193 protein-coding genes and 4 tRNA genes (2 of these 197 only partly in view) are annotated in these 230,686 nt (G+C 34.5%); 117 read left to right on the top strand and 80 right to left on the bottom strand.

The genetic code is table 11. The annotated features are described in order from the left end of the window. Positions 1-63: the beginning of an aconitate hydratase gene (locus VB796_RS05435; RefSeq protein ID WP_323345502.1), read on the bottom strand. Its footprint begins 2,205 nt before the window's first position; 63 of the gene's 2,268 nt are visible here — the first part of the coding sequence; its start codon is at positions 61-63; the stop codon falls past the left edge of the window. Positions 64-485: 422 nt separating this feature from the next. On the opposite strand from VB796_RS05435, the gene VB796_RS05440 reads away from it, so the two are divergent. The 14 genes from VB796_RS05440 (at position 486) to VB796_RS05505 (ending at position 20,783) form a co-directional block, all read left to right on the top strand. Next, the gene (locus tag VB796_RS05440; protein WP_323345503.1) at positions 486-3,257 is read left to right on the top strand and encodes a bifunctional aconitate hydratase 2/2-methylisocitrate dehydratase; all 2,772 of its coding nucleotides are present in this window, start codon (positions 486-488) and stop codon (positions 3,255-3,257) included. 288 nt (positions 3,258-3,545) lie between these two features. Further along, positions 3,546-4,364 carry a Cof-type HAD-IIB family hydrolase gene (locus VB796_RS05445; protein ID WP_323345504.1) on the top strand — a complete coding sequence of 273 codons (819 nt, stop codon included), beginning with the start codon at positions 3,546-3,548 and terminating at the stop codon, positions 4,362-4,364. 90 nt (positions 4,365-4,454) lie between these two features. Beyond that, a complete protein-coding gene (locus tag VB796_RS05450; RefSeq protein ID WP_323345505.1) occupies positions 4,455-4,889 on the top strand; it encodes a KTSC domain-containing protein in 435 nt (144 codons plus the stop codon). Between the two features lie 261 nt (positions 4,890-5,150). Beyond that, complete coding sequence (gene topA / locus VB796_RS05455; RefSeq protein ID WP_323345506.1) at positions 5,151-7,646, top strand: type I DNA topoisomerase; 2,496 nt, start codon at positions 5,151-5,153, stop codon at positions 7,644-7,646. A 173-nt stretch (positions 7,647-7,819) separates the two neighbouring features. After that, positions 7,820-8,440 carry a Uma2 family endonuclease gene (locus VB796_RS05460; RefSeq protein WP_323345507.1) on the top strand — a complete coding sequence of 207 codons (621 nt, stop codon included), beginning with the start codon at positions 7,820-7,822 and terminating at the stop codon, positions 8,438-8,440. Then, the gene (locus VB796_RS05465) at positions 8,437-9,123 is read left to right on the top strand and encodes an NAD-dependent deacylase (protein ID WP_323345508.1); all 687 of its coding nucleotides are present in this window, start codon (positions 8,437-8,439) and stop codon (positions 9,121-9,123) included. The genes VB796_RS05460 and VB796_RS05465 overlap by 4 nt, the downstream gene beginning before the upstream one ends. A gap of 65 nt (positions 9,124-9,188) precedes the next feature. After that, positions 9,189-9,596 (top strand): EVE domain-containing protein, encoded by a 408-nt coding sequence (locus VB796_RS05470; RefSeq protein ID WP_323345509.1) that lies wholly within the window; start codon positions 9,189-9,191, stop codon positions 9,594-9,596. A gap of 36 nt (positions 9,597-9,632) precedes the next feature. Next, positions 9,633-11,240: a hypothetical protein gene (locus VB796_RS05475; protein ID WP_323345510.1), complete on the top strand. Its 1,608-nt coding sequence runs from the start codon at positions 9,633-9,635 to the stop codon at positions 11,238-11,240. 124 nt (positions 11,241-11,364) lie between these two features. Next, positions 11,365-12,261, top strand: a complete 897-nt coding sequence (locus VB796_RS05480; protein WP_323345511.1) for a class I SAM-dependent methyltransferase — start codon at positions 11,365-11,367, stop codon at positions 12,259-12,261. 501 nt (positions 12,262-12,762) lie between these two features. Beyond that, on the top strand, positions 12,763-13,917 hold the full coding sequence (locus tag VB796_RS05485) for a tetratricopeptide repeat protein (RefSeq protein ID WP_323345512.1): 1,155 nt from the start codon (positions 12,763-12,765) through the stop codon (positions 13,915-13,917). Positions 13,918-14,005: 88 nt separating this feature from the next. Then, complete coding sequence (thrS, locus tag VB796_RS05490) at positions 14,006-15,946, top strand: threonine--tRNA ligase (protein ID WP_323345513.1); 1,941 nt, start codon at positions 14,006-14,008, stop codon at positions 15,944-15,946. Positions 15,947-16,166: 220 nt separating this feature from the next. After that, complete coding sequence (infC, locus tag VB796_RS05495) at positions 16,167-16,727, top strand: translation initiation factor IF-3 (RefSeq protein ID WP_109744671.1); 561 nt, start codon at positions 16,167-16,169, stop codon at positions 16,725-16,727. 81 nt (positions 16,728-16,808) lie between these two features. After that, positions 16,809-19,727, top strand: coding sequence for a hypothetical protein (locus VB796_RS05500; RefSeq protein ID WP_323345514.1), 2,919 nt, complete (start codon positions 16,809-16,811; stop codon positions 19,725-19,727). A gap of 27 nt (positions 19,728-19,754) precedes the next feature. Further along, a complete protein-coding gene (locus VB796_RS05505) occupies positions 19,755-20,783 on the top strand; it encodes a sensor histidine kinase (protein ID WP_323345515.1) in 1,029 nt (342 codons plus the stop codon). 3 nt (positions 20,784-20,786) lie between these two features. Here VB796_RS05505 and VB796_RS05510 read toward each other — a convergent pair whose 3' ends face one another. The 6 genes from VB796_RS05510 to VB796_RS05535 form a co-directional block, all read right to left on the bottom strand. Further along, on the bottom strand, positions 20,787-22,436 hold the full coding sequence (locus VB796_RS05510) for a sialate O-acetylesterase (protein WP_323345516.1): 1,650 nt from the start codon (positions 22,434-22,436) through the stop codon (positions 20,787-20,789). A 209-nt stretch (positions 22,437-22,645) separates the two neighbouring features. After that, the gene (locus VB796_RS05515; RefSeq protein WP_323345517.1) at positions 22,646-23,212 is read right to left on the bottom strand and encodes a 50S ribosomal protein L25/general stress protein Ctc; all 567 of its coding nucleotides are present in this window, start codon (positions 23,210-23,212) and stop codon (positions 22,646-22,648) included. Between the two features lie 62 nt (positions 23,213-23,274). Continuing rightward, entirely contained in the window at positions 23,275-24,216 is a 942-nt protein-coding gene (locus VB796_RS05520) for a ribose-phosphate pyrophosphokinase (protein WP_323345518.1), read from the bottom strand. 207 nt (positions 24,217-24,423) lie between these two features. Beyond that, positions 24,424-25,308, bottom strand: coding sequence for a bifunctional 5,10-methylenetetrahydrofolate dehydrogenase/5,10-methenyltetrahydrofolate cyclohydrolase (locus VB796_RS05525; protein ID WP_323345519.1), 885 nt, complete (start codon positions 25,306-25,308; stop codon positions 24,424-24,426). 294 nt (positions 25,309-25,602) lie between these two features. Beyond that, on the bottom strand, positions 25,603-26,412 hold the full coding sequence (gene menB / locus VB796_RS05530) for a 1,4-dihydroxy-2-naphthoyl-CoA synthase (protein ID WP_323345520.1): 810 nt from the start codon (positions 26,410-26,412) through the stop codon (positions 25,603-25,605). Between the two features lie 37 nt (positions 26,413-26,449). Further along, on the bottom strand, positions 26,450-26,917 hold the full coding sequence (locus tag VB796_RS05535; RefSeq protein ID WP_323345521.1) for a DUF2452 domain-containing protein: 468 nt from the start codon (positions 26,915-26,917) through the stop codon (positions 26,450-26,452). Positions 26,918-27,229: 312 nt separating this feature from the next. On the opposite strand from VB796_RS05535, the gene VB796_RS05540 reads away from it, so the two are divergent. Together VB796_RS05540 and VB796_RS05545 are read left to right on the top strand one after the other, a co-directional pair. After that, positions 27,230-27,733 carry a Rieske (2Fe-2S) protein gene (locus tag VB796_RS05540; RefSeq protein WP_323345522.1) on the top strand — a complete coding sequence of 168 codons (504 nt, stop codon included), beginning with the start codon at positions 27,230-27,232 and terminating at the stop codon, positions 27,731-27,733. Positions 27,734-27,875: 142 nt separating this feature from the next. Then, the gene (locus tag VB796_RS05545; RefSeq protein WP_323345523.1) at positions 27,876-28,925 is read left to right on the top strand and encodes an AMP-binding protein; all 1,050 of its coding nucleotides are present in this window, start codon (positions 27,876-27,878) and stop codon (positions 28,923-28,925) included. 107 nt (positions 28,926-29,032) lie between these two features. Here VB796_RS05545 and VB796_RS05550 read toward each other — a convergent pair whose 3' ends face one another. Together VB796_RS05550 and VB796_RS05555 are read right to left on the bottom strand one after the other, a co-directional pair. Further along, positions 29,033-31,645, bottom strand: coding sequence for a DUF5686 and carboxypeptidase regulatory-like domain-containing protein (locus VB796_RS05550; protein WP_323345524.1), 2,613 nt, complete (start codon positions 31,643-31,645; stop codon positions 29,033-29,035). A gap of 116 nt (positions 31,646-31,761) precedes the next feature. Continuing rightward, positions 31,762-32,634, bottom strand: a complete 873-nt coding sequence (locus VB796_RS05555; protein WP_323345525.1) for an alpha/beta hydrolase — start codon at positions 32,632-32,634, stop codon at positions 31,762-31,764. A 93-nt stretch (positions 32,635-32,727) separates the two neighbouring features. Between VB796_RS05555 and VB796_RS05560 the strand changes: the two genes are divergently transcribed. From VB796_RS05560 to VB796_RS05585, 6 genes are all read left to right on the top strand, one after another. Continuing rightward, a complete protein-coding gene (locus tag VB796_RS05560) occupies positions 32,728-33,432 on the top strand; it encodes an esterase family protein (protein ID WP_323345526.1) in 705 nt (234 codons plus the stop codon). A gap of 97 nt (positions 33,433-33,529) precedes the next feature. Continuing rightward, a complete protein-coding gene (locus VB796_RS05565; protein WP_323345527.1) occupies positions 33,530-34,507 on the top strand; it encodes a hypothetical protein in 978 nt (325 codons plus the stop codon). A 95-nt stretch (positions 34,508-34,602) separates the two neighbouring features. Then, the gene (locus VB796_RS05570) at positions 34,603-35,703 is read left to right on the top strand and encodes a carboxylate-amine ligase (RefSeq protein ID WP_323345528.1); all 1,101 of its coding nucleotides are present in this window, start codon (positions 34,603-34,605) and stop codon (positions 35,701-35,703) included. A gap of 147 nt (positions 35,704-35,850) precedes the next feature. Then, positions 35,851-36,711, top strand: coding sequence for a type 1 glutamine amidotransferase (locus tag VB796_RS05575; RefSeq protein WP_323345529.1), 861 nt, complete (start codon positions 35,851-35,853; stop codon positions 36,709-36,711). A 183-nt stretch (positions 36,712-36,894) separates the two neighbouring features. Beyond that, on the top strand, positions 36,895-38,091 hold the full coding sequence (locus VB796_RS05580; RefSeq protein ID WP_323345530.1) for a hypothetical protein: 1,197 nt from the start codon (positions 36,895-36,897) through the stop codon (positions 38,089-38,091). A 90-nt stretch (positions 38,092-38,181) separates the two neighbouring features. Beyond that, complete coding sequence (locus VB796_RS05585) at positions 38,182-39,378, top strand: aspartate aminotransferase family protein (protein WP_416233514.1); 1,197 nt, start codon at positions 38,182-38,184, stop codon at positions 39,376-39,378. Positions 39,379-39,437: 59 nt separating this feature from the next. Here VB796_RS05585 and trxA read toward each other — a convergent pair whose 3' ends face one another. The 4 genes from trxA to VB796_RS05605 all read right to left on the bottom strand — a co-directional run bounded on the left by trxA (position 39,438) and on the right by VB796_RS05605 (position 43,470). Continuing rightward, positions 39,438-39,761, bottom strand: coding sequence for a thioredoxin (gene trxA, locus VB796_RS05590; protein WP_323345531.1), 324 nt, complete (start codon positions 39,759-39,761; stop codon positions 39,438-39,440). 228 nt (positions 39,762-39,989) lie between these two features. Continuing rightward, positions 39,990-41,330, bottom strand: coding sequence for an ammonium transporter (locus VB796_RS05595; protein ID WP_323345532.1), 1,341 nt, complete (start codon positions 41,328-41,330; stop codon positions 39,990-39,992). Between the two features lie 110 nt (positions 41,331-41,440). Beyond that, positions 41,441-42,571: a porin gene (locus tag VB796_RS05600; protein ID WP_323345533.1), complete on the bottom strand. Its 1,131-nt coding sequence runs from the start codon at positions 42,569-42,571 to the stop codon at positions 41,441-41,443. A gap of 551 nt (positions 42,572-43,122) precedes the next feature. After that, the gene (locus tag VB796_RS05605) at positions 43,123-43,470 is read right to left on the bottom strand and encodes a 4Fe-4S dicluster domain-containing protein (RefSeq protein WP_323345534.1); all 348 of its coding nucleotides are present in this window, start codon (positions 43,468-43,470) and stop codon (positions 43,123-43,125) included. A 193-nt stretch (positions 43,471-43,663) separates the two neighbouring features. On the opposite strand from VB796_RS05605, the gene VB796_RS05610 reads away from it, so the two are divergent. Further along, on the top strand, positions 43,664-44,680 hold the full coding sequence (locus VB796_RS05610) for an acyl-CoA reductase (protein WP_323345535.1): 1,017 nt from the start codon (positions 43,664-43,666) through the stop codon (positions 44,678-44,680). 59 nt (positions 44,681-44,739) lie between these two features. Here the strand turns inward: VB796_RS05610 and VB796_RS05615 are convergent, their stop codons facing one another. From VB796_RS05615 to trpS, 3 genes are read right to left on the bottom strand one after another with little or no spacing between them, the layout of a single operon-like run. After that, positions 44,740-45,141 carry a DUF2147 domain-containing protein gene (locus tag VB796_RS05615; RefSeq protein ID WP_323345536.1) on the bottom strand — a complete coding sequence of 134 codons (402 nt, stop codon included), beginning with the start codon at positions 45,139-45,141 and terminating at the stop codon, positions 44,740-44,742. Positions 45,142-45,160: 19 nt separating this feature from the next. Beyond that, entirely contained in the window at positions 45,161-45,721 is a 561-nt protein-coding gene (locus VB796_RS05620; protein ID WP_323345537.1) for a phosphatase PAP2 family protein, read from the bottom strand. Further along, positions 45,718-46,689 carry a tryptophan--tRNA ligase gene (trpS, locus tag VB796_RS05625; RefSeq protein ID WP_323345538.1) on the bottom strand — a complete coding sequence of 324 codons (972 nt, stop codon included), beginning with the start codon at positions 46,687-46,689 and terminating at the stop codon, positions 45,718-45,720. Before trpS ends, VB796_RS05620 begins: the two co-directional genes overlap by 4 nt. Before the next feature lie 171 nt (positions 46,690-46,860). On the opposite strand from trpS, the gene VB796_RS05630 reads away from it, so the two are divergent. The 3 genes from VB796_RS05630 (at position 46,861) to dnaE (ending at position 52,186) form a co-directional block, all read left to right on the top strand. Then, a complete protein-coding gene (locus VB796_RS05630) occupies positions 46,861-47,544 on the top strand; it encodes a DUF2461 domain-containing protein (RefSeq protein ID WP_323345539.1) in 684 nt (227 codons plus the stop codon). Positions 47,545-47,581: 37 nt separating this feature from the next. Beyond that, the gene (locus tag VB796_RS05635) at positions 47,582-48,517 is read left to right on the top strand and encodes a hypothetical protein (RefSeq protein WP_323345540.1); all 936 of its coding nucleotides are present in this window, start codon (positions 47,582-47,584) and stop codon (positions 48,515-48,517) included. A gap of 81 nt (positions 48,518-48,598) precedes the next feature. Next, positions 48,599-52,186 (top strand): DNA polymerase III subunit alpha, encoded by a 3,588-nt coding sequence (gene dnaE, locus VB796_RS05640; protein WP_323345541.1) that lies wholly within the window; start codon positions 48,599-48,601, stop codon positions 52,184-52,186. Positions 52,187-52,420: 234 nt separating this feature from the next. On the opposite strand, the gene mtaB is transcribed toward dnaE, so the two are convergent. Both mtaB and VB796_RS05650 read right to left on the bottom strand, forming a co-directional pair. Next, on the bottom strand, positions 52,421-53,746 hold the full coding sequence (gene mtaB, locus VB796_RS05645) for a tRNA (N(6)-L-threonylcarbamoyladenosine(37)-C(2))-methylthiotransferase MtaB (protein WP_323345542.1): 1,326 nt from the start codon (positions 53,744-53,746) through the stop codon (positions 52,421-52,423). A 320-nt stretch (positions 53,747-54,066) separates the two neighbouring features. Further along, a complete protein-coding gene (locus tag VB796_RS05650) occupies positions 54,067-55,092 on the bottom strand; it encodes a glutamine synthetase beta-grasp domain-containing protein (RefSeq protein ID WP_323345543.1) in 1,026 nt (341 codons plus the stop codon). A 458-nt stretch (positions 55,093-55,550) separates the two neighbouring features. On the opposite strand from VB796_RS05650, the gene VB796_RS05655 reads away from it, so the two are divergent. The 3 genes from VB796_RS05655 (at position 55,551) to VB796_RS05665 (ending at position 59,335) form a co-directional block, all read left to right on the top strand. Next, entirely contained in the window at positions 55,551-57,755 is a 2,205-nt protein-coding gene (locus VB796_RS05655) for a glutamine synthetase III (protein ID WP_323345544.1), read from the top strand. A 77-nt stretch (positions 57,756-57,832) separates the two neighbouring features. Then, on the top strand, positions 57,833-58,396 hold the full coding sequence (locus tag VB796_RS05660; RefSeq protein ID WP_323345545.1) for a hypothetical protein: 564 nt from the start codon (positions 57,833-57,835) through the stop codon (positions 58,394-58,396). Between the two features lie 96 nt (positions 58,397-58,492). Beyond that, positions 58,493-59,335 carry a MoxR family ATPase gene (locus tag VB796_RS05665; protein WP_323345546.1) on the top strand — a complete coding sequence of 281 codons (843 nt, stop codon included), beginning with the start codon at positions 58,493-58,495 and terminating at the stop codon, positions 59,333-59,335. Positions 59,336-59,377: 42 nt separating this feature from the next. Here VB796_RS05665 and VB796_RS05670 read toward each other — a convergent pair whose 3' ends face one another. Continuing rightward, positions 59,378-60,271, bottom strand: coding sequence for an Rpn family recombination-promoting nuclease/putative transposase (locus tag VB796_RS05670; protein ID WP_323345547.1), 894 nt, complete (start codon positions 60,269-60,271; stop codon positions 59,378-59,380). Between the two features lie 94 nt (positions 60,272-60,365). Between VB796_RS05670 and VB796_RS05675 the strand changes: the two genes are divergently transcribed. The 5 genes from VB796_RS05675 (at position 60,366) to VB796_RS05695 (ending at position 64,466) form a co-directional block, all read left to right on the top strand. Beyond that, a complete protein-coding gene (locus VB796_RS05675) occupies positions 60,366-60,881 on the top strand; it encodes a hypothetical protein (protein ID WP_323345548.1) in 516 nt (171 codons plus the stop codon). Positions 60,882-60,895: 14 nt separating this feature from the next. Then, complete coding sequence (locus VB796_RS05680) at positions 60,896-62,095, top strand: vWA domain-containing protein (protein ID WP_323345549.1); 1,200 nt, start codon at positions 60,896-60,898, stop codon at positions 62,093-62,095. A 71-nt stretch (positions 62,096-62,166) separates the two neighbouring features. After that, positions 62,167-62,871, top strand: coding sequence for a 16S rRNA (uracil(1498)-N(3))-methyltransferase (locus VB796_RS05685; protein WP_323345550.1), 705 nt, complete (start codon positions 62,167-62,169; stop codon positions 62,869-62,871). Further along, positions 62,868-63,611, top strand: a complete 744-nt coding sequence (locus tag VB796_RS05690) for a DUF4159 domain-containing protein (RefSeq protein ID WP_323345551.1) — start codon at positions 62,868-62,870, stop codon at positions 63,609-63,611. Before VB796_RS05685 ends, VB796_RS05690 begins: the two co-directional genes overlap by 4 nt. A 90-nt stretch (positions 63,612-63,701) precedes the next feature. Beyond that, positions 63,702-64,466: an acyl-CoA desaturase gene (locus VB796_RS05695; RefSeq protein WP_323345552.1), complete on the top strand. Its 765-nt coding sequence runs from the start codon at positions 63,702-63,704 to the stop codon at positions 64,464-64,466. Between the two features lie 236 nt (positions 64,467-64,702). On the opposite strand, the gene VB796_RS05700 is transcribed toward VB796_RS05695, so the two are convergent. Together VB796_RS05700 and VB796_RS05705 are read right to left on the bottom strand one after the other, a co-directional pair. Beyond that, the gene (locus tag VB796_RS05700; RefSeq protein WP_323345553.1) at positions 64,703-65,989 is read right to left on the bottom strand and encodes a dihydrolipoamide acetyltransferase family protein; all 1,287 of its coding nucleotides are present in this window, start codon (positions 65,987-65,989) and stop codon (positions 64,703-64,705) included. Continuing rightward, a complete protein-coding gene (locus VB796_RS05705) occupies positions 65,980-67,218 on the bottom strand; it encodes a competence/damage-inducible protein A (protein ID WP_323345554.1) in 1,239 nt (412 codons plus the stop codon). The genes VB796_RS05700 and VB796_RS05705 overlap by 10 nt, the downstream gene beginning before the upstream one ends. A gap of 237 nt (positions 67,219-67,455) precedes the next feature. Between VB796_RS05705 and VB796_RS05710 the strand changes: the two genes are divergently transcribed. Continuing rightward, positions 67,456-68,181, top strand: coding sequence for a DUF4197 domain-containing protein (locus VB796_RS05710; protein ID WP_323345555.1), 726 nt, complete (start codon positions 67,456-67,458; stop codon positions 68,179-68,181). A 271-nt stretch (positions 68,182-68,452) separates the two neighbouring features. Here the strand turns inward: VB796_RS05710 and VB796_RS05715 are convergent, their stop codons facing one another. Then, positions 68,453-70,249, bottom strand: coding sequence for a M61 family metallopeptidase (locus VB796_RS05715; protein WP_323345556.1), 1,797 nt, complete (start codon positions 70,247-70,249; stop codon positions 68,453-68,455). 228 nt (positions 70,250-70,477) lie between these two features. Here VB796_RS05715 and VB796_RS05720 point away from each other — a divergent pair, with 228 nt between their 5' ends. The 4 genes from VB796_RS05720 to VB796_RS05735 are packed head-to-tail and all read left to right on the top strand — an operon-like array spanning position 70,478 to position 77,311. After that, positions 70,478-73,498, top strand: coding sequence for a tetratricopeptide repeat protein (locus VB796_RS05720; protein ID WP_323345557.1), 3,021 nt, complete (start codon positions 70,478-70,480; stop codon positions 73,496-73,498). 27 nt (positions 73,499-73,525) lie between these two features. Continuing rightward, the gene (locus tag VB796_RS05725) at positions 73,526-75,202 is read left to right on the top strand and encodes a hypothetical protein (protein ID WP_323345558.1); all 1,677 of its coding nucleotides are present in this window, start codon (positions 73,526-73,528) and stop codon (positions 75,200-75,202) included. Positions 75,203-75,243: 41 nt separating this feature from the next. Further along, on the top strand, positions 75,244-76,308 hold the full coding sequence (locus VB796_RS05730; RefSeq protein WP_323345559.1) for an SPOR domain-containing protein: 1,065 nt from the start codon (positions 75,244-75,246) through the stop codon (positions 76,306-76,308). Positions 76,309-76,345: 37 nt separating this feature from the next. Further along, positions 76,346-77,311 carry a hypothetical protein gene (locus VB796_RS05735; protein ID WP_323345560.1) on the top strand — a complete coding sequence of 322 codons (966 nt, stop codon included), beginning with the start codon at positions 76,346-76,348 and terminating at the stop codon, positions 77,309-77,311. Positions 77,312-77,398: 87 nt separating this feature from the next. Here the strand turns inward: VB796_RS05735 and dnaB are convergent, their stop codons facing one another. Continuing rightward, positions 77,399-79,015 (bottom strand): replicative DNA helicase, encoded by a 1,617-nt coding sequence (dnaB, locus tag VB796_RS05740; RefSeq protein ID WP_323345561.1) that lies wholly within the window; start codon positions 79,013-79,015, stop codon positions 77,399-77,401. Positions 79,016-79,303: 288 nt separating this feature from the next. Here dnaB and VB796_RS05745 point away from each other — a divergent pair, with 288 nt between their 5' ends. The 4 genes from VB796_RS05745 (at position 79,304) to VB796_RS05760 (ending at position 83,785) form a co-directional block, all read left to right on the top strand. Beyond that, positions 79,304-80,275, top strand: a complete 972-nt coding sequence (locus VB796_RS05745; protein ID WP_323345562.1) for a PhoH family protein — start codon at positions 79,304-79,306, stop codon at positions 80,273-80,275. A gap of 44 nt (positions 80,276-80,319) precedes the next feature. Further along, positions 80,320-81,603, top strand: coding sequence for a M43 family zinc metalloprotease (locus tag VB796_RS05750; RefSeq protein ID WP_323345563.1), 1,284 nt, complete (start codon positions 80,320-80,322; stop codon positions 81,601-81,603). A gap of 136 nt (positions 81,604-81,739) precedes the next feature. Continuing rightward, complete coding sequence (locus tag VB796_RS05755; protein ID WP_323345564.1) at positions 81,740-82,372, top strand: TetR family transcriptional regulator C-terminal domain-containing protein; 633 nt, start codon at positions 81,740-81,742, stop codon at positions 82,370-82,372. Positions 82,373-82,465: 93 nt separating this feature from the next. After that, positions 82,466-83,785: an AarF/ABC1/UbiB kinase family protein gene (locus VB796_RS05760; protein WP_323345565.1), complete on the top strand. Its 1,320-nt coding sequence runs from the start codon at positions 82,466-82,468 to the stop codon at positions 83,783-83,785. A 67-nt stretch (positions 83,786-83,852) separates the two neighbouring features. On the opposite strand, the gene VB796_RS05765 is transcribed toward VB796_RS05760, so the two are convergent. After that, entirely contained in the window at positions 83,853-84,254 is a 402-nt protein-coding gene (locus tag VB796_RS05765; RefSeq protein WP_323345566.1) for a DUF3127 domain-containing protein, read from the bottom strand. A gap of 128 nt (positions 84,255-84,382) precedes the next feature. On the opposite strand from VB796_RS05765, the gene VB796_RS05770 reads away from it, so the two are divergent. Further along, a tRNA-Leu gene (locus tag VB796_RS05770) sits at positions 84,383-84,466 on the top strand. A gap of 46 nt (positions 84,467-84,512) precedes the next feature. Here the strand turns inward: VB796_RS05770 and VB796_RS05775 are convergent. Next, positions 84,513-85,151, bottom strand: coding sequence for a deoxynucleoside kinase (locus tag VB796_RS05775; RefSeq protein WP_323345567.1), 639 nt, complete (start codon positions 85,149-85,151; stop codon positions 84,513-84,515). A 230-nt stretch (positions 85,152-85,381) separates the two neighbouring features. Between VB796_RS05775 and VB796_RS05780 the strand changes: the two genes are divergently transcribed. Both VB796_RS05780 and VB796_RS05785 read left to right on the top strand, forming a co-directional pair. Continuing rightward, positions 85,382-86,359, top strand: coding sequence for a rhodanese-related sulfurtransferase (locus tag VB796_RS05780; RefSeq protein ID WP_323345568.1), 978 nt, complete (start codon positions 85,382-85,384; stop codon positions 86,357-86,359). A gap of 289 nt (positions 86,360-86,648) precedes the next feature. Then, positions 86,649-87,506 (top strand): nucleoside phosphorylase, encoded by an 858-nt coding sequence (locus VB796_RS05785; RefSeq protein WP_323345569.1) that lies wholly within the window; start codon positions 86,649-86,651, stop codon positions 87,504-87,506. Between the two features lie 266 nt (positions 87,507-87,772). Here the strand turns inward: VB796_RS05785 and VB796_RS05790 are convergent, their stop codons facing one another. Continuing rightward, the gene (locus VB796_RS05790; RefSeq protein WP_323345570.1) at positions 87,773-88,348 is read right to left on the bottom strand and encodes a 1-acyl-sn-glycerol-3-phosphate acyltransferase; all 576 of its coding nucleotides are present in this window, start codon (positions 88,346-88,348) and stop codon (positions 87,773-87,775) included. An 87-nt stretch (positions 88,349-88,435) separates the two neighbouring features. On the opposite strand from VB796_RS05790, the gene surE reads away from it, so the two are divergent. Further along, the gene (gene surE / locus VB796_RS05795; RefSeq protein ID WP_323345571.1) at positions 88,436-89,212 is read left to right on the top strand and encodes a 5'/3'-nucleotidase SurE; all 777 of its coding nucleotides are present in this window, start codon (positions 88,436-88,438) and stop codon (positions 89,210-89,212) included. 111 nt (positions 89,213-89,323) lie between these two features. Next, positions 89,324-90,868 (top strand): GH3 family domain-containing protein, encoded by a 1,545-nt coding sequence (locus VB796_RS05800; protein ID WP_323345572.1) that lies wholly within the window; start codon positions 89,324-89,326, stop codon positions 90,866-90,868. On the opposite strand, the gene VB796_RS05805 is transcribed toward VB796_RS05800, so the two are convergent. Both VB796_RS05805 and VB796_RS05810 read right to left on the bottom strand, forming a co-directional pair. Beyond that, positions 90,865-91,476, bottom strand: coding sequence for a LysE family translocator (locus tag VB796_RS05805; RefSeq protein ID WP_323345573.1), 612 nt, complete (start codon positions 91,474-91,476; stop codon positions 90,865-90,867). The two genes, VB796_RS05800 and VB796_RS05805, sit on opposite strands and share 4 nt — an antisense overlap. Positions 91,477-91,570: 94 nt before the next feature. Then, complete coding sequence (locus VB796_RS05810; RefSeq protein WP_323345574.1) at positions 91,571-92,119, bottom strand: NUDIX hydrolase; 549 nt, start codon at positions 92,117-92,119, stop codon at positions 91,571-91,573. A 127-nt stretch (positions 92,120-92,246) separates the two neighbouring features. Here VB796_RS05810 and VB796_RS05815 point away from each other — a divergent pair, with 127 nt between their 5' ends. Together VB796_RS05815 and menD are read left to right on the top strand one after the other, a co-directional pair. Then, positions 92,247-93,266: a cation diffusion facilitator family transporter gene (locus VB796_RS05815; RefSeq protein ID WP_323345575.1), complete on the top strand. Its 1,020-nt coding sequence runs from the start codon at positions 92,247-92,249 to the stop codon at positions 93,264-93,266. 51 nt (positions 93,267-93,317) lie between these two features. Further along, positions 93,318-95,048 (top strand): 2-succinyl-5-enolpyruvyl-6-hydroxy-3-cyclohexene-1-carboxylic-acid synthase, encoded by a 1,731-nt coding sequence (menD, locus tag VB796_RS05820; RefSeq protein ID WP_323345576.1) that lies wholly within the window; start codon positions 93,318-93,320, stop codon positions 95,046-95,048. A gap of 115 nt (positions 95,049-95,163) precedes the next feature. On the opposite strand, the gene VB796_RS05825 is transcribed toward menD, so the two are convergent. Together VB796_RS05825 and VB796_RS05830 are read right to left on the bottom strand one after the other, a co-directional pair. Further along, complete coding sequence (locus VB796_RS05825) at positions 95,164-95,730, bottom strand: YceI family protein (RefSeq protein ID WP_323345577.1); 567 nt, start codon at positions 95,728-95,730, stop codon at positions 95,164-95,166. A gap of 168 nt (positions 95,731-95,898) precedes the next feature. Further along, positions 95,899-96,786 (bottom strand): tetratricopeptide repeat protein, encoded by an 888-nt coding sequence (locus VB796_RS05830; protein WP_323345578.1) that lies wholly within the window; start codon positions 96,784-96,786, stop codon positions 95,899-95,901. Between the two features lie 36 nt (positions 96,787-96,822). Between VB796_RS05830 and VB796_RS05835 the strand changes: the two genes are divergently transcribed. The 3 genes from VB796_RS05835 to VB796_RS05845 all read left to right on the top strand — a co-directional run bounded on the left by VB796_RS05835 (position 96,823) and on the right by VB796_RS05845 (position 97,973). Further along, entirely contained in the window at positions 96,823-97,140 is a 318-nt protein-coding gene (locus VB796_RS05835) for a DUF962 domain-containing protein (protein WP_323345579.1), read from the top strand. Between the two features lie 67 nt (positions 97,141-97,207). Next, positions 97,208-97,651 (top strand): peptidylprolyl isomerase, encoded by a 444-nt coding sequence (locus tag VB796_RS05840; protein WP_323345580.1) that lies wholly within the window; start codon positions 97,208-97,210, stop codon positions 97,649-97,651. An 88-nt stretch (positions 97,652-97,739) separates the two neighbouring features. Further along, positions 97,740-97,973, top strand: a complete 234-nt coding sequence (locus tag VB796_RS05845; protein WP_323345581.1) for a hypothetical protein — start codon at positions 97,740-97,742, stop codon at positions 97,971-97,973. A 420-nt stretch (positions 97,974-98,393) separates the two neighbouring features. On the opposite strand, the gene VB796_RS05850 is transcribed toward VB796_RS05845, so the two are convergent. Further along, positions 98,394-99,206: an SDR family oxidoreductase gene (locus tag VB796_RS05850; RefSeq protein ID WP_323345582.1), complete on the bottom strand. Its 813-nt coding sequence runs from the start codon at positions 99,204-99,206 to the stop codon at positions 98,394-98,396. Between the two features lie 176 nt (positions 99,207-99,382). On the opposite strand from VB796_RS05850, the gene rlmD reads away from it, so the two are divergent. Continuing rightward, complete coding sequence (gene rlmD, locus VB796_RS05855) at positions 99,383-100,795, top strand: 23S rRNA (uracil(1939)-C(5))-methyltransferase RlmD (protein WP_323345583.1); 1,413 nt, start codon at positions 99,383-99,385, stop codon at positions 100,793-100,795. Positions 100,796-101,125: 330 nt separating this feature from the next. Here the strand turns inward: rlmD and VB796_RS05860 are convergent. Then, positions 101,126-101,199, bottom strand: a tRNA-Met gene (locus tag VB796_RS05860). 342 nt (positions 101,200-101,541) lie between these two features. Between VB796_RS05860 and VB796_RS05865 the strand changes: the two genes are divergently transcribed. The 5 genes from VB796_RS05865 to VB796_RS05885 all read left to right on the top strand — a co-directional run bounded on the left by VB796_RS05865 (position 101,542) and on the right by VB796_RS05885 (position 107,268). Further along, positions 101,542-101,934 carry an START-like domain-containing protein gene (locus VB796_RS05865; RefSeq protein WP_323345584.1) on the top strand — a complete coding sequence of 131 codons (393 nt, stop codon included), beginning with the start codon at positions 101,542-101,544 and terminating at the stop codon, positions 101,932-101,934. Between the two features lie 107 nt (positions 101,935-102,041). Next, positions 102,042-103,553: an LptF/LptG family permease gene (locus tag VB796_RS05870; protein WP_323345585.1), complete on the top strand. Its 1,512-nt coding sequence runs from the start codon at positions 102,042-102,044 to the stop codon at positions 103,551-103,553. Positions 103,554-103,609: 56 nt separating this feature from the next. Next, positions 103,610-103,885 (top strand): 30S ribosomal protein S15, encoded by a 276-nt coding sequence (gene rpsO, locus VB796_RS05875; RefSeq protein WP_323345586.1) that lies wholly within the window; start codon positions 103,610-103,612, stop codon positions 103,883-103,885. Between the two features lie 210 nt (positions 103,886-104,095). Beyond that, positions 104,096-106,225 (top strand): polyribonucleotide nucleotidyltransferase, encoded by a 2,130-nt coding sequence (gene pnp, locus VB796_RS05880; RefSeq protein WP_323345587.1) that lies wholly within the window; start codon positions 104,096-104,098, stop codon positions 106,223-106,225. Positions 106,226-106,404: 179 nt separating this feature from the next. Beyond that, a complete protein-coding gene (locus VB796_RS05885; protein WP_109744482.1) occupies positions 106,405-107,268 on the top strand; it encodes a sigma-70 family RNA polymerase sigma factor in 864 nt (287 codons plus the stop codon). 119 nt (positions 107,269-107,387) lie between these two features. Here the strand turns inward: VB796_RS05885 and VB796_RS05890 are convergent, their stop codons facing one another. Continuing rightward, complete coding sequence (locus VB796_RS05890) at positions 107,388-110,099, bottom strand: Tat pathway signal sequence domain protein (RefSeq protein WP_323345588.1); 2,712 nt, start codon at positions 110,097-110,099, stop codon at positions 107,388-107,390. 129 nt (positions 110,100-110,228) lie between these two features. On the opposite strand from VB796_RS05890, the gene VB796_RS05895 reads away from it, so the two are divergent. Further along, entirely contained in the window at positions 110,229-110,921 is a 693-nt protein-coding gene (locus VB796_RS05895) for a DUF6250 domain-containing protein (RefSeq protein WP_323345589.1), read from the top strand. 99 nt (positions 110,922-111,020) lie between these two features. Here the strand turns inward: VB796_RS05895 and VB796_RS05900 are convergent, their stop codons facing one another. After that, positions 111,021-112,541, bottom strand: a complete 1,521-nt coding sequence (locus VB796_RS05900; protein WP_323345590.1) for an ATP-binding protein — start codon at positions 112,539-112,541, stop codon at positions 111,021-111,023. Between the two features lie 166 nt (positions 112,542-112,707). On the opposite strand from VB796_RS05900, the gene VB796_RS05905 reads away from it, so the two are divergent. Then, the gene (locus VB796_RS05905) at positions 112,708-114,597 is read left to right on the top strand and encodes a U32 family peptidase (protein ID WP_323345591.1); all 1,890 of its coding nucleotides are present in this window, start codon (positions 112,708-112,710) and stop codon (positions 114,595-114,597) included. A gap of 43 nt (positions 114,598-114,640) precedes the next feature. On the opposite strand, the gene VB796_RS05910 is transcribed toward VB796_RS05905, so the two are convergent. From VB796_RS05910 to VB796_RS05925, 4 genes are all read right to left on the bottom strand, one after another. After that, positions 114,641-114,826: a hypothetical protein gene (locus VB796_RS05910; protein ID WP_323345592.1), complete on the bottom strand. Its 186-nt coding sequence runs from the start codon at positions 114,824-114,826 to the stop codon at positions 114,641-114,643. 47 nt (positions 114,827-114,873) lie between these two features. Then, positions 114,874-115,167, bottom strand: coding sequence for a Bor family protein (locus tag VB796_RS05915; protein ID WP_323345593.1), 294 nt, complete (start codon positions 115,165-115,167; stop codon positions 114,874-114,876). Between the two features lie 81 nt (positions 115,168-115,248). Continuing rightward, the gene (locus tag VB796_RS05920; RefSeq protein WP_323345594.1) at positions 115,249-115,710 is read right to left on the bottom strand and encodes a dCMP deaminase family protein; all 462 of its coding nucleotides are present in this window, start codon (positions 115,708-115,710) and stop codon (positions 115,249-115,251) included. 77 nt (positions 115,711-115,787) lie between these two features. Next, entirely contained in the window at positions 115,788-116,300 is a 513-nt protein-coding gene (locus VB796_RS05925; RefSeq protein ID WP_323345595.1) for a peptidylprolyl isomerase, read from the bottom strand. A gap of 102 nt (positions 116,301-116,402) precedes the next feature. Here VB796_RS05925 and VB796_RS05930 point away from each other — a divergent pair, with 102 nt between their 5' ends. The 4 genes from VB796_RS05930 (at position 116,403) to VB796_RS05945 (ending at position 119,897) form a co-directional block, all read left to right on the top strand. Beyond that, positions 116,403-117,017: an ACP phosphodiesterase gene (locus tag VB796_RS05930; RefSeq protein ID WP_323345596.1), complete on the top strand. Its 615-nt coding sequence runs from the start codon at positions 116,403-116,405 to the stop codon at positions 117,015-117,017. Then, on the top strand, positions 117,010-118,029 hold the full coding sequence (holA, locus tag VB796_RS05935) for a DNA polymerase III subunit delta (RefSeq protein ID WP_323345597.1): 1,020 nt from the start codon (positions 117,010-117,012) through the stop codon (positions 118,027-118,029). The genes VB796_RS05930 and holA overlap by 8 nt, the downstream gene beginning before the upstream one ends. A gap of 104 nt (positions 118,030-118,133) precedes the next feature. After that, positions 118,134-118,835 carry an SDR family oxidoreductase gene (locus VB796_RS05940; RefSeq protein ID WP_323345598.1) on the top strand — a complete coding sequence of 234 codons (702 nt, stop codon included), beginning with the start codon at positions 118,134-118,136 and terminating at the stop codon, positions 118,833-118,835. 132 nt (positions 118,836-118,967) lie between these two features. Beyond that, positions 118,968-119,897 carry an SPFH domain-containing protein gene (locus VB796_RS05945; RefSeq protein WP_323345599.1) on the top strand — a complete coding sequence of 310 codons (930 nt, stop codon included), beginning with the start codon at positions 118,968-118,970 and terminating at the stop codon, positions 119,895-119,897. A 167-nt stretch (positions 119,898-120,064) separates the two neighbouring features. Here the strand turns inward: VB796_RS05945 and VB796_RS05950 are convergent, their stop codons facing one another. The 6 genes from VB796_RS05950 to VB796_RS05975 form a co-directional block, all read right to left on the bottom strand. Next, entirely contained in the window at positions 120,065-120,496 is a 432-nt protein-coding gene (locus tag VB796_RS05950; protein WP_323345600.1) for a GNAT family N-acetyltransferase, read from the bottom strand. 365 nt (positions 120,497-120,861) lie between these two features. After that, positions 120,862-121,665 (bottom strand): DUF4595 domain-containing protein, encoded by an 804-nt coding sequence (locus VB796_RS05955; protein WP_323345601.1) that lies wholly within the window; start codon positions 121,663-121,665, stop codon positions 120,862-120,864. Positions 121,666-122,007: 342 nt separating this feature from the next. After that, positions 122,008-123,324: an RNA-directed DNA polymerase gene (locus VB796_RS05960; protein WP_323345602.1), complete on the bottom strand. Its 1,317-nt coding sequence runs from the start codon at positions 123,322-123,324 to the stop codon at positions 122,008-122,010. Positions 123,325-123,819: 495 nt separating this feature from the next. Then, positions 123,820-124,308 carry a hypothetical protein gene (locus tag VB796_RS05965; protein ID WP_323345603.1) on the bottom strand — a complete coding sequence of 163 codons (489 nt, stop codon included), beginning with the start codon at positions 124,306-124,308 and terminating at the stop codon, positions 123,820-123,822. A 255-nt stretch (positions 124,309-124,563) separates the two neighbouring features. Further along, positions 124,564-124,636, bottom strand: a tRNA-Lys gene (locus tag VB796_RS05970). Between the two features lie 83 nt (positions 124,637-124,719). Beyond that, positions 124,720-124,792 (bottom strand) — tRNA-Lys (locus VB796_RS05975). A gap of 95 nt (positions 124,793-124,887) precedes the next feature. Between VB796_RS05975 and VB796_RS05980 the strand changes: the two genes are divergently transcribed. Both VB796_RS05980 and VB796_RS05985 read left to right on the top strand, forming a co-directional pair. Next, a complete protein-coding gene (locus VB796_RS05980) occupies positions 124,888-125,625 on the top strand; it encodes an SH3 domain-containing protein (protein WP_323345604.1) in 738 nt (245 codons plus the stop codon). A 41-nt stretch (positions 125,626-125,666) separates the two neighbouring features. Next, a complete protein-coding gene (locus VB796_RS05985; RefSeq protein ID WP_323345605.1) occupies positions 125,667-126,500 on the top strand; it encodes an alpha/beta hydrolase in 834 nt (277 codons plus the stop codon). Between the two features lie 24 nt (positions 126,501-126,524). Here the strand turns inward: VB796_RS05985 and VB796_RS05990 are convergent, their stop codons facing one another. Both VB796_RS05990 and VB796_RS05995 read right to left on the bottom strand, forming a co-directional pair. Then, entirely contained in the window at positions 126,525-127,262 is a 738-nt protein-coding gene (locus VB796_RS05990) for a LytTR family DNA-binding domain-containing protein (RefSeq protein ID WP_323345606.1), read from the bottom strand. Then, entirely contained in the window at positions 127,259-128,302 is a 1,044-nt protein-coding gene (locus VB796_RS05995; RefSeq protein ID WP_323345607.1) for a sensor histidine kinase, read from the bottom strand. The genes VB796_RS05990 and VB796_RS05995 overlap by 4 nt, the downstream gene beginning before the upstream one ends. A 268-nt stretch (positions 128,303-128,570) precedes the next feature. Between VB796_RS05995 and VB796_RS06000 the strand changes: the two genes are divergently transcribed. Beyond that, positions 128,571-131,108 (top strand): TonB-dependent receptor domain-containing protein, encoded by a 2,538-nt coding sequence (locus VB796_RS06000; RefSeq protein WP_323345608.1) that lies wholly within the window; start codon positions 128,571-128,573, stop codon positions 131,106-131,108. Positions 131,109-131,228: 120 nt separating this feature from the next. Here the strand turns inward: VB796_RS06000 and VB796_RS06005 are convergent, their stop codons facing one another. Continuing rightward, positions 131,229-131,858, bottom strand: a complete 630-nt coding sequence (locus tag VB796_RS06005) for a class I SAM-dependent methyltransferase (protein WP_323345609.1) — start codon at positions 131,856-131,858, stop codon at positions 131,229-131,231. Between the two features lie 36 nt (positions 131,859-131,894). Next, positions 131,895-132,656 (bottom strand): DUF1835 domain-containing protein, encoded by a 762-nt coding sequence (locus VB796_RS06010; protein WP_323345610.1) that lies wholly within the window; start codon positions 132,654-132,656, stop codon positions 131,895-131,897. A 191-nt stretch (positions 132,657-132,847) separates the two neighbouring features. On the opposite strand from VB796_RS06010, the gene fucP reads away from it, so the two are divergent. Further along, positions 132,848-134,095, top strand: coding sequence for an L-fucose:H+ symporter permease (fucP, locus tag VB796_RS06015; protein WP_323345611.1), 1,248 nt, complete (start codon positions 132,848-132,850; stop codon positions 134,093-134,095). Between the two features lie 81 nt (positions 134,096-134,176). On the opposite strand, the gene VB796_RS06020 is transcribed toward fucP, so the two are convergent. The 3 genes from VB796_RS06020 to VB796_RS06030 all read right to left on the bottom strand — a co-directional run bounded on the left by VB796_RS06020 (position 134,177) and on the right by VB796_RS06030 (position 135,963). Continuing rightward, positions 134,177-134,626, bottom strand: a complete 450-nt coding sequence (locus tag VB796_RS06020; protein ID WP_323345612.1) for a nuclear transport factor 2 family protein — start codon at positions 134,624-134,626, stop codon at positions 134,177-134,179. A gap of 259 nt (positions 134,627-134,885) precedes the next feature. Next, positions 134,886-135,587, bottom strand: coding sequence for a GTP cyclohydrolase I FolE (gene folE / locus VB796_RS06025; RefSeq protein ID WP_323345613.1), 702 nt, complete (start codon positions 135,585-135,587; stop codon positions 134,886-134,888). Then, positions 135,544-135,963, bottom strand: coding sequence for a 6-pyruvoyl trahydropterin synthase family protein (locus VB796_RS06030; protein WP_416233515.1), 420 nt, complete (start codon positions 135,961-135,963; stop codon positions 135,544-135,546). Before VB796_RS06030 ends, folE begins: the two co-directional genes overlap by 44 nt. Before the next feature lie 335 nt (positions 135,964-136,298). On the opposite strand from VB796_RS06030, the gene VB796_RS06035 reads away from it, so the two are divergent. The 7 genes from VB796_RS06035 to VB796_RS06065 all read left to right on the top strand — a co-directional run bounded on the left by VB796_RS06035 (position 136,299) and on the right by VB796_RS06065 (position 143,266). Then, positions 136,299-137,651, top strand: coding sequence for a Gfo/Idh/MocA family protein (locus VB796_RS06035; protein WP_323345615.1), 1,353 nt, complete (start codon positions 136,299-136,301; stop codon positions 137,649-137,651). A gap of 277 nt (positions 137,652-137,928) precedes the next feature. After that, on the top strand, positions 137,929-139,002 hold the full coding sequence (locus tag VB796_RS06040) for a mevalonate kinase (protein WP_323345616.1): 1,074 nt from the start codon (positions 137,929-137,931) through the stop codon (positions 139,000-139,002). Positions 139,003-139,027: 25 nt separating this feature from the next. Then, positions 139,028-139,888, top strand: a complete 861-nt coding sequence (locus VB796_RS06045) for a sugar phosphate nucleotidyltransferase (RefSeq protein ID WP_323345617.1) — start codon at positions 139,028-139,030, stop codon at positions 139,886-139,888. 156 nt (positions 139,889-140,044) lie between these two features. Continuing rightward, positions 140,045-142,060 carry a (E)-4-hydroxy-3-methylbut-2-enyl-diphosphate synthase gene (gene ispG, locus VB796_RS06050; RefSeq protein WP_323345618.1) on the top strand — a complete coding sequence of 672 codons (2,016 nt, stop codon included), beginning with the start codon at positions 140,045-140,047 and terminating at the stop codon, positions 142,058-142,060. A gap of 63 nt (positions 142,061-142,123) precedes the next feature. After that, on the top strand, positions 142,124-142,312 hold the full coding sequence (locus tag VB796_RS06055; protein WP_323345619.1) for a DUF6728 family protein: 189 nt from the start codon (positions 142,124-142,126) through the stop codon (positions 142,310-142,312). Between the two features lie 48 nt (positions 142,313-142,360). Beyond that, positions 142,361-142,714, top strand: a complete 354-nt coding sequence (locus VB796_RS06060) for an MmcQ/YjbR family DNA-binding protein (RefSeq protein ID WP_323345620.1) — start codon at positions 142,361-142,363, stop codon at positions 142,712-142,714. 3 nt (positions 142,715-142,717) lie between these two features. Beyond that, positions 142,718-143,266 carry a tetratricopeptide repeat protein gene (locus VB796_RS06065; RefSeq protein WP_323345621.1) on the top strand — a complete coding sequence of 183 codons (549 nt, stop codon included), beginning with the start codon at positions 142,718-142,720 and terminating at the stop codon, positions 143,264-143,266. Positions 143,267-143,350: 84 nt separating this feature from the next. Here VB796_RS06065 and VB796_RS06070 read toward each other — a convergent pair whose 3' ends face one another. Then, entirely contained in the window at positions 143,351-146,134 is a 2,784-nt protein-coding gene (locus VB796_RS06070) for a two-component regulator propeller domain-containing protein (RefSeq protein WP_323345622.1), read from the bottom strand. Between the two features lie 308 nt (positions 146,135-146,442). Between VB796_RS06070 and VB796_RS06075 the strand changes: the two genes are divergently transcribed. The 5 genes from VB796_RS06075 (at position 146,443) to VB796_RS06095 (ending at position 155,373) form a co-directional block, all read left to right on the top strand. Further along, entirely contained in the window at positions 146,443-148,026 is a 1,584-nt protein-coding gene (locus tag VB796_RS06075) for a glucoamylase family protein (RefSeq protein ID WP_323345623.1), read from the top strand. Positions 148,027-148,071: 45 nt separating this feature from the next. After that, positions 148,072-151,131 carry a TonB-dependent receptor gene (locus VB796_RS06080; protein WP_323345624.1) on the top strand — a complete coding sequence of 1,020 codons (3,060 nt, stop codon included), beginning with the start codon at positions 148,072-148,074 and terminating at the stop codon, positions 151,129-151,131. A 43-nt stretch (positions 151,132-151,174) separates the two neighbouring features. Continuing rightward, positions 151,175-152,704 (top strand): RagB/SusD family nutrient uptake outer membrane protein, encoded by a 1,530-nt coding sequence (locus VB796_RS06085; RefSeq protein WP_323345625.1) that lies wholly within the window; start codon positions 151,175-151,177, stop codon positions 152,702-152,704. Between the two features lie 87 nt (positions 152,705-152,791). Next, entirely contained in the window at positions 152,792-153,652 is an 861-nt protein-coding gene (locus VB796_RS06090) for a LamG domain-containing protein (RefSeq protein WP_323345626.1), read from the top strand. Between the two features lie 71 nt (positions 153,653-153,723). Further along, the gene (locus tag VB796_RS06095) at positions 153,724-155,373 is read left to right on the top strand and encodes a glucoamylase family protein (protein WP_323345627.1); all 1,650 of its coding nucleotides are present in this window, start codon (positions 153,724-153,726) and stop codon (positions 155,371-155,373) included. Positions 155,374-155,407: 34 nt separating this feature from the next. Here VB796_RS06095 and VB796_RS06100 read toward each other — a convergent pair whose 3' ends face one another. Beyond that, a complete protein-coding gene (locus VB796_RS06100) occupies positions 155,408-156,436 on the bottom strand; it encodes a thioredoxin family protein (RefSeq protein WP_323345628.1) in 1,029 nt (342 codons plus the stop codon). 76 nt (positions 156,437-156,512) lie between these two features. Continuing rightward, the gene (gene gldC, locus VB796_RS06105; RefSeq protein WP_323345629.1) at positions 156,513-156,860 is read right to left on the bottom strand and encodes a gliding motility protein GldC; all 348 of its coding nucleotides are present in this window, start codon (positions 156,858-156,860) and stop codon (positions 156,513-156,515) included. A 174-nt stretch (positions 156,861-157,034) separates the two neighbouring features. Here gldC and VB796_RS06110 point away from each other — a divergent pair, with 174 nt between their 5' ends. Beyond that, positions 157,035-158,327, top strand: coding sequence for a folylpolyglutamate synthase/dihydrofolate synthase family protein (locus VB796_RS06110; RefSeq protein WP_323345630.1), 1,293 nt, complete (start codon positions 157,035-157,037; stop codon positions 158,325-158,327). Between the two features lie 447 nt (positions 158,328-158,774). Continuing rightward, positions 158,775-159,452, top strand: a complete 678-nt coding sequence (gene trmB, locus VB796_RS06115; RefSeq protein WP_323345631.1) for a tRNA (guanosine(46)-N7)-methyltransferase TrmB — start codon at positions 158,775-158,777, stop codon at positions 159,450-159,452. Between the two features lie 35 nt (positions 159,453-159,487). Here trmB and gap read toward each other — a convergent pair whose 3' ends face one another. Then, positions 159,488-160,501: a type I glyceraldehyde-3-phosphate dehydrogenase gene (gene gap, locus VB796_RS06120; RefSeq protein ID WP_323345632.1), complete on the bottom strand. Its 1,014-nt coding sequence runs from the start codon at positions 160,499-160,501 to the stop codon at positions 159,488-159,490. A gap of 1,334 nt (positions 160,502-161,835) precedes the next feature. Here gap and VB796_RS06125 point away from each other — a divergent pair. The 6 genes from VB796_RS06125 (at position 161,836) to VB796_RS06150 (ending at position 169,449) form a co-directional block, all read left to right on the top strand. Beyond that, on the top strand, positions 161,836-162,654 hold the full coding sequence (locus VB796_RS06125; protein WP_109742654.1) for a 2,3,4,5-tetrahydropyridine-2,6-dicarboxylate N-succinyltransferase: 819 nt from the start codon (positions 161,836-161,838) through the stop codon (positions 162,652-162,654). A gap of 998 nt (positions 162,655-163,652) precedes the next feature. Then, the gene (locus tag VB796_RS06130) at positions 163,653-164,513 is read left to right on the top strand and encodes a S1 RNA-binding domain-containing protein (protein WP_323345633.1); all 861 of its coding nucleotides are present in this window, start codon (positions 163,653-163,655) and stop codon (positions 164,511-164,513) included. A gap of 166 nt (positions 164,514-164,679) precedes the next feature. Further along, positions 164,680-165,153 (top strand): helix-turn-helix transcriptional regulator, encoded by a 474-nt coding sequence (locus VB796_RS06135; protein ID WP_323345634.1) that lies wholly within the window; start codon positions 164,680-164,682, stop codon positions 165,151-165,153. A gap of 44 nt (positions 165,154-165,197) precedes the next feature. Next, the gene (gene fdhD, locus VB796_RS06140; protein ID WP_323345635.1) at positions 165,198-166,043 is read left to right on the top strand and encodes a formate dehydrogenase accessory sulfurtransferase FdhD; all 846 of its coding nucleotides are present in this window, start codon (positions 165,198-165,200) and stop codon (positions 166,041-166,043) included. A 2-nt stretch (positions 166,044-166,045) separates the two neighbouring features. Continuing rightward, the gene (locus tag VB796_RS06145; RefSeq protein WP_323345636.1) at positions 166,046-168,394 is read left to right on the top strand and encodes an FdhF/YdeP family oxidoreductase; all 2,349 of its coding nucleotides are present in this window, start codon (positions 166,046-166,048) and stop codon (positions 168,392-168,394) included. A gap of 584 nt (positions 168,395-168,978) precedes the next feature. Further along, the gene (locus VB796_RS06150; RefSeq protein ID WP_323345637.1) at positions 168,979-169,449 is read left to right on the top strand and encodes a nucleoside triphosphate pyrophosphohydrolase family protein; all 471 of its coding nucleotides are present in this window, start codon (positions 168,979-168,981) and stop codon (positions 169,447-169,449) included. Positions 169,450-170,098: 649 nt separating this feature from the next. On the opposite strand, the gene VB796_RS06155 is transcribed toward VB796_RS06150, so the two are convergent. Both VB796_RS06155 and gyrA read right to left on the bottom strand, forming a co-directional pair. Continuing rightward, positions 170,099-171,559: a hypothetical protein gene (locus tag VB796_RS06155; protein ID WP_323345638.1), complete on the bottom strand. Its 1,461-nt coding sequence runs from the start codon at positions 171,557-171,559 to the stop codon at positions 170,099-170,101. A gap of 144 nt (positions 171,560-171,703) precedes the next feature. Next, on the bottom strand, positions 171,704-174,292 hold the full coding sequence (gene gyrA / locus VB796_RS06160; RefSeq protein ID WP_323345639.1) for a DNA gyrase subunit A: 2,589 nt from the start codon (positions 174,290-174,292) through the stop codon (positions 171,704-171,706). 236 nt (positions 174,293-174,528) lie between these two features. Between gyrA and VB796_RS06165 the strand changes: the two genes are divergently transcribed. The 6 genes from VB796_RS06165 (at position 174,529) to VB796_RS06190 (ending at position 179,681) form a co-directional block, all read left to right on the top strand. After that, complete coding sequence (locus VB796_RS06165) at positions 174,529-175,062, top strand: ribonuclease domain-containing protein (protein ID WP_323345640.1); 534 nt, start codon at positions 174,529-174,531, stop codon at positions 175,060-175,062. Between the two features lie 57 nt (positions 175,063-175,119). Then, complete coding sequence (locus tag VB796_RS06170) at positions 175,120-175,962, top strand: hypothetical protein (RefSeq protein ID WP_323345641.1); 843 nt, start codon at positions 175,120-175,122, stop codon at positions 175,960-175,962. A 161-nt stretch (positions 175,963-176,123) separates the two neighbouring features. Beyond that, complete coding sequence (locus tag VB796_RS06175; protein ID WP_323345642.1) at positions 176,124-176,579, top strand: DinB family protein; 456 nt, start codon at positions 176,124-176,126, stop codon at positions 176,577-176,579. A gap of 105 nt (positions 176,580-176,684) precedes the next feature. Further along, entirely contained in the window at positions 176,685-177,341 is a 657-nt protein-coding gene (locus VB796_RS06180; protein ID WP_323345643.1) for a M949_RS01915 family surface polysaccharide biosynthesis protein, read from the top strand. 17 nt (positions 177,342-177,358) lie between these two features. After that, on the top strand, positions 177,359-177,772 hold the full coding sequence (locus tag VB796_RS06185) for a barstar family protein (RefSeq protein WP_323345644.1): 414 nt from the start codon (positions 177,359-177,361) through the stop codon (positions 177,770-177,772). A 49-nt stretch (positions 177,773-177,821) separates the two neighbouring features. Continuing rightward, positions 177,822-179,681 (top strand): metallophosphoesterase family protein, encoded by a 1,860-nt coding sequence (locus VB796_RS06190; RefSeq protein WP_323345645.1) that lies wholly within the window; start codon positions 177,822-177,824, stop codon positions 179,679-179,681. 106 nt (positions 179,682-179,787) lie between these two features. On the opposite strand, the gene VB796_RS06195 is transcribed toward VB796_RS06190, so the two are convergent. The 3 genes from VB796_RS06195 to VB796_RS06205 form a co-directional block, all read right to left on the bottom strand. After that, positions 179,788-180,630, bottom strand: a complete 843-nt coding sequence (locus VB796_RS06195) for a hypothetical protein (RefSeq protein ID WP_323345646.1) — start codon at positions 180,628-180,630, stop codon at positions 179,788-179,790. 63 nt (positions 180,631-180,693) lie between these two features. After that, positions 180,694-181,212 carry a hypothetical protein gene (locus VB796_RS06200; RefSeq protein WP_323345647.1) on the bottom strand — a complete coding sequence of 173 codons (519 nt, stop codon included), beginning with the start codon at positions 181,210-181,212 and terminating at the stop codon, positions 180,694-180,696. Positions 181,213-181,216: 4 nt separating this feature from the next. Further along, positions 181,217-182,698 (bottom strand): tail fiber domain-containing protein, encoded by a 1,482-nt coding sequence (locus tag VB796_RS06205; protein WP_323345648.1) that lies wholly within the window; start codon positions 182,696-182,698, stop codon positions 181,217-181,219. A gap of 174 nt (positions 182,699-182,872) precedes the next feature. On the opposite strand from VB796_RS06205, the gene VB796_RS06210 reads away from it, so the two are divergent. Together VB796_RS06210 and VB796_RS06215 are read left to right on the top strand one after the other, a co-directional pair. Next, positions 182,873-183,586 (top strand): LytTR family DNA-binding domain-containing protein, encoded by a 714-nt coding sequence (locus tag VB796_RS06210; RefSeq protein WP_323345649.1) that lies wholly within the window; start codon positions 182,873-182,875, stop codon positions 183,584-183,586. Continuing rightward, complete coding sequence (locus VB796_RS06215; RefSeq protein ID WP_323345650.1) at positions 183,583-185,769, top strand: tetratricopeptide repeat protein; 2,187 nt, start codon at positions 183,583-183,585, stop codon at positions 185,767-185,769. The genes VB796_RS06210 and VB796_RS06215 overlap by 4 nt, the downstream gene beginning before the upstream one ends. Positions 185,770-185,839: 70 nt before the next feature. Here VB796_RS06215 and VB796_RS06220 read toward each other — a convergent pair whose 3' ends face one another. The 5 genes from VB796_RS06220 to VB796_RS06240 form a co-directional block, all read right to left on the bottom strand. Next, entirely contained in the window at positions 185,840-188,689 is a 2,850-nt protein-coding gene (locus tag VB796_RS06220) for a prolyl oligopeptidase family serine peptidase (RefSeq protein WP_323345651.1), read from the bottom strand. 81 nt (positions 188,690-188,770) lie between these two features. Continuing rightward, complete coding sequence (locus VB796_RS06225) at positions 188,771-189,793, bottom strand: LacI family DNA-binding transcriptional regulator (protein WP_323345652.1); 1,023 nt, start codon at positions 189,791-189,793, stop codon at positions 188,771-188,773. Between the two features lie 3 nt (positions 189,794-189,796). Continuing rightward, entirely contained in the window at positions 189,797-190,147 is a 351-nt protein-coding gene (folB, locus tag VB796_RS06230) for a dihydroneopterin aldolase (protein ID WP_323345653.1), read from the bottom strand. 255 nt (positions 190,148-190,402) lie between these two features. Continuing rightward, entirely contained in the window at positions 190,403-191,536 is a 1,134-nt protein-coding gene (locus tag VB796_RS06235; protein WP_323345654.1) for a DivIVA domain-containing protein, read from the bottom strand. Positions 191,537-191,696: 160 nt separating this feature from the next. Then, complete coding sequence (locus tag VB796_RS06240) at positions 191,697-192,599, bottom strand: WD40 repeat domain-containing protein (RefSeq protein WP_323345655.1); 903 nt, start codon at positions 192,597-192,599, stop codon at positions 191,697-191,699. 220 nt (positions 192,600-192,819) lie between these two features. Here VB796_RS06240 and VB796_RS06245 point away from each other — a divergent pair, with 220 nt between their 5' ends. Continuing rightward, the gene (locus tag VB796_RS06245) at positions 192,820-193,455 is read left to right on the top strand and encodes a 4'-phosphopantetheinyl transferase family protein (RefSeq protein WP_323345656.1); all 636 of its coding nucleotides are present in this window, start codon (positions 192,820-192,822) and stop codon (positions 193,453-193,455) included. Positions 193,456-193,458: 3 nt separating this feature from the next. Here the strand turns inward: VB796_RS06245 and VB796_RS06250 are convergent, their stop codons facing one another. Further along, complete coding sequence (locus VB796_RS06250; RefSeq protein ID WP_323345657.1) at positions 193,459-194,298, bottom strand: transglutaminase-like domain-containing protein; 840 nt, start codon at positions 194,296-194,298, stop codon at positions 193,459-193,461. Between the two features lie 247 nt (positions 194,299-194,545). On the opposite strand from VB796_RS06250, the gene galE reads away from it, so the two are divergent. The 5 genes from galE to VB796_RS06275 all read left to right on the top strand — a co-directional run bounded on the left by galE (position 194,546) and on the right by VB796_RS06275 (position 199,260). Continuing rightward, positions 194,546-195,556 carry a UDP-glucose 4-epimerase GalE gene (galE, locus tag VB796_RS06255; protein WP_323345658.1) on the top strand — a complete coding sequence of 337 codons (1,011 nt, stop codon included), beginning with the start codon at positions 194,546-194,548 and terminating at the stop codon, positions 195,554-195,556. A 57-nt stretch (positions 195,557-195,613) separates the two neighbouring features. Continuing rightward, on the top strand, positions 195,614-196,672 hold the full coding sequence (gene rfbB / locus VB796_RS06260) for a dTDP-glucose 4,6-dehydratase (protein WP_323345659.1): 1,059 nt from the start codon (positions 195,614-195,616) through the stop codon (positions 196,670-196,672). 69 nt (positions 196,673-196,741) lie between these two features. Then, complete coding sequence (gene rfbD, locus VB796_RS06265) at positions 196,742-197,590, top strand: dTDP-4-dehydrorhamnose reductase (protein ID WP_323345660.1); 849 nt, start codon at positions 196,742-196,744, stop codon at positions 197,588-197,590. 101 nt (positions 197,591-197,691) lie between these two features. Continuing rightward, positions 197,692-198,552: a glucose-1-phosphate thymidylyltransferase RfbA gene (rfbA, locus tag VB796_RS06270; protein WP_323345661.1), complete on the top strand. Its 861-nt coding sequence runs from the start codon at positions 197,692-197,694 to the stop codon at positions 198,550-198,552. 105 nt (positions 198,553-198,657) lie between these two features. Further along, entirely contained in the window at positions 198,658-199,260 is a 603-nt protein-coding gene (locus VB796_RS06275) for a transposase (protein ID WP_323345662.1), read from the top strand. Between the two features lie 248 nt (positions 199,261-199,508). Here the strand turns inward: VB796_RS06275 and VB796_RS06280 are convergent, their stop codons facing one another. The 4 genes from VB796_RS06280 to VB796_RS06295 all read right to left on the bottom strand — a co-directional run bounded on the left by VB796_RS06280 (position 199,509) and on the right by VB796_RS06295 (position 203,583). After that, the gene (locus VB796_RS06280) at positions 199,509-200,054 is read right to left on the bottom strand and encodes an RES family NAD+ phosphorylase (RefSeq protein ID WP_323345663.1); all 546 of its coding nucleotides are present in this window, start codon (positions 200,052-200,054) and stop codon (positions 199,509-199,511) included. Further along, positions 200,051-200,452 carry an antitoxin Xre-like helix-turn-helix domain-containing protein gene (locus tag VB796_RS06285; RefSeq protein ID WP_323345664.1) on the bottom strand — a complete coding sequence of 134 codons (402 nt, stop codon included), beginning with the start codon at positions 200,450-200,452 and terminating at the stop codon, positions 200,051-200,053. Before VB796_RS06285 ends, VB796_RS06280 begins: the two co-directional genes overlap by 4 nt. 77 nt (positions 200,453-200,529) lie before the next feature. Next, positions 200,530-202,014: a phosphatase PAP2 family protein gene (locus VB796_RS06290; RefSeq protein WP_323345665.1), complete on the bottom strand. Its 1,485-nt coding sequence runs from the start codon at positions 202,012-202,014 to the stop codon at positions 200,530-200,532. Positions 202,015-202,137: 123 nt separating this feature from the next. Further along, a complete protein-coding gene (locus VB796_RS06295; RefSeq protein ID WP_323345666.1) occupies positions 202,138-203,583 on the bottom strand; it encodes a sodium:solute symporter in 1,446 nt (481 codons plus the stop codon). 217 nt (positions 203,584-203,800) lie between these two features. Here VB796_RS06295 and VB796_RS06300 point away from each other — a divergent pair, with 217 nt between their 5' ends. The 6 genes from VB796_RS06300 (at position 203,801) to chrA (ending at position 208,471) form a co-directional block, all read left to right on the top strand. Further along, positions 203,801-204,082: an ATP-dependent Clp protease adaptor ClpS gene (locus tag VB796_RS06300; RefSeq protein WP_323345667.1), complete on the top strand. Its 282-nt coding sequence runs from the start codon at positions 203,801-203,803 to the stop codon at positions 204,080-204,082. A 105-nt stretch (positions 204,083-204,187) separates the two neighbouring features. Then, positions 204,188-204,805 (top strand): recombination mediator RecR, encoded by a 618-nt coding sequence (recR, locus tag VB796_RS06305; protein ID WP_323345668.1) that lies wholly within the window; start codon positions 204,188-204,190, stop codon positions 204,803-204,805. Between the two features lie 234 nt (positions 204,806-205,039). Next, entirely contained in the window at positions 205,040-205,384 is a 345-nt protein-coding gene (locus VB796_RS06310) for a hypothetical protein (RefSeq protein WP_323345669.1), read from the top strand. A gap of 77 nt (positions 205,385-205,461) precedes the next feature. Then, positions 205,462-206,211 (top strand): superoxide dismutase, encoded by a 750-nt coding sequence (locus VB796_RS06315; protein ID WP_323345670.1) that lies wholly within the window; start codon positions 205,462-205,464, stop codon positions 206,209-206,211. A gap of 128 nt (positions 206,212-206,339) precedes the next feature. Then, the gene (locus VB796_RS06320; RefSeq protein ID WP_323345671.1) at positions 206,340-207,308 is read left to right on the top strand and encodes an isopenicillin N synthase family dioxygenase; all 969 of its coding nucleotides are present in this window, start codon (positions 206,340-206,342) and stop codon (positions 207,306-207,308) included. Next, positions 207,305-208,471, top strand: coding sequence for a chromate efflux transporter (gene chrA / locus VB796_RS06325; RefSeq protein ID WP_323345672.1), 1,167 nt, complete (start codon positions 207,305-207,307; stop codon positions 208,469-208,471). The genes VB796_RS06320 and chrA overlap by 4 nt, the downstream gene beginning before the upstream one ends. Positions 208,472-208,513: 42 nt before the next feature. Here chrA and VB796_RS06330 read toward each other — a convergent pair whose 3' ends face one another. Both VB796_RS06330 and VB796_RS06335 read right to left on the bottom strand, forming a co-directional pair. Further along, positions 208,514-209,794, bottom strand: a complete 1,281-nt coding sequence (locus VB796_RS06330) for a voltage-gated chloride channel family protein (protein ID WP_323345673.1) — start codon at positions 209,792-209,794, stop codon at positions 208,514-208,516. Between the two features lie 177 nt (positions 209,795-209,971). Next, complete coding sequence (locus VB796_RS06335) at positions 209,972-210,778, bottom strand: septal ring lytic transglycosylase RlpA family protein (RefSeq protein WP_323345674.1); 807 nt, start codon at positions 210,776-210,778, stop codon at positions 209,972-209,974. Between the two features lie 321 nt (positions 210,779-211,099). On the opposite strand from VB796_RS06335, the gene VB796_RS06340 reads away from it, so the two are divergent. The 5 genes from VB796_RS06340 (at position 211,100) to VB796_RS06360 (ending at position 217,334) form a co-directional block, all read left to right on the top strand. Beyond that, positions 211,100-213,067 carry an alpha-1,4-glucan--maltose-1-phosphate maltosyltransferase gene (locus VB796_RS06340; protein ID WP_323345675.1) on the top strand — a complete coding sequence of 656 codons (1,968 nt, stop codon included), beginning with the start codon at positions 211,100-211,102 and terminating at the stop codon, positions 213,065-213,067. A gap of 135 nt (positions 213,068-213,202) precedes the next feature. Next, positions 213,203-213,469, top strand: a complete 267-nt coding sequence (locus tag VB796_RS06345) for a hypothetical protein (RefSeq protein ID WP_323345676.1) — start codon at positions 213,203-213,205, stop codon at positions 213,467-213,469. Between the two features lie 53 nt (positions 213,470-213,522). Then, complete coding sequence (locus VB796_RS06350; RefSeq protein ID WP_323345677.1) at positions 213,523-214,269, top strand: DKNYY domain-containing protein; 747 nt, start codon at positions 213,523-213,525, stop codon at positions 214,267-214,269. 571 nt (positions 214,270-214,840) lie between these two features. Further along, complete coding sequence (locus tag VB796_RS06355) at positions 214,841-216,841, top strand: PAS domain S-box protein (RefSeq protein ID WP_323345678.1); 2,001 nt, start codon at positions 214,841-214,843, stop codon at positions 216,839-216,841. Positions 216,842-216,887: 46 nt separating this feature from the next. Continuing rightward, positions 216,888-217,334 carry a DinB family protein gene (locus VB796_RS06360; protein ID WP_323345679.1) on the top strand — a complete coding sequence of 149 codons (447 nt, stop codon included), beginning with the start codon at positions 216,888-216,890 and terminating at the stop codon, positions 217,332-217,334. A gap of 96 nt (positions 217,335-217,430) precedes the next feature. Here the strand turns inward: VB796_RS06360 and VB796_RS06365 are convergent, their stop codons facing one another. The 5 genes from VB796_RS06365 to VB796_RS06385 all read right to left on the bottom strand — a co-directional run bounded on the left by VB796_RS06365 (position 217,431) and on the right by VB796_RS06385 (position 221,839). After that, positions 217,431-218,009 carry a TetR/AcrR family transcriptional regulator gene (locus VB796_RS06365; protein ID WP_323345680.1) on the bottom strand — a complete coding sequence of 193 codons (579 nt, stop codon included), beginning with the start codon at positions 218,007-218,009 and terminating at the stop codon, positions 217,431-217,433. A 66-nt stretch (positions 218,010-218,075) separates the two neighbouring features. Beyond that, positions 218,076-219,197 carry an MBL fold metallo-hydrolase gene (locus VB796_RS06370; protein ID WP_323345681.1) on the bottom strand — a complete coding sequence of 374 codons (1,122 nt, stop codon included), beginning with the start codon at positions 219,195-219,197 and terminating at the stop codon, positions 218,076-218,078. Positions 219,198-219,391: 194 nt separating this feature from the next. After that, positions 219,392-220,318, bottom strand: coding sequence for an aspartate carbamoyltransferase catalytic subunit (locus tag VB796_RS06375; protein WP_323345682.1), 927 nt, complete (start codon positions 220,316-220,318; stop codon positions 219,392-219,394). Between the two features lie 93 nt (positions 220,319-220,411). Beyond that, positions 220,412-220,951: a bifunctional pyr operon transcriptional regulator/uracil phosphoribosyltransferase PyrR gene (gene pyrR, locus VB796_RS06380; RefSeq protein ID WP_323345683.1), complete on the bottom strand. Its 540-nt coding sequence runs from the start codon at positions 220,949-220,951 to the stop codon at positions 220,412-220,414. 129 nt (positions 220,952-221,080) lie between these two features. Continuing rightward, complete coding sequence (locus tag VB796_RS06385; RefSeq protein WP_323345684.1) at positions 221,081-221,839, bottom strand: tyrosine-protein phosphatase; 759 nt, start codon at positions 221,837-221,839, stop codon at positions 221,081-221,083. A 464-nt stretch (positions 221,840-222,303) separates the two neighbouring features. Between VB796_RS06385 and glgB the strand changes: the two genes are divergently transcribed. The 3 genes from glgB (at position 222,304) to VB796_RS06400 (ending at position 228,583) form a co-directional block, all read left to right on the top strand. Next, complete coding sequence (gene glgB, locus VB796_RS06390) at positions 222,304-224,316, top strand: 1,4-alpha-glucan branching protein GlgB (RefSeq protein ID WP_323345685.1); 2,013 nt, start codon at positions 222,304-222,306, stop codon at positions 224,314-224,316. A gap of 245 nt (positions 224,317-224,561) precedes the next feature. Next, entirely contained in the window at positions 224,562-227,369 is a 2,808-nt protein-coding gene (locus VB796_RS06395; RefSeq protein WP_323345686.1) for a TonB-dependent receptor, read from the top strand. Between the two features lie 1,022 nt (positions 227,370-228,391). Then, positions 228,392-228,583 carry a hypothetical protein gene (locus tag VB796_RS06400; RefSeq protein WP_323345687.1) on the top strand — a complete coding sequence of 64 codons (192 nt, stop codon included), beginning with the start codon at positions 228,392-228,394 and terminating at the stop codon, positions 228,581-228,583. A 490-nt stretch (positions 228,584-229,073) separates the two neighbouring features. Here VB796_RS06400 and VB796_RS06405 read toward each other — a convergent pair whose 3' ends face one another. The 3 genes in view from VB796_RS06405 to pyrF are tightly spaced (at most 24 nt apart) and all read right to left on the bottom strand, a layout consistent with a single transcriptional unit that may run on beyond the window. Continuing rightward, the gene (locus VB796_RS06405) at positions 229,074-229,853 is read right to left on the bottom strand and encodes an SDR family NAD(P)-dependent oxidoreductase (RefSeq protein ID WP_323345688.1); all 780 of its coding nucleotides are present in this window, start codon (positions 229,851-229,853) and stop codon (positions 229,074-229,076) included. 24 nt (positions 229,854-229,877) lie between these two features. Beyond that, complete coding sequence (locus tag VB796_RS06410) at positions 229,878-230,555, bottom strand: hypothetical protein (RefSeq protein WP_323345689.1); 678 nt, start codon at positions 230,553-230,555, stop codon at positions 229,878-229,880. A gap of 15 nt (positions 230,556-230,570) precedes the next feature. After that, a protein-coding gene (gene pyrF / locus VB796_RS06415) for an orotidine-5'-phosphate decarboxylase (protein WP_323345690.1) crosses the window boundary here: on the bottom strand, positions 230,571-230,686 show its final stretch. It continues 715 nt past the right edge of the window; only the last 116 of its 831 coding nucleotides appear in the window; the start codon falls outside the window, past its right edge; the stop codon is at positions 230,571-230,573.

Raw genomic sequence — 230,686 nt, forward strand, 5'->3', positions numbered from 1 at the left:
TGTTTCAATTCGTGCAGGCATTCTCTCGTAAACCGCCTTAATCATTTCTATGTCAAAAGCCATGATATGTTATTAGTTAATAGTTTGTGAAGTTTTATAATTTTAAAGAACAATAAATTGGTTTATCAATAATTGTTCATTGTCTTTATATTTACAACAAGTTGCTTTTCTTTTAGGTTCTTCGTTTTGCTTTGAACGTCTGTAAACTGAAAGAATTGTATATTTAAGTTGATACGGTTTGTAAAATGGGTTAAATCTTGTGATTGCCGTGAAAATTGTATAATAACACAATTAAAAATAAAACAAAACAAAGAAAATATATGCTAAAAACGTCTATTCTTTAAAAAATTTTTAAATCGAGCCTGCTTTGTATAAATTTGTAAGACAATTTTTTCACAGAAAAACTTAATTTTAAATTAAAATAAAGATTGTTGTGAATGAAATTATTCAAGGAAAATTACTAAAATAACTGTAAATAATTTAATATGAACTTTTATAACGATTACCTTAAAGAAATCGAAGAAAGAAAAACACAAGGACTTCATCCTAAGCCAATTGATAGTGCTGAATTGGTAAGCGAAATCATTGAGCAAATTAAAGATTTGAACAATGCAAATCGTGCAGATTCACTTCAATTTTTCATATACAACACTTTGCCAGGAACTACACCTGCGGCTGGTGCAAAGGCTAAGTTTTTAAAAGAAATCGCTCTTGGGCAGTCAGTTGTAAATGAAATCACGCCTGATTATGCTTTTGAATTGTTGTCGCACATGAAAGGTGGACCTTCAATCGAAGTATTATTAGATTTAGCTTTAGGTGCTGATGCTGATATTGCTAAAAAAGCAGGAGATGTATTAAAAACTCAAGTTTATTTATACGATGCTGATTTACAACGCCTTAAAGATGCTTTCAATAGCGGTAACGCAACAGCAAAAGAAATCATTGAAAGTTATGCAAAAGCTGAGTTTTTTACAAAACTTCCAGAAGTAGCTGAAGAAATTAAAGTAGTTACGTTTATTGCAGGCGAAGGCGATATTTCAACAGATTTACTTTCTCCAGGTAACCAAGCACACTCTCGTTCTGACCGTGAATTGCACGGAAAATGTATGATTTCTCCTGCTGCTCAGGCTGAAATCGAAGCATTGAAAGCTCAACACCCAGATAAATCAGTGATGTTAATTGCTGAAAAAGGAACAATGGGAGTAGGTTCTTCAAGAATGTCAGGGGTAAATAACGTGGCACTTTGGACAGGTAAGCAAGCAAGTCCTTATGTTCCGTTTGTAAATTATGCTCCAATTGTTGGTGGAACTAACGGTATTTCTCCAATCTTCCTTACAACGGTTGATGTAACAGGCGGTATTGGAATTGACCTTAAAAACTGGGTGAAAAAAGTTGATGCAGAAGGTAAAATTGTTCGTGATGAAAATAATGAACCAATCCTTGAGCATACTTACTCAGTAGAAACAGGTACTGTTCTTACGATTAATACAAAAACGAAAAAATTATATAATGGCGAGCAAGAGTTGATTGATATTTCTAAATCATTCACGCCGCAAAAAATGGAATTTATCAAAGCAGGAGGCTCTTATGCTATTGTATTTGGTAAAAAAATCCAGACGTTCGCTTCTCAATTGTTAGGTATTGATATTGCTCCAGTATTTGCTCCATCTAAAGAAGTATCTATTGAAGGTCAAGGACTTACGGCAGTTGAAAAAATCTTCAACAGAAATGCAGTAGGTGCAACACCGGGCAAAACATTGCACGCAGGTTCTGATGTTCGTGTTATCGTAAACATCGTAGGGTCACAAGATACTACGGGTTTGATGACTGCTCAGGAATTAGAATCAATGGCAGCAACAACTATCTCTACTTCTGTTGATGGTGCTTACCAATCAGGTTGTCACACAGCTTCAGTTTGGGATAAAAAAGCACAAGCTAACATTCCAAAGTTGATGAAATTCATGAACGAATTTGGTTTGATTACTGCTCGTGACCCTAAAGGTGTTTATCACTCAATGACTGACGTAATTCACAAAGTATTGAATGATATTACGATTGACGATTGGGCAATTATCATCGGTGGTGACTCGCATACACGTATGTCTAAAGGTGTTGCGTTTGGTGCTGACTCAGGTACAGTTGCTTTGGCTCTTGCTACGGGTGAGGCTTCAATGCCAATTCCAGATTCTGTAAAAGTTACCTTCAAAGGTGCTATGAAAGAATACATGGATTTCCGTGATGTTGTTCACGCTACGCAAGCACAAATGCTTCAACAATTTGGTGGCGAAAACGTATTCCAAGGTAGAATTATTGAGGTTCATATTGGTACACTTACTGCTGACCAAGCCTTTACATTTACAGACTGGTCTGCGGAAATGAAAGCAAAAGCGTCAATCTGTATTTCAGAAGATGCTACGTTAATCGAGTCATTGGAAATTGCAAAAAGCAGAATCCAGATTATGATTGACAAAGGCATGGATAATAAAAGCCAAGTGCTTCAAGGATTGATTGACAAGGCTAATAAGAGAATTGCTGAAATTCAATCAGGAGAAAAAACAGCTCTTAGACCAGATGCTAACGCTAAATATTACGCTGAAGTTGTTGTTGATTTAGATTTAATTGCTGAACCAATGATTGCTGACCCAGACGTAAACAACGCTGACGTTTCAAAAAGATATACGCACGATACTATCAGACCGTTGTCTTACTACGGTGGCGACAAAAAAGTTGACCTTGGCTTTATCGGTTCTTGTATGGTTCACAAAGGTGATATGAAAATTTTGGCTCAAATGTTGAAAAACATCGAAGCACAAAATGGCAAAGTTGAGTTTAAAGCACCACTTGTAGTTGCTCCTCCAACTTACAACATCGTTGATGAATTGAAAGCAGAAGGTGATTGGGAAGTATTACAGAAATACTCAGGTTTTGAGTTTGATGATAATGCACCTAAAGGAGCTGCACGTACAGAATACGAAAAAATGTTATACTTAGAACGTCCTGGTTGTAACCTTTGTATGGGTAACCAAGAAAAAGCTGCAAAAGGTGATACCGTAATGGCTACTTCTACTCGTTTGTTCCAAGGTAGAGTTGTGGAAGATACAGACGCTAAAAAAGGCGAATCTTTACTTTCATCTACGCCAGTAGTGGTACTTTCTACGGTTCTTGGTAGAACTCCAACTATCGAAGAATATGTGAAAGCAGTAGAAGGAATTAACTTGACTAAGTTTTCTCCATCACACATTAAGTTGGTGAAGTAATATAAGTCGATAGTTTACCATGAAAAAGCCTGAGTTTTTGCTCAGGCTTTTTTGCTATTTAAAGGTTTTCAACATAGGTTGATGTATGAGTGGTTGGGTTTTATTCCAGAAACTTGTTAGTTATCCAATATCCATCGGACAAGGTTTTATGGTTCAATGTGTTTTTTAAAACTGTACTTTTTGAGTTTTTTTTATGATTTTAAAATCAAATTTTCGAGTTTTTAAGCATATTCTTCTCAAATTCAACGACTTCAGATTTTCGCAAGTACCTTTGTGAAAAAAAAGATTATGAAGTATAAAATGTTGGTGTTGGATATGGATGACACCTTGTTGACTGACGACCACCAAATTTCCGATAAAAATAAAGCCATGATTCACAAAGCCCAAGAGTTGGGTGTTTACGTAGTTTTGGCTTCTGGGCGACCAACACCCGCTATGATTAATTACGCTAAGGATTTGAATCTGCACACCAATGAATCTTACATTTTAGCGTATAATGGTGGACAAATCATTGAAATGAAGTCGGAACAGGTTTTATTTGAGCAAAGTATTTCAAAAGAACACATTCATCAATTATACGATTTTAGTGTTGCCAACAATGTTCACATTATTACTTATTTTGATGGGGCAATTGTTACCGAAAATGATTCTGAATATATTGATTTAGAAGTTCATATCACTGGAATGCCATTGAGACGAGTTGATAATTTTAAAGAAGCTGTCAATCAATCTTCCGTAAAATGTATCATGTTGGCTGAACCGTCTTATCTAAAGGTTGTTAGTGAGCAATTACAAGCAGAAATGTCTTCTCATAAAAGTATCACGACGTCAAAGCCATTTTTCTTAGAAATCATGCAATCAGGCATTGATAAAGCAGCCAGTTTAGCAAGATTAGCCTCAACTTTAAATATTAATGCTTCCGAAATTATTGCGGTTGGAAATGCTTATAACGATTTAACCATGATTGAATACGCAGGTTTGGGCGTTTGGGTAGATAATGTTGAGCCTGAATTGCGTGAACGTGCCAATGTAATTGTCGCTTCCAATAATAATGATGGTGTTGCGGAGGTTATTGAGCGTTTCATTGTGAATGGGGAAGAAGTATAATAAAGTAGTGGCGAATAGCATTCGCCAGTTTTGAATAATTAAAAAGCATTAGCAAGTGTTGGTGCGGTTACGAATATATTAAACAAATTCATGAAAAAGATTACATCGTACAGAGCATTATTTGGGGCAACCAAAACAACCGAACTTGCCGAGTTGAAAAAGACTTATAGAAATTTAATTAAAGAATGGCATCCTGACAAAATTCAAGATGACGAAGCCAAAAAAGAAGAAGCGGCTATTAAAAGTAAAGTTATTATTGAAGCATACGATTTATTGGTAAGTATTGCACCAGAAACCCATGCGGCTAATTTGGAAGAATATACAAAAACAATATCTGCGTCAATCATCGAAGATTTTGAATATAAGGAAGGAAGATTAAAAATCGTTTTTCCTGATAATGTTGTTTATGAATACTTTGGTGTTCCTGAAAATACGTATGTGAAATTTGTAAATGCTCCGTCAGTAGCTCGTTTTGCGAAAAGACATATTTATAATTCATTTACTTTTAGAAATGTAAGTAAATAATGATTATCCTGAATTGCCAACTTGTAAAAGTTGGCAATTTTAGTTTCCGAGCAGGTAATTTTGAAAGTTTATTTTTATGAAAATATATCTTACAAAATTCCTATCACTTGCCTAACTATCAGACCGTTCCTTTCTAAAAAATGATTTAATTTTAAACTCTTGGCGTAAAATTTGAGTTAAAACTAAAGTAGAGATTCGGTTTTTATACAAATGATTTTCTATATTTGATGGTTGTAACACCAAGTTACCTTTGAACAAGATATGTCGAAAAACTTAGTAATAGTGGAATCCCCTGCAAAGGCAAAGACCATTGAGGGGTATTTAGGGAAGGATTTTACGGTAAAATCTTCGTATGGTCACGTGCGAGATTTACCGAAAGAAAATGATGCTATTGATATAAAAAATGGCTTTAAACCTACTTATATAATCTCACCTGAGAAAATAAAAGTTGTCAACGAATTAAAAGCTCTTGCAAAATCTTCTGATGAAGTCTGGCTCGCAACCGATGATGACCGTGAGGGAGAATCCATCTCTTGGCACTTGAAAGAGGCTTTGGGATTAGCGGACAATACCAAAAGAATTGTTTTTAGAGAGATTACGAAAAAAGCCATTCAAAATGCCATTCAGAATCCAAGAACGATTGATGTCGATTTAGTAAATGCTCAACAGGCTCGTCGTGTGCTTGACCGTCTGATTGGCTTTGAATTATCGCCAGTTCTTTGGTCGAAAGTAAAAAAAGGACTTTCAGCAGGACGTGTGCAATCGGTAGCGGTAAGAATTGTGGTAGAACGTGAACGTGAGATTGAGAATTTCGATTCAAAATCTTCTTTCAAAATTGTTGCACTTTTCAATTTGAAAGGTGGAAAAGTTTTACAAGCAGAATTACCAAAAAACTTTGAAACCGAGGCACAAGCAAAAACATTTTTAGAGAAATGTATCGGAGCGGAATTTAAGATTAAAAACTTAGAAACCAAACCTGCTAAGAAATCACCAGCACCACCATTTACAACCTCAACTTTACAGCAAGAAGCCTCTCGTAAATTGGGATATTCGGTGGCATCAACGATGTCTTACGCTCAGAAATTATATGAAGCAGGTAAGATTTCGTATATGAGAACTGACTCAACAAGTCTTTCGGAAGATGCTGTTCAAAATGCAACTGCGGCAATTACGGCTGCTTACGGAGCAGAATTTGTGCAGAATCGTGTTTATAAAACCAAAGACGAAAACGCACAGGAAGCTCACGAAGCCATTCGTCCAACTGATTTTAGTGCGAATACTGCGGGTTCTGATTTGAAAGAAAAACGTTTGTACGAATTAATCTGGAAACGTGCCATTGCTTCTCAAATGGCTGACGCTCAATTAGAAAGAACAACTGCAACGGTTAGTATTTCAACTACATCAGAAGATTTAGTTGCTCAAGGTGAAGTAATTAAGTTTGAAGGATTCTTGAAAGTTTATTTGGAAGGAAAAGACGATGAAGACGACGAAGAAAACTCTAAAATGTTACCGCCTTTAAATATTGGTCAAATCTTGGATTTGGACTTAATGAAAGGTACGGAGCGTTTTTCACGTCCGCCCGCAAGATATACAGAAGCAAGTTTAGTAAAAGCATTAGAAGAAAAAGGCGTTGGTCGTCCTTCAACTTATGCACCCACTATTTCAACGATTATTAAACGTGAATATGTGGTTAAGGAAGACAGAGACGGAAAAGAACGCTCTTTCAAAGAAATGGTGTTGAAAAATAATACCATTACCGAAAAAGTAAATAAGGAAACTTACGGTACTGAAAAATCTAAATTATTCCCAACTTCGGTAGGAATGGTTGTGAATGATTTTTTGGTTGATAATTTCAAAAATGTTGTCGATTTTAAATTTACGGCAGACGTTGAAGATGAATTTGACGAAATTGCCAAAGGAAAAATCGAATGGTCGGAAATGATTGGTAATTTCTATCAAGGATTTCACCAAACAATTGAAGACAGTAAAGGCGTTGACCGTAACACCGTCGGTTCTTCTCGTGACTTAGGTATTGACCCCAAAACAGGTAAGCCAATTTCAGTTCGTCTTGGTAAATTTGGACCTTATGTGCAGTTAGGAGAACAAAAGACGAAGGACGAAGAAAAACCACAATTTTTCAATTTGAAGAAAGACCAATTAGTAACTACTATTACTTTGGAAGAAGCATTGGCTTTGATGGAATTACCTAAACTACCTCGTGAAGTTGGTTTCTTTGAAGATAAACCAATGATTATTGGAGCTGGTAAAATGGGACCTTACATCAAACACGATGATAAATATACAAGTTTGCCACCCACAGAAGACCCATTTACAGTTACAGAGGCACGTGCCATCGAAATTGTGATTGAAAAACGTCAGGCTGATGTTGGTAGTGCCATCGGAATTTTTGAAGGAGAACCAATTACATCTGGAAAAGGTAGATTTGGACCTTATGTAAAACACGGAGGGAAATTCTATTCATTGGGAAGAGGTGAGAGTTTAGAAAGTATCTCATTTGACCGTGCTGTTGAAATTATCAATGTAAAACGTAATGCCGAAGCCAATAAGTTCTTAAAGGAATTTCCAGAAAATGATACCATTAAAGTCTTGAACGGAATGTATGGGCCTTATATTCAGATAGGAAAACGTAATGTTAAAATTCCAAAAGATATGGTTCCTGCTGATTTGACTTTAGAAGATTGTATTAGATTGGGCGAAGAAGCTCCTGCACCAGCAGCGAGAGGACGCAAGAAATAGATTTTCCGAACTTCGGTAATTGAAAAAAATTAGACTACAGATTAAACAGATTGTACAGATTTTCACGGATAATATTTATAATGTTCGATGTTAATTATTCTAATCTGTTTCATCTGTGGTCTTTTTTTGTTTTACAGTAAAATAAATTTGTAAATTTGGTGAAATCAAAAACTATGACTTATCCTATTTCAAAAATGACCCAAAATCTGAGTGAAGACCATCAAAGTCGAGTATTGAATTTTTCAAGATTCAGTATGGATGATGATGCCTTTTTTGATTTTTGTCAAGATAATGAACACCTTAAAATCGAGCGAAATGCCGATAAAACTATCATTTTTATGCCACCAACAGGAGGACTTACAGGAGAGCTTAATTCAGAACTCAATGCTGATTTAATGATTTGGAAAAGAAAACATGAAGGTCATGTTTTTGATTCATCAACGGGTTTCAAACTACCTAATTCAGCCGTTCGTTCGCCCGATGCTTCTTGGCTTTCGGAAGAAAAATATCAAAGATTAACCCGAGAAGAATTAAAAAAGCATATTCCCCTTTCTCCCGATTTCGTGGTTGAATTAATGTCTGAAACCGATTCTTTAAAAGAATGTCAGCTCAAAATGGAAGAATATATTGAGAATGGTGTTCAATTGGGTTGGTTGATAAATACCAAAGTTGAAGAAGTATTTATTTATCGAATTGACGGGACGATTTCTAAAGTAATTGGATTTGATAAAACGCTTTCGGGCGAAAATGTATTAGAGGGATTTGAATTTCAATTAAGCCTTTTGAAAAAATGAAAAAAACATTAGTAGTTTTAACTGGAGCAGGAATTTCTGCCGAAAGTGGTATCGCAACTTTCAGAGACTCAAATGGACTTTGGGAAAACCATTCTATTGAAGACGTTGCGACTCCACAAGGTTGGCAAAAAGACCCCGCTTTAGTTCAACGATTTTATAATGAACGTCGTGAACAATTAGCGACTGTCCTACCAAATGAAGGACATAAAATTTTAGCTCGGCTTGAACAGTATTTTAATGTCCGAATTATCACTCAAAATGTTGATGATTTGCATGAACGAGGAGGTTCAACAAACGTACTTCATCTTCATGGACAACTTACGCAAGCTCGTGGTTGTAATGATGTCAATAAAATCTATGATATTGGTTATCGTTCTATTGAAATGGGCGAAAAAGCACAAGACGGAACGCAAATGCGTCCGCACATTGTATGGTTTGGTGAAGATGTCCCCGAAATAATGAATGCGGTAGAGTTATCTGCTGAGGCTGATATTTTTGTGGTTGTGGGTACGTCGATGCAAGTTTATCCTGCGGCAAGTTTGGTAAATTATGTAGGAAATAAAGTGCCAATTTATATCATTGACCCTAAGAAACCAGATATTTCGTTGAGTGAAACCATGACTTTTATTGAAGCAGGTGGAAGTGAAGGTCTTCAAAAACTATGGGAAATTTTAGTAAAGTAACACAGACTTTAGTCTGTATCAAACAAGAACAGATAATCATCTGTATCAATTCTAATCAAAATCTAATGAATTATTGGCTCGTAAAATCAGAACCCTTCAAATATTCTTGGGATGATTTCGTTAATCAAGGGACAGGTGTTTGGGACGGTGTTCGCAATTATCAAGCACGGAACAATCTGAAAGCTATGCAAGTTGGCGACTTAGTTTTTTTCTATCATTCTAATGAAGGTTTGGAAATTGTAGGTTTAGCAAAAGTTGTACAAGAAGCTTATCAAGACCCTACAACCGAAGATAATCGTTGGGTGGTAGTAGATTTAGTTCCTGTTGAAAAATTGCCTAAAACAGTAACACTCAAGCAAATTAAAGCCGATGAAAGATTGAAAGACATTGGATTAATTAAACAAATGAGGTTGTCTGTCACCGCTATCAAACCCGAAGAATTTGATATTATTCTTGGTTTAGCTCATGATTAAATTGAGTTGAATCAGAAAATTAACCATTATCAATCCATGAAAACGCTTTTTATTCGCAACACACTATTATTGGTTTTATCGTTTGTGAGTTTCTATTTAGAAGCCCAAAGCATAAAACGTCTTGAAATTCCGATGCCTACCAACAGCACCGAAATGTTTACCATTCCTATCAATGACCAAGGTGTACTTGTGTTGAATCAACTCAATAAAACCAATTATACCCTTACTCGTTATGACACTAATTTAGACCGTCTATGGGTAGTAAACGGTACAATTGATGCAAGTTTAGATTATGTAAAACACGCTTATGATGGTAAAAATCTGTATTTGCTTTTTAGCCGATACAGAAGTAATGTCTATGAAGTTGTGAAAGTAAACATTGGGCCAGGGTTTATCGAGAAATACCAAATTATGTCGGTTGATAGAATGGAAGTTTCTGATTTTCAGGCACTCAATTCGTCCGTTTTTATTGGTGGTGTTGTCAATGCTCAACCAGTTATTTTGTTTACGAATTTACAGGAACGCAAAACGAAAATTTTACCAAGTGCTTTGAAAAACCAAGCCGAAATTCAATCAATGGAATTAGATACTACAACTGGATTGGTTAATGTTACCTATGCTGTTGGAACTCGTGGTAAAAATTATCAATTGGTTTTAAAGTCATTTGATGAATACGGAAAGCAGATTACTCAAGTTGTGATGGATCCTGAAAATGAATTTGCCATGATGAACGGTCGTCTGAGTTTAGTTTCTGATTCTACCGAAGTAATGTTTGGAACGTATGGACACAAAAACACGATTGGTTCTTCAAAAGGACCAACTTCACAAGGGATTTATTTTTCGAAATTGATTGATAATGAACCTGTTGATGTGAAATTTCATAGTTTTACAGAATTCAAGAACTTCTTTAGTTTTATGTCTGACCGTCAGCGTGAAAAGCAAGAGAGAAAAATTCAAGATAAAAAGGAAAAAGGAGAAGATTTGCGGTTAGATTATCGTTTGTTAGTTCACGATATTGTCAAACAAGATGATAAATACATCATGGTTGCCGAAGCTTTTTATGCAAATTACCGTTACAACAATACAAGTCCCTACGGTTTTGGCAATGGTTGGAACAGCTTTGGAAGTCCGTATTCATCGTTTTATAATCCTTATCGTTGGGGTTATGGCAATTATGGTTTGTACTCGCCATTTAGTTCATACTATTCGCCGTGGGGTTGGGGAAATCGAAACTACAATAATTCTCAAGCCTTTGATGGTTGGATTTACACCCACGCAATTGTAGCGGCATTTGACGAAAAAGGGAATCTTTTGTGGGATAATAGCATCGAAATGAAAGATGTCAAAGAACAAAAATTGACTGAAAAAGTAAAGGCTTCCATAAAAGGAGATGAAATAGCACTTTCATATAGTAATAAAGGGCAAATATTTACAAAAATTATCAAAGCAGAAAAAGTGCTTGAAAATACTCAGCCAAGACCTATTGAAACCCAATTGGAAGGCGATAAAGTCAAGCAAACAACTTCGGATAATATTGATTTTTGGTACAATAATTATTTCATAGCCTCTGGTTATCAGAGAATTAGCAATGACCAAGAAGGTGGTAGAAGAAATGTATATTATTTGAATAAAGTATCGTTTTAGGGTATCACGCTGTTTTGATATTGTAGATAAAAGCCTCTAAACATTTTGTTTAGAGGCTTTTATTGTTTGTTAAGCCATTTAATAAAATTATCTTTGCTAAATGGTTATAAGACCATTTTTTATTATGCAACAAGAGACAATACAACTACAAACACCACAAAATTGGAAAGAATATCAATTGATTGATTCAGGTGGGTTTGAGAAATTAGAGAAATTTGGAAAATATATTCTTCGACGCCCAGAACCACAGGCGGCTTGGGATAAGTCTATGCCCGAGTCGGAGTGGGAGAGAACTGCCAATGCCATCTTTAAAAAAGAAAAAGGCTCGCAGGAAAAAGGGGAGTGGATTATGAAAAAAGGGATGGAAGACCGTTGGTTTATGAACTATAAAACGGCTGATTTAGATTTGAACTTTAAATTAGCGTTGTCGTCTTTCAAACACGTGGGTATTTTTCCAGAACAAGCTTCAAATTGGGATTTTATTCAAGATAAAATCAAGAAACTACCTGTAAAAACGCCAAAGATACTAAACCTTTTTGCTTACACAGGTGGAGCATCAATTGCCTCTAAGCAAGCGGGTGCAGATATTACGCACGTTGATTCTATCAAACAAGTGATTTCATGGTCGAGAGAAAATATGGAAGCCAGCAATTTAGAAAATATTCGTTGGGTGGTTGAAGATGCCTTAAAGTTTGTGAAACGTGAAGCAAAAAGAGGGAATACTTATAACGGAATTATTCTTGACCCACCTGCGTATGGACGTGGGCCAGATGGCGAACGTTGGATTTTAGAAGAACAAATCAATGAATTATTGAAAACGGTTTCGCAAATTTTAGATAAGGAAAACTATTTCTTGATTCTGAATATGTATTCAATGGGCTTTTCGTCCTTGATAGTTGAGAATTTGATAAAATGCTCTTTTGAACAGTCGAAAAACCATGAATTTGGCGAATTATATTTGAATGATAGCTTCGATAAAAAACTACCTTTAGGCGTTTTTTATCGTTTCGCAAGCATATGAACCTGTTTAAACTTTCTCTTTCGGCTAAAACTAAGTCTTTTAGAATCCTTTAAATCAAAATTTTATCAACGTAGCTCTGCTATGTTTCAAAAATTTCAGTTTAAAGACTTCAAAAATACACTACTTTGTATCTCAAAACAGAAAGTTTAAACAGGTTCTATAATAAAAAGGGTCAGATAAATAATACCTGACCCTTTTCTCTTTCTTATTGAGCAAAAACTTCAAGAGCTTTTAATACAACAAGAAAGATAACAAAATAGTAAATTTTTTTCATTTGTGGTCAGTGTTTATAGTGGTTAATCTTCTGATGCAAAGCTACTTATATTTTTGATTTATCAAAAGGAAATATCAATTGTTTCAAAAATAATAACATACTATTTACAAAAAATAATCAAAATGAAATAAAATTGAACTCGCCCCAAAAATATTCTTCAATAAATAGCCCAACTCAAATACTTAATTGTATTCATTTTGTAATTTTGATTAATGAATAGGTTTTTAATGTCTTTTATAAAATTTTGCTTCCTTGTTACTTTATTTAGTTCATGTATAAATGAATCTAAAAGAGGAATAACAATTCCTCTTGTTCCTGAGGTAACAGAAAAAGCTCGTAGAGAAGCCGCTATCGCATTTTTGACAGATGCGATAGATGCAACTCCTAACAGCTCCGCAAATTACTTTAAACGCTCGCTTCTGTTGTTAGAGAATGAGAAAATTAAAGAGGCTTTGGAAGATATAAATAATGCCATTGGACTGAAACCAAATGTTGGCGACTATTTTCAAGCAAAAGCTCTTATTCTTAGAGCATCTGGAGAGCCAAGATTAGCTTTAGAGGCAGCATCCAAAGCGGAGGTGTTAAATATTGAATCTCCCGAATTATTTACGCTCTTAGGAGATTTATATCAGCAATTACGTCAATTCGGAACGGCAAGGTCTTATCTTCGAAAGGCTTTACAAATTTCTCCTAATAACGGTGAAACATATTTTTATCAAGGTGAAATAGCTGCTAAAACTGCTGATACCATAACTGCCTTAGCTCTCTATCAACAAACACTTGGATTGAAGCCAAGTTTTTTGCCTGCATATTTGAAATTGATTCAAGTGCATACCAATTTAAAACAGTATGATATGGCACTTTTATATAGTCATGAAGCCTTAAAATATCACCCTAAAAGTGCTTCCTTATACTTTCAAAGAGGCAATACATATCAGCGTGCATGGAAGTTTGACAGTGCTGTACAGTGTTACAATAAAGCTATTATATTAGATACTAATTTCGTAGATGCAAGTTTTAGTGCTGGAATTATTTATTTTAAAACTCGTTCTTTCAAATTAGCGTTGCCATACTTTGAAAGAACCTTCAAACACAACCCTAAATATCCAGATGCTCGATATTACGTGGCACAATGTTTGGAATATACAGGTGAATATGAAAAAGCAGAAGAATATTATAATCAAATGTTAGCTGAAAATAATCAAGATTATAGAGCATTAGGAGGAGTTTCGAGGGCTCAAAGAAAACAATTGTACGGAGAATATATACCTAATTTTGATTTAAAGTATGACACTGCTGCTTTTCCCAAATTTGAAATGCCTAAAAGGTCACAAGTTGATACTAATTTGTTGAAACCAATACAGTCGAAAGGAATTAATTAAACTATAAACTATTGAAGAATTTGGAAAGAATTGTTAGTTGTAAAACACTGATTTTCAATCAAAAACGCTTCAAACAAACACAAAAAAAATGATTAAAATTAAATTACCAGATGGTAGTGTCAGAGAGTATGCTCAGGGTTCAACTGGGATGGACATTGCCCTCAGTATTTCAGAAGGTTTAGCTCGTAATGTCTTAGCCGCTAAAGTAAATGGAAAAGTAGTAGATGCTTCTTTGCCAATTAATGAAGATTCTGATTTTCAACTTCTTACATGGAATGATTTAGACGGAAAAGCCACGTTTTGGCATTCATCTGCTCACTTAATGGCAGAAGCTATTGAAGCTCTTTATCCAGGAACGAAATTCGGAATTGGTCCTGCTATTGAAACTGGATTTTATTACGACATCGACATGGGTGAGAAAACCCTCAGTTCGGAAGAATTTAAGAAAATTGAAGATAAAATGCTTGAATTGGCACGTCAGAAGAATGAATATTCTCGTTCTGCCGTTTCAAAAGAAGATGCTATAAAATATTTTGAAGAAAAAGGTGACGAATATAAATTAGAATTGCTTGAAGGTCTTGAAGATGGTTCAATTACCTTTTATCAACAAGGAAACTTCACCGATTTGTGTCGTGGCCCACATATTCCTAACACAGGATTTGTTAAAGCGGTTAAATTAATGAGCGTTGCAGGTGCTTACTGGCGTGGAGATATTTCCCGCAAGCAAATGACACGTGTTTATGCGGTAACTTTCCCTAAACAAAAAGAATTAGAAGAATATTTGACGCTTTTAGAAGAGGCAAAACGCCGTGACCACCGTAAATTAGGGAAAGAATTAGAATTGTTTGCTTTCTCTGAAAAAGTGGGAATGGGCTTGCCTTTATGGTTGCCGAAAGGAACAATGTTGCGTGAAAGATTGGAAAATTTCCTTCGTAGAGCTCAGGTTCGTGCAGGATATTCACCTGTCATCACGCCGCACATCGCTTCTAAGGAACTTTATGTGACCTCAGGACACTATGCCAAATATGGTGCAGATTCATTTCAACCAATTCATACACCAGATGAAGGTGAAGAGTTTTTCTTGAAACCGATGAACTGCCCACACCACTGCGAAATTTATAAGACTAAACCACGTTCGTATCGTGATTTGCCTTTGCGTTTAGCAGAATTTGGAACAGTTTACCGTTATGAACAATCAGGTGAATTACATGGTTTGACCCGTGTACGTGGCTTTACTCAGGATGATGCACATATTTTCTGTCGCCCCGACCAAGTGGAGGACGAATTTATGAAGGTGATTGATTTAGTAATTTACGTATTCAAAGCCTTAGGATTTGATAATTACTCCGCTCAAATTTCACTTCGTGACCCAGAAAATAAAGAAAAATACATTGGGAAAGACGAAGATTGGGATAAAGCAGAAGCCGCTATCATTAAATCGGCAGCCGCTAAAGGTTTACCAACCGTTGTAGAATTAGGAGAAGCCGCTTTCTATGGCCCTAAATTAGACTTCATGGTGAAAGATGCTTTAGGACGTAAATGGCAGTTAGGAACAATTCAAGTAGATTATCAATTGCCACAACGTTTTGAATTGGAATATACTGGTTCAGATAATCAAAAACATTGCCCTGTCATGATTCACAGAGCTCCATTTGGTTCATTAGAGCGTTTTATTGCTATTCTAATTGAAAATACGGCTGGTAATTTCCCATTGTGGCTTTCTCCTGAACAATTAGCAGTTTTACCAATTTCAGAGAAATACGAAGATTACGCAAACGAAGTATTTTTAAGACTACAAGAGCAAGATTTAAGAGGATATATTGACCATAGAGACGAAAAAATTGGTCGTAAAATCCGTGATGCGGAAGTTAATAAATTACCGTTCATGTTAATTGTAGGCGAAAAAGAATCGGAACAAGGAATGGTTTCAGTTCGTAAAAAAGGCGAAGGAGATTTAGGAATGATGCCAATTGACGAGTTTATTAAAATTGCTCAAGAAGAGGTAAATAAAAATATTGTAAAATATTAAGACACATTAAAATGGATAGTTGGCGGTCAATTATCCATTTTAAATTATCATGAGTCAATTAATAAAAATAATTTGCAAAGTTTCATTTTTTAAGTTAGATTTCGAATGAAACTAAAAAAATGTATTTTTTGTAACTTTTTTGAGTAATTTGCAGTTGATTAGTTATTACAATTAGGTAAACCTAAAATATAAACATTTTAAAACCAATCATTTATAGAATATGGCGTTACGCCCCAACAACAATTTTAGAAATAATCGTAGAGAAGAAGAACCTTACAGAATCAATGGTCTTATTAAAGGCGTACTTGAAGTACGTTTAGTAGGTGAAAACGTTGAGCAAGGTATAATGGATTTCAAAAAAGCTCTTGAAATTGCCCAAGGGCAGAATCTTGATTTAGTAGAAATCTCTCCAAAAGCCGTTCCACCAGTTTGTCGTGTTACGGACTATGCAAAGTTCAAGTACGAACAAAAGAAAAAACAAAAGGAAATTAAAGCAAATGCTGCCAAAACAGTATTGAAAGAAATCCGTTTTGGTCCTAATACTGATGACCACGACTTTAATTTCAAACTTAAACACGCCATCAACTTTTTGAAAGAAGGTGCAAAAGTGAAAGCTTATGTTCACTTTGTTGGTCGTTCAATTGTATTTAAAGAAAGAGGTGAAATATTACTGTTGAATTTTGCGAAAGGTTTAGAAGAAGTAGGAAAAGCTGACGAAATGCCAAGACTGGAAGGGAAACGTATGTCAATTATGTTTTCTCCAAGAGAAAAGAAAAAGTAATCACTCTTCAATATTCAAAATTCCCTTTCATTCTTTTTTTCAAAGAGTGTAGGGAATTTTCTTTTATTAGCACTCAGGTCTATGAAAAAACTGTTACTGATTCTCTCTTTTCTGCCAATCTGTTTTTCATCTTTGGGACAAGATAATTTATCTCAAAACCCTGCCACTTTGCAATGGTCGCAAATAAAAACGCCACATTTTCGCTTAATTTTTCCTTCTCAAATATCGAATACTGCTCTTAGAAGTGCTAATGTTTTGGAAACAGTTTATGAACCTGTCAGCAAGACTTTAGGACATCAACCTCGAAAAATCTCAGTTATCTTTCAAAATCAAACAACTGAGTCAAATGGTTTTGTATCTCTTCTTCCTCGTCGAACTGAATTTTTTACCACAACTCCGCAAGATTATTCTTTACTTGGCAATAATAATTGGTTAGATTTATTAGCAATTCATGAGTTTCGGCATATCGTTCAAAACGATAAGGCATTAACAGGTGCGAGTAAATTATTTTATACATTATTCGGAAATAATGGACTGTCAGCTCTGACATCATTAACTGTTCCCAACTGGTTTTGGGAAGGTGATGCAGTTGGTGTAGAATCATCATTGACAATTTCTGGTCGTGGACGAATTCCAACTTTTGACATGGCTTTGAGAACGCAATTGTTAACCAAAGGAGCCTATAATTATTCTAAAGCAGTTTGTCGTTCGTACAAAGATTTTATTCCCAATCATTATGTAAGTGGTTATTATATGACTACTTACATGAAAAATAAATTTGGAGAAAAAGCGTGGAATAATGTTTTAGAAAATACCTATAAATTCCCGTTTTATCCATTTTCTTTTTCAAATAATATTAAAAAAAATACTGGACTTACCACCGAACAGCTTTATAAGCAGGCTTTTAGTGATATTGCCGAGAAATGGAAAAACCAAGTTGCCGAAGTTAAAGAAACTTCTGTTGATTATTTAAAAATTAAGAATAACAAATATTATACAAACTATGAGTTCCCACAAATATTACCAGATGGGAGAATTTTAGCACTTAAATCTGGACTTTCGGATATTCAACAATTGGTCGTTTTAGATACTCTACAACAAGAAGAAAAGGTTTTAGAACTTGGTATTTTAAATGAGTCAGGGACACTTTCTGCTGTAAATTCTAAGGTTGTTTGGGCTGAATATAATTATGATATTCGTTGGGGACAAAGAGATTATTCGGTAATCAAAATATATGATTTTAATACTGAGCGAGTAAAAAGTTTAACGAATAAATCAAAATTAACTGCTCCATCACTTTCTCCTGATGCTAAGAAAATAGTTGCCATTGAAAATGGCATAGATAATAAAATATCATTGGTGATATTGAACTCAGAAAATGGTTTGGAAGAACAACGCTTTCAAAATGAAAAAAATGCCGTTTATCTTCACCCACGATGGTCTGATGATAATGAAATTTATGTCGTCAAATTACTGAATGGCTTAAAAACAATTGCAAAAATCAATATTAATTCTGGCAATGAATCCGAGTTATTTTCACCAGTCAATGAAAATATTGCTTACCCTATTAAAAAAGGAAATTTTGTTTTGTTTAATTCTGGAATATCTGGAATAGATAATATTTACGCTTATGACTTGCAAAACCATCAGCGTTTTCAGGTTACCAATCGAAAATTCGGGGCATTTAATCCTACTTTTAGTGCGGATGGAAAGAGGCTTTATTTTAATGATTTTTCAATTAAAGGGCATCAGGTAGTTTCAATGCCGTTTGAGCCTAATCATTTTTTGCCATTTGACGAATCGCTCTTAAAGCCTGTTAAATATTTTGGTCAAATGGTTTTACAAGAAGCTGGTGAAAATTTATTGAAAAATATTCCAACTATTGGCTACGAGGTAAAACCATACAGTAAAGCTAATATTTTCAATATTTATTCTTGGGGGGTTGTCTTAAATTCCTCAGATGCTAATAATTTGAATGTAGGAGTCTCTTCCAAAGATTTATTGAGTACCACTTCTATTTCAGCGGGTTATACTTATAATGCCAATGAAAATAGAGGGCAGTATTACACAAATATTAGTTATCAAGGTTGGTATCCTACCATAAATTTTAGCTACACAAACGGGCAAAGGCAAGCAGAATTTTATATTGATAGACAAACTCCTTTAGATAGTTTATTGAGTGATAGATGGAATCAGCAACAGGTTGTTTTTGGGGTGGGACTGCCATTGAATTTGACACGTTCTAAATTTGTAAGGTCGCTAAATATTGGGGTGAATGTGGCTCATACAGTGATTGCAGGGTATGATTTAAAAGTCAGAACTCCATCCTTGAATTTTAATGGTAGTTTAAATTCGATGATTTATACGCTGAATTATTCAAGCCAAATAAAAATGGCAACTCGTGATATTGCACCACGATTTGCCCAAACAATGAGTGTTTATTATCGAAATTTACCTTTTGGAGGTGATGTTAACGGCGGATTAGTAAGTTTTCAGACGGGACTATATTTTCCTGGATTATTGCCACATCATAGTTTAAAATTGCAAGCTGGTTTTCAATATCAGACTGGTTTTAAAACGGCTATTGGCTCTCCAAATGAGAAATTATACTTATTTAGTAGTCCTATTTTTTTTCCAAGAGGCAATACTTATAGAGCCTTTGAAGATTTAACAACTGCGTCTATCGAATACCGTTTTCCCTTGCTTGAGCCTGATTTGGCACTTGGAAGACTATTTTATCTCAAAAGACTCAAAGCAAATATTTTCGGAGATTTTGCAAAAGGTTCGACCTATTATAATTGGACAGAATCAAAAGATGGAAGACAAGTATCTTTCAGAGGTTCAAATGTCGGCAATTACACTACGCTCGGTATTGATTTAACTGCTCAATTTCATATTATGCGATTTTCTCAACAATTTGAGGCTGGTTTAAGGACAATTTATTTACCAAACATAGGGCAAATTTTATTTCAACCCTTAATTTTGAATATTGGTTTTTAACTTATTTTAAATTTATACCCAATCCTTATGCGTTTTTTCACTCAACAAATCTATTGGCTGGTTCAACTCTTTTGGTGGTTGTTCACCACTTTTATTCTACGTTTTCCGACTACCAAATACTTTGAAAATCCACAAATTAGGATTAGCTATTTGATTATTAGCTTCTTAATAGGCATTGTTCTCACTCATTTTTATATCATGCTGTATGAACAAAAGCCCCGCAAAAGCAGAATGTCATTGATGTATGCCATTGGCGGCACAATAATTACGGGACTGAGTTTTTATTTATTGGATTATTATTTTGGTTTTCAGAGGTATCGTAAACCAAGTCAGGGTTTACCGCTTGAGTTATATGACTATTTTCAGTTTTTTGTTGAGTCAATAAGATATGTCGTTTTGTGGTTTTTATTCTATCACTTATTGGTTATTAATACAGTTTCTAAGAACAAAGCGATTGCCTTAGCACAATCTGAAACGGCATTAAAAATAGCAGAATTAGCCAATTTGAAGAACCAGTTAAATCCTCATTTTTTGTTTAACGCTATCAATAGTATAAAGGCTTTGACAATTTCAGACCCTTCAATGGCTCGTGAAGCTTTGACACAACTTTCTGAGCTTTTAAGAACGTCTTTAACAGTTGGGAATGAGCATTTAGTATCTCTTGAAACAGAAATAAATTTTGTAAATGACTATTTGTTTTTAGAGAAAATACGGTACGAAAACCGCTTAAATTATTCCTTCAAGGTAGAGAAGAATTCTTTATCGTTCAAGATTCCTCCGATGTCACTACAATTATTGGTTGAGAATGCGATTAAACATGGGATTTCAAAGTATAAAACAGGAGGAGAAATTTTTATAAAAGCCACTTTAGAAAATAATATTTTTAGACTTTCAGTCGTAAATAGTGGAAAATTAATTCCCAATTATTCTCCTACTGGCGTTGGACTGAAAAATTTAGAAAAGAGATTATATTTGAATTTTCGAGAAAATGCAATTTTTTCAATTTCCGAAGTTGATAATCAAGTTATTTCCTTAATTACAATAACAAGTGCGTAGTGCTTAGTTTTGTAATTTTGAGGTAGAAAATAATCTTAAATTTCCTTTCAAATCCAGTTTTTTAAAGCGTGCAGTTAAGCCGCTACTAATGATTATTTCGTGTGTATTTTTAATAGTTACTGTATCGACTGATGATGGAATTCTATTGCATTCCCAAGTTGAGGAGTCGTGCCAAGTGCCAGAGTTTGCACTGGAGATAGGAATTAGGCCTGCAAAATTACTTGGAATGGAGATTTGTGGTGAAATTAATATATTCCCTAAAATGTCTTTCACCCGAAGTCTAAAGTTGCCCGACGATGATGCGTAACTCGATGAAGATGATAAATTATTACTTGCTCCGCTGTTATTTGTCCAAAGATAATTAGGATAACTATTATTGGTTTGAATCATTAAGCTTGTAATACCGTTGCAGGTGCTTAATAATTGTGGAGGTGGTGTAGGTAGATACGGAGTTGAATTAATAAAAAAGGAGCTACTTAACTTTTGTGACCATTCTTTTGCTAATATTCTGTGTCCAATCCCAACAAAATGGATACTATCTGAAGTTCTTATGTTTAATCCAACCAAAGAGTCTGTTTTAGGACCTTCAAATACATGATTGGTGTAGTTTAATTGTTCTGTGCCATTTAAGCCAATCACGTCATTTTGTGCATCAATTACGGGTTGCCAAGTTCTTGAATTTACGATTTGGAATCCTTTGTATCGAGTTGCTCGTGAAACCACCCATGCCAAATTACTTTTACCGCTATGTTCACGGCTTTTAGTGATAATATTTTTGAGATATTGTCCATAATTATGACGAGATGTTTCTTGTAAATTATCCGTCTCTCCTTGATGCCAAAGTACGGCTCTTGCACCAAATTGAGCAAGATAAAAGTGTAACGCTGCTCTCAAATTTCCATAAGGCATTCCTCTGGGCATGGTAATAAAATTAAAAGGTGTTGCAGTAGAATCATTTGCGGATTCATTCCAAGCTGCTGCCCCTGTGCCAGACCAACCTGCATTAAAAAAGGCAACTGGTACATTTAATTTTTTTGTCAATGTATCGCCCAAAGCACCCCAGCACCATGCACTCACACCAAATGGTGAAATATTAAAGGTTGAATCCAGTCGAGTGAACTCTGCTCTCGGTAAAACGATTGCTCCATAATTTACTGGAAATGATAAGGTATAATTAACAATACTGACACGGTCATCGTTGGACATAGGGCCGTAATTACCTTGATTTTTCAATTCACCATCCCCAGTAGCGTTTGATTGTCCAGCTATAAAAAAAACTTCACCTACCCCAATTCTTTGCAAAGATGCTGACCCAATTAAAGTTGTACCATTCCAACATCTTACTTCAATATCATACCAACCGCCACTAATTATCATTGAACCATAATAGAAACCATTCATGGGGTTAGATTGAATAGTAGTCCAATTGGTGCTGACTCCTTGAGATGGAGACATGGTTCGAGCTAGGGCTCTTGCTTCCACTTTATCCGCAAAAGTAGGATAATTTCCAGCTATATATAAGGTCGTTTGATTACTATTATCTCTTTGAAAAACACTTCTACTTGTTGGATAAGTAATAGTCACTTGTGCCGATACAATTATTGACGATAAGCATAAACACAAAAAATTGAATAACGTATATAATTTATTCATAGGTATCAAAATTGGTAAAGAGTCTCTAAAGAATTAGTTTGAATTTTTTAGTTGGCAGCTTTGGGAAGGGTAGGTTGTTTTTTTGCTACAAATATAATATTAAATACCATTTAATCTGCTGTCTGGCAGGGGAATCCTGCATAAAAAAATCCCTTTACAATTGAAGTAAAGGGATTTTAATCTATCAATTTTAATACACTTAATGATAATTAAGCGTTGATTTTTCCTCTTAATGCACGTGGGATGTCGATAGTCGCCACTGGAGCAGAAAGGTTATTCAAAATAGCTACATTTTCAGCTTTCAATTTAGCAACTTTCAAAGTTTGACCTAAATCTAAACCAGTAATATCTGCTTCAACGAAATCAGGAATGTTATCAGCTAAACCTTTCAAAGTTACTTTACGTAATTTTTGAACCATTTTACCCCCTTTACGAACACCTGGAGCATCACCGATAACTTTTACTGGAACGTCAATTTTAATTTCTTTACCTGCAACGATTTCCAAGAAATCCACGTGAAGAATCATTTCTGATACTGGGTGGTATTGTGAATCTTGAACGATTGCGTGGTGAATTTCTCCTTCGATGTTCAAAATTACTTCTGAAACTTCTGGAGTATATAATAAATCACGGAAAAGAATCATTGGAACAGCGAAGTGAATTTGTTTTTCGCCACCGTATAATACACATGGTGCAAGTGATTCGTTACGTAAATCTTTGGCAGACTTTGTGCCAAGGGTCTCTCTGTTGTACCCTACAATTTCAATCTTTCTCATTTTTGAGTGATTTGTGTTATCAGCCTTTCGCTTTCACTATCCTCTGATAACCGTTTAAATAATTATTGTTTTATAAATAATGAACTGATAGATTCATGGTCACGGATTCTGCCAATCGCTTTTGCAAATAATTCTGCTACTGACAATACCTTAATTTTATCACTCTCTTGTCTGAGAGGGATAGTATCTGTTACTACTAATTCTGTAAGTACAGAGTTATTGATGTTATCATAAGCATTACCCGATAATACTGCGTGTGTAACGATAGCTCTTACAGATTTTGCTCCTTTATCCATAATTAATTGAGCGGCTTTGCACATGGTACCACCTGTATCAATCATATCATCGACCAAAACCACATCTGCATCTTTCACATCACCAATCAATTGCATCGTTGCAATTTCATTCGCACGTTTTCTTTGCTTATCACAAATAACCATTTCAGCATTGAAAAACTTGGCAATATTCCTTGTTCTTACTACACCACCAACGTCGGGAGAAGCGAATAAAATTTTATCTAATCCCAGTGATTTCAAATAAGGTACAAAGATAGCTGTTCCTTCTAAGTGATCAACTGGAAAATCAAAAAATCCTTGAATTTGTCCAGCATGCAAATCAATTGTCATTAATCTATCTGCACCTGCGGCAGTTAATAGATTTGCCATCAATTTAGCCCCAATACCAACTCTTGGCTTATCTTTTCTGTCTTGACGAGAATATCCAAAATAGGGAATAACAACTGTTACGTAGTGAGCCGATGCTCTGCGGGCTGCGTCAATCATCAATAATAATTCCATCATGTTGTCGGCAGGAGGGAATGTTGATTGAATCAAGAATACATCGCATCCACGAACTGATTCATTAAAACTTGGCGACATTTCACCATCTGAAAATCGTTGGACGCTACTTTGTCCTAAGTCTTTGCCAAAATATCGTGCAATTTCCGTTGCTAAATATTGCGAAGACGAACCAGAGAAAATCTTTACTTGATTAATAGAAGCCATAGTTTAAGAGAGTTGCGTCAGACTCCCTGATTTCAATGTTATACTCGTGTAATTTTCCGCAAAAGTACAAAATCTCATCCGTTTAAAAAAGATAAAACCTTTGTTTTTTAGATGTTATAAGGACTTTTTATAAATTGTCAACTTGGAAAATTACTATTTTATAAAGAATCATTTGGACTATAAAAATGTGTCAAAATGACATAAATCTTATTTTGAATAAATTACTCCTTTTGCAGAAAGCAATGTGTTTTTCATCAACGAAACAATTGTCATTGGACCAACACCTTTTGGAACTGGAGTAATAAATGAACATTTTGGAGCAACTTCATCAAATTTTACATCACCTTTTAACGCAAAACCTGATTTTTTACTTGAATCTTCAACACGTGTTAGACCAACATCAATTACAACGGCACCTTCTTTGATGTATTCTGACGTAATAAACTCTGAACGACCTAAAGCGGCGATTAAAATATCAGCAGAAGCACAAACAGCTGCTAAATCTTTTGTTTTTGAGTGTGTAAGCGTTACCGTACAGTTACCGATTTTGGTATTTCTTTGCATCAAAATCGACATTGGTAAACCTACAATTTGACTACGACCAACTACCACACAATGTTTTCCAGAAGTTTCAATATTGTATCTTTCCAACAAATCTAAAACACCTTGTGGGGTTGCCGAAATATAAGCAGGAAGTCCTTTTGCCATACGTCCGATGTTGATTGGATGAAATCCATCTACGTCTTTACGTGGGTCAATGGTTTCCATTACTTTGTCGGGATTGATATGGTCGGGGAGGGGAAGCTGAACAATTAGCCCATCCATGTCATCATTGTCATTTACTTTTTTTACTTCAGCTAAAAGCTCTGATTCTGTGATCGATGGGTCAAAACGAAGGAGTGTTGAATTGAATCCTAATTCTTCACAAGACTTCACTTTATTGGCAACGTATGTTTCTGATGCTCCGTTGTTACCCACTAAAATGGCAACTAAATGTGGTGTTTTTCCACCTGAAGCTTTAATTTCAGCAACTTCCAGAGCAATTTCTTTTTTTATTTCGTCAGCTACTGCTTTACCGTCAATGATTTGCATAAATTATGGTTTTGTAATTTTCCTGCAAAATTACGGATAAGGGTTTAGGTTATGAGAGATTATTGGAAATATTTTTGATATATTCTGATTTGGTTTTATCCGAACTTGGATTTATTTGATTTTGGGATTTATCTATTGTTGGAACTTGGATTTATTTGATTGAAGGATTTTTACTTGAATATAATTATGAAATTAAATAAATCATAGTTTAGACAAAAAGTTAATCATGCTTCAAAACAAAAATCCCAAATCACATTTCTGTAATTTGGGATTTTTTATTCTTAGTTTTCAAAATCAAGGGAATTTTGGAAATTTACTAAAATCAGGCTTACGTTTTTCTAAAAAGGCATTTTTGCCTTCTTTGGCTTCTTCCGATAAATAATATAATAAAGTAGCATTTCCTGCTAATTCTTGAATTCCTGCCTGTCCGTCTAATTCTGCATTGAATGAAGATTTTAACATTCTTAATGCTAATGGACTCTTTTCTAAGATTTTTTTACACCAAGCAATGGTTGTTTCTTCTAATTTCTCTAAAGGCACAACTTTATTGACTAAGCCCATATCTAAAGCCTCTTGAGCGTCGTACTGGTCGCAAAGAAACCAGATTTCACGAGCTTTTTTCTGTCCAACCACACGAGCAAGATATGATGCACCAAATCCGCCGTCAAATGAACCTACATTCGGTCCAGTTTGTCCAAAACGAGCGTTTTCTGCTGCAATTGAAAGGTCGCAAACTACGTGTAAAACGTGTCCTCCACCAATTGCCCAACCTGCCACCATCGCAATCACAGGCTTAGGAATTGACCGAATTTGTCTTTGTAAATCTAAAACGTTTAATCTCGGAACGGTATCTTCACCGATATACCCGCCATGTCCACGTACCGATTGGTCACCACCCGAACAAAATGCTTTTCCACCTTCACCAGTTAAAATAATAACGCCAATTTTCTCCTCATCACGACAAATATTCATGGCATCAATCATTTCCTTTACCGTCAATGGCGTAAAGGCATTATGCACTTGCGGACGATTGATGGAAATTTTTGCAATTCCATCTTGAAAAGTAAATAAAATCTCTTTGTACTCTTTAAGGGTTTCCCACATATTCTTATTCAATTAATTGTTGTCTTTTTTGTGCAATTTATGCTTTTTCTTCGTCATTATAAGCATTTTCGTTGTATTCAACGTCCCAAGTGTGGTCAGCGAGTAGGAGACATTTTGCCAAAAATCTGCTGTATTTAAAAGAGCGTCCCCATTCATTTGGAGCTACTAATGAAAGTAAATCCGTGCCGTCTTCTTTTTCATACATATAATAAGTTTCATTGATAATTGGTTCAAAACCCATTGCTGCATCATAAATACGCTCTGAAATTTCTTTACGCTGAGCCAATAATTTCGCCTGACGAGCCAGTGTTTCCATTTGTTCGTACAACTGATTCATTTGACGGTCGGTTTGTTGTCGCATCGCCGTTACTGAACGTCCTTTGGCTTTCCCTAAATCTTCGGGTCTGATTACCGCACCGCCTGCTGTGTGGGCGTAAGGCAATAATCCTGGATTTTCGGCTACTTTATCTTTATTGATTGGATTTAAAAACTTATCGTCTGACATATTATTCTAAATGAATTGATGGTTTATCTTGCAAAGTTAATTTTTGTAGATAATATTTTTGTTTATTTTTTAATATTTAGTTATTTAAACTAAATAATGTTCATTTTGTAGATAAAATATTATTTCGAATAGGAATTCAATGAATCAATACTAAAAAATATCTACTTGTTAATTATTTAAACAGTTTTGGGTATTCAATGTTTAAAAGCTAAAGCAAATATTATTCATGCGAAGACGCAACTTTACTATAAATATGAGCGTATAGGCTTTTGAAATGTCTTGAAAATTTTAGTTTACAAAAATACTAATATCATGGAAAGGAAAGAATTTTTGAGTCTTGTAGGCATCAGTGTTGGTGCGGTAATTTTACAAAATTGTATGTCTGGTTGCTCAAAAAGTAGCGACCCCACTCCAGTCACAATCACGCCGACAACGCCAACAATTCCATCAACAGGTGGGGGAACTACTTCCACAGGTTTGACGGGTAATAATGAAATTGGCAAAGGGACAATTGACTTTTCTTTGGATTTGACAAGTACAACATTTAAGGTTTTACAGACAAATGGTACTGCTTTGGTTTCGGGAGATGTAATAATTGCGAGAACCAAAGCAGGCGATTTTTTGGCAGTAGCTAAAGCGTGTACACATCAAGGAACAACCGTTGATTTCATTGCCGATGATAGTACATTTAAGTGTAATAATCATGGTTCGGTGTTTGATTCGAGTGGCTCTGTTACGGTTGGTCCAGCTTCGTCAGCACTAAAAAAATATGCAACCACTTTTGATAAAGAGAAAAATAGTTTAAAAGTTGGATAAAATTATTTGACCATTGGTTTGATAATGAGATGATTACATGGATTTATTATTTTATACTAAAATACCAACCGCCAATTTATACTCGCACTCATTGAAAATACTGTAAAAGGTATTTCCTTTGAGTGTTTTTTTATGAATAAAGATGCAAATAAATAATTTTCAGAATTTACCGAATGCTACAAATGAATATGAGCAGAAAGTAATTGATTTTTGTAAGAATTGGTTAAATGGGCAAACTCAGTTTGTCATTAAAACTTCTGGTTCAACGGGCGAGCCTAAACCAATTTCATTGACTCGTTTTCAAATGGAAGCCAGTGCAAAATTGACAGGTAAAACCTTTGACTTGAAAGTAGGTGATACTGCTTTAGTTTGCCTGAATGTTGAATACATTGCGGGTATGATGATGCTTGTGCGTGGAATGGTTTTAGGTTTGAAACTTTTTATTATTGAACCTTCAAGTAGTCCGTTGGAAGGTTTAGACAATCAAAAGATTGACTTTGCGGCTTTTGTGCCACTACAATTGCAAACATTATTGGAAAACCATCACTATATTGAAAAACTTAACGAGATGAAAGCAATAATTGTTGGTGGTGCAGCAGTAAATGAGGTTTTAGAAAATAAAATTCAACAACTATCTGTACCTATTTTTAGCACTTATGGCATGACAGAGACGGTTTCTCATATTGCGGTCAGACGTTTGAATGGAGGAGATAAAAATCAAAATTTTAAAGTTTTGGAAGGTGTTAAAATTGATTTAGATAATCGTAATTGCTTGAATATTATTGCCGATGCTTCTAATAATGAGTTGGTGCAAACTAATGATATTGTTGAAATGTTGGGTGATATTGAATTTAAAATTATCGGGAGATTTGATAATATCATAAATAGTGGAGGTGTAAAAATCCAATTAGAGAAGGTTGAAAAAGCCGTTGAAAGTGATATTCAAATGTTGAATATGAAGCGATATTTTGCCTTTGGAATTCCTGATGAAAAATTAGGTCAAAAGTTAGTTTTGGTAGTAGAAAAGGCTTTTTTAGAGCAAAATATGATAGTTTCATTTTTAGGAAATATTTCTTCGGTTTTATCAAAATATGAAATTCCGAAAGAAGTTTTATTCGTTGAAAATTTCTTAGAAACGCCAACAGGAAAAATAGATAAACGAGCAACTGTTGAGAGTATTTTTAAAAAATGAGAGTAGTCGAAGGTGAAAAATATTGCTAATTATCTCCCAAGGGTTTAAAACCCTTGGGAAAGATACAATTAACTCCTAATGACTAATCGACTCAATAAACCTATTTTCTATCTATTGAATTTTATTCTTAAGGCTGTTGTTCCGTATTGCCCATTTACAAAATTGCCAACGACTTCTAATCCAAATAATTTTGCAATTCCAGAGATACCGTAACCAACTTCTAAGTAATTGAAATTTTGATTCGGAACGTTCAAATAATTTGCAAAAATTGATTCTTTCAATCCGTACAATCTTAGTGGCGTTATTTGTGTCAATAAGAATTTTTGAAAGTCATTTGCCGCAAACACTTCCAAATAATTGCCTTTTGTGCTGTGTAAATAGTATTCTAAATTACGAAAAACATCAAATTTGAATGAACGTAAAATGGTTTGATTTCCATTGAAATGGCGATAATCTGAAAAATACATTGGCGTTTTCAAATATCCCCCATAATTGGCTAAAACGTGTAAATCTCCTAATTTTTCTATTTCAAAAATTTGCTCATAACTTCCTTGTAATCTCGAAAAATTAGCATCAGACATGAATCCGTTGGTACTTTTTACTTTGAAAATTGGGTTTCCACGATTAATTGTAAATTCTCTACCATTAAACTCTCCTTTTTTTGCGAAAGGTCTGATAATCAACTCAATATCGGCAGTTAATAATTCTGGATTTACAAAATTTTCATCTTTATGTTCTAAATTATCTGGTTGGTTGGTTAGAAATTCTCTTTCTGGACGGTTAATCCAAGTTTTAAAATCCTTTAAATTCTGTAACTCTCTGTTTTTGTTGTAACCAACATTAAAATTCGCACTGAAAGCCTGTGAAAACCGATTTTTGTATTCTAAGTTGACATAATCTTTTTCATAAAGTTTCATATAATTTTCCTTTGCAAGCATGGTGTAAATGGTATTGATACTACTGGAGATGGGATTCGTTTCATTGAATTGCTGTATATATTTCCCAGCTTTTATCTCAAAAGAGTGGTAGTCTTTCAAGTGGTAATAGCCAATATTCCAATTAAATTGTTTTCTGCCAAATGCATAACGCAAATCTGTGTAAAGCGAAGTTCGTTTCGTTCTTTTTTCACGAGTTTCGTATTTTAAACTTCCCTCCAAATAATAACCATCAACTGTATTAGCATTGCCTAACTCCATGATTGGAGATATGTAAGTGAGCGAACGTGGATAAAACCCATATAATTCGTCCCTTTTGCCATAATTGTAAGTATTCCCAAAAAATAAATGAGGAATTTTAAAAACAGGTAGCCGTTTGATGGAGTCTTTTCTATATTGTGCTGCGTTGACCTTTGTGATACTATCAGCTTGGGCATAGCCTTTAATTTCAAAATCAGTGAGCGGAACTTGACGTTCCTGATTCCAGAATTCAGTACTACGTTTTTTGTAAAGTGTATCTATTTCAATGTTGTACGAGCGAGCCAACGCCACGTCATCGCCTTTAGCTTTTCGTTCTTTTTTATCTTCCTTTTGAGATTCTTTCAAAAACTTTTCTAATTGTTTTCGGGTAATTTGCTTTTGTTGCAAGGCGGTTTTGGTATTGATTTTATCACCTTTCAAAGCATTTGCTTCGGCTTTATCTATTTTTTCATCAATTACCACTGGATGTTGGTGGTATTTCTCGTTTAATGAAATGGCATAATTCCGAACATTGGTAACATAATTAAAGAATCCTCCAACACCGAAAGCATTAAAGTCAGTTCTAAAATTATAGCTAATCGGCATCCAAACGTCGTTGAAGGGTGAACATAGAATTTTGACAGAATTTCTTGAATTATCGTCGCTAAATTTTAAGTCTAAACTATGTATATACCAAGAGTCTTCAATAATGTTAATGATTCCACTAAAAACGTTTTCTCCTTGCGATTTTGGGGTAACTCTAATTTTGTTGACAGTTAAGCCGTTTTCTCTAAAATCGCCTTCATAAGAAAACTTGTAATAGGCTAAGGCATAAGGAGATAAAGGTGAAATTAAATCACCAAAAGCCTTTGAACTATAAAAATTGGTGCGTGCTACCGTTATAAAGTTTGCTCCTTGGTCTTGCAGTTTTTTAGGCAAATTATTTCTGGCAGAAACCACTTTTTCTTTGACTGTGGAAGGCTGTTTGAAAATAATATCGTTGATAGATTCAATTACATACACTTGCCCAATTTTGATGCCTGTTTCTTGTTCTATCTTCTTTCCTGCTAACATTTTCACCAAACCTGAAACCTCTTTTACTTGAGCTGTTCCTTTCACATAAGTGCGAGCCGTATAAGTGTTCAGTTCCAAGATTTTGAAGCGAGCCATCGAAATGGTTTTTCTCATAATGGTGTAGGCAGGGTCTTCGGCTTTTGCGGAGAATTTTACTTCGCTTAGTGCTACTGATTGTTCTTCCAAAATCACATCTAAATTGATATAATCGGCATCAATGACAACTGTTTTTTCAAGATTTTTATGGCTTAAATATTGAAAAATAAGTACATGAATACCTTTTTCTAAAGCTAATTCATATTTTCCTTCATCGTTTGCCATTGTTCCTTTTGAGGAACCTTTCACGATAATTGAAGCGAATGATAGTTGTTCGCCTTTTTTATTTTTTACAGAGCCTTTAATGCCACCTGCAAATGAACATACCGATAATAAAGTAATATTAAGAATTGTAAAGAGGAGTTTTTTTAACATTTGATTGAGGTTTAAATAATAGAGTAATTATAAAATGAAAATTTAGATGCAATGTTAAATTAAAAGGCTTTTAGAAAAGTAATCACGACCGTTAAAAATGCTTAAAATGAGCGTAATTACTTACCAAAAGCCCATTTTAAGAAATTAGGTAATACTTTTGCCCAAGTGTGGTGATTATGTTCGCCGCCTTGTACTTCTTCATAAATAATATCAGAGCCTATATGATAACCCTTATGTTCAAGTTCTTTCATTAAATCGAGGGTATCATCGATAGCGTCTATAATTCCGTTGTTATTTCGGTCTGAATTTTCATCATTTGTGCCTGCTTCAAACCAAAATGTCATGTTTTTCTTGTAGTCTCCATTTCTGACAATATTATGAATGATTCGGTCATGCTCATCGGTATATCCGTCTTCCTCAGATTTTTGTCGCCACCATAAAGCTCCTGAGAAAACGCCTATTTTCTCAAATACTTCGGGGTGATTCCAACCAATATCCATTGCAGAAAGTCCACCTAATGACAATCCAGCCATCACATTCCCCTCCGTTTTTATCGAGTATTTTTTATTCAGAAATGGCAAAAGTTCCAATAATATGAAATCTGTATGCTGTTTTGCTTTCGAGCCACGTTGTTTGTAATCGACTTGACTTGCAGTTCCGTATTCTTGAATCCTTTGGTCATTGGCATGAATTCCTACGCAGAAAAAAGGGATTATTTGTTGGCATGATAATAACGTAGAAATACTCATTTCCATTTGTAATGCTCCAAAATCTTGCCCATCATTGAAAAATAGAATAGGCAACTGGGAAGAAATATTTTTAGGATATATCAAAGTCAAGCGGACATTTCGCTGTAAATATGCTGAAGTTATGTTTTCTTCAATTTGAGTAAGTTGAGGGGTGTTTTCGGTCACAATTTTAAACGTTTGTTGAGCTTTTAAATTTAGGATAATTCCATAAAGGAAGAAAATTAGTAAAAAAAACCGCATTAAAAATATCGTTTGAAATGTTTTGAAACTAAAAAACAATTTCTATTTTAGAATAAATTTAACAATAAAAAAGCAAAACAAACCTGTCATTCCATGCAAGAACGTTATATCAAGTATTACTCACACCATCTCGGTGCTGACAACGAAATGCTAATTTATGGCAACTGGGGTTATCCAGTCATCGTTTTTCCAACTACTATGGGCAGGTATTATGAAGCAAAAGATTTTAAGCTAATAGAATCTGCTCGTGGGCATATTGAAAGTGGAAAAGTGAAAATATATTGTCCAGACAGCATTGATGGCTATTCATGGTATGGAAAACATCTGCATCCTGCCGAAAGAGTTCAAAATCATAATTATTATGACCAATATTTGAATGAAGAATTAATTCCTGCTATTATGAGCGAATGTAATGTAACAAAAGTTGCCGTTGCAGGTTGTAGTTTTGGCGGGTATCATGCAGCAAATTTTGCTTTTCGTCATCCCGACAAAGTTTCGCATCTTTTTACGATGGGAGCAGCGTTTGATATTCGTTCTTTTTTGGGTGATTATTACGATGAGAACGTTTATTACAATAATCCTCCAGATTATTTGCCAAATTCCAACGACTCAAATTTATGGAACATGAATATTGTTTTAGGAACTTGCAATGCAGATTTTTGCAAGCCAGAAACGGAAAGATTATCAAAAATATTAGCTCATAAAAACATAAATCATTGGTTGGATATTCGTTGGCATGGTACGCACGATTGGGATATTTGGCGTGAAATGTTCCCTGAATACTTGAATAAAATATAGAAATCTGGTGTCAGGTTTATGATTTTAGGTGTTTAGATGGAATGAAAACTTACGCTAAACCCTAAAAACCAACCCCTAAAACCTTTAAAAAATAAACATGAAAAAAATTGGTATTCTTCACGGAATGGAATCTTCATTTCCAGAAGCATTTGTTGAAAGAGTAAATCAAATTGCTCCTTCGGGAATTATGGCAGAACGTATGATTGTCGATAAAGTTTTGCAAGGAGAATCATCGGGTTATGACGTCATTATCGACCGTATTTCTCAAGACGTTCCCTTTTACCGTGCCATGCTCAAAAATACGGCATTAACAGGCACAGCGGTTATCAATAATCCATTTTGGTGGTCGGCAGATGAAAAGTTTTTCAATAATGCCTTGGCGGTTCACTTGGGGGTTCCTGTACCCAAAACGGTTTTATTACCCTCAAAAGAACGTCCAACTGATACTTCTGAAACTTCTTTTAGAAACTTGAAATTTCCTTTGCCTTGGGGTGATATTTTCGACCATATTGGTTTTCCTGCCTACATGAAACCGCATTCGGGCGGAGGTTGGAAAAGTGTTTATAAAGTTAGAAATCCCGACGAACTTTTTAATGCTTATGATGAAACTGACCAATTGGTCATGCTTTTGCAAGAAGAAATCGTATTTACTGATTATTTCCGTTGTTATTGTATTGGTGGAAAAGAAGTGAAAATTATGCCTTATGAACCCCGAAATGAACCACATTTGCGGTATGATGCTACGTTACCCACAGGACCAAATGCAAAGAAACTTTTGGCAACGGTAAAAGATTATGTTTTGAAATTGAACAAAGCATTAGGTTATGATTTTAATACGGTTGAATTTGCCGTAAAAGATGGAATTCCTTATGCGATTGACTTCTGTAATCCCGCTCCTGATGCAGATGTGAATTCGGTTGGACAAGAGAATTTCGAATGGGTGGTTGAAACTGCCGCAAAAGTTGCCATTGACCGTGCAAAAAAGCATAAACCTGGAAAAGATAATCTTACTTGGGGAACATTTATGTCATCATCAGTTACTGGAAAAGACCGTGCTTCGTTAAAAGGTGAATAGTAGGAGAGACTTTAGGTTCGACAATCCAATATTTATTTTAAAATTATCAATCACTGTTAGACTAATACCCAATAACCAATCCCCAAATTCTAATCATGCCTTTATTTACACTTGGAATCGAAGAAGAATTTCAAACCATAGACCCCGTAACTCGGGAACTTCGCTCGCACATGAGTAAAATTGTTGAGGGCGGACAAATAACGCTGCATGAACGAGTAAAAGCCGAAATGCACCAAGCTGTCGTAGAAGTTGGGACGAATATTTGTCATAATATTCAAGAAGCAAGAGCCGAGGTAACTGAATTACGAAGACACATTATTGAATTGGCAGACCAACAAAATTTGTTGGTTGCTGCTGCTGGGACACACCCGTTTTCGGATTGGCAAGACCAATTAATTACGCCAAATGAACATTATGATGCACTAATTGACGAAATGCGTGATGTTGCCAGAGGAAATTTAATTTTTGGTTTGCACGTACACGTAGGCATTGCAAGTCGGCAAGAAGGAATTCAAATTTTGAATGCAGTTCGGTATTTTCTACCTCATATTTATGCACTTTCCACAAATTCACCGTTTTGGTGTGGACGAAACACAGGTTTTAAATCGTACCGTTCAAAGGTTTTCGACAAATTTCCACGAACAGGCATTCCAGAGTTTTTTGCCTCTGCAACCGAATACGACGAGTATATAAATTTGCTTATTAAAACAAATTGTATTGATAATGGTAAGAAAATTTGGTGGGATATTCGTTTACATCCTTATTTTGAAACCATTGAATTTAGAATTTGCGATATTCCAATGCGAATTGATGAAACCATTTGTTTGGCGGCATTAATGCAGGCTTTAGTCGCAAAAATTCATAAATTATTAAAACAAAATTTGAGTTTTAGACCATATCGGAGAGTTTTAATCAATGAAAATAAATGGCGTGCAGCTCGTTATGGTATTCAAGGAAAACTGATTGATTTTGGAAAGCAAGAAGAAGTACCTTATCGAGATTTGTGCGGTGAATTATTAGATTTTGTGGATGATGTTTTAGATGAATTGGGAAGCCGAAAAGAGGTGGAATATATCAAGGAAATTCTTGACCACGGCACTGGTGCAGACCGCCAATTGTCAGTTTTTGAACAAACTGGCGACTTGAAAAAAGTGGTAGATTATATTGTAGAAGAAACAAGGCATGGAATTTATTAATGTTCTTTTCATGGGATACATTCCGATAAATACTTTTGTTTCATCAGAAATGACGTAATTTTGTAAGAATTATCCCTCTGAAGCATTCCTATTTTACTGTTTTTGAAAAATTGAAGCAAATTTTCATCACAAATAAGCAGTATAATCATGCAAAAACCACTAAAAATTGCCATTTTAGATATGTACAACAACGTTGCTGGAGAAGGAATGCGTTGTATAATCAGTTTGGTAAATGAATTTCAAGAAAGAGAGCAAATACCGATTGAAACTACCATTTTTAATGTTAGAGCCAATAATGAAATCCCTGATTTAAGTTTCGATATTTTTATATCAACTGGAGGACCTGGAAGTCCTTTGCCTTCAGAAGATGCTTGGGAAAAACCATACTTTGATTTCATAGATTCTGTATTCGCTCATAACAATTCTGAAGAGGTAAAATATGGAGAAAATACAAAAAAATATCTTTTCTTAATTTGTCATTCATTCCAATTAGTTTCTCGACATTTAGGGATTGGAAAAGTTACAAAACGCAGAGGTACGTCTTTTGGAGTTTTTCCAGTTAATCAAATTGATAAAGGAATAAAAGAAACTCTCTTTGACGGTTTGCCTGAACCTTTTTATGTAGTTGATTCTCGTGATTATCAATTAGTTAGTCCAAATAAAAAACGCATCAAAGAATTAGGTGTCACACTTTTAAGAATGGAAAAAGAACGTCCTCACGTCAATTTAGAACGTGCCATTATGGCAATTCGTTATTCTGAAGAAGTTTTTGGAACACAATTTCATCCAGAAGCAGATGCGATTGGAATGTTGAAATTGCTATCTTCCGATGAAAAAAAGAAGGCAGTTATAAAAACACATGGCTTAGAAAAGTACAATGATATGATTGATAAATTGGACGACCCAGATAAAATACTTTTGACGGAATCAATCATTATTCCCAAATTCTTAAAGAAGGCAACAACTTCTATTTTACGACCAATATCGGTTGGTAGTCACTCTTTGTAATGTCAAAATCAGATAGTTGTAGTAAGATAGATTTTCAACCCAATGTTGTTTAGTTAAGCCGATTAATTTCCCGAAAGTTTTAAACTTTCGGGAAATTTGTACCAAATAAATTCCTTTATTAAACGACATTCGGTTGAAACCTGTCAGAAAACCTGTCCTACCTACAAAATTGCTTCTAAAACTATGCAATCATTAATTAGACAACAATACAATCAGGCTTTTAGTCAAGAAAAATATCAGCAATTACTTTCTGATTTAAACAAATCTGCTCAAAAACCTATTGAATTTCGAGTAGCTGAAACGCCCGTTTTCGTGCCAAAATCATTAAAGGATAAACTGACGAATACTTGTGAAAGTATAGTTGACGTAATTATTTCTGACGATTTTAAAGCAAAAACAAAGGCAGCAATTCCTTTAAATCAGAACGTTCCTAATGAAAATAATCATACTTCATTTTTAGCCATAGATTTTGCAGTTTGTAAAAATAGTGATGGTGATTTTGTGCCACAATTAATTGAGTTACAAGGTTTTCCTTCACTTTTTGGTTTTCAATATTTATTGTCAGAAACCTTTCAAAAACATTTTTCGATTCCCGAAAATTATGAATTTGCTTTTAATAATAATGACCGAAATGCTTATGTTGATGAACTGAAAAAACTGATTGTAGGGGAGGAGCAAGTTGAAAATGTTATTTTATTAGAAATTTATCCAGAGACTCAAAAAACAAGGGTTGATTTTGATATTACAGAAAATCTTATTGGTGTAAAAGCAGTTTGTCTGACTAAAATTATTAAAGAGGACAAACAATTATTTTACATGAATAATGGAGTGAAAACTCAAATTAAACGCATTTATAACCGTTTGATTTTTGATGATTTGACAAATTTTCCAGATTTAAAAACGGACTTCAACTTAACGGATGATGTTGATGTAGAATGGATTGGGCATCCAAATTGGTTTTTTAGAATTAGTAAATACATCATGCCATTTTTTAATCATGAGTACATTCCAAATTGTCGTTTTTTGAATGACTTTCATGGCAATTTTCCTGAGAATTTAGCCGATTTTGTACTAAAACCCCTATTTTCATTTGCAGGCACAGGCGTAATTATTAATGTGAAAAAAGAAGATTTAACTGCTATTACCGACCCTGAGAATTATATTTTGCAAGAAAAAGTGAAATACGAACCAATCATAGAAACAGTTGACGGCAGTAAGGTGAAATGTGAAATTAGAATGCTTTATATTTGGCAAAAAGATGAACCAAGACCACTTTTGTTAACCAATTTGGCGAGACTTTCAAAAGGAGAAATGATAGGTGTACGCTACAATAAAGATTTTGACTGGGTAGGAGCAAGCGTTTGTTTTATAGAAAAATGATTTTCAACTTTAATTAGCTGCAAAGGCACGTAAACACTATTTATGAGTGTCTTCGTGCCTTTGTGGCTAATTTGATTAATAACAAATTAAATGATTACGCACAGAGAGTTATTTTTAAAAAATGTTGCTCAAACTTCTGATTTTCCTTTAGCACTTGAATTTGAACGTGCTGAAGGTATTTACATGTACGATAAATCAGGAAAGGGATATATAGATTTGATTTCTGGAATTGGGGTGTCAAATGTTGGGCATCGTCATCCAAAAGTTACAGAAGCTATTCATAATCAGGTAGATAAATATTTGCACTTGATGGTTTACGGAGAATATGTACAGTCTCCTCAGGTGCTTTTAGCAGAAGCATTGTGTAAAACCTTAGTAGCATCATCAGGAAATTATCCAATTTTAGACAATGTTTATTTTACCAATTCGGGTACTGAAGCGGTTGAAGGGGCGATGAAGTTGGCAAAACGTTATACAGGTCGTCAAGAGATTATTTCATGTTTTAATGCGTATCATGGGGCAACTCAAGGAGCTTTGTCATTATCAGGAAGTGAGAATTTTAAACGAAATTTTCGTCCGTTGCTGTCAGAAATAAAACATATTAATCACGGTAATTTTGATGATATTCAAAAGATAACTACCAAAACAGCGGCGGTTTTTATTGAAGTGATTGGTGGAGAATCTGGTGTGAGAGTTCCTGACAAAGAATACTTTGTTGAAATGCGTAAACAATGTGATTCAACAGGTACACTTTTAATAGTTGATGAAATACAAACAGGATTTGGTCGGACAGGTACTTTTTGGGCATTTGAACAATTTGGCTTTTACCCTGATGTTCTTTTATGTGCAAAAGGAATGGGTGGAGGAATGCCAATCGGAGCTTTTATAGCCAATCAAAAAGTCATGGGAGTGTTTAAAAACAACCCAATCTTAGGGCATATCACTACTTTTGGTGGACATCCAGTTAGTTGTGCAGCTTCTTTGGCAACTTTAAATGTGATTTTGGAGGAGAATCTTTTAGGAAAAGTACAGGAAAAGGCTCAAATCTTTAAAGAGTTATTGGTTCACGGTAAAATAAAAGAAATACGAAATCAAGGCTTGATGATGGCGGTGGAGTTTGAAGATTTTGATACTTTAAAATCTATTATTGACCGAGCAATATTGAAGGGCGTAATTACAGATTGGTTTTTATTTTGTGATAATTCAATGCGAATAGCACCACCTTTGATAATTACTGAGGAAGAAATAAAAATGGCTTGTAAAGTAATTCTTTCAGTTATCAATTAACAAAAACAACAGTTATCAACAACAGTAGCTTTAATGTTAATTGATAACTGTTAATTGTTTTATGCGTGTTTCAAAAGAGTTTGAGCTAAAACAGCCTTTGGAATATTTCCTCCAACCATTCTTTCTACTAATTCACCTTTTTTGAATATCATCAATGTTGGAATTGAACGAATACCTAACGTAGATGGAACCGTTGAGTTTGCATCAACATCCATTTTAGCAACAATTGCTTGACCTTCAACATCTCCAGCCAATTCTTCAACGATTGGTCCAATCATTTTACATGGTCCACACCATTCTGCCCAAAAATCAACTAAAACTGGTTTGTCTGAATTAATTAGCTCCTGAAAATTTTCATCGGTTGCTACAACATAATTTGCCATTGTATTTTTATTTTAAGTTATAAGCTATAGGTTTTAGGCTACACAAAATGCGTTTTTTTCAAACTCCACAGCGATTGTTTGTTACAAATTTACAACAAATCTGTCGTTAATTTTGGTTCAAAATACTTGAAATATCTATAAAAATAAAAAGTTGCCCGTCATAGACAGACAACTTTCCTTCTGAAACAAAACCACAAGAACCATTACTTGTGGTTGAGTTACAATATTTTATGCTTCCATCAACGACTCATCGTGTTGTGAAATATCTAATCCTACTCTTTCTTCTTCTTCAGTTACACGTAAAGGAATGATTTTGTCAGTTACCATTAATAATAAATATGACATACCAAATGCAAAACCTGAAACAACTGCAAGAGCAACCATGTGCTTGATGAAAAGAGCGAAATCTCCAGTAACGAATAAACCTTGCTCTGTATCAACAACTACAGAGTTAACTGCTTTAGAAGCAAATAAACCTGTCATAACCATACCCATCATACCACCTACACCATGACAAGGAAATACGTCTAATGTATCATCTAATTTAGAATTTGCTCTCCAGTGTGCTGCGATGTTTGAAACAATTGCTGCTACTGTACCGATGAAAATTGCTGCTGTTACCGAAACGAAACCAGATGCTGGTGTAATTGCTACTAAACCAACTACTGCACCAATACAAAAGCCAAGAGCTGAAACTTTACGACCACGAGTTACATCAAATAAAACCCATGATAAACCTGCTGCTGCTGCTGCCACGTGAGTGGTAGCGAAAGCTGAAACTGCTAATGGACCTGCACCTACTGCTGAACCTGCGTTGAAACCAAACCAACCGAACCATAATAAACCTGTACCTAATAATACGTAAGGAATGTTTGCTGGAGGTAAAACACTTGCTTCAATGTGTGACTTACGACGTTTCAAGTACAAAGCACCTGCTAATGCTGCCCAACCTGCACTCATGTGTACAACTGTACCACCTGCAAAGTCAAGAACACCATATTTGAATAACCATCCTTCTGGGTGCCATGTCCAGTGAGCCAAAGGAGCATAAACTATTACACAGAAAAGAACCATGAATAATACAAAAGCACGGAAATTAATACGTTCTGCCAAAGCACCTGAAATCAACGCTGGTGTAATTACAGCGAATTTCATTTGGAAAAATGCAAATAATGCAAAAGGGATTGTTGGTGCTAATGCCCAAGGTTTTCCGTCGAATACACCTTGAAACATTGCGTAAGTGAAAGGATTTCCTACATAACCTCCGATACTGTCACCGAATGCTAAACTGAAACCAAACACTACCCAAATGATTGTAATTACACCCATTGCAATGAATGATTGTAACATGGTAGAAATAACGTTTTTATGGTTCACCATACCACCATAAAAATAAGCTAAACCAGGAGTCATTAAAAGAACTAAACCTGAAGAAACAAGCATCCAAGCGGTATCGCCTGAATTAATTCCTTCTGTTACTGCGGCACCTGGTGCTGGTACAAAAGCTGCTGCGATTGCAATTAAAAGCAAGATTCCAATAGGAAGCCATGAGGGTTTTTGTTGTGTCATGTGGTTTGTTTGTTTTAGGGGTTTATTTATGGAATTGTTTACAGAATATGCACTTTTAAAATAAAGTTAAACTACCAGTAAATTTACTGATAGTTTAAACTTTGGTATTTTTAGAATTTATAAATCATTGCTAATCCAAGTGTTGCTTGTGATTTAGTGTCTTTACCGTCACCGTCCACAAAGAAATTTTTATCGTAAGAATCAATTCTTAATTCTGGCTTTAAAATCAAATGGCTGTCTGCAACCGTAAATGATGGCGTAATAGTGATTGAAGTTACAGAAACACCTGCTCCAGTAGCATCCTTCAATCCTCTGATTCCGTTTGAGTTATCAAATGATTCATATCTTGCTCCTAAACTAAATGTACTTGAGAAATCATATTTAGGATAAATTGCGAAACCACCCCAAGATTCTTTTTCAATTTTACCATCACCATTTGCATCTTGAACACCAGTTGCAGCATTTAAACCAATCATGAATTTCTCAGTGATTTGGTAAGTTGTTGTCAAATCTAACAATGAATATTGTCCAGAAGGAGTTTTTCCTGTTGTAATATCTTCAGAAGCTTCATTTGAAGTGATTCCGTTAACATATACATTGAAACCTGATACTGGTTGTAAAAACACTTGTGCAATTAAGCCCATTTTACCGTTATTATCATTCAAAGCATCAACATTATTTACTAAACCTCCCATGATTGAGAATTTATCAGAAAATGCGTAAGCCGCTTTTACACCAATATGGTAGAAAGGACCATTGTTGAACAAGTTTGATAATGAATAGTGGTAGTTTACTGGTGCATCAATTACTTCGTAACCGATATGTGTACCAAATTGTCCAGCAGTGAACGTTAATTTGTCTGTTGCTTTCCAGTTAAAATAAGCTTGTTTGATAGCTAATGCTGTTGAGCTTTTTCCTAATGGGCCAACGATGTTACCATATTGCCCTAAATCTGCATTTGGTCCGAATGTTAAATCAACAACAACGTCAGACTTTGCAGTTGAATAGCCAATCTTCGTTTGTACTAAGCCTAAAGAGAATTGACCTGATTTTTGGTCGAAGGCACGTGCAGTTCCAGAAGCTCCTAAATTACTTCTATCTTTTGGATTATTAAAGTTCGTCATATAGTACGAATCAATGTATCCAGAAAATGTAAATTTCCCTTTGTCTTCTGCTTTTTCTTGTGAAAATGCTGAAAACCCTAAAAACAAAGAAAATAGTGTGGTTAAGGACTTTTTCATAATAAAATTTTGTTTCATGTTTAAATTAAATGCTTGATTACATCACAAAGATTGTAGGTAAAATTTACTATTCCAAATTTTTAAAGCAATTTTTTAACCTATTTTTTAGCTTTTTTCAAAAAATAATCCAAATTGAGGCTTAAAATAAACTTGTTATTGTCCATTTTACTGATAAAATAATGTTTTAGAGTATTATTTTAACTTATTCTGTAAAAGTGCTAAAAAACCAAATATTCTTAAATTGAAATTCTAAGAAAAAATTGCACTTTTTTTATTTATTCTATTTCTTTATGTCCAAATTTTTTTTTTTGAACCAAGATACTTTTTATAAACTTTCAAAGATTATGTATTGATGGAAATAATTGAGGTAGTAGCAGAAAGTGTATGATAAAAGGAAATTAAACAAAAGATTATCGTGGTATAATAAAAGAAATAAGATTGATTTTTATTCTATTAGATTTGAAAATCTCTATAATTTGCAAACAAAACGCCCTGACTTGTTTCCAAATCAGGGCGTTTTGTTTTATAAAAGCTATTTCAAACAAGAAAAATTACTCATTATGTAACCAAGCTTTTTTGGCTAAAAGAGTTTCTTCCTCTTCTTCATTGTCTGGGTCTGGAACACAGCAATCTACTGGACAAACAGCCGCACATTGAGGTTCTTCATGAAATCCCATACATTCTGTACATTTGTCCGAAACGATGTAATAAAACTCATCCGAGACAGGAGCCATTGGGTCTTTACCGCCAATCACTGAACCGTCTTCTAATTCAACATCAATTAATTTTGTACCGCCTGACCATGTCCATTCTACGCCACCTTCATAAATAGCGGTATTAGGGCATTCTGGTTCACAAGCCCCGCAGTTTATACATTCTTCTGTGATGATAATTGCCATATTATATAAAGTTTATGAGTTTTTTTGTCAAAAGGATGAATTCAAAGATAATAATGAAATTGAAATCACTACCTAAAACTCAAATTCTGAGCAAATTTAATAGGTAAATTTTGAATAGCCTATAAACTTGACAGACTATTGTAAAATATTTATTTGATAAGTTTTGAGTAAATTGCAGAAAAATTGATAAAATATGACATTACAAGCGAGAATCAAAGCATTTGCTGAATTGGGACGATTTCTGAAAGACGAAAATAATCGAAGTGAAATTGAACTTTGGGCGGATAAGGCTTCACACCAAAATAATTGGTTTACGATTGATAATACTTTAAAAGCTCTCAATTCTATTGCTGAATACTTTTTAACAGAAGAATTACTGACTCAATGGACTGACCTTTATGAAATTCAGGATACTCCAAATACTGTAAATAGTGTTGGGGTAATTATGGCTGGTAATATTCCAGCAGTTGGTTTTCATGATTTATTGACCATTGTGCTTTCGGGTCATGTTTGTGTGGCAAAAGTTAGTTCACAAGATTCATATTTAATGTTGGCTCTCATCGAGAAATTATTAGAAATTGAACCAAATTTAGAAATTAGGCTCACTGAAAAAATGAATGAAGTCGATGCCCTAATTGCCACAGGGTCAGATAATTCGGCTCGTTATTTTGAATATTATTTTAGAAATAAACCGCATATTATTCGTCAGAATAGAACTTCTATTGCTATTTTGAATGGAGAAGAGACGGAACAAGATTTTTTGAATTTAGGTAATGATATTACTGATTATTTTGGATTGGGTTGTAGAAATATTTCTAAAATGTATGTACCTGCGGATTATGATTTTACTAAATTCTATGATTCAATCGAACCTTTGGGAGATATTTTCTATCATAATAAATACAAAAACAATTACGATTATAATAAATCTATCTATTTAGTCAATCAAATTCATCATTATGATAATGGTTTTTTGATGCTGACTAAAAATGATGCTTTAGTATCGCCCATTTCTGTGATTTTTTACGAAAACTATGAAAATCAGGAAGATTTAAAAAACATTATTGCATCGCAAATTGATAAAATTCAATGCTTAGTTTCTAAAAATGGATGGTTTGATGGAAGTTTTAATTTTGGAGATGCCCAAAAGCCTAAACTTTGGGATTATGCGGACGGCGTAGATACAATGGCTTTTTTGTTGAGTTTATAATTAGTAACACAGACTTCAGTCTGTTCAAAAACCATACAGACTGAAGTCTGTGTTACTAATTACTCCGCACGGGTTAAAATAACAGTTTTTCCAAACATCGGAGAACCGACATAACCTCTAACACTAAGCGTTTTCTCGTCTTTTAAAGTCATTTTTCCAGAAACCGTCATACCACTTCTTGGGTCACTTACTTGACCGCCTGTCCACTGATTTTTATTTTCGTAAGTAAATTTTCTGAAAATTTGGTATCCAATCGTAGGTTTTACTTTCAAATCTTCTTTTTTGCCATTGGGTGCTATCCAAATTATTTTCCCAAAATATTCTTTCTCAACTTTGTAAATCTGAATTTTTGAGGTTTTCCCTTCCGTAAACCAAACGCCTACAATTTTTTCTGCTTCTTCTGTGAAAGAAAAAAAACTTGAAAATATAAAAATTAGTAAATAGACTTTAAGGAAATTCATGGGTTTATTAATAATGGTTTTATTGTTCTTTACCGATAAAAGTGTATTTGTGGTATGTTAAATTACAAAGGAATGCAGCCAAAACGCCGATTCCAGCACCGCTAAGCACATCAAGGGGATAATGCACTCCTACGTAAATACGACTGTATGAAACTAATATTGCCCAAAAATAAAAATACTTGATTTGAGGCAATTGTTTGCCAAATAATAGCAGTAGAATGGTTGCTAAAGTAAATGAATTGGCAGCGTGCGATGAACAAAAGCCAAATTGACCTCCGCAATTGCCCACAACATGAACTAATTGCTGTATAGCTGGTTCGTGGCAGGGTCGTAACCTTTCAACTAAAGGTTTTAGAATTCCCGAACAAATTCTATCTGAAATAACCACACTCATGATAATCGTCAACAACATTCCGATTGACTGTTTCCTGAATTTCCAAATAATACTTCCTATAATGAAAGCATACATTGGAAACCATTGATATTTGCCAGAAAAAAATGCCATGATTGGGTCAAAAGTGGCATTGTGTAACGAGTTTAGCCATAAAAAGGCTTGTGTGTCAAGGTCGTTTAGGCTCATAAATTCATGCGGTTTCTAACTCTTTCCATTGTGGCTTTCGCAATGACTTCTGCTTTAGCTTCACCTGCTTGTAATTTTTCTTCCAATTCCTCTATGTGATTCATGTAATACTCAAATTTTTCTCTTTCTTCTGCAAATTCTCTAACCAAAACAGTATGAAGTGCATTTTTGGCATGACCGTATCCATAACCACCTGCCAAATAATTTTGTCGCATTTCTGCAATTTCGTCTGGAGTTGCCACTAAAGAATATAATTTGAAGACATTGTCAGTATCAGGGTTTTTAGGGTCTTCCAAAGGTGTTGCGTCGGTCACCACTTTTTTAACTGACTTCAATAAATCCTTTTCGTTCAAGAAAATATCAATATAGTTGTTTAGTGATTTACTCATTTTCTGTCCGTCAATTCCAGGAATGGTCATGACAGATTCATCAATTTTTGCTTCTGGAAGAATCAAGGTATCTTCTCCATATTGACGATTGAAAGCACCTCCCAAATCACGAGTCATTTCTAAATGCTGTCTTTGGTCTTTTCCAACAGGCACTAAATGAGCATCGTACAACATAATATCTGCCGCTTGCAAGACTGGATAAGTGAATAATCCTGCATTTACATCTGCTAATTTTTCAGATTTATCTTTAAAACTATGTGCATTTGCCAACATCGGAAACGGCGTAAAGCAATTCAAATACCACATTAATTCAGTATGATAACCTGCTAATTTAGACTGACGATAAAAAAAGTTCTTATCTGCATCAAAACCACACGCTAACCATGCTGCAGCGATAGCATAAGTATTTTCCCGTAATTGCTTACCATCCTTTAGTGAAGTAAGTGTATGTAAATCAGCAATGAATAAAAAAGATTCATTGGCAGGATTTTTAGAAAGTTGAATAGCAGGTTTGATTGCCCCAAGAATATTTCCTAAGTGAGGTCTGCCCGATGCTTGTATGCCTGTTAGAATTCGCATTTTTTGTAGTACGAACAGTTTGTTCGTCGTTTTTATATGTTTTGTATCTGCAAAATTCACGAAAAACTACCAATTCGTCAAATCAAGAATGATGTTATTTGTGTAAATCACTATCTTTGATTTTAAAAGCAACCAAATTAATCTTTTAATTGTCTAATTATCAACAGCATCATGTCTATTACAAATAATACTTTTGAATTTTTAAAAGACCTAAAAAATAACAATAATCGAGAGTGGTTTCATGCCAATAAGAAAAGATATGACCATGTAAAAGCGACTTTTGAAGAAACCATCAAAGAATTAATTGTTTCGATTGGTGAATTTGAAAATATGACGGGCGTTCAAGTGAAAGATTGTAATTACCGAATTGCTCGTGATGTTCGATTTTCATTAAATAAAGACCCATATAAAACGTGGTTATCAGCGAGTTTTTCAGAAGGAGGGAGGAAGTCTGGGAAAATGGATTATTACCTTCATATTCAAGAAGGAGAGTCTTTTTTGGGTGGAGGAATGTACTCGCCAACACCGCAACAACTGGCAAAACTTCGTCAGGAAATTGATTATAATGCGAAGGAGTTAAAAGATATTATTTTTAATCCTGACTTTGTAAAAGTTTTTGGGGAAGCCGAAGGAGAAGCCGTTAAATCAGCTCCGAAAGGCTATTCAAAAGACCATCCAGAAATAGATTTATTACGTAAAAAACAAATATTTTATTGGCATAAATTCACAAAAGAAGAAGTGTGTTCTCCCGATTTTGTGAAAAACGTTACCGAAGTTTGTCGAACATTGAAACCATATTTAGACTTTTTAAATTACGTATTTTTTGAAAATCAGGAACCTGAAATAGATTTATAAGTAAATTCTATAAACTAATTATTACCACTGCCATACTATGAAAAAATATTTACACCTCATATTTTTGAAGGTAATTGTATTTTGTTTTCTGTCAAGTTGTTCTTCCGAATTACCAGAATTGAAAGTAGCCAATAGTTCTCAAAAGCAAATATTGAGTTTCAAATTTCTTGATTTTAATCCAGTTGCTGATGGAGATGTGGATACTTCAACAAGGAAAATAAAAGTACGTGTTCCCGTCGGAACAAAAGTTACCGCTTTAATACCTACCATTATTGTTACTTCTAAAGCATCCGTTTTTCCAGCGTCATTAATCGCACAAAATTTCTCTAAACCATTAACTTATATGGTTTCAGCGGCAGATTGTACTAAGAGAGCTTTTGAGGTTACTGTTGAAGTTGCTTTGCCAACTGACCCAGAAATTACGGGTATTGAAACCATTTCTGCCCAAACAACCGACTCTTTTTTTATTTATGGAAAAAATTTGACAAGAATAGGAGCAATTACAAAATTCTTCCTGACTTCTAAATTGAATGGAAGAACCTACGATTTGTCTAATGTTAGCCTAACCGCAACCCAAGCTAAAGTTCAAATTCCTTATGACGTTCCTATTGGTTTATATGCTATTAGTGTTGATGTCAATGGAAGACAAGTAAAATATCGTAATCTGGATTTGAAAATTACGGGAGCAGGAACACAGCCAATTCTTAACCGACTGACTAACTTAGCTTATATACGTGGTCAAGAATTAATAATTACTGGAAAAAATTTGAAAGCTACAAAAGTACAAATTCGATTTCAACCACAATTAGCAGGTACTACACAACTGAAAGAAGCCCTTTTAAATGCTGCTGGCACAGAAATTAAGTATAAAATTGACACGACTTTTCCAGCACCAAACCGTTGGACTTTAACAGTTCTTTTGGATGGCGTATCTTACACTTTGCCCGATTTGGTTACGATAACTGCAAGGTGATAATTTGGATTTATTCTCAAAAAGCGACCTAATCAGTCGCTTTTTTTGTTTACTTTGTAATAAAATTAACTCCCTTACTCAATGCAATTTTCCCACTTACACTGTCATACGCAATATTCTCTTCTTGACGGAGCTTCAAAAATTTCTGGACTTTTTGCCAAAGCAAAAGCAGATAATATGCCTGCCGTTGCTATTACTGACCACGGAAATATGTTTGGGGCTTTTCAATTTGTGGCAGAAGCAGGTAAGCATGAAGGTGTCAAACCTATTGTTGGGTGTGAATTTTATGTGGTTGAAGACCGTCATAAAAGACAATTCTCGAAAGAACAAAAAGATAAGCGTTATCACCAATTGATGCTCGCCAAAAATGCAGAAGGATACGCTAATTTGGTGAAAATGTGTTCGTTAGGTTATATCGAAGGACTTTATGGAAAATATCCCCGTATTGATAAAGAGTTAATTCTAAAATACCACAAAGGACTTATTGCTACAACTTGTTGTTTGGGAGCTGCCGTGCCTCAGGCAATCTTGCGAAGTGGAGAAGAAGAAGCTGAAAAGGAATTCAAATGGTGGTTAGATTTGTTTGGGGAAGATTATTACGTGGAGGTTCAAAATCACCAAATTCCAGACCAATTGAAGTGTAATGAGGTTTTATTAAAATTTGCCAAGAAATATAATGTAAAAGTTATTGCTTCAAATGATGCTCATTACCTTGACCAAAAAGATGCCAATGCTCACGATATTTTACTTTGTATCAACACAGGTGAAAAACAAGCAACGCCAACCTACAAAGATATTGATGATGATGCAGGTACTTCTACTAAAGGAAAACGTTTTGCTTTTTATAATGACGAATTTTATTTCAAGAATACCGCTGAGATGACAAAACTCTGGAGCCATATTCCAGAGGCGATTGATAATACGAATGAAATTGTTGGAAAAATTGATACCTTGAAGTTAAAGCAAGATATCATGTTGCCCAATTATGAAATTCCTGTTGAGTTTGCCACGCAAGATATTTATCTTGAACACATCACATGGGAAGGGGCAAGAAAACGTTATGGCGACAATTGGGAACTTCCTGAAGTAAAGGAACGCATTGGTTTTGAATTGCATACCATCAAAACAATGGGTTTTGCGGGCTATTTCCTTATCGTTCAAGATTTTATTAACAAAGGAAAAGAAATTGGCGTTTTTGTGGGGCCAGGGCGTGGTTCAGCCGCAGGTTCTGTGGTGGCGTATTGTATCGGGATAACCAATATTGACCCCATTAAATACAATCTGCTTTTTGAACGTTTCTTAAACCCTGACCGTAAATCAATGCCCGATATTGATACCGACTTTGACGATGAAGGTCGCCAAAAAGTGATTGATTATGTGGTTGAAAAATACGGAAAACAACAAGTTGCTCATATCGTAACTTATGGTACTATGGCGGCGAAAATGTCTATAAAAGACGTTTCTCGTGTCATGGATTTACCACTAAATGAGTCCAATGAGTTGGCAAAATTAGTGCCTGATAAACCTGGGACAAACTTAAATAGAGTAATGAATGCACCAATGACAGGGGCAAATTCATTAGCTGAAAAGGAACAATTGCAGGCGGAAGACCTTGAAAATGTAAAAAAACTCCGTGATATTCGACGTGAAGGTTCTTTGCGTTCGAGAGTTTTGGAAGAAGCCTTAATTTTGGAAGGTTCGGTGCGTGGAACGGGTATTCATGCTGCGGGTATTATCATTGCCCCCAAAGATTTATCTGATATTTTACCAGTTTCAACTTCAAAAGAAGTTAACTTATTAATTACTCAGTTTGAAGGAAAAATTATTGAAGATGCAGGTGTAATTAAAATGGACTTTTTAGGCTTGAAAACGCTTTCAATTCTTAAAGAAGCCATTCGTTTAATTAAACAGAATCATGGTGTTATTATTGATTTGGACACACTTCCACTTGACGATAAAAAGACGTATGAACTCTATCAAAGAGGAGAAACCAATGCTACTTTTCAATTTGAATCGGGTGGAATGCAGAAACACCTTCTCGACCTCAAGCCTGACCAATTTTCTGATTTAATTGCGATGAATGCCCTTTATCGCCCTGGGCCTATTGCTTATATTCCAAATTTTATCGCTCGTAAGCACGGCAGAGAGGAAATCGTGTATGATTTACCTGAGATGGAAGAATATCTTGCTGATACCTATGGAATTACGGTTTATCAAGAACAGGTAATGCTTTTGTCACAAAAAATTGCAGGTTTCTCTAAAGGAGATGCAGACGTTTTGCGTAAAGCGATGGGTAAAAAAGACCGTTACACACTCGACAAAATGAAGAGTAAATTTGTGGACGGAGCAAAAGAAAAAGGTCATCCAGAAGATAAATTAAATAAGGTTTGGACAGACTGGGAAGCTTTTGCACAATATGCCTTTAACAAATCTCACTCAACTTGTTATGCTTTTGTAGCTTACCACACAGGATATTTGAAAGCACATTATCCGTCAGAGTACATGGCGGCAGTGATGTCAAATTCATTAGGACAGATTGAAAAGATTACCTTTTTCATGGAAGAATGTCGCAGAATGGGCTTGCCCGTTTTAGGCCCAGATGTTAATGAATCTTATCGTTCATTTGCTGTAAATAAAAAAGGTGAAATCCGTTTTGGATTAGCAGCTATTAAAGGAACTGGTGATGCAGCCGTAGAAAGTATTATTGAAGAAAGAGATAAAAATGGCCCTTATAAAGATATTTACGATTTTGTAAAAAGAGTTAATCTAAGAACAGTTAACAAGAAAACCATCGAAAGTTTGGCTTATGGTGGCGGTTTCGATTGTTTTGAAGAAATTAATGGACTGCATAGAGCTATCTATTTTGAGGATTTTGAAGGGTCAAATTTTATTGAAAAATTGATTCGTTACGCCAATAAAGCGGTTGAAGATGCCAATTCTGCACAAGCATCATTATTTGGAATGATGGGCGATGGTGGAGGAGGAGCCATTGCAACACCTAAAATTCCTGTGATTGAAAAATGGGGACAAATGGAAAAACTGAAATTCGAGAAAGAAGTGGTTGGGATTTATATTTCTGGACACCCTTTGGACGAATATCGGTTAGAATTAGATAGTTTTTGTTCATGTACACTTGACCGTGTAATGGAACCCATTTTCAGAGGAAAAGAAGTTGCAGTAGGTGGAATTGTGACCAAAGCCATTGAACGATTTTCAAAAAATGGGAATCCTTTCATGTTGTTCACTTTAGAAGATTATAACGGTAGTTATGAATTTGCATTGTTTGGTGAAGACTTTGTCAATCTGGCGAAATACATCGCTCCCGACCGTTTTTTATATATTAAAGGTGTTATTAAAAATAAATGGGGAAGACCCGATGAATGGGAATTCAAACCTGCCAGTGTTCGTTTACTTTCCGAAATTAGAAACCAGTTTGCTAAAGAATTGAAAATTACACTTGGTTTACAAATGATTAATGAGGAAGTGATAAATCAGCTTAATCAGGCAGTATCAAAAAATCATGGAACCTGTAATTTGACAGTTTCTGTTTATGACCCAGCGGAAAAAATAGAAGTGACAATGATGTCGAGGAAAAGTAAAATTTCTCCATCCAATGAATTTTTAGAAGAGATTTTAAAAATTAATGGATTAGTTTATAAATTGAATTGATATTCGAGTTCTATATTCTAAAGTGAATTATCTAATGGAATCTATTAATATACTAATTTGATAGGATATATTCCATTTTTAATTATACTTTACCGTGAATTGTAATTTTCGGTGGTAAACCCTTATAGTTATCTAAAATTTAAGTTTTAACTTTATCGAACCACAGGTCAATTCTTGTGGTTTTGTTTTGTTATAAAAAAAGGCTGACCCAATTGGGATAGCCTTTTTTCGTTTTTAGTGTGTTTCAAAAACTTCTGCTTCTTCAACTTCCACAATCATATTTTCGTTAATTGAAACCAATGCTACTTGTTTTGTTTCATTTATCAGTAAAGGGTCATATTTTGCTGTCACCCTCACATAATTTTCTGTAAAACCTTGCATCATTCCATTTTCAACATCTTCTTCAAAAAGTACGGTAAAAGTTTTACCTATTTGTTGTTCGTAAAAATATCTACGTTTTTTATCGGATAAAATGTGTAACATTTTTGACCTTTCCGACCGCTTATTCATCGGTACAACGGGTTTAATGTTTATGGCAGTAGTGTTTTCTCTTTCAGAATACGTAAAAACGTGTAAGTAGCTGATATTTAATTCATTCAAAAAATTGTAGGTTTCAAGGAAATCGTCTTCTGTTTCACCTGCATGACCCACAATGACATCAACACCTATGCAACAATCTGGCATTAATGATTTTATTTTGTTTACTCTGTCAACGTACAATTCTCTTTTGTAACGTCTTTTCATGAGTCCTAAAATCTTATTTGAACCTGATTGTAAGGGAATATGGAAATGTGGAACAAATCGTTTTGATTGAGCCACAAACTCTATGACTTCATCTGTTAATAAGTTTGGTTCGATTGATGAAATTCTAAATCTTTCAATCCCTTCCACTTTATCAAGGGCTTTTACTAAATCAAAGAAAGTTTCTTCTCTTTTGCCATTTTTGAGTCCAAAATCGCCGATATTTACACCCGTCAAAACTATTTCCTTCACGCCACTTTCAGCGATTTCTCTTGCCGCTTTTAACACATTTTCAATCGTATCGGAGCGACTTGCCCCACGTGCAAGGGGTATTGTACAATATGCACACGGATAATCACAACCATCTTGCACTTTCAAAAATGTTCGAGTACGGTCATTTAAAGAATATGAGGTGTGATAATCAATCGCTTCTTCAATATTTTGATTATAAATTTTGGCAGTTTTATTGGATGGTTCTTTGACGAAGCCATCTAATAAGTCAATTAATTGAAATTTCTCTGCTGCTCCCAAAACTGCGTCAACTCCTTCAATATCAGCAATTTCCTGTGGTTTCAATTGGGCATAACAACCAATAATAGCTACATAGCCATCAGGATTAATTTTATTCGCTTCTTTAACGATTTTCTTACACTTTTTATCAGCGTTTTCTGTAACAGAACACGTATTTACGATAAAAATATCTGGCTTTTGATTAAATTCAACTTTCTCATATCCCTTCGACTCAAACATTCTTGAAATGGTTGAAGTTTCGGAGTAATTAAGTTTACAGCCTAATGTATAAAATGCTACCTTTTTCATTTTGCAAAGATAAGGGAAAATTAGGGATTGGGGAAAAGCTAATGAGGGAATAAAGGATTGAGCATAAAACAAATCGGAACAATAAAGGGTTTCTCTCAAGAAAAACGATAGCCCACACATAGAACGGATTGTACTGATTTTCGCTGATTTATATTTATTTTATCTGACTGTGCGTCCCATTGTAAATCTATAAAATCTGTTCAATCAGTAGTCTAAATTTGTTTGTAAAAAATAGAAAATAGCAAAAATAAAAAGGCTCATCTGTAAAGACGAGCCTTTTTATTTTATGCTATTTTCTCAAATTGCTATTCTCTTCAAAACTAAACTTTAGCAGTTTTAACAGTTTTGATGATACGAGCAGCAACTTTATAAGGGTCAGCAGCTGAATTTGGACGACGGTCTTCTAACCATCCTTTCCATCCTTTTTGCACAGCAGCGATAGGAATACGGATTGAAGCACCACGGTCAGAAACTCCGTAAGAGAATTGATCGATTGATTGTGTTTCGTGCTTTCCAGTTAAACGTAAATGGTTGTCAGCTCCGTAAACTTCAATGTGTTCTTTAATAAATGGCTCAAATGCTTGACAAATGATGTCATAAGTTTCTTTATTACCAGCAGTTCTCAATGCAGTGTTAGAGAAGTTTGCGTGCATACCTGAACCATTCCAGTCAGTATCGCCAAGTGGCTTACAGTGATAGTTAACCCAAACACCGTGTTTTTCACAAATTCTTTCTAATAAATATCTTGCAACCCAGATTTCATCACCAGCTTGTTTTGCACCTTTAGCAAAACATTGGAATTCCCACTGACCAGCCGCAACCTCAGCATTGATACCTTCAACGTTTAAGCCAGCTTGTAAACAAAATTCTAAATGTTCTTCAATGATGTGACGACCATACGCATTTTTCGCTCCAACTGAACAATAATATTGTCCTTGTGGTGCTGGATATCCGTTTGCAGGGAAGCCTAATGGAAGATTAGTTTTCAAGTCATACAAGAAATATTCTTGTTCAAATCCAAACCAGAAATCGTTATCATCATCTTCAATTGTAGCACGTCCATTTGATTCGTGAGGATTACCATCTGAATCTAAAACTTCGCACATTACAAGGTAAGAAGGAGTTCCTAAAAGAGAACGTTCTGGATCCTTACAAATGTAAACTGGTTTCAATTGACAGTCAGAAGAGCCACCTGGAGCTTGTTGAGTTGACGAACCGTCGAATGACCATATATCACAGTCTTCTAATTTTCCACTAAAATTGTTTTCGATTTTAGTTTTACTACGAAGGCTTTGTGTTGGTTTGTAACCATCGAGCCAAATGTATTCAAGTTTAGCTTTTGACATGATTTTGTAATTGGATTTTTATTTATTCGGTTATTTTTTTGAATTTCTGATACAAAAGTAAACGTGAAATTTGAAAAAACACAAGAAATTTTAAATTTTTATTAAATTTTCAAACTAACACGTATTAACAAAGCAATTTTGAACTATTCTAATTCATCAATATTTACTGTTTTAGAATAGACATTGATTATATTTTGCTATATTCAAATTTACAATAGATTATATTGCAAAACAAGTAAAATGCAGAATAAAATATACTATTCTTGGAATAGTTAAATTTATTCTTGTTATGTTAAATTAAAATTAAAATTGTAATATTTAAAGTATTGAAGTTGGTACTTAAAATGGACGATAAATTATAATTTTCAATAAAAAACGGCTTTCAAATTAAATAAATTAATTTTTCTTTTACTTTTATCATTAAGTTTAAAAACTATAAATAACAAAAAGAATAAAGTATGGCTATTGCAAGATTTAAAGCCCTTGAATTGGCTCAGTCACGACAACCTATCGCCGTGAAAGTGCCAACTGAAAAAGTTACAGATTACTACGGAAGTAATACATTTAACGATGAAGTGATGCGTTCACTTTTAAGTCCTGAAGCCTATTTGAAAATTACGAATGCAATTGAAGACGGCAAAAAAATTGACCGTGAAGCAGCTGATGAAGTTGCGGCGGCAATGAAATCGTGGGCATTATCGAAAGGAGCTACTCATTATACACACTGGTTTCAACCACTAACTGGTACTACTGCTGAAAAACACGACGCATTTTTCGATATTTCACACAAAGGAAAAGCGATGGAGAAATTTAAAGGTTCTGCTTTAGTTCAACAAGAGCCTGATGCTTCATCTTTTCCAAATGGAGGTATCCGTTCAACTTTTGAAGCAAGAGGATATACAGCTTGGGACCCATCGTCTCCTGCTTTTATTATGGAAAATTTGGCAGGAACAGCAACTTTATGTATTCCTTCAGTATTTGTATCATACACAGGTGAAGCTTTAGATTATAAAACCCCCTTATTGAAATCGGGAGAATTAATTGATAAGGCAGCTACTAAAGTAATGAATGAATATTTTAGTCGTGAAGTATCTAAAGTAACTGCTACTTTAGGGGCTGAACAAGAATATTTCTTGATTGATGAAGCCTTATATAATGCTCGTCCTGATTTGCTGATGTCTGGAAGAACCGTTTTTGGTCATTCTCCTGCTAAAGGGCAACAATTGGAAGACCACTATTTTGGCTCAATTCCTTCAAGAGTGAACGCATTTATGGTTGATTTTGAATTGGAAGCACTTAAATTAGGAATGCCAGTTCGTACTCGTCATAATGAGGTTGCTCCTGCACAATTTGAGGTTGCCCCAACTTTTGAAGAAGCAAACTTAGCTTGTGACCACAATGCTTTGTTGATGGATTTAATGAATAAGGTTGCCGCAAAACATAAAATGCGTGTACTTTTTCATGAAAAACCATTTGCTGGAATTAACGGTTCAGGAAAACACAACAACTGGGCTTTAGCTACTGATACGGGCATTAATCTTTTAGGCCCATCCACAAAGCCGAAAGAAAATTTACGTTTCTTAACTTTCTTCGTTAATACCATTAAAGCTGTTCATGACCATGCTGATTTACTGAGAGCATCAATTGCTTCTGCTGGAAACGAACATCGTTTGGGGGCTAATGAAGCTCCTCCTGCTATTGTATCTATCTTTATAGGCAGTGAAATGACCCGTGTATTAAATGATTTAGAGAATCTTTCAGAAATGAACGATATTAAGTTAGAAAAAGGCGACAATGTTTATTTGCGTTTGGGAATTAATAAAATCCCTGCTTTGCTTTTAGATAATACTGACAGAAATCGAACTTCTCCTTTTGCCTTTACAGGAAATAAATTTGAATTCCGTGCCGTTGGTTCGTCTGCAAACTCTGCAACGCCCATGACTATTTTGAACACCATAGTTGCCAATCAATTATTTAAGTTTAGAGAAGAAGTAGATGTTTATCTTGAAAAAGGTGTTAAAAAAGAATTAGCGATTGTTGAAGTGCTTAAAAAATATGTTACGCAATCAAAGAAAATTCTTTTTGAAGGAAATGGATACTCTGATAATTGGGTTGTAGAGGCTGAATCACGTGGTTTATCCAATTTAAAAACAACGCCTGAAGCATTAGCTAAATATTTAGATCCTGCTGCTATTGAGTTATTTTCCAAACATGGAATTTTCAATGAAGTTGAAATGCAGGCACGTTATGAGATTGAGATTGAAAATTATATCAAGAAAATTCAGATTGAATCACGTGTAATTGGAGATTTAGCAATCAATCATATTGTTTCTACCTCTTTGAAATACCAGACGCAATTGGTGGATAATGTACGTGGACAAAAAGAGATTGGTATCGACCCGCAATATTTTGCACCAACAGTAGAAATTATTAAGAAAATTTCAATTTATACTTCAAAAATCAACAATTTGGTTGATGAAATGACTGATGCTCGCAAGGAGGCAAATAATATTGAAGATTCGTCTGAGAGAGCAAGACTTTACAGTACCAAAGTGAAAGATTATTTTGAAGAAATTAGATATTGCGTTGATAAATTAGAGCTAATAGTGGACGACGATGAGTGGCCTTTACCAAAATATCGTGAGATGTTATTAATTAGATAATCTTTAGCCCCCATTCAGTAATGGGGGCTTTTTCGTCAATTTTTTATATCTTTGAAACCAAATCAACTTTATATAAGATGTCATTAAAAAATAATCCTGGACTTGACCCAAAGGAAATCGAACAACTAAAAAAAGAGTGCCTTGAGGCAGGAAAGAAATTTGTATATTTTGAAGAAGAACTTAACGATGAACCAGACCACATTGAGGAGTTTGTTCATGTTCAATTCGTTGGTAATCATAAAGGTCAGGAAGCAATTTTTGATGCTGTTATTTATTCTTTGCGTTTACATTTTAATAGTATAGTCTATGAAACGGCTGAAAGAAAGGCATTAAAAACCTATCCTTTATATGTACCAATGGAAAATCGTGATGAGACTTATGAGTCTAATGACGAAATGGATGAGGAGGTTGAATTGTATATCACTGAGTTGATTGAAGAAATTGAAGAAAACGAAGAAGTTAAGTTAGCAGAACATTTAGAAACTGACGAAAATTTTGAGTTTGGAATTGGTTTGGATGTTTGTTTAAACGTGGAAGAAATCGACGATGCTGTTGTTACTAAATTTGTAGATGATTACTTAGCAGGAACGCTAAAATTAGACCCAACTTTATATTCTTTCAAAACTGATTTTGAAGACTAAACTAATTGTGAATTGAGTGACTTATGATTTAGTGAATAAAAGTCACCACTCACTCAATTCATATATTATTAATTCATAACTCACTAATCGTCATCTATGTCATTTCAAGGAACAGAAAACTACATCGCAACCCGTGCTTTGCAAGTAGCCGTTAATGCCGCTGTAACATTGCAAAAACCATTATTGATTAAAGGTGAACCTGGAACAGGCAAAACACTTTTAGCTTACGAGGTGGCTGCAGCTTTAGGTAAATCGCTTTACTCCTGGAATGTAAAATCTACTACAACTGCCCAACAAGGTTTGTACGAATACGATGCTGTGGCTCGTTTGAGAGATTCTCAATTAAGCGATGGAGATATTAATGACATTGAACATTATATCAAAAAAGGAAAACTTTGGGAGGCATTTGACTCAGAAGAACAAGTGGTTTTATTAATTGATGAAATTGATAAAGCTGATATTGAATTTCCCAATGACTTATTGAATGAATTGGACAAAATGGAATTCTACTGTTACGAACTTAAACGTACTATCAAAGCCAAACATCGTCCAATTATTATCATTACTTCCAATAACGAAAAGGAATTGCCCGATGCTTTTCTCCGTCGTTGTTTCTTCCATTATATTTCCTTTCCTGACCGTGAAACAATGAAGCAAATTGTGGATGTGCATTATCCAGCCTTAGAAGAAAAATTGATAACGAATTCAATGTCAATATTTTATGGCATTAGAGATATAAAAGCCTTAAAGAAAAAACCTTCAACTTCGGAATTAATTGATTGGATAAAATTACTTTTAGTCGGTAAAGTTTCTGCTGATTTATTAGAAGGTTTCCAGAACAGCACAGAAATTCCACCGTACATCGGGGCTTTATTGAAAAATGAGCAAGACACAGGTTTGTATGAAGCTTTGAGGAATAAGACTAAACGACCTTATTGATATAAAAAGAGTCTCTTGAATTTCAAGAGACTCTTTTTATTGTTATTTGGAAGTAGTCATTATTTTTTGAATAATCTCCTCTACTTTTTGAATTGGCATTTTAAAAGCATCAGCAATAAAATTTGCTTCTAAGCCTTTTTCCCATAGACCTTTGATGTGATTAAAGGTTAATTTTTCATTACGTTGCTCTGCAATTGTCATGGCAATAATGTTTACATTTTCAGAAACTTCTGTAAATATAGGCGTTAAATTTTCTTCTGTCAAGTTCAACGCAGTTTCCATATAGACAAACACCGTTTTTATGAATTCAATTTGTTTGTCAGCATCCAAATGGTTTAGTTTTTCTGCCCAAAAAGAACTTAATTTTAAGAATTCTTCTTCGGTATCATGGCTGTGTTTCAACAACATAGCAGTCATACTCAATAGAATATTCTGAAAATTAGCGATTTGATAATCCTCAATTTTATCAAGTGTGAATAGGAGATAATCAAAGTCTGGAACGAATTTCCCCAAAGTCGGGTGCAAACTTTTGAAGTAACTTTTCATGGATTTATATTTCCATTTTCCGCTGCCATGATGAATAATAATGGAGATTACGACTGATAATTTCTTTTTCTGTTTGCGTTCTTCTTTCCAAACATTAAGAATGTACTGTAATAGTTGAAGATGTGGATATTGTTGTACGTATGACTTGTGTTCAAATAAAAGTGTTACTAATGTCTTCTGACCAGCATATTCTGTTTGATAAACGACATCTGCTAAATATTCGTCTAACTCCTCATCGGTATAAGAATCAGTGACTCGTTTTAGGGTAGAAAAATTTAATCTTTCTTTGAGTTCTTCTGGAAAAACTTCTTTGATAAAACTTTCAGCTACATCCAAACGAGAGAAGGTTTCTTTGAAAAACTTATCATGTGCTTTGTTAATTTCATTCATAGGCTTGACATTTAAGCGGTAAATTTCCAATTAAATCTTTTATCTTGCAAGTGGAAATGAACTTCTAAAACATAAGTCTAATTAATTTGTATTAATGATTGCCTATTATTTTGCAATTCTCTTTTCAATTTTTATTGTTGTAGGACTACATGTTGGGTTTTATTATAAAAATGAGAAGCCCCCATTAACTGCTCCTATACTTTATACATTATTAAGTATTGGCTTTGTTTTTTTAGTAAAACAGAATTTTGAATTATTAAATAAATATGATACAAGACAAGATTGTCGATTTGTGCTAAAAGAAAGAGTTTTTGAAAAAAGAAAAGGGAGTCGGAAACTATTTTTGGGATACAGTGGGGTGTTACTGAAAAACGATTCTATTGAGAACGGATTTTTGCCTACACAAACTTTTTATGATTTTAAAGATGAAAAACTTTCTATAGATGATTCTGTTAAGGTTTGGTACTTGAAAGAAAATGATAAACTTATTCTTCAAACTCAAAAAACGAAGACAGATGGTTTTTTAATAACTTCAATAATCGCACAAATTTTCATGATTTTGCTTTTTAATTCACTCTGGTATTGGGTTTTCAAAAGTAAAAAAAGTTAAGTCTCAAATCACAAATGTTCCTCGACTTCTTCTTATACTTAAAAAATAACAAACTCCCCGTCACCATTACGGAATATCTGACGCTCTTGGAAGCATTGGATAAAGACGTTGTGGAATATGATACAACTGATTTTTATTATTTGAGTAAAACTGTTTTTGTCAAAAATGAGATATTTTTAGACCGATTTGATGTTTTGTTCGGACAGTATTTTAAAGATGTTTCTAAGATTGGTGCTGAGTTATTTGCCTTAATTCCAGAAGATTGGCTGAAACAGAATTTGAGTCGAGAGTTTTCGGAAGAAGAAAAGGCTAAAATTGAGTCAATGGGCGGTTTAGAACAACTATTAGACCGTTTGAAGGAACTATTTGAAGAACAAAAAGAACGTCACGAAGGAGGGAATAAATGGATTGGCACCAATGGAACGTCACCTTTTGGTAATAATGGCTATAATCCCGAAGGCATAAAAATTGGCAGTAATCAATCGGGCGGACAACGAAGTGCTGTAAAAGTTTGGGAAGACCGTGAGTTTAAAAACTATGATGATGACCTCGAACTAAACACTCGAAACATCAAAATGGCTTTGCGGCGTTTACGTATTCTCACTCGTGAAGGCGTTGAAGATGAACTGGATTTGGAAGGAACAATTCAAGAAACGTCACGTAATGCAGGATTGTTGGACATTAAAATGCAAGCCTCCAAAAAGAATAAAGTGAAGGTTTTGTTGCTTTTAGATGTTGGTGGCTCTATGGATGATTACATAGAATTGTGTTCCGAATTGTTTTCAGCCGCAAAATATCAATTTAAAAACTTGGAGCATTTATATTTTCATAATTGTATTTACGAGACACTTTGGAAAGATAATGAGAGGAGGGGAGACCGAATTTCAACTTGGGAAGTTCTCCATAAATATAATCAAGATTGGAAAGTGGTTGTGGTGGGTGATGCCTCAATGGCAACTTACGAAATTACTTCAGCTCGGGGCAGTATTGAACATTATAACGAAGAATCTGGCTTGACTTGGTTGCAAAAACTGAGAAACCATTTTCCAAATTTAGTGTGGCTAAACCCCACAACTTCAAGTTATTGGGAATACACTCAAAGTATCAAAATTATCAGAGATTGGTCGGAAAATAGAATGTTTCCATTGACTATTTCTGGAATTACGCAGGCAATGAAATGTCTGAAAAATAGTAAAATTAGGTATGATTTGTAACCTGATGTTGGGCGGCATTCCGCTTCTGCATCGGAAATAATTACTCGATGTAGAAACATCGGGTTACATAAATGAACATTTTTTACGAACCAAATATAAAACAAACACTCAAACTCAACGAAGAGGAATCTCGTCATGCTATTAAGGTGTTACGCCTTTCGGCAGGAGATTTGCTGAATGTAGTTGATGGCAAAGGTGGATTTTTTAAGTGCCAAATAAAAACGCCTCACGAAAAAAAATGCGAGCTAAAAATCATTGAAGAGCAATTAAATTTTGGAATAAGAGATTATTACATTCACCTAATTATTGCTCCGACCAAAAATTTGGATAGAATTGAATGGATGGTCGAGAAATGTGTAGAAATTGGCATCAATGAAATTTCTTTTATTCAAACTCGTTATTCTGAAAGGAAAGAAATCAAAACGGTGAGAATTGAGAAAATAGCGGTTGGAGCAATGAAACAGTCTTTAAAGGCATTTTTACCCAAAATCAATGAAATGATTTCGTGGAAAGAGTTCTTGAAAAAAGATATTGCTGAATCTCAAAAAATGATTGCACATTTGGAAAAAGGCGAGAGAAAACTAATTCAAGAAGTTGCACAACATAGAGGGAATTACGCCATTTTAATTGGTCCAGAAGGAGATTTTAACGAAGAAGAAATAAAACAAGCTATCGAAAAAGGTTTTGTTCCTGTAACATTGGGAGAAAGCCGTTTGAGAACAGAAACCGCAGGATTAGTGGCTTGTCATACCTTAAATATTATTAATCAGCTATGAAAATACAGTTATCAGTAATTAGTTATCAGTTATCAGTTGTGAGAAACTGTTTTTTAGAGAAAATAGTGCGTCTTTCTCAGTCAACTTTACGTTTTGGATTCTGTTTACTGTTTATTGCTAACTGTTCACTGATAAATGCTCAAAGCTCTTTCAAAATTGCCAAAATGAAATACGGCGGAGGCGGAGATTGGTATTGTAACAAAACGTCGTTGGGCAATCTCATAAAATTCTGTAATAGTAATTTACGAACCAATATTTCTCCCGAAGAAGACATCGTTGAGCCTTCAAGTCCAGAGCTTTTTACGTATCCATTTGTGCATTTAACTGGTCATGGAAATGTGGTTTTTACGGAATCAGAAGCAGCTAATTTGAGGAAATATCTAATCAGTGGCGGCTTTTTACACGTTGATGATAATTATGGTTTGGATAAATTTATTCGTAGAGAAATGAAAAAAGTTTTTCCCGAATTAAGCTTTATAGAACTACCTTTTAATCATCCAATTTATTCTCAAAAATATAAGTTTACCAACGGTTTGCCCAAAATTCATGAACACGACAATAAGCCTCCACAAGGTTTTGGATTGATGTATCAGGGTCGTTTGGTGTGCTTTTACAGTTTTGAATGTGACTTAGGAAATGGTTGGGAAGATCAATCTGTTCATAATGACCCTGATTCTATTCGTCAAAAAGCACTTCAAATGGGAGCAAATCTATTATCTTATGCTTTGACGGTTGATTAAAACTGACATTTGTCAGAATTAATCATATTCATAAACCTTTTCATAAGACAAAGTGTAATTTTGTAGAACATTAAAAAAACAATCTATCTCATGCAATTAGTATTGCCCGCATTCATTATTCATTGGTATTTGTCTTTATTTAGCCAAACCTTCTTTTTACATCGTTACTCGGCTCACAAGATGTTTACCATGAATAAATTTTGGGAAAAATTCTTTTATCTCCTTACTTACATTTCGCAAGGTTCATCTTATTTAAGTCCACGTGCTTATGCTATTTTGCACCGTATGCACCATGCTTTTAGTGATACCGAAAAAGACCCACATTCTCCTCATTTTTCGAGTAATGTATTTACGATGATGTGGAAAACGAAGGATATCTATAATGCCTTAATCAACAGTAAGACAAAAATTGAGGAGCGTTTTGACCATAATTATCCGTTTTCGGCAACGATTGAAAAATTAGGTGACCACTGGATTTCACGAATCGGTTGGGGAGTTGCTTATGTGGCAATGTATGTAGTTGCCTTTATTTATTTTGATATGCACTGGGCATTTTTCTTTTTGTTGCCAATTCATTTTTTGATGGGGCCTGTTCACGGTGCAATCGTAAATTGGTCGGGACATAAATACGGATACCAAAATCACGATAATAATGATAAATCGAGAAATTCGTTAGTTTTTGACTTTTTGATGATGGGAGAATTATTCCAAAATAATCACCATAAATTACCAAACAGCATGAATTTTGCTTCAAAATGGTATGAATTTGACCCAACTTATCCAGTAATTAAAATGCTTACTTGGATGAGAATTATTAAGCCAAATTTGAGTAAACCTGCCGATGCAGAGTTTTAAGATTTGTTATTGGTGATTAGTTCTACTTTGGCACTTTAAAAAAAGATAAAAATTTAGGCATTTACCGTTCAACTTCCCGAAAATTTTGAACTTTCGGGAAGTTCTCCAAAGTCAAATTTGTCCCATTTATTTAGAGTGCCAAAGTAGAATTAGAAAACTGGTAATGAAAACCAAATAGTTTTATCATAAAAAATCCCGAAAGATAACCTTTCGGGATTTTTATTTTCAGAGCTTTTTTACAAAAGTTTTCTGTCAATTTCAAAGGCTTCTAAATAATCAGAAACACGTTTTACAAATTGTCCGCCCAATGAACCGTCAACTACACGATGGTCGTAAGAATGAGAAATAAACATTTTTTGACGAATTCCTAATAAATCTCCTTGAGGCGTTTCAATAACCGCAGGTTTCTTTTGGATTGCTCCAAACGCCATAATTGCTACTTGCGGTTGCATAATAATTGGCGTTCCCATGATGTTTCCAAAAGTACCTATGTTCGAGAATGAATAGGTACCGCCTTGTAAATCTTCAGGTTTCAACTTGTTTTCTCTGGCTCTTTTAGAAAGGTCATTAATCTTTTTGGTCAATCCAACTAAATTATAAGAATCCGCATTATGGATAACAGGTACAATTAAATTACCACTTGGTAAAGCAACCGCCATTCCAATATTAATACTTTTCTTCACAATAATTCTATCACCATCCACAGAAGCATTTATCTGTGGAAAATCTTTAATTGCTTTTACAATAGCTTCAACCAAAATAGGCGTGTAAGTAATATTTTCGCCGTATTCTTTCTTAAATGAATCTTTAATGCCATTTCTCCAAATGGCAACATTTGTCATGTCAGTTTCCACAAATGAGGTTACGTGCGGAGCAATACGTTTAGATTCAACCATACGGTCGGCAATCATTCTACGCATTCTGTCCATCTGAATAATTTCATCATTTCCAGATACAAAAACTGGTTGAGTTTTCACCTCTACAACTGGTAATGCCACTGATTTGGGAGCAGTACGATTTTCTAAATACGCAAAAATATCGTGTTTTGTTACTCGTCCATCAGCACCAGTACCTTGGATAGATGTTAATTCAGCTGTCGAAATGTTTTCTTCTTTGCAAATACTCAAGACTAAAGGTGAGTAAAATCTTGCACCTCCATTTGACGTTTCAGCGACAGGAATCGGTTCAATATTGATGCCTGTGAGTGATTTTATCTCCTCAATTTCTTGCTCCAATTTCGTGGAAATTTGAGCAGGTTGTGCCAAATCTTGAGAAGTGGTCCCTTCTGTTTCAATAATACAAATGGGCTTACCTATTTCTGCAACTTCACCTTCTGGTACAAGAATTTCTTTTATGATACCTGTGTGCGACGAAGGCACTTCTGTATCAATTTTATCAGTGGCTACTTCCAATAGATATTCGTCGGCTTCAATTTTTTCGCCAACATTTTTCAACCACTTTAATACAGTGGCTTCCATAATACTTTCGCCCATTTTGGGCATGATGATTTCGATTAAAGACATAATTTTCTTAATAAATTCAGGATGTTGATGGTTGTCATGTGGATATTTTGTTCTCGAAATCCACCTAATGTTAATTTACGAGTAATGGTTTCTGTTTCAGTGGCAATAGCAATCCAAACCGTTCCGACTGGTTTTTCGGGGGTGCCTCCATTTGGCCCAGCAATCCCACTTGTTGCTAAACCATAAGTAGTGCCTAATAATTTTCTGACATTTTGAGACATTTCGATAACGGTTTCTTCCGAAACAGCACCATACGTATCTAAAGTTTCAGCTTTTACACCTAATTGATTCATTTTTATGGAATTATCGTAGGCAATAATTCCACCCATAAAATAGGCAGAACTGCCAGATACTTTGGTGAATTGATGTGCCAAATATCCGCCTGTACAACTTTCTGCAAGGGCGACGGTTTGTTTTTTGGATGATAAAAGTCTGCCTAAAACTTCCTCAATTTCATCATTTCCAAAACCATAAACAAATTCTTGAATGGTGGGTAATACTTTTGTGAATTGGTCTTCAATGTCATTTTCTAAAGTTTTCAAATCATCACCAAAACCAGTTAATCGTAATTTTACACTTCCCATAGAAGGTAAATACGCCAATTTTATGTTTTCGGGTAGTGCATCTTCCCAAGATTCAATGATTTCTGCCAAAAATGATTCACCAATACCGATTGTTCTAATTACTTTATGGAAAATTACGGGCGTTTTGAAGTGTTCTTGCAATTTGGGCAAAAGGGTCAATGTCATCATTCCTTTCATTTCAAAAGGTACGCCTGGCATCGAAATATAAACGACTCCATTATCTTCAAACCACATTCCTGCGGCAGTTCCCATTGTGTTTTTAATGAAGGTTGCATTGGTGGGTAATTCTGCTTGTCCCAAGTTTAAACCAGTAACTTCACGACCTCTTTTTCTGAAAAATTCCGTTAAATCTGCCAGTGCTTCTTCATGAACTTCCAATTCAGAGTGAAAATATTTGCAAAAGGTTTTCTTGGTAATATCGTCTTTGGTAGGTCCCAATCCACCAGTAACAATTACTAAATTTGCCCGTTTTGAAGATTCTTCAAAAATTTCTAAAATAGCTTCTTCCGTATCTCCTACGGATGATTTACGAACGGTTCTGATACCAATTTTGTCTAATTCCGCACTAATCCATTGGGTATTTGTATCCGTAATTTGCCCATAAAGAATCTCATCTCCAATGGTAATAATTTCTGCTTTTATCATTTTTTTGAAAGGTAACACAGGTTTCAACCTGTATCTTAAATTTATTACAGACTAAAGTCTGTGTTACTTTTATCAACCAAATTTTGAGAATACTTAGTCTCAGATACTTCATTCATGAGACAAATTCACTATTTTCGCTCAAAATTACACAATTTGAAGCGTTTTAGCGTTTATTGGCAAATGACATTTTTTAAATTATTGCGTCTCAACTAAAATAACGTTTAACAATCACTATAAATGAGAAAATTAATCTTAGCAGCAGCCTTTATGACAACCGTTAGTAGTTGTCAATCACAAAATTTTGGAAATATTTTAAAACAAGCGAATGATGTACTGAGTGGCACAACGTCTGGGGCTTTGACAACCGAAGAAATTGGTCGTGGTTTAAAAGAAGCGTTAACAGTTGGTATAAAAAATAGCTCATCTCAAGCTTCCGCATTAAATGGATATTTGGGTAACCAAACTATTAAATTGTTGTTCCCACCTGAAGCTCAAAAAGTTGAACAAAAATTACGTGATATCGGTCTTGGTGGAGAATGTGATAAATTTATTACTGCACTGAATAGAGGGGCAGAAAAAGCAGCAGAAAAAGCAGTGCCAATTTTTGTCGATGCCATCACGAAAATGACTATTCAAGATGCTTTAGGAATTTTGAAAGGTGATAAAGATGCAGCAACCAATTATTTAAAAAGAACTTCCTCGCAAGCTCTCACAAATGCGTTTGCTCCCGTAATGCAAGAGGCTATTAGTACGACTGGTGCAACAAAACTGTACGGTGACATTGCGAATACTTACAATAAAATACCATTTACCCAAAAAGTCAATCCAGATTTACAGCAATATGCTACTCAAAAGGCTGTTGATGGGTTATTTTTATTAGTAGCTCAGGAAGAACAAAAAATTAGAGAAAATCCTGCGGCGAGAGTGTCTGATATTTTGAAAAGAGTTTTTGGAGGTCAATAAGTTATTTAAACTTCCCGAAATAAAGCCGTTAGGGGTTTAAGAAGCTGTTTAGGTTAATTTATTCGAGTTAAAAAAGTAATTTTTAGGCTACAAATCATTCATAAGATTGAAACGTAACGCTGTTATGCTTAAATTTTATGAATGATTTTCACGTTCAAAAACTTATCATTTTCACGTTCAAAAAATTAACCTAAACAGCTTCTAAAACTTTCGGGAAGTCCATTAAAACAAAAAGAGGTTCAAGCATAAATCTTTGAACCTCTTTTTGTTTTTATAAATACAACCATTTTTTATATAAATCCTTCTGCTCTTTTGTCGGATTTTCTATTGGCTCGATTGAGAAGTTTTTTGTCGGGTTTCGTTGTAAAGTAACATTATATTTTTTGTCTAAACCGTCTCTTCTGACTTTTACCTCGATTACATCACCCACTTTTTTACTACTAATTAATTTTGGTAAATCTTCTGGTTTTACGCCATCAATTTGTAGAATTTCGTCACCTACATTCAATCCGTCATTATAGGCTGGCGAATCCCTTAAAACGCTGGTGATTTTTAAACCTCCTCTGCTTTCCGCACCTAAATATGGTGTTGTATTTTCTGCATTTTTATCGACTAATTTCATGCCGACAGTTGCAAGATAAGTATTGTAAGGAATGGTTTCTGTTCCAGAAATATATTTTTGAAAGAAATCACTCATAGATACTCCCGCCACTTTTTCTACTGTTCTTTGGAATTCGTCATCACTAAAACCACGTCCTTGTTTTTTGTAATATTCTTGATATAAAGTTCTCATTACTTCATCTAAGTTTTTTGAACCCTTTGTGGCTTGTAAAATGGCAAGGTTTAAAACACCACCCAAAACTGCTCCTTTGTCGTAGTAAGAAATAGTGCTATTTTTAGAATTTTCGTTCGGACGATAATATTTTATCCAAGCATCCCAACTTGATTCTGTTACCGATTGTACTTTATTGCCAGGTTGATTTTCAATCGTATTTATTTCGTTGGAATACGCTGATAAATATTCTTCAGGAGTCATCATATTAGCTCTACGAAGAATATAATTTTGATAGAAACTTGTACAACCTTCTGAAAACCAAAGTAAATGTGTATAATTTTCATTCTCATAATCAAATGGTCCAAGTGCATTTGGACGAATACGTTTCACGTTCCAAAGGTGAAAATATTCATGAGCAATTAGACTCATGAAGTTTTGATACATTCGGTCATTTGAATAAGTCATTCGAGAAGTCTGGCAAGTTGTAGAATTAAGATGTTCTAAACCACCTCCACCAAGACCAATGTTATGAATCAAAAAAGTATAATCTTGGCATGGATGTTCTCCAACTACACTCAGGGCAGATTCGCAAACTTTCTTGAAGTCATTCGCTACTTTTGTTTCATCAAATTTGACTTCACCATACATGGCTATTTTATGAGGAATGCCTTTTAAATCAAATGAGAGTGATTTTTGCGTCCCGATTTCAATTGGAGAATCAATTAAAATATCCAAGTTTTCGGCTTCAAATGTGTTATTTCCGAGCGATTTTAATCCTGTTGAAATGGTATTCCAGCTTTTATAAGGTTGAATATTTATCGTTGAAGGAACTTGTCTCCAATCATTTACGTACATAAATACACTGGCTGGGTTCAAATAACCGTGCGAATCGTCAATAAAAGATGTTCTAACCGATAATTCGTTGGCATATACTTTATATTTCACCGTTGCCTCATTTGAAGTCGCTAAAAGTCGTACACGCCAAGTATTTTTATTAATTTTGTCAGACTTAAGATTTGAAGAACCGCTTGTTACACGAACACTCTCAACATTTTTGGCATATTCTCTGACAAGATAAGAGCCAGGAGTCCAAACAGCCATTTTCAAATCCAGAAAACCTTGTTGCTTTGTTTTGGCATCAAAATTGGATAATTTGATTACAACATCAAAATAATGTGTTTGAGGTTGCTCCATTGATAGAAAATATTCTATTTTGGGTTGGTTAGAAGAATTTTGACCCCAAGCGAAGTGGCTAAAAATCAGGTAGATAACGAAAAATGATATTTTTTTCATAATTTAATGTTTGTAATGAACGTTTTATGATGGGTTTCGGCAAATGATTATACGCCAGAAGCTAACAATCGAAAATTTAAAAAAATAAAATGCCGATTGCAGAAAGCCACAAGCCAACTGCCAAAGCAAAACTAATATTACCTTACTTGTTTAACAAATATTTTTCTAATTGAGCAACCGCCCATAATCATATTACTCAAGAAAAATACCCTAAAAATCTCAATCCTAATGAACAAAATCTCGTCGTTAGTATCAATTTGCTTCTTTTTTCTGGCTATTGTTTTCAACACTACGCTTGTAGCCCAAAGCACCCTAAATTATACGGAAGTTTCTATCCATTTCAGAAATGGTCAAGAGCATTTTGAATCTAAGAATTACGAAGCCGCCCGTGCAGAATTTAATCTGTTTTTGAATGCAGATAAAGCAATTCTCGAAAAAGAGGACGGCAACAAAGTTTGGGCTGAATATTATGTGGTAATGTGCAGTTTGTACTTGCAATATTCTGAAACTGAATTATTGGCAAATCGTTTTGTTAGAAATTATCCCGAACATCCAGTTGCAGGAAATTTATTCAAAGAGATAGGAAATTATTTCTTCGAACAGGGTGATTACGCTCGTGCGGTTGATTATTTAAAGAAGAGTCCAAAATCGGATGAAGAAGCTCAATACCGTTTGGCTATATCTCATTTCTCTCTACAAGAATATTCAGAAGCACTTACCATTTTTGATGAAATCAAAGTCAGTAACTCCGATTTTGGGGTTTCTTCAGCTTATTATTCGGGTATAATAAATTTTAGGGCTGGGAAATATGAAATAGCCATTCCAGATTTTAAAAAAGCAGAGCAATCAGCAACCTATCGAAGTGAAATTCCAGGTTGGTTGGCTCATAGTTATTACCGACAAGGGAAATTTGCCGAAATGTTAGCCTATACCGAACCTCTTTTACGTGAGAAAAACTCAGGACGTAAATTGGAAGATGTAGCCCTTCTAACAGCAGAGGTATATTTTCAACAAGCTAATTACGAAAAAGCATCAACTTATTATACCATTTATAAAAATTACAAATCTCAAGGAATGCTTCCTGCGGTTGCTTACCGCTACGGATACAGTCTGTATAAAACAGACCAGTTTTCTCCTGCTACTGAACAATTGAAAAATGTTGCTGCCGTCAAAGATACATTGGGACAATATGCTGCATTTATTTTAGGAGTTTGTTACCTAAAAGCCAATAATCCCAACTATGCTTTAGGAGCATTTGACCAAGCACGTAAAAGCAATTATAACAAATCAGTCACTGAAGATTCTGATTTTAATCATGCCAAAGTATTGTTAGACCTTAATCGTGGTAATGAAGCGATAAAAGCTTTTGAAGGTTTCTTGTCAAAATATCCAGATTCTAAATACGAAGATGAAGCGAACGAATTAGTCAGCGAAGCGTATCTTTCTTCTAACAATTATCAAGCGGCATTGGCATACATTGAAGGATTAAAACGGCGTTCTACAAGAACAAATACTGCTTATCAAAGAATTGCCTTTAACCAAGCCGTGAAAATGTATAATGATGAAAGATACATTGATGCACTTCCATATTTTGATAAATCTTTGACAACACCAGTTAATCCTGAGACAAAATATGCGGCAAATTTTTGGAAAGCAGAAGCATTATCGGCTGACAAAAAATACAGTGAAGCCATGCCGATTTATCAATCCATTATCTCGTCGGTTGATAATACAACGCCAAATTTGTTTGATTTGCAAAGCAGAAGCCGTTACTCTTTAGCGTATGCTTATTACAACACGAAAGATTACACCAAAGCCAATCAATTATTTCGTGAGTATGCCGATAGAATGAAATCATCGGGAGATTCTCAAGCATATCAAGATGCGGTTATCCGTTTGGGTGATACATATTTTGCCGCTAAAAATTATGACCAAGCCCTAAAATATTACGACCAAGCTATTTCCGCTAATAAATCTGACAAAGATTACGCTACTTTTCAAAAAGGCTTAGTAATGGTTTTGAAAGGTAATGAAGCAGGAGCGAAAAGTGCCTTCCAAAAAGTACAGAAAGATTACCCACAATCCTTATATGTTGATAATGCCATTTATCAGGATGCAAATATTGAGTTCACCGCTGGACGATACATTCCTGCCATTACTGGTTTTACAAAATTGATTAATGACAAACCGCAAAGTGCATTAATTCCCGCTGCCTTATTAAAAAGAGCAGGAGCGTTTCAAAATACTGCCAATCACGAAGGTGCAATTGCTGATTATAGAGCCATTTTGAAAAATTATCCAACCGAACCTCAAAGTAAAGATGCGTTGGCGGGTATTCAAGAAGAATTAAATGAAGTGGGTCGTCCAGAAGAATTTACTCAAATTTTAAATGATTATCAACAAGTTAATCCGAATGTACAAACGGTTGGTCTTGAATATGAATCTGCCAAAGGATTATTTTACAGTGATAAATTCGACAAAGCAATTCCTGCCTTAAATAATTATATCAGAAAATATCCAAATAGTATTGAAGCTTATGAAGCGAAATATTTGGTTGCGGAGTCATATTTTAAATTGGGAGACAAACCTCAAGCTCTTTCTTTTTATTATCAAGTTATTCGTGATAGAAAGTATAAGTCGGTAAATAGAGCGATTTTGAAAGCTGCTGAAATTGAGTTTGCGAGTAATAATTTTAGAGGAGCTATCGGGAATTACAGAAATCTATTAACCAGTGCTTCTGATAAAAAAGACCAACAAACAGCTTTGATTGGATTAATGGAGTCATATTATCAAACAACCAAAACAGATTCAACTCTTTATTTTGCAAGAGAAGTCGCAAATTCTGGTGATGTAGTATTGGGAGCAAAAAGTAAAGCAAGTCTTTACACAGGTAAGATTTACATGGCAAAAAATGACTATCTAAAGGCAATTGAGGCATTTAATCAAACAATTGCTATTTCAAAAGATGATTTCGGTGCGGAGGCTCAGTTTTTAATTACACAGATTTTGTACAATCAGAAAAAATACAAAGAGTCATCTGATATTATTATGGCAAAATTTAGAAATGAATTTGCCGATGCCGATGATAAAATTGTGGGAAGAGCATTTTTATTATTAGCGGATGATTTTATTGGACTTGATAATATGGTGCAGGCTCGTGCAACGCTGAATTCAATTATTGAAAATCACCCCGATAAAAATATCGTGGCAGATGCAAAAATCAAGTTAAAATCAATTGAAAAAAAATAGTATCCTTATTTGAAAAATAAACAGAATATGCAGAATCCTTCTTATAAAATATTTGCCCTTTCAATAATAGGTGCTTTTTGTACAGTTTCACAGACTTTTGCTCAAAAACAACAAGGCGAAGTCAAGACTGATGATATTGAAATTTATAAAGATACAAAAGTGGTGTTACCACAAGCCAATAGAATTTTTGATAAAGTACCAATTAGTGCTGACGACAATTCTCGGAAACCAATCCGTTATGAGTTTATCGAGCGAAAATTACCTGTACAAACACCAGAGTTTAGTCCGACTGTGAATATGCCAGACGAAGGCTCAAAAGAAGATACAAAAGCCGCTAAACATAGCAATATAATTCGGGCTGGAATGGGTAATTACGGACATACGTTTTTGGAAGCTCATGCTGGGATTCCGATCGGTGACGATAATTATCATGGAATCTACCTCAAACACAACAACTTTAGGCTTGGGCCTGTTGGGGCGAATTATTCGGGAATTTCTCAGAACATCGTTAAAGTCCATAGTCGTACTTCGTTTGATGCGGTAAAATTAGAAGGTGCTTTGGGATGGGAGCGAAGAGGTTTTGATTTTTATGGTTTTACCCCCAAAAATTACGATTTCCCTGAATCTTTAATTTTTAACTCTTGGAATAAATTTAATTTCAATGGTATCATTAGTAATTCAAACAAAGATTCTAAAGTTGATTACGAATTCAAATCAAATTTGTCTTATTTATTTACACATTTAAAAGCCAATGAATTAGTTTGGAAAGGTTCTGGAAATGCCGTTTTCCCTGTAACCGAACAATTATCAGCTATCGTGGATGGAACATTAGTTTTGGCTCAACGCAAGGATTCGCTGACACTTTACCGTAATTTGTATAAATTAAAACCAACCTTTCAATACAAAACCGATAAGTTTACAATCACTGCGGGTTTAAATGTAATTAACGACCGTGAGAAAAATACCTTTAATAGCAGTTACGTTTATCCAATTGTAAAACTTGATGTTCAACCAATGCAAGGCATCAAAGTTTTTGCTGGTTACGAAGGAGATGTATATGCAAATAACCTTACCTCTTTCTTACTCGAAAATCAATGGTTGAATCGTTTTACAGAATTAAGAAACACCCGAAAGACCAATGATTTTTATATCGGAGGAAAAGCTTCATTACAGAATGGCTTGGATATAGAAGCGAAATTAAGCTATGCGAATTACAAAGATTTTTATGTTTTTAATAATTCTCGTGCAGATAGTACCAGATTTGAAGCGTTGTATTCGGATGATTCGACGACTGTAAAAGTGACAAATTTTACCGCACAAGCCAGCTATCAAATCCCAGAAATGTTCCGTTCAAATTTGAAATTTGATGTCAATATTTTTAGCGGTTTAGGTAATTTGAAAAACGCTTGGCACCGTCCAAGTTTTACTGCCACTTGGAATAACACCTTCACTATCAAGCAGAAACTATTAGTAAGTTCAGATTTTTACTTCTTGACAGGCTTGAAAGGTAATAACTTCTTAACCAATAAAGAAATTAAGTTAGACCCTATTATTGACCTGAATTTCAAGTTTACGTACCTGATAACAGAACATTTCGATGTTTTTATTTCAGCAAACAATGTGTTCAATAAAAACTATCAACGCTATTTGTACTATCCAACACAGGGTGTAAATTTTCTTGGTGGTTTGTCATATTCTTTCTAAATTCGTGTTAAATAAAGGTTATTTATTAAATACTTAAAATTATGACAACCGTACAGAACCATATCAAGGAACTTCTTTTTGAGCAAGATTGTGTAGTGATTCCAGACTTTGGTGGGTTTGTAACCAACTTTGATTGTGCTAAAGTTGACCCAACAAATCGTTTTTTCACTCCTCCTCAAAAATGGCTTGCTTTTAATTCGTTATTGAAAAATGATGATGGTTTGTTGTCAAATTATATTGCTTCAGAAGAGGGTATTTCCCGTGAACAAGCTATTCAAAAAATAAAGACTTTCGTTGAAGAAACGAAAGCAAGTATCAGTTTTGATAAAAATCATACGATTGATGGCTTAGGTACTTTCAGTCAAAATGAAGAGAATAAAATACAGTTTCAGCCCAAAGTATCCAATAATTTTTTTAGTGAAAGTTTTGGAATGGAATGTGTATTTCTGAAAAAAACAGAATCATCAAGTCAGGAATTGCAAGTGGTTCATACTCCTCCTGTGGCTTCAAACACTACAATTCAGCAAGTTTTTGCCGCAAAGGATAGAGAACCGATGGCTGAAGTTATGGAAGATGATGTGGCGATTGTCAAAAGAAGAAGCACTTTCAGTCGAGTTTTGCCTGCTATTTACGGATTATTAGGAACAGCAGTTTTAGTTTCAGCTCTTTATTTGTATGATAATCCTAAAGCAAATTTGAGTTCATTGAATCCTTTTCAGTCGCAAGGTATTGTAAAATCGGTTGATAAACCGATAACTGAAAAAGTAGTAATGGCTACGCCTATAATTGATGAGACGATAAAGGCAAAGCCATTTGAAGCATCAACCGAATCTACTACCGCTATCGAAACTAAGAAAGCAATAATTGAATCGGAAAAACGTTTTTTTGTCATTACAGGAAGTTTTGGTAGTAAGAAAAATGCTCAAAAACTTGTCAATACTTTGAAAAATAAAGGTTTTGACGATGCAATGCTGATTTTTCCAAAACGTAGTGAAAAATTAATAAAAGTTTCAGCAGGTGGTTTTACAAATGAATATGAAGCAGATGCAGAAGCGTTGAAAGTTAATAATAAAACAAGTCAATCAACTTGGATTTACAAAAAGTAATCTCTGTATTTCAAGCCTTTTGATAATCCTTATTTCTATGAATCATCATAATTTAGAAGCCGAAGAAAGTAAAAACAGACAAATTGCTTTTTTCACTACTTTCACTTTCAATGCAGTTATGTTGTTCCTGTTTTGGTATATTACCATTTGGACGGCCACTGAAAACAAGAAAGAGGAATTATTAGGTGGTGGTGGTTTTGTAGTAAATTTTGGAACTGATAAAAAAGGTAGTGGAAACGTTTTTACAAAAAATCATGCAAGTCCACTCAAAAATGAAGTTGACTCAAAAGCTGCTGAAACCAAAGAAATTAAAAAAGTTGTTAATAAAACCGTCGTTGTTCCTGAGGTGGTAAAAGCAAAACCTGTTAAGCCAAAACCAGTTAAGGAAACTCCTGTTGTAACAAGTAAAGTGAAAAGCCCAGTGGTGGTAAAAGAAACCCCACCTGCCAAAGTTACTCCAAAGCCATCGGCAAAACCCGTTGAAGCTCCGCCAGTAGCTAAACCAGCCCCTGAGCCAAAAGTAAATTCTGATGGATTATTTCCTACCAAAAAAGGAAAGTCAAATTCAAATGGAACAACAGGGTCAAATCCTAATCCTGGCGGTGCAGCAGATGGTGAAGGTGGAGGAAAAGGAAATCAAGGTCAGCCAAATGGAAATGTTGTTGAAGGAGGAACTTATAAAAACGTGCCAGTTGGTACAGGAGGGGGAGGTACTGGAGGTAAAACTGGTGGTGGGCCAGCTTTAACTATGACAGGTTGGACTTGGACAAGTAAACCCGCCGTAAACGATGATTCTGACGAAACAGGAATCATTAGATTTAGAATAAAAGTAGATGCCGATGGTGATGTAGTTGATGTTCAGCAAATTGAAAGTACAGTTAGCCCTGCGGTAGCACAACAATATAAAAGAGCCGTTCAAAGAACGAAGTTTAAACCTACTTCAGGTGGAGATAAACCAGAGATTTCATCAGGAACAGTTAGTTTTAGATTGAATCCGAGATAAAACAAAAAGGCAAATCGAAAGATTTGCCTTTTTGTTTTATGTACAATTTTGAATAATATTTATAGTGACTTATCTAACAATTTTTTACTAAAAAGGTACATCTTGATTTGGTGCTGTGCTTCCAAATGGATTCTGTTGTGGAGGAGGTGGTAAATTGTTAATTCTACTTCCCATTGTTTTTGCACCACTTTCAAAAGTGCTTGCAGTGTCTTCAACTTGAGCAAAAGATTGTAAAGCATCACCGCCGTAACCGCCACCACTATAATCAGTGGAGTCCAAATCACAGTATTTGGTGTATTTACCAATAAATCTCAATTGAACAGTATCCAAAGAACCCGCACGGTTTTTAGCAATAATAAGTTCTCCCATACCTGTTACTGAATTTCCCGCTTCATCTTGCGTAATTCCATAATATTCAGGACGATAAATAAACATTACCATATCGGCATCTTGCTCAATTGACCCTGATTCACGTAAATCGGAAAGCTGAGGCTTCTTATCGCCACCACGAGTTTCAACGGCTCTACTCAACTGAGACAGGGCAATTACTGGCACGTCTAATTCTTTCGCTAATTGCTTTAATGAACGTGAAATGTTTGCAATCTCTTGTTCACGGTTTCCTGTACCTTTTCCTCCCGAATCACCAGACATCAATTGAAGGTAGTCAATCACAATCATCTGTACATCGTGTTGTGCCTTCAAACGTCTTGCTTTTGCTCTTAATTCTAAAATGGATAGGGCAGGAGTATCATCAATAAAAATGGGAGCATTGGTTAATTTACCAATTTTGGCGTGAAGTTGTGCCCATTCATGAGGAAGTAAATTTCCTTTTCTTAATTTTTCAGACTCTAATTCAGCTTCAGCAGAAATCAAACGATTTACCAATTGAACAGAGGACATTTCAAGCGAAAAGAAGGCAACCGCTTGTCCGTGGTCAACTGCTGCATTTCTACACGCAGACAAAATCATCGCTGTTTTACCCATACCTGGACGTGCCGCAATGATAATTAATTCTGTTTTTTGGAAGCCAGAAGTTACTCTATCCAAAGCCGTAAAACCAGTAGGAACACCCGTAAGACCTTCCTTTTGATTTTTCTTAGACTCTAATTCTACTAAAGCAGCACGCATAATTTGCCCCATGTCGGCATAATTTTTACGAATATTCGCTTCAGAAATTCTAAATAATTCTTGTTCAATTTTATCTAAAAGCATGAAAACATCAGTAGTGTCTTCATAAGCCATTTTTTGTATTTCAGCCGAAACATGGATGAGTTGTCGCTTTAAAGAATGTTCAACAACAATACGTGCGTGAAATTCAATATTGGCGGCCGAATTTACTCTTTGGGTTAACTCTGCTAAATATTGAATACCGCCAGCCATTTCAAGTTCGCCAGTGGTAACTAATTGATTCTTAACGGTTAAAAGGTCAATCGGTTCAGAATTAGCAAAAAGTTGTGTAATAGCACCGTAAATCCTTTGGTGAGCTTCTTTATAAAAAGACTCCACTTTCAGAATGTCAATTACATCAGTTAAGGCATCACGTTCCAACATCAATGCACCCAATACCGCCTCTTCCAAATCGGTTGCTTGCGGTGGAATTTTCCCCAAACCTGTATCAAGCCAACGATTTTGTGCAGTGATGCGTCCACCTGCAAACGTACCATTTTTTTTGAAGTTATTATTATTTTGATTTACTTGTTCCATTGAATTTAGCTCACACCCAGAAGCAGTTTTTTATACAATTTTACAAAAATAAATTCAGATTTCCGATTGGAAAAATTTTGTTGATAAGCTAATTGACTGAATTTCAAATGAAAAGCAATATCGAATATTTTTATCTTGTATTTCTAAAACAATAGAACTCTTTTTTTAGTAGATTTATAAGTGAATAAATAATGATGTTAGATATAACAAAATGGTTTTATTCGTTTTAAATATAAATCAATTGCTGACTGCTGAGTACAATTGTTCCAGCTATTAAAAGACCAAATTTTGACAGAAAAAATAATAACCTTAGAAGACGTTGAGTTAGTTGGCTTTCTTGGCGTAGAAAACAGCAATATTAAAGAAGTTGCTGCCGCATTTCCACAGAGTAAAATTATTTCAAGAGGTAATGAAATCACCATTAGAGGTTCGCTACCAGAAATTGTAAGAATCAATGAAATTCTTGATTCGTTGGTGCAACATTTTCAGAAGTATGGTAAAATCACGACTGAGCAAGTTCGTTCTTATTTAACGCTTGAAAAACACCCAGAAGAAGAACCTCAGGTACATTTAAAAGAAGAAGACGATGTTTTGCTATATGGTACAAAAGGTGTCGTCATTAAGGTAAAAACGCCAAATCAGCAAAAAATGGTTGAAGCGGCTGCAAAAAATGATATTCTTTTTGCCATTGGTCCTGCGGGTACAGGTAAAACTTATACTGCGGTAGCAATTGCAGTGAAAGCATTGAAAAATAAGGAGGTTAAGAAAATTATTATTACTCGTCCAGCCGTAGAGGCAGGGGAGAATTTGGGTTTTTTACCAGGTGATTTGAAGGAAAAAATTGACCCATATTTACGTCCAATTTATGATGCTTTGGATGATATGATTCAACCTGAAAAATTGAAATATTTTATCGAAAATCGAGTTATTGAAATTGCTCCATTGGCATATATGAGAGGTAGAACTTTAAACAATGCGTTTATTTTATTGGATGAAGCCCAAAATACCACTCCAATGCAAATGAAAATGTTTTTGACTCGTATGGGAATTCAATCCAAAGTAATTATTACGGGTGATAAAACACAAATTGACTTGCCAACTAAGGTAAAATCGGGCTTAGCAGAGGCAAATCGTATTTTAGACGGTATTAAAGGAATTGCTTTTGTAGAATTGGATGGAAAAGATGTAGTTCGTCACCGTTTAGTGCGTGATATAATTATGGCTTATGAAAAATCTGAAGCTGAAAAAGCCGCTCATTGATTAATTGATTTATACATATTGTCGTTTCGACGTACTTTGAAACTATGAAAAAACTATTTATCCTGATTTTGTTATTTTTCTCAACCTTAAGTTTTGCTCAAGAACGTTGTGGATTTGGGTTAAACGAAAAAAATAAAGCTAAGAATCCCGCTTGGTTGCGTCAAAAAGCCGAATTTGAGTTCCAACTTCGTGAACGACAAAAAAACGAGTTGAACTCAAATTTAAGAATTCAGGCTAAAGTTTATAAAATTCCAGTGGTTGTTCATATTATTCACAATAATTCAGCGGGAGTGATTGGTGGAGCGAATAATGTCAATATTTCGGACCTGCAAGTTAATTCTCAGATTCAGGTTTTGAATGATGATTATCGGAAAAAAGTAGGTACAAATGGCTATAATGTCAATGCTGTTGGTGCTGATATGGAAATTGAGTTTGTGTTAGCAACAACAGACCCCAATGGAAATCCTTCAACGGGAATTACTCGAACTTACAACACACAGCAAAGTTTTGATTTATTTACTGAAAATCAGAGTATTGCCAATTTAATTCATTGGGATTTTGAGCGCTACCTCAATATTTGGGTAGTCAGAAGCAACGGACGAACCATTGGTTATTCAGCTTTTCCTTATGATAGTCAATTAGAAGGTTTAGAAGCTACCGCCAGCGATATTGCTGGACAAAATATATTTGATGGCGTAATTATCGACTTTCGCAATTTTGGAACTTGTTGTGGCACATTGAGCCAAACCTACAATTTAGGACGAACTACTACCCATGAAGTTGGTCATTGGTTAGGGTTATTGCACACCACTGCTGATGAAGCCTGTGGTAATGATTTTTGTGATGATACACCGCAGATTGAGTCCCTGAATTTGAATACTACTTGTGTGCCAGTGAGTTCAAATTGTAGTGGAGTTCAACGAGCCAATATGATTGAAAATTATATGGATTACTCGCCTGACCGTTGTATGAATATTTTTACAAATGACCAAAAAACTCGTTCGAGATTAGCCTTAGATTTAAGTTTGAAACGGAAAAGATTATTGACAAGTTTAGAAACAATACCAGAAACAAATACACTCACCATTAGTGTTGAGCCAAATCCATCTAAAAATACAGCATTTATCAAAACGCAATTTACAGGTCAAAAAAATGTTGATATTCTCGTCTATAATTTTTTAGGGACATTGATTTATCAAGAAAGTTTTACTAACCAAAAAAGTAATTTCTTTTCACTCCGAACCGACTATTTAAAGAGTGGCGAGTATATCGTAAAAGTTTTAGCTGATTCAGAGATTGCTTCGCAGAAAATTGTAGTGCTAAAATAACAGTTATTCAAAACTGCTTCTTTCAAAAAGGAGCAGTTTTTTTTATGAAGTTGTTTAAATTGATAATAATACAATATTTCAGAAACAAAGTTTTTCAGCAATGTGTTATCCTATTACAACCAATACTTATAAAAGCATGGAAAAAGTAGAAAAGATTAAACAAGCCTATATTGAGTTCTTTTTAGAGAACGGAACTGCACCGCCTTCAGTATTTTCATTTACTAAAAAATTGAAAATGAAGGAAAGTGAATTTTATGATCATTATAATTCATTCGAGCTTTTAGAAAGTGATATTTGGCTTGGTTTTTTTAAAGAAACTATCACAAAGATTGAGCGTGATTCAGTTTATGGAACATACAGTGTTCGTGAAAAATTATTGGCATTTTATTATACTTGGATTGAAGTTTTAAAGGAGAATAGAAGTTATACTTCTCAGGTTTGGAGATTGATTGATAAAAGACGTTTGAAAACGCCAGTATTCTTGACGGATTTAAAAGTTGCCTTCAAAGAATATGCCCGTGACTTGGTGATGGAAGGCAAAGAAAGCAAGGAAGTTCAACCTCGTAAATTTATTGATGAACGTTACCCTGATGCGTTTTGGCTTCAATTTTTGATGGTTTTAGATTTTTGGGTAAAAGATAAATCAAAAGATTTTGAACAAACTGATGCCATGATTGAAAAGTCTGTTAATACTTCATTTGATTTAATTAGCTCATCAGCACTGGATTCAGTGCTTGATTTTGCCAAATTCATGTATCAAAATCGTTAAATTAAGGTTGTAGGTATTTGATATTAACTGTTAATGTTTTCTAAATACTAACACCTAATACCCAAAACCTAACACCTGCTTTCAAATAAAATTATGAAAGAACAAAACTCGATACCTACTTCAAAAGTAGCCAGAGCTACCCAATTTGTTAAAACAGGGGTTAAAATCGGTGGCAATTATTTGAAATATAATGTTAAAAAAATAATTGATTCAGAAACCACCAAAGAAGAGTTGCACCAAGACAATGCCTCCGATATTTATTCATCATTGAGTGAAATGAAAGGCTCTGCCTTGAAGGTTACGCAAATGTTGAGTATGGATAAAGGAATGTTGCCAAGAGCCTATCGTGAAAAATTTGCGATGTCGCAATATTCTGCTCCTCCACTTTCTGGGCCATTGGTAGTCAAGACTTTTAAAAAACACTTTGGCAAATCTCCACAAGAAATGTTTGATACTTTTGGGATGAATGCCGCCAATGCAGCCTCAATCGGGCAAGTTCATAAAGCCACGAAAGATGGCATTGAATATGCCGTAAAGGTTCAATATCCTGGCGTTTCTGAAAGTATTGGTAGTGATTTAAAAATGATTCGCCCAATTGCTATTGCCATGTTTGGTTTAAATGACAAAGATGTGGACAGATACATGGGCGAAGTTGCCGAAAAACTAATTGAAGAAACGGACTATAATCTTGAATTGAAACGTTCCGTTGAAATTTCTGAAGCTTGTTCTCATATTAAAGGATTATTTTTCCCTAAATATTATCCAGATTTATCTTGTGATAAAATCTTAACAATGGATTGGTTACAAGGACTCCATTTGAACGAATTTCTAAATACAAATCCATCTCAAGAAGTCAGAAATAGTATTGGTCAGTTACTGTGGGATTTTTATGATTTTCAAATTCATACACTCAGACAAGTTCACGCTGACCCACATCCTGGTAATTTTTTGATGCGTCAAGATGGAACATTGGGAGTGATTGATTTTGGTTGCATAAAAGTTATTCCAGAGTTTTTCTATGATAATTATTTTGCATTAATCAATTTCGATACTTTGCAAGACCATGAAAGAACGGTTGAAATTTTCAAAACCTTAGATTTTATAACAGTGGTGGATACGGAGAAAGAAGCAGCGTTTTTTACAAAATTGTTCAAAGAAATGATTTATTTGTTAGGTAAACCCTTTGCGACTGAGGAATTTGATTTTGCAGATGATAATTATTTTGAAAGTGTCTATCAATACGCAGAGAAATTACAGAGTTTAGATGAACTCAAAAACTCGAAGGTTGCCAGAGGGTCACAACATGGCTTATACATCAATCGTACTTATTTTGGATTGTATTCAATTTTAAACGAATTAAGAGCAAAAGTTGTCACAACTCGTCCAGAATGGCTTTGTGCAGTTGGAGCATAAATACACGAACGTCGGCAAGATTCAAAATCTTGCCGACGTTCGTGTTTACTAATCCCTAAACCTATGATTAAAACGGTAAATCTTGGTCATCAGAGCTAAACGATGGCAAATCTGCCACAGGAGGAGCCGTTCTTGGTGCTGCAGCACTGAAACCTTGTGAAGGTGCAGAAGAAGCGGCAGGAGATGCTGATGCACTACTGGCTGATTCAATTCTATAAGCCTTCAAATCGGTGTACCAACGCTCATTATATTCACGAGATTCTACACTAAAAGAAATTCTTAATTTTTCTCCTAATGAATACGTTTTCAAGTCTGATGCTTTATCTCCCCAAGCCGTAAAACAAGCTTTTTTAGGATATTGTTCTTCTGTTTCCAATACGAAATCCTGCTTAACCCAAACCCCATTTTTGCCTTGACCCGTAACTTCGGGTAATACTTTAATCAAATTTCCTTCGAATTCTAAAGCCATTTTTATTTTTATTTTATATAATTATATTGATTATCAGACTCTTAAAACATTAAAAGATTTAATAACGTTTCCGCTTAGTTAAATCCTTTGCAAATAACTAAATTTTATATAATTTTGTGTTATCAAATGGCGACGTGGTGGAATTGGTAGACACGCTACTTTGAGGTGGTAGTGGGAGCAATCCTATGGGAGTTCGAGTCTCCCCGTCGTCACGGAAGTCCTTTCAATTAATTTTGAAGGGACTTTTTTGATTTACATTTATTCCGTAAAATTCAATTGCGGAGGCTTTTCATATAAAAGAGCCTTATCCACTTTATTGATGATGTAAGCCAAATCTTTTGGATTATTGACAAAATCAAGATTATCTACTTCTACGACTAATATTTTCCCTTCCTTATAATTTTCGGTAAATTCTGAATAATGTTCATTCAAATCTTCCAAGTATTTTTCTGAAATATTAGCTTCAAAATCTCTACCTCTTTTCTTGATTTGTGAAACCAATTTTGGCAAACTTGCTTTCAAATATATTGTCAAATCGGGTGCTTTCACCGACTTCATCATTAAATCAAAAATTCCTCTATATGTCGTATAGTCATTGGCAGACATAATTCCAGATTTATAAAGATTCATTGCAAAAATATATGCGTCTTCATAAATCGTTCTGTCTTGAATAATTCTTCGATTCGACTTTTGTATTTGCAAAACCTGTTCGTAACGACTTTTCAAAAAATACATTTGCAAATGAAAAGCCCATCGAGGCATATCTTCATAAAAAGGAGGTAGATATGGGTTTCCCTCAACCGCTTCGTATAAAACCTCCCAGCCAAAATGTTCCGCTAATTTGGCAGCTAAAGTTGTTTTGCCTGCTCCGATATTTCCCGTAATTGCAATATGCATGATTTATTTTGTGATGATAATTAGGGTTTTTATTTTACAAATTTCATTAAAAATTAGCTAAGAAATTGCAAAGCAAATAATTAATTTTTGAATAGAGTGATTTTCAGGCAATTATCTAAGAAGAACATTCAGATTGTTTTATATGAATCATTGCTTTCGTAACTTTGTAGGGCAATTTGAATTGGTCGGATTGTTTTGTTTCACTAAAAAAACTGTAACTCATGTTGAAGATGAATCAGTATAGTGTAATTCTGTATTATAATTACACGCCCATTCTCGATGCGGAGGCGTATCGTGAAAAACATCACTTGTTTTGTTTGGAAAATAACCTTTTAGGTAGGATTATCGTAGCTTCTGAAGGACTGAACGGAACTGTTTCTGGTCTTAAAGAAGATTGTGACAAATACATGAATTGGCTTGAAAATGACCCAATTTTTGCAGGTACTAATTTTGATTTTAAAGTTGAAACTCACGAAAAACACGCCTTTAATAAGCTCCATGTTCGGGTAAAAGAAGAAATTGTAAATTCTGATTTACCTGTAAATCCCTTAGAAAGAACAGGTACTCATCTCGAACCTGCTGACTTTAAAAAGATGTATAAAAATGACCCTGACGTTGTTCTGGTGGATATGAGGTCAAATTACGAACATTCAGTCGGTAGATTTAAAGGGGCAATTACCTTCGATATGGATACATTGAGAGAATTGCCTGACCATATAAATGAGATTGAACATTTAAAAAATAAGAAAATTATCACCTATTGTACTGGTGGTATTAAGTGCGAGAAAGCTTCAGCTTACTTACTTGACCAAGGTTTCGAAAATGTATATCAACTGCATGGTGGCATTATTAAATATGGACTCGAAGAAGGTGGCGAGGATTTTGAAGGAAAATGTTATGTATTTGATAATCGGGTAACTGCCGAAGTTAACTCTGTGAATCCAGAAGTAATTTCAAAATGTCATATTTGTAGCACAAATTCAGACCAGATGGTTAATTGTGCCAATCCTGAATGTAATGAACATTTGGCCATTTGTCCAGCGTGTCTCAAAGAAATGGAAGGGGCTTGTTCCACCGAATGTAAGGAACATCCCAGAAAAAGACCTTATAATTCACAAGGGTATTATTCAAAACAGTCGGATAATTACACGGCAGAATTTGGTTTTAAAAGTCGTCAAAGAACGAAGGTTAATATTGAAACTTTTTAAACTTTCTTTTTCGGTTTAAATTAAGTCTTTTAGTATCGAGTACGCCAAAATTTTCTCAATGAAACTGTTTAAACTTTCAATATCGTTTGAAAATTTGTTTATTTTTAAAGAGGTCTTCATTAAATAATAGACAATTTGCATGGGTAGCAAAAGTTTAAACAGCTTCTTATTCTACTAAACATAAAATTGAACTTGTTTATACTTTTTGTTCAATTAAAACAATTTACAACAAAAGGAATAAGCTTAAACAGGTTCATTATCATCTCATCAACACAATCGAATTCAAATCATGAAACTTTCTGAAACTGATTTAATTTTCAATCCCGACGGTAGTATTTATCACCTTAATTTACGCCCAGAACATATAGCGGATACCATTATTACTGTTGGAGACCCTGAACGAGTACCAATGGTTTCTAAATATTTTGACTCAGTAGAAATTAAAGTCAATAAACGGGAATTTGTAACGCACACAGGTAAATTAGGAAAGAAAAGAATAACCGTTATTTCAAGTGGAATTGGGACAGATAATGTCGAAATTTTGATGAATGAATTGGATGCCCTTGTCAATGTAAACTTCCAAACCCGTGAGGTAAAACCTAAGCATAAATCTTTAAATATAATTAGGATTGGTACATCTGGCAGTTTACAAGCCAACATACCAATTAATAGTGTGGTAGTCTCAGCATTAGGCATTGGCATGGATGCTTTGGGGTTCTTTTATGATAGCTATGGAAATAATATCACAGAAAAACTAAAAAATACGTTGGGTTTGGACTTTTTACCTTATTGTAATCCTGCTGGAGCTGATTTGTTTAACCATTTTATGGATAATGCCCCAGAAAACTGGGTTGAAGGAACTACCGTAACGTGTCCAGGTTTTTATGCACCACAAGGAAGGGTTTTGAGATACAAGGCTAAAATTAATGGTTTGATGGAAAAAATGAGTTCCTTTAATTTAGATGGAATCAGACTTTCGAATCTTGAAATGGAGACTGCGGGTTATTATTTGATGGGCAAATTGTTGGGACATCAAGTTTTGTCGATTAGTGCCATTTTAGCAAGTAGAAAATCAAATGAATTTTCGAAAAATCCAGAAAAACAAGTTGATACTTTAATTAAACAAGTATTGGAAAGATTGAGATAGTTGTCAGAAATTAGGTTTTGGTTCGTTAAATTGTACCGATAGTATTTTTTGTTGATTCAAAATGATTCCCGAAAAGAGAACGTTCGTATAACTATTGTTTTCATACAACCTAATTGGTAATATAAATTAACTATGTTGGTAATATAGCAAATTTTACAAGACTTTTATGGAGTAGAACATAGCCAACTGATTCATGTCGGAAATGGTTTTCTCATCGAAAATTGACAAGATTTTAAGGGTTGATTAGAGTCGGTTTTCCAAAATACCTAATCAAACTTCATGTTTTTTAATGAGTTATCTTCTGGGAATTTGGGCGTAACATTGGCGTATTGTTTTTGTATTTCGAATAAATCTTGCTCATAATTTCCAGTTGGATAAAATACATTCAAAAACCCACCTTCTTTTTTTTTGAAGTCTAAAAAACCTAAAATTATCGGAACACCAGCAGTGACAGCAATATGATAAAAACCTGATTTCCATTCTTTTGAATAAGAGCGAGTTCCTTCTGCTGGCACAATTAATTGTATTGATTCTTGACTATTTTTTATCATTCCTCCCATATCATTTACCAAATTGTTTTTTTGTGAACGAATAACGGGAACACCTCCTAAACCTCGAATGATGATACCCAAAGGAAATTTAAAAAGAGAATCTTTTGCTAAATACTTGAATGGAAGTCCTACCCTCAAAACGATTATCATACAATAAAAATAATCCCAATTGGATGTGTGTGGAGCAGCAATCATGACTGCCTTTGAGTAGTTTATCACGCCGTTTGGTGTAGTATCAACTATTTTCCAACCTGAAATTTTTAATAAAAAGCTACTGATGATTTTTAACATAAAAGGTATGGTTAATTGGTCTCAAAAACAAATCTACTTATATTTGATTTCGGTTTCAAGTTAAACCATTTATTTATCTAAAATATAATGCAAAAACCCTTAATTCTAATTGCCAACGACGATTCAATTGCTGCAAAAGGTATCAAAACTTTAGCAGAAGTAATGTCTGAAATTGGTGAAGTCGTTGTTATTGCCCCAGATACACACCAATCAGGTATGGGACACGCCATTACGCTCGACCGTCCGTTACGAGTTTCTAAAGTAAAGGATTTTTTACCAGAAATAGAAAATGTAGAGGCATACAAATGTAGTGGAACACCTGCGGATTGTGTAAAATTTGGAAAACATTTTATTTTAAAAGGCAGAAAAATTGATTTAGTCGTTTCGGGGATTAATCATGGTTCAAATTCGTCAATTGCCGTAATTTATAGTGGAACTATGTCTGCTGCTATTGAAGCTGCCATCGAGGGAATTCCTGCTGTTGGCTTCTCTTTATGTGATTTTGGAGCAGAAGCTGATTTTTCTCATACCAAAGAATATGTCAAGAATATATCTTTAAAAGTTCTGGAAAATGGGCTTCCTCAAGGTGTTGCCTTAAATGTTAATTTCCCAAAATTATCAGAAGAACCGATTAAGGGAATTAAAATTTGTCGTCAGACAGATGCTTTATTCCGAGAATCTTTTGAGGAACGCAAAGACCCTTATGGTAGAGCATATTATTGGATGGATGGTTTTTTACAGAATGAGGACAAGGGCGGAGGAACTGACGAGGATGCCTTGAAAGAGAATTATGTAGCAATTGTTCCTGTGAAATTTGATTTAACTGATTATCAAGCAGTTGAAAAAATAAAAACTTGGTTTTAAAGATACATTCATATTTAAACTTCAAAAATTGGCTATTAATTTTCTTTAATCATCAGCCTGATTATTGAATTGATAGCTATTTTTTAAAATTAGACATTATCAACCCACCACATGGCAATAGTTGGAAATATAGTAAAAAGAGGAATTGGGCTTTCGGGTTTAATGAAACGTCCGAAATCTAATTTGGCAAAAATTCAGCGAAAAACGTTGGTCAAGCTATTAAATAAAGGTCGTTTTACACAATTTGGTGAGGCTTTTGGTTTTGAAGATATTATGAATGCTGCATTGTATTCGAGCGATAAAGAGTTTTATACTAAATACAAAAAGCAAGTCCCAGTTTATGATTACAATAAGATGTATAAAGATTGGTGGCACAAAACTCTTGAAGGCGAAAAGAATGTTTCGTGGGTCGGTAGTATTAAATATTTTGCGTTGAGTTCTGGAACTTCCGAAGCAGCTTCAAAGCATATTCCCGTTACCAAAGATATGGTAAAGGCGATTCATCGAACGTCGATAAGGCAAATTTTAGCTTTATCTGAATATAAAAATTTACCTTCCGAACTTTTTGAAAAAGGCTATTTGATGTTGGGAGGAAGTACCAAGTTACAGGATAAAGGAGATTATTTTGAAGGCGATTTGAGTGGAATTACCGCAGGGAAAATACCATTTTGGTTTGAAAGATTTTATAAACCTGGAAAAAAAATTGCTGAAACGAAGGATTGGAGCGAAAAATTGGATAAAATAACCAAGAAAGCAAAAGATTGGGATATTGGATTTATCGTGGGTGTGCCTGCGTGGATTCAGATTTTGATGGAGAAAATCATTAAAGAATATAACGTTAAAAATATCCATGAAGTTTGGCCCAATTTAGAGATTTTTTGTCACGGAGGTGTAAGTTTTGAACCATACAAACAGGGTTTTGAAAAATTATTGGGTCGTCCTATTATTTATATCGAAACTTATTTGGCATCAGAAGGTTTCATGGCTTATCAAACGGCACCCGATACAGACATGGCTTTGGTGTTGAACAACGGTATTTTCTTCGAATTTATTCCATTTAATGAAGAAAATTTTGATGATGATGGCGTAATGATTGAAAAACCAGAAACGTTGATGATTGATGAAGTGGAAGAAGGAGTGGAGTATGCTCTTTTAATTTCTACGGTATCGGGAGCATGGAGATATTTAATTGGCGATACCATTAAATTTACGAACAAAAAGAAAGCTGAAATTGTGATTACAGGCAGAACAAAGCACTTTTTGAGCCTTTGCGGCGAACATCTTTCAGTTGATAATATGAATAAAGCGATTGAGTTAGCTTGTAAGAAATTTGATATTGATATAAGAGAATTTACAGTGGTTGGAAAGAAAATGGATGGCACATTTGGACATCATTGGTATGTTGGCACAGACGATAATGTAGATGAGCAGTCATTGATGACATTTATAGATGAGACGCTGTGTGAAATTAATGACGATTATCCAGTTGAACGAAAGCACGCTCTTCGAGATGTTAATATGAAGGTTTTGAAAACCAAAACCTTTTACCAATTTATGGAGTCAAAAGGTAAAACGGGTGGGCAAAATAAATTTCCACGAGTTTTGAAAAATACTGCTCAAATCCAAGAATGGGAAAGTTATTTAGCCAATAATTAATTCATAAATTGTTTCCAAAGTATCATAAGTCCTGAACCGATGAAGATTAAGCCAGCAACTTGATTGATTCGTTTTAGGACTTTTTTTGTTAATAATCTTTTCATTTTTTGAGCATAAAACGCAATTAATGATTCTGCAATCATCGTTGCTATTAAACTGAAAAGAAAAAATCCAATTCTTTCATTGAGTGTTAAACCTTTGGCTACTAAATAGGCTGAAGTTGCAAAAACGGCTACATAATTGGAAGGATTCAATAAATTTAAAAATAAGCCCGATGTAAAATAATAAAGAAATGAGCCAAATTTTGATGTTGGATAGACTAACTGCGACTGTTCTTTGAATAAACTGTTGAAACCCAAAATAAACAATAAACTTGCTCCAACGACAGAAATTACATCATCAAAATGCTCCAAATTGGGAAGTAAACTTGTTCCAAAAACTGCAAAAAACATTAGTATAGAATCTGCAATAGTTACCCCCAACGCAATTAAAACCCCTCTTTTGAAGCCCGTGTCAATACTTGTTTGTATTAATCTAAAAAATGCAGGGCCAAAAGTGAAGCATAAAATAAACCCATAAAGGAATCCAAAAAATATTGCTTGAAACATAAGTAGAGATTAGGAGTTTGGATTTAGGCAATACGTAAGATTCATTGCAGAATAATGTTTTTCGACTTAACAGTTTCTTAAATCCTTCGTAAAATTATATACCTTTTAAACGAGCAACTTTGAGAATTGTGGCAATACTCAATGAATCCGTTATTTCAGAATCCATTACCATTCTTACGGCTTCTTTCAAGCTCACTTTTTTAAGGGCTAATATTTCAGTATCGTCAGGTTCAGCTTCACCAAATGTTAACTCTTCCGCTAAAAACATAAAGCCATATTCATCGGTTACAGAATTGGAGGTGTGTAATTTCCCTAAATCAGTCCATTTGTTGGCAGTCATGCCAGTTTCTTCTTTCAATTCTCTTTTGGCTGCGTCCAAACTATCACCGTTCAAATCTCCTCCACCCATTGGAATTTCCCAAGAGTATTCTTCTAAAGTATAACGATATTGACCGACAAGCCATGTGTTGTTGTTTTCATCAAGAGGTAATACTGCTGCTGCTTTTGTTTTAAAATGTGCAACCCCATAAATTCCAGCCTCGCCATTTGGTTTAATCACTTCTTCGTGCCTTACATTCACCCAAGGGTTGTCGTACACCTCATGAGAAGAAACTTTTTTCCACGGATTTTCGTAAATATTCATTTTGCAAAGGTAAACAGAAGGTACGAATATTAAAATTTGAATTTCGTAACTTTGCACTTCAATTTTGAATCAGAACGTAGTTTGTATTTGTTTTCAAAATTCTCCATAATCGTTTAATAAATTTATTATGACTGAATTGTTCAAGGCTGATTTTTTGGCAAGTGACTTTAAAAAGTACAAATGGATTTTCTTATCTTTTGTAATTAGTACCTTGTTAATGATTGGTAAATTCATAGCCTATTATACTACTTATTCGAGTGCTATTTTAACCGATGCGTTGGAATCTATTATCAATGTAGTAGCGAGTGCATTTGCCTTTTATGCTATTTATTTAGCATCGCAACCCAAAGATTTGAATCATCCTTATGGGCATGGTAAAATTGAATTTTTCTCAGCAGGATTGGAGGGTGTTCTGATTGTTTTAGCGAGTGTTTTTATTGTATTTCATGCTTCAGAAAGTCTTATTCATCCTACGCAATTCAATGATTTGCAGATTGGACTAATTATTATTTCCGCAGGTACAATTATTAATTATTTATTAGGGTATTTTATTGAAAAAGAGGGTGTTATACGAAGTTCGCCAACTTTAATAGCAGATGGAAAACATCTGAAATTAGATGCAGTTAGTGGATTGATTTTAGTAACGGCAGTAATATTGGTGTATTTGACAAACATTGTTTGGATAGACGGGGTTGCTTCTATTATTTTTGCACTTTTCATGGCATGGAATGGGGTGAAAATTATTAGAAAATCAATCGGAGGATTGATGGACGAGACAAATGAAGAGGTATTGGAAAAGGTTGTTGATATTTTAAAATCTAATCAAAAGAACGATTGGATTGATATGCACAATTTGAGAATTCAAGAGTACGGAGCAGATATTCATATTGATGCTCATTTAACACTTCCACGATATTGGAATCTTGAAAAAGTACACGAAGTTGTCCATGAATTTGAAGATATTATTGGCGAAAGTTTCAATTCAGATGTAGAGATTTTTATCCACACTGACCCTTGTTTGCCAGAATGTTGTCATTACTGTAAAATTGAAAATTGCCCAATCAGACAAGTACCTAAAACCGTTGATATTGATTGGAATAAGGTTAATTTATCCTTAAACCAAAAACATTTTCTCGAAAAGATATAATAACTTCTTTTCGAGCTAACAACTTATTTTCAAAACTTACTCCTACATAATATGCTACTTCAGCCGATAGTAAATTTTATCAATATTCTCTCAAAAAAAGGAGTAAAGAATGCCATCATTTCACCAGGTTCAAGAAACGCACCTTTAACGATTGCGTTGGTGCGTCATCCTGATATTGAAACGAAATCTATTTCTGATGAACGGTCGGCGGCATTTATTGCCTTAGGTATGTCACAAAACCTGAAAGAACCCGTGGCTATTTGTTGCACTTCTGGTTCGGCAGCTTATAATTATGCACCAGCGGTTGCAGAAGCCTTTTTTCAAGAAATACCACTTATTATTTTAACCGCTGACCGTCCGAAAGAATGGATTCACCAAAACGATGGTCAGACGATTTATCAAACTGATATTTTTGGAAAGCACGTTAAAAAGAGTTTTGAAATTGGGGCAGATTATTCACATCCAGATGCGGTTTGGCAAATTGAAAGAACAATTAATGATGCCATAAATTTGGCAAATACTGAACCTTGTGGGCCAGTACATATTAATATACCTTTACGTGAACCATTCTATCCTGCTGAAAATGAAGCAATTAATTTTAACTTAAATTCAAGAGTCATTGAAATTGTTAAAAGTGAAAGAAATTTATCGAAGGAAACTTGGAATGAAATTCTAAATCAATTTCAAGACTTTGATAAAATATTAATTGTAGGTGGACAGTCGGACAAAAATGATGATTTATCGTCAGTTTTAAAAAAGTTACAAGATGAATTTCAAATAGTTTGTATTGGTGATTCTATTTCAAATCTTGGATTTGATTCTATCTCAAAACACGATTTATTTCTTAAAGCTGATGCCGTAAATTTGAAGCCAGAATTACTGATTACTTATGGAAAGTCGGTTATTTCTAAGGGTTTAAAGACTTTTTTGAGAAATAATAAAGCAATTGAGCATTGGCATCTACAAATTGACGAACATTTAATTGATACTTTCCAATCCATCACAAAAATATTACCGCTTAAACCAATTGATTTCTTTACTAAACTGTATGAAGATTTGGACTTTGAACAATTTAGGAATGGAGAAGAAGAAAGAAATGAGTATTTTAAAAACCAATGGTTCGAACAAGAAAGAAAAGCACATATTTATCTTGAAAGGTTTTTTCAAAATAAAAGTCATCAAGATAAATTTAATGAGTTTTTTGCCATTAAATATTTATTAAATGCTTTGCCAGCTAATTGTCAACTACATTTAGCAAATTCGATGTCTGTGCGGTACGCAAATTATATTGGGGTTGACCCCAAAAAGGATGTTGAAGTTTTCGCCAATAGAGGCACGAGCGGAATTGATGGATGTGTCAGTACGGCGGTTGGTGCGGCATTAAGTACCGATAAATTGGTTTTTTTGTTGGTGGGTGATGTTGCCTTTTTTTACGATAGAAATGCCTTGTGGAATCGGTATTTACCTAATAATTTAAGAATTATTTTATTGAATAATCATGGAGGTGGAATTTTTAGAATGATTGATGGGCCAAGTAAACAACCAGAGTTGAATGATTATTTTGAAACACTCCAAACAATGGATGCTCGAAATACTGCACTTGATGCTGAGATGGAATATGATAAGGTGTTAAATTTCAGGGAATTAGAAACATTTGCATTGCCTTTTTTAAGGCAGGAAGGGAAAGCGAAAATTTTAGAAATAGAAACGAACACTTTGATTAATACTACCGTATTTAAAGAATTTAAAGCCAATTTTCAAACAGATTTAATCACAAGTTAGCGGTATGAAAGTAAAAGAAGAGACCTGCCGTAAAACAGCAGGTCTTTCTCATTTCTTCAATTAAAAACACAATTTAAAGCTGTGTTTCTACTTGTTTGTATGGATGAAGTTTTAGTTATTCTTTTCCGAATTCTCCAACTGCTCTTACCTCAATATTTTCGCTTACAACTGAGTCTGGCATTCCGCCTACACCAAAGTCTGTACGTTTAATTGTTCCTGTCAATTTAAAGCCTGCTATTGGCTTCTGAGTTCTCATATTTTTACCAACACCATTTAATGTCAAATCAAAGGTAACTGGTTTTGTAACTCCTTTCAAAGTTAAATTTCCATCTAATTTGAATTTTTTAGCGTCAATTTTCTTGATTGAAGTGCTTTTGAATGTAAAAGTTGGAAATTTTTCCGCATCAAACATATCTGGTTTTCTTAAATGTCCATCACGCATTTCATTATCTGTTGACACACTACTAACATCAGCAGTAATATCAAAAACTGCATCTGTAAAATCATCTTTTGATGAGGTTACGGTAGCGTCAAATTTCTTAAAATTACCATCAACTTCAGAAATCAGCAAGTGAGTAACTGTAAAACCAAGCTTTGAATGGGATTTATCTACATTCCATTTTTGTGCAAAGGTTGATAATGAAACAAACATTACCAATGATAAAATAGCGATTTTTTTCATTTTGAATTTGGTTTGACTGTGAGACTAAGCGTTTAAATTTCGAGTTTATTTGAATTACTTTACAAATTAAGTAGCAAAGTCTTAAACTTTATGCTCTAAATAGACAATTTGGCTTTACTTTTCGACAACTCGGCTATTTATTCAACTAATCTCTTCAATTGACAATGTCTATTGTAAACTTTTCGCTTTGTCAAAATTTTCAATCGCTTTGGTTTTATTGCCCTTTAACTCAAAATAATGCCCTAAATTTTGATAAGCCAAGTAATTTTTATCATCAAGTCTAATTGATTTTTCTATTAATTCTTTACCTGCTTCCAATTTCCCTAAATTTAACAAAATCATTCCTTTATTGTTAATATAAAATGGTTGCGTTGGATTTATTTTTAACGCTGAATCAACATATTTTAATGCTTCATCATATTTTTTTTCTTCTGCCAATATGAATGCGACATTATTGAGGGCAAAATCTTGCTTGGAATTTAACTCAATTGCTTTCAAAAAGTCGCTTTTAGCTAAATTATACTCTTTATTTTCAAAATAAATTACACCATGGTTTGTGTAAGCTTCAGCATTTTTAGGATTTAGTTGTATTGCTTTTTCATAATCTGCTGTTGCACCTGATGAATTTTTGAGTTGAGATTTAATATTTCCCCGACTGACGTAATAAAAGGAGGAGTCTTTAAATGCTACTGCAATTTTTTCTAAATCTGCCAAAGCATTCTGTAAATCACCCTTTTGAGCAAGTGCCTCTGAACGATTATAATATGCCTCCCAATATTTTTTGTCCAATTCAATAGCTTTATCAAAATCTATTAAGGCTTCTTCTAATTTATCAAACTTTTGGTTTGCTAATCCTCGATTATTGTATGCGTCGGCAAATTTTGGATTTTGGATAATTGACTCATCAAACCAGTGGATTGCTTCTTGATATTCTTTATCTTTTAGCTTATAATTTCCTCTTTTGAAGAATTTTATTGACTCTTCAGTCTTGTCTGTGCCACATGAGCCTGTTAACAGGAAGATGTTGAAAATGAGTAAATATTTTGTTATTTTCACGAAATGTATAAATTTAATCTTTAAATAATTATAAAAATGAAAGATTTTAAAGCTCAAAATTTTGAAAGTTTAAAAGAATTTTACCCCTATTATCTAACCGAACATCAAAATTCCATTTCAAAATTACTCCATTTTATTGGAACAGGTTTGATAATTCTCATTTTGATTTTAGGATTGTTGACTGCTGACTACCAATATTTATGGTTTATTCCATTGGTGGGATACGGATTTGCTTGGGTTGGACATTTCTTTTTTGAGAAAAATAAACCTGCCACTTTTAAGCACCCCTTTTACAGTCTTGCCAGTGATTTTATGATGTTTTTCGATATTCTGAGTGGTAAAGTCAAAATTTGAACTATGACAAGAGGGCTTTTGTTCCTAATTTTGTAGAAAATATTGAGATTTTAAATACAATACAAAAATGATTAAAGCTGAAATGCTGACCGATAGAGGTCTAATGGTGATTGAATTTTATGAGCAAGATGCTCCAATTCACGTGAAAAACTTTACAGATTTATCTAAAAAAGGATTTTACGATGGTTTAACTTTCCACAGAGTAATTCCAAACTTTGTTATTCAAGGTGGCGACCCTGATGGAACAGGTGGTGGAGGTCCAGGTTATTCTATTCCTTGCGAATTGACTGGAAATAATCAATACCATGACCGTGGAGTGTTGTCAATGGCTCATCGTGGACCAAATACTGGAGGTTCTCAGTTCTTTATTTGTCATAGCCGTCAGCAAACTGCCCACCTTGACCGTCGTCATACTTGTTTCGGAAAAGTAGTGGAAGGTTTAGACGTAATTGACAAAATCCGTGAAGGTGACCATATCCAAAAGATTACCATTATTGAAGAAGTTGCGTAAATAATTGATAGGGGTTAAAATTTGGGCGTTAGTTTGCACTTCTACCCAAATTTTAACCCCTAAATACTTAATTCCACATCACACAAATATGTATTTTATCGGTGAACTTACAGGCTCAAGTCCTGACATGAAAATTTCTTTATATAAATGGAACGCAAAATTTTTCGTGAAATTTGAAACGGCTGATTTAGAACAAGTTTATAAAATTTCCGAAATGGATGCTTCTGAAGAGACCGTTAAAGAGATGATTGACGATACATTTATTCAGAAAGTTATTAAACGTTTTCATGAAATGTACGCAGATATTGGGGAGTTGTTGTGATTTGTCTGAACTATGATTTTTGAGATTTAAAGATTTAAGAATTAGAGTTTATCCAATAACTTAAATCTTAGAAGCTGTTTAGGTTAATTTATTCGAGTTAAAAAGAGTAATTTTTAGGCTACAAATCATTCATAAAATTGAAACGTAACGCTGTTATGCTTAAATTTTATAAATGATTTTCACTCAAAAACTTATCATTTTCACGTTCAAAAAATTAACCTAAACAGCTTCTTAATATTCTTAAAATCATAGTTCAACGTTTTTATTTCGGAACTATATACCTATTAATGCAGAACCGCTGACGGGGTGAAAAACCGCCGTCAGGGGTCTGAATCAAAAACCCTGACGGTGGTTTTTCACCCCGTCAGCGGTTAATATGGTTAAAATTTCATCTTGCATTAATAAGTACATAATTCCGTTTTATTTTTTCGCCAAAGGAGAATCCTTTTCTTTCGCCAAAGCATTGTAAACCAATTTGTCAGCTAATTTCGGGAAAATCTTATTGATTAAAACAGCCATTTTCCCCTGTAAAGTCAGAATCATTCCTCTGTCACGATTTTTTACAGCTTTTAAAATCCTATCTGCCACCTCTTCCGACGACATCATATTTCCTTCATCTCGCATAGAATCACCTTTTGAACTTCCATCTGCTCCCAACGAAGCCACTCTAATATTTGATGCTGTAAAACCTGGACAAGCCGTCAGGACATGAACACCTGTGTGTAAAAGTTCAGTACGTAATGCCTCCAAAAAGCCATTCATGGCAAATTTTGAAGCCGAGTAGCCCGAGCGTACAGGTAAACCTCTATAACCTGCAATGGACGAAACACCTACAATTGAACCTTTGGTAGCTTTGATGTACGGTAAAGCATATTTTGTCGCATAAACAGTTCCATAAAAATTAATATCCATCAACGTTTTGATAACATTTAGGTCACAATCTTCAAACATCGCTCGCATTGAAATGCCTGCATTGTTTATCAAAATGTCAATTTTACCGTATTTTTCAATGGTTCTTTGTACCATTTCTGCATTATCAGCTTCAATACTCACATCAGAAACGATAGCTAAATTGTCAATCCCCAAGGTGGTAAGTTCTTGACTTACTTCCATTAAAGGTGCTTTTTTTCTACCAGTGATAACAATTTTGGCTCCTTCATTACCAAATGAAAATGCTAATGCTTTTCCAATACCTGAGGATGCTCCTGTAATAATTACTACTTTATCTTTCATAAAAGAGTTTTATGGTGGTTGAATATTCTACAAAATTCTTTCATTTTCCTAAAATTCGTGCTTTTTTATCAATAATAATTTTTAGAGTCCGTACTTTTGTGTTTTTATGTAACGACGGACAGCCCTGTTCGTTAAGTATATTTCATCGGACAAGACTGTTCGTTTTACAAAACAGAATGAAAAAGAGAAAAAAAGAAAATATTATTTTTGAGAATATTTTAATTGAAGATTTTGCCTCAGAAGCAAAGTGTCTGAGTCGTATAAACGACAAAGTTGTTTTCATAGAAGGCCCTGTTGCACCTGGTGATTATGCAGATTTACGAGTGATGAAATCCAAATCGAGTTTCATGGAAGCTGTTGCTTTTAATATTCGTCCTGAATCAAAATTTAGAACACAAACAACGTGTTCTCACTTTGGTACTTGTGGTGGATGTAAATGGCAACATATTGATTATCAGGTTCAATTGCAATTTAAAACGAAACAAGTAACGGATGCTTTAGAGAGAATTGCGAAGGTAGATTTACCAGAAATTAAACCTATTTTCCCTTCGGCAGAGACATTTTATTACCGTAATAAATTAGAATATACTTTTTCTCAAAATCGTTGGTTAACGCAAGAGCAAATCGATTCTGGACAAGAATTTTCAAGAAATGCATTGGGTTTTCACATTCCAAGACGTTATGATAAAATTTTAGATATTGACCATTGTTATCTTCAACCTGACCCTTCAAATGCTATTAGATTGGCTTTGAGAGACTTTACGCAAGAAAATAATCTTGATTATTATGAGCAAATAAAACAAGAAAAAGGAGCAATGCGGAACGTAGTTATCAGAACTGCTAATACAGGAGATTTGATGGTAATTGTTCAGTTTGCTTATTGTCAACCTGAAGATATTGATTTGGTAATGAATTATTTGGCCGAAAAATTCCCAGAAATCACTTCTTTAAACTATGTAGTCAATACCAAAGGGAATGACACTTTCTTTGATTTAGAAGTTGTGAATTTCAAAGGTTTGCCATATATAGTTGAACAAATGGAGGATTTGAAATTTAGAGTAGGTCCAAAATCTTTCTTCCAAACTAACTCAAAGCAAGCCTTCGAGTTGTATAAAATTACTCGTGAATACGCTGATTTACAAGGAGATGAATTTGTTTATGACCTTTATACAGGCACAGGGACAATTGCCAATTTTGTAGCCAGACAAGCCAAAAAAGTAATTGGTCTTGAATACGTTGAAATGGCTGTTGAAGACGCAAGAATTAATTCCCAAATTAATAATATTTCCAATACAGAATTTTTCGCAGGCGATATGCGTAAACTTTTAAGTTACGATTTTGTGAGCCAACACGGACGACCAGACACCGTTATTACCGACCCTCCACGTGCAGGAATGGATGAACCTGTGGTGAGAACTTTGTTGGAAGCTGCTCCTAAAAGAATCGTGTACGTAAGTTGTAATCCTGCAACTCAAGCGAGAGATTTAGCACTTTTAGATGAGAAATATGCTGTAACAGCCGTTCAACCAGTAGATATGTTCCCACAAACCCATCATGTGGAAAATGTTGTAAGGTTAGATTTAAGATAAATTGCAGAGACAGGTTTCTAACCTGTCTTTTTTTATTTTAGTAGTACAGGTTTCTAACCTGTCTTTTTTATTTTATGTAGTACAGGTTTCTAACCTGTTTTTTTTTTATTTTAGTAGTACAGGTTTCTAACCTGTTTTTTTTTTATTTTAGTAGTACAGGTTTCTAACCTGTTTTTTTTATTTTATGTAGTACAGGTTTCTAACCTGTTTTTTTTATTTTAGTAGTACAGGTTTCTAACCTGTCTTTTTTATGCTCTTAGAAGAAGACAGGTTGGAAACTTGTGATAAAGCAAAAAGCCTTCACTGAAATTTCAGTAAAGGCTTTATTAGTTGCGGGAAGCAGGATCGAACTGCCGACCTTAGGGTTATGAATCCTACGCTCTAACCATCTGAGCTATCCCGCAGTATTAATGTGGTGCAAAATTAAGAATTTTAATATTTCAAGACAAATCATTTTGATATTATTTTGAAAGTTTTTCATTACTCGTTGATAATCAATTACTTAAAAGCACACTTTTGTAAAAATATTTTTTTTGATAAATTAAATTATTTTAAGGCTTAACTAGTTGATAATCAATAGGAAAGGTTTTTATTTAGCACTTTAGCTCTGTAAAATTAAAAAAAATGCTTGCGAATTTCTTTAACATTTATACCTTTGCCAATAGAGAGTTTCGGGACTTTATTGCCTATGTATTTTGTAAACATTGTTAATTGCCGATTCAAAATACGCTAAATCTTTTAGAAATATGAGTAAACATAAATTTGTCGCAGAGTTTGAATTAAGAGCGTCTCCAAAAGTGCTTTTCCCATACATAAGTTCAGCTTCAGGTATGCAGCAGTGGTTTGCGGAAAAAGTTACTTTGAAAGATAGTTCAACTTTTGATTTTCATTGGGATGGTGAAAGTCATATCGCAAAGCTTTCTCAATTACGCTTAAATAAATCAGCAAAGTTTGATTTTATTCCTTCCAATTCCGAAGAGCGTGACCATAACTATTTAGAGTTCAAAATGGATGTTAGTGAGTTGACAGGTTCAACGTATTTAAAGATTGTAGATTATTCTGCTAATACTGACGATGAAGAACTGACTGAATTGTGGGAAGATTTAATATATAAATTGAAGGAAATCGTTGGAAATTAAGAGTATTTAACTATTTCAAGAAATCAATTTCATGTAATTTTGCGTTGTAAATAACGCACGATGCTCGTGTTTCATTCTGATTCACGAGCATTTTTATTGACTGTATTATGATTAAAAAAATTGATAAACTTATTCTGAAATCTTTTTGGCAACCTTTTGTCATGACTTTGGCGGTTGTAATTTTCATTTTCTTAATGAGACTTATTGTGGCTTATTTTGCTGATTTATTTGGAAAAGACTTGGGGGTAGAAGTGTACTTAAAGCTATTTTTCTATTTTAGCTTGATTACTGTACCAATTGCTTTACCACTTGCAATGTTATTATCCACTTTGATGACTTACGGAAAATTAGGAGAGTTTTTCGAATTGACTGCTATCAAAAGTGCAGGTATTTCAATTACCCGAGCTATGCAGCCTATGCTTGTAGTTGCTGTCATTATCAGCATTTTTGCATTTTGGTTTAACAATGTTGCTTTGCCATGGGCAAATTTGAAAGGATATAGTCTCTTGTATGATATCAAAACAACCAAAACCACCCTAAATATTAAAGAAGGGATTTTTTATAATGACTTGCCAGGTTATAGCATCAAAGTATCCAAAAAGTATCCAGACAATAAGTCACTCAAAAATATAATCATTTTTGACCATACTAAGTCAGACGGTGACCGCCACGTTACTATTGCAGATTCTGCTTTGATGTACACCATTATGAATAAACAATACCTGATTTTTGAATTATTTAATGGTAATGACTATACAGAAGATGCGGATAAAACTGGAAATTCTAATCAAACTGATATGGCAATGAATGCTTTTACAAAAAGTAAAGTCATCATGAGTTTATCTGCTTTTGATATGCACAAGACTGAGGAAGACCAGTTTAAACACCACCAAATTATGCGTGGACTTTCGGAATTAGGTAGTGATTCAGACTCATTAAAAAAATCATATCGAGTTATTAAGGAAAGTTTTGTCCGTTCTGCCCAAACTTATTACACGTATGAGCTAAAATCTTTTCCGAAGAAAATGTCAATTGAACAGAAACGCATAGTACAGAATAAAAGGAACTGGGTAGATTCGTTAATTGCCAAAAAGTTGGCTCGAACAGCGAATGCTAATCCTTATCAAAATATTGATTTTGCCATTTCACAGGCGAGCAGTTTACAGTCATTTGCCGAATCAAGCAATAGTTCTTTGATGGCTAAGGAAGAAGATTTTGATAGAACTGATTTAGAATGGCATCATAAATTTACCAATGCCATTGCAGTATTTGTGATGTTTTTAATTGGAGCTCCTTTAGGTGGAATTATAAAGAAAGGAGGTTTTGGTTTACCAGTGGTAGTGGCAATTGTTTTCTTTATTTTAATGTATGTAATGACACAGCAGGGAGATAAAGCAGCGAAAGAAAGCCGTGTAATTGTTCAGGTGGGAGCATGGATTTCTAATGTTGTATTATTCTTAATAGGTTTATATTTCCTAAATAAGGCGAAAAACGATTCAAGATTGTTTGAATCTGACGTTTATGCCGTTTATTTTAATAAGTTGAAGGGAAAATTCAAAAAAACGAAGTTTGGAACTTGGATTTTGAATAAATTTGGACTAACGCTTGCAGATAGCTAAAAAAAACGCTATTTTTGCACGTTTTCATAATTATTAACATTTTAAACTGGTTGAAGATGTATTTAACTTCAGAAGTAAAACAGGAGATTTTCGAATCTCGTGGTCATGGGAAGTCAAAAATCGATACTGGTTCTGCTGAGTCGCAAATTGCGTTGTTTACTTTCAGAATCAATCATTTGACAGAACACTTAAAGAAAAACAAAAAAGATCACTCTACTCGTTTGGGTCTTTTAAAGTTAGTTGGTAAACGTAGAAGTTTGTTAGATTATTTAATCAAAACTGAAATCTCTCGTTACCGTGCTATCATCGCTGAACTTGGCATCAGAAAATAGTATTTTCGGTAGGCAATTGTTTCAATTGCCTACTTTTTATTTCCTCTCTTTGGGTAATTCGTTAATTTATGATATTGTCAAACTTTCTTGCTCTAAACGACTACATGATAATTTAATGATTGACAAGAAAGAAATTAGCGAATCAAATCCAACAAAATCCTTCTACCATTAGTCGTGTCTTCTAAGTAGTAAGGTAAAAATCAAAAAAATATGTCGTTTAACGTAATTACGAAAAAAATAACAATGCCCGATGGTAAAGAAGTTACCATCGAAACAGGCAAACTTGCAAAACAGGCAGATGGTTCTGTGGTCGTGAGAAGCGGAAATATGATGTTGTTGGCTACAGTTGTATCAAGCCAAACAGCAAAAGAAGGTGTTGATTTCCTTCCTTTATCAGTTGATTATCAAGAAAAATTTGCCTCTGCTGGTAAAATTCCAGGAGGTTTTTTACGCCGTGAATCAAAACTTTCAGATTATGAAGTTTTGGTAAGCCGTTTAGTAGATAGAGCTTTACGCCCTACTTTCCCTTCAGATTATCATGCAGATACACAAGTTGCAATCTCTATGATTTCTGCGGATTCAGAAGTTTCTCCAGATGCTTTTGCAGGTTTAGCAGCAGCAGCAGCGTTAGCAGTTTCTGATATTCCATTTAACGGTCCAATTTCTGAAGTTCGTGTTGCTAAAATCAAAGGAGAGTTTGTTGTGAACCCTACAATTGCTCAGATTGTAGAAGCAGAAATGGAACTTTTGGTAGCTGCAAATGCTAACGATATTTTAATGGTTGAGGGTGAAATGCAAGAATCTTCGGAAGAAGATATGTTGACAGCCTTGAGACTTGCACATGACGCTATTAAAGTGCATTGTGCTGCATTAGTTGAATTGACGATTGAAGTTGGCAAAACTGAAAAACGTGTTTATTGTCACGAAACACATGATGAAGATTTAAGAAAATCACTTTGGGAAGGTTACTACGATAAATTTTATGAAGTTGCTAAATTAGCAAATCCAAGTAAAAGCGGTCGTAGAGAATCATTCAAAGCTGTTGAGGCAGAATACTTTGATGCTTTGCCAGAAGATTCAACGGTAAATAAATCATTAGCGAAAGTTTATTTCCATGATATTGAGAAAGAAGCAGTTCGCCAAATGGTTATTACTGAACGTTTCCGTTTAGACGGTCGTAAATTAGATGAGATTCGTCAAATCACTTGTGAAATTGATTATTTGCCTTCTCCACACGGTTCAGCCGTATTTACTCGTGGTGAAACACAATCATTGACTACCGTTACTTTAGGTACGAAAATGGATGAGCAAATTGTTGATTCTGCAATGGTTTCAGGATATAACCGCTTTATGTTACACTATAACTTCCCAGGTTTCTCAACGGGTGAAGTTAAGCCAAACAGAGGGCCAGGTCGTCGTGAAGTTGGTCATGGTAATTTAGCCATGCGTGCCATCAAAAAAGTATTACCTCCAGACTCTGAAAATCCATACACAATCCGTGTAGTTTCTGATATTCTTGAATCAAACGGTTCGTCATCAATGGCAACAGTATGTGCAGGAACGTTAGCATTAATGGATGCAGGTATCAAAATTAAAGCTCCTGTTTCGGGTATTGCAATGGGTTTAATTTCTGACCCAAAAACTGGTAAATATGCAGTTCTTTCTGATATTTTAGGAGATGAAGACCACTTAGGTGACATGGACTTTAAAGTAACTGGTACTGAAAATGGTATCACAGCTTGTCAAATGGACATTAAAGTTGATGGACTTTCTTATGATGTTTTGGTTGAAGCATTGAACCAAGCAAAACAAGGACGTTTGCACATTTTGGGCAAAATGAAAGAAGCGATTGCCACTCCAAGACCTGAATTGAAACCACAAACGCCAAGAGCGATGGTTATCAAAATCATGAAAGAGCAAATTGGTGCAGTAATCGGGCCTGGTGGAAAAGTTGTTCAAGATATTCAAAAACAATCTGGTGCTACGGTAACAATCGAAGAAAAACCAGATGGAGGGTATGTATCTATTTTCTCAGCTAACAAGGAGTCTATGGACAAAGCCGTTAGTATGGTAAAAGGTATTGTGATGATTCCAGAAGAAGGTGAAATTTATGACGGTGTTGTCAAATCAATCATGCCTTTCGGAGCATTCGTTGAATTCTTGCCTGGTAAAGATGGTCTATTACACATTTCAGAAATTAAATGGGAACGTCTTGAAACAGTAGAAGGAGTTCTTCAAATTGGAGAGCAAGTAAAAGTGAAATTGATTGAGGTTGATAAGAAAACTGGTAAATATCGTCTTTCAAGAAAGGCTCTTTTACCAAAACCAGAGAAGAATTAGAACAAATTTTAAAGCTTTTACGTTATTCTTTTAAGATATTCAATACCAAACGATTATAAAAAGTAGTTTTAATACTTATATAATTGTTTGGTTTTGTGCCTAAAGCGAATAAAAGGACGCTTTACACGGAATCCACTTTTTTACAACAGTAGAACGGTTTTGTTAACCAATTAAAAAATATGAGACAGCTAAAAATTAGTAAGCAGATTACTAACAGAGAAAGTCAATCTCTTGACAAGTATCTACAAGAAATCGGTAAGGTGGATTTGTTGACACCAGAGGAGGAAGTTATTTTAGCTCAAAAAATCCGTGATGGAGACCAACTTTCATTAGAAAGACTTACGAAAGCAAACTTGCGTTTCGTAGTTTCTGTTGCGAAACAATATCAAAATCAAGGACTTAGTTTAGGTGACCTTATCAATGAAGGGAATTTAGGTTTAATTAAAGCAGCACAACGTTTTGATGAAACTCGTGGTTTTAAATTTATTTCTTATGCTGTTTGGTGGATTCGTCAGTCAATTTTACAAGCTTTGGCTGAGCAATCACGTATTGTACGTTTGCCATTAAACCGTGTAGGTTCTCTAAATAAAATCTCGAAAACGTTTTCAGAATTAGAGCAGAAGTTTGAACGTGAGCCAACACCTGAAGAATTAGCGGAGGTTTTAGAAATTTCTACGGGTGAAGTTGTTGATACTTTGAAAATCTCAGGTCGTCATGTCTCAATGGATGCGCCTTTTGTTCAAGGTGAAGAAAACTCTTTGTTGGACGTTTTAGAAAATGACGGTGAAGATAAACCAGATTCAGGTTTGATTAACGATTCATTACGTCGTGAAGTTCAGAGAGCTTTGTCAACTTTAACGCAACGTGAAGCCGACGTAGTTACTTTATATTTCGGATTGAATGGAGAACACGCCATGACTTTAGAAGAAATTGGTGAGAAATTTAATCTTACTCGTGAACGTGTACGTCAGATTAAAGAAAAAGCCATCCGTCGTTTACGTCATACTTCAAGAAGTAAGGCTTTGAAGACTTATTTAGGATAGATTTTTTGAGTATTATGAAAAACGCCACAGCAAATAATTGCTGTGGCGTTTTTTGTAACTCATACTTTAGTCTATATAATAAAATTGTTATTTACAGACTAAAGTCTGTGTTACGAAGACTATTCCAAATCCTTTCCAGCAAAAGCCAAACATTGCATGGCTGCCAAACTCCATTGAGCCACGGCATTGGTAGAAATAGAAATGCCCTCTTCAATTGGATTAAGGACGGTTGGAGTTTCAATCTTTTTTATTTGCATCGAAGGTTTTTTTATGCCTCCTTCACCTGCGTAAAATTCTTTCCACGCTCGTTTACTTAATGTTGCATTATTGCCACGTTTTGCGGCAAAAGCGGTCAGTTTGGCGTGTCCTTGTTGGAGATTTAATTTTGATAAAGTTTCCCCTAAAGCTGCTTTTTGTTCTTCGGCAGTACCATTGTATAGCTGACAATATTGTAACCATGCTTTTTCAAAAATAGGCATATCAACAGTTTCAATGAGTTCTGCACAAATTTCTGCTAAACCAAATGCAGCACTTAAATGCGAAACAGAAATTTTAGTAGCACTTTCCAGTTGAAATTTACCTGTTGATAAATCCATCGTTGCTCCACCTACAAAAAAACCGTGCGGTTGTTCGGCAATGGTTCGCATACTATTCAATAATTTCTCTTTTATTTTAGGGTTTTCGGTGCGTTCCCATTCGGTAAACCATGCCGAAGACAAAGCTCCCCAATCTGTTCCAAAAGAGATACTGGCTAATTCAGAAGTTGCCGTATTTTCAGCCGCTTTTTGTCCGATTTTTCTGCCTGGAACTATCATTCTGAGTGTTTTGTCGGCATTTACTTGCTCTCGCATCAAATCACCGACTCTCTCATCTGCGGTCAGATAATAATAAAAACGACGATTAGCAGCCGTACTAATACGTAATTGCTTGGCGGAACAGCCCCAATGTTGAACATTATGGCGTGACCCCAAGGGACTAAAACGCCCAATATGATGCACATCAACTTCGCCTGTATGGCGGGTCATGGCTTCTGCCATTCTGAAAACATCATTTCTGCCCGTTCTCAGAAAATAATACCAAAGCCATAAATCCGTTGAAAGTTCGGAATTATCCCACGCAAAACCACCCACATCATATCGCCATACATGACGGTCGTGGTCGTAGGTGTGCATGACATCACCAAAATTCCAGAAACCGTACCAACGATGCTGGTCAATTTGTTTTTTATAATAATCAAAATAAAAATCTAATTGATTTTCAATCTCTGCTTTTTTTGCCGTTGATTTATCGGGAATCGTAAAACCACTACCAAAAATTCCGACATTGGTAAGATATTCAGGACTGGCAACTAAAAGCGACGGATGTTGAATTTGTTCAGCAATATCCAATAATAACGCTTTTGAAGGCGTTTCTGCTAATGCCCAAATTTGTAATTCGCTGGTACGTGCCACGCCAAAAGGTCTGCCAAATTCGGGTTCGTAATCTTCATAAGTAATATCCAAAGCATCCAATTGTTTGGCATGAGTATCTTGTTCCATGCCATCGTGATAAAAACGTAAATCCATTGCTGAGGCTTTGGGAGCCCACAGCCACATCGTGATTTCGCCTAAATCGGTATGAGCATTTTTGATGTCCAATTGTGCGGGGTGACTTTGCCAAAAATTACGAATTCCAAAGGCAAGACCACCTTTTGGCGTACCGAGATAAGCCGTTCCGTTGGCACGTCCACCATAAGCTGATTGTAGCCAAGAATGCCCCGATTTTGTTCTTTTCTGAATATCAAAAGCATCAGGAGTGCTTTGAAATAGGGTATAGTCACCAAAAGCAGGAATATAATTGATATTTTTAAGTACATTCTCTGGAATTTGGGTCGCTGATTTTCCAGCCAACTGAGCATCCAAAGCCGTTCGTCCAGTATCTCTTCGTAGTCCCGATAATCCTTGAACTGCTTCGGCAAAAATACCCTTATTTTCGCCTACAAACCGAATGTGACGGTCGTACAAAGCCTCTTTTAAAGGTACGGAGAAACGAATTCCTAAGCCTTTAATAAAATCTTTGTTTTCATCACCATCATAAATAATGGTGTGAATTATGCGGATAGATTCTGTTTCGGCATAAAAATACAAACGAACAATAAATGGCAATAATCGTTTGTTAGCAGTATTTTCGTGTGAGCCTTCAATCTTGATAACGGCTCTAATTTCACCACTTTGTTCTACGGAAACTTTATCAATTTTTCCGTCAAATGTTTCAATTTTAAATGCTTCTGTTTGGTCAACATTATCTTGTACCGATAACACCAATTTACCATTTTGGGCAACCACTGTTCCGCCGTTACTCAGCGATTTTATTAACGTTTGTCCGCTTTTATTGATTTCGCACTGTATTTTCCCTGTATCAATTTTGATAAGATTTCCCGATTCTTGTACAGATAATGCTTGTCTTGGTTTTATTGTTTTACCAATAGTTAACTGCAAATTTTCCGATAATTTTTCATGATTAGTAATCGCATGAGCTGTCCATTTCAAACTGCCATCAGGCCAATACGCCAATGCCCAAGATTGAGTAGGAATTTGATTGCTATTACTTGTTAAGGTAAATTCAGTACCTTTTTTTACTTGTCCTTTTGCCCAAGGTACACCCCAAGTAGTTCCTTTAAAAAGAGGAGATGCTTGCTTATCTAACCAATTGAGTGGTACAATTCCAGCGGGAGGTAAAATCGTTTTTTGAGCAGTAGTATTTGCCAAAGATGACGCTAAAGGTAAACCCGCAACGGCAATCGCTGAATTTTTGACAAATGCTCTACGAGTAAAAGAAAAGGGTGATTTCATATTTTTTATCTGGTCATTAATATGTTTAGTCGATAATAGATTTAAAAGCATTTTTGACCTTATTTTTACCCAATTGTTAGTTTTTTAACATTATTTTCAATGAATTTTTATCAAATATTAGTATTAAAAATGAAGACTATCAATGAATTAGGCATAATATTTTGGGTGTTAATAATCGGGATTCTTACCTCATGTACCCGTCAAAATATAGCGAAAAATAGGATTTTTACAGAAGATTTTCATGGAATATTAAATGCCAAAAGGTGGATTACAGAAATAGAGCCATTGCCTAATTCAAGGGTATTCACGCAGAATAATAAACTTGTGTTGGATACAAAAGGCGGTGTAACAGTTTGGTATAACCAAGCATTGACGGGAAATTATGAGATTTTATTTAAACGAAAAGTTGTAGTAGCGGATGGGAAAAATGACCGTTTATCTGATTTAAACGTATTTTGGTTAGCACAAAGCCTCGATAACAGTAATTTATTTACTCGAACAGGGAAATTTGAAGACTATGACTCCCTCAATATGTATTACGTAGGCATGGGCGGAAATACCAATACCACCACTCGTTTTAGGAAGTACGAAGCCAATGTCCAAAGAAAACTTTTAGCAGAGAAAAACGAAGCAAAATATTTATTAAAGTCCAATCATGACTATCAAATCAAGATTGTAGTGAAGGATAAAACAACGAGTTTTTGGGTAGATGGAGAAATGTTTTTTCAAGCAACGGACGAATATTTTCCAAGCCAGTCATATTTTGGCTTTCGTTCTACATTTTCACATCAAGAGATTTGGGATTTTAAGGTTGTGAAGTAATAAAAACGCCAATCAAAAAGGTTTTGATTGGCGTTTTGTATAGGTTATTGGTTGCAATACTTTAAGCAATATTTAGAACAATGAGAGAATAATCATATTTTACGGTAGCCTAACTTTATATCTCGGAACATCCTTCTTGTTTTTTTTTAGTTTTTTTGCTACATTATATGCTTGTTGAGAAGTCATTAATTCAGTTAATATCCCTTTTGTCCTTAACACCGTTACCTCTTGTGTAAATTTCTCAGTTTCAGTATTACTTATGTTCAATGCTTTAAAAATATCATTACTTGAAATTTGTTTATCGCCAAGTCCAAGTAAAACAATTTTTTTCTGATTTTTTGATAAGTTGAAATTGTCAAATTGTAGTAACCATTCTACTTGTTTGGTACTAAAAATGGTCTTATTTGAAAGTGTAACTCTAAACCAAAGTCCATTTGAATATAATTCAGGTTTTTCAAGTTCTTGTTCGTGCATTAGAGTGAAAATTCTTTTCATACCTTCTCCAAGTTCTCGCATTAACTTGTTTTCTCTTAAAACCCTTGCTATCAGAGAATTTCGGGATTCGTGAGAACCCTCTAATTCATATAAATTTTTAACTGTCAAGGTTGAAATCAAAGCACCTGGGCTTTTAATTTCCATTCTATCATTGAAAATGTAAATTTCAATAGCATTGGCAATACTATAATCTCTATGTGCAATTGCGTTCAAAATAGCTTCTCGGACAGCATCTTCTGGATAAATGTATTTTTGTTCAAATTGAGAATTAGTTCCAAATTCAGTTTTATAAGCTAAGGAGGACCGTAAATGTTCCCAAGATTTAATTACTAATTCAAAAATATTCCCCTTTACTGTATCATCGCTTACAACATTATATTTTTCTCCTGCCTCTAATGTATTGCCTTTTACTTTAAGAAATCGTACCTGACTTCTTGGATGCCATCTATCTATATCAGTCGCAAACAGTAGCAAAGCTGCTCTTTTTAATCTAAGTCCATTTTGGGCATATTCAGCCAATCCAATTTGCTGTAAATATCTTTCAATGCTTAGCCCTTTAATATATTGGTCAGCAATGCCTTGAAGCAGTCTAACATCTAAATCTGTAACATTTGCACCATCAACAAATTGGCTATCATATTCTCTTGATTTAATTTCTTGTCTTTCAAATTGTATCTGGTCAACAGATGCAGGCATCGTGGATTTATCTTTTCGTCTAACACACCGCCCATCTGGGAGTTGATAAATCATTGTAGTCCCTTTGTTTACCGAAAAATATAAAATTGTTTTGTGGTCTAAAACGAGCTTATTGGCATTATTTAATGGAAGTTGCTGACCTTGATATACATGTGTGTGAATAGAATTGAGCATTATTTGAATATCTTCCTCAGAATGAGGAATTCCTGTAATTGTTCCATCATCTTCCACACCAACTAATATTGCCCCACCATCAGCGTTAGAAAATGAAACTAATGCTTCTCCTATGTCAGCACATATTAATTTCGTTAATCTTTGTTTTTTATTATCGGGTCGTCCTTCCAAAGCTGATTTAAACTCTCTAAAATGGCTTTCACCAAGGATCAGAGTGTTTCGAACTTTGTCCGCTAATAATAATATGTCGTCCATAAGTTTTAATTCTGAAAATTTATGCTGTGCAAATATTTACTATAAAGTTACTATTATTTTCTTTGTTTACGACGTTTTGGATTGAATCCCAAACCCTAATTTCACCTACAAGTCAATTTTCTCTCAAAATTCCGTAATTTTGCACTTTATTACAAAAAGTTACAAAATGAAAAAGAAAGTTGAAATTCTTGCCCCTGCCAAAAACCTTTTTCAAGGAATGGCTGCCATTAATGCGGGTGCAGATGCTGTATATATTGGTGCTCCACAATTTGGAGCGAGAACTAATGCCGCCAATTCTATTGAAGATATTTCTGAAATGGTAAGGTATGCCCATCTCTTTAAGGCTCAAGTTTTTGTGGTTATTAATACTATTTTGTATGATAATGAATTGGAGGCCTGCAAAAAACTAATTTATCAACTTTATGATATTGGCGTTGACGCACTTATTGTACAGGATATGGCAATTATGGAAATGGATTTACCGCCAATTGTTATTCATGCCAGTACACAAGCCAATAACAGAGATGCCAAACACGTAAAATTCTTGAAGGATGCAGGAATGAAAAGGGTTGTGTTGGCAAGAGAATTGAATTTAGACCAAGTCCGTGAAATTAGCGAAGCAACCGATGTGGAATTAGAATTTTTCGTTTCTGGTGCTTTATGTGTGGCTTTTAGTGGTAATTGTTACATGAGTGTTGCCAATGGCGAGCGTAGTGCTAACCGAGGTTCTTGCGCTCAAAACTGTCGCTTGCCGTATCAGTTAATTGATGGAACGGGTAAAACCTTAATTGCTAATAGCCATTTATTATCCATTAAAGATTTAGATTTGAGTGACCAATTGCCCAATTTAATTGAAGCTGGTGTTACGTCTTTTAAGATTGAAGGTCGTTTGAAAGACATTGTTTACGTAAAAAATAATACTTCTTATTTGCGTAAAAAATTAGATAGCTTCTTGGAAGGAAACGAGAAGTTTGAAAAGGCTTCTTCGGGTAGAACGTTCTATAATTTTGAGCCAGAAATGGACAGAAGTTTTAATAGAGGCTATACCGATTATTTTGTCAATAAACGTAAAGAGAAAATTGGCTCATGGGAAAGTCCGAAATCGCAAGGGCAATTGATTGGTAAGTTGTTGGAAGTGAAGGCAAACGGATATGTTATTGAAAACTACGAAAAACTAAATAATGGCGATGGACTATTTTTCGTTAATGAAAATGGTGAACCCGACGGAGTTCAAATAAATATTATTGTCAACGATGTGGTTGTACCTAATTCCTTCAAGTCGTTACCTGTTGGAACTGTCATTTATAGAAATTCGGATGCTGAATTTAATAAAATGGTTGAGAAAGAAAATAGTGCGGTTCGTAAAATTGGCGTAAGCTTAAAATTTACTGAAACAGCCGACGGTTTTCAATTATTGGCGATTGACGAAGATGGACACCAAAGCGTACAAAGTTTTCAGGCTGCTAAAGAATTAGCGAAAAGTCAAGAATCTGTCATTCCAAATATTAAAAAGAATATCGCAAAAACAGGAAATACGCCTTTTATTGTTGATAATGTTGAAGTAGAATTATCAGAAAATTGGTTTTTGCCTATTTCAAAAGTAAATGAAATCAGACGTGAAGCGTTAGAACAATTGGTAGAAATTCGGGTGAAAGAATATCACAGAGAAGAATATCAAATCACGAAAACTGACCACCCTTATCCCGTACAAAAACTTGATTTTATGTACAATGTGTCGAATAAAATGGCGAGAGCTTTTTATAAACGTCACGGAGTAACTGAAATTGAAAAGGCGTTTGAATTGCAATGGGATCCAGGAAAAGCACGAGTAATGACGACCAAATATTGCGTAAAATACGAATTAGGTAAATGTGCAAGATTTCAACGTGAAACAATAGGAGAGAAGTTAGTTGAACCTTTGACCCTGAAACATGGGGAGAATGAATACAAACTAAAATTCAATTGCAAACCTTGTGAAATGGAAATCTGGGAAAAAGATGCGGAGTTGGAATATGAAGATGAGGATGAGCAGTTAGGGTATTCTCCAAGAAGGTGATAAAAAACCTCCAAAAACAATTTTGTTGTTTTTGGAGGTTTTTTTATTGGATTTTTCTTTTTAAAAAATAAGAAGTGAGAATAGTGATGATTAAAAGAATGAGTCTGCCCGATAAAAGCCCCAAATCGTAATCAGCGTTGCTTCTACTATATTTTAGCAGACCATCCATAATGGAAATGAATAGTCCTATTGCCACAATTATGGATAGGTAAAATAAGTTTTTTTTCATTGAAAAGAATTTGGGAGTGAAGAATACCCTCACTCCCAAATAACTGATTATTTCGTTACGGTAGTAGTTGTCGGTGTGTAAATACCGAATGTAATTCCAGAAATTAATCCATTTACAAATGATTGTCTTGTGAAGACGGTGTAGTTTTCAGCACCTCCTGCCATTGCTTTTGAGTCAGAAACTCCAACTGGTGCCAATCCACCAATTACGTAGTGATTCCACTGAGTAACTTGTGTGTTGCCTTGAGCTCCTTTTCCTACAACACTTGTGTAAGAGTAACATGACGTAAGTAATGCAGACGATACCATTGCAATAGTTAAAAATTTTAGTGTTTTTTTCATTGTTGTAAAATTAAATTGTTTTGATTTACTCAAAATAGAGTGGCTTTTATTCAGTGGTGTTATTTATTTGGAAACTTTTAACTATGCTTTAGTTTGGTATTTAATCACCTCAACACCAAACTTTCTCAAAAACTCAACTCCCTCATCTTTTCCTATCTTTTTATATTCAGCGTAAGAATTAAGAAAAATTACTTTTGAAATTTTCATGCTATAAATAATTCTTGCACAGGCAATGCAGGGAGAAAGCGTAACGTAAATCGTTGAACCCTCAATTAATGCACCGTTTTTGGCAGCGTACAAAATGGCATTTTGTTCAGCGTGAAGTGCTAAAGAACAACTCCCTTTTGAATCTCGCTCGCAGCCATCAACAGGAAATTCAATGTCGCAGTTGTGCGTCCCTGCTGGCGGACCGTTGTAGCCAATGGAAATGATTCGGGTATCTTTGGTCAGAACTGCCCCAACTTGTGCTTTGATACAATGTGAACGTTTAGCAAGATTAATAGCCAAGTCCATAAAAATATCGTCAAAATCTGGTTTTTGCATATTTGGTGGTTTTGAGTTTAGAAGTTTAAAATTGATGAGTTTAAAGTTAATTCTCATAAACTTTAAACTCACTAAAATTAATGCTGAACGCCACCCGCACCATGTACGTGTCCGTGTTCAATTTCAGATTGAGTAGCATCTCTTACGTCCAAAATTGTTCCTTTAAAAAACATTTCTTTATCGGCCAAAGGATGGTTAAAGTCCATTCTTACAAATTCTGCTTCAACGGCTAATACTCTGCCATTCAATTGATTACCGCCGTCGTCAGTCATTGGTAGGTAATTGCCAACTTCCAACATTTCTTCTACATATTCACCATCAACTTTAAAAATATCTTTCGGTAATTCTACAATTGCCGTTGGGTCATATTCACCATATCCATCTTCGGCTGGGATTGAAAACTCAAAGGTATCTCCAACAGAAAGACCTTCAATATTTTCTTCAAAGGCTTCAGGTAAGCCACTCATCCCCTGAATAAATGCCATAGGGTCTTCTTGCTCAACGGTTTCAATTAGTTCTTTTTCTCCATCGGCATCGGTTACGGTTAATTCATACATTAACGTAACAACTTTTTCATTCGTAATTTGCATTATGCTAAGTTTTTAAAATGATTCACGAAGTTAATCATATCCCATAAAAAGGTAACAGTTTTTGCTTAACTTTATGATTAAGAAATTAAAAAAACTATCCATTTGAATTTTTTAGCACATACTTATCTCTCTGGCAACGATGACGACCTTAAAATAGGTAATTTTTTAGGCGATTTTGTAAAAGGTCGTTTGAATAAATTGCAAAATTCTCCATATTCAGAGGGAATTATTCGAGGCATGGCTTTACATCGAGAAATTGACTTTTTTACAGATTCTCATCCAATTGTGCGGCAAAGTATTGACCGTTTACAACCAAAATATCATAAGTTTTCAGGCATTGTGGTAGATATGTTTTACGATAATGTTTTGGCAAAGAATTTTCATCATTATTCTGACCAAACGCTTTTCGATTATAGTCAGCAGTTTTACGAACTCTTAACACTGAGGAAAGATGAAATTCCCGAACCAATGGAAAGAATGGTCAATTCGATGATAAAAAGAAATTGGTTTACAAGTTATGCTACTTATGAAGGCATCGAATGGTCTTTGACGGGCATTTCTCAACGATTGAGTTTTAAATCTGGAATCGAAAATGCTACGGAAGATTTGAAAAATGATTATGATTTGTATGAAATTGAATTTAGAGAGTTTTTTCCCCAATTGATTGAACATTGCCAGAAGTTTATAAATACTAATCCCTATTACCAAAATGCCTAAATCTGCTGCTGACGTTTTAAAAGATTTAAAGAAAAAAGTTTATTCTCCTTTGTATTTGCTTCATGGAGATGAACCGTATTACATAGATAAAGTATCCGATTATATTGAAGAAAATGCCCTTTCTCCTTCTGATAGAAGCTTTAACCAATTTGTGTTTTTTGGTAAAGATTTGACCGTTCCCGCTTTGATTTCGCACGCAAAGCGTTTTCCGATGATGGCGGAACGTCAGTTGATTTTGGTGAAAGAGGCTCAAGGTTTACAAGGTATTGAGCAGAAAGAAATGCAAGTTGCCTTAGAGAATTACGCCAAAAATCCGCTTACTTCAACGGTTTTAGTATTGGTTTTTAAGGCTTCGGCGGATGAGCGTAAAACATGGGTGAAAACCTTTGATAAAACGGGTATTTTGATGACTTCAAAGAAGTTTTACGATAATAAAATTCCCGATTGGATTCTTGAATATTGTCATGAACATGGACTGAAAATCAGCCGAAAAGCGATAGAAATGTTGGTTGAAAACGTTGGAAATGACTTAAAAAGATTAGCTTCTGAAATTGACAAAATCATGCTCAATTTGCGAATTGACGAAGAAATTAACGCTCAAGTCGTAGAAAAATACGTTGGAATTAGCAAAGAATATAACTACTTTGAATTTCAGAAAGCCTTAATAAATCGGGATGTTTTGCGAGCCAATCAAATTATCAATTTCTTTGCTTCCAATCCGAAAGATAATCCACTTGCCCCAATTGTACTTTTGTTATATAATTTCTTTTCAAAAGTGCTTTTGACTCATGCTACACAAGATAAATCAGAGCGGAATTTGGCGGTAGTTTTAGGGGTAAATCCATTTTTTACCAAAGACTACATTTCTGCGGTTCGTAATTATAATTTATCAAAAGTAGTTCAGATAATTGGAGAGATTAAAAAGTTAGATTTGAAGTCGAAAGGAGTGGAGAGCGGTTCTTTGAGCGATGGTGAAGCCTTACGAGAAATGACTTTTAAAATTTTACATTGAGATTTTAAATATTTGAAGACGGGCTATAATTTCCGAAAACATTTGAAAGCATCTGAGGTTAGAAACTTAGATGCTTTTTTTGTTCACTTTATTAAAATTCAACCATGTCAAAAAATATATTAATTGTTGGGGCAAGTTCTGGAATTGGTTATGAAACCGCTAAATCATTATTATCAAAGGGTTACCAAGTGTTTTCCGCTTCAAGAAATCAACCAGATTTAGCAGAAATTACACATTTAACTTGGGATGCACAAAATGCCGATGCAAGTGTTTTTGCTACCCTTCCCGAAACTTTAGACGGTGTAGTTTATTGTCCAGGTACTATTAATTTAAAGCCGTTTCACCGTTTGAGTCAAGAAGATTTTAAAAATGATTTTCAAGTAAATGTACTGGGTGCGATTTCGATAATTCAGGCGGTTTTACCCAAATTAAAAAAATCAGAAAGTGCTTCAATCGTTTTGTATAGCACAGTTGCTGTAAAAATTGGGATGGGGTTTCACGCTTCGGTTGCAGCATCCAAAGGGGCAATTGAAGGTTTAACACACTCATTGGCGGCAGAGTTAGCACCTGCAAAAATTAGAGTAAATTGTATTGCCCCTTCATTAACAGATACTCCTTTGGCAAAAAATCTGTTATCAAGTGATGAAAAGAAAGAAGCTTCCAATAAGCGTCACCCAATTGGACGTTTTGGCACTTCGGCAGACATTGCCAATATCACAAGTTTTTTAATTTCAGATGATTCAACGTGGATAACGGGACAAATTTTAGGAGTTGATGGCGGTATGGGGTCAATAAAAATGATGTAATCCGATGCTTCCGTATCGAATTTTATACCATTTAAAAAATATTTTGAGTGATTCATCCTAATTTCACAAACAGCATCAAAGTTTTATGTACTTTGGTGCTGTTTTAATTTTCATCCTTAAACAATTTAACAAATGAGCTTTTTACTTTTCTTTTTCGTTTTTGCTGCCATTGTGGTTTTTCTCTCCATTGTGGTTGTTAATCAAGGTACAGTGGCGGTTATTACCATTTTCGGAAAATATCAACGAATCATGACGCCAGGATTGAATTTCAAAATTCCATTTATCGAATTTATTTTCAAAAGAATTTCTATCCAAAATCGTTCAATGGAGCTTGATTTTCAAGCTATTACTTCCGACCAAGCTAATGTTAATTTTAAAGCGATGTTAGTGTATGCAGTTGTCAATCAAGACGAAAATACTATCAAAAACGTGGCGTTTAAATACATGGATGAACGCTCTTTTATGCAGGCTTTAATCCGCACAGTTGAAGGAACAATCAGAGCATTTGTAGCGACCAAGAAACAAGCGGAGGTACTTTTATTGAGAGGGGAGATTGTGCAGAATGTAAAATTAGAATTGGACGAAACCCTTGAACAATGGGGTTATCATTTAATTGATTTGCAATTGAATGATATTGCTTTTGATGAATCAATTATGCGTTCGATGGCTCAAGTTGTGGCATCAAATAACTTGAAAGCAGCAGCAGAAAACGAAGGTCAGGCATTATTAATTACCAAAACGAAAGCCGCTGAAGCAGAAGGAAATGCCATTAGAATTTCGGCAGAGGCAGAAAAAATTGCTTCTCAATTGCGTGGACAAGGTGTGGCATTATTCCGTGAGGAAGTAGCAAAAGGTATGGCTGAATCGGCAAAAGTAATGGCAGATGCTAATTTAGACTCTTCATTAATTTTATTCTCGATGTGGACAGAAGCCGTTAAACATTTTGCTGAACAAGGCGAAGGTAACGTTATTTTCTTGGACGGTTCAACCGAAGGAATGGAAAAAACGATGAAACAAATCATGGCAGTTCAACAATTGAAAAGTAATGATTTAGGTAAATAATTGAAATGATAGCTTGAACATTAAAAAAGCAGAATGGAGTCCATTCTGCTTTTTTAATGTTATTATTGGATATGTAAACTGAACAATGTCAAGATTTCTTATCGGTTCTTCGGGGCTTGGGCAATTAATTATCCAATTATCAAAGTGGTCACAAATTTTTGGTAAACTCAAAAGCTTAACGCTCCGTAATTAAATTTATACGGCCCATCTTTTTTAAACCCTAATTTTTTATAAAATTCAGAAGCACCAGTATTTTCATTTGCGACCAACCAAATTTTTGTATTTTCATTATTGCAAATACTTTTTAACAACGACTTTGCTATCCCTTTTTTTCTTTCGTTTGAGTCCACAAAAAGCTCTTGAACATAGACAAGGATTTCCGAATGCCATGGGTATGAATATGCAAAAATTCCTCCAATGATTATGTTATTTTCAATAGCAATAAAACATAGATTGGGTTCTATATCAAGAAATCTTTTGAGATATTTATGAGCATCAAACTCGTTCCAATCTTCTTTATATTGAGGTTCAGCATATACCCGAACAAGTAATCTTGCACAATCTTCTAAATTTTCAACTTTACAATTGATTATCTGCATATTTTATAAACTTGAAATATTATTCTTATTTAGTAATCTTGGTCAATAGTTTGGGCTTCTTATACTTGCACGCAATGCTGAATGTTTTTTCAGGATAGGAAATAGAATTCCGTCCGCTCAAATGCTTACAAATGTTTAATTATTTATCAAATTATGAATTACTTACGTTCGCCTATTTTGCAAAAATATACTGTTGTGTACTGGGCATTTACTCGGATTAGTAATTCTCCCAATTTCTCTTCGTATTGCAATTTGCACTTGTTTGTAAGTTGGAAATATTAAGTCTGTTGGTCGTAGGAATGCTTCGCTAAACCCACGACCAAGCTCAAATATTCTTTACGGTTTTAGGGAAAAACTAAAATCAGTTATTCACATTTGTATGTAAATGTAGAATTGTCAGATGCTGAACCAGTCATTAACCTTCTTTTTAATTTATCTCCGTCAACTTCAAATGTGAAATTAAAAGTCGAACCTAAAAAACCACCTGAATTATATCTTTTAAGGGTTTTAATTAGATTTTTTGATTTTTTTCCAAGATTGTATATGAACCAAATATCGCCAGAGAAAAAACCAAAATTACCTTCATCAAGGAAATTGAATAATATTGGAGATTTTTGAAAATTAGGTTGTTCCAAATTAAGTTTATCTGCATAATATTCCATCTCATAGCTTATTTCTGGCGTGTTATTAAAATCTGTTCTTTTAGAAGTGATTTTTATGGGATTTCCAGCATCATAAGTTACATCATACTGAAAAACGCCTGATATAAATTTAATCAAATATCCATCATCATTATATTCAAAACTATAATCACTCGATCTTTTACTGTAAATATCGTATGTAGATAAATTAGTTACTTGTGAAGTACCATTTAGTGTCCAAGTAGATTTTACATATTCAGAATAGTTGTAAGGAGTTGCATTCACTATTATTTTATTACCTGAATAAATAACGGTGTCTTTCTCCAATTGAAATGTCCCTTGCCTTCTAATTATACCAGAAATTTTTCCTTGTTTATCATAATTTATATTGGCGGTTATGTCTTTAAATTCGTCTCTAACTGACGTAACATAACAATTAGGTACTGCTTTGGGGGTGGTTGTATCCTCTGTTTTTTTGCAACTGAGTAGCAATATAAAAAAGACAGGTAGTAAATGTTTTTTGTGCATGATTAATAATATTTGTTTTAGTGTTTGTTTTGCTTTAAATGTAAAAGATATTCCATGATACAATCGCTATCAAAAAAATCTTTGTATTTGTCCATAATTGTAAACAATTTGATTGAGGAGTGTATTTTTTGCATAGCACCCAACGTACAGGGCTTTGTGCAGGTTGGGAAATAGAATTCCATCTGCCTTGAACCGCTGCTAATTAAAAATATAAAGTTGAAGTTAAGTACAAAAGTTCAGTGATGTACCTCAAGCCCGAACAAAAGCTGAATAGAATTACAAATGCTCATTGTTATTCCGTCTGCCCAACTTGCACAAAACCCAATGTTGCCTGCTGGCGTTTTATCGTAGCTTGATTTCTTCAATTCGGGTTTCGATGTCTTTGCAGTCAAAGCCTGTCCGTTCTTTTTTATAAAACGCTAACAGGTTGTAATGATATGAATTGAATGGAACTGTCGAAACCAAATTGTCCAACTCTTCAAAAAAATCATCGTCATTATTTACAAAAACCCTAATTCTTTTGAAAAACCAAACTCCAAGTTGAGCTAAAAAGTCTGGGTTAAAAAACATTGCAATTAGTCTGTGTCTAAATTTTGGTTTTATCAACGAACTGTCCATTGAAAGTATTCTCTTTAAAACAGAACCGTCTTTAAACTTTACTCCGTTGTCTAAATTGTCGAAATACTTACCAATCCCTTTGTTGATAGCAGTTTTGTTAGTCTTAACTTTTAGTAATTCAAAAATTTCAAATGTCCAATATGTATCAAATTCATCTTTGGATTTGAACTCTTTTACTTTGCTACTATTGAAATTTAAGTTTATTCTTAAAAGTTCTTTTGATGCTTCAAAAAGAATGTTTTTTGCAGTCTGTAAATCTTTTGCGTAAATAATTTGGTCGTCTGCGAAACGAATATATTTTGCTCCAACCTTGTCGCAAATTGAACTCATTGCTAAGTCGTAATCTTGTAGATAGAAGTTTGCTAAAATTCGTGAGCAATCGCCAATTTCGTCTTGTGGAATTCCAACAGTCTTCTGATTATAACCTTCTAATTTTTTATTCCAATTCTGTAAAAAATGAAAAAGTAATGTAACAACGTCTTGTTTGGCTTTTGGCACAACGTGTCTTATTTTCTTTTCAAGTATTGTCAAATTGATACAGTCGTAAAAATTTGCAATATCCAAATTAATAAAGCACTCCCAATCATCTACATCTCTGTAAGTTTTAGCAATGTTTTGAAATGATTGCCATTCGCTAACCCAAGAAAGGTCGTTAATTGTATTGAATGGCATATAGTCAAGTTCAAGAATTTCTTGCTCTTCTTTTAACCTAATTGGATTACCCAATGTCCAACCACCAAAAGTGCCATCTACTCGGTTTATTGCGATTTCATTTTCTAAAAGTTTAATGCAAAGAAAATATACACAATAGTCTTCCCTTGAAAAAGTTGGAACATACCTTGAAATTCCGTTGTGTTTGTTTATTACAATATATTCTCTTGGATTTTTTGGGTTGTAAGTGTATTCTGTAATTCCTAAATAAAGTTCGTCAAGAAATTTTGATTTGGTTGGTGTCGTAGGAAAAGGTACGATACTGTCTTTCAGTTTTGCCCAAAATTTAGAAGCAGTTATTTTGTCGAATGAAGCTCTGTCTATTTTCATTGAAATTATTTAGGGTGTCGCAGTACGCTTGCAGGCAACGAGCGTATAACCGCCATAAGCTGTAAGAATTTGGTTATTTTTAGCGTCTATCCAACCGATTTGGAATATAACCGCCACAGATTGTTTTTTGAAAATAAAATAAATTTGATAGTTTTCTCAATAGCACTTATTTACTACTCATACTAATTCGATTGAATAATGGTTTGTGCGAAAGAAGAGGAATGTAGGAAGGTGATAAAATCAGTATAGAGTATTTCATTAGTTTTGGGTTTAAAAATTATAGAATTGATTCTGAATATGTAGAAGTTTGCAATATTAAAGGTTGAAAATCCATCTTCGAAAAAGACAAAATCAAGACAACCAGGCAAAACAATAATGGAGTTGCAATCTTTTTCATAGAAAGATAAAGTTTAAAATTATGCAAATATACTTTGAATGTCAATTCAGTGTTAGCGTAGAATTACCTAATGTGAGCCTTCAGTCCTAAAAAATAGTTCACGCTCTTTCTCCCAAAAACTCATTGTGTAGTTGAACCATATCAATTTCTAAGTAATTGACCAGTTCTCTTGGATAAGTCCATCCCACAATTGCTGCTATTGAGTGTTCTCTCATTCCACCAAAATTGTATTTGAATGAAATACCCGAACTCCTACCAAGCTTTGAAGATACGGTCATTGTTATCCCTGCTTTGACACACGCCTGTTTTATGTAGCGATTGATAGTAGTTTGCTTTGTATGGGGCATTTGTTCAATAGAGCCGTATTTCTGAATGATTTGAAGGGCTGTTTCGGACAATGGAATAATCTGTATTTGATTATTCTCCTCAATTCGCTTTACACGAGGTTTTATAATCCATGACTGTCCATTACCCATCATCAGGTAATAATAAATAGAGCCATAACCTGCACTTTTTTTCGTTTTGGTCTGCGAATACTTGAAATAGAAAGAGATTTTCATTGGGTTGTAAGGAGTGTTAAAGTGCATTGTTTTTAGGGGTTTTTGTGTGGATTTTCATAACAAAAACCAAAATAATGCCGTGTTAATAGAAATGATACGATTAATAGAAATATCGACACGTTTATATTGTTTCGCTATACGAATTCGGTTGAATCTTTATACGAAAGTCAATATTCACGGTACGAATGAACAGGAGGGCTAAAAGAAGGCAATAAAAAAAGGTTCTGAAAATGCAATTAAGCATCAATCAGAACCTTTTTTGTGTAATAAATCTTTAATAAGTGATCCCGCTGGGATTCGAACCCAGGACCCATACATTAAAAGTGTATTGCTCTACCAACTGAGCTACGGAATCTTCAAACGTTGCACGAGTGCTTAGTTTGTATATATAAATTGTGTCCTCTGACACGAAGGGAGTGTTACTATTTGTAACCCTCGTGATCCCGCTGGGATTCGAACCCAGGACCCATACATTAAAAGTGTATTGCTCTACCAACTGAGCTACGGAATCATTGCTTTTCTCGAAATAACTGACTTAAACATCTTTTGTTTTTGTCATTTTGTTTTCCTTAATTGCGGTGCAAAACTACGAATTTATAAAACACCATGCAAGCTAACTATCTAAAAAAAATCATATTTTTTTTAACTTTTTTTCTTACCTCTCTGCAACTTGCTAAAAGTCAGAGTGATGCTACAACGTTACGGGATGCAGATTCTTTATATAAATCTGCAAATTTCTTTGAGGCGGAGCCAATTTTTGAGCAAAATCAAAAAAAACTAAAAAATCCGTCGAGCCACTTTTTTTTAAAATTAGCATCCATAAAAGAAAAAAAAGGTGATTTTTTGAAAACACTTTACTATTTAAACAAGGCTTATGAGCAACAACCTTCACAAAAAGTATTACTAAAATTGAATGAAATTGGTAGTTCGCACGAGTTGCAGGGCTACGAATTGAACGATTTTAACTTTCTAATTCTATTTTACAAGCAGTATTCTGGGTTCTTAGTTGCCTTGCTTATGGTTTTAGGCATCTATATTTTTATTATATTATTCATAAAAAAATACAAAAGGCAGTTTATTCCCATGAATCAAAAAATCTTTTTACTGATATATTTATTGGGAATTGGACTGCTTTTAAACTTACCTGATAAATACCATCAAGGTATCATTAATCACGACGGCGTTTATTTGCGTGCTGAGCCTTCTGGAGGTGCGGCAATTGCAGAAAGTATCGACAAGGGACATCGACTTAATGTGATTGGTGGAAATGATATTTGGAAAAGGGTAATTTGGAATGATAAATTTTTATACATCAAAGAGAGTGATATTTGGCTCGTTGAATAAATTTGGAGGGCAATATCCCAATCAAAAATTGCCTGAGTGATATGAAGATAATTTTACAATTAAGGAGTGCTGTACTATTAGGTTTTTGTTTTTTTTCATTAACTGCTTGTATGCAGCATTTTAAATTTAGCGACGAAGCGGTTTCTCAATATTATCAAAATAAAGATTATTTACCTTCTTTTGCTTTTTCTGACACATTAAACCATAAAATACACTACGCCTTTTCTAAGGACTCATCAAAACCGTTGTTGATGCTTATTCATGGAGCTCCAGGGGCGTGGTTTGGCTATAAAGAATTTTTTAAGGACAGTTTATTGCTAAATAAGTACCAAATAATTGCTCCTGACCGAGCGGGTTATAATAAATCTCACGTCGGAGAGACTTCTATTGCTATACAAGCTCATTTGCTTAGACCGCTAATATCTCGTTCTGAAAGACGAGTTGTGGTCTTAGGACGCTCCTATGGTGCTCCAATTGCTGCAAAATTGGCAATGGACAATCCTGATTTAGTTGATGAGCTTATTTTGATAGCACCTGCGTGTGACCCACAAAAAGAAAAGTTTTGGTGGTTTTCTAAACCTGTTAATTCAAAATTGGCTCGTTTTTTTTTACCAACTTATGCAAATCGTGCCAGTGATGAAAAATTTACGCATCGTAAGGAGTTAGAAAAAATAGTGCAGGATTGGGGAAAAATAAAATGCCCCGTAACTATTTTACAGGGCGGAAAGGATTGGATTATTGAACCGTCAAATGGTGCTTTTGTGGATTCTGTACTGAAGGCACCAAGAAGATTTATTTTTTTACCAGAAAATGGTCATTTGATAACATCTGAAAGATATGAGTTGATTCGGGATATTTTATTGGAATTAAATTAATTTGTAATAGAGGTTTTACCCTACTCATTTACTCAAATTTGACGCATCAATAAAGTCCTTGAAGGATTTTCTGTAAGTATCACTAATTGGAATGAAGACTGAACCAATCTGTACTTTCTCCTTCTCGATGGCTTCAATGGCTTCAAAAGCGACGATAAATGAGTTGTGAATCCGAATAAATTTATTTTCGGGTAATTCCTCCTCTAAGGTTTTGAGTCGTTGTAAGGTAACAACCTTCTGGGTACGAGTATGTATGGTTACATAATCTTTCAAACCTTCTACATACAAAATATCATTTAGTTTAATTTTAACCAATTTAGTACCATCTTTTACAAATATGAATGGTTGAACACTATCAGAAGGATTAACTACTTTTTCTTGAATTATGGTATTTGAGCTGGCATTACTCAGCCGTGCATGAGCTTTTTCGACTGCTTTCAAAAAGCGTTCAAAGGTGATTGGTTTTAGTAAATAATCCATCACATCGTGTTCGTAGCCTTCCAAGGCGTATTCAGAATAAGCCGTAGTAAGAATGACTAAGGGTTTTTTCTGAAGAATCTTCAAAAGAGTAATTCCCGTAATTTCGGGCATTTGAACATCCAAGAATAATAAATCTACGGGGTTTTCTCTCAAAAAATCAATCGCATCTAAAGGATTTGAACAAGCTTGGAGCAAATTCAAATAGGGTACTTTTTCGATATATGCCGTCATCAGATTTCGAGCTAATGGTTCATCTTCGACGACTAAACAATTAATTTTCATATCAGATTTAAGTTTAAAGTAACGGAGTAACTTTTGGGGTTGTCTTCCACTTTGAGTGTATAATTTTCGGGATAACTCAAATCTAATCTACGTTGTAAATTTTGCAATCCAATTCCTGATTTCTCTTCGTTATTGGTATTCTTTGGTATTTTAGAATTTTCCACTTGATAGATACAATTATTACCTTCAAATGTAATTGAAATATTAACCCACGCTTCTTTGGCATTATTACTTACGCCGTGCTTGAAAGCATTTTCAAGGAAAGCGATAAATATTAAAGGAACAATGCTATGGCTGTTAGTATTTCCATGCACCTCAAACTGAATCGGAATTTGATTATTTAACCTCAATTTTTCCAAACTTATGTAGTTCTCCATGTACTCAATCTCCTTAGACACAGGCACTTTTGCATGATTTGAATCATAAATCATGTAACGCATCATTTGCGATAATTTAGCAATGACTTCAGTGGTGTTTGGAGAATTTGTAAATGCCAAATAGTATAAATTATTAAGCGTATTAAAGAGAAAATGTGGATTAATTTGTGCTTTTAGAAAGCGTAGTTCTGCCGTTAATTTCTCATTTTCTACTTCTTTTCGCTTGGCTTCTAACTCAAACCAATCTTCCGCAAATTTTAGCATTCCGACAAAAATTACGATAAATAAAGAACTTAGATATGACTGAACGACAAATTTTGTACTGTAAAGAAATCCGTGACGACCGTCGTCATAACAGAGATAAATATATCTTTTAATATAAATCAACGCCAAAATCAGAACGACAAAGGGAATGATGTATTCAAGAAAATACCGACGCATATCCTGATGTTTTAGGAAGCGAGGTAAGAAATAAAAATAGTTTAGATAACTCGCAAGAACCATTATCAAAACTTGAGCCGTAGCATCGGCAAAAGCTCTTAGATAGTCAGGTTCTTCACCATGACGAGAAAAGGTAATTTGATAGAAAAAGAATGAAGAATATACACACCAAAAAGCGAGGTGTAATAATAAAACACGGTATCGTTGAATGAATGATTGCATAAGGTTATTGAAATTATCATTCAAATAACTACATTATTTTACAGAAAATCATACATTTTGGGTCTGACTTATCTCTTTTTGGTCTGTTTTTCTACTGATGAACCCTCTTTTTCGATGATTGGATTGATTTATTCGGCAACTCGGCAATTAGTCTTTATTTCCCAATTGGTCGAATAGTATTGCTGAACTGTATAATACAAAAATGAATGTAGTTTTTTATGATTTGCTTTGTTTCAGATTTTACAGTAGAACATAAAAAAATAAAAATATGAAAAAGCTAAGCTATATTTTCGCTTTAATATTAATGTCAAGTGCCATCGTAAATGCTCAATTTGGACCTCCTCCAGGTGGCGGTGGCGACGGAAACGGTCGTAGCCGTCAAGGTAATCAAGCAGCGACTCCAAGTTTTGAAAGCAATGCACCAAAAGGTAATTCAAAAATTACTGGTTATGTAGTTGACTCCGCTTTGACAGGTGCGGTTGAATTTGCCAATGTTTCACTGATAAACAAAACAACTAATAAACCCATCGATGGAACAATAGCAGATGAAAAAGGTAAATTTTCATTGACTAAAATTGCAGCGGGCGAATACAAATTATTGATTACGTTTATCGGTTATGACAATAAAGTTTTCGATAATCTCAAAATTGAAAAAGGAAAAGATGTAGAATTGGGTGTCATCAAATTGAGTCCAAGTTCAAAAATGCTTGAAGGCGTAACGGTATCGGGAGAAAAGTCAATGATTGAGGAAAAAGTTGACCGCTTGGTTTACAATGCTGAAAAAGATTTATCATCTCGTGGTGGAGATGCTGCCGACGTTTTAAAGAAAGTACCCATGTTGTCAGTTGATTTGGACGGTAACGTATCTTTGAGAGGAACAACCAACATTAAGGTTTTGATTAACAATAAACCTTCCACAATTGTGGCAAGTAGTATTGCAGATGCACTTAAAATGATTCCTGCTGATTTAATTCAGAAAGTTGAAGTTATCACTTCGCCATCGGCAAAATATGATGCTGAAGGAGCTGCGGGAATTATCAATATTATCACAAAGAAATCAACAATTGAAGGTTTTTCTTTAAATATTGACTCTGGTCTTGGGTTAAGAGGCTCAAATTTAGGACTGAATGGAAGTTATCGTTCAGGTAAATTAGGGGTAACATTAGGAGGTTTTGGACGTGCTTTTTACAATAAAGCTCTCACCACGTTAGACCAATCTACCATTCAGAATAACAATACAGTTTTGACAAAGCAATCGGCTGATGCTCAGGATAATGGTTTATTTGGACGCTATAATTTAGGCTTTGATTATGAAATTTCTAAAAAGCAATCTTTAGCGGCTTCAATCAATTTTGGAACACGTAATTTCAATCGTGGACAAGATTATACGACTAATTTGTTTGTAAATGAAAGTTTAAGTTCTACTTCTTTCCGCAATGTGGATAGTAAGGATAATTCAAATTCGATTGATGTGAATTTAGACTACATTCGTACTTTCAAACCTCAACAGGAATGGTCTATTTCAACCATGTACAGTCAGAATAATTTGACAAATAACTTCGATGCAGATTTATTGAACAACGCAAAGGATTTAGTTAGTCGTCAAAGAAATTTGAATGGAAATGTAAATCAAGAATTTACTTTACAAACTGACTATGTAACCCCAATTAAAACCAACCAAATGTTTGAAGTAGGTCTAAAAAGTATTTTCCGTAAAGTTGATAGTGATTATCAATATCTTTTTGCAGGAAGTACGGGAGATTTTGCCTCTGATGCGAAAAACCCATCAGGTTTGTTAAAATATACGCAAAATATTTCTTCGGGTTATGTTTCTTATACCTATTCAACAAAGAACAAATATACTTTCAAAGTAGGTACACGTTACGAATACACAACGATTGAAGCGAATGACCAAAAAAGTAGCATCGCTATTCCATCTTATGGAAATTTAGTGCCGAGCATTAATATTTCAAAAACGTTAAGTGGTAATACTACATTGAAATTGGCTTATAACAACCGTATTTCTCGTCCAGGTTTACAACAGTTAAATCCCAACTTTAACGCAGCCAATCCTCAAAACATCACGATTGGAAATCCAAGTTTAAAGCCAGAAATTACGAATAACGTCGAGTTAAGTTTAAGCACAAATATCAATAAAACGTATTTGAATCTATCTCTTTTCGGAAGACAAACGAACAATTCAATTCTTCGTATCAGTGCATTGTCCGATACTTTGGCAGGAGCTATTGTTACAACTTTTCAGAACGTAGGTAAGCAACAAACTTTAGGCACAAACCTTTTCGGTAATGTTTTCTTAACCTCAAAATGGAGTTTAAATGGAGGTATAGACTTGATGTACAATTACTTAGACGGTCAAGTATTGGATGCTACTGGAAAATTAGCGACCATCAACAACTCAGGTTGGACAGTAGGTGGACGATTGATGACTCAGGTACAACTACCAAACGGCTGGGGAATTCAAGGATTTGGTGGATATAGAGGCAATCAAGTACAATTACAAGGTGTTCAAGGTGGGGCAGGTATGTACTCATTGGGATTGAAGAAAGATTTACCCAACAAAAAAGGAAGTATTGGTTTAGCAGCGGATAATTTCTTTGGTGGTATGAAAATGACTTCTACTTTAAATTCAGCACAATTTAATCAGGTAAGTGTAAATAATATTTACAATCAAAACATTAAATTGACGTTGAATCTCAAAATTGGTAACATGAAATTCGTTGAACAAAAGAAAACGAAAGGTGTTAAAAATGATGACGTAAAAGGCGGAGGAGAAACAAATAATTAAGAGTCACACTCACCGAAAGGCTATTTAAAAAGAGATTGTCAATTAAACTGTGTCAGGTAAGATTAAGCAGAAATGTTAATTTTACCTGACACAGTTTTTTTATACAAACACAATCAGAATTTATTTTTTTTGCAATATCAAAGTTAGTATTCTTGGAATTGTTGTTTTGTCGTTGTTGTCAAAATATTCGTTGATATCGATTAATTGAAAATGATGTTTTTTTGCCGAATTTATAAAGTCTGAAATGTTGTGGTTAAAGCACGTAACTATTTGAAGTCCATTTGGTGTGTCAAATCTTGCTTTTGAACCATTGTATTGCTTAAATGGGTGCAATTCACCAATATAGACGATACCGTTTAAATTTAACACTTGGCTAAGTTTTTGAAATATGTTGTCAAGGTTTTCGATATGCTCTAAAACAAGGCTAAAAGTCACCAAATCAAATTTAATTTCATCGGTAAAAAGCCAATCTTTAGTCATGTCGGCTTGTGTAAACGTTACATTTTTTGCGTTATTTTTCGTGATTGCTTTTGATAACATTTCTTCCGACAAATCAACTGCTAAAACATGATTAGCTATTGACACTAACCATGATGTGTTTTTACCTGTCCCGCAACCCATTTCTAAGCAATTGTTGAAACGCAGTTCTTTTAAGTTTTGTCTGAGGGCGAACCCTTCTAAATCCCTCGTGCTATTTTCATTTGTGTCATATTGTTCCGACCAAATGTTGTATGCCTCTTTTACATTCATTTTGTGAGTCTAAATTTTAGTGATAAATATTATTCCTCAATTTTTCGTTTTCATGAGTTGGTCGTAAATCGTTTTTACCTGTAAATCTCCAAACCCATAAATACCTTCTTTTTCTGAGAATATTGAAAATAATGGATAGAAATCTGTTGTAGTTTGCTCAATAATATCTCGAATAACTTTTTCTGGTCTGCCAAGTGAATTATCAGTAGGAAATCTGTCGATATGTGCCTGACAAACTTCTTCTAAATATTGAAAATTGCTTGATTTTATGCTTGATAATTGGTTCAATCGAGCAAAGGCATCATTCTGATAGGCTTCCCATAGTTGGTTGCCCAAATCAATATCATTTTGAGTTAAAAATATTCTCTGAGCATAAGCCTGTTCGAGATTTGAAGAGTCTGCATTGGAAAACCCTTTCCATATCTGGTCTTGGTTTTCGAAGATTGGAAATATTCTACATATTTTTAAGTCTGACCGATTAGCGAGTAGTGAAAGACAAAACCACATATTAACCTGACAAAATAAATCATGCTCGAACCATAGGCAAACCTCCGATTGTTCTGGAATGCTATTGATTCTTTCCAATTCTCTCACCGATTTTCTGTAATATTCATCTGGCGAAGCATGATATGTTTTTGAAATATGGTTTGCCCTAATTTCCCAAAAATCATTTAGATTCGACGCTTTTACATTTCCATCCATTAAACATTCTCGACAAATAATAAATTCGCCTTCAATAGTTGTATTTTTTAATTGCTCGAACAAACAATCTCCATTTAAAATATGAAATCTTTTCATTGATGTTTCTATGATTTTTGAACCAATTTAATAGAAAGTGATGCACAATCAAATTTTTATACTCTACTTTTCTATATTCATAATTCAACATTAATTATTATTATTTGAATTGTTTTTTTATCAAGTAAAAAGTTTGTCTCTTTGCATTTTAGTTAAAACTATCCTTTTAACGACTATTAAAATAATTTAAGATGAAAGAAAACAAACCTAATTACCTAATTCCATTTATACTTGTTACGTGTTTATTTTTTTTATGGGGAATAGCCAATAATCTTAATGGAGTGCTTATTCCACATCTCAGAAAAGCCCTGCAATTGAGCAATATGCAATCCACCTTTGTGGATACTGCGGTGTACATGGCTTATTTTATGGCAGCCATTCCTGCTGGTATGATTATTAAAAATTATGGGTACAAAAAAGGAATAATCACTGGATTGTTAGTCTTTAGTGTTGGGGCGTTTCTTTTTGTTCCTGCTGCCAATACCAGAACTTATGAAGTCTTTTTGTTGGGATTATTTATTATTGGTTGTGGACTCACTATTTTGGAAACTGCGGCAAACCCCTATGCAACCAAATTAGGCGATGCCAAAGATGCAACCACTCGTTTGAATTTGGCACAGTCTTTTAACGGCTTAGCCGCTTTTATTGCCCCTATGGTTGGCACAATCTTTATTCTTTCGGGAAAAGAATTTAGTTCTGAGCAATTATCTCTCATGCCCGAAGCTGAAAAAATTGCTTACTTAACTACCGAAGCCGCTTCTGTAAAAATGCCATATATTATTTTGGGGAGTGCCTTATTAATTTTGGCTATCGTTTTTTTAGTATTAAAATTTCCAGAATTTAAAGAAGAAAGTGAAAATAAAGCAAAAGGAGGAATTGCTGAAGCATTAAAATATAAACATCTTGTTTGGGCAGTAGTGGCTCAGTTTTTTTACGTTGGGGCTCAAGTTTGTGTCACGAGTTTTTTCATCAGAATGGCGATTTCTGGCGGAGGTGTAGATGAAAAGACGGCAGGTTATTATCTTGGAATATACGGACTGTTATTTATGTCTGGTCGTTTTATTGGAACAATCATCATGCGTTATATTCAGCCCGCCCGATTATTAACCATTTATGCAAGTTTGTGTATTTTGTTGTGTTTTGTTGCTATTTATGCCGATGGAAAGAACGTTGTGTTGGCTTTGGGCGGTTTAGGGTTCTTTATGTCAATCATGTTTCCTACAATTTTCTCATTAGGCATCAAAGATTTGAATGAAAATACAAAACCTGCTTCATCATTAATTGTGATGTCTATAATTGGGGGAGCAATTTTTCCTGTAATTATGGGTAAAGTTATCGACTCCTTCAATGATAATATTCAGATTGGCTATTGTGTGCCATTAGCGTGTTTCTTTGTAGTGTTTTACTTTGGATTAAGAGGCTATAAACCAGTGAATTAGTTGTCAAAAAGTTATATAAAAAGGCCATCAAAACTACTTTGATGGCCTTTTTTGTTTAATGCTAAAACGATACATTTCGTTTTAATGCAGTTTGGTATCTTTAAATTGCCAAAGAACATTGATAATTTTCCAACTACCATTGAGTTTCACAATGTGCATATAGTCAATCCATTCGTCTGCAATTAACTTTACCGAAGCAGTACGTTCTGAAACATCCAGTAGAAAAACCTCTTTTTTGGGTGAGGCGGGAAACTTGTCACCATTCTTATTATAACTTTCCGCAAGTAAAACCATCGTTTCTGTTGTTGTTTCTCTGAGATAATCTTTTCCCGTGGCTTTGTCTTTCCAAAAAGTTCGTTTTACCATTCTTGGGTGTAATGCACCATCCATTTGCTTCGGATTGGGCTTTTGTTGAGACTCGATATAGTCAAGAGCCGCTTGTTTGATTTCTAAACTATCTTGTTTGGTTTGTCCAAAAATCAGTTGACTACATAGCATTAATACTAAACATAAAAGCGTGTTTTTCTTCATTTTTATTAGGTTTTTGGTCGTGAAATATTTGTTGTTTATGAACTTGCAGTATTTTAAAAGGCTCACTAATCGGTTTTTTGTTATTATAGGTACCTACTGTTGTAAAATTATGGAATTAAAATAATGTTTTCATACCCACCACATATTATTCAACCATTTAAACCAAAAAAAGCATTTGAGAAAATAATCCCAAATGCTTTTTGTAATAGCCCAAACTTTGGTTTGGGTCTTCATTATTATCGACAGATTAAAGTCTGGGTTACGAAATATACTTTAAGAACTCCGCCTTCGTTGCATCGTCTTGAAATTTACCACCGTAATAACTTGTAATGGTCGAGGAAGTATCATCTTTTACGCCACGAGAAGCCACACAAAGGTGTTTGGCATCAATCATAATGGCGATGTCTTCCGTTCCTAAAATCTTCTGCAATTCTTTTGCAATTTGCATCGTCAAACGTTCTTGAACTTGAGGGCGTTTGGCAAAGTGTTGTACAATTCTGTTTAATTTAGAAAGTCCAATTACTTGTCCGTTGGCGATATAAGCCAAGTGTGCTTTTCCGAAAATGGGTACGAAATGATGTTCGCAGTTTGAATAGAAAGAAATATTTTTCTCTACCAACATTTCATTGTACTGATATTTGTTGTCAAAAAGAGCAACTGATGGCATATTTTTCGGGTCAAGACCGCTAAAAATCTCTTTTACGTACATTTTGGCAACTCTTTTTGGCGTTCCTTTTAAAGAATCATCCCTAAGGTCTAAGCCTAATGTTTCCATAATTTGGCGAAAATGATATTCAATTTGAGCCATTTTTTCATCATCGCTCATTTCAAACGCATCTTCACGCATAGGAGTATCCACCGAAGTCATAATATGCTCATCGCCAATTTCTTCGTCAGTAAACATTATTTTATTGTTGTTATCCACCAACAGGGTATTCAACAAAGTTTCGTTCGGTTTCATATAATCTAATTTTAAGGTCAAAGTTTTTGTTGATTTTGTGTTTCAGTTTATCATAAATGACAATAGCAATGTTTTCGGCGGAGGGATTCAAATCTTTAAATTCTTCAGTATCAAGGTTTAGATTTTTATGGTCAAATTTATCTAAAACCTCAGACTTTATTAATTCACTCAAAATTTTCATATCCATCACATAACCTGTTTCTGGGTCAATTTCGCCTGTTACTTGTACAATTAGGTCATAATTATGCCCATGAAAGTTATAATTATTACATTTTCCATAGACACGCTCATTCTTCTCATCCGACCAATTCGGATTATTCAGACGGTGTGCAGCATTAAAATGCTCTTTTCTAAACACCGCCACTTTTTTTTGCATCATGCTTTTTTATGTTTTTTTGAAATTGGTGTCCTTCAAGGGTTAGCTAATTCGATAAAGGACTGAGACAATTTTCGGGGATTTAGTCTCCAAGTTTAAAAGCCGTCTGAAAGGTTGTCAGCAACACTATTAAACTAAATCTGCGTTTGTTTTCAATTAGTACAACACTACGTTTCTGAAATTGTTTGATTTTGTTTAATATTTTTTTGAAATAATTAAACAAAATTCTGAAATATTCGAGTACAATGAAAAAACACCTTTGAAACGGGAGTAGTTCAAAAAAGTCTTGTAACTTAACGAAAAAATAAAATAACTTCATTAATATCTCAAAAACTATGAAACGTAGAGCATTTCTGCAACAAACTGCCTTAGCGGGTTCGTTCGCCATTGTGTTACCTAATGTCATTTTTGGAAAAGAGAAAGAGGAAAAAAAAGTACGACTTGGCTTTATTGGCGTTGGTCTGAGAGGACGAAACCATGTGGAGCAAGCACTTTTTAGACCCGATGTCGAAATCAATGCTATTTGCGACATTAACCAAACTGAAATTGACAAAACTTTAGCCCTCATTAAATCAAAAGGTCGTAAAGAACCTGTTGTTTATAAAAATGGCGAACACGATTTTGAGAATATGGTTAAACGTGATGATTTAGATGGAATTGTTATTGCAACCCCTTGGGAATGGCACGTGCCAATGGCAGTTGTAGCCATGAAAGCAGGAAAATACACGGCTGTGGAGGTTTCGGCGACGGTAACTTTACAAGAATCTTGGGATTTGGTAAATACTTTTGAGAAGACAGGTTCACATTGTATGATTCTCGAAAATGTGTGTTATCGTCGGGATGTGATGGCGGTTTTGAACATGGTTCGGCAGAATATGTTTGGAGATTTATTGCACACACAGTGCGGTTATCAGCATGATTTGCGTGAAGTAAAATTTAATGATGGAAAACAATATTATGGCGGAGGTGTAGAATTTGGGGAAAAAGCTATTTCAGAAGCTCGTTGGAGAACGCAACATTCAGTAGATAGAAACGGAGATTTATATCCAACGCATGGATTAGGGCCAGTAGCTGAAATGTTAAATATCAATCGTGGAAACCAATTTTTGTATCTGACCTCAATGGCGACCAAAGCAATGGGGTTGCACGAATATATTGTTAAGAAAGGAGGGGAGAATCATCCAAATGCTCAGGTGAAATTCAAATTGGGCGATATTGTAACAACCAATATTAAATGTGCCAATGGCGAAACTATTACCATTACGCACGACACCAATGTACCAAGACCTTATTCGTTAGGTTTCAGAGTACAAGGAACAAATGGACTTTGGATGAATGACGGCAATCATATTTATTTAGAAGGAATTAGTAAAAAGCCTCATACTTGGGATGATTTCAAGGAATATCAAGAGAAATATGACCACCCACTCTGGAAAATGCACGCTCAAAGTGCTGAAAATGCAGGTCATGGCGGAATCGACTTTTTTGTGATTAGAGCATTTATCGAATCTATAAAAAGAAACATTGCTCCGCCAATGGATGTTTATGATGCAGCCGCTTGGTCGGCAATTAGTCCATTGTCGGAGGAGTCAATCGCCAAAGGTTCAGCTCCAATCAAAATTCCAGATTTTACTCGTGGAAAATGGAAAACTAACAAGCCCATTTTTGCTTTGACTGATGAGTATTAACGTAACACAGACTTCAGTCTGTACGTGTCGTATTTTAACATACAGACAAAAGTCTGTTGCTTTGACTGATGAGTATTAATGTAACGCAGACTTCAGTCTGTCCGTGTTGTATTTTTACATACAGACAAAAGTGTGTGTTGCTTTGACTGATGAGTATTAATGTAACGCAGACTTCAGTCTGTCCGTGTTGTATTTTTACATACAGACTAAAGTCTGCGTTACTTTTACTTACAAATTGTTTTTACTAATTTTACAGTAATTTATTGCCGAAATTTGAATGGAAAATACCGTTAGTGTATCAACTCCAGGCAGAATTTGCCTATTTGGAGAACATCAAGATTATTTAGGTTTACCCGTTATTGCGGCAGCTATTTCACGAAGAGTAAATATCAAAGGGCAACGGTACAACAAACCCAAAGCAATTATTCATTTACCAGATATTAGAAGAACTTTAAGTTTTGATATTTTCTCAGAAATGCCCTATACAAACAAAAGGGATTATTTTAAGTCAGCTTTAAATATCTTACAAAGAAATGGTTATACCTTTAAGGATGGTGTTGAATGTACCGTTCGGGGAAATATCCCAATAAATTCGGGAACGTCAAGTTCATCAGCATTATTAGTGAATTGGATTCACTTTTTGACTAAAACTGCCGATAATCCTAACATTCTGTCAAATGAAACCATTGCCGAAATAGCTTATCAGGCGGAGGTTGCCGAATTTAAAGAAGCAGGAGGAATGATGGATCATTATTCAACGGCAGTTGGAAATGTTATTTATTTAGAATCAACTCCAAAAATTGAAGTCGAGACTTTAAAACCCAAATTAGGAACATTTGTCTTAGGAGATTCGCAAGAACCCAAAGACACGGTTGGCATTCTGAAAAGAGTAAAATATGGTGTAATTGAAGCGATTGATAAAATAAAAAAAGTTAATCCTGATTTCTCCTTATTTACCGCAAATGTGGAGGAATTATCTATTTATTCAAATTTGCTTCATATTGATGAAGTTGCTTTGATTGAAGCAAATATTGCGAATCGAGATATTTTGAAACAAGCCTTGACATTATTAAAATCACCTTCTTTTAAAGATGAAGATTTGGGGAATTTGTTGAATGTCCATCAAGATAATTTACGAGATAAGCTAAAGATTTCTACGCCCAAAATTGACAAAATGATTCAAGCGGGTTTAGAGGCTGGAGCTTTAGGAGGAAAAATAAATGGCTCAGGTGGTGGAGGTTGTATGTTTGTATATGCCCCTAAAAATGCGTTTGAAGTTGCAAAAGCTATTGAAAGTCAAGGGGGAAAGGCATACATCATTCGGGTTGATGAGGGAACAAAAGAAGATTGAAAATAAAAAATAGAACAAAAAATAAATGGCAAAATTATTAATCATGGCGGGCGGAATGTCGTCACGAATGAAAAAAGTTGAAGGTTCTGAAACACTTGATTCAGCCTTAGTTCAGCAGGCAAATACACTTCCCAAAGGAATGATTGGTGTTGGAAAAGATGGAAGACCTTTTATGGATTACCTTATTTACAACGCACACTTGGCAGGTTATGACGAAGTTTTAATTTTGAAAAACCCGAAAGATACCGTTACCAAGCCTTATTATGATAAATTAGTTGAGGATGGAAAAGCATGGGGAATGAAGTTTAGATATGCAACCCAACAAATTGCAGCCGACCGTGAAAAACCCGCAGGAACAGCCGATGCGATTCAACAAGCATTAGACCAAACAACTGAATGGAAAGGTGGAAGATTTACAGTTTGTAATTCGGATAATTTATATTCTGTTCAAGTTTTAACACTCTTGAAAGAAAACCCAATTCAAAATGCGGTTGTTTCTTATGAGAGTATTGCATTGGGTGTTGAGCCTGAGCGTGTAAAAGCATTTGCCGTTATCAAAGCTGATGAAGAAGGTTATTTGGTAGAGATTATTGAAAAGCCAAATGATGAACAAATAGAATCTGCTCGTGATTTAAAGGGGAAAATTGGCGTAAATATGAATGTTTTCCACTTCAATTATGATGATATTTTGGAATATGTAACTAAAGAACCTTTCAATCCTATCAGAAATGAGCGTGAATTGCCAACTGCGGTAATGAAAATGGCAAGTGAAAATCCTAAGAAAGTTATTACTGTTGCCGTGGAGGAAAACGTACCTGATTTGACTTCTAAAGGTGATATTTCTATTGTACAAAAATATTTAGTGGATACTTTTGGTGATTTTTAATTAAGTCTCTAAAAATATTTCCAACCAATCTACCTCGACAAACGTTATAAGTTTGTCGGGGTATTTTTTTACCTTTGTATATCATAGAGTAAATGTTCTCTATTCTGACCATGTGGTAGATTTTACACATGAACAGTAACCAATTTTATAAGAATAATGTCAAACAACAATTCACAAATCATCAATCTCATTGAAAACGGTAACCGTTATGCCAATTCATTAACGGAATATTCTCGTCGTAAAACCATTACTGTCAATATTGGCGATGTACCGATGGGTTCAGATTTTCCGATAAGAGTACAATCAATGACTACCATCGACACAATGGATACCATTGGTTCGGTAGAACAAACGATTAGAATGGTAGAATCTGGTTGTGAGTATGTACGCATTACTGCACCATCTGTAAAAGAAGCCCAAAATTTAGATAATATTCGGAAGGAATTGCGGGTAAGAGGTTATAGCGTTCCATTGGTTGCTGATATTCATTTTACACCCAATGCCGCAGAATTAGCAGCTCGTTTGGTTGAAAAAGTTAGAATTAATCCAGGTAATTATGCCGATAAAAAACGTTTTGAAACGATTGATTATACCGAATCTTCTTATCAAGCAGAATTAGAACGGATTAGAGATAAGTTTTTGCCTTTAGTAAATATTTGTAAAGAATATGGTACTGCCATGCGTATCGGTACAAATCATGGTTCATTAAGTGACAGAATCTTAAGCCGTTATGGAGATACGCCATTGGGTATGGTTGAATCGGCTTTGGAGTTTTTGAGAATTTGTGAAGACGAAAATTATCACAACATCGTACTTTCGATGAAGGCTTCAAATACCCAAGTAATGGTGGAGGCTTATCGTTTATTGTGTAGAAAACTTAATGAAGAAGGACTGAAACCTTATCCTTTACATTTAGGTGTTACAGAAGCAGGAGAAGGTGAAGACGGAAGAATTAAATCTGCCGTTGGCATTGGAACATTATTGGAAGATGGTTTAGGAGATACCGTAAGAGTAAGCCTAACCGAAGACCCTGAACTGGAAGCCCCTGTTGCCAAAGCATTGATTGATAGATATTCCAACAGAAAAGAAAAGTCAAAATTTATTGCTGATTATAGCTCACAACTGAAATTTGATTCTCCGATAAACCCTTTTCAGTATTTCAGAAGAACAACGCACGAAGTTGCTAATTTTGGGGGGCATAACGTGCCAAGAGTTATTGCTGATTATTCGCAAATTGAGGTTTCGGAACATGATGACTTAAAAACGATTGGACATTATTATTTGCCTTTGCCCGATAAATGGACGATGAACGATTTGGGAGCTGATTACATTTATACGGCTCAAAATCCTGCAAAATTCATGTTACCAATGGGTTTGAAAGAGATTTTAGATTTCAGCGTTTGGCAAGAACAAGCAGATAAAATCAATAAATTTCCATTGTTTACTTTGGAGACGTTTATCAATTCTTCAGTTAAACATGAAAGTCTTAATTTTCTTCAATTGACCTTAGCAGAATTAGATGAAAAATTATTTTCTCTGTTAAAATCTGAAACTAAAACTGTGTTGTGCATTTATACTGATAATGCACACGCAATGCCTGAGTTACGCAGGTTTTTCTTTGAATTAATTGGGAATCAAATTACTATTCCTGTCGTAATTTTAAGACAATATAAAAATTTGCCAGAGAGTGATTTTCAATTGTTTTCTGCTACCGATTGTGGAGGTTTGCTAATTGATGGTTTTGGTGACGGTATTTTATTGAAAATGCCAGAATTATCAACAAAATTAGAACTTTTAACACTCTCAAAAAGTTACAATTCCACAGCCTTCGGTATTTTGCAAGCGGCTCGAACCCGTATGAGTAAGACTGAATATATTTCGTGTCCATCTTGTGGAAGAACATTATTTGACTTGCAAGAAACAACTGCCATGATTCGTAAAAAAACGGAACACTTAAAAGGGGTGAAAATTGGAATTATGGGTTGTATTGTAAATGGACCTGGTGAAATGGCAGATGCAGATTATGGTTATGTGGGGGTTGGAAAGGATAAAATTGCCTTGTATCGTGGACAAACTGTTGTCAAAAAATCGGTTCATTCTGATAATGCCGTAAACGAGTTGATTGAAATAATCAAGGAAGATGGCGTTTGGTTTGAAGCAAATAATGAATAACGATTCTCCAGAATCGTACTAACGAAAAACGTCTCAAATCTGGAGATTTGAGAAACGATAGATATGTCCAGACTAAAAGACCAGTTCAAATTAGGAGAAGCTTTCGGGTATTTCTTTAGAATCTTTGGGAAACAAGACCCTTCAAAGCCAACAAATTTCAACATTAAAACGATGCACGTCATCAATAAAATATCAATTTTAATGTTTTTAATGTGCGTTTGTGTAATGATTTATAGAGCATTTTTTAGATAAGATGTGTACTTGGAAAGTCCCGTTTCCGTATGATAAAAACAAATACAAGTGAACATAGAAGAATTTAGAGAATTTTGTATTGCTAAGAAAGGTGTTACAGAAGAACTACCTTTTGGTCCAGATACTTTGGTTTATAAAGTAGCTGGAAAAATCTTTGCCTTAACCAGTTTAGATTCAGAGATTTTTAAAGTTAGTTTGAAATGTGAACCCAATTTTGCCATTGAGCTAAGAGAACAATTTGACTATATTGTGGGTGGTTATCATTTGAACAAAAAGCATTGGAATACAGTAAATGGTGAAATTGCTCCAACCAAACAATTGATGGAATTAACCAATCATTCTTATGAAATTGTTGTGGAGGGATTACCCAAGAAAATGAAATTGGAATTAGAAAGTTTATAAATTATGGAATGGTTACTATTACTTTTTTTCTTGCCTTTTGTGCTGACAATTATGTTTTTTAATTGGTTAGAGGAAAAGTTTTTTTCATTCCGTGACCGTGAGAAATTAGGGGAAGGAGAGATTTTGGTAGAAGAGAAGAAATATTTTGAAGCTCAACTCTTCTTTTCGGAAAAACTCAAATATTTCCCTAAATCGGCAAAAGCTTATTTTTTAAGAGGAAAATGTCAATTTCATCTTGAGAATTATTATTCTGCGTTATTTGACTTTGAACAATCCATTTCATTCGATAATACCGTTGGTGAGTCCTATGTTTGGAAAGGAAAAACATTATACAAATTAGAAGAATATGATAAGGCATTTTTAGAATTTGATAAAGCTGATTGGTATTTCCGTTCCGAAAACCCAGTAGCATTACGTTGGCGGGGTATGGCTCGGTATTGTATTGGTCAAGTCGAGAATGCCATTCATGATTTTAGTCGAGCTGTTGAGTTGGGAGATGAAGATTCAGCATATATTCTAAGAACCAAATTTGAATACCTAAAGAAAAGATAAAAGCTTATTGATTTAAAATTTCTTCGGTAAAAAGAACGTCGTTGAAGTTCACAACCTCAACGACGTTTATTTCAACTTTAACCTTTAAGTCATAATTCTAAATTTCATCATGAATTCGCCAAGATTGACTTCTGTATCTAAATTCAGTTTTTTTCTTAAACGATAACGTTTCAATTCTACACTTCGATTGGTTATATTGAACAATTGTGCTATTTCTTTAGTTGATAAATTCATGCGTAAGTAAGCCGCTAATTTTAAATCACTTGGTGTAAGACTTGGATATTTCTCTAAAAGTTTCTCCAAAAACTCCTGATGTACTTCATTGAAGTTTGCTTCAAAAATCTGCCAATCCTGTTCTGTTGAAATATTGCTTTCTACCAAATGCAGAATTTTTTTGTAAATGCTATGTTCCCGTAGTGAACGATTACCTATTTCATGCGGCAGACTATCCGTTTCTTTTTTTATTTCAACCAGAAGCTCATTCTTTTTAATTAATACCATTGTTGAGTTGGCTAATTCTTCTGATTTTCTAATTATATCTTTCTCAAGTTGCTCATTTCTTATCTGCATAATTGTTTTTTCACTTTGCTCAATCTGCCTTTTTAATTTTTTGTCGTGTCTTCTTTTCAGATTTTCTTGTTCCAATAAAACCTTACGATTATGAATCCAATACGATAAACCAGCAAAGAATACTACGATTAAAAAGTAACAGAATTTACTCCAACCATTCCAATACCAAGGTTGTTTGATTTCAAAAGAAAAGGTAGTCTCTGTTTCATCGAGAGATGATTTGAGGTGAAAGATGTATTTTCCAGAAGATAAATTATTAAATTCTTTTTGAGAAGTATTCAGCCATGGCGACCAACTTTTTGTAGAATTTTCTAACCAATAACTATATTGGATTTGGCGTGAATACTGCGGTGTGGCAAAACTGAGAATAATACTATTTTGGTAAGATTCGAGTTGAAATTCTTCATGGTAATCGTTTGCGTTAATGGTTTTGCTTTTTTCGGGATAATCCAAAACAGAAATACTGCGGATGATGGTTTTAATAGAAATTTGCTTGCGGAGTATTGAATTTTGAGCTTGTGGAATGATGGCAAAACCATTTTCTGTGCAAAGCAAAACATTTTGTGAGTCAATTGCTCTCATGTTTTCATAATCATCTACCCACAAATCTCTTTTAAACGAAATTTCACTAACGCTATTTTTTTCATTGATAAAAAGAAGAGTGCCGTTTTTTTCAATTGAAAATATACGATTATTTTTTATAGGAAATATTTTCTTGATGCTCTGATTTTGAATAGTGTTCAAAGCATTGGATATTCTGAATTTCCCTATTTTTGAATCATACTCCAATAAATTGTTTTCGCCAGTCAGTATAATTTTATCATTGATTTTGATAAGATTTTTATAATTTTCTACAAGTGATGCTTGATTAAATTCAGTGAGTGCTTTAAAATTCTTGGTGTCTTTTGTTAATGTTAATTTATAAATTGAATTGGAAGTTTTGTTCACCCAAATATTGCCTTCAGCATCTTCTTCTAATTGTCTTACTGGGGCAGAAAACCCATTTACGATATGGTCAAATTCCCATTTGCCTATTTTATTTTTACGATATATACATAAATGCGTATAAGTTCCTTCGATGAGTAAATCTGGATTTTTATGTAATTTTTTAATCACCCAACCACCCGTAACCGATGATATTAAAGTTGCAGAATGATGTTCAATATTGAAAGTCCCGCTGTTGTGACCACAAAGAAGTTGATTGTCAATTACCTCTAATGTCCAAACTTGACCTTGCGTTTTTGGAATAATTTGAAATTTTGCATTCGGCGTTAAGTCATTCACAAAAACACCATGATTTGTACCAACATATAAACGATTCTGAAATAGAGCGATATCATAGACCGTTCCTAAACGTCCATCATAATCGGTAAAATATTTTAAATTTGAATTGAGTAAAATCAGGTCGATTCCTTTATCCATTCCTACCCAAAGATTTCCTTCAATATCTTTTGCTAAGGATAAAACGGTATTGTTTTGAAGTCCATTCTTTTGATTAAAGTGCTGAATAATTTTTCCTTCAGCATTAGTGATGATTATTCCATTTAAGATTGTTCCAAAAACGTAAGTATCCTCATTAAGTTGAAGCCCATTATTAAGTTGCTCTTGTAAGATTATCTGATTCGTTTCCTTATTAAAAGCTTTGAATTGATTATTTTCAAAAACAAACAAGCCCTTACTTGTACCAATCAGCAAACCATTTTCGTGGATAGGAAGAATAGTGTGTACCGATTCTTTGCCTAAAAAATCACTTCCTGCGATTTTTTCAAAATTATCTCCTTTAATTTCATACAGACCTTTTTCTAAAACCTCAATAAATAATCGTCCTCTTACGTCATAAACAAACAGAATATTTCCTGGGGCTTTTAGTTTTTTAATTTTATCATTTTGGTAAATAAAAATAAAGGCAAAGGATTGAAATACCACACCTTTTGTGGTAGGCACTATATTCCAGATTTCTTCATTTATAAAATAGGGGTCATTAATTTTTTGTTTCAGAGAGTGATACGTTAATTCTCCTGACTTATTTCTTTTCCAAACGCCAAACTCTCCCAATGACCCAGTAAAAATATCGCCCGATTTATCAATTGCCACAGATCGTATTTTTTGATTTTGAGCATATTGGTATAGTTTCCACGAACTACCATCATATTCTAATAAGCCTTTTGAGTTGGCCGCATAAATGAACTTTGAATTGGGACTTTGTATTAAGTCCCAATTTTGATAATAGCCATTATAGTCTTGCTTCGTGTAATGTACAATATCCGAATTACATAAATCTTGAATACTTTGAGACACAGATTTATGAGGTACTATGTAGGTTATGACAAGAAATAAGAATATTGATGGTATTTGCCTTTTAATTTCCATAAGAAACAATTTATTCATTAAAAATTATGGGTGACGTAGTGAAAATCTTTGATTTTAGCCTAAAAACGTCGGTTTGATGTAGTATTGATGTAGTCAAAAATTAGGAATGCCCTTTCAAATTACGCTAAATTTGTCCTATAAATTGTAATTTTTAATTAAAAAATATAATTCATAGTTGAAAGTTGAATTGGTATTTATCTTCTCTTCATTAAAAACTGTTTATCCATAAGCTTATCATGAAAAAATTAATTGTATCAATACTGCTGTTTATAGCAAGTTTTTCTACAAAAGTTCAATCACAAAATGAAAAACAACTGGTAACAACCAACGAACCAAGAGAATATCTTGAAACTGTACAAAAAGCTACCTTTGGCTATTTTTGGGAATTTGCTCATCCAATTTCTGGAATGGCCGCCGAAAGGACTGCCACTCCCAATATTGTAACTTCGGGTGGAACTGGCTTTGGTGTGATGGGAATTGTAGTGGCTTCTGAAAGACAATGGATAAAGAGAGATGATGCTATAAAACATTTAATTAAAATGACTTCATTTCTGAAAAAGGCTGACCGATTTCACGGAGCGTGGTCGCATTGGTTAGATGGTAGAACTGGAAAAGTAGTTCCTTTTGGACAATATGACAATGGTGGTGATTTAGTTGAAACTGCCTATTTAATGAACGGGCTTTTAGTTGCCAGAAAATATTTTGATAAGGACAATGCCCAAGAGCAGTTCTTGCGAAAACAAATTACAGAATTATGGGAAAGCGTTGAATGGGATTGGTATGTGTCTCGTGGTGACAATTTTTTGTATTGGCACTGGTCACCAAATTATGACTGGAAAATGAATATGCCAATTCGTGGATATAATGAATGTTTAATTACGTATGTTTTGGCTTTGTCTTCACCAACTCATGCTATTAAACCGTCGGTATATCAAAATACTTGGAAGAAAAGTGATTTTTATAAAAACGGAAATGATTATTTAGGGTATCACCTTCCACTTGGTTTTGAAAAGGGTGGACCTTTATTTTTTGCACATTATTCATATTTAAGTCTTGATTCGAGATTAATGGAAGATGAAGATGCTAATTATTGGAAGCAAAATTTGGCACATACTTTAATTAACTATGAGCATTGTGTAAAGGACGGTAAAAAAGAATTTGATTATTCTGCCGAAAATTGGGGACTTACCGCCAGTGATGATTATAATTTTTATGATGCCCATTCACCTACTAACGATAACGGAACAATTAGTCCAACGGCAGCTTTATCCTCATTTCCTTATACACCTTTTGCGGCGTTTCAAGCGATGCGGTATTTGTATCTAAAAAAAGGAAATCAATTATTTGATAAGTATGGTTTTTATGATGCTTACAATAATCAAAAAAATTGGTACTCAAATCAATATTTAGCGATTGACCAAGGACCAATTGTGGTAATGATGGAAAATTATCGTTCTGGTTTAATTTGGAAATTGGGGGAATCTATGTCAGAGTTACAAAAAGGACTTTCCTTGATGGGAATTAAAAAACCAGATTACCCAACAGGTTTTTACATGTATTTACCAAAACAAATTTATGAAGGTGTTGAGTTGATGGTACATCCAGATATTTCTACTTATATGCTTGATTATGCCGTGAAAGGAAATGAACCCATTGAGATTTCTTTAATAAACGACAAGCAGGAAAAGATAATTATTATGGCATCAAAATCATTAAAGGCAGGTATTCATAAAGTTGGATTTAAAGTTAGAAGTGGTATCTATAAGGCATTAATCCAACAGGGGAGCTTGACGGCGGAGGCTAAACTGAACTTAAAATAATCAATTTCTTATTGCTATTGTCATCAAACAAAAACTAAGTTGCTCATGAAAAAACAAAATACGTACAGATTACGACATCGAACCTCTAAACCTTTTTATATTCCGCTTTTCATGCTTCTATGTTGTTTGCCAACGGCTGATAACTTCGGAACTAAAATTAATGTCGCTATTTTTCAAAACAAATCAAATATTACTGGTTTGGTTAGCAATCTTAAAGGTGAGCCGTTGTCGGGCGTTTCTGTAAGAATTAAAGGGTCTTCGTCGGGAATTGCTACGGATGCTAATGGAAAGTTTTCAATTAATGCTCCTGCAAATGCTACTTTAATATTTTCATTTGTTGGATATGAAAATATGGAAATGGCAGTCAATGGACGTGCAAGTCTAAATGTTACCTTAATAGAGAATGTCCAAGAACTTGACCAAGTAATTGTGGTGGGGTATGGAACACAACGAAAAGTAGATGTAACTGGAGCTACTGCAAGCGTGAAGGGTGAAGAATTAACCAAACAATCAGTGCTTACGGCAACGCAAGCCATTCAAGGAAAAGTTGCAGGAGTTCAAATTATTAGTAGTGGAAAACCTGGTTCTTCACCAGTAGTCAAAATTAGAGGAACAGGCACGGCATTAGCTGGAACTACCGCTTTATTTGTAGTAGATGGAGTGCTTACAGACGATATTTCAAATATAAATACTGCTGATATTGTAAGTATGGATATTTTGAAAGATGCTTCATCGACGGCTATTTATGGTGCAAGAGGTGCAAATGGTGTGATTATTTTAACAACTAAACGGGGTGAGAATGGAAAAATGAAAATTTCTTATAATGCCAACGTTGGATTTAGAGAAGCATCAAATTTAGTAAAAATGGCGAATGCTGCCGAATATGCCAATTATGCAAGTACCGCAAGTGGGAATAGTATTCCTGCGGGGTCGGTTTCGACGGATTGGTATGGGCAAATTCTTAGAACAGCTTGGATGCAAAACCATAATTTATCGTTATCGGGCGGTTCTGATAAATCGGTTTACTTTTTAAGTTTTGGGTATTTAACTGATGAGGGGATTGTAATTAATAGTAAATATGACCGAATTACGGTGAGGTCTAATAATGAGTTTAACCTATCTAATAGTTTCAAAATTGGAACAAACGTTTCATTTTCTAATGGTAATAATCAAGATGTAAATCTTGGAACTGCCTATAATAATGCTTACAGAGCGGCTCCAATTATTCCTTCAAAAGTTGATGGGAAATATGGTAATACTTCGGTTTATCAGAATGTTGGGAATCCTGTTTTAGATATTGAAAATAATGCTAACCTGTTGAAAGATAATCGTTTACAAGGAAATTTTTATGCTGAATATCAACCGTTAAAATCTATTAAAATTCGTTCAAGTTTGGGAGGTGATTGGCTAAATGCTAACAATAGAGTCTATAATCAGCAGTTTAATAATGACTTAACAACTTTTATCGCATCGGGTGGTAATCAACGAAATCCTAACAGTAATCTTTCCATGAAAAATACTGAAACCTTTCGTTGGGTTTGGGATAATACCATAACATTTAATCATCAGTTCGATAAACATACATTAACCGCTTTGATTGGTACAACTGCCGAACAATATACTCAAACTTGGTTTTCAGCTTTCAGAAAAGATGTTCCTGCCAATCAAGATTTATGGTATATCAGTACAGGTAATGCAAACACTTCAACAAACGATGGAAGTGGCGATAAGTGGACACGTAATTCTTATATCGGAAGGGTAAATTATAATTATGATGATAAATATTTGTTTACCGCAACGGTACGACGTGATGGTAGTTCAAGATTTCCAACGCAAAATCGTTGGGGATATTTTCCATCAGTGGGTGCTGGTTGGGTAGTAAGTAATGAGAATTTTATGCAGGAACAGAGTGTCTTTAAAAATTTGAAATTACGAGCAAGCTGGGGAATTGTTGGTAATGACCGAATCCCTTCAGATGCGTTCACCGTTACGATTACCCCAAATTTAGCTTATCCTTTTGGCGGAGGAATTGCAACGCCTGGTAGTGCAATTACCCAAATTAAAGACCCTAATTTAAAATGGGAGACTACTTCAGAATTAGATTTTGGTTTGGAGTTTGGAATGGTTGGTGGACGTTTACAAGGAGAGATTAATTACTATAATAAAAAGGCTAACGACCTGTTAATCAATGTAAAAGTGCCTTCTGTTGCTGGTGATGCTGACGGTGTAGTTTTAACAAATGCAGCTTCAATTAGTAATATTGGTTGGGAATTTAGTTTGAATTGGCGTGGAAATATCACTTCTGGACTTACGTATAAAGTTGGGGGTAATGTTACTTTTAATCAAAATTCTGTGATTGGCTTGAATGGTGGTCAGCCAATTTTAGATGGAGGAATCGGGGCAAATCAATCTTACACGACCAAAACCGATAATGGTCAACCCGTTGGAAGTTTTTATTTATTGAAAGTTTTAGGTGTTTTTCAGAATGATTCTGAAGTAGAAAATTATAAAAATACGCAAGGACAAACGATTCAGCCGAATGCTGCTCCTGGAGATTTTAAATATCAGGATACAAATAATGATGGAAAAATTGATGACCAAGACCGAATTTTTGCGGGTTCTTATCAACCTGTTGCCTATTTTGGGTTAAATGCTTCAATTGCATTTAAAGGATTTGACTTGAATATTGATGCTTTTGGTAATACAGGAAACCAAGTTTATAACGGTAAAAAGGCATTTCGTCAAGGAATTTTAGATAATGTCGAATCTCAAATGGCTTATACTCGTTGGACATCTGCCAATAAATCTCAAACTGAGCCTTCTGCAAACGGTGGAAACTTGCCCGCTTCAACGTATTTCATTGAATCTGGAAATTTTATCCGCTTAAATAACGTGACTTTGGGATATAATTTACCTCAAAACCTTGTAAAAAAAGCCAAAATAAGTAGCGTTCGAGTATTCTTAACTGCTCAAAATATTTTTACCTACAAAGATTTTAGCGGTTTTACTCCAGAATTATCAGGCGAACCCACTAAATCTGGTATTGAATTAAATGCTTATCCAACCAATAAAACCATTGCTGCGGGAGTAAGTGTTGGTTTTTAATTAGTCATTATCAACGGGCTAAAAAACTTTAAATTTTTGAAAAATGAAAAGAAAAATATATATAATCGGCTTATCCCTATCAACCATTTTTATTGGAAATTCTTGTAAAGAAAGTTTCCTCGATGTTCCTGTTCAAGGACAAGGCACTACGGCTACTGACCCGAATATCTCCCAAAATTTAGTGAATGGCGTTTATAATAGTCTTTTGGCAGGTGAAGCGTTTGGCAATGAAGGTGATATTCATGGAATTAGTTTTATTTCTGCTACCAATATTATCTCTGATGATGCAGAAAAAGGAAGTACTGCCAGCGACCAACCAGCAATTGGGGAGATTGATAATTTTACAGTTACTCCGACGAATGGTTTTGTAGCCGCACTTTGGAATGGATATTATAATGGAATCTCACGTTCCAATCAAGCTATTGCAGCACTTGAATCAGCCTCAATTACTCAAGAAGTAAAAAATCAATTAATTGGGGAAGTCAGATTTATCAGAGGATACTATTATTTTAATTTGGTTCGCATTTTTGGAAAAGTACCTAAAGTATTAAGAGTTCCCACAGATTCTAAGGATGCTAACACAGACCCAGCTTTTCAAACACGTGCTTCAGTGGATACAATTTATAAGGTAATTACTGACGATTTGCAGTTTGCGGTTGACAATCTTCCTACTCGTTCAAAATCAGCAGTTGGTCATGCAACCAAAGGTTCAGCTCAAACTTTATTGGCAAAAGTGTATCTATATCATAAGAATTGGCAAAAAGTTTTGAGTTTGAGTCAGGAAGTAATCAATTCAGGACAGTACAATTTAGCTTCTGATTATACAACACTATGGCGACAAATTGGTGATAATAATATCGAGTCAATTTTTGAAGTTCAAACGGGTCAATTCAATAATTCAGATTTAGGAATTCAAAATTATTGTACTTGGCAAGGACCACGAGTTGGGGGTAAAGGTGGCTGGACTGACTTAGGATTTGGTTTTTGTACACCTACTCAAAACTTAGTTGATGCCTACGAAAAAGGCGATATTAGAAAATCATCAACAATTATAGCCATCGATAATAGTGGAAAGTATCGTGGAACAACGCTTTTTGATGGTTTTAGGATACCGAGTTCAGATTCTGTTCAAAATCTATATTACAATTATAAAGCATACCATAGCGAAAATAAAACGATTGAAACCTTTTTAGGGAATCGTGACCAAAAGCAAAAGAACCTTCATTTATTAAGATACGCAGAAGTATTATTGATGAATGCTGAAGCTGCGAATGAACTTGGACAAACAGGCGTTGCTCAAAATCAACTTAACAAAATTCGGAATCGTGCAGGCTTATCAAATACTATGGCAACTTCAATAACAGATTTAAGAAATGCTATCTGGAAAGAACGAAGAATGGAGTTGGCTTTAGAGCATGACCGTTTTTGGGATTTAGTTAGGACTGGTAGAGCTGCTCAAGTTATGCAAGCAATTGGAAAAAGATTTATTGCAGGAAAACACGAGTTATTGCCCGTTCCAAGTTTACAAATTGCCCTGAGTGGCGGTTCTTTAGACCAAAATTCAGGATATTAATTACCTTTTTTGAATTCCATTTTTCAACAAATTAAACTATCCAATTTTTTATTAAAAACAATTTTAAACTATTAAAATTACTAAATCATGAAAATCCAAAAGATTAAAATCTATTTTGCTGCAACTATTCTCTTAGGAGCAACGATGTTTACTGCTTGTAAGAAAGACGAAACTGTTTCATTACCACCCATAGGAGGTTATAATAGTGCAGAAGAAGTTGGTGCAACAAACTTACTTGCTCACTGGGGTTTTGAAGGAACAGATAAAGAAATGAAATCTGGCTCAGCTGCCGCTTCTTCGAAAAATGCAACTTTTACAACTGGGAAAAAAGGGCAAGCGGTGAACTTTGCTGCTGGTTATTTACAATATAATGAAATAGCAGCACTTAATAATTTGAAAAGTTTTACCGTGTCAGCATGGGTAAATGTAAAAAATAATGGAACAAATCCTTCGTCATTTTTTACACTTACCCGTCCTAATGAGTGGGCGGGTAGTATTAACATGATGGCAGAAACTGGTTGGTACAAAGCCGACAAAGATACGATGTTGGTTAAAGGTTTATTTGTTTCAAAATTACCAGCGGGTGATTCTTGGCAAGACTCTCGCAACGAACCATCAAAAGGTGGAGACTTAGCTTTCAAAGGTGCAGGGAAATGGTCGCACGTGGTAATTACGTATGATGGAACAAGTTCAATGTTTCAAGTATATGCTAATGGGAAAAAAATTAGTAATCCTGAGTGGGAACAACGTGGCACAACTGGAAACTTAATTGTCGCTACGCCATCAAAAGTTGTGTTGGGTGCTTGGGGTACAAATTTACCAGGTGCAACTGCCGATTCATGGCAAGTACCAATGACTGGCCTAATGGATGAGGTAAGAGTTTTTAGTAAAGCTCTTTCTGCTGGGGATATTAATTCTTTATATCAGCTTGAAGATGTGGGAAGATAATTGAAAATTGGGTGTTTATAATTTAAAAGGTTGTTAATTTTGATTAACAACCTTTTTTTAATGATAGAAATATGAATATTTTAAAATGTAGTATCCTTTTTTTTGCCTTAATTAGCTGTAAATCAAGTGATAATAATGTTGTTATTCCTGAAGTATTTGAACTTCAAAGTAGCCAAATAGATGGGAGTGATGTTCAACCCTTTTATCAAAAAAGTTATCGACCGAATATTCAATTGTCATTTAAAGCACCTATTAATAGAGAAACTGTTGCAAAAAATATCATTTTGGCGGATAGCCAAACGTCTGATATTCTTCCAGTTGATTTTATCTATGCTCAAAATGATAGTTCAATTATCATCAAACCCAAAGGGTCATTAAAAAGCCTTTCAAAATATGTGGTTGAAATTTATAAAGAATTGAAATCAAAAAATGGAACATTTTTGAATAGTGATTCAAGAGTAAGCTTTATTACGGCAATTGATTCAACTGATAAATTTGCGAGAATTTCAGATGAACAATTATTGGATTTAGTCCAAAAACAGACCTTTAAATATTTTTGGGATTTTGGGCATCCTATTTCTGGTTTATCAAGAGAGAGAAATTCATCTGGAGAAACCGTAACATCTGGAGGAAGTGGTTTTGGTATAATGGCAATTTTAGTTGGTATTGAACGAAAGTTTATCACCAGAAATGAAGGACTCGTTCGGATTAAAACAATGGTTGATTTTTTGAAAAATAAAACTCAAAAATATCATGGAGCGTTTCCCCATTGGTTAAATGGTACAACTGGAGCAACTATCGCTTTCAGTACAAAAGATAATGGTGCTGACCTTGTTGAAACTTCCTACTTATTGCAAGGACTGCTGACGGCAAGACAGTATTTTTCAAAAAATACCTCAGAGGAGTTAGAGCTAAAATCTAAGATAAATACAATTTGGAATGAGGTAGAGTGGTCGTGGTTTCGCCGAAATAATGAAAAAACTTTGTATTGGCATTGGTCACCTAATTTCAATTGGGATATGAATATGCAGATTTCTGGCTACAATGAAGCTTTGATAACTTATGTTTTGGCTGCTTCTTCTTCTAATTTTAGCATTTCAAAAGATGTTTATGACAATGGTTGGGCAAGAAATGGAGCTATCAAAAATGGGAATACTTATTTCGGTGTAAAATTACCAGTCGGTTTTGCCTATGGAGGTCCACTATTTTTTGCCCATTATTCTTTCTTGGGTTTAGACCCAAATGGACTCACCGATATTCATGCCAATTATCTTGAACAAAATGTAGCCCATAGTAAAATAAATTACCTGCACTGTAAGAACAATTCAAAAAAACATAATGGCTATTCTGAAAAAAATTGGGGACTAACTGCAAGTGATGAGTATAATGGCTATTCTGCCCATGAACCAAATAATGATAATGGTACGATATCACCTACTGCTGCTCTTTCATCTTTTCCTTATACGCCAATTGAATCAATGCAGGCCTTGAAGTTTTTTTATTATACTTTGGGAGATAAAATTTGGAAAAATTATGGTTTTGTAGATGCTTTTAATTTGAATAGACCTTGGTATGCTGATTCCTTCTTAGCAATTGACCAAGGTCCAGAAATTATCATGATTGAAAACTATCGAACTCAAATGTTATGGAAGCTTTTTATGAGCTGTCCCGAGGTTAAAAATGGGTTAAAGAAGTTAGAATTTTCAAGTCCATATCTATAAAAAAAAGCTCAATGAATTTTCATTGAGCTTTTTTTTATTTACTTTTTGCTAACCAAATATTCGCTTTTGCCAAAGCCGTTTTATCGGACGTTCTTGCTTTTACCCAATCATACAAAAATTTATAAGAGGCCTTTTCAGTCTTTGCATCAATTAATGTACTTAAAATAGCCATACCTTTTTCTGGTTTGTTCTCTCTAAAATAAGCAGTTGATTCTTCTCTCCAGACACGCCCATTAATTGACTTATTGTCAACTCCCAATTTTGCCAAATTTTCACGAACTTTATTAATTTTAGTGCTTGAGTATTTCATTCCTCTTGCACTATATAAAGAATACATAATTATATTTTCGGCAGTTTGTTTTACTAATTTCTTATCATATTTTGCATTGAATTCCTTTAAATTGGCTATCATATATTTAAAAATGTCATTCTCATCATCTACAATAACTTTTTGTAAAACTAAAAAACTTGTATTATTTCCATATTGATTTTTTGCAATTTTCTTGGCGTATGCGTTCATTGCCGCAATATTACTCACGGTATCACGCATAAGTCTCGAAATCATACCATAATCAATCAAAAAATTTGGCTCTCTATTTCCTGATAAAAAACTTGCCTTATATGCACTTGTTCTTTGTTTGGGATTGAGAGCTTTTGTTCCAGCATCAATTAATGTTTGAGATGAATTATTGTTTTCTCCTAAAATTGAAATGTGCATCAATTTTACATCCTTATCAAAGAATAGTAAAGTAGGTGTTGACTGAATCCAAATTCCTTGTTTATTCAGAAAGGCTTGACCTTCAGGTGTCATAATATCCAACTTATAAGAAATGAAATTTTGGTTATAAAAATTGCCAACTTGTGGTAGGTCAAATGTTGCCTTAAAAGCATTGCATACATGACAAGATTGAGCATAGACTTCTAAAAAAACAGGTTTGTTTTGAACTTTTGCTACATCAAAAACTGTCCTGAGATTTCCACCTTGCAGAAATGCTGTACCTTTTTGAGCAAAAGTAGCAACAAGTGTTAATATGAATAGGGGAGTTAAAAAATATTTTTTCATGAGTTTTCTTTATTTATAGACCAAAAATATGCCAATTCCTTCGTAAGAAATTGGCATTAACAATCATTAACATAAATTATTGCTTTTCAGCGGCTTTTAATTCTTCTTGCAAGTCCTTTGTCAGTACACGGCAAAGCCCTTCAATATTCTTCGCCATTTTTTCATCACCTGTAGCTTCAATTAATGTATTGCCGACACTACCAATAATTTCAATGTAAAAACGTTTCATTTCAAAAACATCCATATCTTTCGTCCAAAGTGGCAAGGCTAATAGTCCTTTATGGTAATGGTCCCATACTCCTATGAAGATTGACTTTGTCTCCTCGATACCTTCATTTGGGTTTTCTGTCGCAGACCATGAAATTTGCTCTGGAACACTTTGGTCGTCTAATTGAATTCTAAAATTGATTTCTGATTCTTTCATTTTATGCTTTTTGTTCAAAGATTAATCCTTTGAAAAATCGTTATTTAATTTGTTTCCAGCTACAAAATTAAAGGATTATTTTTCAAAAGATGGCTATCCATTAATAAAAGATAAGCACTATCTTTACACCCCGATTTATTGAGAGTTGTACCAATTACTTAATTCATTAACAACATGACCTATCCAGAAACAATTGAATATCTTTATCAATTATTACCCGTTTTTCATCGAATTGGAAAAAAAGCATTTAAAGCAAATTTAGAGAACACAATGGCAATTTGTGAACATCTTGATAATCCTCAAATAAAATTCAAATCAATCCATATCGCAGGAACTAACGGAAAAGGAAGTTCATCTCATTTTTTAGCATCAATTCTTCAATCGGCAGGTTATAAAACTGGTTTATACACGTCTCCACACTTGAAATCTTTTACAGAGCGTATTAGAATAAATGGAGAGGCAATCTCAGAAACCGAAGTGATAAATTTTGTTGATGAGAATAAAGGATTCATTGAAAATATGAAACCTTCTTTTTTTGAGTTAACTGTTGGTATGGCTTTTGATTATTTTGCAAGAGAACAAGTTGATATTGCTATTATAGAAGTTGGGTTAGGAGGGAGGTTAGACTCAACCAATGTGATTATCCCAGACTTATCACTTATCACTAATATCAGTTTTGACCACACCGATATTTTAGGAGATACTTTAACTAAGATTGCCACAGAAAAAGCTGGAATTATTAAGCCTTTTATACCTGTGGTTATTAGTGAAAAGCACTTTGATACGGAATTAGTGTTTATAAATAAGGCTTCTCATGAGAATGCTCCTATTTATTTTGCAGAGGATTTCTACGAGGTCAACAAAAGCAACATCGTTAATGGTCTTTTAGAATTAAATATTCTTGATAAGTCTAAAGGGAGTACCGAAATTCTCTATTCTCAACTCATTGGTTCTTATCAATTGAAAAATATAATTGGAGTTCTTACTGCAGTAAAAATTCTTAACAAAAATGGTTACCTCATTTCTAATGATGCTATTTTACAAGGTGTTTCACGGGTAATAGCTCAAACAGGGCTTAAAGGCAGATGGCAAACATTATCTACCAACCCAACAATAGTTTGTGATACTGGACACAATGTAAGTGGCATAAGCGAAATTCTTAAAAATATTTCAAGTCTAAATTTTGAGCAATTATGGTTTGTGTTAGGATTTGTTTCGGATAAGGACATTGACGGTATTTTGGAACTTTTTCCTAAAACAGCAAATTATATATTTTGCCAATCCAATACTCCTCGAGCATTGGATGCCGAAGTCTTAAAAACGAAAGCTAATAATTTTTCATTATCGGGTATTGTGATTAGAGATGTGAATGAGGCGATTAAAATTGTAAAGGAGAAAGCTCAAATAAATGATTTTGTATATGTGGGAGGTAGTACTTTTGTAGTATCAGAAATTGAAAATCTTTAGTGTAAAAAACTCAATATTTTAAAGTATATTATCCTTTGTTAATTTCTTGAAATTTGGATAAAGGGCAAGAAATTTGGTTGCCAAATAATCTTTCGTCTTTATCGTATGATAATTATTTTTAAAACGTATCTATTTACAACGGGCTGAGAATTGAATATTGCAGATTAGTTGGGTACAACTACGGTTTACTCGATTCTCACAGAACTCAATCGTTAATCTAAGTAGTTGATAATCAACGAGTTATGGATTGTATTTAATCGTGATTCTGTAAAGTTATATAATAAGATTAATTTTATTTCGTAACTAATTGATTATCAGGTAGTTGTGAGTTATGCTAAGAGTGACTAAATAATTGAGAAAATAGGCTAAAGGTATTTGAGTAAAATATGGCAGACATCTGACATATTAGTTAGCTAAATAAATTAGTAACAATAGAATGGAAAATATATGGGTCGTCAAAAAGAAGTAAGATTTAAACAAATACAAGAAAATAGTAATGTTCTTCAGGAAGGGAAACCTCTATTTAAACTAATAAAAGGAAATTGGGGGGATTCTTTCTTCAAGAATTCTAACCCGATAGTATTAGAGCTGGGATGTGGCAAAGGGGAATATACAGTAGGATTAGGAAGACTTTTTCCTGAGAAAAATTTCATTGGAATTGATATTAAAGGAGATAGAATTGCAGTTGGAAGTAATCAAGCAATTCATGAAGGATTAACAAATGTAGGGTTTCTTCGGGCAAAGGCTCACGACTTAGAAAATTTCTTTACTGAGAATGAAGTTTCGGAAATATGGATAACTTTTCCTGATCCGCACCATTTACAGAGTGGTGTAAAACGTAGAATGACCAATGAACGGTTTTTGGAAATTTATAGCACTATTATCAAAGATTCTGGTTTATTACATTTAAAAACAGATTGCCGTCCTTTCTTTGATTACTCTTTGGAGACTTTGACAAATTTTGGTGTGAATAATCTTATTCATACAAACGATTTATATAAGTCAGATTTAAATGTAAGTCATTATGGTATCAAAACTCGATTTGAAGAAATTTTCACAGAAAAAGGTTTTTCAATAAATTATTTAGTCTGTGAGTTTGGCATAAAAAAAGGGACTTCAATTTAATTGAAGTCCCTTTTTTTATGCCAAACGTAAATTGATTACTTGTTGATTAATTTAGCAAAATAATTAACTGTACGTACCAATTGTGAAACGTAAGACATTTCGTTATCATACCAAGAAACAGTTTTCACTAATTGGGTATCACCAACAGTTTGAACTTTTGTTTGTGTTGCATCAAACAATGATCCATAAGTGATACCTATTACATCACTACTTACGATTTCGTCTTCAGTATAACCAAAACTTTCATTCGAAGCCGCTTTCATTGCTTCATTAACTTCAGCAACAGTTACTTTCTTCGATAAAATTGTTGTTAACTCAGTCAATGAACCTGTAAGAGTTGGAACACGTTGTGCTGAACCGTCCAATTTTCCAACTAAAGAAGGTAAAACTAAACCAATTGCTTTTGCTGCACCAGTTGTGTTTGGAACAATGTTTTCAGCAGCAGCTCTTGCACGACGTAAATCTCCTTTAGCGTGAGGAGCATCTTGTGTATTTTGGTCACTTGTATATGCGTGAACAGTTGTCATTAAACCGTTTACTATTCCAAATGAATCTTCTAATACTTTGGCCATAGGAGCTAAGCAGTTAGTTGTACATGAAGCACCACTAATAACTGTTTCAGTTCCATCAAGAATATTATGGTTTGTATTGAAAACTACCGTTTTTGCGTCACCAGTTGCTGGTGCAGAAATTACTACTTTCTTCGCTCCAGCAGTAATATGAGCTTCAGCTTTAGATTTGTCAGTAAAAAAACCTGTACATTCTAAAACAACGTCTACGTCATGAGATGCCCATGGAATTAAAGCAGGGTCTCTTTGTGCGTATATAGTGATACTTTCACCATTTACGCTCATTGTGCTATCAGTTGATGATACTTCAGCATTGAAACGTCCTTGTGCTGAATCGTATTTCAACAAATGTGCCAACACTTTTGGACTTGTTAAATCATTGATTGCTACTACATCAATGCCTTCCATGTTATAGATTTGGCGATAGACTAAACGTCCTATTCTACCAAAACCATTAATTGCAACTTTTACCTTTGCCATCTTCTAAAATGATATAAAAAATAATAATACTTGATTTAATTACTCTACAAAAGTAGGGGATTTTAGGGGATTATACAAGTCTGTAAATGGATATAGTTAAAATATAATAGGTATAATAAGATGACATAAAAGTCAATATTAATAGTAATGCTAACTAATTTAATTAGCAAAAACCAAAATTATAATTATAAATACTAAAAATAGTAGTATTTATCTTCCATCTATTTCCTTTGAATCTCCCATTAATTAAAAATCAATGAAGAAGAGGGTGGGATGTACTCTATAAAAGAATGGAAATAACATTTTAACATAAAATAACTAAATACACTGTTCCAATAAGTTATTGGGGAAATTTCAACTATCTGCAAACTTCCCGAAAGTACGGAAATAGCTTTTTTGTAAAATTTATCTTAAATCTTGTTAAACAGTGTATTAAAAGGATAAGCACATTCAAATGCTTACCTCTGGGGTTTTTTATCCTGCTGAAATATTTGATTAGCAAACTCCCAATGCCGTTCCAAACGTTGTTTTAAATAACCTTATCGGCTCTTCAAGACTCATTCTCGGTAAATAACGTATGCCTTAAGACAAAATTAATTTAACAGTAGAATCAGTTAAGTATCAATGAGTAAAATATTGATATCATTTCATAAGGAATGATAATCTAATTTATCTTTAGGTGTGAACATCTTTCGTATAACATATAATCGTTTATTCTTATACCTAATTAAACTATTGGCATAGTTTTAGTTATAATTATTAGTAGTGATTGTATCAAAATAATAGCTATCTTTAAAATCTGGTTTTCATAAATATACTTGCCAACAAAATGAATAGCACCTATCGAAAGTCTTATAAAAACCTCTTATCTTTATTCCGATAGAAGAGTATAATTAATGACATTTAATGTCAATATTTTAACAGTCATATCTCATTTTCATATATGACATTATGTCACATTTATCTACTAAATAAGATAATATCACACCCTTAGAAACCACCAAATTTTCTTTGGCAGTGCTATTTTTTCAGTTTTTTTATTTTTACAATATGCTGAAAATCAGCATATTGAATTATTTTAAGCAAAGAAAAACTATATGCTTAAAATAATGAGTTATATTTAGAATAACTAAAAAAACACCTCCACTCAATATTAGGAATTAAAGTTAGTTTTCCTCAAAATCTCACTGTCTTAGACAATTCTCTTTTCCCTTTATCCTCCACATTGTACTCTGTTTTATTCATTAAATGTCTTTTCTAAATGATTAAATTATCAAGTAAATGGTTTTACTTTGTAGTTCAATTTTATAATGAACAAATAGATAAATATTTTAATGGAGCAATTAAAAGCAATTATTGAACAAGCGTGGGAAGATACAAGCCTCCGCTCGAAACCAGAAACCATTACTGCAATAGAAACAATTGTAGAGAAAGTCGATAAAGGTGAACTTCGTACAGCACAACCAAATGAAGATGGTACATGGACTGTAAATGATTGGGTAAAAAAAGCAATTGTGATGTATTTCCCAATTCGCCAAATGCAAGTACAAGAAGTAGGTATCTTTGAGTATCACGATAAAATGAAACTCAAAACGAACTATGCCTCATTAGGAGTTAGAGTTGTTCCTCCAGCAGTTGCTCGTTATGGGGCGTTTTTAGCTAAGGGAGTGATAATGATGCCTTCTTATGTAAATATAGGAGCTTATGTAGATTCTGGTACAATGGTTGACACTTGGGCAACAGTTGGAAGTTGTGCCCAAATTGGCAAAGATGTACACTTAAGTGGTGGTGTGGGTATTGGTGGAGTTCTAGAGCCACCTCAAGCAGCTCCAGTAATTATTGAAGATGGTGCTTTCATCGGTTCACGTTGTATCGTGGTTGAGGGAGCAAGAATTGGAAAACGTGCTGTTTTAGGTGCAGGTGTTACTATTACGGGAAGTTCTAAGATTATTGATGTGACTGGCGAAACTCCAGTAGAGTACATTGGGTTTGTTCCTGAAAATAGTGTTGTTATTCCTGGTAGCTTAACAAAGAAGTTCCCTGCGGGAGAATATAATGTCCCGTGTGCTTTAATCATCGGAAAACGTAAAGAAAGTACAGATTTAAAGACTTCTTTGAATGCTGCTTTAAGAGAAAATAACGTTGTAGTTTAAAACTACTTTATTAGTTATAAGTAATTACTAAAATAAAAGTCGTGGAAGGGGATACCCTCCACGACTTTTTTGTTTGATGGATATATTAAAAATAAGAGTAGGCAAACTTCTTTGACTTGACAATTAATGCATGAACCTGTTTAAACTTTTCGTTTTGAATAGAAATTGAATTTACGACTGTGTTTTTAAAGTTTTGACCCGCCGTAGAGCAGATATAGCAACGCTACATTGAATAATTTTAAAAACACAGACTTCAAATGAAACGATTTACAACAAAAGGAATAAGTTTAAATAGGTTCTATATTAAATACTAAGTCAAATTCTAATGACTCCCACTTGAACTTTAGTTGGTTCTACATGATTCTAAGAAACAATAATCACAAAATAATCACAAATCAAACAAGTCTTAGTCATTATTACAAAACATTGTCCATCATATCAGTCAGAATATACTACAACAACATCTTATCCACTTAAAGTAATCCGTCTTGTTTTAACTTGTATTAAGGAGTTATTAGCATCTTCTATAAATAAGTATGGTTAATAATTGTCTTCTCTCCCTTATAAGCTTATTCAGTATATATGTATGGCGTTAGTGCATCTCATGTAAATAAATATGATTGCGTTAGGGCATTACCTTAGATAGTAATATATAATTACGTCAGAGCATTCTTATACATAGCGTCAGTACATCTCTCACAAATGAGTAAAATTACGTTAGGGCATTTTAATAATATATACGGTGGTTATTGCGTCAGGGCATTCTATTTTAATAGTCTCTTCAGCTTTTAGTGTTTCTGGCTATTGGAAACCTCAAAACATAAACGATGTGTCGTTCTAACCGTTTCTACAAAGGTTTATCGAAATGATTTGTATTATATACTGATTTTATAAACAAAATATCAAATTAAAACTTATTAATTCCCATTGTGTGTCTCAAACATCTAACAACTAATTATTTTTATTGCAATTTTACATAAAATTAAAATCTTACAAATATGATATATGATTCTGCTCCCTTACAATTGGGGCAATTTAACAAACTTGAAGTAATCAAAGAATTGGATTTTGGACTTTACTTGGACGGTTATGATGGGGAAGAAATTCTCATTCCACGTGTATATGTTCCAGAAGGTACACAGATTGGGCAATTTTTAGATGTATTTATTTACCGAGATTCTGAAGACCGTATCATTGCTACCACGCTTAAACCTTATGCGGTTGTGGGAGACTTTGCGTACTTACAAGTGAAAGACGTAAGTAAGTTGGGTGTGTTCCTTGACTGGGGCTTAATGAAGGATTTATTTGTTCCCTTCGGAGAGCAACATTCTAAGATGGCGTTAGGGCGTTCTTACTTAGTTTACATTTATATTGATGAACAAACTGAGCGTATTGTTGCGTCAGCTAAGTTGGATAAATTCTTAGAAACGGATATTACAGAATTAAACGAGGGGCAAGAAGTTGATTTAATTCCATACGAATATACAGATTTAGGAATTAAAGCTTTGATTAACAAACGTTATATTGGCGTAATTTACAAAAGTGAAATATTCAAAGATGTGCCTTTAGGGGAATTAACAAAAGGATTCATCAAGAAAATACGTACTGATGGAAAGATTGACTTAAGCGTGGTAAAACAAGGATTTGACAGAATTGACAATCTTAAATTACAGATCTATACCCTTCTCATTGCGTCAGAGGGCTTTCTTCCATATACAGACAAAACTGATGCAGAGGTCATCTACAAAAATTTACAAATGTCAAAGAAGGATTTCAAGAAAGCAATTGGCGGATTATACAGAGACGGGAAGATTAATTTACAAATGGACGGCATTTACAAAGTGCAAGCAAATTTATAAAAAGACTCTGCCAAGTACATTTGTAACTCATTGCCTATATTAGTACAAATGTAAACTATACCACACACATCTCTTCAATTAACATTTGTACAATTGTTATTATTACTTTAATTGCATACATTTGTAATCAAACATTGTAAAGTTAATTACAATAAACAAATGTAACATGGACTTAAATAAGAAAATTGAACAAATTATAATTGACAAAGGTATATCACCAAGTTATTTTGCTGATACTGTTGGCATACAAAGAAGTAGTATTTCACACATACTTTCGGGTAGAAATAAGCCCAGTTTGGACATTATTCAACGAATTCTAAAGGTTTTCCCTGATATTGACCGAGATTGGCTACTTTTTGATTCTGAAGTACCTCAGCAAAACACCCCTCAAATCAACCGACAAAACCCTTTAAATCAGAGAGTTAATAGTCAAAACATATTTGAGCAAACGCCACGAGAATCTATTAAAAATTATCAACCTGAACAGAATGTCGTACAAACACCTGTAAATGTTGCTCCAAGACGAAAAATTGAACGTCCAGTTGTACCAACTCAGCAACCACAGCCATCGGGAAAACAAATAGAACGAATAGTAATATTTTATACCGATGGCACATTTATGGAAAGCAAGCCTAATTAATAGCGAGTGATGAAATGACTATAAAATTTTAACCTAATTATATTTTGCACAGTATTTCACCCATACAAATTCATAAAATTTCAGGAGATATAGTTTTCCCAAAAGATGATTTATTGGCTGTTGAAGACCCGATGGAAATTAGATTAGGCTTTGGAGAAATCAATAATCGGAAGCAAAAAAGTATAGCTGTTACGATGCGAACACCTGGACATGATTTTGAATTAGCTCTCGGTTTTTTGTATTCCGAAGGAATTATTCAAGACCAATCACAGGTGCATTCCATTAAATATTGTACTGATTTAGGGCGACAAGAAACCATTGAAAATATTGTTCGGGTTGAAGTTAAACCTGAAATTGAAGTAAATATTTCTGGGCTGGAACGAAATTTTTATGCTACTTCCAGTTGTGGAATCTGTGGAAAAGCATCAATTGAAGTCCTTGAAAAATTAGGTTGCCCTTATATTCCTATCCATAAAAACCTGATTAATCATCAGATAATTTATAAAATAGCGAATCTTTTACAAGAGCAACAACGAGTTTTTCAGTACACAGGTGGGCTTCATGCGGCTGGATTATTCGATAAAAATGGAGAAATTCTGATGCTTCGGGAAGATGTCGGCAGACATAATGCCGTAGATAAATTGATTGGAGCGTCACGAAATAACTTAGATTTATCTGATAAAATCATCTTGGTAAGTGGGCGTTTGAGTTTTGAATTAGTACAAAAAACGCTCATGGCAGGCATACCTATATTGGTAGCTATCGGTGCTCCCTCAAGTTTAGCGGTAGAATTAGCTCAAAAATTTGGTTTAACACTCATTGGTTTTCTAAAAAAAGAACATTTCAATGTATATACTGGCATAGAACGATTACGATTTTCAAACGATTAAAGATGAAAAAACAAGCAATAAACCCGCAGCCACCAACAGATTTTACGGGAATAACCATCACAGACCCAGCAAAAGTTGCAGCAGGTGTAAAGGCGGTTACCAATTCCTTCAAACACGTATTTGGAGCAATGAACGTATTTACGGGAATGAAGGTTTTATTGTCGCTAAACCAAAAAGGTGGTGTGGATTGTCCTTCTTGTGCATGGCCAGACCCTGATGGAGAGCGTTCTTCCATCGCTGAATACTGCGAAAATGGAGCAAAATCAATCGCTGAAGAAGCGACAACATTGAAATTAGGGCCTGTTTTTTTCCAAAGATATTCAGTCGCAGAATTGTCTCAAAAATCTGATTATTGGCTCGGTCAACAAGGTCGTTTGACGCATCCAATGGTGTTAAAAGAAGGAAAAACACATTATGAAAAAATCAGTTGGGAAGAGGCTATTACGTTAATTGCGGACGAATTGAATGCTTTACCATCGCCAAATGATGGTATTTTTTATACTTCTGGACGAGCTTCAAACGAAGCTGCTTTTCTGTATCAGCTATTTGTACGGCAGTTTGGAACGAATAATTTGCCTGATTGTTCCAATATGTGCCACGAATCAAGTGGTTCTGCTTTAGGAAAAACACTGGGCTTAGGCAAAGGTTCTGTTACCCTTGACGACTTCAATAAAGCAGAAGTAATTATGATTTTAGGGCAAAATCCAGGAACAAATCACCCTCGAATGCTAACTGCTTTGGAAGATGCCAAGAAAGCAGGAGCTAAAATAATCTCTGTAAATCCATTAGTTGAAACAGGATTATTGGCATTTCAGCACCCACAAAATCTATCAGATATGGTTTCGGGTGGTACATCTTTAACAGATATTTACCTACAAATCAAGATAAATTCGGACCTTGCTTTACTGAAAGCAATGGCCATTTTACTGTACGAAGCAGAACAAATTAACCCAAACACAGTATTTGACCACCAATTTATCAAGGAAAATACAGCTAATTATGAGCTTTTTATCAATGATTTAAAGAATTATCAACTTGATGATTTAGTGGCGGAATGTGGGGTTTCCTTAGAACAAATAAAGGAGGCAACGACTTTACTAATCCAACATAATCGTATAATTATCTGCTGGGCGATGGGATTAACCCAACACAAAAATTCGGTCATTACCATTCAAGAAGTAGTAAATATCTTATTATTGAAGGGAAGTATTGGCAAAGAAGGGGCAGGAACTTGTCCAGTGAGAGGGCATTCCAACGTGCAAGGCGACCGCACAATGGGTATTTTTGAAAGACCAAGTTCAGCTTTTTTAGATAAATTAGACAAAAATTTTGATTTCAAATCGCCAAGAGAACACGGTTTTGATGTTGTAAAAGCTATTAAAGCGATGCACAAAGAATCTGGCAAAGTTTTTATGGCATTAGGGGGAAATTTCCTTTCAGCAACTCCTGACACAGAATTTACGGCAAAATCTCTTCAAAATTGCCAATTAACCGTTCATATTTCAACAAAATTGAACCGTAGCCACCTTATTCATGGCAAAATAGCTCTTATTTTACCATGTTTGGGTAGAACTGACGAAGACATTCAAGCGTCTGGAAAACAGCTTGTTAGCACTGAAAATTCAATGGGAGTAGTCCAACAATCAAAAGGAACTTTAACGCCTCCAGCTGATACCGTTTGGAGCGAATCAGCTATTGTGGCAAGAATTGCCAAAGCTACTTTAAAGAATCGTAGTAAAATTGATTGGGAGAAACTCGTTGGTAATTATGATTTGATTCGAGATTTAATTGAAAAAACAATTGATGGATTTCATAATTATAATGCCCGTGTGCGTCAGGCTGGCGGTTTTTACTTACCAAATGCTCCAAGAGAAGGGAAATTTACTACTCAAAACCTTAAAGCTAATTTTACCGTTTGTCATTTTGAGCCTTTTAAAATGGCTGATAATGAATACTTAATGATGACAATTCGGACACACGACCAATTTAATACTACTATTTATGGCTTAGATGACCGCTACCGAGGTATTTTTAATGAACGAAGAGTAATTCTCATGAATGAAAAAGACATCGAATCAGCGGGATTTAAAGCCTATCAAATTGTTGATTTACATAATTCTTTTGGTGGAGTCAATAGAAAAGCTGAACGGTTTATCATTGTTCCTTATAATATTCCATCAAAAAATGTAGCCACTTATTTCCCAGAAGCGAACGTTTTAGTGCCTATTGATAGCGTTGCAGATGTCAGTAATACGCCAACATCAAAATCTGTCGTTATAAAAATCACACCTGTACTTTCAGAAGGTGAGGAATTACCAATTTATGCTAAAACAGCCCAAAAACTGCGATAGGGTGGAATAGAAGCCCTTTTTGTTATTTATATTGAATATTCATTCTATATTTAAACGTATTTATTTTGCTCCTAAGCGACTTTCTAATGCTCTTTCCTATTAAGCATTCACTCTATTACAGACACTATTTTCTACCCCACTTAAAATAAAAAAATAAATCATCGTTGATTCCCATCTTCTATTTATCAACATTTCTATCAGTATAAACCTTTCCTATCCTATACAATTATCATTTCTGGCTGCGTTTTCCACGCTCCTTCATATTTGCTAAACCTATATGCAAATATATGTCCTGATTATCAGGCTTTTACAAAACAAAACTACGGTAATATTTGACTATAATGAATAGGTACAGCACTATCATTTTTATATTATTTCTAATTTGTGAAACACATAACTAATTGATTATCAATTGATTAAACCAAAGTGTTCCACGTGAATATTATAACACCCTGAAAAATAGACACTTACAAAGTTATCCACAAAAAGTGTTGAAAGGCACCTGATAGTATTCTACATTATGTGTAAATTTGAGTTCAATTATCCACACGCTGAGAACAGTCTCACAAAACATTTCAATTACCATGCAAAAAATAGATTCTCTTAATCAAGTAGCTGAATTTCATCATACATTTAAAGCCCCAGTTTTAGATACGCCTCAGATTCCATCGGCTGACCGCTGTAAACTTCGTGTCAGTTTGATAGCTGAAGAACTAAAAGAACTTCAAGAGGCAATTGATAACAATGATCTTGTAGAAGTTGCCGACGCACTTTGCGATATTCAATATGTACTTTCGGGAGCGGTTTTAGAATTTGGCTTAGGAGAAAAATTCGTTGATTTGTTTAACGAAGTGCAACGCTCAAATATGTCGAAAGCTTGTAACTCTTACGAAGAAGCAGAAGCTACTGTAAAATTTTATGCAGAGAAAGATGGAACAGAAGCTGAAATTGTAGCTGATGGTGACAAGTTTTTAGTTTATCGAATTGCTGATAATAAAGTGTTAAAATCTGTAAAATATTCACCTGCTGATTTAAAAGGAATTTTAGCCGTTTAGTTCCATACTAAGTTTCGTGAGATTCAATTATTTTAGAAAATCAAATACCAAGAAGAAAACTCTAAATTATTGAATCTCACCAATTTTATTGTTAAACTAAATACCATCATCGTTATACCTAACTTTATAGTTAAAGAAACATTTAAGATTCTGGGAGAGGGGAATGTACAGATTTATCTTGAACAATAATCAAATCAGTTCAAATTATCAGCCCTTTATAGATTTACGACTTTATATTAAGAGCTTTTCTTGATATAGGAATAATTATCTGTATTCAACCCTAAAAATATCATTTCTGAGAATTAAATAATCCGAACAAGATTACGAATCATAAATTCTAAACGATTCTCAGGCGATTCATTTTTGTGTCATTTTAGTAATTATTAAAGCGTTCTATACAAATCTTTTGTGTGCTATCCTTCAAAGTCCACTTCCCAACTAATACATTATTCAGCATGGTAATTCACACACTTAAGGTTTATATGTCAAGCCGTTTCAAGATAATGCAAAATGTTGTATAATTTATATTATGTTAAATAGAACAATTCGAAAACTCAATCATTTATGGAAACCTCTTACGTTCAATATATTGAAATAAAAAAGGTCTTGAACGATTTGTCCAAGACCTTTTTTATTTCAATATAAAATATTATTCACCTAAAGCTTTCAATTTTTCTTCCATCTTCAAGATTTGGTATAAGCTTCTCAAACTTGACTTTAAATCATCTTCTTGTTTGATTGAATATGCTTTTTCAAAATATGGCAACGCCTGCTTAAATTTCTCTGTTGCTAAATCTTCTACTGCTTTACCTTTCACTTTATAAGTATTCATATCCATTGAATCAACCTCTTTCTTAATAACTACTGCTTCGTTGAAGTTCATAACTCCTAAATTGAAGTTAATGTCATAATTATTAGGGTCTAATTCTAATGCTTGCTTATAATATTTAGATGCTTGTGCTTTAGCTTCATCTTGTTTAGCTTTTACAGCATCATATTTTTTAGTAACTTCTACTGTATTTACAGCACTTGCCGCTTGTTGAGCTGATTCTGCATTTAGGTCATTCAATACCGTTGATGCTTCTGCTTTCATTTGATTAACTTCCGCAATTTGTTTCTTAGAAGCTGCTGCAGATTTAGGGTCTTTCTTGATTTTATCAGTCAAACGCTTAACTTCTTCATCAAATGCCGAGATTTTATCTTTCTGTGTTTGAATTTTTTTATTTAATCCATCTACATTACCTTTTGATAATTGCTCTCTATATCCTCTCAATTCACTTTCTAATTCATTTGCTTTGTTTTCATATAAAATCCCTAAGTTTAAAACCTCTTGAGGAACTTTAGAACCACTTGCTACTGAAGCTTCTAATTCTTTAATAGCTGCATCAATTTTTTTGAAACCTAACAACATATTTATTTTCTCAGCTTTCAAATCTTTATTATTAGGATTCAAAGCAATCCCCTTGTTGATAGTAGCCATTGCTTTCTCTTCATTGTTCTCTACTTTATAGATTTGTGCTAAGGCATAAACCATTCCTGCGTCCTTCCCTCCTAACTCCATGAATTTTTCATAACCAACTTTTGCAGCAGCATCATTCTTAGCCAATTGACCAATTACTCCTGTGTACATGGCAGCAGTTGTATCTTTTGGTGCTACTTCCATTCCCATTTGTAGGTCTTTCAAAGCTCCTGTAAAATCTTTCCCTTGATATTTAGTAATACCTGCATCCATGAAAGCTGCGTACATTTTTTGTCCTTCAACTTCTGGCTTACCGTCTTTGTCCATCACCATTGTCAAGTATTTTTTTGCTGGTGAGGCAGGGTCAATAGAAAGTGCTTTTTTGAAAGAAGCCAAAGCTTTATAAGGAGCTGTTGGGTCAGCTTTTGTCAAAACAGAATCTCTTGAGTTTGCAATATCTAAATAAGCTTCGCCACGTGTAAGCCATGTTTTAGATTTCAATGAATCTTTTTTCATTATTGCTTCATCAGCTTTTTTCTTGGCATCAGAATACGATTTGCGATTTGCCTCAAGCATTAATTTATCCACTTGAGCGAAGGTTGCTCCTGCTGTCATTAAAATAGCAAAAAGAGCAAGGGTTATTTTTCTCATTGTTGGTTGAAATGGTTTTTTGTTTATTGTAACTCTATTTAGATTGGGGATAATTTGCAGTTTTAACGAACTTATGTCTCAGAAGTTACTCTCTTAACAAAAGTTTAACAAATTGTCTGGATTTTCATCCAGACAATTTAATTTCTATTCTTCTCCGCTTTCGTCAGCTAAAGGCACCTCTCCTCCATCCTCTTCCACTGCTGATTGTATTTCTGGAGCTATTTCTTCGGTTGCATCTACAACAACAGCTTCTGTATCAACGACTACTTCTTCTTCTGGGTCTTTTACGATTTTTGTTACCGAAGAAATTTCATCAGATTCATTTTTCAAACGAATCAACTTCACTCCTTGTGTATTACGTCCCATTACACGAAGATCAGCTACGGCGATACGAATTAAAATACCTGATTTAGTAATAATCATTAAGTCATTATTATCAGTTACTTCCTTGATTGCGACCAAGTTACCTGTTTTCTCAGTGATGTTAAGTGCTTTAACACCTTTACCACCACGATTTGTCAAACGGTAATCTTCTACATCTGAACGTTTTCCGAAGCCTTTTTCTGAAACTACTAACAATTGTTGTGTTTCTGGGTCTTCGATACAAACCATTCCAATTGCTTTTTCTTCTAATTTCTCTTCATCGAGCCAAATACCTTTTACACCTGCTGCTGAACGACCCATCGGACGAACTCGTGATTCTTCAAAACGTACTGAACGCCCTGTATTGGTTGCTATGATGATATGATTATTTCCGTTTGTCAATGAAACATCTAATAAACGGTCATTTTCACGAATCGTGATGGCAATGATACCATTTTGACGTGGACGTGAATAAGCCTCTAAAGTTGTTTTCTTGATTGTTCCGTCTTCTGTACACATCACAATGAAATTATTGTTGATGTAGTCTGGGTCGGTTAATGATTTTACATTGATAACTGCACGGATAGAATCTCCACTTTCGATGTTCATCAAGTTTTGGACAGGACGACCTTTGGCAGTTTTTGAACCTTCAGGTACTGCGTAAACTCTTAGCCAGAAACATTTTCCACTTTCGGTAAAGAATAACAACCAATTGTGCATCGTTGCCGTAAAAAGGTGTTCGGTATAATCGCTATCTTTTGTAGCAACGGCTCTTGAGCCAACTCCTCCCCTTCCTTGAGCCTTGTATTCTCCAATTGGTGTACGCTTGATATATCCTTGATTAGAAACAGTAATTAACATTTCTTCATCAGCAATCATATCTTCTACCGAGAATTCATCGTCTGTCATGTTGATTTGAGTACGACGAGCATCTCCGTAACGTTCTCTAATATCAATCAATTCGGTTTTGATAATTTCTAATTGACGTTCTGGTCTATCCAAAATATCTTGTAAATCATCAATCAAACGTTTAATCTCTGCATATTCAGCCATGATTTTATCACGCTCCATACCTGTCAAACGCTGTAAACGCATTTCAAGGATGGCTTTTGCCTGAATTTCAGAAAGTCCAAAGTTAGACATCAATCCTGCCTGTGCAGTATTTGGGTCTTTTGATTCACGAATAAGTTTAATGACTGCATCAAGATTATCAAGTGCAATGATAAAGCCTTCTAAGATATGTATTCTTTTTTGAGCTTCACGCAAATCGTATTTTGTACGTCTTACAATTACTTCGTTACGGTGTTCTACGAAATAATGAATCAAATCTTTCAAATTCAAGGTATAAGGACGACCTTTTACAAGGCATACGTTATTTACCGAGAATGAGTTTTGAAGAGCAGATTGTTTGTAAAGGTTATTTAAAACAACGTTTGGAACGGCATCACGTTTTAAGTCAAATACGATACGCATACCCTGACGGTCTGACTCATCACGAATTTCAGAAATACCTTCAATTTTCTTATCGTTCACCAAATCAGCACATTGTTTAATCAATGAAGCTTTATTGACCATATACGGAATTTCCGAAACGATAATTTGGTCTTTACCCGTTTTTGAAGTTTCAAAAGTAGCATTTCCACGCACAACGATACGTCCACGACCAGTTTCAAAAGCATTTTTGATACCTGAAACGCCATAAATTGTACCTCCCGTTGGGAAATCAGGAGCTTTAATATATTGCATTAAACCTTCAATCGTAATATCACGGTCTTCGATATAAGCAATAATTCCACTGACAACTTCCGTTAAATTGTGAGGAGCCATATTGGTTGCCATACCTACGGCAATACCAGATGTTCCATTCAATAAAAGGTTAGGGATTTTTGCAGGCAAAACGGTTGGTTCTACAAGGGAATCATCAAAGTTTGGTTGAAAATCAACAGTTTCTTTGTTTAAGTCTCCTAATAATTCTTCTGCAATACGCTTTAAACGTGCTTCGGTATAACGCATGGCGGCTGGAGAGTCACCATCTACTGAACCAAAGTTACCTTGACCATCAACTAATGGATAACGCAATGACCACTCTTGAGCCATACGAACCATTGTATCATAAACTGAGGTGTCTCCGTGTGGGTGAAATTTACCAAGAACTTCACCAACAATACGAGCTGATTTTTTGTAGGATTTATTATAATTTACCCCCAACTCATCCATCCCAAAAAGGACACGACGGTGAACGGGCTTTAGTCCATCACGGACATCGGGTAAAGCACGGGAAACAATAACGGACATTGAATAATCAATGTACGCTCCCCGCATTTCGTCTTCGATATTAATGGGGATAATGTTACTGGTTTGTTCTGACATAGTTTTTTTGAATGGAAGTGGATGAGCCAACACTGCGAAAGGTTAGGAAATTCTCGCTACGCTATCCTTTTGAATTCAAGTAAAGATTTTTGACATCAATTAATAACAAAACATTACAGATTAATGTACTTATTATACAAATTTCGTGAAATTTGGGGTGTTTTGCAAATATTGACCGTAATAGATGCAATGCACAATGAGTTTTCGGTAAATTTGTTAAAACATCAGATATTATAATGAAACTATTGTCTAAATTAAACCTCATTTTTTGCTCCTTTTTGCTACTCATTGGCACATTAGGGAGTTGTCAACCTACTGAAAAAGCAAATATCAATCATGATAGCAGTTATTCAGAAGGTAATAACGATAGCGATTCGTCTCGCAAACACAAGAAGAAACATAAAAAACGTAATCGGAGAGAAAATTCCGACAATGAAAATTCAAAATATGGCTCTGAGAATCGCTCAAATGACACTCAAACCGACATCAGAACAGGCAACGCCCCTGAGAAAGCCTTAAAAGTTTTGAAATATGTCCGTGAGAATGGCGTAGCGATAGACGGATATGTAGGTGGACGTAAATTTGGGAATTACGAAGGCTTACTTCCGAAAAATGATGCGTCGGGCAAAAGAATTAACTACCAAGAATGGGACGTAAACCCAAAAGTAAACGGCAAAAACCGAGGAACAGAACGATTAATTACGGGTTCGGACGGAAAGGCGTATTATACCAATGACCATTATCGGAGTTTTGTTGAGGTGAGGAATTAATAGTGATCTGTGAAGATACTATGGTAGTAAAAAGACAAACAATAAAATTGAATAAATATGGCAGAATTTGAATTCAATAAAGTTTATGTATTAGAGTCTCTTAAACAAGGAGAAAGATTAACAGGAAAAGAATTATATGAGGACTTACTAAACAGAAAAGCCTACCTAATAACAGATTTTGAAGCGGAATACATCTCAATAAATAACAAAGAAGACTTTTGGAAGGCACTTGAAAAAATCAAAGACAAGTGCATAACAGAAGGGCAATATCCTATATTGCATTTTGAAATTCATGGAAGTAAAGATAAAGATGGACTAGTTCTTAATTCGGGAGAATTAATTGGTTGGGATGAATTATATCCAAACTTAGTTTACCTAAATAGTATTATGGGAAACAATTTATTCATCACTTTGGCTGTTTGTTACGGTGCATTTATAATGGAACTAATTAAAATAGAGAAAGCTGCACCTTATTGGGGATTTATTGGTTCATTTGAGGAAATTTTACCTGATGATTTATCAATTTGTTATAATGATTTTTATAACGAATTTCTTACAAATTATAATCTAAACGAGGCTATCAAAAAACTTCATGAAGCTAATCCATCTATACCATCAACATATCGATTAATAAATTCTGAAGAAACGTTTAAGATAGCCTACAAAAAATATTTCAACGAGCAATTTGATGAGGAAAAAATAAATACTCGATTTGAAAGTGTACTTAAACAAAATAATTTTAATTTAAAAGATGAGAACAATATCTCACTTAAACTGTTCAAAGAAAACTTACTAAAATCTAAAGAAAACTACTTTGTCAAACATAAAAGAACATTCTTTATGTTTGACAATTTCCCTGATAACGAAAATAGATTTCAAATAAACTACCAAGAATTTTAGCCATTATTGGTGTTATTTTTCACCAACAACTCGTGCATAAGCAACTCGCAAAATTAACTATAACAGACAAGGCTAATTTGGAAAAACCTTCCCGAAAATTTTAAACTTTTGGGAAGGTAAATATTAATACAAACTTTTAAACACTCAATTAAATCTAAACAATGGAATCCACGTTCAAAACATTAATGACAAACAGAAATATCTGTTTAAACTTTTTAGAAAAATACTCGTTAGAACAACTCAATCATATTCCAGAAGGTTTTAATAATAATCTTATTTGGAATATTGGACACATTATCGTTGTTCAACAAAGACTTGTTTATGCTTTATCTAATTTGCCTTTAAATATTTCAGATGATTTGTTGAATACTTTTAAACCTGGAACAAAACCTTCTACAACCACTACGCAAGCAGAAGTTGACGAGTTGAAGTCTTTGATTATTTCATTGATTGACAAAACTAAAAGTGATTATCAGGAAGGAAAATTTCAAAGTTATAATGAAATTACAACTTCAACGGGGTTCAATTTAGCTTCGATTGATGATGCTATTACCTTTAACAACTTTCACGAAGGACTGCATCTTGGTTATATCATGAGTATTAGAAAGTTTATCTAAATTAATTTTGTCGCCGTTGTAGGTGCAAAAAACACCAACAACGGCGACAAAATTAACTATAACCCACAATCATAATTGGGGGAGGCAAAAGCAAAACACATCACAATGAAACAAAATAACAAACCTTATCAAAAGCTCATTTTCGCCCTAACATTCTTATTTTCAACAAGTTTACTTGGGCAAACACCTATAAAACTGACGAAATTAGATATTAACAAATTACCCTACTTTATTAAAGTTGATGGAAAAGCACAAAATGCGGTTAGATGGACGGATAATTCGGGAGATAATATTGTAATTACTTCGGAAACAGGCAGATATGTAAGCAAGAAAGCAAAAGAGGATGAAATAGAAGATGCTAACGCTGACCTGTTTGCGTATCATTATATTATTACCCATAACGAAGCTAAAGAAACTTGGAAAGTATATGATTTTATAAAGGATTGTCCATTAGACTTGGAGGCTAATTACGTAAAAAATACGTTTCAAATTACTGACCTTGATAAAAACGGTATTGCCGAAGTATGGCTTATGTACAGAACCGTATGTCATGGAGATGTTAGTCCTTCCGACATGAAAATTATTATGTATCAAGGTCAGCAAAAATATGCTATGAGAGGTAGAGCTAAAATTAAATTTGGAGAAAATCAGTTTGAAGGCGGAGAATATAAACTTGACCCAGCATTCAATAAAGCTCCTAAAGTAGTGATTGATTTTGCTAAAAAACTATGGAATAAAAATATCTTACAAACATTTGAATAATTAAAATCTTATCAAACATGGCAAATTATACCATTTTACAATCTTTATCTGACAGACATTCTACCGAAAAAACGTTGGTAGCTAATATAGACGGCGAGCAAGTTGATACGCTTGATAAATTTTATGAAGAGTTAATTGCTCAATTGAAGTTTCCAGACAATTTTGGGCGTAATTTTGATGCTTTCGATGAAATGATTAATGATTTGGATTGGTTAGATGAAACGACTATCAAAATTGTTTTCAAAAATTATGACGACTTTCTATCGGAAGAAAACGATGAATCACGTGAAATTTTATTGACAATTCTCGACGATGCAGCCGCTGAATGGAAACGCAATGACGACACTAAAAAATTAAAAATGTACGTCGAACCTTCGGAATTGGCAGAAGATGATTTGGAGACTTTAGGCATTGAGTATCAGCAAGGTTAGGGCGTAAGTAAAAGATAACAGACCAATCAATTTTATATTTTAAAAGCAAATGATGAAGTATAATGTCCTGAGTATTAAATATTTTTTTGTAATTATGATGTTTACGACACAAGCGTTTACACAAAAAATTGTACGTGGGCCATATCTTCAAATGGCAACGCCTACCAGTATGATGATTCGGTGGCGTACTGATTTAGCTACTTCTTCTAAGATTAATTTCGGAAATAATACGAATTCGTTGAATCTCTCCATTTCTGATAATTCTCTCAAAACTGAACACCAAATTACCCTTGACAAACTTAAGCCAAGCACTAAATATTTTTATAATATTGAAGGCAATAACGGCGTGTTACAAGGTGATGCTGATAATTTCTTCATTAGCTCCCCTCCTGTCGGTTCGGGTCAAACAGTAAAAATTTGGGCGTTGGGTGATATGGGTATGGGAACAGAAACTCAATCAAAAGTTTATCAACAATATTTAAAATTTGCAGGAAATAATTACACGAATATTTGGTTATTGTTGGGTGATAACGCCTATGCACAAGGCTATGATTGGGAATATCAGCAACGTTTTTTTGAATATTATCAAACAGAACGCTTGATGAAACAGACAGTCATTTTCCCTTCTCCTGGCAATCATGATTATACACCAACGACTAATCGTGTCATAGAAGACCCTATTTTAGACTATTTTAAAATATTTACGATGCCTACCAATGGTGAAATTGGGGGTGTACCTTCAAAATCAAAAGCGTACTATTCTTATAATTATGCCAATATTCATTTTGTAAGTTTAGACTCTTATGGAATTGAAGCCTTAGACAAATATCTCTATTCGCCTGATAGTAAGCAGATGAAATGGTTGGAGGAAGATTTGAAAGCCAATAAACAAAAATGGACTATTGTATATTGGCATCATCCACCATATACAATGGGTTCTCATAATTCAGATACAGAAATTGACTTAAAAACCATTAGAGAAACAGTCGTTCCAATATTGGAAAAATATAAAGTTGATTTAGTGCTGAATGGACACAGTCACAATTATGAAAGGTCTCAAAAAATAAAAGGACACTATGGCTTAGAGAATACTTATAATCCAAAAGTTCATGGTTTCAGTTCTTCTAATGGACGTTATGATAATTCTCCCAATTCTTGTCCATACATTACAGATAGTAAATCTCCTGAAAGTCAAGGAATTATCTATGTAGTAAATGGTTGTGGAGCTGCCAATGGTGGAATTCAAAGTACATTCCCTCACGATGCGATGGTTTATTCAAATAATAAAGATGGAGGTTCATTATTTTTAGAAGTTTCTGAAAATCGTTTAGAAGCCAATTTTATTGCCGCAGATGGTAGTATTAAAGACCAATTTTCCATTTTTAAAGATGTCAATAGAAAGACGGAACTAAAATTTGAGGCAAATCAAAAATCTGTCATTCTACCTGCTTCTTGGGCAGGCACATACAATTGGCAGCATGATAATTCTAAAAATGAAGTAGCTGTTGTAACACCCAGCGTTACCACAAAGTATATTGTTCAAGATGACCAAAAGTGTCTTCAAGATGAATTTACGGTAAAAGTTGCCACGACATATAAGCTTCAAGATTTCAACTTGACGGTTACAAAAAGTGGCTTAGCAATTGACTGGCTTACTACGCAGGAAAGAGGTATTGTACATTTTGAAATTCAGAAAAAAAGTCAAGGAGGTGACTTTAAGACAATAACCGTCATTCCGACTAAAGCAAAAAATCAGTTTTCGGATAAAAATATTTTTTATAGATACCTTGATTATGTAAAATCAGAAGAGCAATCTGTAAACTATAGAATTAAAACTACTGATAATGAAGGAGTTAGCTATTATTCTAATGTCAAATCAGTCAATACCGTTTTGAATATTAAAGATTAGATAAAATCTCAAAAGTTTTTAAATTAGCTTCTGTATTAGAAATACTTTCGTAGCCTTCTGGGAGAATCATAGAATGACTCCCAGAGTTTTTATATTCGCTTTCTCATTATTTTCCTGCTTGATAAATACTATATAAAAATGCCTTGCTGATACGTGTAGCGGCACTTTCGCACAAATGCCCTTGTCCTTCGGGAGCATCAACTCCTTGATTTTTACTTGGACAACCAGAAGTTGACCTATATTTATTACAAATTGTCAAAACTCCATTTAAACTACAACTTCCATTATCGGATTCAATTTCCTGTAAATCAAAAATACTATCTTTATCCTTAAAAGTATCTTTCATCCATTGAGCTATTTTCATTTTGGCAGCATTTCCATCATCTTTACTGACGATATAAATTAATGGTGGCGTAACATGAACAAAACGCAAGTCAGGAATTTGGCTTCGTAAATCATCAATTAAAGTTTTGTAGGCGGTTTTTACCTGCTCAACATTTCCGTCATTAATATCAGCGTATCCAAATTTTAAAATGGCTATTTTGATAATACTTTTATGCGTTAAAGCATTATTTTTAAACTCTGCAATTTTCCCGATGGGATTTCCATTAGAAGCACTAAACACATTGCCACTCAGCCCTTTAGGTTTTTCATTTAGGTCGAAATATTCAAATTTAAAACCATTATTGTTTGCTCCATCTTCCAAATCTCCACCAACTGATTGGTGCATAAAAATGGTATTCCAATCTTTAATTCTATTTTTTTCAGTTGTCGCTAATTTGTCCCAAGCATCAATACTCCCAATGCCATTTATACCTGCTTGTCCTTTTCCTACTGTTCCATCAATTGGGTTTGTACCTGTATTTGGGTCGATATTATCAGCGTTTTTTGTGCAAAAAACCAAACACATTGATACAAAAAGAAGTAGTATTTTATTTGATATTTTCATAATTGAATTTGGTTTAAAATATATTTAATATGCTGATATAAGTTAGTTTTACTTCATAGTAATTCATATTTTCTGATAAATATATACAATTAGATGTTTTTGGTAATCGCCATATTTAGTAGCATCAAATTGTAAATTCATCAATGTTTTATTGCCACCTGTGGTTACTTTTACCGTTGAGATGTCATAAACTATTTCTGAAATTCCAAAAGCATCCATCAGTTCTTTGACGGCAACCCCCGAAATGGTTAATGTCCCCGTAATGTCCTGAGCATCAACATTTTTGACAGAAAGTTTCCAACGTGCTTCTGCTTTTTGTGCATCGTGTAATCCAATCATTCTGCCATCACTAAAAAACTCCCAAGCCAAAAAATTTCCATTAGCTTTAAATTTATTTACACCACTTGTACTTGTGCCATTCTGTTTTGTAATGTTATTTACAATTTCAACCAATTCCCATTTTCCAACTAATGATTGAAAATTATCAGGTTTTGGTTCATCGGTCGAGCCACATCCTGCTCCTGAACTGATGATAAAAATTCCTAAAAAAAAGGCAACAATAAGGATTCGATTCGTTTTCATAATTTTATCTTTTAGCTTCTAATTTCAAAGATGATTTTTGTAAGAAATTTTCAATTTTCAATAACCTATCTTTCAGAATATCATTTTCACTTTTCAAAGATTTGACACTTTCGACTAAATGCGGAACTAAACCTATATAATCAACCGATAAATAGCCATCAGAGCCTGTACTGACTAATTCTGGAAATACTTTCTGAATTTCTTGAGCTATAAAACCAGTTTGAAGATTTGTGTTTTTCTCATTTCTAAGATAATAATGATACCCCTTTAACTTCTCTATGGATTGAAGAGAATTAGATAGATTTTTAAATTCTTTTTTTAACCGAATATCAGAGCATATTGACGGTGCAGTAGCATAGCAAATCTGACCCGTATTGATATTCCAACGCTGAATGGGTGCATTATAAGCGTAGCCCCAAACCATCATTTCAGCGTTTCCATACATTCCAATAAACCCACGACGGGGAGAAAAACCAATATCCTCCGTAAAATCTATGCCTGCATCTCCATTTCCACCTTTTTCAATTCTTACCCTTCCACTAAATTCTCCTCCATAAGATGAACCCGAAAAACCTTTTATTCCTGTATTGGTTTGTGAATAACCATAAACGCCATAACTATTTCCGCTTGTTGCATAAACGCCAAAACCAGAATCTGACTGTCCCCATAGCCCCGAAGCTGCCGTAGAAATTCCATAAATTGCTGTTGATAAGTTAGTTACGACTTGAATACCTATATTATTTGACGAAGTAGCCGTCAAAGCAATACCATTGGTAGAAGAAGCAATTATACCTGTACCGCTTACAGAATTTCCCTGCACACCCGCATATCCTCCATCTGCAAGTAAGCCCGTGTTTTGGGAGGTTGCATAAATGGCAGGATAACCAACACCTGTTGCATAAATAGCTTGTTTTGTAGCTGAATAAGCTGAAAGACCAATTCCATTGGTTGATATAGCTGAAATGCCTGGACCATTTGTAGAGACTCCTGCCAATCCAGTTCCAGAAGTTGATTGTCCATAAATAGCATTGCCCGAAGTTGAAAAGCCCGAAACTGCCGAAGATGTATTGGATTGTGCGTATAACCCTGGGTTATCAGTCGAAGATACAAATACGCCCGTGTTGCCATCGCCAACATTTACTCTGAGCAATCCATCATAATCATTATTTGACAAACCAATCAAGATTCGGCTACCATCATTTTGCATCAAGCCATCTGCAATCCAACCATTTCCATTATTGCGTAAAGTCTGATTAACTAAACCATTAGGTAAACCCAAATTCAACCAACTACTCCCCTGACTATACTGCAAAACATTATCTGTTGCATTATATAACACCGTACCCGCACCCAAGCTATTGGCGGTTGGGCGAGTTGCGGTTGAATAATTTGGAAATCGTATTCCCAAAGGACTAAGAACATAGTTTTGAGCGTCAGAATAATGACAAATAGCTGATAATAAAGCTATTACAAATATATTTTTCATAATATTTTGAGGTAAATACGTTCTCGATTTTTGATGTTTCAAAGCTAAATATTTCTGTCCTCCGATAAAACACTCAATAGACGAACGACCGATTAAATAGACCGAATACTCAAATATGACTTTTATAGGAACAATTTGAAGAGGATTTAACTATCTTTGGTTAATCCTTTTCCTATGAATCCACTGAACGCTATGTATAATTGTATCATCATTGATGATGATGAAATCGACCGTTTGACAACCCTATCTTTTGTCAAAAAACATTCTCTATTTAATATTCTGGGCGTTTATGAATCTGCCATAGATGCTCTCCAAAATGCTGATTTACCAAAAGTTGATATTATTTTTACAGATATTGATATGCCCGAAATGACAGGATTGGAATTGAGAACACAAATGACTCAAATTTCTGCTTGCGTATTTATCACGGCATATCCCGACTACGGAGCCGAAAGTTTTGACGTTGATGCACTTGATTTTTTGGTAAAACCTATCAAAAATGAACGCTTTGAATTATGCATCAGTCGTATTCAAAAATATTTTGACATCAGAACAAAAGCGACTCTTTTTGAGCATAGCCTTGGAGCAGATACCATATTTATTAAAGATGGGCATGAGCAAATTAAAGTAAAACTCCACGAAATTATTTATTTAGAAGCATTGAAGGATTATACTCGTATCATCACAAATGCAAAAAAATATTCGGTTCTGAGTTCTATTGGCAATTTATTAGTTGAGCCAGCTTTTAATTCTTTTATCAGAATTCACAGAAGCTATGCCGTACAACCTCATTTTATTGACCGAATTTCTTCACAACAACTTCATATTCAAGACTATACCTTACCAATTGGACGTAGTTATAAAGATGTTTTAGCAAATTTCAGATGAAAAAGTATCGCTTATTTATCATATTCATGATTTTGAGCCATTATTGTGATGCTCAAAACAGTCCTATTTATGACAAACTATTAGAAACATTAAGTAAAAGAAACAAAGAAGATACTGCCCGAGCCAATGTGTTGATACAGTTGGCTCGGGCATATTATATGTCTAATCCAGCCAAAACCTTAGAATACTCACAACAAGCCAGTCAGCTTTCAGAGAAAATTATTTATAAGAAAGGTTTAGCAGATGCAAACAGGTTTCAAGCTATTGCTTATTATTCGATGGGAAACTTTAAAGATGCACAGTTATATCTCACAAAATCATTGGTAATTAATGAAGAAATGAAAAATAATACGGGCATTATGGCGTGTTTGTCCATGTTGGGGACTGTCAATACTGTTCAAAATAATTACCCTACTGCCTTAAACTATTTTCAAAAAGTAATTCGATTAGGCGAAAAATCAAAAGAAGATTTAACGGTTGGTATTACCTACACCAACATGGGGGTGATATATAGTGAAATAAAAAACTACGATTTAGCCTTAAAATATTTTCAAGATGGGCTAAATATCAATACAAAAATAAAATCAGAAGTAGGAATTGCTGGAAGTTTAGCCAATATCGGTAATGTATTTTTTCAAACTAAAAACTACGAAAAAGCCCTTAATTACTATCAGAATGCACTTTCTAAAAACATCGAAATTGATAATAAATTAGGAATTGCCCGAGAATACGGAAATGTAGCCAACGCATATAGCGAATTAAAGAAATATCCAGAAACTTATGCTAATTATAAAAAAGCCCTTGAAATAAACGAAGGAATAAAGAATAAAAAAGGTATTGCCGTGAGCCTTCAAGGCATAGGAAAATATTTTCTTGAAAATAAAGACTACAATTCCGCTTTGTCATATACACGAAAAGCGAACAATTTAGCTCACGAAATCAAAATTCAAGATGTACAAAAAGAGACTTTTGATAATCTGAGTCAGATTTATGAGCATTTAGGTAAAATGGATAGTGCCTATATTAGTTTCAAAAAATATATCGAATTAAAAGATAACATTGATAATGAGAATAACCGAAAACAACTTTCAAGATTAGAGATTCAGTACGAGTTTGACACCAAAGAAGAAAAATATAAAACTGCCGAATTACTTGCCAACGAAAAACTGAACCAACAAAAACTGATGCTGGCTTTAAATCAAGCCAATTTGACCAAAAGCCAAAAAGAAAGAGATTTAATTAGGTTAAACTTTCTGAAAACACAATCTGAATTAAAATCTGAAAAGTTGGAAAAAATGGCACAAGAAAAACAATTGGCATTGGTGGGGAAAGAAATAGAATTGAATAGAAAAGAAATTCTGATAAATAAAATCTCATTGGAAGCTAACAAAAGACAAAAATGGTATTACATTTTGGGATTAGGACTTTTATCAATCATTGGAGGACTATTATTTTGGCAAAATCAAACCCGAAAAAAAACAAATAATGCCCTTCTTAAACTTAATAATGAACTCGACGAAGCCAACAAAATTAAAGCAAAATTCTTTGCTATTCTTAGTCATGACTTGCGTAGCCCAGTTGCTAACTTGATAAATTTCCTACATTTACAAAAAGAATCGCCAGAATTATTAACAATAGAAATGGCAGAAAAGCATCAAAAGAAAATTACAGACTCGGCAGAAACTTTACTTGAAAATATGGAGTCAATGTTACTTTGGAGTAAAAGTCAAATGAAAAACTTTGAACCGCAAATCAAACAAATTAAAGTTGATATATTATTTGAGTATCTTCAGAGATTCTTTGCAGATAATCCTCAAATTAATTTCAAATTTGAGAACCCTCATTCATTAACACTTTCCTCAGACGAAGATTATTTAAAGACAATCATGCAAAATTTAACTAATAATGCAATAAAAGCCTTACAGTCCAATGAGAATCCACAGATAGTTTGGAGAGCAACTCAGGAAAGAGAACAAATTATTTTATCAATAACTGATAATGGCACAGGTATTTCAGCTCAGCAAATACAAATACTTTTTTCCGAAGAAAATACAATTAGTTCAAAAGTAGGTTTGGGGTTACACCTCATTCGAGACTTAGCAAAAGCTATTTCTTGCAAGGTATCTGTAAAATCAAATATTGGTATAGGTTCTGAATTTCAACTATCATTCAGTAGAACTTAATTCATAAAATATTCATTTTCAATTATTTATAAAAAAAGCGGTTAGACATTCATCCAACCGCTTCATTAAATTATTTTCCAACTTCCAGTTTTTGATTGATTCCTTTTTCCATAAAAGGCAAACCTTCTGTCATCCATGCAGGAGCAGGAGCATCTTTTAAATAATGGTCGAAATATTGATAAAGTCGCTTGGCAAAGTCTTTTCTATTTTTTCTTAAAGTCAAACCGTGCTTTTCTCCATTATAATTCAACAGCCAAACAGGTTTATTCAAACGTTTCAAAGCCATATAAAATTCAATTCCTTGATACCAAGGCACAGCACCATCATCGTCATTGTGCATCATCAATACTGGAGTCTGTACTTTTGGAACTTGAAAAAGTGGAGAGTTATCAAGGTATTTATCAAACTTCTCCCAAAGAGTCCCTCCTATTCTGGTTTGTGTTCTTTCATATTGAGCTTGACGTGAAAGTCCTGATTCCCAACGAATTCCACCATAAGCAGAAGTCATATTAGCAACGGGAGCCCCTGCTTCGGCAGCTCTAAATATATTGGTTTGTGTAACTAAATAAGCAGTTTGATATCCACCCCAACTATGTCCCGATACTCCAATACGGTCTTTATTCACAAACCCTTTTCCAATAATACTTTCCACACCTGAAATAATACAGTTATAAGCACTCTTTCCTGGGTCGCCAGCTTTATAAACAATATCTGGCACAAAAATCACATATCCGTTTGACGTGAAATATGGATAATTAATATATGAGCGAATTGGTGATGGACTAAAATGTGTATGCAAATTATCCGTATTTTTTTCGTAGAAATAAACCATCATCGGATATTTCTTAGTTGAGTCAAAATCTTCTGGTTTATACAAAAGTCCTTGCAATGGAGTTCCGTCTGAAGCTTTCCAATCAACTAATTCAACTTTACCCCATAAATATTCCTTTTGTTGTGGATTTGCTTCAGATATTTTCTTCACATTTTGAAAGCTTAAATCCGAAGAATACAAATCTGGATAATTTTGGAAGTTTTGTTTCGTAAATATCAGATTATCAGCACCTTTCGCTTTAATTGGGTTCGATAAACTGAAGGATTCTTTATAAATTTCTTTCGGTTTTACCAGTGGACTGGTCGGAATTGCGAACCCTTCGCTCTTATCTTTCTCATAAAACAGTTTCCAGAGGGCATTTTTACCCAATATAAATCGCTCATCCGTATCTAAATTCACGTAGCGATATTTCACACGATTCTCACGGCCTCCAGTTATAAGCATAGGCGTATTATTTTTCAAGTCAATCGCCCAAGCATCATAATTATCATATACTACAAACATTGGGTCTTTTAAATCATCAACCCAACCTGCCGAACCATAAGCTGGCGGAAAATCTGGGTGGTCGTCATCTTCTTCATAAAACTTAACCGTTTTATTATCAGTAAGTTTCATCGTTTTTTCATTCTTGATAGAATAAGCAAACCAAGCAGTATCAGGCAATGACCACCAAGTTATATATTGAGCATTAGGCGACAAAGACGGATTTCCTTGTAATGCCGTTGCAATTTGTTTGCGTGAACCATCTTGAAGATTGACTAAATAAACATCTTTTTTACCGTTCCAATCCCAATGCTGATTTGAGTATGGAACATCAGACATCGCTAAAACTGTATTATGATTTGCCTCTTTATCCAAAAAAACTGTTGGAATTTCTAAAAAACCTAATTGTACTATTTTTAGATTACCAACATTTAATACCGCTAAATATGAACGTTTTTTATCTTCTTCTAAAGTAACTTTCTGTTGAGTTTGTAGTTTCTTATCTTGCCAATTCCAAACTTCTACATTTACAATTTCTTCTGACAAAAGAGTGGTATCCGCTATTATTGGCTTTGGGTTTGTACCAAAAAACAACTTTGTGCCGTCTTTAGAAAAACGTGGCTGATAATGCTCACTTACTAACCAGCTTTGCGGAGCAAAAGTTTGATTTTCATCTGCCACAAGTTTAGCTTGCTCATCTCCATACTTCCATATATATAGTTTTGGTAAACGAATCTGCGTTTTAGTATTTGTATCTAAATCGGCAATAAATGCAATCTGTTGCCCATCTTCCGACTGAGTAATTTTCTTAAATTTACCTTTGGCTTTTAAGATATTTATTAAATTTCCAGACTGCAAATCATAAGCATAAACGCCTGAAAATAAGGTCGAATCATTGCCTGTCGTACTAAAAACTAACTGTTTTCCATATTTTGTAAAGTCATACTCTACCACATAACTAAATATTTGATTAGCATTAGTCTGTAAATTCTTCAATACCAAACGATACCCATTTTCCTCCGATTCCTTTTTGGAAACTTTCTTTTTAGTTTCGTTCTTCACTAAAGAATCTTTCTTTTTACTAATGTCAACTTTCTTAACTTCTTCTATTTGGTATGCAACCCACCCTCCTGCTTTCTCTGGAATTTTATAAGAAATCAAATTAGGTACTTTTGCTAAGCTATAACTTTTTAGATTATAAAGCCCTAAAGAATCTTTGGGCATATCATCTTTTTTCTTCTTCAAACGTTTCATTGATTTAACCAAATTCAATTGTGGTTTTATCTTGAAAATAGCGAATTCAGCATCATTGGTTAGACGAATATCAGTAGCTCGTTGAACAGAATCTATTTTTGTACTTTTCAAAGAATGTATAACAACACGTCCGTCGCCTTCTTGCGGATTAAGTGTATAAACCACATTTGCTCCGTCATTACTAATCATTCGGTCAGGAATTTCCTTCCATGAATCATAGACATCGTGAGTCAATACCTTTTTGGGGATTGGTACCACAACTTCAACTTCTTTATTCTTTTTTTTCTTTTTTTGAGCTGATATAGAAAAGGAGAGTATCAGACACAAGATTAGTAGTAAGTTTTTTCTCATTTGTATTTTCAGGATGAAGGTAATTTTAACGAAACAAACCTATAAGAAATCTTATAGGTTTGTTTCGTTAATTTATTAAAATTATTTATTTTTCATTGAAGATTCTCTGACCATAAGTTCTGTTTTCATAATGATTACTTCTGGCTGATATTGTACAGAGGTATTTTCGATTTGGCTGATTAATAATGACGTTGCCATTTTCCCTATTTCAATTGTAGGTTGTGCCACACTGGTTAGCGATGGCGAAACAATTGTACAAACGGGTTCATCATTGAAACTGACAATGGCAACATCTTCTGGAATGCTAATATTTTTTGCTTTTAAAGCCTTAATAGCACCAATTGCCAAACGGTCACTCACAACGACTAAGCCATCAGGAGGATTTTGAAGTTCAAACAAATAATTGGTTAACTCTATGATTTTCTGCAAGTTATAATTTCCATGAACGATTAAACTCTGGTCAACTTCTAAACCTGCATGAGTTAAAGCTTGTATATATCCTGTTCGTCGTTGGTTACTAACCGTTACACTGGCGGGGCCTGCTAAAAAAGCAATTCGTTTACACCCATTATCAATTAAGTGATTAGTTGCTTCAAAAGCAGCATTGACATTATCAACCATTACTTTGGTAACATCTATTTCACCTGCGTCACGGTCAAAGAAAACAAGAGGAATACCTTTACGCTGAAGTCGTTTAAGGTGTTCAAAATCAGTAGTTTCCTGAGAAAGAGAAATAATAAATCCTTCAACTTGCCCTCTTGATAAATTCTGAACGTTAGTTAATTCACGTTCATAAAGTTCTCGGGTTTGGGTCAATAGCAAACTGTACCCTCTCGCAATTGCCTCTTCTTCAATGCCTTTAATAACTGAAGCGAAGAAATGATATGATAAGTCTGGCACAATAACCCCAATGGTTTTTGTACGGCTTTTTACTAAACTTGTTGCTAAAATATTGGGTTGATAATCCCACTCTTTTGCTAACTTCAGTACCGCATCACGTGTTTCTGGTTTAATTTCGGGCATATCTCGCATAGCACGAGAAACCGTAGCCACTGAAACATTCAGATGACGAGCAATATCTTTTATAGTTACTTGATGGGCCATAAATTATCCTACTAAGGTTACTTTAGCTCGTGTACACACACCACCAATCGGCGGATTAAATTTAGAAACGGCAACTTCAACTTTATCAATATTAGGGTAACGCTTTCGCACACTTGAAATAATCAATTGAGCAATGTGTTCTAATAACTTCGCTTTAATCTTCATCACACCAGCAATTATCTCATATAAGTCTCCATAATTAACGGTATCTTTTAGATTATCGGTATCCGCTGCTTCTGAAAAATCTGTAGTTATCTGAATATCAATCTGATAACGATTCCCTATCTTTTGTTCCTCAGCATAAACACCGTGATATGCAAAAAACTCTAAGCCTTCTAAGGCGATTGTTCCCATATTTTTGTACGACAGACAGCCTTGTCTTTCGAATTAATTAACACAATATTACAAACAAAATTGTATATAAATAGGTATTAAAATTTAGTTATCATGTCAATCAACAGTTATAAAAAATATTATAACTTGCTATTATTCAATCAATTACAATAACTTTTAACATAAACTAATTTCTTCCGAATACCTACCATACCTAAACAAAAAATTTCAAGCTGCTTTTTCAACTTGAAATTTTCTAATAGCAATCATATAATATTAAATATTATCGAAAAAAGAGCCTCCACCATTACTTATTGCGGCAGGAGATTCTTTAGCAAACTCTTCCATTACAGATGAAACTGTTGGCAAATTATCATCTTTTGAAGTTTTACGAGGTCTCCCACGAGCTGCCTTCATCTCTCTCGTTAAATTATCTGCAATTTCATTAAACGGCAATGAAGGAAAGTCTGAATGTTGCTCTTCACCTAAAATAGCATTTACAGTTGGCAGTTCAACATCTTCATTTAATATAGTATTTACTGTTGGTAACTCTACATTTTCCTCTTCACTCAAAATAGCATGAACAGTTGGTAGTTCAGCATCTTCATCATCAAAATCACTTGCTGGTTCAAAATCTATTTCGGGTTCTTTTACCGCTTCAATAATGACAGGCTTATGTTCTTCTACAACACTTGAAACGGCAATAATAGTTTCTTGATTTTGTGCTGAAACAACATTTTGTTCTATAATAGTGTTTTCCTCAGCTTCTTGAACAATTTCTTCAATTGGCGTTTCTTGTGCTACAACAACTGGAACTGGTGCTACAATTTCAGCTTTTTTCTCCGCAATTTTAATATCAAGGTCATTTAATCTTGCTTCATTCGTTCTACTATTGATACGCTCTTCAAACTTGGTTACTTTGTCGAGTGCATCATTGGCAAAACTTTTCAGTTCAACTACTAAATAGTCCTTATAACGTTCCATTGCCTTAAAATCTCGCTCATAATTTTTGAGGTCATTTACGGCATCTTCTACCAAAAATTTAGCTTTACTTTCTGCTTCTGAAATTACCATATCAGCACCTTTCTGAGCTTCGGCTGTTATTTCCTCCGCATCTTTTTTGGCTTTATCTGTAATTAAATCCGCTTCAGCTTGAGCTTTTGCATTTATTTCTTGTTGAGCATCTTCGGCAGCTTTAAGAGTTTTGAAAAGACTATTTTCAATTTCTTTCATTCTAACAATCTCACGTTCAGCAACTTCTAATTGCTGTTTTGATTGTCTAAGTTCCTCCGATACACGTTCCCACTCTTGCGAAAGAGAAAGCAAGAAAGCATCAACCGACTCAGTATCGTACCCTCTAAAACTCTTATCGAAAGTGTGTTGTCTGATTTCAAGGGGAGTAATTCTCATGATTTTTTAATTTATGGACTTGATTACCTATAATAGAATTGAGTGAGTGATAGAATACTGGACTATCAATCAGAATCACTAAATCTTCATGGAATCAAGAATTATATTATAACAAAGTTGGATTTATAAACTTTTTTGAATTAGAACAACCAATCTAATGTCATTCATTAACTGCCCATACAGAAATATGTCTGTCGTCTGATGCTGAAATTAATTGGTTTTCGTACTGACTCCACCACAATTTATTGATTGACGTGCCATGTCCAGCGTGGCGTGCTTTATCAATAACTTTTAATAATTTGAATTGTTGTGCATCCCAAATTTTCACTGATTTATCCATACTACACGTAGCAAACAACTTTCCGTCTGGACTATACTTAATATCATTTATAGCAAATAAATGTGCGGCAATATCTTCTTGTAATTGATATTTTTGATTTACATTCCAGACCTTTAGGTGAGCATCTCGTCCTGATGAGAGTAAATACTGATAATCAGGCGAATAGCAAACGGTAAAAACAGAGTTGGTATGGTGATTTAACACTAATTTCAATGAAAAATCCTGCAAATCAAAGATTTTTACTGAAAAATCGCTATATGCAACTGCAAATTCATTTGAAACAGGATTTATAGCGATATTTCTAACACTTTTATCGGATGCTTTAATATGTTTTTTAACAGCAAAATTTTCAACATCCATCACCACAATTGTCCCATCTGATATTCCTATGATGGCAATATTTTTGCAAATTTTTATATCAAAAATTGACCCTGACGTAATTTTGATTGAATCTATTTCTTCTTGAGAGGAAACATCAATTAGATGTATTCCATCAAAATTCTGTCCAATCCATAAATGATTTCTTGATTCATCTAAACATAAAGCATAAATCGATGCAGGAATTTGAGCAAATAATTCCCCAGAGTCAGGCTTTAATAAATCCCATCGCACAACCAATCCGTCGCCACCAGCGGAAAAAAACTGACTATTTTCAGCAGCTCTTTCAAGCGTATAAACACAGTCACGATGTCCAGAAAATGTATCTATTTTTTCTACTTGCATGGGCGTTTATCAGGTATCAGATACTTAATTTGGGTAAATTTGATGAGTTTTTTAGGTTTATCTTAGCAAGAATTTGCTCTTTGAACAGTATTATCCAACGAAATTACTTTATTTTGCAGGGAATGGCAACATTTTTAGCTGTCATCATCAAATCCTAAACGACTTGGTACTGAATATTTTTTAGTCAAGTAACTGATAACTAATAACCGATAACTCAAAAATGGCTGTAATTTTTTCAAAAAATATTTCCGAACAATGTATTATCACACTTTGGAAAATTGAGGAAAGTACCCATTTTTTTCTTGAATACCTCAATATTAAAGAAGATGATTTATCACGCCTTTCTAATGCAACTCATCCACTTAAGCAATTGGAATGGTTAGCCAGCCGAACTTGTGTGAAATATACGGTTGAGTTATTGGAACATCATTATCAAGGTATTGAAAAGGACGAACATAACAATCCTTTTTTGTGTGATGTTAAAGGCTATGTTTCCTTATCTCATACCAACGAATATGCCATAGCTATTGTGAGCTTGACAGATGAAGTTGGTATTGACATTGAAAGAATTTCTCATAAACTAAGTAGAGTTGCACACAAATTTTTATCAAGTCCAGAACAAATTCATGCAGGTGATGATTTGTTTAAAATGTGTGTTTATTGGTGTGCTAAAGAAAGTTTGTATAAATGGTACGGCAAAAAGAATCTTTCTTTTAAGGATAACATTTACATTGAACCTTTCTCTGAACACCCAAAAACTATTCAAGGAGAAATATTTATTGACGGTCACCTAAAAACACAACATACATTGAATGTATTTTATGTTGATGATTTTGTTATTACGGCAACCGTTTAGGAGTTACTGTCTCATCATTTCTTCTAACACTTTTTCTATCTCTTTGACTTTATCATCATCTCCCACTTTTTCAAAAGCCAAAGTTAAGTTTCTCAACACTCTACGGATAATATCGAGATGGTTACAGGGTTGATAAAATATATCATTTTGAGATAAGTTAAGTTGAGAAATATAACTATCAATATCAACTTTACTAAAAACTAATCCTCGATTAAACACATTGATATAAAACTGCATTCCGCCAGATTTATAGGTCAGAATAAATAAATTAGGCAGATTCACACCCCAAATTGGCAAATTTAACTTTTGAGCAACCAAAAGATAAATGACACACAAAGAAATTGGATTTCCTTTTTTGGAGTCTATCACCACATTAAGCATCGAATTTGAGGCTGAATGAAAATGTTTAGTATTTGCCCCAAATTTTAATTTCCCAAAAATGACCGAGTTTAAAGTTTTAATTTGATCCATTGGGTGCATATTATCTCGAATTTCGAGCCAAACTTCATAATAAATTTGTTCTAAATCCTGACGTAGTTTTTCTAAAGAGAGTTCTGGATATTGATAGGTAGCAATTGCCCACATTCCTTCTAAAAGGTCTTGATTTTCACTATTTTTCCATTGAATTAGACGTTGAAAAAAAGCATTATATTGCAGGTCATGGATTAAATCTTCTAATTTCTTCTGCATTATTGGACTCAAAGAAGATTCCTCCCAACGGTCTTCCAGATACGGAATAACGGCATCCCCCATTGAACGAATTTTACTTTCTACGTGATTCAATACTTCATAATCATCGTCATCAAGTAAAGAGATTAAGGCTTTAATTTCAGATTGTTTCATTTTCTTGAGCGAAATTAGCGAACTCCGATTTAGCGATTAGAACACTATTAATCAATCGCTATTTATTTAACTAAAATACAATATCTTTTTGATAAGCACAAATACAAAAAAGCCATATTTTTACCGACCGTTTACACAAAAAGCAAAAGGATAGTTTTTTCTAACAAGGCATTATTGTATTTTTGTAAAATAACGAGTAAATATACTTCTATTCATATATATCCCTTCTAAAAAGAAGGCTTTCTTCATGAAAATTTTAGTTACAGGCGGAGCAGGCTTTATTGGCTCACACACAGTAGTAGAACTTCACAACGCAGGTTTTGAATCCATTATTTTAGATAATTTTTCAAATTCCGAAAAGAAAGCCCTTTCTGGAATTGAAGCAATTATTGGTAAACCTGTAAAATACTATGAAGCAGATATTAATGAGGCTTCTACTTGGGATACCATTTTTACGGAGCAAAAAATTGATGGCATCATTCATTTCGCTGCTGCCAAAGCAGTAGGTGAATCGGTAGCAAAACCATTAAAGTATTATAGAAATAATATTGCAGCAACGGTTTTGATGCTTGAGAAAATGATGGAACATGGAGTAAACAATTTGGTATTCTCGTCTTCTTGTACTGTTTACGGAGAGCCTGATGCTTTACCCGTTACAGAAAACTCTGCTGTAAAACCAGCAACTTCTCCCTACGGCAACACTAAGCAAGTTTGTGAAGTAATCATTAAAGATACTGTTTCAAGCACTCAACATTTTCACGCCATATCTTTGAGATATTTTAATCCAATTGGAGCTCATGAAAGTTGTTTGATTGGAGAATTACCTTTAGGAGTTCCTGCAAACCTTGTTCCTTTCCTTACACAGTCAGTTGCGGGTATTCGTGGGCAATTAGCCGTTTATGGTAGCGATTACCCAACGTCAGACGGTACTGCCATTAGAGATTATATCCACGTAGTAGATTTAGCCAAAGCTCATGTATCAGCACTAAATTTACTATTGAAACAACCAGAAGGAAATTATTACGATTTCTTTAATATTGGTACAGGAACGGGAAGCTCAGTATTGGAAGTTATCACGGCTTTTGAAGAAGCAACAAATTTAAAAGTTGATTATGCCATTAAACCAAGACGTGATGGTGATATTGTAGCCGTTTATGCAGACTGCACAAAATCAAAAGAAATATTAGGTTGGCAAACACAAAAATCACTAAAAGAAGCATTGGGTGATGCTTGGAATTGGCAAAAAAAAATAAGTTAGTTTGTATGAATCGGAAGTATCATTTCATGCAAAAAATATATAATTGAATCAAAACAAATGAAAAAAATATTAATCACTGGCGGAGCAGGATTTATTGGCTCACACGTTGTAAGACTTTTTGTTACAAAGTACCCAAATTACCAAATCGTTAATCTTGATAAATTAACCTATGCAGGAAATTTAGCAAACTTAACAGATATTGAAAATGCTCCAAATTATACTTTTGTAAAAGGTGATATTGTAGATGCTCCATTTATCGACCAACTTTTTGCCGAACATCAGTTTGACGGTGTAATCCACTTAGCGGCCGAATCTCACGTTGACCGTTCTATTACCGACCCAATGGCATTTGTGATGACCAACGTTATTGGTACTTGTAATTTATTGAATGCTGCCAAAAACACTTGGAAAAAATCAGGTTACGAAGGCAAACGTTTTTATCACGTTTCAACAGATGAAGTTTATGGAGAATTACATAATCCAGAAGAATTTTTCTTAGAAACCACGCCTTACGACCCACGTTCACCGTACTCGGCATCAAAGGCTTCGTCTGACCATTTTGTACGTGCTTATGGAAGTACCTACAAACTACCAGTAGTAATTACCAATTGTTCAAACAATTATGGTCCAAATCATTTTCCTGAGAAATTATTGCCTTTGATTATTCATAACATCTTAAACAATAAGCCACTTCCTGTTTATGGTAAAGGTGAAAATGTAAGAGATTGGTTATTTGTAGTTGACCATGCCAGAGCTATTGATACAGTTTTTCATAACGGTGTTCTTGGCGAAACTTATAACATTGGCGGTTTTAACGAATGGAAAAATATTGACATCGTGATGTTAGTTTGCAAAACAATGGATGCCAAATTGGGTCGTCCAGAAGGCACATCAGAACAACTAATCACGTATGTGACTGACCGTGCTGGGCATGACCTCCGCTATGCCATAGATGCTACAAAAATCATGAACGAATTAGGTTGGAAGCCATCTTTACAATTTGAAGAAGGCTTAGAAATCACCGTTGATTGGTTCTTAAATAATCAGGAGTGGTTAGATAATGTCACTTCGGGGAATTATCAGAAATATTATGAATCAATGTACGAAAATAGATAATTTTTCGATATTCGACGTTTGATGTTAGGCGTAAAACTAAAATCAGACATCGAACAACAAACATCAAACATGAATATATTAGTATTAGGCGGAACAGGACAATTAGGACAATGCCTTGGCAAAGTAGCTTCGCAAAGAAATATTACAGCAATTACTTTTGCTGATGAAATAGTTGGGAACATTTTGGATATTGACGTTTTAGAGAAACTCTTTACTCAAGAAAAACCGACTCATGTTATCAACTGTGCAGCTTATACTGCCGTTGATAAAGCAGAAGACGAAGTTGAACTTTCTCGCAAAATCAATCGTGATGGAGCTGAAAATATCGCTAAACTTTGCGTTAAGCACAATTCAATATTACTACACATTTCTACCGACTTTATTTTTGAAGGAAATGTTCCCACTCTTCTAAATGAAGACAGTCCTGCTGAACCGATTAGTGTTTATGGACTTACGAAATTAGAAGGAGAAAAAGCAATTACTGATGTTTTAGACAGACATTACATCTTGAGAACGGCATGGTTATATTCTGAGTTCGCCAATAATTTCATGAAAACGATGATTAAATTGGGTACAGACCGTGATTCATTAGGTATTATTGCCGACCAAGTAGGAACGCCAACTTATGGAGTTGATTTGGCAGGAGCTTTATTAGATATTATTGCGTCAGAAAAAGAAGCCTACGGAATTTATCATTATAGCAACGAAGGAGCAGTTTCTTGGTACGATTTTGCCCAAGCGATATTTGAGTTAGGAAATATAACAGTTGCAGTAAAACCATTAAAAACGAGTGAATATCCCACAAAAGCAACTCGTCCAGCTTTTTCTGTAATGGATAAAAGCAAGATAAAAAACACTTTCGGCATTACGGTTCCATATTGGAGAGATAGTTTAAAAGTAGCAATATCTGCTTTATAAACAAATAGTTAAGATAGGTCATATAGAAAATAAATAAAGGTTTTAGAAATGAGTAACCTACAATCACTCATTCAAAAATCATTCAATCACTCATTGAAACCATGAAAGGAATCATACTCGCAGGAGGCTCAGGCACACGCCTTCACCCATTAACATTAGCCGTTAGTAAACAACTAATGCCCGTTTACGACAAACCGATGATTTATTATCCTTTGTCTATTTTGATGCTTGCGGGAATTAAAGAAATTTTGATAATCTCGACACCTCATGATTTACCACATTTCAAAAAACTTTTGGGTAGTGGCGAAGCATTAGGTTGTGAATTTTCTTATGCTGAACAACCACTTCCAAACGGACTTGCTCAGGCTTTCGTGATTGGTGAAGAATTTATCGGAAACGATAAAGTTGCTTTGGTGCTGGGTGATAATATTTTTTACGGAAGCGGTTTGAGCAAATTACTTCAAGCCAACAATGACCCTGAGGGTGGCGTTGTGTATGCTTATCAGGTACATGACCCTGAACGTTATGGCGTAGTAGAATTCGACAAAGAATTCAATGTGCTTTCTATTGAAGAAAAACCTAATGAGCCTAAATCAAATTATGCCGTTCCTGGTTTATATTTCTATGATAACTCAGTGGTAGAAATTGCCAAAAACATCGCTCCTTCGCCACGTGGAGAATACGAAATTACGGACGTAAATAAAGAATATTTGAAACAGGGCAAACTAAAGGTTGGGGTTCTCAACAGAGGTACGGCTTGGTTAGACACTGGTACATTTGCTTCATTGATGCAAGCAGGACAATTTGTACAAGTAATCGAAGAGCGTCAAGGATTGAAAGTAGGTTGTATCGAAGAAGTAGCTTACCGCATGGGGTTCATTGATGCAGAGCAACTGCGTAAAATTGCTGAACCATTAGTAAAAAGTGGTTATGGACAGTATTTGTTGAATTTATTGAAGTAAAAGAGTTTAAAGGCGTGTTTGGCTATTGTCTGACAATTACGGATACTCGGTCAGACGATAGTCAGACACGCAATACCACAAAAGAAGTTCTATAAATTTCAAAATATGACAATTATACCTAATCAACTCTACCATATTTATAATCAAGGAAATAATAAAGAACAGATTTTTAAAGACAGGGCAGATTACCTACTATTTCTCAAAAAATATCGAGAACTCATTTACCCAGTTGCTGAAACAGTTTGCTATTCATTAATGCCAAATCATTTCCATTTCTTGATAAATACAACCCCAAAATCTGCCGAAAAAATATTACTTGGAAAAATAGAAAGCACCCAATTGGGTAACGGGTTTAGACTTTTAACGAGTGGTTATGCGAATGAATTCAATAAAAAATATGACCGTTCTGGTTCGTTATTTCGTCAAAAAACACAAGCTAAAAATCTTGAAACAATAAACGACCAAAATCATATTTCAGACTATTCTTTTATCTGCTTTCAATATATTCATCAAAATCCGATAATAGCCAATTTATGTTCAAAAATGGAGGACTGGGAATTTAGTTCATTCAAGGATTATATTGAGATGAGAAATGGTACTCTTATAAATAAGCAAGTAGCCTTTGAATTGATTGGTGCATCAAAAGAAAATTTCTACGAAGAATCTTATAGAGTAATTTCAGAAGAAAAAATTTCAAGTTTATTTTAACAAACTTAAATTGAATTCGCTTTTATCGGTCTGACTATCGTCTGACCTATGTAACTAAGTCAGACGATAGTCAGACCGAACTGACCTATATAACTCAGTTAGACCGATATTGAACTCGCTTTTATCGGTCTGACTATCGTCTGACCTATGTAACTAAGTCAGACGATAGTCAGACCGAACTGACGTAGTAACTCAGTCAGACCGATAAAAACCAAATTAATATTTTATAAAGGACAAACTTAAGTCTTCTACATTTCCCCCAAAATATCCTCAATCAAATCATTCATCACATTTCCTTGAATTTGTGGTTTTTGATAGCGACTATCAAAGTAAAATGGAGAAATTTTCGTGAGAATACTATCGTTCATTCGCTCGTGAAGCGGATTTAAAAGAACATTATACGATAATTCTGTTTGGGCAGGATGTACCGCCGTCGGGATTTGTAAAGCTAAAAACTTTTCACTTTTAAACCATTGATTAGTAACGCTTTGAAGTGACTTTGGAGCGGGAGAATTTCGCCAGTTTTTGGGTAACATTTCTGCTTCAATGGTTAAAATATCTTCTTGAGCAATTTCAATAGTCCCAACTAACAAATCAGGAAGTTTACTATTTGGAAATCCTTCAAAATAGTGAACTAAATATTCTAAAGAAGCTAATTCAACCGTTCGAGAAGTGTAAACAACTGGCATTCCGACAGGATTCCAACGTCCTCCCGTAAGCTCTGCTCCTTTTCCCGATAAAAAATCTTTAGTTAAACCGTAACGTGCCGATTGAAGGCGAAATAATTTTATCATGAATACGTCCCAAATTCAATTCTGCTCAATACATTGTCCACCCATTCAAAACCAGTTACGGTATCTAATAAATCAAGAGCTGATTTATCCCCAAAAATTCGCATAGATTGACGCATCCAAGGTTTAAAATCTTCCAGATTAGCAAATACCTCCTCTCCGTGTTGGTACAAAAGCATTAATTTCAAAAGACGCTCGGTACTTGATGTATCTAATTGTGTATCAGGCGTATACCTATGAAAAGTTCTCTCTGAAATATTTAAAATACGTGCCATTTCACGGTCAGTAAGACTTAGTTTTTTAGCCACCAAATCTACCGCTGCACGGCTTAATCCTTTGCGAGAAAGCTCTATTAAATCCAAAGGATTTTGAAGACGAGTTAATACAATTGGCTGTTTCATATCTACAAATTTACATTATGGCATAAATATATATGACAAATGGCGTATTTGCAAATTAATTTTTGAAAAAATAAAATCTACTTCCCCCAATCAACCGCCAATTTACCAATTTTCTCCCCACACATTTTACCACCTTCATTATCACAGAAATAATGAATTCCTCCGTAAATTCTGGACATTCCTGCTTCGTTTGCCATTTTCTTTAAACGTATTGAATCTTTCGGAAAATAATGCCCCAAAACCAATGCTGCTGCTGCCGAAAAAGTTGAATGACCCGAAGTGTATGATGGAAAATTAGGAACACTCAGTGAATTGTTTATACTTTTATCTACTTGCGTAGGTCTTGGGAAAAAATATTTATACTTCGTTGCCCAGCACGCAATGGCGGCATCTTCCTCCGCCCGATTAAGTTGTTGAAGAATTTTAGCGATTCGTAATTCTGTAAATTTTTCTTTTCTAAGAAGTTCTTCAGCAATTTTATTCCAATGTCCTGGCGGAGTAAACGTACCAACTCCATCAGCCCAAAACTCAGCGATGCGTTTTTGTTCTTCAGTACGGGTATCTCCTATTTTTTTAACTGAATCAATATCTTGTTTAAATTCCTTGCTTGCTAAAGCAGGTGGTGGAGATGGTTGAGGATTACCCAATACTTCATTTTTATCAAACCAAGTTTGTACCATTCCCATTAGCGGCAATAAAGGTGCGTGCTTAGGGTCATCCTGACTTATCCAACCATTTTTAATTTTGTCTGCTTTATCTTTCCACGTTTGGTCTTTGTCTTTGGCATTATCAAAGTTATCATTTCGGGCATATTCAATAATTTCATGAGCGATTTGCTCTCCTAATTTCCCTCCTGCTACAATATCACTTTTTACATTTGCTCCAGCCCATAAACGTGTATTTCCGTGTTCAAGAGCCTTACTGTACAAATAATCATTTTCTGCAGGGAATAATTTGCTTAAAATTTTATAAGAAACTGCTGCAATAACAGCATCTTCAGAAGGATATGAGGGAAGTTCAGTTTCTGGTAGAAAGTTTTGGACACCACTATGAGAAGGACTTAATCGACGATATTTGTACTTATAAAACCAGGTTACCACTAAAGCATCATATTGGGCAACACTCAATAGTGCATAAGCACGTGCCGCAAATGGTGGTGAAGCCATTGGCTTAGTAGGGTCTGGACTTCCACCTTCTTTAGGAGGATGATTATATTTAGCCACCAATTCTCTCGCAATTTGATTCCAACGCAAAACACCTCCAGAAGCCCAATAATTTATAGCGACTCCTTGGGCATAGTTACGCTGAGACACTGCACTTTTTAATTGCATCAACTCATTTTGATAGCTATCAGAGTCTGTACTTTGAGGAGTTTCTACCGAATAATCCTGAGGAGCATTAATGATTACGGTTTTCCAAGCTCCACCATTGGCATCTGGATTATCAAAAGTGAGTGCTGAAAACTCAGGTTTGGACACAGGGGTATTCTCCTTACAACTTGACGTAAGTAAAGCAAAAATGACGGAAAATTGTGCGAAAATAGATAGCGGTTTTACTTTCATAGCAGTGTGTAAGTATAAACCTTTAGGTGGCAAAAACCGTGCAAAAAAATATTAGATTTATTACTTTCCAAAAAAGTAATAAATCTAATGCTAAAGATTAAAACTGTTATAAATATTATTAGATTACTTTTTTTTACCTAACAAAGCTAAACCAATAAATGTAAATGCTCCGTTTACTAACAATTTTTCAAATCCAAACTGATACCCGTTTAACCATTCTTTTGAATTTACATCAAGAATATAGGTCAAAATAGGAGCAATTACACAAACAAATGGCACTAAAGAGTCTTTTACGGGTGTTTTTGTGAACAATCCGAAAGCAAATAAACCTAAAAGAGGCCCATAAGTATAACCTGCAATATTGAAAACTGTTGAAATAATAGACTGGCTACTAACAGCATGAAAAATCAAGATAATGACGAAAAACAGAGCTGAAAAACCAATGTGGGTATAATGTTTAATCTTTGTTTTTTTAGCTTCTTCGTATTTTTCAATGTGCATAAAATCAATACAGAAAGCTGTTGTAAGAGCCGTAAGAGCCGAATCTGAGCTGGCATAAGTCGCAGCCGTAATACCTAACAAGAAAGTAACAGCCGCCAAAATGCCAAACTCACCACTCAACGCTAATTTGGGATATAGTAAATCGGTACGAGTAGGAATTTCAAAACCAATTTTATCTGCATAAATATACAATAATGCTCCTAAGCCTACAAACATCAAAGTAGTGAGGGCGAAGGTACAGCAAAACCAAAACATATTTTTTTGAGCTTCGCCAATATTTTTACAGGTTAAATTTTTCTGCATCAAATCTTGGTCGAGTCCAGTCATGACAATCGCAATAAAAATGCCCGATACAAAATCCTTACCAAAATGATGCTTGTAAGAAAAATCATCAAAGAAAAACATTTGAGAATATTTACTTTCTTGAATGGTAGAAATTAGTCCGCCCAAACCTAAATCTAATTTATTACCAATCAAGATAATCGTCAGTACCAAAGCCGTTAAAAGGAAAAAAGTTTGTAGCGTATCCGTTACGATAATAGTCTTCACTCCTCCACGATAAGTATAAACCCAAATCAGAGAAATGGTCACTAATGCCGAAATCCAGAAAGGAATTCCCCAAGCATCAAAAATAGCTAATTGCAATACTTGAACTGCCAAAAACAAACGAGCTGCCGAACCCAAAGTACGTGCCAATAAAAAGAACGAAGACCCCGTTTTGTAAGACCATTTCCCTAAACGTTGTTCCAAGTAAGTATAAATAGAAATTAAATTTAGTCGATAGTATAAAGGTAAAAGCACTGTTGCAATCACAAAATAACCCACTAAATTTCCAAGAATAATCTGATAGTACGAAAGTTTATCTACGCCAACCGCCCCAGGTACAGAAATGAACGTAACCCCCGAAATAGACGTTCCAATCATACCAATTGCCACCAACCACCACGGAGATTGTTTATTGGCAGTAAAGAAAGTATTAGTGTCGGCACCTTTAGAAGTATAATGGGCAACAATGATAAGCATCAAAAAGTAAACGGCTAAAATTCCGAAGGCTAAACCTGTGGTCATGGGATAAGTTATTAGTTATTGGTAATTAGTGAATGCGTTAATGGACGTAAAAAAATAATAACTAATACACCAGTAACTAATAACTAAAAACCGTTCTCCAAAATTGAGAAATTTTGTTAAATTTGCTACCATTATAGAGTTTTATTTTTCACAATCATTATTTTATCAGTATTATGTTACTGAAAAGATGATAAACCAAACATTCACAACAGAATAAATGCGACCTTTCGAACAATTTGAAGAAGACGTAGAAGTATTGGACGAAGTAATTGACGTTGACCAATATGACCTTATGGTGTTCAATGATGAGATAAATACTTTTGAGTTTGTGATTGAAACCCTCATTGATGTATGTGGGCATTCAGCCGAACAAGCTGAACAATGTACTTTGTTGATTCACTACAAAGGTAAATGTTCAGTCAAGAAAGGAACATTTGAAGAACTCGTTCCGATGCGAAACGACATTTGCCGTAGAGGAATTGATGCAAAAGTCGTTTAAAATGTAGGGATAAATTATGAGTTGTAAGTGATGAGTCAAAACAGAAAATGGACTTTTACCTCACACAACAAACTCATAACTCATCGCTCATAACTTATCACTAACTTGAATTATCCATCAAAACTCATAGAAAACGCCGTAGAGGAAATCTCAAAGTTGCCAGGAATTGGAAAGAAAACCGCTTTGAGAATGGCTTTACATTTATTGAAACGTGATGAACGGCAGACACTTCAACTATCGGAAGCGATTATTGCCATGCGGACAAAAACTCAGTATTGTCGGCAATGTCATAATATTTCGGATGAAGAATTATGCCAAATTTGTACCAACCCGAAGCGAGACGAATCCGTTGTGTGTGTAGTAGAAGATACTCGTGACGTTTTGGCAATTGAGAATACTTCGCAGTATAGAGGATTATATCACGTTTTAGGAGGAATCATCTCGCCTTTGGAAGGAATTGGTCCAAATGATTTAAAGATAGAATCGTTATTAAAGCGAATTGCAGATAAACAAGGAACTGATTTAGCGGTGAAAGAAATTATTTTAGGCTTGAGTCCCACAATGGAAGGAGATACCACTGCGTTTTATTTAACAAAACGACTAAAACCACTAAATGTAAAAATCACAACCATTGCCAGAGGAATACCAATTGGAGGAGATTTAGAATATGCTGATGAAATAACCTTGGGAAGAAGTATTGTTAGTCGAATTGTTTATGAGTAATAAATTTAACCCGTGTTAATAATAACAAGGTTAAGTATCCATTCATTTCTATATTAGACTTCTTGCGAAAGTCCTTTAAGGTGAAAGCCAGCACCTTTTTGGCTACAAATTAGGTAAATTTTTCAACCGTAGCTCTGCTATGCTTTCAAAATTTACCTAATTTTCGCTCAAAAAATCACTATTTTCAATCATAAACGACTTTCGCAAGAAGTCTATTCTAAAACCAACAAACAAATGAAAAAGCTCATCTCCACCATCAGTTTCTGTGTATTGTCTCTATATGGGTTTTCTCAGAATGCCTTAAAATTCAAGCCCGAAATTCCTACTTCTTCCATGATGCTGGACTTCTTGAAAAGCTACCAAGATAAAAATGCTATCGCTAAAATAGAATTACCTCCTGTGGGAATAGATAACCTTAAAAAATCGGCAAAAGAACTCGAAAACATTGATAACTTGACGATAATTAAACCCAACTTGGTAGAAATGATTAAAATGCCCGTTGTAAAGCCACAAGACAATCAGATTTATCATATTAAAATTATAGGAGAACAACCTAAAGAAGTAAATCCTCTAAAATAACCATAGAAATACACGTTATTTCTGAACAATTAGTTGATATATAAACGTGCAATAGAACTATTGCCAAAATACAATCCATGAACCGTAAAAACTTCCTTCAAACTACCTTGGCTTCAGCATTTGCATTGTCAGGTTTTGATTCATTTAGCTTCTCATTCAGAAGCAGTTACAACAACAAACTACCCAAATTATCTTTAGAGCAAATTACACTCGAATCTGCTCCATTTTCTTTAGGTGCTTTACCATATACTCCAGAGAGTTTAGAACCTAATATTGACAAATTGACTATGGAAATCCACCATGGTCGTCATCATAAGGCTTATGTTGATAATTTGAACAAGGCTGTCGCAGGTACGCCTTTAGAAAAAGTTTCACTTTGGGATTTATTAAAAGATGCAAGCAAACAACCTGCCGCAGTTCGTAATAATGCAGGTGGACATTGGAATCATACTTTCTTCTGGAACGTCATGTCTCCAAAAGGTGGCGGAAGTCCCAAAGGTGCATTATTAGAAGACATCAATAAAACTTATGGTTCGCTTGATAAATTTAAAGAGGACTTTGCCAAAGCAGGAACAACTCGTTTTGGTTCTGGTTGGGCTTGGTTGATTGTTCAAGACAAAAAATTGGTAATTACCTCAACGCCAAATCAAGATAATCCTTTAATGGACGTTGCCGAGAAAAAAGGGACGCCTGTTTTAGCATTAGACGTTTGGGAACACGCATATTATTTGAAATACCAAAATAAACGTGCTGATTATATCTCTGCTTTTTGGAACGTAGTAAACTGGGATGCAGTAAGTAAAAATTACGAAAATGCGTTGAAATAGGAGTTAGGTTTTAGGGGTTAGGTTTTAGGGGTTAGAATTGAAAGGTTAAGTCATTAACCTTTCAATTCTTTATTTACTTCTATCAAACCTAACACCTAAATTCTAACACCTAAAAACTATAAAAAAACATGACACTTCTCGACACAATACCATCACTTGATTTAGCGGATTTTACTTCTGGCGACGATACTCGTAAAGCGAAATTCGTACAGGAGTTAGGAACTGCTTTTAACAATATCGGCTTCGTTGCTATCAAAAATCACGGACTTACTGACGAAAATACAAGCACGTTGTATGATAACGTTCAAAAGTTTTTTTATTCGCCAGACGAATTAAAACAAAAATATGCCATTGAAGGTATCGCTGGACAACGTGGCTACATCGGAAAAGGTAAAGAAACTGCCAAAGGTTTTAAAGTAGCCGATTTAAAGGAATTTTACCATGTCGGACAACCTAAAATTGACGATGGTGACCCAATTTGGGAGGAATACCCAGATAACGTTTTTCCAAACGAATTACCCGATTTTGAAAAAGATACGCTTCATACTTACCGTACCTTAGAAAGTGCAGGTAAAAATTTATTGCGTGCCATTGCTCTATATTTAGCATTACCTGAAGATTATTTTGAAGATAAAGTAAAACACGGAAATTCTATTCTGAGAGCCATTCATTATTTCCCAATTGCCAATCCTGATGATTTGCCAGAAGGAGCTGTAAGAGCTGCTGCACACGGTGATATTAACTTAATTACGCTGTTGATGGGAGCATCTGCTGAAGGTTTAGAGGTTTTAAGAACCGACGGCAAATGGATTCCAATTACGTCATTGCCTGATTATGTAGTAGTAAATGTGGGTGATATGCTCGACCGTCTGACGAATCATAAATTAAAATCGACTATTCACCGAGTGGTAAATCCACCAAGAGAAAAATTAGGAACTTCCCGTTTCTCAATTCCATTCTTCATGCACCCACGTTCGGAAATGAATTTGACTTGCTTAGAGTCTTGCGTAGATGCCACACATCCAAAAATGTATGTGGATATGACCGCAGGGGAGTTTTTAAATGAAAGATTGATTGAATTAGGTTTGAAAAAATGAAAAAAATCAGACGACTCATTTTCTTGAAAGACGTTCTGATACTTGCGTGTACCTCTTTTGGAGGGCCGCAAGTTCATTTGGCTATGTTTATCGACCTCTTCGTGAAGAAAAGAAATTATCTGACCGAAGCAGAACTACTTGAGTTGCAAGCACTTTGTGCATTTCTTCCTGGCCCCACCTCCACCCAAACTATTACGGCTTTGGGGTATAAAATTGGTGGGCCAAATTTAGCTTATATTACTTTATTGGTTTGGATTACCCCCGCAGTGGCTGTGATGACTGCGGCAGCTTTTGGCATGACTTATCTCCAAAATAGAGATTTAATTCGTTTTATTCAGCCGATTGGCGTAGCATTTATCATTCACGCAGGATTTATTTTAGGGCAAAAAGTTATCAAAAATAACACAGGTATCATTTTGATGCTTATTTCCGCAGCATTTGCGTTCTATTATCAATCACCTTGGGTTTGCCCAATTGCCTTAATTATCGGCGGAACTTTCACTTCTTTTAACTACAAAGATTATCCCAAACAAACCAAACATAAAATGGTGATTCCTTGGGCAAATTTCAATCTGTTTTGGGGATTTTTATTATTTTTGGCTGTTTTGGGGCATTTTACAGACTATGAACCAATCCGACTTTTTGAGAATTTCTATCGAAATGGAAGTCTTGTTTTTGGTGGCGGACAGGTTTTAGCCCCAATGCTCTATACAGAGTTTGTAGAATTTAAACATTTAGTTCGTGGCGATGATTTTTTGACAGGTATGGCACTTTCTCAGGCTTTACCCGGCCCCGTTTTTGCCTTGACTTCGTACTTGGGTGTATTAGTGATGAAAGGAGGTACTTGGTACGAACAACTTTTGGGAAGTGCCGTCGGAGCAGCAGGGATTTTTTTACCAGGAACTTTCTTGATATTTTTTGTCTATCGAATTTGGGGACAACTTAAGCAATATCGTGGAATTCGTGCTTCATTAGACGGCATCAATGCTACTTCAATTGGCTTAACACTTGCAGCGGCGTGTTCGTTCTTAGTGCCAATGGTTCAGCGAGTTGACATTTTAGGCTTTATCACTATTGTGATTACATTCGCTCTTATTCACCTGACAAAAATCCCAACTTTCTTTATCTTTTTAGGAGGTTTGATTTTGGGATTAATGGTATAATAAGCAATGGGAAAAGCCAAACTGTTTATTTATTGGTCAATCTCAAATAATTTCTCCCATCGTTTTCCCTTCCAAATTCTCAAAACTTGTATGTTTAGCTTCGCCAATTATTTGTTTGTTGTAAATACTATTATGTCCAGATATAAGATATGACACAACACAAGCTATGGCTACGTAAACGCCACATTCTACGCCAAACAATTCAATTGCCATCATTGTACAAGCCAACGGCGTGTTGGTTGCTCCTGCAAAAACCGCCACAAAACCCATTCCTGCCAATAATGCCATTGGAAGTGGAATAAAATACGACAACGCATTTCCTAAAGTTGCTCCAATAAAAAAGAGTGGCGTAACTTCTCCGCCTTTAAATCCTGCGGCAAGGGTAAGAATAGTCAACGCCATTTTCAACGCAAAATCATAAGCAGGTAATTGGTTTTCAAAAGATTCAACGATGGTTGGTACTCCTAAACCGATATATTTCGTCGTTCCAATTGCCCAAACCGAAAGAGCCACAATAATCCCCCCAATAACAGGACGAAGCGGTGGGTAGGAAATTTTAGATTTAAAAAGTGAAGCAACGAAATGAATGACTTTGCTGAAGGTAGCGGCACAAAGTCCGAAGCAAATACCCCCGATAATTGCGTAGATAAGATTGATAGGATTTATTGCTGGTACAAAATCAATATGATAATGCGTATGGTTTGCTTGCCAAAGTTTAGTAACCATATCGGCAATGATTCCCGACATAAAAGCAGGCAAAATAGCATTGTAACGCAAACGCCCCACTAAAAAGAACTCCAAACCAAAAATTGCTCCCGCCAATGGTGTTCCGAAAACAGAACCAAATCCCGCAGAAACCCCAGCGATGAGTAAAATTTTACGGTCACTTTCGGTAAGTCGCAAGGGTTTAGTCAATTGGTCAACAATGCCACCTGCCATTTGTAATGCAGTTCCTTCTCTTCCTGCCGAACCACCTAACAAATGCGTAATCATTGTACCCAAATAAATAAACGGAGTCATCCGAAATGAAATAATTGGCTTCGGTTCTGCCGTAATTTTCTGCCCAATAATTTCGATAAGAAGATTATTGCCCGCCTCCACTTCTTTGCCAAAATACAGATACATTAATCCAACGCAAAAACCGCCTAATGGTAGTAATGCAATAATCCATAAATGCGTTTCTCGAAAATTGGTAACCCAATCAAGAGAAATTAGAAAACCCGCCGAAGCTGACCCAACCAAAATTCCGATTAAAATACTGATGAATAACCATTTAAGAATATAGGGCGTAGCTGGATATTTCCTAAAAAAATATTCACTCATAGGTTTCTGTTTTTTTATCTTCGACATTATGTTTCTCACCAAATTCAGTCATCATTTAGAAGCAATTAAAGAGAATTTTAGAGAGGTAAAGATAAGTTTTAAAATTTTGATGAACAAAACATAAAAAAAGTCCAAACTTCTCAGCTTAGACTTTCAAAAATTCTTATCTATTGTTTCCTATAAATTATAATGCGACCGAATGACTCCTTTATATCCCCGTTGCGACAACCAAGTTAATTTTTCGGTTGCGGCTTCTTTCGTATAAAATTCACCAAACATTAATCGAAAAATTTTATTAGAGTCCTTCTCTCCTACCTGTACATAAATTTCTTCTTTTTTAATGCCCATTTTCACCAATTCATCGTATAAATCTTGAACCATGTTCAGGCTTGAAAGTGCCGTTACTTGTACTCCAAAGCCTTTTGGTGATTTCTCAGTTCCATTGATGTCATACGTTCTATTCATTGAAAAAGGTGGTACTGGTACAGCAGAATTTGAAACAATTTTATTTTCTTTCGCTTCTTCTTTAGAACTTACCTCACGTCCTTTGGTCATTAAGTTATCCAAAGCCTTCTCTATGGTTTTCTCTGCCGTTGGATGAGATACTACTTCCAATCGCACCTTTGCTTTGCCGCTTGCCATCATTCCTAATTTGGAAGCAGCTTCTTTTGACAAATTTATTATTTTACCTTCTTCTTCACACTTACAATAATCATTTACCCTCACTTGTACCGAAAGATTATTCTCTAAATTAGTTACTTTCAGCAAAGTATTCAATGGAAATTTTGAATGAGAAGCGGTCAGTTGTGAATCGTCGTATTTTTCCCCAAAAGATGTTAACTTTCCTTTGAGATTAGCCGCATAGTAACGTGCAGTACCTTCTTCGGTACTTACGCCTTTGCCTACTGGGCCAATCTGATTAGCAAAGCTATGATGACCAGTGGCCCACAAAACAATCAATGCTGATGCGATAATCTTTTTCATGGTGGTTTGGTTTAATCTTTTTTAATGGGTTATTTTTTTATTTAAGTTGTTATAGACTTAGTATCATAAATTCAATTTTTATTTATATCATTGTAAGGATTTGTGGCACAAAAAGGCTAATACTGCAAATTTAAGCACTTTTTATTATATTTATAATACGTATATCAATTTACGTGCCATTTTTTATAAACGAACAAAATCTTGTTTCACGTACAAGTTACAAAATATTAAAAAGCCATCAAAAAAATTGTATCAAACAGTCGTTATTGTGTGTTTACTTAACCGAAAAACCAAATTACCATTTTTTTAAAATAAACATTTATGAATCAAATTTCTGAATCCATACAAGGACAACAACGTGTCATTATTGAACACATTACTCCTCAGTTAGAGGGTGGACGTTTTGCGGTGAAAGCCTTCGTAGGCGATACCATTAAAGTAGAAGCCGATGTATTTTTGGACGGACATGACCTCCTCGCAACGAATCTGCTTTATAAATTTTCAAAAGATAAGGATTGGACAATTGTGCCATTGACTTTTGTTGGGAACGACCACTACGAAGCCTATTTCAATGTAAAAGAAAATGGGCTTTATACCTATACCATTGAGGCTTGGGTTGACCATTCGGCAAGTTGGGAACATGAAATGGAAATGAAAATTAAAGACGGACAACACGTAAACGTCGAGTTGTTGGTAGGAGCAAATATTTTAGAGAAAATGGCAATAATTGCCTCTAAAGAAGACAAAGCTGAACTAAAATCTTATGCTAAATTATTCCGTGACCCTAAAAATTATGATGAAGCCGTTGCTTTTTCGAGCAGTGAAAAAATGCACCAATGGATTCATCAATATCCAGATAAACAATACGTTAGCATTCATAAAGAATTAAAACTTTGGGTTGATAGAGAAAAAGCTGCTTTTTCATCTTGGTATTCCATGTTCCCACGTTCAGCATCAACCGAACGCAAGCGTTTGCACGGAAATTTTAAAGATGTTGAAGAAAATGTTTTACCCCGCATGAAATCGCTGGGCTTTGATGTTTTGTATATTCCACCGATTCACCCAATCGGAATGCAATTCAGAAAAGGCAAAAACAACTCGACAACCTGTCAAGAAGATGAACCTGGTGTTCCTTACGGTATTGGCTCAGAAGAAGGCGGACACACTGCTATTCATGCAGAATTAGGTACTTTAGACGACCTCAAACATTTAATTGCTACCTGCAAATCAATGGATATTGAGTTGGCGATGGACTTGGCAATCCAATGCTCGCCCGACCACCCTTGGGCAAAAGAACACCCAGAATGGTTCAAGATTCGCCCTGACGGAACGATTCAGTACGCTGAAAACCCTCCGAAAAAATACCAAGATATTTACCCAATCAATTTTGAGTCTGAAAATTGGCAGGGACTTTGGCAAGAACTCAAAAATGTTATCATCACGTGGGCAGAATGGGGCGTGCGTATCATTCGTGTGGACAACCCACATACCAAAGCTTTTGGATTCTGGGAATGGGTCATTGCAGAAGTACAAACGGTTTATCCTGACATGATTTTCTTGGCGGAAGCCTTCACAAAACCTCGTGTGATGGAACAATTGGCAAAATTGGGTTATACGCAGTCGTACACGTATTACACATGGAGAAATACCAAAGCGGATTTGATTGGCTACATGAACGAGCTAACCAAAACCGACCAAGCGATGTATATGCGTCCGAATTTCTGGTCGAATACCCATGATATTTTACCGTATTCGTTACAAGGCGGACTTGAACCGATGTTCTTGATTCGTTATTTTATGGCGGCTACACTTTCGTCAAATTATGGAATTTTTGGCCCTTTTTATGAGTCGATGATACATGAAGCTAATCCAGGAAAAGAAGAATATAAAAACTCTGAAAAGTACGAAATCAGACAATGGGATTGGACATTTGAGAACAAACTCACGCACATTATCCGCATGACTAACCAAGCGAGAAAGGAAAATTCAGCGTTACAACGTACTAATAATATTACTTTTTGCGAGATTGAAAATGACAATATTTTGGCGTATATCAAAACCCATTGGAACGGCAACCGCATTTTGTCCATCGTCAATTTAGATGCGTATAACTCGCAAGGTGGTTATGTGCGTGTACCTTTGAATCTCATCGGAAAACGCCCAGACGAAGAATATATCGTACATGATTTATTGACAGGAGCAAAATATTTCTGGACAGGCGAATTCAATCCAATAGAATTAAACCCACAATTAATGCCTATGCACTTATTTAGAATTGAGGATTTGTAGCAGTTTCAACGTAGTCAAGGTTTTGAACCTTGACTACGTTTTCGGGTCTTGAAGTCGTCTGTGGAGACATAGACAACGGCAAATGACCTATAAATTCCACAAAATCACTAATTTCAACTTTAAAACCAACAAAATATGTTAGACAAAAAAGATTATTCTAAATTGACACTTGAAGAGTTATTGTTAGAAGAAAAAAAGGTAAAACAAAATGAAATCCTTTCTGCGGGATTCATCGGATTTTGTGTGGGCGTAATGATTTTTGGCCTGGTGAAAAATGGCTTTGGTTTCCTTTATATTGTCATTCCGTTAGTCTTAATTTCGGCATTTTACAAAAATTCACAGGTTCAAAAACAAAAACTTAAAGAAATCCAATCCGAAATCCATAACAAAAACACTCCATAGGGTACTTACGGTGTGTTTGCACCTACTATACCAAAATATTTTCCCATCGAAACATGAATAGACGAGATTTAGGAAGCGGCTTTTCAATCATTAAGAATGCAATTATCTTGCAGTTTGACAGCGAAAAATACAAATCATTTTACACTATCATTGATTTTGAAACCTTTGAAGTAATAAAAAGTAATGGCTCAAGTTTTCATTATTTCAAAGATAAAAACAATGTCTATATTGATAGCTACATGGGGGCATTCATGATTTTGACTGATGCTAATCCGAATAATTTTGAAATCCTTGATTTTGATAATGGTTTCTCTACTTCTCAGAAAAATCATTATCATTTTGGTAATAAACTTCCTTATTCCCTCAGCGAAATTAATTCCGTTAATGGATTGTACTGCCAAGTAAATGAGTCAATATATTTCAACTATTCAAAGCTATTAAATGAGGTGGACTTGGCTTCATTTGTTGTATTAAAAGCTAATGAGGTTTCCAATGTCGCTAAAGATAAAAATCACGTTTATTTTCGGGATGAAATTGTTGGTGAGGCTGATTCTGAAACTTTCTCCTTCCTAAATGAGTGTTTTGAAAATAACTATTATCGAGAATGTGACCATACTTTCTATGCAAAAGATAAAAAATATGCTTATTATATTGATACCATCGCAAAATCATTTAAAATAATCAAGTCGAAAAGTTTGAACAAATTTCGCTTTGAAATAAAAGACCAATTAGGCTATGCCTTTGATAATGAGTATAGCTATTTGTTTGGCAAAAGAACACGGTTAAAGGACAAAACTTGAAATAACCAATCGTTAGTGTCGGATGAGTTTCAAATTTATTTAACTTTGTTAAAATAAATCAGAATAAAATAGACCACAGGTTGTACTGATTTACATTAAAGAAAAACGGAATTATGTACTTATTAATGCAAGATGAAATTTTAACCATATTAACCGCTGACGGGGTGAAAAACCGCCGTCAGGGTCCTTCTTCCGTAACCCTGACGGCGGTTTTTCACCCCGTCAGCGGTTCTGCATTAATAGGTATATAGTTCCGAAGAAAAATCATAACTCCGTTAGTGGTATTCCGTTAGGGTAATTCCATTAGGGGTATTAATCTGTTTTATCTGCACAATTTGTAGGCTAATTTTGTCTTGCGATAAATTGTAGATAATTCTGTAATAAATTAACCCAAAACAAGCTTTAATTTGAAAATAAACAAAAATTAACTCCCTCCATTATAAGTAAATATAGCCCCCTTATTTACGAATATCATTCAAGGAATTTACCGCAAATACAAGTTCCAACGTATTTAATAATCACTTAAAAGCCTTATTTTAACAAATTAAGGTCTTTATTTCTTGCATGATATATGAACACTAAAAACAATTTCCCCCCTAATGCTACTGTTGAGAAAACACTTTCTCATGATGTTAGCTTCACCATTTTAGAGAGTAGCACAGATTGTTTGAAAATTATAGATACTGATGGGCGTTTACAATTCATGAATATGAATGGGCAACGCTTGATGGAAATCGAAGATTTTGACCTTTATAAAAGTAAGTCTTTTTGGTGGGATTTGTGGAATGAAGATTACCAAGAAGTAATAAAAAATGCCTTAACACAAGCCTTAAAAGGCAAAATAACTCAATTCACTGCACCTTGCAACACAACTAAAGGAAACGCTAAATGGTGGGACGTTATGGTATCACCAGTCGTAACAAAATCTGGGAACATTTTTCAAATTATATCTATTTCAAGAGATATAACAGAGCAGAAAAAGTACGAAGAAAACCTCCGAAAAACGCAAGAAAAACTACACGGAGGCTTAAAAGTTGCCAATGTAGCCTTAGCTGAGGTCAATTACTTGACCAATACAATTGAACTCTCTCCAGAAGCGGCAATGATGTATGGTTTACCCACGAAGCAATTGAAAATTAGCAGAGAAGAATGGCACAATACTTTTCATCCTGCCTACAAAAATGCTTTAGAAGAAGAAATAGATAAATCGCTAAAGCTAAATAATAGCAATTCCATTGAAGTAGAACACCCAATAATTTTACCCTCTGGTGAAATGCGTTGGCTAAAAGTTAATAAACAAATATTCTTCGACAGCAATAGTACATCACTCAAACCTTTGTACAGTATTTTGGCGGCACAAGATATTACGCAAAAGAAAAAAGCGGAAGAAGAAATCAAAGAAAGTGAAAATCGTTTCAGAACCTTAGCTAACTCTATTCCTCAGTTAGCGTGGATGATGGATGCTCAAGGAAATATTTATTGGTACAACGAGCGTTGGTATAATTATACAGGTACAACTTATGAGGAGATGATGAACAAAGGCTGGCATCACATTCATCATCCTGACTTGATAGAAGGGGTTTTGGCTCATTTCAAAAATGCCATTTTAACAGGGCAAGACTGGGAAGATACATTTCTATTGAAAAGTAAACAAGGGGAATATAAATGGTTTCTTTCAAGGGCTATTCCAATTCGCAATGAAAATGGAGAAATAATGCAGTGGTTTGGAACAAATACTGATATTTCTGTACAAAAAGAAACTCAAGAGGCTTTAAATTTACTGAATGCGTCCTTAGAGGAAAAAGTAAGGATTAGAACTGAAGAATTGGTGGCGAAAAATGTAGAACTCGAACAAATGAATAACGAACTTTCTTCATTTAGCTTTGTGGCAAGTCACGATTTGCAAGAACCTTTACGTAAAATTAGAGCATTCAGCACTCGTATTTTAGAAACTGAAACTTTCTCTGAACGTACAACCGATTATTTCAATCGTATTATTTCGGCAGGAGAGCGAATGCAAAATCTTATCAATGATTTACTCAATTTTTCAAGAACGAATGCTACCGAATTGAACCTCACTCCATGTAATTTGAATGAAATAATTGAAGAAATAAAGCAGTTTTCGGCAGATATTATCTCTGAAAAAGAAGCTATTTTGGATATTGATGAACTTCCAACTATTTATAGTATGAAGACATTTCTATCTCAGCTATTCTCAAACCTTATCAATAATGCGTTAAAATATAGCCAAAAAGACACTATTCCTTATATCAAAATAAGTTCATCTATCATCAGTGGAGAAAATATAAACCTTCCTAATGTTGACACACAAAAAATATATTATTGTATATCAGTGACAGACAATGGAATTGGTTTTGAGCAGGAATATGCCATGAAAATTTTTGAATTATTCAAACGTCTTCATGGTAAAAGTGAATATTCGGGAACAGGTGTTGGACTGACTATCTGTAAGAAAATCGTTAGCCGTTTAAATGGATTTATTATCGCTACCAGCCAACTCAACCAAGGAGCAACATTTACCATTTATTTACCCAAAACGTATGATAATTGAAATGCCAATATTAAAGTAGGCGAATCGCTAAAACCAAACTATCAATATGTTAAATCAAACCTTATATAAACTTTTTCAAAGAGATTTGAATACGCTTTATCAAGAAATAGAGAGCTACCAATCCGAGAATGCTTTATGGATAATAAAAGATGGAATTAATAATTCTGGTGGAAATTTGGCTTTGCACATCATCGGAAACCTCCGCACTTACGTTGGTAAAAATTTAGGGAGTTTTGATTATATTAGAAATCGAGAAGTGGAATTTTCTGCTAAAAATATTCCTCAACAAACAGTGCTGACGATGATTCAAGAAATGACCGAGATTATATTAACAACTTTAAGTCAACTTAGTCAAGAAAGATTAGCCAAGATTTATGAAGAAGAAGTATTGAGTTATGAAATGACAACCGAGTATTTTTTGGTGCATTTACACGGACACCTCACGTATCATACAGGACAAATTAATTATCATCGGAGACTCTTTGACTTATAAAATTGACTGTTTACTCCACAGCATTAAGATTCAATTTTGCGGAACATCTCGAAAGTTCAAACCCATAAGTTATTTCGGAATATTGAATCCTTTTAACTAAGCGATATTGGCATTAACACTTATCATTTCCCAAAGTAATTCAAAAGTATCGCTGATAATTTGGTGTTGTTTTGCCTTTGAAAAATCATTATTTACTAAGTAGTTATTAAGTCCGTAAACCTGACTACTAATAATGGTTAATAATAAATCAATAGGCAAATCCTTGATTATTTTATCAATAATTCCTTTTTGAAGCATCTCAATCAACGGATTGAGATGCTTTTCCATTTCTTCCGAAACAATTTTCGTTAAGTAAGGAGAAGTTTTAAATTGTTCTATAAAACGAAACTCCAATTTATTATCCATCGCCCAATATAGAGCCGACAAATATTGTCCTTTCAAAATTCCCTTTAATGAGTTTTCTATCACTGAATTATCAGCAATATAATTATTCATTTTGCCTTTTGAATCTTTAAATAGGGCAATAATCAAATCGTCCTTTGTCGGAAAATAATGAAACAAAGTACCGTTTGCTACGCCTGCCTCTTGGGCAATTTTACTGGTGGGCGTGCCATGAAACCCAAACTCAACAAAGAGTTTCAGAGCTGCACCAAATATTTGTGTTCTTTTATCCATTCAAAGTAGCACAGGAATCTTTCCTGTGTAGTTAATTATTCACAGGAAAGATTCCTGTGCTACATTTTACTCCACTCCTACCCACCACTGTTTAAAGGTTTGGGTAGTATCTTTCAAATTTACTTGTTCTCCAATAATTGGCGTAATCAAAGGTAAATTTACAGATTTATTTCCTTCGGTAATTCTTTTCAAAGGCTCGTCCCAAGCGTGATTTCCTAAGGCAAATTTAGAAGAATGAACTGGAAATAAACGCTTCGCTCCCAAATCTTTCGCCGCCTGCAATACCTCCTCTGGCATCATGTGAATATATTTCCAACTTTTATCATATTGACCATTTTCTAAAATGGCTAAATCAAAAGGCCCATACGCTTTTCCAATTTGGGCAAAGTGATTATCATAGCCACTATCCCCTCCAATAAAAAGATTGAAAGTTGGAGTTTTCAAAGCAAATGAAGTCCACAATGCTCTATTTCTCAAAATTCCTCTACCCGAAAAGTGCCTTGCAGGAGCAGTATGAGCCACAAATCCATTATTGAGGACAATTTCTTCATTCCAATCTTTTTCAATTATGATATTTTTGTCAAATCCCCAAGACTCAAAATGCTCGCCCGTTCCTAAGCCACAAATCACTTTACCAACCTTTGATTTTAATTTCATTACGGTTTCATAATCTAAATGGTCCCAGTGGTCATGTGAAATAAACAGATAATCAATAGCTGGTAAATCCTCCACAGTATAAGAGTCTGTACCTTGAAATGCTTTGGTTGTAAAGGAAATTGGCGAGGCAGCACCACTTAAAACAGGGTCAACCAAAATCTTTTTACCATCAATTTGTATGAAGTAAGACGAATGTCCAAACCAAACTAATACGTCTTTGGCGGGGTCTAAATGCAATAAATCTATCTTGGTAGAAGGAATAACATCGGTTGGTTTTACCCGTTTTTTCTCTCCAAAAATAAATTCTTTCATCACGGCATAATAACTTACGCCTTCCGTTAAATCGGGCGTTGGATTCAAGTTTTGAAAAGAGCCATCTCTAAAATTTGGCGATTTTTGGATACGTGCCAAACGTTCTCCCGAAGGCATTCTCCCAAACATGGGTTGTTGAAGAAATATGAATACGGCTACTGCCAATAAAACAATTATGGTTAGTATTGAAATCATGACTCTGGAAATAAGTTTTTTCATTTTTGAAAACATTAGACTGACTAAACACTCTACAAATTTAGATAGATTATTAGTCTTACATTTTTTACAAACGAAAAGTTCAAATCATGAGAAAAAATAAAAACCGCATCATTGAAATTTTCAATGATGCGGTTTTTATTTTTGATATTTGTTACGCCGAGAAAAACTAACCCCTAAATCCCAATACCTAAAACCTAATTCTGTCCTGCCAATAAATACAACACAGCCATTCTTACTGCTACGCCATTTTCTACTTGGTCGAGGATGATAGAATGTTGAGAATCGGCAGCATCGGAAGATAATTCAACACCACGATTGATTGGGCCGGGGTGCATAATGACAATTTCTTTATTCAAATCGTCGAGCATTTTTTTATTTATCCCGAAATACAAAGAATATTCACGAAGCGAAGGGAAATATTTAATCTGCTGACGTTCTAACTGAATTCTCAAAACGTTGGCAACATCACACCAAGCCAAAGTTTTCTTTACATCGTGCGAAACCTTTACGCCTAAATCAGTAACGTATCTCGGAATTAAAGTTGAAGGGCCACAAAGCGTAACCTCCGCACCTTGTTTTTTCAAAGCAAAAATATTAGATAATGCCACTCGTGAATGGAGAATATCACCAATAATGGCAATTTTCTTTCCTGCTAAATCTCCCCCTAATTTTTCTCTCATCGAAAATGAATCTAAAAGAGCTTGCGTTGGGTGTTCATGCGTGCCGTCGCCCGCATTGACAATATTGGCAGAAATATGTTTTGATAGAAAGTGAGGAGCTCCAGGACTGGCGTGACGCATCACAATCATGTCCACTTTCATCGCCAAAATATTATTAACGGTATCTAAAAGAGTTTCTCCTTTTTTAACAGAACTACCTGAAGCTGAAAAATTTAACGTATCAGCAGAAAGACGTTTTTCAGCTAATTCAAAAGAGAGACGGGTACGAGTGGAGTTTTCAAAAAAGACATTCGCAATGGTTACATCACGTAAAGAAGGCACTTTTTTAATGGGACGATTGATAACTTCTTTAAACTCACGAGCCGTCGCCATGATGAGTTCAATGTCGTTGGGCGTAAGGTCTTTAATACCCAATAAATGTCTGGTACTTAATTTCTGCATTTTGTTTGGGGGTTAGGGTTTAGGATGTAGGATTTGGGCTTAGAAGCAACCAAATGCTTCTTTAATAAAATCCTATTGCCTAATCCCCAACCCCTAATTATTAGTTATTAACCAAATTTTATCTTCTTCGTAGCCTTGTTCTTTCAACTCCACTAATACTTTTTCAGAATCAAGGGTATTTACTTTTTTACCTACATAATCCGCATTGATTGGAATGTCTCGGTTATAAATTCTATCAACTAACACACACAAATCTACTTTTTCTGGACGACCAAACGCAGTCATCGCATCTAAAGCAGAACGCACCATTCGTCCCGTTGCCAGAACGTCATCAATCAAGATAACTTTCTTATTTTCAATAACAAAAGAGATTTTGGTTTCGTTGGCTTTCACCAATTCACGACGACGGAAGTCATCACGATAGAAGGTAGCATCCAAAAAACCAATTGGAATTTTCCTATCAATAATTCGCTCTAATTCGTTGTGAACACGTTTGGCAAAATGAATACCTCTTGGTTGAAGACCAATGATAACGGTATCGGCAAAATCCTGATGGTTCTCTATCAATTCCTGACAGAGACGGCTGATGGTAATTTCCAGAAGTGGACTTGAAAGAATGAGTTTGCGTTGCATAGCCCACAAAGATAAATAAGAAGTCGTTTAGGATTGTTCTTTTATTTAAAAAATTTGTAGAATGGCAAACTCTCAACAATCAAAAAGAGGTGTGTTAATGACATTAATACACCTCTTTTATCTAATCTGCTAAATTCTATTATTCAAAATTTCTCCTGCCCGCAAAACAGTTTGGTACATGGGCGAATCCATTGTTTTTTGTAACATTTCGATGTGTTCTTCTTTGTGGCAATCTGTCCCCAAAAAGCTAATCATCTGAGCAACTGACAGATACTCAGCTAATTCACGAGATTCATTGCCATAATATCCCGAAAAGGAATTAATATTTACCTGAAATAAAATACCCGTTTCATATAATTGATGAACCAACAAACGGTCACGCTGTAAATAGTTATAGCGTTCTGGATGTGCCAAAACAGGGATATATCCTCTCCGAACAATTCTTTTAATTACCTCAAAAAGTTGTTTGGGTTCGTGCAGATGTTGCGTTTCAAAAAGTAAATATCGTTTTTCATCCTCCGCATTGAAAGTCATTAATTCATTTTTAGATAGCAATTCTTTCAAGAAAAAAGCATCCAAATAATATTCTGCTGCTGCTTCAATTTCTACATCAATGTGTTGTTCTTCAAGATGTTCTCTTAAAACCAATAAATGTTGTTGTATTTTATTGGGCGTATTAGGATAAAACCCTGCCATGATATGCGGCGTTAGGATTAATTTCTGAAAACCTAAATTTCTCAATGCAGCAATCATACTCACACTTTCATCTATATTTTTCGAGCCTTCATCCAAAGCTGGCAATAAATGCGAATGAACATCTACACGAAGAGGAGCGATTGTTAGTCTATCAGGTCGTTTCTCTCGATTTCTCAAAAAGGTTAGCCGCATAGTATTATGTGTGGTTTTAGGTTGGTATGTGTAAGTCTTCAATAATCAATTTATTAGCAACAATTTATTCGAAATTTGCCCTAAAAAAGCATCAAAAATCAATAATTTATTGTTGTAATGATGATAGCGATTATGTCCTAAAACGAGCAAAAAACGTGCCTTGCTCATTTTTTGAGGGAAAAATAATTTATTTAAGCCTTTTAGCTATAATATCTATTAAAGCTCTTTTTTGTTATTTTTATGGCATTATCTTTGTGCAAATAGGCTTCCTTTAAATTTAACTTTTTTTATAATTTATTGTACCTTCAAAGGAATACAACAAACAAAAAAATCTTGAATTCTCAATCATAAATTAGAGAGTATTACAAAAGAAATTTTATCTTTACGCATAGACATCAATTCTGAGTGCTAAAGCAGAAAAAATCATAATAATCTCATTAAAATTCCCATTAACCATAAATAAAATGGCAAAAACGTCAAAAAAAACTTCTGAAATAGCTGAACCAACTAAGAAAAAGGCGACTAAAAAAGAAGTCGAAACTGTTGCTCAAGAAACTCCTACTTCACCCGTCCAACTCAAAAACGTAGAAGTATTTAGTCGTTTCTCAGATTTTGACATCGACCTTTTCAAAGCAGGCAAACATTATCGTCTTTTTGAAAAATTCGGTTCTCATATAACTGAATGTCAGGGTGTTCGAGGAACTTACTTTTCAGTTTGGGCTCCGTCGGCAAAATCAGTTTCGGTCATTGGTAATTTTAATTATTGGGACAAAGACTCACATCATCTTTTTGTACGTTGGGATTCTTCTGGCATTTGGGAGGGTTTTATTCCTCATATTGGGAAAGGAGAAACTTATAAATTTTGTATCCAAACGCAAGATGGTCGTTTCTTAGAAAAAATGGATCCTTACGCTCAAAGCTTTGAAGTTCCTCCTCGCACGGCTTCAATTGTTTGGGACAACTGGTATGAATGGACGGATGCAGATTGGATGGCAAAACGTCATAAAAATAACTCTTTGGCATCGCCAATGTCGGTTTATGAAGTTCATGTGGGTTCTTGGAGACGAAAAGAGCATGACGAAAAATTAACTTTTGTAGAACTTGCCGACCAATTGGTACAATACGTAAAGTACATGGGCTTTACGCATATTGAATTTATGCCAATTATGGAACACCCTTACGAACCATCGTGGGGTTATCAAGTTTTAGGATATTTTGCTCCGTCTTCACGTTTTGGTACACCTCAAGACTTCATGTATTTGGTTGAAGAATGTCACAAAAATGACATTGGAGTTATTTTAGACTGGGTTCCGTCTCACTTCCCAGGTGATGCTCACGGCTTATATGAATTTGACGGTACGCATTTATACGAACATCCAGATATGCGTAAAGGTTATCACCCTGACTGGAAATCGTATATTTTCAATTATGGTCGCAACGAAATTCGTAGTTTCTTGATTTCAAATGCTATTTATTGGTTAGAACGTTATCATGCAGATGGATTGAGAGTTGATGCCGTAGCTTCAATGCTTTATTTAGATTATTCAAGAAATGACGGAGAGTGGGAACCAAATATTTTTGGCGGAAATCACAACCTTGATTCTATTTCATTATTCAAAGAACTGAATGAAACTGTTTACGCACAGTTCCCTGATATTCAAATGATTGCCGAAGAATCTACCTCGTTTACGGGTGTTTCTCGCCCAATTTATACAGGTGGTTTAGGCTTCGGACAAAAATGGATGATGGGCTGGATGAATGACACCTTGAAGTATTTCGAGAAAGACCCAATGTACCGCAGACATCACCAAGAACAATTGACTTTCTCGACGGTTTATGCCTTCACTGAGAATTTCATGTTGCCTTTCTCGCACGACGAAGTTGTTTACGGAAAACACTCGCTTATCGGAAAAATGCCAGGTGACGAATGGCAACGTTTTGCCAATTTGCGTTTGTTATTTGCTTATATGTTTACCCACCCAGGTACAAACTTAATCTTTATGGGCGGTGAATTTGGACAAACGTCGGAATGGAATTTTGAAAAAGGTTTAGAATGGTGGTTAACTGATTTTGCTCCACACAAAGGCGTTCAAGATTTTGTGAAAGCACTCAACAATTTATACAAAACACAAGCAGCTTTATACGACAAACAATTCTCGCACGAAGGTTTTGAATGGATTGATACAACTGACCGTGAAAATTCAATTGTGGTATATGCTCGTAAAGGAAATGACCACAAAGACCAATTAATTGTGGTATTAAATATGACTCCAGTGCCAAGACCTGATTACAGAATTGGCGTACCAATGCACGGTGTTTGGGCGGAAGTGTTAAATTCTGACGACCAAGCTTTCTGGGGAAGTGGCAAAGTAAACCAATCTGCCCTGATAGCCGACGAAATAGCTTGGCAAGGCAAAGCATATTCAATTGCCATTACCGTTCCTCCACTTGGTGCAGTGATTTTAAAAGTTCAGTAATTTATACCTGACTTATCTCAAAAAATGGCATAATCGTCTCAGATTATGCCATTTTTTTTGAAATTACTCTTAAAAAATTAAACCTTGCACAAGCAAATTTGTCTAACCTTACTCAGAAATCTCTCATCGTAAATTTATTATTTCAGTTTTGATTTAAAGTATATTAAAGCTCTTTAGACTCTTTCTCAATTATCAAATCAATTCTAAACAATTATCTTAAAAGCTTGAATATAATGTTTCATAACATGAAAAAACTTATCTTTTTATTATCCTTCTTTACCTTCAGCACCTCTATCCTAATCGCACAAACTTCCATAAGTGGAGAGGTTCGTGAATTGGCTACTCAAAAAACATTACGAAGTGCGTATGTTTCACTCGTAAATATCGCTGATTCTTCCCGCAAAAGGACTATTCCGACCGATGCCGTAGGGAAATTTCAATTTTCGCCCGTCAGAAAAGGAAGTTATTCGCTTCGAGTTTCATTTTTGGGTTATCAAGAATTTAGAAAAAACATTCAAGTATCTGGCGATGAAGCCGTTAAAGTTGATTCAATTTATTTAATTGAAGATAGCCAAGTGCTTAACGAAGTCAAAATTGTGGGGCAAGTTGCTGCCGTTATTCAGAAAAAAGATACGCTTCAATTTAATGCCAAAGCCTACAAAGTAAATCCCGATGCCAATGCAGACGAATTAATTGAAAAAATTCCTGGAGCAATTGTTGAAAATGGCAAAATGCAAATTCAAGGCGAAGAAGTTAAACAAGTTATGATTGACGGCAAACTTTTTTTCGGAAAAGATGCCACCGCCGCCATGAAAAACATTCCAGCCGAAGTAATTGATAAAATCCAAATCTTTGACCAACTCAGCGAACAGTCACAATTAACAGGTTTAGACGACGGCAACACCACCAAAACCGTCAATATTACCACTCGCCCAGACATGAGAAATGGCATTTTTGGGAGAAATTCATTGGGTTTTGGTACAAATGACACCTACAAAGGCAATGCAAGCATCAACCGTTTTAAAGGAAATAGCCGCCTTACCGTATTGTTACAAGCAAATAATATTAATCAGCAAAATTTTTCTTCAGAAGACTTGATTGGCGTTTCAAGTGGTGCGGCTCAATCACGGAGAGGTGCAGGTGGTGGAAATCGTGGCGGTGGACAAGGCGGGGCTGGTGGAACTGACAATTCTGGAAATTTTTTGGTGAGCAATCAGCCTGGTTATAACACAACCAATGCTATCGGCTTAAATTACTCTAATGAATGGGGTACAAAAGTGAAATTTCAAGGTAGTTATTTCTTAAATCAGTCCAATAATTCTATCATTGAAAGCACTTTTCAACAATATATTCAAAGTAATAATGCTGGACAAACCTACACAGAATCAAGTAATTCAAGTACGAAAAGCCTAAACCATCGAGCATATTTCAGGTTAGAATATAAAATTAATGACCGAAATTCTTTAATTTTTACGCCAAATCTTAGTTTTCAAAATACCGATGCAAATTCTGGCTATGACGGCGTAACAAGCCTGCCTACCAGCAAATTAAACGACGTTGTCAATAGAAATATTAGTGCAAACAATGCCGTTAATTTTTCAAATAACATCTTATTTCGTCACCGTTTTGCCAAAATGGGAAGAGCTTTAACATTAAATATTACAACAACTTACAACGACCGAAACGCTAATAATCAACTGAGGTCAACCAATAATTTTTATGGAGTAAACCCTTCATCAAAAATTTTAAATCAAAATTCAAATACAGATGCTAAAGGTTTAGGATTTTCTTCAAATTTATATTACTCAGAACCTTTAAGTAAGCAAAGTTCGGTTTTTGTAAGTACAAGTTTCGGGTATAATGAAAATCAATCCGAAAAATACGCCTACAATTTTTCCGACTCAGAACAAAAATATAATCGTTTAGATACACTTTTAAGTAACGTTTTCAATAGCGATTATTATAATTATAGAGTCGGAACGGGTTTTAGGCAATTCTCAAAAGCAATGAACATTTCTGCCGAAGTCAGATACCAAAATGCTCATTTAATGAACGAACAAATTTTCCCGAAAGCCTATAATCTCGACAAATCATTCAACAATATACTACCCTCTTTTTCAATGCGTTACAATATAGATGGCAATGCAAAATCATTGCGTTTCAATTATCAAACACAAACGCAACAACCAAGTATTAGTCAACTGCAAGAGGTAGTCAATAACAATAATCCACTGAGACTTTCAACTGGAAATTCATCATTATCACAAGAATATCAACATCAATTATCGTTGCGATATACCGCTACCAGCCCAACAACTTTTTCAAATTTTGTAACTTTGATGAGTGCAAATTTTGTGAAAGGAAATATTACCAATAGTAGTTTCATTGCCACAAGAGACACCATTATTAGTAAAGAAATTATATTAAAGGCTGGGTCACAATTGTCACGTCCTGTTAATTTAGACGGTCAATATTCAGTGAGAGGATTTATGTCTTATGGTTTTCCTGTAAAAGCTCTTAAAATGAATATTAACACCAATATTACCGCTAATTTCAGCCGTACACCAGGGCTTATCAATACGGTTTTGAATTATAGCGATGCTCAAAGATATGCCTTTGGTTTAGTGTTAAGTAGTAATATTAGTCCAAATGTAGATTTTACCATTTCTTCTAACTCCAATCTTAGCTATGTTCAAAACACGATTTCTTCAAGTTTGAACAATAATTATTTCAATCAAAACCTAAAAGTAAGATTAAACATTATTTTCTGGAAAGGAATCGTTTTCAATACCGATGCCACTTATTATTCATATTCTGGACTTTCATCTTCATTCAACCAAGCTTATACACTTTGGAATATGGCAATTGGAAAGAAAGTATTTGCGAAACAACAAGGAGAAATCAGACTATCGGTATTTGACTTATTAAAATTAAATACCAGCATTCAGAGGAATATCACCACAACTTATATTGAAGACTCGCAGTCGAATGTTTTACAGCAATTTTTCATGCTTACATTTAGCTACAACTTAAAGAAATATTGGAAGAGTTAAAATCGTAGAGATATGAACAAAAAAAAACCTTGAATCCGCCAATTCAAGGTTTTGTAATTTTTTATGGTATTAGGATTATTTAAAATCTTCTTAGGCTAATTTATATTCCTTACAATTTTGATTCTTAGTGGAAAATTTCAGTTTTATCACTTACCGCCATAAATTTTAAAACCAAAACTTTCCTCGAATCGTGTCTTGCAACTTCATTACCGCCATAATTTCGTTGTTTGACTCTACAAAATTAACATACATTCAGAAGTTAAAAAACATTTAACTTATAATTTTTCCAAGAATTACACGAAAAAAGAATTAAGCATCAAAAGCATCAAAAATCTAATGCGAATTTTTCACTTTAGGCGTTTACCCTTCAAAAAATCACTTTTAAACACTATTTTAACACCAAAAATGTCATTCAAGTAATATAAATTATTACAATCGCAGATAAACCATTAAGATTAACGAAAATAGTTTGTTGTAATATTTCAAGATTCCTATATAAAACTTCACACTAAATTTTCTCCTTCTGAGATAGTTTTTTATCACTTCCCATATAGCTATATAAAAAAATAAAGACTCAGTGCATAGCTCCGAGCCTTTACGCAATCCGCCTAAGTAGTTATCTTTCGGGAAAACCCGCAAGCTCTACGGCTTGAATGTCTTTTATTTAATAAACTATTAAAACTCTCTAAAATGTCTTGTAAATACAAAAAGACAACACTCCTCCAGTCCTGCGTTAATGCAATGAATTGTTGGAATCTTGTCTCATGTTACTTGGCGGAAAAATGGTTAAAAATTATTGATTTAAAGAGGCAACTAAGTGGCGGCTCAGTTACCAGAACAGAAACGTAGTTGGCGGACTACGCTCCAAAGGTGAATAAGTAAAATGGCGGCTTTACGTATTCAAATATCTTTACACTATTATTCTGATATTCAATCGAACAACAGCGACACAATGATTCATATTGAACCAGTTGGAACAAATGCCAAGAAAGTTATAAGGATTTAAAACAAAGAAGAAAAATATGCAAGGCCACTTAGACAGGCACAAAGTTTTTCTCATCCTAACATCTGGCGGAATGTTGCTGAGTAATAGAAATACTTCAAATATTATGCCAAAAAAGGTTTTTTACTTAAAAGCAAGACATAAAAATATGGAAGTTTTTAAAAATCTGAGAGTTACAGAAAAAAGGCTTTTAGAAGAAAAAAATCCTTGAAATAAGGATTAGCACTTTGAAAGTACGAATTCTCAAAATTACCATTTGTCAAGTTTCATGCCAAATAAAAGAAAACCCCAAAGATTTTCATCTTTGGGGTCATTTTTAAGGGTTCGGGTTATCCCGATAGCTAATCTACTTATAAACTTCTTAGACAAATTACGATTTTCACAAATGAGCCGCCACTCACTGTAAATAATCTCTTTGTTAACACTCTATAAATGTTAGAATTAATTAGAAACGCTTTCCGCCAAAAACATTTCCTCTTAATTCTAAGCTTATTTCAGAAGTCTTTTCTTCTTCAATAAGTTTGTTGTATTATTCTGTATCCGTAATTATAACGGCAACTCTAAAAGAAAGTCACACCGCAAGTAACAAGATTTTTAATGTAATTTTTTCGAGAAAATGGCATCATTCTTTTATGTCGCTTGTCGTACTTTTTTTTCAATCAACATAAAAGTGATGGCAAAAAATGGCAAAAAAATATTTTTTATTTTTTTGCGTTAAGCCACTTTTTCAATTTTTTACCATAAAAATATTGATACGGTAAAACGATAATTTCAAATAATTTTTGAAGGAATCTGCCTATTTGGAATAATTTGGAAGGAAAAATGTGAGTTTTGTTTTCAAGAATACCTTTTATCATTGCATTGGCAACGTCTTTAGGCATCTGAGCAGGAAAAGGGATAGGAATATTAAAATTTGAGAAATGAGTTGAAGATTTAAAGAAGTTAGTTTTTGTAGCAATAGGATAAATCAAAGAAAGACGACCTAAGTCCTGATTCTCAAAACGATAAGCATCTTCAAACCTATCAAGGGCTGCTTTGGTAGCTCCATAAAGAGCATAACCTGGAATGGCTAACTTCGCCATAGCAGAAGAAGTTATCATGACAAAATATTCTCGACCAACATTTAGCTCTTTCATTTTTTGAAAAGAATATATCGGTGAAAATACATTTACTTGAAAAATACTTTCTATTCGTTGCCAATCAGGCTTTGAAACTTCTTCGTAATACCCAAATCCTGCATTGGCAATAAAAATATCAATCGTTTTAAACTGCGTTAAAGCAAAATCAAAAAGTCGGTCAATTTCTGTTTGTTGTGATAAATCACAAATAAAAGTCGTTATTTTATCGGAAGAAACCTCTATTTGATGTAAATCAACGGCTATTATATTAACACCATCAAAACTGATTAGTTGATTTAACAAAGCTTTCCCAATTCCAGACGCAGCTCCTGTAACAATGATATTTTTATTGATAATCTGCATGGAATGAATAGGGGGCTAAAAACGCTAATCAGTTACAAAATAGTTTTTCTTCACAACTGGCTCATGAAACGTCATTTCAAAGTTTTCGACCTTTATCGTCAATAAAGGTGACGCATTAGAAATATCTGGAAAAAGATTTTCATCAATTTCTACCGATTTTAATTTAGACAATACGGCTCTCCCTTTAACAGTCGGATTTGTGATGAATAAATCTTTATGTAGCTTCTGAACAATCGTTAAAGGTAAAATAGAAGTAGTCAGCGGAAATGGAATAAAACCTTTTGAGAACTTAGCATTAAAAAATGCCTCCCCTTCTAATTTTACAGAAATCTCTTCTGTTCCATCTACATTTTGCTTCCACTCAAAATCTGCATATTCTTTCGGAATTCCCCAATTTTGGATTCCATTATAAACACTATCTCGACTCGAAACGTAAATTTTAGAAATAGAAAATACTTTCTTCCAATCAAAAGTGAACATTCCCGGAATAAATAATAACTCCTGATATGCCCCAACACCCGACGTTTTATAGTCAATTAACATAACTGTACCAACATAACCCAAAAATCTATCTCTCTGATAATGAGACAAAAATCCTTGTTTTTCTACAAATTCTTTTGAGAATTTATAAATCATCATGTAAGCATTGCCTGTTAAATGCCAAGGGGCAGGAGCTATTTTTACGTCAGGTGTTAATTCCATTTAATTTGTGTGTGTTTAAGACAAATATAAATTCAAATATTTTTCCATCTCAACTTGTACTTTCTGAGCTTCCTCCCCTGCCTTTTGGGCAAAATCTTTATCCGTCGAAGCATAAATAATTCCTCTTGAAG

Source organism: Arcicella sp. LKC2W (genome assembly GCF_034931005.1).
In the GTDB taxonomy this organism is placed as follows: Bacteria; Bacteroidota; Bacteroidia; order Cytophagales; family Spirosomataceae; genus Arcicella.

Bases quoted from the DNA above. Each gene is read 5' to 3' on its own strand.
- VB796_RS05440 (WP_323345503.1), top strand. From the start codon at position 486: ATGAACTTTTATAACGATTACCTTAAAGAAATCGAAGAAAGAAAAACA.
- VB796_RS05445 (WP_323345504.1), top strand. From the start codon at position 3,546: ATGAAGTATAAAATGTTGGTGTTGGATATGGATGACACCTTGTTGACT.
- VB796_RS05450 (WP_323345505.1), top strand. From the start codon at position 4,455: ATGAAAAAGATTACATCGTACAGAGCATTATTTGGGGCAACCAAAACA.
- topA (WP_323345506.1), top strand. From the start codon at position 5,151: ATGTCGAAAAACTTAGTAATAGTGGAATCCCCTGCAAAGGCAAAGACC.
- VB796_RS05460 (WP_323345507.1), top strand. From the start codon at position 7,820: ATGACTTATCCTATTTCAAAAATGACCCAAAATCTGAGTGAAGACCAT.
- VB796_RS05465 (WP_323345508.1), top strand. From the start codon at position 8,437: ATGAAAAAAACATTAGTAGTTTTAACTGGAGCAGGAATTTCTGCCGAA.
- VB796_RS05470 (WP_323345509.1), top strand. From the start codon at position 9,189: ATGAATTATTGGCTCGTAAAATCAGAACCCTTCAAATATTCTTGGGAT.
- VB796_RS05475 (WP_323345510.1), top strand. From the start codon at position 9,633: ATGAAAACGCTTTTTATTCGCAACACACTATTATTGGTTTTATCGTTT.
- VB796_RS05480 (WP_323345511.1), top strand. From the start codon at position 11,365: ATGCAACAAGAGACAATACAACTACAAACACCACAAAATTGGAAAGAA.
- VB796_RS05485 (WP_323345512.1), top strand. From the start codon at position 12,763: ATGTCTTTTATAAAATTTTGCTTCCTTGTTACTTTATTTAGTTCATGT.
- thrS (WP_323345513.1), top strand. From the start codon at position 14,006: ATGATTAAAATTAAATTACCAGATGGTAGTGTCAGAGAGTATGCTCAG.
- infC (WP_109744671.1), top strand. From the start codon at position 16,167: ATGGCGTTACGCCCCAACAACAATTTTAGAAATAATCGTAGAGAAGAA.
- VB796_RS05500 (WP_323345514.1), top strand. From the start codon at position 16,809: ATGAAAAAACTGTTACTGATTCTCTCTTTTCTGCCAATCTGTTTTTCA.
- VB796_RS05505 (WP_323345515.1), top strand. From the start codon at position 19,755: ATGCGTTTTTTCACTCAACAAATCTATTGGCTGGTTCAACTCTTTTGG.
- VB796_RS05510 (WP_323345516.1), bottom strand. From the start codon at position 22,436: ATGAATAAATTATATACGTTATTCAATTTTTTGTGTTTATGCTTATCG.
- VB796_RS05515 (WP_323345517.1), bottom strand. From the start codon at position 23,212: ATGAGAAAGATTGAAATTGTAGGGTACAACAGAGAGACCCTTGGCACA.
- VB796_RS05520 (WP_323345518.1), bottom strand. From the start codon at position 24,216: ATGGCTTCTATTAATCAAGTAAAGATTTTCTCTGGTTCGTCTTCGCAA.
- VB796_RS05525 (WP_323345519.1), bottom strand. From the start codon at position 25,308: ATGCAAATCATTGACGGTAAAGCAGTAGCTGACGAAATAAAAAAAGAA.
- menB (WP_323345520.1), bottom strand. From the start codon at position 26,412: ATGTGGGAAACCCTTAAAGAGTACAAAGAGATTTTATTTACTTTTCAA.
- VB796_RS05535 (WP_323345521.1), bottom strand. From the start codon at position 26,917: ATGTCAGACGATAAGTTTTTAAATCCAATCAATAAAGATAAAGTAGCC.
- VB796_RS05540 (WP_323345522.1), top strand. From the start codon at position 27,230: ATGGAAAGGAAAGAATTTTTGAGTCTTGTAGGCATCAGTGTTGGTGCG.
- VB796_RS05545 (WP_323345523.1), top strand. From the start codon at position 27,876: ATGCAAATAAATAATTTTCAGAATTTACCGAATGCTACAAATGAATAT.
- VB796_RS05550 (WP_323345524.1), bottom strand. From the start codon at position 31,645: ATGTTAAAAAAACTCCTCTTTACAATTCTTAATATTACTTTATTATCG.
- VB796_RS05555 (WP_323345525.1), bottom strand. From the start codon at position 32,634: ATGCGGTTTTTTTTACTAATTTTCTTCCTTTATGGAATTATCCTAAAT.
- VB796_RS05560 (WP_323345526.1), top strand. From the start codon at position 32,728: ATGCAAGAACGTTATATCAAGTATTACTCACACCATCTCGGTGCTGAC.
- VB796_RS05565 (WP_323345527.1), top strand. From the start codon at position 33,530: ATGAAAAAAATTGGTATTCTTCACGGAATGGAATCTTCATTTCCAGAA.
- VB796_RS05570 (WP_323345528.1), top strand. From the start codon at position 34,603: ATGCCTTTATTTACACTTGGAATCGAAGAAGAATTTCAAACCATAGAC.
- VB796_RS05575 (WP_323345529.1), top strand. From the start codon at position 35,851: ATGCAAAAACCACTAAAAATTGCCATTTTAGATATGTACAACAACGTT.
- VB796_RS05580 (WP_323345530.1), top strand. From the start codon at position 36,895: ATGCAATCATTAATTAGACAACAATACAATCAGGCTTTTAGTCAAGAA.
- VB796_RS05585 (WP_416233514.1), top strand. From the start codon at position 38,182: ATGATTACGCACAGAGAGTTATTTTTAAAAAATGTTGCTCAAACTTCT.
- trxA (WP_323345531.1), bottom strand. From the start codon at position 39,761: ATGGCAAATTATGTTGTAGCAACCGATGAAAATTTTCAGGAGCTAATT.
- VB796_RS05595 (WP_323345532.1), bottom strand. From the start codon at position 41,330: ATGACACAACAAAAACCCTCATGGCTTCCTATTGGAATCTTGCTTTTA.
- VB796_RS05600 (WP_323345533.1), bottom strand. From the start codon at position 42,571: ATGAAAAAGTCCTTAACCACACTATTTTCTTTGTTTTTAGGGTTTTCA.
- VB796_RS05605 (WP_323345534.1), bottom strand. From the start codon at position 43,470: ATGGCAATTATCATCACAGAAGAATGTATAAACTGCGGGGCTTGTGAA.
- VB796_RS05610 (WP_323345535.1), top strand. From the start codon at position 43,664: ATGACATTACAAGCGAGAATCAAAGCATTTGCTGAATTGGGACGATTT.
- VB796_RS05615 (WP_323345536.1), bottom strand. From the start codon at position 45,141: ATGAATTTCCTTAAAGTCTATTTACTAATTTTTATATTTTCAAGTTTT.
- VB796_RS05620 (WP_323345537.1), bottom strand. From the start codon at position 45,721: ATGAGCCTAAACGACCTTGACACACAAGCCTTTTTATGGCTAAACTCG.
- trpS (WP_323345538.1), bottom strand. From the start codon at position 46,689: ATGCGAATTCTAACAGGCATACAAGCATCGGGCAGACCTCACTTAGGA.
- VB796_RS05630 (WP_323345539.1), top strand. From the start codon at position 46,861: ATGTCTATTACAAATAATACTTTTGAATTTTTAAAAGACCTAAAAAAT.
- VB796_RS05635 (WP_323345540.1), top strand. From the start codon at position 47,582: ATGAAAAAATATTTACACCTCATATTTTTGAAGGTAATTGTATTTTGT.
- dnaE (WP_323345541.1), top strand. From the start codon at position 48,599: ATGCAATTTTCCCACTTACACTGTCATACGCAATATTCTCTTCTTGAC.
- mtaB (WP_323345542.1), bottom strand. From the start codon at position 53,746: ATGAAAAAGGTAGCATTTTATACATTAGGCTGTAAACTTAATTACTCC.
- VB796_RS05650 (WP_323345543.1), bottom strand. From the start codon at position 55,092: ATGTCAAAAGCTAAACTTGAATACATTTGGCTCGATGGTTACAAACCA.
- VB796_RS05655 (WP_323345544.1), top strand. From the start codon at position 55,551: ATGGCTATTGCAAGATTTAAAGCCCTTGAATTGGCTCAGTCACGACAA.
- VB796_RS05660 (WP_323345545.1), top strand. From the start codon at position 57,833: ATGTCATTAAAAAATAATCCTGGACTTGACCCAAAGGAAATCGAACAA.
- VB796_RS05665 (WP_323345546.1), top strand. From the start codon at position 58,493: ATGTCATTTCAAGGAACAGAAAACTACATCGCAACCCGTGCTTTGCAA.
- VB796_RS05670 (WP_323345547.1), bottom strand. From the start codon at position 60,271: ATGAATGAAATTAACAAAGCACATGATAAGTTTTTCAAAGAAACCTTC.
- VB796_RS05675 (WP_323345548.1), top strand. From the start codon at position 60,366: ATGATTGCCTATTATTTTGCAATTCTCTTTTCAATTTTTATTGTTGTA.
- VB796_RS05680 (WP_323345549.1), top strand. From the start codon at position 60,896: ATGTTCCTCGACTTCTTCTTATACTTAAAAAATAACAAACTCCCCGTC.
- VB796_RS05685 (WP_323345550.1), top strand. From the start codon at position 62,167: ATGAACATTTTTTACGAACCAAATATAAAACAAACACTCAAACTCAAC.
- VB796_RS05690 (WP_323345551.1), top strand. From the start codon at position 62,868: ATGAAAATACAGTTATCAGTAATTAGTTATCAGTTATCAGTTGTGAGA.
- VB796_RS05695 (WP_323345552.1), top strand. From the start codon at position 63,702: ATGCAATTAGTATTGCCCGCATTCATTATTCATTGGTATTTGTCTTTA.
- VB796_RS05700 (WP_323345553.1), bottom strand. From the start codon at position 65,989: ATGTCTTTAATCGAAATCATCATGCCCAAAATGGGCGAAAGTATTATG.
- VB796_RS05705 (WP_323345554.1), bottom strand. From the start codon at position 67,218: ATGATAAAAGCAGAAATTATTACCATTGGAGATGAGATTCTTTATGGG.
- VB796_RS05710 (WP_323345555.1), top strand. From the start codon at position 67,456: ATGAGAAAATTAATCTTAGCAGCAGCCTTTATGACAACCGTTAGTAGT.
- VB796_RS05715 (WP_323345556.1), bottom strand. From the start codon at position 70,249: ATGAAAAAAATATCATTTTTCGTTATCTACCTGATTTTTAGCCACTTC.
- VB796_RS05720 (WP_323345557.1), top strand. From the start codon at position 70,478: ATGAACAAAATCTCGTCGTTAGTATCAATTTGCTTCTTTTTTCTGGCT.
- VB796_RS05725 (WP_323345558.1), top strand. From the start codon at position 73,526: ATGCAGAATCCTTCTTATAAAATATTTGCCCTTTCAATAATAGGTGCT.
- VB796_RS05730 (WP_323345559.1), top strand. From the start codon at position 75,244: ATGACAACCGTACAGAACCATATCAAGGAACTTCTTTTTGAGCAAGAT.
- VB796_RS05735 (WP_323345560.1), top strand. From the start codon at position 76,346: ATGAATCATCATAATTTAGAAGCCGAAGAAAGTAAAAACAGACAAATT.
- dnaB (WP_323345561.1), bottom strand. From the start codon at position 79,015: ATGGAACAAGTAAATCAAAATAATAATAACTTCAAAAAAAATGGTACG.
- VB796_RS05750 (WP_323345563.1), top strand. From the start codon at position 80,320: ATGAAAAAACTATTTATCCTGATTTTGTTATTTTTCTCAACCTTAAGT.
- VB796_RS05755 (WP_323345564.1), top strand. From the start codon at position 81,740: ATGGAAAAAGTAGAAAAGATTAAACAAGCCTATATTGAGTTCTTTTTA.
- VB796_RS05760 (WP_323345565.1), top strand. From the start codon at position 82,466: ATGAAAGAACAAAACTCGATACCTACTTCAAAAGTAGCCAGAGCTACC.
- VB796_RS05765 (WP_323345566.1), bottom strand. From the start codon at position 84,254: ATGGCTTTAGAATTCGAAGGAAATTTGATTAAAGTATTACCCGAAGTT.
- VB796_RS05775 (WP_323345567.1), bottom strand. From the start codon at position 85,151: ATGCATATTGCAATTACGGGAAATATCGGAGCAGGCAAAACAACTTTA.
- VB796_RS05780 (WP_323345568.1), top strand. From the start codon at position 85,382: ATGAATCAGTATAGTGTAATTCTGTATTATAATTACACGCCCATTCTC.
- VB796_RS05785 (WP_323345569.1), top strand. From the start codon at position 86,649: ATGAAACTTTCTGAAACTGATTTAATTTTCAATCCCGACGGTAGTATT.
- VB796_RS05790 (WP_323345570.1), bottom strand. From the start codon at position 88,348: ATGTTAAAAATCATCAGTAGCTTTTTATTAAAAATTTCAGGTTGGAAA.
- surE (WP_323345571.1), top strand. From the start codon at position 88,436: ATGCAAAAACCCTTAATTCTAATTGCCAACGACGATTCAATTGCTGCA.
- VB796_RS05800 (WP_323345572.1), top strand. From the start codon at position 89,324: ATGGCAATAGTTGGAAATATAGTAAAAAGAGGAATTGGGCTTTCGGGT.
- VB796_RS05805 (WP_323345573.1), bottom strand. From the start codon at position 91,476: ATGTTTCAAGCAATATTTTTTGGATTCCTTTATGGGTTTATTTTATGC.
- VB796_RS05810 (WP_323345574.1), bottom strand. From the start codon at position 92,119: ATGAATATTTACGAAAATCCGTGGAAAAAAGTTTCTTCTCATGAGGTG.
- VB796_RS05815 (WP_323345575.1), top strand. From the start codon at position 92,247: ATGACTGAATTGTTCAAGGCTGATTTTTTGGCAAGTGACTTTAAAAAG.
- menD (WP_323345576.1), top strand. From the start codon at position 93,318: ATGCTACTTCAGCCGATAGTAAATTTTATCAATATTCTCTCAAAAAAA.
- VB796_RS05825 (WP_323345577.1), bottom strand. From the start codon at position 95,730: ATGAAAAAAATCGCTATTTTATCATTGGTAATGTTTGTTTCATTATCA.
- VB796_RS05835 (WP_323345579.1), top strand. From the start codon at position 96,823: ATGAAAGATTTTAAAGCTCAAAATTTTGAAAGTTTAAAAGAATTTTAC.
- VB796_RS05840 (WP_323345580.1), top strand. From the start codon at position 97,208: ATGATTAAAGCTGAAATGCTGACCGATAGAGGTCTAATGGTGATTGAA.
- VB796_RS05845 (WP_323345581.1), top strand. From the start codon at position 97,740: ATGTATTTTATCGGTGAACTTACAGGCTCAAGTCCTGACATGAAAATT.
- VB796_RS05850 (WP_323345582.1), bottom strand. From the start codon at position 99,206: ATGAAAGATAAAGTAGTAATTATTACAGGAGCATCCTCAGGTATTGGA.
- rlmD (WP_323345583.1), top strand. From the start codon at position 99,383: ATGAAAAAGAGAAAAAAAGAAAATATTATTTTTGAGAATATTTTAATT.
- VB796_RS05865 (WP_323345584.1), top strand. From the start codon at position 101,542: ATGAGTAAACATAAATTTGTCGCAGAGTTTGAATTAAGAGCGTCTCCA.
- VB796_RS05870 (WP_323345585.1), top strand. From the start codon at position 102,042: ATGATTAAAAAAATTGATAAACTTATTCTGAAATCTTTTTGGCAACCT.
- rpsO (WP_323345586.1), top strand. From the start codon at position 103,610: ATGTATTTAACTTCAGAAGTAAAACAGGAGATTTTCGAATCTCGTGGT.
- pnp (WP_323345587.1), top strand. From the start codon at position 104,096: ATGTCGTTTAACGTAATTACGAAAAAAATAACAATGCCCGATGGTAAA.
- VB796_RS05885 (WP_109744482.1), top strand. From the start codon at position 106,405: ATGAGACAGCTAAAAATTAGTAAGCAGATTACTAACAGAGAAAGTCAA.
- VB796_RS05890 (WP_323345588.1), bottom strand. From the start codon at position 110,099: ATGAAATCACCCTTTTCTTTTACTCGTAGAGCATTTGTCAAAAATTCA.
- VB796_RS05895 (WP_323345589.1), top strand. From the start codon at position 110,229: ATGAAGACTATCAATGAATTAGGCATAATATTTTGGGTGTTAATAATC.
- VB796_RS05900 (WP_323345590.1), bottom strand. From the start codon at position 112,541: ATGGACGACATATTATTATTAGCGGACAAAGTTCGAAACACTCTGATC.
- VB796_RS05905 (WP_323345591.1), top strand. From the start codon at position 112,708: ATGAAAAAGAAAGTTGAAATTCTTGCCCCTGCCAAAAACCTTTTTCAA.
- VB796_RS05910 (WP_323345592.1), bottom strand. From the start codon at position 114,826: ATGAAAAAAAACTTATTTTACCTATCCATAATTGTGGCAATAGGACTA.
- VB796_RS05915 (WP_323345593.1), bottom strand. From the start codon at position 115,167: ATGAAAAAAACACTAAAATTTTTAACTATTGCAATGGTATCGTCTGCA.
- VB796_RS05920 (WP_323345594.1), bottom strand. From the start codon at position 115,710: ATGCAAAAACCAGATTTTGACGATATTTTTATGGACTTGGCTATTAAT.
- VB796_RS05925 (WP_323345595.1), bottom strand. From the start codon at position 116,300: ATGCAAATTACGAATGAAAAAGTTGTTACGTTAATGTATGAATTAACC.
- holA (WP_323345597.1), top strand. From the start codon at position 117,010: ATGCCTAAATCTGCTGCTGACGTTTTAAAAGATTTAAAGAAAAAAGTT.
- VB796_RS05940 (WP_323345598.1), top strand. From the start codon at position 118,134: ATGTCAAAAAATATATTAATTGTTGGGGCAAGTTCTGGAATTGGTTAT.
- VB796_RS05945 (WP_323345599.1), top strand. From the start codon at position 118,968: ATGAGCTTTTTACTTTTCTTTTTCGTTTTTGCTGCCATTGTGGTTTTT.
- VB796_RS05950 (WP_323345600.1), bottom strand. From the start codon at position 120,496: ATGCAGATAATCAATTGTAAAGTTGAAAATTTAGAAGATTGTGCAAGA.
- VB796_RS05955 (WP_323345601.1), bottom strand. From the start codon at position 121,665: ATGCACAAAAAACATTTACTACCTGTCTTTTTTATATTGCTACTCAGT.
- VB796_RS05960 (WP_323345602.1), bottom strand. From the start codon at position 123,324: ATGAAAATAGACAGAGCTTCATTCGACAAAATAACTGCTTCTAAATTT.
- VB796_RS05965 (WP_323345603.1), bottom strand. From the start codon at position 124,308: ATGCACTTTAACACTCCTTACAACCCAATGAAAATCTCTTTCTATTTC.
- VB796_RS05980 (WP_323345604.1), top strand. From the start codon at position 124,888: ATGCAAGCTAACTATCTAAAAAAAATCATATTTTTTTTAACTTTTTTT.
- VB796_RS05985 (WP_323345605.1), top strand. From the start codon at position 125,667: ATGAAGATAATTTTACAATTAAGGAGTGCTGTACTATTAGGTTTTTGT.
- VB796_RS05990 (WP_323345606.1), bottom strand. From the start codon at position 127,262: ATGAAAATTAATTGTTTAGTCGTCGAAGATGAACCATTAGCTCGAAAT.
- VB796_RS05995 (WP_323345607.1), bottom strand. From the start codon at position 128,302: ATGCAATCATTCATTCAACGATACCGTGTTTTATTATTACACCTCGCT.
- VB796_RS06000 (WP_323345608.1), top strand. From the start codon at position 128,571: ATGAAAAAGCTAAGCTATATTTTCGCTTTAATATTAATGTCAAGTGCC.
- VB796_RS06005 (WP_323345609.1), bottom strand. From the start codon at position 131,858: ATGAATGTAAAAGAGGCATACAACATTTGGTCGGAACAATATGACACA.
- VB796_RS06010 (WP_323345610.1), bottom strand. From the start codon at position 132,656: ATGAAAAGATTTCATATTTTAAATGGAGATTGTTTGTTCGAGCAATTA.
- fucP (WP_323345611.1), top strand. From the start codon at position 132,848: ATGAAAGAAAACAAACCTAATTACCTAATTCCATTTATACTTGTTACG.
- VB796_RS06020 (WP_323345612.1), bottom strand. From the start codon at position 134,626: ATGAAGAAAAACACGCTTTTATGTTTAGTATTAATGCTATGTAGTCAA.
- folE (WP_323345613.1), bottom strand. From the start codon at position 135,587: ATGAAACCGAACGAAACTTTGTTGAATACCCTGTTGGTGGATAACAAC.
- VB796_RS06030 (WP_416233515.1), bottom strand. From the start codon at position 135,963: ATGCAAAAAAAAGTGGCGGTGTTTAGAAAAGAGCATTTTAATGCTGCA.
- VB796_RS06035 (WP_323345615.1), top strand. From the start codon at position 136,299: ATGAAACGTAGAGCATTTCTGCAACAAACTGCCTTAGCGGGTTCGTTC.
- VB796_RS06040 (WP_323345616.1), top strand. From the start codon at position 137,929: ATGGAAAATACCGTTAGTGTATCAACTCCAGGCAGAATTTGCCTATTT.
- VB796_RS06045 (WP_323345617.1), top strand. From the start codon at position 139,028: ATGGCAAAATTATTAATCATGGCGGGCGGAATGTCGTCACGAATGAAA.
- ispG (WP_323345618.1), top strand. From the start codon at position 140,045: ATGTCAAACAACAATTCACAAATCATCAATCTCATTGAAAACGGTAAC.
- VB796_RS06055 (WP_323345619.1), top strand. From the start codon at position 142,124: ATGTCCAGACTAAAAGACCAGTTCAAATTAGGAGAAGCTTTCGGGTAT.
- VB796_RS06065 (WP_323345621.1), top strand. From the start codon at position 142,718: ATGGAATGGTTACTATTACTTTTTTTCTTGCCTTTTGTGCTGACAATT.
- VB796_RS06075 (WP_323345623.1), top strand. From the start codon at position 146,443: ATGAAAAAATTAATTGTATCAATACTGCTGTTTATAGCAAGTTTTTCT.
- VB796_RS06080 (WP_323345624.1), top strand. From the start codon at position 148,072: ATGAAAAAACAAAATACGTACAGATTACGACATCGAACCTCTAAACCT.
- VB796_RS06085 (WP_323345625.1), top strand. From the start codon at position 151,175: ATGAAAAGAAAAATATATATAATCGGCTTATCCCTATCAACCATTTTT.
- VB796_RS06090 (WP_323345626.1), top strand. From the start codon at position 152,792: ATGAAAATCCAAAAGATTAAAATCTATTTTGCTGCAACTATTCTCTTA.
- VB796_RS06095 (WP_323345627.1), top strand. From the start codon at position 153,724: ATGAATATTTTAAAATGTAGTATCCTTTTTTTTGCCTTAATTAGCTGT.
- VB796_RS06100 (WP_323345628.1), bottom strand. From the start codon at position 156,436: ATGAAAAAATATTTTTTAACTCCCCTATTCATATTAACACTTGTTGCT.
- gldC (WP_323345629.1), bottom strand. From the start codon at position 156,860: ATGAAAGAATCAGAAATCAATTTTAGAATTCAATTAGACGACCAAAGT.
- VB796_RS06110 (WP_323345630.1), top strand. From the start codon at position 157,035: ATGACCTATCCAGAAACAATTGAATATCTTTATCAATTATTACCCGTT.
- trmB (WP_323345631.1), top strand. From the start codon at position 158,775: ATGGGTCGTCAAAAAGAAGTAAGATTTAAACAAATACAAGAAAATAGT.
- gap (WP_323345632.1), bottom strand. From the start codon at position 160,501: ATGGCAAAGGTAAAAGTTGCAATTAATGGTTTTGGTAGAATAGGACGT.
- VB796_RS06125 (WP_109742654.1), top strand. From the start codon at position 161,836: ATGGAGCAATTAAAAGCAATTATTGAACAAGCGTGGGAAGATACAAGC.
- VB796_RS06130 (WP_323345633.1), top strand. From the start codon at position 163,653: ATGATATATGATTCTGCTCCCTTACAATTGGGGCAATTTAACAAACTT.
- VB796_RS06135 (WP_323345634.1), top strand. From the start codon at position 164,680: ATGGACTTAAATAAGAAAATTGAACAAATTATAATTGACAAAGGTATA.
- VB796_RS06145 (WP_323345636.1), top strand. From the start codon at position 166,046: ATGAAAAAACAAGCAATAAACCCGCAGCCACCAACAGATTTTACGGGA.
- VB796_RS06150 (WP_323345637.1), top strand. From the start codon at position 168,979: ATGCAAAAAATAGATTCTCTTAATCAAGTAGCTGAATTTCATCATACA.
- VB796_RS06155 (WP_323345638.1), bottom strand. From the start codon at position 171,559: ATGAGAAAAATAACCCTTGCTCTTTTTGCTATTTTAATGACAGCAGGA.
- gyrA (WP_323345639.1), bottom strand. From the start codon at position 174,292: ATGTCAGAACAAACCAGTAACATTATCCCCATTAATATCGAAGACGAA.
- VB796_RS06165 (WP_323345640.1), top strand. From the start codon at position 174,529: ATGAAACTATTGTCTAAATTAAACCTCATTTTTTGCTCCTTTTTGCTA.
- VB796_RS06170 (WP_323345641.1), top strand. From the start codon at position 175,120: ATGGCAGAATTTGAATTCAATAAAGTTTATGTATTAGAGTCTCTTAAA.
- VB796_RS06175 (WP_323345642.1), top strand. From the start codon at position 176,124: ATGGAATCCACGTTCAAAACATTAATGACAAACAGAAATATCTGTTTA.
- VB796_RS06180 (WP_323345643.1), top strand. From the start codon at position 176,685: ATGAAACAAAATAACAAACCTTATCAAAAGCTCATTTTCGCCCTAACA.
- VB796_RS06185 (WP_323345644.1), top strand. From the start codon at position 177,359: ATGGCAAATTATACCATTTTACAATCTTTATCTGACAGACATTCTACC.
- VB796_RS06190 (WP_323345645.1), top strand. From the start codon at position 177,822: ATGATGAAGTATAATGTCCTGAGTATTAAATATTTTTTTGTAATTATG.
- VB796_RS06195 (WP_323345646.1), bottom strand. From the start codon at position 180,630: ATGAAAATATCAAATAAAATACTACTTCTTTTTGTATCAATGTGTTTG.
- VB796_RS06200 (WP_323345647.1), bottom strand. From the start codon at position 181,212: ATGAAAACGAATCGAATCCTTATTGTTGCCTTTTTTTTAGGAATTTTT.
- VB796_RS06205 (WP_323345648.1), bottom strand. From the start codon at position 182,698: ATGAAAAATATATTTGTAATAGCTTTATTATCAGCTATTTGTCATTAT.
- VB796_RS06210 (WP_323345649.1), top strand. From the start codon at position 182,873: ATGAATCCACTGAACGCTATGTATAATTGTATCATCATTGATGATGAT.
- VB796_RS06215 (WP_323345650.1), top strand. From the start codon at position 183,583: ATGAAAAAGTATCGCTTATTTATCATATTCATGATTTTGAGCCATTAT.
- VB796_RS06220 (WP_323345651.1), bottom strand. From the start codon at position 188,689: ATGAGAAAAAACTTACTACTAATCTTGTGTCTGATACTCTCCTTTTCT.
- VB796_RS06225 (WP_323345652.1), bottom strand. From the start codon at position 189,793: ATGGCCCATCAAGTAACTATAAAAGATATTGCTCGTCATCTGAATGTT.
- folB (WP_323345653.1), bottom strand. From the start codon at position 190,147: ATGGGAACAATCGCCTTAGAAGGCTTAGAGTTTTTTGCATATCACGGT.
- VB796_RS06235 (WP_323345654.1), bottom strand. From the start codon at position 191,536: ATGAGAATTACTCCCCTTGAAATCAGACAACACACTTTCGATAAGAGT.
- VB796_RS06240 (WP_323345655.1), bottom strand. From the start codon at position 192,599: ATGCAAGTAGAAAAAATAGATACATTTTCTGGACATCGTGACTGTGTT.
- VB796_RS06245 (WP_323345656.1), top strand. From the start codon at position 192,820: ATGGCTGTAATTTTTTCAAAAAATATTTCCGAACAATGTATTATCACA.
- VB796_RS06250 (WP_323345657.1), bottom strand. From the start codon at position 194,298: ATGAAACAATCTGAAATTAAAGCCTTAATCTCTTTACTTGATGACGAT.
- galE (WP_323345658.1), top strand. From the start codon at position 194,546: ATGAAAATTTTAGTTACAGGCGGAGCAGGCTTTATTGGCTCACACACA.
- rfbB (WP_323345659.1), top strand. From the start codon at position 195,614: ATGAAAAAAATATTAATCACTGGCGGAGCAGGATTTATTGGCTCACAC.
- rfbD (WP_323345660.1), top strand. From the start codon at position 196,742: ATGAATATATTAGTATTAGGCGGAACAGGACAATTAGGACAATGCCTT.
- rfbA (WP_323345661.1), top strand. From the start codon at position 197,692: ATGAAAGGAATCATACTCGCAGGAGGCTCAGGCACACGCCTTCACCCA.
- VB796_RS06275 (WP_323345662.1), top strand. From the start codon at position 198,658: ATGACAATTATACCTAATCAACTCTACCATATTTATAATCAAGGAAAT.
- VB796_RS06280 (WP_323345663.1), bottom strand. From the start codon at position 200,054: ATGATAAAATTATTTCGCCTTCAATCGGCACGTTACGGTTTAACTAAA.
- VB796_RS06285 (WP_323345664.1), bottom strand. From the start codon at position 200,452: ATGAAACAGCCAATTGTATTAACTCGTCTTCAAAATCCTTTGGATTTA.
- VB796_RS06290 (WP_323345665.1), bottom strand. From the start codon at position 202,014: ATGAAAGTAAAACCGCTATCTATTTTCGCACAATTTTCCGTCATTTTT.
- VB796_RS06295 (WP_323345666.1), bottom strand. From the start codon at position 203,583: ATGACCACAGGTTTAGCCTTCGGAATTTTAGCCGTTTACTTTTTGATG.
- VB796_RS06300 (WP_323345667.1), top strand. From the start codon at position 203,801: ATGCGACCTTTCGAACAATTTGAAGAAGACGTAGAAGTATTGGACGAA.
- VB796_RS06310 (WP_323345669.1), top strand. From the start codon at position 205,040: ATGAAAAAGCTCATCTCCACCATCAGTTTCTGTGTATTGTCTCTATAT.
- VB796_RS06315 (WP_323345670.1), top strand. From the start codon at position 205,462: ATGAACCGTAAAAACTTCCTTCAAACTACCTTGGCTTCAGCATTTGCA.
- VB796_RS06320 (WP_323345671.1), top strand. From the start codon at position 206,340: ATGACACTTCTCGACACAATACCATCACTTGATTTAGCGGATTTTACT.
- chrA (WP_323345672.1), top strand. From the start codon at position 207,305: ATGAAAAAAATCAGACGACTCATTTTCTTGAAAGACGTTCTGATACTT.
- VB796_RS06330 (WP_323345673.1), bottom strand. From the start codon at position 209,794: ATGAGTGAATATTTTTTTAGGAAATATCCAGCTACGCCCTATATTCTT.
- VB796_RS06335 (WP_323345674.1), bottom strand. From the start codon at position 210,778: ATGAAAAAGATTATCGCATCAGCATTGATTGTTTTGTGGGCCACTGGT.
- VB796_RS06340 (WP_323345675.1), top strand. From the start codon at position 211,100: ATGAATCAAATTTCTGAATCCATACAAGGACAACAACGTGTCATTATT.
- VB796_RS06345 (WP_323345676.1), top strand. From the start codon at position 213,203: ATGTTAGACAAAAAAGATTATTCTAAATTGACACTTGAAGAGTTATTG.
- VB796_RS06350 (WP_323345677.1), top strand. From the start codon at position 213,523: ATGAATAGACGAGATTTAGGAAGCGGCTTTTCAATCATTAAGAATGCA.
- VB796_RS06355 (WP_323345678.1), top strand. From the start codon at position 214,841: ATGAACACTAAAAACAATTTCCCCCCTAATGCTACTGTTGAGAAAACA.
- VB796_RS06360 (WP_323345679.1), top strand. From the start codon at position 216,888: ATGTTAAATCAAACCTTATATAAACTTTTTCAAAGAGATTTGAATACG.
- VB796_RS06365 (WP_323345680.1), bottom strand. From the start codon at position 218,009: ATGGATAAAAGAACACAAATATTTGGTGCAGCTCTGAAACTCTTTGTT.
- VB796_RS06370 (WP_323345681.1), bottom strand. From the start codon at position 219,197: ATGAAAAAACTTATTTCCAGAGTCATGATTTCAATACTAACCATAATT.
- VB796_RS06375 (WP_323345682.1), bottom strand. From the start codon at position 220,318: ATGCAGAAATTAAGTACCAGACATTTATTGGGTATTAAAGACCTTACG.
- pyrR (WP_323345683.1), bottom strand. From the start codon at position 220,951: ATGCAACGCAAACTCATTCTTTCAAGTCCACTTCTGGAAATTACCATC.
- VB796_RS06385 (WP_323345684.1), bottom strand. From the start codon at position 221,839: ATGCGGCTAACCTTTTTGAGAAATCGAGAGAAACGACCTGATAGACTA.
- glgB (WP_323345685.1), top strand. From the start codon at position 222,304: ATGGCAAAAACGTCAAAAAAAACTTCTGAAATAGCTGAACCAACTAAG.
- VB796_RS06395 (WP_323345686.1), top strand. From the start codon at position 224,562: ATGAAAAAACTTATCTTTTTATTATCCTTCTTTACCTTCAGCACCTCT.
- VB796_RS06400 (WP_323345687.1), top strand. From the start codon at position 228,392: ATGCAAGGCCACTTAGACAGGCACAAAGTTTTTCTCATCCTAACATCT.
- VB796_RS06405 (WP_323345688.1), bottom strand. From the start codon at position 229,853: ATGCAGATTATCAATAAAAATATCATTGTTACAGGAGCTGCGTCTGGA.
- VB796_RS06410 (WP_323345689.1), bottom strand. From the start codon at position 230,555: ATGGAATTAACACCTGACGTAAAAATAGCTCCTGCCCCTTGGCATTTA.